The organism is Bradyrhizobium sp. URHD0069, from assembly GCF_000701345.1.
Classification (GTDB): Bacteria; Pseudomonadota; Alphaproteobacteria; order Rhizobiales; family Xanthobacteraceae; genus Bradyrhizobium.
The window spans coordinates 1-220,395 of sequence record NZ_JNIJ01000008.1 but is presented as its reverse complement, the minus strand read 5'-3'; the positions used below and the strand labels follow the sequence as shown (position 1 = coordinate 220,395).

The following is a 220,395-nucleotide window of genomic DNA, read 5'->3' as shown; positions in this document are numbered from 1 at the left end:
CGACCTTGTGGGCAAAATCGATGCCCTCGATCTTCTCGAGAAATCCGTGGACGAAGTGCTGGCGGGACTGTTCGCCCTCGGTGACGATGTCGACGCCGGCGTCTTCCTGCAGCTTCAGCGCCAGCATGGTGGCGTCACGCTTGGCGCGCACCAGTTCCGCGCCTGACGATTTCCAGGGCGCCCACAGCGTGTTGGGCTCAGCCAGCCATTCCGGTTTCGGCAGCGAGCCGGCGATCGTGGTTGGAAACAGCATGCGAGCCTCCCGAAGCGGTAATGATTGAGCGTCTGTGTGCCATGTTCGCCATGCGGCCCGCAAGAGCAAGCCGACTGGAACAGCGTGACGCCGCAGGCTAGTGTGGCGGGCAGCCTCCCTCAGGATGATCCCATGATCGACCTCTATTACGCGCCGACGCCAAACGGCTGGAAAATCTCGATCATGCTGGAAGAGCTTGGCGTTCCCTACAACGTCGTTCCCGTCAACATTCGGGCCGGTGAACAATTCAAGCCGGAGTTTCTGACAATCAGCCCGAATAATCGGATTCCGGCGATCGTCGACCATGCGCCTTCCGATGGCGGCGAGCCGTTTTCGGTGTTCGAGACCGGCGCGATCTTGATTTATCTGGCGGAGAAGACCGGCCGTTTCCTGCCCACGGACATGCGGGGCCGCTCCAAAGTTGTCCAATGGGTGATGTGGCAGATGGGCGGGCTCGGTCCCATGCTCGGCCAGCACGGACATTTCGCACTCTACGCGCCGGAAAAAATCCCCTACGCCATCGAGCGCTATCGCGACGAGGCGGCCCGGCTTTATCACGTGCTCGACACGCAATTGGGCAAGACGGGACGCTTCGTCGCAGGCGACTATTCGATCGCCGATATCGCCTGCTTTCCCTGGACCATGACGCACAAGGCTCAGGGCTTTACGCTTGACGATTACCCGAACGTCAAGCGTTGGTACGCGGAGGTGCGCGCACGGCCGCAAGTGCAGGCGGGCCTTGCGATCGGCAAGTTCGTAAAGGAGCCTTTGGACGAGGAGGCGCGCAAGAACATGTTCGGCCAGGCAGCGAAGGAACTGGCGAAGCAAAAATGATAGAGAGGCGTTGCAAGTGTTCGTCCCCATGGTGAGGAAGCGTTTGCGCCGTCTCGAACCATGAGGCCACTGACAGGCTAGACGAATGCCGCTCATCCTTCGAGACGCGCGCCAAGAGCGCGCTCCTCACAGGAGGAGGATCTCATCACAACGAAAAATGAGGGGAAGCGCCATGATCGAATTCTTCTTCGATTGCTCCAGTCCCTGGACCTATCTCGCCTTCCACAACATCCAGCCTCTCGCCAAGGAATTCGGCACCGAGATTTCGTGGCGGCCGATCCTGGTCGGCGGCATTTTCAATGCCGTCAATCCCAGCGTCTACGCGTCGCGCGAAACGCCGGTGCCGCTCAAGGCGCACTACATGAAGAAGGATCTCGCCGACTGGGCGCGGTCCGCAGGGCTCGCGATCAAGATGCCGCCGACTGTGTTTCCGGTGAACAGCACCAAGGCGATGCGCGGCTGCATCTGGCTCGGCAAGGACCTGGTGCCGTTCGCGCGCGCGGTGTTCGAAGCTTATTGGGGCGGAGACAAGGACATCTCAAGGGATGAAGTGCTCACCGAGATCTGCAAGAGCGTCGGTGTCGATGCCACGAAGTTTTTCGCGGCGATCAGCGCGCAGGCGACCAAGGATGCGCTCAAGGCCAATACCGAAGAAGTGATGGCGCGCGGCGGCTTCGGCTCTCCGACCATTTTCGTCGACAAGACCGATATGTATTTTGGCAATGACCGTCTGCCGCTGATCCGCCAGGCGCTGCAGCGCCGCAAAACGAGCGCGGCCTGATGCCGAAGGCGATCGTTTGCCGCGAACTCGGCCCGCCCGAGAGCCTGCGTCTGGAGATGTTTGCATCGGCGCCATTGGCGCCGGGACAGGTGCGCGTCGCTATTCATGCCGCCGGGATCAACTTTCCCGATATACTGATGGCGGCCGGAGAGTATCAGCTGAAGCCGCCACTGCCGTTCACGCCGGGCGTGGAAGCCGCGGGTGAGGTGATTGAATTGAATGGCGTGACGGATGACGTCGCCATCGGCGACAGGGTCATCGTGAAATTGCGTTACGGCGCGTACGCTGATGAAGCTGTCGTCACGCGTTCGCAGCTCACGCCGCTGCCTTCGACCTTCGACTATGCCGAGGGCGCGACATTTCTTGCGGCCCACGGCACCGCGTATCACGCGCTGATCGATCGCGGCCAGCTCAAGCCTGGCGAAGTGCTGCTGGTGCACGGCGCTGGCGGCGGCGTTGGCCTTGCCGCCGTCGAGATGGGAAAGATGCTCGGCGCAATCGTCATCGCGGCGGCCTCGAGCGAAGAGAAGCTCGCGGTGGCACAGGCACGCGGTGCCGATCATCTGGTGCTTTATCAGCGCGAGCCGTTCCGCGACGTCGTCAAACGCATCACCGATGGCCGGGGCGCCGATGTGGTGTTCGACCCCGTCGGCGGCGAAGTCTTCGAAAACAGCGTGCGCTGCATCGCCTGGGGCGCACGCATTCTGGTCATCGGATTCACCGGTGGTATTGGACTTGCCCGCACCAATTTGTTGCTGATCAAGGGAGCGAGCGTGCTTGGCGTGCGCGCCGGGGAAGCCGTGCGAAGGGATCCCGCGGCGGGCGAAGTGCGGATCAAGGCGCTATTGGAATGGGCGGAAGCCGGAAAAATCCGGCCGAACGTCTCGCATCGTCTGCCGCTGGAAAAGTACGCGCAGGCGATGCGGCTTCTGATCGACCGCAAGGCGATCGGGCGGGTGGCCCTGATGATGCGGCCATAGAGTGGGCAAAGGCGCGATTTGCGCCGTGCCCACCGTGCTTGTGCTGGGCACGCTTTGCCCACGCACAATTTCAACTCCTTCACCCATACTCCCGCTCTTCCCACCACGGGAAATAATCGGGCATGTCGGACGAGACCTTGTCTTTGAACACTGCCGGGCGCTTTTCCAGGAACGATACCACGCCTTCCTTGACGTCGTCCGAGCGCCCGCGCGCGTAGATGCCGCGGCTGTCGACCTTGTGCGCTTCCATCGGATCGTCGGCGCCGAGCATGCGCCACATCATTTGCCGGATCAACGCCACCGACACCGGCGCTGTCTTCGCGGCGATTTCGCGGGCGAGTGCGCGCGCGGTCGGCAGCAACTCGTCTGGCGGCACTACCTTGCTGACGAGGCGGCCGGCCAGCGCCTCCTGCGCCGGAAATACCCGGCCGGTGTAGCACCACTCCAGCGCCTGGGAGATGCCGACGATGCGCGGCAGAAACCAGCTCGAGGCTGCCTCCGGCACGATGCCGCGCTGCGAGAATACGAATCCGAACCGCGCATCCTCGGATGCAATGCGGATATCCATTGCGAGCTGCATGGTGACGCCGATGCCGACCGCGGGGCCGTTCACCGCGGCGATTACAGGCTTCAGGCACTTGAAGATGCGCAGCGTCACCTGTCCGCCGCCATCGCGCACATTGGGATCGCTGTAATCGACGGCGCCATTGGCGAGCCGCTTCACCGGTCCGCGCCGCGCGTCGCGGTCAAAAGTGTCGGCACCCGAGGAAAGATCGGCTCCGGCGCAGAAGCCGCGCCCGGCGCCGGTGACGATGATGGCGCGGATGTTGTCGTCGTTATCGGCCGTATCGAAGGCGTCGATCAATTCCTTCTGCATCGTGCCGTTGAAGGCATTGAGCTTGTCGGGTCGGTTCAGTGTGATCGTGAGAATCTGCTCGGCGACCTCATATTTGATCGTCTCATACGCCATTGGTGATTTCCTCCTGCTTATGTTTTTTTGATTTTTGATGCTGTCATTTCCGGATCGCGCGTGAAACGAGCGAGCCCGGAATCCCTGACCACAATCGCTGGTATGGATTCCGTGCCTGCGCCTAGTGGCGCATCCCCGATGTGTCATTGCACATCGGGGAATGACAAGAATTTATTTGGCCGGCGGGGTCGGCCACGGCCTTTGCGCACCCCGCATGGCCTCGAATGCCTTTGCCATGCCGAGCACGCCGAGATCGTCGAAGCGGCGGCCGATGATTTGCATGCCGATCGGGAACCCGCTTGCGCTAAAGCCGCCATTGATCGACACGGCCGGATTTTCCGACATGTTCCACGGCACGGTGTAGCAGATGTGCTCGAACGGCTTTTCGGGATCGTTCAGCGGAGCGGCGAGCTCGGCTGCGAAATTGACCACCGGCGATACCGGCGAGATCACGTAGTCGATGGCGGCGAACAGTTTTGCCGCGGCCGCCCGGATCGCCATGGTGGCATTAAAACCCCTGATGACGTCGACACCCGAGAGCTTCGCGCCGGCTTCCGCCCATTTGTAGATATAGGGCAGCGCCTTGGCGCGCTCAGCCGGCGTGAGCTTGGAAAGATCGTCCCACGAGCGCGCGCGCCAGAAGGCGTCGAGCCCGTCGAGCATCTCGCGCGTCAGTACGCCTGGCACTTCGGTGACAATGGCGCCGGCGGCTTCGAACGCCTGGGCGGCGTTGGCAGCCACGTTGCGCACCTCTTGCTGCAGCGGCTGGCCGACGCCGAGGTCGAGCATCAGCCCGATGCGCAGTTTGCGCAAGGGTTTGTCGAGCGCCTTCCAGTTGATGTTATCAGGCGGCAGGCTCATCCCGTCGCGGCGATCCGGCCGCGACAGCACGCTCATCATCAATGCGGCGTCATCGACGGTGCGGGTCATCGGCCCGGCGACGCGGCCCACGTAAGGAGGATCGATAGGTACCCGGCCAAGGCTTGGCTTGAGCGCGACAAGTCCGCACCAGCATGCCGGCAGCCGCACCGAGCCACCGATATCGGTGCCGAGATGCAGCGGGCCATAGCCGGCCGCGCCGGCCGCGCCCGCGCCGGCGCTGGATCCACCGGGGTTTTTGCTGAGGTCCCAGGGATTGCGGGTGAGGGGATGGAAGCTCGACAGGCCCGAGGACAGCATGCCGTAATCCGGCATCGTGGTTTTGGAGAAAATCACGGCTCCGGCTTCGCGCAAGCGAGCCGCCGGCGGGGCATCCGCGATGGCCGGCACCAGCTTGGTGGTGGCGGCACCAAGCGGCACCGGCACGCCTTTGGTGGCGATATTCTCCTTGATCGTGACGGGGACGCCGTCGAGCAGACCTGTCGGCTCGCCCTTCTGCCAGCGCTCGGTCGAGACCTTTGCGGTGGCGCGCGCGCCCTCCGGATCGAAGGCGTACAGCGCCTTGATATGCGGCTCCCACAGCGCGATATGCGCCAGCACGTCCTCCAGCACTTCCGACGGCGAAAATTGCGCAGCCCGAAAGCCTGCCATCAGGTCGACGGCGCTGAGATCATGCAGCGACGCCACCCCTTCCTGGGACGCCGATTCAGGCATGGGCGCCTACCGGAAGGCGGGTTTCGATGATGCGCGCGAACATGCTGGCGCCGATCGGCAAGATTTTATCGTCAAGGATGTAGCCGGGATTGTGCACCGGCACCGATCCTTCGTGGCCGAGCCAGAAATAGGCGCCGGGCACTACATGCAGCATGTCGGCGAAATCCTCGCTGCCCATCTTCGGCTGCGACCTGGTGAAGACCTTGGCGGGATCCACCACGGTGCGTGCCACGGCCTCGACCACGCTGGATTGCTCTTCCCGGTTCACCAGCACGCTGAAAGTGTCGCGGATATCGGCAATGATCTCGACCTGGAAGGCGCTGGCGATGCCAGCGCAGATCGCGCGCATCCGCTCGCGGATCAGCGCGCGCGCCTCGTCGGAAAAGGCGCGAACCGTGCCGCAGAGTTTCGCTTCGCCGGGGATCACGTTGTAGGCGGAGCCGGCGTGAATCTGCGTGATCGACAGCACCGCCGGTTGCAAAGGATCGACGTTGCGGCTGACGATACTCTGCAGCGCCTGTCCGAGCGTCATCGCGATCACCACCGGGTCCTTTGAGCGCTCGGGCATCGCGCCGTGCGCGCCATAGCCGTTGATGGTGATGTCGAAGAAGTCGGAGCCGGCCATCGCCGGTCCCGGAAGGATCGCGATCTCGCCATGGTTGAGGTCGGGCGCATTGTGCAGCCCGTAGATCTCGTCGCAGGGAAATTTCTCGAACAGCCCGTCCTTGATCATGGCCCGCGCGCCGCCGAGGCCTTCTTCGGCCGGCTGGAAGATGAAATGCACGGTACCTTCGAAATTCCGGGTCTCGGCGAGATAGCGCGCGGTGCCGAGCAGCATGGTGGTATGGCCGTCATGGCCGCAGCCGTGGAAGCGGCCGGGAATGGTCGAGCGCCATCGCAAGTTCGTATTTTCTTCCATCGGCAGCGCGTCCATGTCGGCGCGCAAGCCGATACGCTTGCCGCCAACACCTTTACCCTTGAGCACGCCGACTACGCCGGTGCCGCCGAGGCCGCGATGCACCTCGATGCCCCATTGCGTCAGCTTGTCGGCGACGATCCCGGACGTGCGGACTTCCTCGAAGCCTATCTCGGGATGCGCGTGCAGATCCCGGCGGATCGCGGTGAGTTCGTCGGCATAGCCTTCGATGCGGTCGATGTTGGGCATGGGCCTCTATCCAGTTGCAGAAGATGTCGTGCGTGATTTGGTTTCGGGAGCGAAGGCGGGGCCGTTCGGCTTGATGCGAATGCCCGGGCGCAGCCGCGTCCACGGCAATGCAGCGGTATCGGCGGGCATCGCGCCGGGCGCGGCGCAGATCAGAAGCTTTTCGGCGATCGGTTCGAAATCGGCGCGGAAATGCACCGAGCTTTTGTTGACGAGGATAGACTGCTCCGATGGTTCGATGCCGACATAACGGTACATCGATTGATCTGCGAGTTGCGCCTTGTGCGAGCTGACGACGACCCTGACATCGCCGATCCGCAAGGCGGCCGACAGGCCCATGTCCATGTCGCGGCCGCCGTAATAGGGACCCGGCGCGATGAATTTCCCGTCAGATAGTTTTTCGACGACGAAGGTCTCCTTGTAGGGCGCGTCGCCCGGGATGCCTGACTTGCCGCCGAGCGCGAGCGTGACGGTGGCGCCGACGCCTGCGGCATGCGCGGCCTTTGCCGATTGGGGATCATAGATCACGCCGACCGCGGCGCGGCTGGCATTGTTGCGGACCAGCGCGCGCAACATTCCGGTGGTGTCGGAATCGCCGCCGGCGCCGGGATTGTCCTGCGTGTCGGCGATGATGATGGGCTTGCTCGCGCGCGTTGCCAGCTCCATCGCGTGGCGGACTCCCTCATCGGGCGTAAAGATGCGGCCGTCGAAATCGTTTTCGTGGCCGACAATGAGTCTCGCCACCTCATCCGCCGCAGTGTCGGCATCGGCTTGCGTCCTGCCATAGGCGAACACGCTCGGTCCGCAGCCGGGAAAGTCCGCAGCCGGAAAACCCGGCGCGAAAGACAGCGTCGGCACCATCTCGTCCTCCAGCGCCGCCAGCTTCTGATAGATGCCCTTGGTGGGATGGTCGTTGGTGCATTGCCAGCTGATCGGAATCAAGAATGGCAACTGCCGGAACGCTTTTGCGAGTTTTTGCTCGGTGCGCAGCAGCAGCGCAAGATGACGCGCAGCGGCGCGGCCGGTGTCGGCCATGTCGACATGCGGATAGGTGCGGTAGGCGATCAACGCGTCGGCATGCTCGACCATTTCGGGCGTGACGTTGGCATGCAGGTCGAGGCTGACCACGAGCGGCAGCTCCTTGCCGATCACTTCACGCACGCGTGCGAGAAGTTCGCCTTCGCCGTCGTCGAGATGTTCCGTGACCATGGCGCCATGCAGATCGAGATAGACCGCATCGAGCTGTCGAGCGGCGGCGATGCCGCCAACCATCACCTTGACGATGCGCTCATAGGCATCCTTGGTCACGTGGGCGGAAGGGCTGGCGCCGCACGAGAGGGTTGGCACCATCTCCCACCCCTGAGCTTCCGCCGCTTCGACAAAGCCCGCCAGGCCAACATTGATGTTGCGCATGACCTTAAGCACGTCGGCGCCTTGCGCCATCGCCGGCCAGCCGCCGCCATGCACGAAATCGTCATAGGTTGCCTTCGTCGGCGCAAAGGTGTTGGTCTCGTGCAGGAAGCCGCCAACGGCAATACGGGTCATCAATTCTGCCTCAGCCAATTGTTGCTGCGCTTGACGTTAGACTCGTCATTGCGAGGAGTGCAAGCGACGAAGCAATCCAGTTTTGCATGCCGCGTGGGCATCTGGATTAGCTTGCGCCGCAACGAGTCCCGTCATGGCGAGGAGCGGAGCGCCGAAGCAATCCATTTTTGCCGGTGCCGAAGTGTGGATTGCCTCGCGGAGCCTGTCATCGGGCGCGCATTCGCGCGACCCGTTGGCTCGCAATGACGGGCAACTAAGCTGTTGGCGCGCCGGCCATCACTTTTTGCGCAACCGGCCGGAAATTTGCAAAATCCCACTCTCGTCCGGGGGCGGCGTCAAGCAGCTGTCGGGTATAGGCTTGTTGCGGATTTGTCAGGACTCGCGCTGCCGGGCCCTGTTCGACGATGCGGCCGTGCTGCATCACGGCGACATCGTCGCAGATTTGCGCAGCGACGCGCAGATCGTGGGTGATGAACAACAGCGCGATGCCGAGCCGGGTCTGGATTTCGTCGAGCAGTTCAAGCACCTGCGCCTGCACCGAGACATCCAGCGCCGAAACTGCTTCGTCCGCCACCAGCACGTCAGGGTCGAGCGCAAGCGCGCGGGCAATCGCGATGCGCTGGCGCTGGCCGCCGGAAAACTGATGCGGATAGCGCGAGATGGCATCGGCAGGCAGATCGACCAGCTCGAGCAGATCGCGCGCTTTCGCCAGCGCGTCGGCGCGGGGCATGCCGTAATTGATCGGACCTTCGGCGATGGTCTCGCCAACGGTGACGCGCGGATTGAGCGAACGATAGGGGTCCTGGAAAATGATCTGGATGCGCTTGCGATGCGGCTGCAATAGCCGGCGCGACAATTCGGAGATTTCGCGTCCCGCAAGGCGAATGCCGCCGGAGGTCGGATCGATCAGCCGCACGATGCAGCGCGCCACCGTCGACTTGCCGGATCCGCTTTCGCCGACGATGCCGAGCGTGCGGCCCTTGCGCAAGGTGAGCGTGACATTTTGCGCGGCGGCCACTTCGCGGACGGCACCGAAGAACGAGCGCTCGCGATAGATCTTGCCGAGTTCGTTGGCTTCCAGCACCACCGGTTCGGTGGTGTCGGCGCGCGCCGTACGTGGCACCAGGCTCGGCACCGCCGAGAGCAGGTTGCGGGTATACTCCATCGTCGGCGTGCGCAGGATAGTATCGAGAGCTCCGGTCTCGACCAGCCGCCCCTGCCGCATGACCGCGACGCGATCGGCGATCTCCGCGACCACACCCATGTCGTGGGTGATGAAGAGCACCGCGGTGCCGTGATCCCTCTGCAGATCGCGGATCAGCGTGAGAATTTGTTTTTGCGTGGTGACGTCGAGCGCCGTGGTCGGCTCATCCGCGATCAAGAGTTTCGGCTCCAGCACCAGCGCCATCGCAATCATGATGCGCTGGCGCTGACCGCCCGACAGCCGATGCGGATATGACGCAAAAATGCGCTCGACGTCGGGCAGCCGCACCTGCTCCATCATGCTGAGGATGCGCTTGCGCCGGGCGCGCGGATCGAGGTCGGTATGGACGCGCAACACTTCGTCGATCTGACGCCCGACCGGTACGACCGGATTGAGCGCCGTCATCGGCTCCTGAAAAATCATCGCCATGGTGGTAGCGCGCAACTGCCGCAGGCGGCGATCGCTCGCGGTAAGAAGGTCTTCGCCGACCAGCTTGACGCTGCCCCCGGAGGGTACCAGCGCGCCCTTTTGCAACAATCCCATCACCGTCAGCGATGTGACGGATTTCCCGGATCCGCTTTCGCCGACCAGGCACAGGGTTTCGCCTTCGCGTACCTGTAGCGAGACGCCGTCGATGATTCTCGGGCCGTGCGGACTCTTGCCGAGGCCGACGACGAGATTGTCGATATTGAGAACGATGCTTGTCATGTCATCGCTCTCCCGTCGTCATTGCGAGGAGCGCAGCCACGAAGCAATCCATGTTTGCTATGCAGCTATGGATTGCTTCGCTTTGCTCGCAATGACGGTGTAGCGCACTCACTTGGCGCTCTCCCGCTGCTTCATGCGAGGATCGAGCGCGTCGCGCGCGGCGTCGCCGATCAGATTGACGCTCAAGATCGCAATCGACAGTAACAATCCCGGCCAGAAGATCAGCGAGGGTTTGATCTGAAAATAGGCGCGGCCCTCGGCCATGATGTTGCCCCAGGTCGGCGTCTCCGGGCTGATGCCGGCGCCAAGGAACGACAGGATCGCCTCGGTGAGAATGGCGGAAGCGCAGACATAAGTGCCTTGCACGATCAACGGCGCAATCGTATTCGGCATCAAGTGCCGCCACATGATCTTCGGCAGGCTCGAGCCGACCGATATCGCGGCTTCCACATAAGGTTCCTCACGCGCCGACAGCACGACCGAGCGCACCAGCCGCGCCACGCGCGGAATTTCCGGAATGGTGATGGCGACCAGAACCGTCGTCAGGCTCGCGCCCGACAGCGAGACTACGGCGATGGCAAGCAGGATGCTCGGGATTGCCATCAAGCCGTCCATCACGCGCATCATGACGGCGTCGACCCACTTGAAGAAACCGGAGACGAGGCCGATCACAAGTCCGATGCCGATGCTGAAGACCGCCGCGCCAAGGCCGATCAGAAGCGAGATCCGTCCGCCATAGAGAATTCGCGACAGCACGTCGCGGCCATAGGCGTCGGTGCCGAGCAGGAATTGCGCGCTCGCGGGCTTCAACCGCTGCGCCGGCGCGAGCAGCAACGGATCGTGCGGCGACAGCCAGGGCGCAAGGATGGCGGATAAGATTACCAGTGCCAAGCAGATCGTCGCTACCGCGATGATGGGCGTCGCCGTTAGAAATCCAAGCCCCGGCCGGAATGGCGTGGTGATCGGGATTGACGGCTCGGGGAGGGTTTCGATCGCCATTGATAACGTACCTCAGTAGCGAATTCTGGGATCCAGCAGCGTGTAGGCGACGTCGATCAAAAGATTGACCGTGACATAGATGCCCGATGTCAGCAGGATCATCGCCTGGATTACCGGATAGTCGCGCGCCAGCACGGCATCGACGGTAAGGCGGCCGATGCCCGGCAGATTGAACACGCTCTCGGTGACCACGACGCCGGAGATCAGCAGCGCAAATCCTGTGCCGATCACGGTGATGACCGGCACGGCGGCGTTGCGCAGCCCGTGGCGCAACAGCACGGCGCTCTCATTGATGCCCTTGGCGCGCGCGGTGCGCACATAATCCTCGCCGAGCACATCCAGCATCGCCGCGCGGGTCATGCGCGCGATCAGAGCGACATAGATGAAAGACAGGGTGCAGGTCGGCAGGATGATGCGTTCGAAAAACGGTCCGAAGCCGGCGGTGATGCTGCGAAAGCCCTGCACCGGCAGCCAGCGCAGATCGATGGCAAAGATCTGGATCAGTACGTAGCCGATCACGAATACCGGGACCGAGAAGCCGACCACCGACAATCCCATCACGAAGCGGTCGATCCAGGTGCCGTGTTTCCATGCCGCGATCACGCCAAGCGGTACCGCGACAAGGATGGACAGGATGATGGTCGATATCGCGATAGAGATCGAGGGCTCGACACGCTGGCTGATCATTTTCAGCACCGGTACATTCGAAATCAGCGACACGCCGAGATCGCCCTGCAGCAGCTTGCCGATCCAGGTGAAGAACTGGCTGTAGAGCGGCTCGTTCAGGCCGAGCGAGGTGCGGATGCGCTCAAGCTGTTCTGGCGTTGCATTGTCGCCGGCCAGAATGGCGGCGGGATCGCCGGGCGTCAGCCGCAGCAGGAGAAACACGAACAGCGCCACCACGCCCATCACGGGCACGGCGGCAAGGACGCGGCGAAGCAGATATCCGAGCATCTCGATCCGTTAGGTTATCGGCCGAATGGCAAGGTCAGTCGTAGGTTCCCCGCCACCAGCGTATCAGTTCAGCAAGTCCCGTGCCATCGGGAGCCTAGTTTGGGAGGAAATGACTGACGAAGCAATCAGGCTCGAGATTCCGCGTTCGATGCTTTGCCGCTCCGGAATGACGATTTCATCCTTCACTCCAGCGTCGCCAGAAGTCCTGCCATCAGGCGGCCACGCTCGGCGAGACTGTCGACTTCGATGTGTTCGTTAAGGGTATGCGCATCGGCGCCGCGGACGCCCAGTCCGTCGAGCGTCGGGATTCCCATTGCGCCGGTAAAATTGCCATCGGAGCCGCCGCCGGCGCTGCCGTGGGGCAGCTCGACGCCGATCTGCTTGGCCACGCCGCGCGCTTTTTCGTACAGTGCCATGGTCCCCGCATCGGGCTCCCACACCGGCCGGGTCACGCCGCGCGTGACCGTGAACGTAACGTCATTGACGGTCCCGGAAAGCGCCAGCATCCGCTCGATGCCGCGATCGAGGTCGACTTGGCGCTTGGCCATGCTTAGCGCTTCGCCGGTGCAGGTGGTGGCGACGCAATTGACCCATTGGCCGCCATGCACGATGCCGACGCTGAAGGTGCAGTCTTCGGTCGTCATGCCGTCGATGGCTATGATCTGGCGCGCCATCTCGCGAATAGCAGATCGGCCTGAGGACAGCGTAGCGCCGGCATGGCTTGGCTTGCCGATGGCTTCGAGATTAAATCGCGCAATCGCGTAACGGCCGGTGACGACGCCATTGTTCGGCCGGCCCGGCTCCGGCACCAGCACATATTTATTGCGCGCGGCTTCTGCCTCAATGATATCGCGGGTCGAGGGCGTGCCGACTTCTTCGTCCGGCGTAAACAATACCGTAATCGGCAGCGGCGTCGTGAACGAAGCGCGTGCCAACTGCCGGATCGCTTCCAGCGTGAGGTAATTGCCGCCTTTCATGTCGAAGATGCCGGGTCCGAAACATTTGTTGCCTTCGCGCCGCCACTTGAGTTTTTCCAGCGTGCCGACGGGATGGACCGTGTCGAGATGCCCCGCGATCAGAATTCCGCGCTCGCCCTGTTTCGGATGCGGAAAGTGCGCGCGGACGCAGCCGCCAAAACCTTGCCGCCCGGCGATGCGTTCGATCGACGCACCCAGGATCGCCATGTCGCGGGCCGCGAGGTCGAGCATGCGATCCACCGCGCTCGCATCCCAGGTCGGGCTTTCGCATTCCACCCAGCCGCGCAGTCCCTGCAGCATGGCCTCGGAATCAAAGGGAAGGTTGGCGGTATTCATGAGCGTTCTCTCACTTTCGAGCTGATTTCAACGACGCATAGGTATCGCGAGGCGAGTTGCGAGAAATGATCGACGGTGAATCTATAAAGCGAAACATGCGCGCCTGGTGAGGGCTGCATTCGCAACCCGGCCATGGGCCAAAACTCGATTGACGTGCATCGCGCTTGGTGCAAGTCTCAAATCCCTTGGACTTACAGCGTGTTAGTGCGCCTAAATAACAGACTGCATGCTTAACTAGTGATCGGGTTTTGACCAATTTCATGTCAGGAGACAAACGAATGTTCCATCTCTCGCATTGGAAGCGGCCGACGATGACGTCGAACATCACGCTGTCCGCGCTCGCGCTGTCGGCCGCGCTGACGGTGTCTTCGATGGCCGATGCCAAGACAATCACCGCGGTGATGCATTCCGATTTGCGTATCATCGATCCGATCTTCACCACGGCGTACATCACGCGCGATCATGGCTATATGGTCTATGATACGTTGTTGGCGACGGATTCCAACTTCAAGATTCAGCCGCAGATGGCGGACTGGAAGGTCTCCGACGACAAGCTGACCTACACCTTTACGCTGCGTGACGGCCTGAAGTGGCATGACGGCACGCCGGTCACGGCCGAAGATTGCGTGGCGTCGCTGCAGCGCTGGGGCAAGCGCGACGGCATGGGCCAGAAGCTGATGGACTTCACCGCGAGCATCGAAGCTACCGACGCCAAGACCATCACGCTGAAACTGAAAGAGCCCTATGGCCTGGTGCTGGAGTCGCTCGGCAAGCCTTCGTCGCTGGTGCCGTTCATGATGCCCAAGCGCCTTGCGGAAACGCCCGGCGACAAGCAGATCCCCGAACAGATCGGCTCCGGCCCGTTCAAATTCGTGCAGTCGGAATTTCAACCCGGCGTGAAGGCGGTCTACGAGAAGAACAAGGATTACGTGCCGCGCAAGGAAGCACCGAGCTGGACATCCGGCGGTAAGGTGGTGAAGGTCGACCGCGTCGAATGGATCACGATGCCCGACGCGCAGACCGCGGTGAACGCGCTGCAGTCCGGCGATATCGATTTTATGGAGAATCCGTCGTTCGATCTTTTGCCGGTGCTGACCGGCAATAAGGAGATCAAGGTCGAAACCCTGAACAAACTCGGATTCCAGACGCTCGGGCGCATGAACTTCCTTTATCCGCCGTTCGATAACGTCAAGGTCCGTCGCGCGGCCTTCCTGGCGATGAACCAGAAGAACGTGCTGGATGCACTGGTCGGCAATCCCGAATACTACAAGATCTGCGGCGCAATGTTTGTTTGCGGCACGCCGCTCGCCACCGAGGTCGGCGCCGATACCTTGGTGAAGGGCAACGGCATGGCGGAAGCGAAGAAGGCGCTTGCCGAATCGGGCTATGACGGCACGCCGATCGTCGTGATGGCGCCCGGCGACGTCGTCACGCTGAAGGCGCAGCCAATCGTCGCGGCGCAGCTGTTGCGCGACGCCGGTTTCAAAGTGGATGTGCAGGCAACCGACTGGCAGACGGTGGTGAGCCGCCGCGCCAGCCAGAAGCCGCCGAAGGAGGGCGGCTGGAACATGTTCTTCACCAACTGGGTCGGCGCCGACGTCTTGAATCCGATCGCCAACGTTTCCGTCGGCGGCAGAGGCAAGAATGGCGGCTGGTTCGGCTGGCCGGAAGACGCCAAGATCGAGCAGCTGCGCGATGCCTTTGCGCGCGCCTCTTCGCCCGAGGAGCAGAAGAAAATCGCCGCCGACATCCAGAAGGAAGCCTATGAGCAGGTGATCTACATTCCGCTCGGGCAGTATTTCGCGCCGAGCGTCTGGCGAAAATCGATCTCCGGCGTGCTCGACGGCCCGGCGACGCCGGTCTTCTGGAATATCGAGAAGTCGGAGTAGGCGAACATCAAACGCGAAAGCGCGACGGGGGCAGAACTCTCCGTCGCGCTTTTTTTATTGCACCATCAACAGTTACTGCTGCGCGGCGATTCCAACCCGCCGTCCAAAGCAGGCGGGCCGCTTTGCGGTGGCATTTCCGCGGGTGAATGCGATTCCTTCGGCTGGTCGGGCTCGGAGGCAACGCCTTGATCCCTCGGATTTTCGTTGGCCATGTCGTCTTGCTCCATTTGCTGCAGGACAACATTTTCGAGGCGGTGAAGTTCCGCGAGCATGCAAAGTCAAGAATGCCATGGCGAACAATACAAGGAGCAAGCTTCATTCACCGATGAGATCGTCAAGATCCTGATCGATCAGCAGGACACGGGCGCCAGAATGATGAGCCGCCTTGAAACCCTCGGCATGTCGCAAATGCTCGCGGATTGATGGAGCCCGCGAGCAAAATTCTGATCGTCACCCTTGTCTAGCCATACGCGAGCAGACGCAAAGCTAAATATCAACATCCACCCAGACCGCAGCGTGATCCGAAGCGGCATCACGCTTGTCCGCGAGTTCCTCATACACGTCCCATTTCTTGGGACGAACTCCTGGCCACATCCCTTTGCGTATGACGCCGCCGGCGCTGACTTTGGCAAAAAATTGCGGGGAAAGCAGCAAGTAGTCGATCTTCTTGGCTTCCGAACAACTGTCGTAAGTACCGGGATAGCCGCCATTGTCGAAACGGGAATGCGTGAACGCATCCTGGAGCGTCGTATCGCCGATGAGGGGCGCGAGGGGATCACTGTCCGGCGTGTCGTTCAGGTCGCCTGCGACGGCGATGAATTGTGCACCTTGCGCGATAAGGCCTTCGTAAATCTCCTTGACCCGTTGGGCCTGCGCTTTGCGGCGCGCATTTGAGCCGGCAACTGTGCCGTAACCTTTGCTCTTGAAATGATTGACCATGACTATGAGGCGATTGCCGTTGGGAGTTGTCAAATGATACTCCGGACAATCCCGTGAGAAAACTTCGACGCCGTTTGCCATGCGATCGTCGACGTGGCTGCGCATCGTCTCGATGGCAAACCCCTCACGGCATAGCAATCCGACATCGATGCCGCGTTCATCGTTGCCGTCGATCACCATGACATGCCGAAAGGCCGCTCCGCCAACCGCGGGAATCATGATCCGATTGAATTCGTTCAACGCGGGCCGATTTTCGGCTTCGATCACCCCGACGACATCGGCTTCAAGCTCGGCAAGAACGCGGGCCGTATTCCGCATGGCGTTTTCGTCGACCGGCTCGTCGAGCAATTCAAGCGAACCCACCCAATCTGCGCGGCCGTCGGCGATGATCTCCAAGCCTCCTGCACGAGGTCGCTTGACCAAGCCGCCATGATTGCGTCGAAGGATGACGAAGGGACCTTTGTCGCTTTTCTCCAGGCCGAGCTCGATCATAAGCTCGACCATCTTGCGCTTGTTCGCAGCCGAATAGGTGCTTTCACCCAACAATGAATTGAGCTTGGCGAAGGCAGCGAGGATGGGCTTGCCTTCTTCCCATGAGTCCAAATTCATGGCCTTGGCGCGATCGAACAGATTCTCCAGGTTATAAGCTGCCAGTCTCATATTTCCCCCCACTATGAGTTCAAACAATTTCCGCCGTTCCGGCTACGTTGGACCGGTGAGCGGAATGCACGCTTTCCATCGCTTGATCGTTGGGTCTGGATCAGGACGCGTCTTTCGGATCGGGAGACGCTCGAAAAATCAAGGGTCAAAAGTTTATGGTTGGTCCCTCCAGCCGGCGCATCGATGATTCTATGATAACGGGTAAATGTGACGAGTCTTTCGTGATACGGGTATGAACGCCGCGGCCGCTGGCGTGCCAGACGTGTCCGTGCACGGCAGTCTCGAAGGCTGCATCGACAAAGCCGGTATGAAATGCCGCTGAACGGCGAAGCGCCGCTGGCGCCTTGCGGGTGGGCGCTCCGTCAAGTGCCGGTCGTTGCAGCTCGCCCCGGTTGGGCGGCCAGTGGTGCGGGCGGTGGGACTCGAACCCACACGACGTTGCCATCGAGGGATTTTAAGTCCCTTGCGTCTACCAGTTCCGCCACGTCCGCATCGTTGATTCTCATAACCTTTTCGCCTCTATGTGCCAATTGTTTTGCAAGCAATCCCTCGAGTTTTGCAAAATCAGTTCACGCTCCGTCCTTCAGCCGAGAGAACGGCCGCGTCACATTCGACCCCGAATCGACGTGCCTGGTGTAGTGGGCGCCCATGCGGTCCCGAAGACCAGCGTCATCGGGGCGCGTCGTTTCATAGCGAACCGTCATGCGGCAGCAGCCGATGGTTTTACACGCCCGTCGTCCACTCGTCCCATGCATCGCCCGGAGATGTGCGGCAGAACATCAACCTGGATTAAGCCCGAGGGGCAACGTCAGTGCCAATTGCGAAACCGTACTCGGAGATCACGACGCCTCCACTAAATCCGCTCAGCGCCATCCAACACATGGCGGGCTGTAACAAAGATTCCATTTCCGACATGAAAGGCTTCCTCACCGATTTGTAAGGTCGATCTGGAGCCACAAGAATACTTCCAACAAGAAGCATATTTTCCCGCGCGAACTTAGTCTGAAGCGTCAGGACGATAACGTTGCTTATAAGACTCGATGAAATGATCCGCCATCTGATTTCCGACCGCGAACGATTTCAGCGCCTCCTCGTGCAAAATCGAAAGCGCAGTCATTTTTAACTGGTTCGCTGCATCGCTTGTAACGACATCGGCCAACCGGCGCGGGCGCGGCAGATCGACATCGATCACCTGTCGCAGTCGCAGCGGAAAATTCGACATGATAAGCAAGCGGTCAGCGAGAAAGATCGCTTCGTCGATATCCGTTGTGACGAATAAATGCGTGCTCTGAGAGTTCTCAAATAATTGCGCATAGTATTCCTGCATCAACCCCTTCGTCATCGCGTCAAGACCGCGGAAAGGCTCATCCAGGATCATGATTGCGGGATTATTGATCAGTGCGCGCGCTAACTCGGCGCGGCGCTGCATGCCACCCGACAGTTGATTGGGATAGGATTTCTGAAACTGACTGAGCCCGACGCGATCAATGACACCACGCGCGGCCTCCGCAAGCGGTTCCCCCTGCCGTCCTTGAGCTTTGGGCCCAAACACGACGTTCTCATAAGTCGTCATCCAGGGGTACAACGCAGATTCCTGGAACACGACAAGCCTGTCACGATCCGGCTTCGTCACCTTCTTGCCATCCAGTAACACCACTCCCGTGCTGGGCTGTTCAAAGCTGGCCAGCAATCGCACAATTGTGCTCTTGCCAGAGCCGGAGGGCCCGATCATCACGGTAAGCTTGCTACGTTTTACGATGAACGAACAATTATCTACGACTGTTTTTGGATATCGGTCCGTGCCGTAAAACTTCGACACATCACGGACCTCCAGTTCGCCGCTCGCGGATTTTTCATTCATCGTTCCTGCCCGTGTTATCGTGGCTTCAACCATGGCGCTATCCTGTCCCCGAGCGCACGAATCGCCGAACTGGAGATGTAACCAGCGATTCCAATGCTGATCATGCCGACGATGATCTGTTCGTAGGATCCGCCGGTGTAAGAATTCCAAATAAAGAAACCGAGCCCGCCACCGGTGCCGCCGCCAGTGCCACTTCCCATGCTGCTGCCACCACCGGATATCATCTCGGCTGCCACCACCACTTCCCAGGTCACTCCCATTCCGACGGAGGCGCCCACGATGATTGAGGGTAGTGTTGATGGCAGAACAACCCGGCGAAACACGGTCCACCGTGAGGCACCCATCGCATTAGCGGATTGAATATACCGCGCGTCGATACTCCGCGCGCCGCCAACGACGTTGATGACGATCGTATAGAATGCGCCAAGGAAGGTAATAAACGCGATCGACAACTCCTGTGTCGGCCAGAACAAGATTGCCGCCGGCACCCACGCGAGCGGTGGTATCGGGCGCAAGACTTCAAAAGTTGGAAAGGCAGTCTGATAGAATGTTCGATTGAGGGCCAGCGCCATGCCGAACGGAATTCCCAGCACCATGGCCGCGCCAAAGCCGCCAAGAACGCGGAGAAAACTTAGATACCAGCTCTGCCAATAGCCATAATCGCCGATCAGATTGTACCACACCAGCAACACGCGGCTGGGTGGCGGCACGACTCCGATAAAAGGCAGGCGTGCCCCGGTCCAGTCGCCGAATCGCGAACCAATTTCCCAAAACACGGCGGCGAGAGTGATGGCTATGATGGCCCGCGCGGTTGCGCGCGTTCCAAGCATGGTCGGCAATTGGGCCAGTGCAAACATGACGTCTACCCCTCTCGCTCGCCGAGCTCGAAGGCCTTCATTGCCTCTTCATGTACGGCATCCATCGTCTCGTCCATCAGCTCGCGGAAGCGCCGCGACGTCACAATGCTGTAATCTCGCGGATGAGGCAGATCGATCTTGAGCAGCTTCTTCGTTCTGCAAGGGCGCGAGGTCATGATAACAACCTGATCGCCAAGAAAAATGGCCTCTTCCAGATCATGGGTAATAAAGAAGACGGTGATGCGATTACGGTAACAGGTCTCGAGAAGCGACTCGTGCATGACCGATTTCGTCAACGAGTCGAGCGCGCGGTATGGCTCGTCGAGCAGCAAAACCTTAGGATCGTTCATGAGCGCGCGAACTATCTCCACGCGTCGCCGCACTCCTGACGAAATCTGCCCTGGATAATCATTCTCGATGCCGGACAACCCGGCCTCGGCCATCATCGTTCGCGCCTTGTCTTTGGCTTCCTTGACCGCCAATTTCCCTTGCATGACGGGGCCGAAAATGACGTTCTCGATATTCGTCTTCCACGGAAACAACGCGCCGTTCTGAAACACAACGATGCGGTCCGAACCAGGATCTGCTTTGGGCTTACCCGGACCACAAAGCATCTCATCGTCAAGATAGATCGCGCCACTCGTCAGGGAATGAAACCCGGCAATCGCATTCAAAAGTGTCGTCTTGCCGCAACCGGAAGGGCCGACCACCATCGAAATCTCACCAGGTGGGCATTCGAGGGAGCAGTGATCGACGGCGACAACTCCGTTTTGCGGATTCCCGTACACTTTCACAGCACTTTCAATCCTGATCGTACCACGAAGAGCACGGGCTTTGGTTTGGTCGAGCGTTGTCTGCATCATTGTCCCCCAAGCCCGAGTTCGCGCGTGCGCCAGCCCATGAGGAACACGCCGACCGAGCGAATGATGGAGCTGGAGACGTAACCAACGACGCCAAGTGTAATCATTCCAATGACGATCGTCGGATAACTCACCATCGTGTAGGATGTATAGATAACGTAGCCGAGGCCGTATTCGCCGGCGATCATCTCGCCCGCGACTAGCGAAAACCAGGCAAGCCCGATCGATATTTCCAGCCCCGTAAAGACGAAAGGAAGTGCTCCGGGCACGACGATGTGCCGAAAGACCTGCCATCGCGAAGCGCCGAGACAATCGGCTGCGCGGAAATAGCTCTCATCGATGGAATGGACGCCCAACATCGAATTGAGGGTGGTCGCGAAAAAAGCCGGCAGGAATGTCAAAAATATAACCGGCCCTTCGCTGCTTTTGAACATCAAGATCGCAAGGGGCACCCACGCGAGAGCCGGAATCGGACGCAACATTTCCAAAACAGGAAAAATATACTCGCGCGCGGTGCGGGACCAGCCAATGACAAGCCCTAGCGGGATCCCGATGACGGTCGAGAGAACAAACGCAATGAAAACACGCTGCAGACTCGTGAGGATGTGCACGTAATAGTCCGGTGTGTAAAACGAAAGACCGAACATCGGCTCGCGGCTAAGCCATTCGCGAACGACAGCCGTTGGACCAGGCATGCCGGCAAAGCGAGGAAGCTTCCAAACCTCGACGCTAAGCCACCAGAACCCGATCAGCAGTATAAAGCCGAGAACCATCAAATAGGGGCGCGGACTTCTTAGCCAGTTCTTGAAGTGATAGAGTGCCGTTTCGATCTGCATGCGGTACCCACCGAACGAGGTTGACGCGTCCGGCGCTGCCGAGGGACCTTGGGCGCGATGGCGATCCATCGCACCCATTTCTGCATCACTTGCCATGATAGGCTGAACCTGGAAGCGCGGGCACAGCTCCGACCGGAGAGTTCAACTTCCTGTCTTTTAAAACCGCTTCGGCGAACTGCGGCATGACCGCTTCGGATCGCAGTTCGGGAGTGCCGATTCCCTTTATCGAGTAGAGAAAATCGGTTCCCTTCTTTATCAAGCTCATGACCTCGGGAGTAAATGCAAATGGCAACTCCATCCTGGGATTGGTGCCGCCTTGCTCCTTCGGATAAGTTGCATAAAGCGCCGACCATAGGGATTTTTCAGGAAACCCCGTCGTCTGCGTCATAACGAGCTTGATGACTTCCGCAGCGTTTGCCGGCTCAGCCAAAAATTGCTGCGCGTCGAGTTCGGCGTTCAACCACCCCTTAACAACATCGGGGCGCTGATTGATCAATTCAGCACTCATCACGATATAGGACGAGTCTTTCAAGCCGTAGTCGACACCTGATGAGATTCGGCGCGCCAAGCCCTCCTCTACAAGCCTTGCGGCTACCGGTTCCCAGATCGCGGCACCGTCAAGTTTACCGGCTCGGAATCCGCTGGTTATGACCTCGACGTTCTGATTGAGATAAGCGGCCGGCTTGACATTCGCTCGTTCGAACACCGTGCGCGCGAAAATATCCGAACATGTCCCCTTGGGGACCGCCATCTGTTTGCCGCTTAACCATTCTGCGGCCTCATCGGCGGACTTGAACTCCGGAGCATCCTTGCGCGCGAGAAGAATGTTGCACTGATCGTAAGCAACGCCGGAAACTCCCACGATCCGGACATCCGCGACGCTGTCTTTGGTAGTCGCGATTATCGCGGGAAGATCGCCGATGTAACCGATATGCTGCTTCTTCGCCAACATCGAGTTTACGATCGTCGAGCCTTGTAGGCCCACATCGTATGTCACAGTTGAGCCTTGCGGGAGGTACTTTCTCCAAAGCTCCTTCCCATGCAGCACCATGACCGACCAGACTTCGGTGTAGCAGCAAGGATGTCCAACGACTAAATGAACTGGCTCTCCAGGCTTCCCAAAATCCGCCGATTTGGCTGCGACGGGACTTAAGACCATAGACACAGCAGCCAACAAACCGTAAACGCTTTGCCCCTTGCACGTCCTCATCGGAGTCCCCCTCTGGCTCGCACTGCCTGTTGATTTACGACGTTCCTATGCGAATCTTCCGTTGCCTTGCGCTAAGTCCTTCCCGTCGTCTTCGAAGGCCACATCCTCACACTGGAGAATATCTCCTCGAAAATAAGCCGGCTGTGGCCGCGCACGCTGAACATGAAGCGAATAAATATCCATGCGGTTGTAGTAGCCCGCCATATCGTGGTGTTGTTTGTGCTCAACAATTTCAGCGACATCGATTTCCGTGTGAACCATTCCCTCCGCGTCGCCACGAATATCCGAGCGCAACGTTCCATCTGGCCCAACGATCATCGAGCAGGAACGGGGGCAAGCCCGAAGTATAGCCTCGGACTCGGCATTGCCGTCCGCAATCACCGTAAGCGATTCCTCGTCGAGAAACCCGGCACTCACAATGGTGAAGGCCTTGGCTTCAAACGAGTGGGCAGCTGCGCGGACGCGGATAGCATCACTGAGATCGTAAGGCTTTGCTCCCAGCGGGTTTCGAAATGGCCAGACCGGCGGATAACTTGCGGTGTGAATCTGCTCGCCTTGCGCCATCAACGTGTAACGAGAGAGCGGATTGTTGTTTTCACCGCAGATCAGCGAACCAATACGGCCTAAACTCGTCGGCACGACTTTCAATCCAGCCCCATCTCCGCCGGTCCAGCTCAATTTTTCGTAAAATGTCGGCACGAGTTTGCGATGGTGATTGAGCAACTCGCCGCGATCTGAGATCAGGACGTTGCTGTTCCACAAACATCCATCGCTGTGAGGCGAAACTTCGGACAGCCCCATGCTCACGAATATGCGATGTTTGGCCGCGGCTTCCGCTATCGCAGCCATCTCCGGGCCATCAACACGGAGGGAATTTTCCGCGAACCGGCGAAACATGGCATGGCCGTCAATCGGGCGAATGAGCCCATTCCACAAGGGAAAGCCTGGCAAGAATGCCTCGGGGAAAACCGCCAGCCGGGATCCGTCCGCGGCCGCTTTTGCAATCAACCCGCATGCTTTGGCAGTGGAGGCGGCCTTGTTGAGCATAACGGACGCCGCGTGAACTGCGGTGACGATCGATTTCTCCGGTCTGCGCTCTGGAAACATACTACTCAAGGTACCCCCAATTTACCGCGCGGAGAAACATCGTTCCGTCCTTCAATCGGCTTTTAAAGCAGGGTGGAAATACAAGCCTTGCGAAATCCTTCCGTATCTGGGACGTTTAGAAAAGCACAATTTTCCTATGGTCACGTTAGGCAAACATGAATCGGCTGTCGTTGCGCGCACTGCAATATTTTTTGGAGGCGGCCCGAAACAAGAGTGTGACCGCGGCTGCGCGACAGCTTCATATCTCGCCAGCCTCTGTTTCTGTCGCTATCTCAGACCTTGAAGCTGAACTCGATATTCAGTTATTCGTTCGCCAGCCCGCACGCGGAATGAAATTGACACCTGCGGGCGAGGTCATCGTCGCGGAGGCGCGATCCCTGCTCGCACACGCGGATGAATTTCAGCTACGCGCCGGCGCGCTTGGTCATTCCTTGGAAGGAGAGTTGAGCGTTGCCTGCTTTACAAATCTGGGACCGGTCTATTTTTCGAACCTGCTGGCTCAGTTTTGTCGGATCCATCCCAGCGTTTCAGTCAAGATTTACGTCTGCGATCAGCAGGAGATTTTATCCGGCCTGGTCGGCGGACAGTACGAATTGGCCGTCACGTTCGATCTCGATATTCCAAAACATTTCGAATGGCTAACATTAGCGGTTATTCCACCGCAGGTGGTTCTGCCAGCCAAGCACAAGCTCGCAAATGCGCGCCGGGTCTCGCTCGAGCGATTAGCATCAGAACCTCTGATCCTGATGGACCTGCCACACACCCGCGACTACTTCATGTCGCTCTTCCACGGGTTACATATTTCACCCAATCTGAGATTTAGTTCGACCAACTTTGAAATGGTAAGGACGTTAGTCGGCAATGGATTGGGATATTCAATCTTGAACTTGGTCCCGCATTCTCCGTCGACTTATGACGGCACCCGCGTTCGCTACGTGCCAATCATTGAAAACCTGCGCCCTCTTGAGGTCGGATGTCTTAGCGTGGGCAGAGTAGCGCAGCGGCGGGTCGCCAAGGCATTCATTGAGTACACGCGCAAATATTTTGCCGACGCGGCCGTCAGCCAGGCAAAACAGCGCGCTGGTTTGCAAAAGAATGGTCGCAGGAATTGAGTATAGTTGCCGAACAAAGCCATACTCGATAGGCGGATGGTCTGCTTTGACAGCTGAACGTCGCTTGAAACGCGACACCATGAACGACCCGCTCTCACTCGTTTATTGTATTCTTCTTAACTGGACCATGGCTGAAATATTCCGTGACAGAAACGGCGTGGCGACTGATCCTGATTGTTCCATCAACGGCAACGCAGGCCGAACTTGCTGAAGGCCTATCGGCTCGGCCTCACCGCTCCCCAACAACTTAAGCGCGCGAACATTCGCGCCGCCTTTGGTCACTGATTACCATTAGGCGCCCATCGACGGCGGCCCTTTGGCCCCGATCCGCGCACGTCGTGTTCTGTCGACGGACACGAGACATTGGCCGGCCGGCCAGCCAGATCCAGCCAGCGTTGATCGGGCGCACAGCCGTCGTGGACATTAAGATCGCCAAGGCCGACCGACGTCCGCAACATACCCGGATGTCGCCGCCCGGACCGGACGGATCGGACGAAACGGATGAAAATCCGGAAAATCCAGACGGACCATCCGGACGGACGGATGCGACTACTAAGGAGCGTCCGCCCGTCCGGTCTGCACTTGGTTGGGGATCTTGTGCGGTTCAGTCCGTGGCGGCGGTTTGCTAGTTTTGTCACTTCGAAAAACAGCTTTCTACTGAGCCCCGATGTGCTCGCCGGTCCCTGCCAAGGTGACGAGCGCATCGGGGTTTTTCAGTCTTCAGTGCCGGGCTTAGAGCCGGCCACCTTCTGCTACGGGCAACAAGTCATTCTTGATGGCTGGTGTGGTGAGGGGCGCGAGTAGCGCCTCTGATCCGGTTTTCCCGCGCACATTTCATCGGATGACTTGAACACAATTTGGTCGAGCACACGCCGCGGTTCGTTCGGCAGGCCGCATGGTGCGCCGCTGCGTCGCTTCCGACGTGCCAGAAAATATCGAGGGTCAAGGCCTTGAAGGTGTCGAGGGAGGAGGGGATCGAGCGCGCTGCGGCCGGCGGTGTAGAGGGCGTCGGACAGCCGTCGATCGATTTCCACGCGCTCGGATTCGGCGACGGAAATGTTTTGCAAACGAGCCGGGTTTCCATCGGTCTCGATGGGAAGATTGGCCAGTGTTTTGAGAAAAGTTGAGCGTTTTCAGCGGGGCCGCAGGATTTTAAGTCCCTTGCGTCTACTAGTTCCGCCACGTCCGCTTTGGTCGCCAGATCAGATACTTAGCGCGTTTTCTTATCCAGTGGAATTGGGCTGGCTTCAAAGAAACGCGGCTCCTCCTTAAGCGAGCGCGTCGCTTAAGGCAAAGCCTCAATCCGGACATCCGGGCCTGCTTTACGCAACCTCAAGGGTTGCCGGTTTACCAAGGTCAGATGATCGCTCGCATTTGCTTTTCCCAGCCGCTGCCGCGCGCCGCCTCGGCGATGGCGCTGCTTGCGCTCGGCATGGCGCTTAACGGCTGTGCCAATATGAGCGACAGCATGAGCCTGGCCTTCGCCGATCCCGCCAAATACGATCTTTACGACTGCAAGCAACTGGAGACGGAGCGCAAGAGCCTCGCCACACGCGCCAAGGATTTGCAGGCCTTGATGGCCAAGGCCGAGACCGGCGCCGCCGGTACGGTAGTGGCCGAACTCGCCTATCGCAACGACTACGTCGCGGTCCGTGGTCAGACCAAACTTGCCGAAGAAGCTTGGCAGCGCAACAAATGCCATGACACCGCACCGACCGCCGCAACCACCGGCGCGCCGCCTGTAGCGCCCGCGCCGCCTGCGAATGCCAGGGGTACGCGCCCACCGATGCGCTCCGGCGGCGCGGTGTATTAAGCGCAAACCGCCAATTGTTGCGAGTTGTCCGGACGCCGGCTTACGGCTGCCAGTCGTAGATCCAGTCTTGTCGCGCAAGCATGCGCTGCGGTCCCATCGACCTGATAAACAAGTCACGGGCTACCGCCGCCGCGCCGTTCAAATGATAGATCATGCCGTTTCGCCGCGCGGCGCGCTGAACGCGCCTCACGCGCGCGCGGCGCAGCCGCGCATAGCGCTTCAGCGCGGCCGGGATGCCGGCAGCGTTTTCCGCAGCGCCTTCACCGAGGCATTTGGCGAGCACCGCGGCATCCTCGATCGCCATTCCCGCGCCTTGCGCGGCGAACGGCAGCATGGCGTGGACAGCGTCCCCCAACAGGGCGATCGCGCCATCGGTCCATTCGCCATCGGGCACCGTGAACAGTGCCCATTTCCGCCACTCATCGACGGCCCCGATCATCATCCGCGCAGGTCCGGGCCACCGCGATGAAGCGAATACGCTTTTGATTTCGTTCGGTTCGCCCGGCGCGCTCCAGCCCGGCCGATTCCAGGTTCCCGGCACCACGGCGACGACATTGATCTGGCGCGCGCCCGAGATCGGATAGGCGACAAGATGCGCGTTCGGTCCCATCCAGAGCTGGACACGGCGCGAGGTATATTCGCGCGGCAATTGCGTGGCGTCGAGCGTCCCGCGCCAGGCGATCAGGCCGGAGAATTGCGGCTGCACCTCGGGAAACAAATTCTGCCGGACCGCGGACCAGATTCCGTCGGCGCCGACCAGCGCCAGCGCCAGATCCTGCTGGCGCATCATGCCGCTGCGCTGGACCACGGTCAGTCCCTTGGCATGGGGCACGACGTCCTCGAACTGGCAGCCGAGCCGCAACTCGATATCGGGATTGTCGTTGACCTGCGCTTGCAGGGCTCCCTGCAGATCGGCGCGATGCACCACCCAATAGGGCGCGCCGGCGCGAAACGCGGCGGCTTCGCCGAGCGGCAGGCGGGAGATTTCACCGCCGCTTCGGGCGCTCATCAGGCTGATGGCGTCGGGGGTGACCGCCCGGGCCGCAAGCCGCGGCTGCAAACCGAGACCGACGAGCACGCGGCTTGCGTTGGGTGACAGCTGCAGGCCGGCGCCGGCTTCCTCGAGGCGCTCGGTTTTCTCAAGAACGACGATGCGAAACCCTTGTCGCGCCAGCGCTAGCGAGGCCGTCAATCCCCCGATCCCGGCACCAGCCACGAAGATGGTGCGTGACGCAGCCACTGCCCGATCAGGCGACCTTGTCTTTCACCACGCATTCGGGTGGCCGGGCCTCGCCGGCGCCAAGGTCGGGTGCGTACCGATAGAGCGTCGAGCAATAGGGGCAGATGATCTCGTTGTCGTTGCCCAGATCGAGGAAAACATGCGGGTGATCGAAGGGCGGATTGGCGCCCACACACATGAACTCCTGCGAGCCGATCTCGATGACGGACACGCCGGCATCGTTGTGAAAGTGCGGAACGACGTGATCGGACATAATATCCACCTTGACAGCAATGGAAGCGGGCGCAATCGACAAACCGCAGCAGGCTGAATGCTGCGGACCATACTGGCGGGTATTGGTGATTCCCAGAGCCCCGACCGCTCATTTGCTCATGCAAATTCGACACAATCTTGTCGTCCAGAGAAGCCCTTCTTTCGTCGGGGCAATTGTGCCTTAAAAACGGCACACCATTTTGAAGACAGCCAAAACATTGGGTTTTCGGCATGAAGCGATTGCGGATCGGTTCGGCATTGGGTGGTATGGCAGTGTGCGCGACAGCGTGTGCGCTGATGTGGCCGCATGCGCGCGAGGCCGGCGGAATTCTGGCGGCGCAGGACGATCCGGCGGAACTCGCCGAGGTCCAGCTCAATTCTGCTCTGCGGAATAGCCAGGCGGTGATCGCGGAGAATGTCGAGGCGGCACTAGCGGCCAATGACGCCGACCTTGCCAACAGCTTTGTCGATCTCGCCAGGGAGAAGGACATTCCCCTTAGCGAAGAGCTGTCGCAGCGCGTTCGCGATGCCGTTGCCGAAGAAAATTCCACGTCGCATTTTGCAAGGCGGTTCGTCACCGGCCTCGTGACCGGAAATGCCGACGACGTCGCAAGCCTGTCGGGCACGTTCGCCGGCGACCTGTTCGTGTTCGGCGATATCCGGGACGTGGTGCGCGAAGGCAAGCACCTTGCGATGGGCGAGGATACCGATCGGCTGGTGCTGGGCCTCGCCACTGTCGGCCTCGTGGTGACCGCGGCGACCTATATCTCCGTCGGCGGCGTGGCGCCGGTCCGCGCCGGTCTCACCCTGGTCAAGGATGCCCGCAAGGTCGGACGGCTAGGCGAGGGGCTGACGCAATGGGCTGGACGCTCGGCGCGTGAGATCGTCGACGCGCCGATGCTGCAACATGCGGTCGCATCCGGTTCGGTGATGCGGCCGGGGCAGACGATTACTGCGATCAAGGCTGCGTTTCGCGCCGAGAACGCCGGTGCGCTGGTCCGGCTTGCCAAGGATGTCGGACGCGTTGGTGAGAAGGCGGGCATCCGCGCTGCGCAAGACACGTTGAGGATCGCCGAACATCCGAAAGATGTGGCACGTGCCGCACGGCTTGCGGAGTCGCAGGGCAGCCAGACCCGCGCAATCCTCAAAGTGCTCGGCCGCGGTGCCTTGCTGCTGGCGGCCGGTGCGTTCGATCTTGCGCTGTGGGTGTTCGGCGCGCTGCTGGCGCTTTTTGGCTTTTTGTCGTCGATCAAAGCCACCACGGAACGCCTGACGCTGTCCTGGCTGCAGCGCAAGAAGGCGAGGCGGTTGCGCAGGTTGGCCGCCGCGGCTTTCATGTCAGATGAGCCTCTGGCGGGTGCTGTCGCTCAAGGCTAGGTTGCCTTCGATTCTTCCCCCAAAACTACGGAATGGCCGATGCCGAATTTTCATAACGGCGCTGTCGAAATTGCCTATCTCGACGAAGGCGAGGGGGACCCGATCCTGCTCGTGCATGGCTTTGCGTCGACCAAGAACGTGAACTGGGTGTATCCGACCTGGGTTTCCGAGCTAAGGAAAAACGGCCGCCGCGTCATCGCGCTTGACAATCGCGGCCATGGCGATTCCGCCAAGCTTTACGACCCCGAGGCGTATCACATCGGCACCATGGCCGGCGATGTCAGCGCGCTGATGGATCATCTGAACATCGAACGCGCCGACATCATGGGCTACTCGCTGGGATCGCGGATGACGGCCTGGCTTGCACGGAGCCAGCCGCAGCGGCTGCGCTCGGCGATTTTCGGCGGCATCGGGATAGGCCTGATCGAGGGCGGCGGTCCCGGCGAAAACGTTGCGCAGGCGCTGGAAGCGCCGTCGCTCGACGATGTGACCGATCCGGTGGGGCGGACGTTCCGCGCCTTTGCGGACCAGACTCGCTCCGATCACCGGGCGCTGGCGGCCTGCCTGCGCGGCTCGCGACGGTTGATGACAAAAGAGGAAACTGCTGGCATCAGCGTGCCCGTGCTGATCGCGGTCGGCACGTCGGACGAAATCGCCGGCTCGGCGGCAGCGCTCGGGAAAATCATCCGGGGTTCAAAGGTGCTCGATATTCCCAACCGCGACCACATGCGGGCGGTCGGCGACAAGGTCTATAAGACAGGCGTGCTGGATTTTCTCTCGCAGCGAAAGTGACCTATCGCGCCGCTGCCCTCTGACTTGATCGGAGGGGTGGGCCCGGTTTTGCGAAAACGATACGCGCAAGCTGTTAATCCGCTTGATTTCCCGAAATTGCCGACCACCTTGATCTAACGCCTTCGGCGGGAGGCGGATCTTGGCCGCGCGAAGAAACTGTGGGGTTTCAATGTCTTAGCGCGCATTTCAAGCAAGGCTGATGTTCACTTTTGCGGTATGGGCGCCGGGACAGCCGTCAAACCGTCGTGCTATAATGCACTACGAAGTCACCGAATTGCGAGAGCAGCACATGGCAATGCATCAGATCAATCCGCACGGGGGAAAACTGGCGGCGCTCGATCCCATCTGGGATCGCGTGCGGACCGAGGCAGAAGACATCGTTCGCCGCGAGCCGGAGCTGGCGTCCTTTATTTATTCGACCGTGTTGCATCACGAACGGCTGGAGGACTCCGTGGTGCATCGCCTAGCCGAGCGTCTCGACCATTCGGCCCTGTCGGGCGACCTCATTCGCCAGACCTATGACGAGGCCCTGCGCGACGATCCCGATCTCGGCAATGCCTTCCGCGCCGATATGGTGGCGGTCTACGACCGCGATCCCGCGACCTCGCGTTTCATCGATCCGTTGCTCTACTTCAAGGGCTTCCACGCGCTCCAGACTCATCGTTTGGCGCACTGGCTCTATCAAAGAGGCCGCAAGGATTTTGCGTATTATCTGCAGAGCCGCTCGTCGGCGGTCTTCCAGACCGACATCAATCCCGCGGCCAGGATCGGCCGCGGTATCTTCCTCGATCACGCCACCGGGTTTGTCGTCGGCGAGACTGCTGTGATCGAAGACGACGTCTCGATCCTCCACGGCGTCACGCTTGGCGGCACCGGCAAGGAGAACGAGGATCGCCATCCTAAAATCCGCCATGGCGTATTGATCGGAGCGGGCGCGAAAATTCTCGGCAACATCGAGGTCGGCCATTGCGCCCGCGTTGCTGCCGGATCCGTGGTGGTGAAGTCGGTGCCTCACAATATGACGGTCGCAGGGGTTCCCGCCAAGATCGTCGGCGAGGCCGGCTGCGCCGAGCCGTCACGCACCATGGATCAAATGCTCAACGCGATCGGGCTTTGATCTCCCGGATTGATCGAAATCACGTGCAGCATTCTGCAAGTTGGACTAGCAGTCTGCCTCGTCTCGTCATAAAACTTCGCGAAACCCAAATCCGATTGGAGACTGCCGTGGACGTTCAGGAAGTCAGGAAGCTCGACGCCTATCTCAAGCGTCTGTTCGGCAATCAGAAAATTCGCGTGGTACCGCGGCCGAAGAAAGACGATTCGGCCGAGGTATATATCGGCGAGGAATTCATCGGCGTGCTGTTCGTCGACGATGAAGACGATGACCGCTCATTCCAGTTTCAGATGGCGATCCTCGAGGACGATCTGGTGGAGCAGGGCTAGGATTCGTTCGCTGCTCACCCCGTCGTCATGAGGTGCGCGCTCTTGCGCGCCTCGAACCATGGCCGCCTGCACGAATGTCATCCTTCGAGGCTCGCCAAGGGACTCGCACCTCACGAGCTAACCCCTCGGACCCTGCAACTGCGCCGTCAGCCGGTCCATCGCATTGGCCACGCCGCGCCATTGCGCGAGCCAGCTTCTTGGAAAGCGAAACGTCAGATCGGCGGCGTCGATGCGGCGCTCGCTCAGGCACATCCCAGGCGTCGCGGCATCGCGCGTGCAGCGTGCGCTGAGGTTCGGCGAGTTTGCAAAGAACAAATCCTCGTTGCTGTAGGGCGTGCCGTCGCGAAATGCCCGCATCGTCAATCCGTCCTGCACGAGCGTCGAAGCCTGTTCGAGATAGCGCGGATAGATCGTGCGCACGCGGGTGTCCGGCGCTAGCGCGTCATGGTGCGCGGCTATCGACAGGAAGATCCGGTCGATCGGCTGCATCGTCTCTTCCACGGTATCGGCGCTGACATGCTTCGGTGCGTCGGGAGGCTCGAGCGAAGGAAAGGCGAAGCTGAGATCGACGCGCTCCTGCGGCCCGGAGTGGCGCTGGATTTTCATCCGGATCGCCGCGGTCGGCACGTTGAAGACCGTAGCTCCGATGCTTACCGGTAACCGCGCCGGACTGCTCGAAGCACCCGCTCCCCAGGTCGGCCAGAGCAAATAGGCAATCAGAACAATCGCGCCCGCCGTGAGCGCGCATCCCAGCATGATCGGAACTATGTGGCTGCGGCGACGCTTGCGCGAGCCGCGCGCGATGTACTGTGCGGTCGGAAAGAATGTCATGTACCAAGCATCGTGAAGGACGTCCAGCGGTGACCGAATCACTTGCGAATATGCCATGCGACATCGAATTTCCGCACGATTTCGCGCAAGCGATGTCGCGCCAGTCCAGTGCGAAGCCGCGGTTCCAACCGGCGACATTAACCTTTCTTTAAGGATGATGTGGCGGCGGGCGGCCAATTTTGCGATCAATGGAGGTCGTTGTGTAGCGGAACACCATGCCATGTCGCCTGATGCGTTGAATTCCTTGTTCTCCCTTTGCATCGGTTTTGCATTGGCGGGCGCCTTGGCCAGCGGATTTCAGGCATTCGTGCAGCGCCCGGCGGGATTTGGACTGCTGCAGGAGGGTGTCGCGCCGAGCACTTTCGCAGCCGTGCCGTTCCTGGTATTCGCGGCACCTTTCATCATCATGCGCAACACGCTGCGCGGTGCGCGGATCGAACGGCGCCGCGTCGAATTTGTGATGATGGCGACCGTGCTCGCCGGATTCTGGAGCCTGATGTCAGGCACGTTTTTCCTGATGACGCTGCGCGCGGCCGGACTGCTGGCCTGAGCGAAGCGGCTGTGCCAAAATCTCCGCGAACAGGAGAGTTATAAGGCATGGCGATTTACGAACTTGACGGGCAGGCGCCCGACCTTCCCACCGACGGCAATTACTTTATCGCCGATACCGCCATGGTGATCGGCAAGGTCCGGTTGCGCAATTTTGCGAGCGTGTGGTTCGGCGCGGTGTTGCGCGGCGATAACGAGTGGATCGAGATCGGCGAAAATTCCAATGTGCAGGACAATTCGACCTGCCACACGGATATAGGCTTCCCGCTGATGATCGGGAAGAACTGCACCGTCGGTCACAACGTCATCCTGCACGGCTGCACGCTGGAGGACGACGCGCTTGTCGGCATGGGCTCGATCGTCATGAACGGTGCAAGGATCGGCCGCGGCAGCGTCGTTGGCGCCGGATCGGTGATCACGGAGGGCAAGGTGTTTCCCGAGTATTCGCTGATCATCGGATCGCCGGCGCGGGTGATCCGCACGCTTGATCCCGCGCAGGTCGCCGAGATGGGAAGCGCCGCGAAATTCTATGTCGCTAACGGGTCGCGATTCAAAAAAGGCCTGAAGAAGATCGGCTGACAGCCGAGCATTTCAAGTCCCTTCGGATTCATCAGCTTCGGCCGCGCCGGCAACTCTTTCGTGGCCGGCGGCCCAGAGCGAATGTTCCTCCGTGCCATCCCGGTACGGATTAGCTTCAGCGGGAATGTTCTTTCGCGCCGCGCGCTGGGCTTGATCGAAGGGGTCTGGGTCTGTCGTCATGATGATTTCGTTTTCCTTGATCGGCTCGATCTCTCGGAATTCTGCGAAAATGATGCGCTCTTGCGAAGCGCGTCCTTCAGGTCGACGGGAATGCCGTGCTTTTTGAGCAGATCGGCGAATGCTTCGTCGGCCAGTTCCTGAATGGTCGCCATCCGGTCCCGCGCCAACTGCTTCAGCTTGTCGAAAGTGTCGTCGTCAAAGGCGATCAACTTGCGCACGACCGGACCAACCTCCAGCGTCCAACGGTGCTGGTTCAATAGCAGTCAACGGAAATCGTTCCGGCGCGGAACCGGCGCTGCGTGCTGTCGTTGAATCATAAACGGAGATTCCTGATGACTAAGATATCTTTGACGGCATCGATCGTCGCGATTGGAATTCTTGCCGGACCCATCAGTGCGCTCGCTCAAAGTGGAGGTGGCGCAAGCGGAGGTGGGAGTGCCGGCGGAGGAGCTGCGAGCGGCCCGTCGGGCGGCACCGGTAGCGCCGTGGGCTCGCCGAACGCCGGCTCTGCGGGAGCAGGCACGGCTGGCGTGAGCGGTGTGCCATCGGGCCCGGCCAATGTTGGGGGTCTGAATAACTCCGGCAACGATCCGAGCGGCGCCGGCAATTCCGCGAAGGTGGCTTCGCCACCGCCACCGGGGACCAACAGCGCCGGCGCCGCCAATTCCTCAGGATCGCCTGGCACGAGAGGATCGTCCATGACGACCGGGTCGGCACGGTCGGACGTCGGCGGGACGTCTGCGACCGGGCCGCAGACGGACGGCGATGCCGCGATCGAAACCGAAAACAAAGCCGTCGATCGCAAGCTGAAGAGCATTTGTCGCGGCTGCTAGGGTGCGGGTTCAATGCTTTGCGACCGCAACGGGAATGCCGGCATCCGCCGCCGCACAGGCCCAGCACGGGCCATCATGTCCACGCTATTTCATCGGCTCCCCCGGACCTTTGTCGAGTGGGGGATGTGGACGGGCCAGCCCAATCGTTCCCGGTGGTACATCGCTGCTGGTTTGCCTCATGTCGACACGATGAATCGTCGTAGCGAACGCCGCAATTGCCGCAACCGCAACCGCGGTAGCGAAGATAACCAAAGCCATACGAGTCCGTCGCCGGTTGCTCGAGTTGAGATCGTTGCTCATTGGACAACACCTCGCGAGACCGGAATCAAACGCTGCTCTGTAGAGCCGGTTCCGCTCACGCCCGCGGTCACCTAATCTGATCTCGTCTTGTCGCCGCCGTATGCCGAGATCAGAAACGCCGGTTGCGGAACCGACGGCCTGCACCGGCATTGTCGTGGAAGAACATCCTGCAGGAGGCGGCTATGTCATATTTCTGGCGATCTGCGACAGGCAGGCCGGATCTGGGCCATGGCATGGGGGATCATGATGCCGGATACATTGGTGGCTGGGCGATCAGCGGCCTGATGGCGTTGGCGACGATCCTGCTGTTATGGCTTTTCCAGATTTGACGACGGCCGCGATACGGTCGGCGGCATCATCGCTCAAGACTCTTGCGGGCCGGACAGCGGCCTAGCGACGGGCAAAACGGTTTTCAACAAACTTGTGCTTAACGGTCAGCTCCGCGATTTTGCGGGCTTGCGGAGCGCGCTTTTGGCTGCACGGGACCTGGTTCGGATCGACTTGTTGCGAGCGGGGGGAGATGACTCGGCAGACTGGACACTTGCGAAAGACTGCCGCAGGCCATCGATCGCCTCGGCGAGACCCGAAACCTGTTCCGACAACCGCTTTGTGTCAGCCTGCTGCGCGGCGAGAAGGCGCCTTACGGCTTGCAGTTGGTCCTGAACGATTTGCAACTGGTCGATCGATTCCTGCTGGATAGCTTCCAAGTTCTTTGTTTTCTCGACCAGCTGCTCGGAGGCTTGTGCGGTCCGAGCCTGTAATTGGCGGGCCAATGCGAGGCGCTCTTGTTCAGGGGAAGTGCCGCTGTAAGCCCGCCATAGCGCGATGGAACCAACGCCCAGCACAATGAGAATGAGTATTGCGGCTGCAAGTGCAATCGGTTGCGAGCTGATGCCGCCGATGCCGTTGGTCCTTGTATCTCGAGAGGTCACTTCGATCATGGGATTTCAAAGCCCGTCGGAAAACGAAGGTTCCCGGACTTACCACACCCGCAGATGTGTGACGCAAATAAAACACGTCTGTGGCGGTGCAAAAAAAGTTGCGGCCAGCCTTGGGGAGGGCTGGCCGCGCGCGATCCAGTCTGGGACGGGGAGGGTGGGGATGTGACCGGGTCGCGTGTCTCCGTTATCTCCTAGTGGTTAGTGATCGCGGGCACTGGCGGTAGCGACCGCCGGGCGGCTGTCACCAAGCGAGACCCACACATTCGGATCGCTCTGCGACTGACGCTTGACGAAGCGGTATCCCGTCTCGGTCCAGACCACGACGTTTTCGTTTTGGTTGTCGAGAATGAACTCGCCCTTATCGGTCTTCACCGTCAGCACTGCGTGGCCTTCGCCCTTCTTGTCGCGCACCACGGTGATCAACAGCGCCCCGCGGGGCCAGCCGGCGTCGATCAGCATTTTGCGCTTCAACAGCACGTAGTCCTCGCAGTCGCCGTAACCGTCCGTAGGCAACGACCATTTCTCGACCACGCCCCAATGCTCCATGTCGGTCATCGGCTTGATGGTGTCGTTGACCCAGCGGTTGACCCGCAGCAGATCTCGCCAGGCTGTCTGTGACATCACGATGTCGCGTGGCTGTGACGCGCTGCCGCGGCAATCGCCGGGACTGTCGGCACAGAATTCGACCCAGCCGATTGGCGAGCGCGTGGTGTCGCCAAGGCTCGCATAAAGAACTGGTTTGTCACCGGCACTTGCCGGCCCACTCAATCCCATCAGGATGGCGACGACCGCCAATCCCTTCCCCTGTCCCCCGAAACCAAACATTGTGGCCCCCGTTTCTTGTTGGGACCACGTTTCGCACAAAGGTTTTGCACCGCCGCTAAGTAAGCCAAGTACATTTGAGACGAATACAAGTAAAAGGTAGCGCTAATTCGAGCTATACTTGAATAAAATCCGATTAGAATTTTAGAGAATCACAATTGATTCAAATTTTACGCATTAATGTCTCAGGGCCCGTCAATCCGGCGATTGCGACGGCAAGGGCCTGCCGCGTTTACCCATTGCGTCGGGTCAAAAGATACGAGGGCGGCATCCGACAGATGCGGATACCGCCTTCGCGCTTCAGAAAGATGGGAAAATCGCGGGGAGCGGGCTTTACCGCGCGGTAACGCTGTCTTCGAGCGTCTCGGCCATCTGCGCGTGAACGAACTCGAGCGCAAAGCCTTCTTCGAGGTTGCGCACAACCCGGGCCTGGACCTTGCCGAGCATGACCAGGGATCTCAGCGGCGGCCGGTTTTCCGCGCCGATGGCGGCGCCGGACAGCGACATGTCTATAATCCGGCAGGTCATCTTGGTGCCGTCCTCAAGCGTGAGCAGCGCGATCGGGTTGCGCGGCACGATACGGTCGTGGCGGCGGTCTTCCGGCAGATTGAGAATGTCGCGGTTTGCAAGCCAGGTCAGCTGGGCGGCGAGCTTGTCGCGCTTGCGCGCGGTGGCGCCCACAGTCATGGCGAAACCATTGTCGATAATGCGGGTGATCTTGCCCTCGACCCGACCGATATGATCGAGATAGGCGATCACCCGGTCGCCGACATTGCCGATGCCGGGCGCCAGCAGGGCCAATCCGCCCGGCGACATATTGATGATCTGGCATGGAAATTCGCGCCGGTCCGGCAGCATGTAACGGCCCAGCAAATGAACCTTCACCCTCTGAAAACGGCGTCGCTCTTCGGCGGCCGGAAGGATCGATTTTTTGTTCGCCAACGCCATCTTCGCCACCCGACAGCCGGTCTCTCGGTGTCGTCTGACCCTACGGCGGGCAGGGTTAACGGGTAGTTAGCAGCGGTTGTATGAACTGCAGATCACCGATCCTAGAGCAAGATCCGGAAAAGTGGGTACCGGTTTTCCCTCGCGACAAACGCTAGGCGTTTGCGCGGAGATCATGCTCAAACAAGAAGATAGAGCGGGATGACGGTTCGAAGAAAAGTCATCACGCTCTTGGTGTCGTCGCTGGAATGCGATTGAAGCCCCAGAGAACGAGGGGACAGGCGAGGATCATCAGGGCGCCGAAATCGAATGCGGCGACGGCACTGTCGGTCCATTTGGCGCAGGCGCCGCCGATCACCGGCCCGAGCATCATGCAGACGTAAAAGACGGTGAAGAACACGCCCATGCCGATTGCTCTCGTCTGCGGCTGCAGTACGCGTGCGGGCAGGCTCATGATCGGCCCAGCCGGCTGGCCACAGACCAAGCCGAGCGCGATGATGATGGGCAACACCGCGTCGCTGCGCGGCAGCGCTATCATCAGCATCGCGAATACAATGCAACTCGCGATCAGAATGAACTCTGGCCGCTTGGTGCGATCCGCAAGGAAGCCGCCCAGCGGAACCGAGCCCACCGCCAGCCACAGCACGATGCTAATGGTCGATCCTGCGGCTGCGATTGACCAGCCGCGTTCGACCAGCATCGAAGGCCCGAAGCTGAAGATTATCGCGAAGCCGACATTGAAGAGACCCCAGATCAGACCCGCCGCGATCACGGCGACGCCGGCGTTGCGATCAAGGCGTAGGGTTGTCGTCGTTGACGTGACCCCGGAACCCGCAGGCGATCGGTACCCGATCGCGAGAAGCACGATGCCGCAGCCAATCAACGCGGCAACGCCAAGGTGAACCGCGCCCACGCCATAGGCAGTGCCGATCAACGGCAGGGCCAGCAGCGAGATGGCGACGCCGGCGGGCCAGGAATTGACGAAGATTGCCATCGCGGTTGCAATCTCGCGGCCTGCAAACCAGTCCGTCACCATCTTGGTCAGCTGAACGCTGAGGATCACGCCGCCGGCGCCCGCCACCAGCCGTCCCGCGATCTGGATGCTCCAGGAGGCGGCGAATGCCATCACCGCGCTGCCTACCAGCATCAGCAGCAGGGCTCCAAGTACCGTCGTCTTGTCGCCAAACCGTTGTCCGATGGCGCCGCCCGGCAGGGCCAGCCCAACGCCCGGTGCGAAGTACAGTCCGATCAAAACCCCGATATCGGCGAGGCCAATTCCGAATTCACTGCCCAGCAGCGGTGCGACCGCGGCAACGCTTTGGAACTGGAATGCCATAGTGGCGCGAACCGTAAACAGAACGGCGAGGATGCCCCAGCGATTGCGCAAGCTTCACTCCCATGAGGGTTATTCGCGCAACCCTGGGACCGCGCCTTGTGCCTGTCAATTGCTGCACCAGAATTGCATACGCTAAAGCTGATATTGGCATCTTCGCTCCGTTCACATAGCTTGCCTCCGCCCACGTAACGCCAATCAACAATCGCCGAAGGGCGGGAGGAAACGTTCATGCAACAGATACGCGTATGCACCTACGACGGTCCCGGTGCGCAGCCGGTCATTCGCACCGTGCTGTGGCCTAAAATTTCGAAAAAGGCGGCGCTCATTAAGGTCGGTGCCTGCGGCGTCTGCGGCACCGATCTGCATATCCTTAAAGGTCACTGGCCGAAGCAACTGCCATGGCCGTTCACGCTCGGCCATGAGATCGGCGGCGTGCTGGTCGAGGTGGGTTCGGAATTCACCGAAGATTTCATGAGCAAAAAGCTCGCGGTGGGATCGAAGGTGATGATCCCGCCGCTGATGCCGTGCGGCCATTGCTACTACTGCATTCACTATCCGGAGAGCGCCAACAAGTGCCTGACACCGGTGTATTACGGCCGCTATCTCGGCTTCGACAAGGCGCCGCACCTGTGGGGCGGCTGGGCCGAATATGTCTATGTCGATCTCGAGATGCTGCCCGGCACCAAGATCTACAAGCTGCCCGACGATATGTCGCTGCGGCTCGGCGCATTGTCGGAGCCGCTGACCTCATGCATCCGCGCCTTCAACCGCGCCACGCGCGCCGGCGGATTTACCTGGGGCGACACCGTCGTGATCCAGGGCTCCGGCCCGATTGGAATTTTAGCGGTGGCCGCCGCGCAGGAGATGGGCGCGGGGCGCGTGATCTGCGTCGGCGCGCCGGAGGCACCGCGGCTTAAGCTCGCGCGCAAGTTCGGCGCGGAGGCCACCGTTGATATCGGGCAGGTCACAACGCCGGAAGAACGGATCAGAAAAGTGCGCGACATCGTCGGCGGCTTCGGCGCCGATCTGGTGATGGATTGCTCGGGGCATCCGAGCGCCGGCCCCGAAGGCATCGAAATGCTGCGCGACGGCGGCACCTATGTCGAGATGGGCCAGTTCACCGATGCCGGTTCGATTGAGACGTCGTGGCATCGCATCTGCACCAAAGACCTCAATGTGTTGGGGTCGTGGGGATTCACCGGCAACGATCTGCCGCTCGGCGTCGATATGCTCTATCGCACTCGGGACAAATATCCCTGGCTCGAGATGCAGACGCTATATCCCTTTTCGGAAGAAGGCATCGGCCGCGCGGTCGCCGACGCGATGGCGATGAAGACGGTCAAATCGACCATCGTGCCGTGGCCGGAACTGGCGGAATGATCCAGGATTAGCCGGAAGCTGGATCAGACTCTAGCGCAGGCCTTCATAGACCATCAAGCCGCGCGCGATCGCGAGCTTTCGCAACGCGCGCGGAACGAGCTTCTGCGGCGGATGGGCGAGATAGCGCCACGATGTCAGTTTGAATTCCCGGAGCGGGCGGCGCTTGCTTTCGAATGGTGCAAGCGATCCGGTCAGGCTCAGCGGCGTATGCGGGCGCGTGTTGAAAGGTAGCAGCAGCAATTCCAGATGCGCCGGCGAGCCATCTTCCGACGTCGCGGCAATGCCGGCGACAGCGGGAACCATTTCTTCGGCCACCACGGTGATGATGTCCTCGATTTCGCGGCGGGCGTCGGCGGCGAACAGGGCCGAAAAGCTCCGATCCTTTAGATCGCGGCCGGCTAACGCGCAGACCCGGGTTCCGGCGACGCGAAACGGATAGCCGGCGGCCGTGTCATAAGACAACACGAAGATATCGCCGAGCAGCTCGCGCACGGCGTCGGGCTCGATTTCGCTGCGGTCCGGCGCATGCGCGCCGCCGCGCTTCTTATCCCAGTATGCGAAGAACTCACGGCTTGACGGATGCTTCATACCTCGACCTTGCCCCGGCGACCCGTTTGGCGGGACACACCTGTCCCGCTTTTGCGCACGCCCATGCCCCGGTTTGTTTTGCAAGACAGGCTTTGCAGCGTCCATGCCGCAGGCGCATTTTCCGCACCGTGAGCGCCGCCTTTGTTCCGTTAAGGTTAAATTAACTATGACGTTGGCGCCCCGGGGCGAGCCTGTCAGTGTCCGCGCACTCCGAGTTACACAGGCTGCGTCAAACAGGTCTGGTCGGCGCGCGGGGAGGATGGGATATCGCCCGGGCCATGCGCGAAACGGTCAGCACAAACCGGGGAAGGCTTTCTCAGAGCCTTCCCTTTTGTCTTTGGGCCTCGTGTCCCGGATATTGGCTCTATGCGCCTATTGCGCGGCTTCTCGCAAAATCCGGGCTCGACTCCGAAGCTGCCTTCACTTGCCGCGGTCGCCCCATCAGCACCGGCTGGAACAGCACTGCGGCGGCCATTGTACATATCAGCGCCAGGGCCATCAGCTTGCCCATGCTCGACATGCCGGGATAGCTCGACGCCCACATACTTCCGAACGCAACCGCAGTGGTCATGGCGCTGAATACGACCGCCCTGGTCAGTGTCGATTGCAGCAAGCCGGTTTTTCCGGCGCGCCAGGCCATGATGTAATAGATCTTGAACGCGACGCCGACGCCGAGCAGCAGCGGAAGCGCGATAATGTTTGCGAAATTGAGCGCGAAACCGTCCAGCACGCAAATCTCAAGCGTGACGGCGCCGGCCAGCAGGAGAGGGACGAGCGTCAGGAGCACGTCTGTCACACGTCGCAACACGATAAGGAGCAAAATGGCAATCGCACTGAGAGCCAGAACGCCTGCTTCGACAAAAGCGGTCGTGACGGTTTTCGCGGATTCATAATAGCTGATCGCTGCCCCTGTGGCCGTCGGTTCAGCGCGAAGCACCGCCGTCGCGAATGTTCGCAGCACATTGGTGTCGTTGGGATCGCCCTTCGGCAACGCCTGAACGCGGGCTCTGCCGTCGGGCAATACCCAGTCGCGGACCAAATTCGGCGGCAGCGTCTTGATCGTCACCGCTTGGGGAGCGAGGCTCTTGCGAAGCTGGTCGAGGTCGAAAACCAACGGTGGCACGATCGCAGCTTCTGCTTTGGCCCGGATACCGGCATCTGCGCCTGCGAGACGCCTGAGCAAACCGGCAACATGACGCGCGGATTCTGCGGCCGGACCGGTTTCATTGCCTGCAGCCTTGGAAAGATCTTCCGCTGTACTTTGAATCGCGGCAACAACTTCCTGATCGCTTGGCGCGGGCTGTCCGTCTGTAGGATTGAGGGCGGTGCCAAGGCGTTGCGACGCGCCGTTCAATGCAGCGATTTTCTGGTCTTGATCGGCTGGAACTAGGCTGCTTAGCGTCAAGGTCCGTGAGACTTCGGGGAGTGCAGCCAGACGTTTGGCCGTTTCATCGGCCTTTGCGAGTGACGGCGCCAATATCTCCGCATCGTTACCGCTGGTTTCCGGATCGCCCTGCAATTCACGATAGGTCACGACCGAGGCAGAGTTCGGACTTTGCAGATCGACCGGATTGAAGTCGAACCGCAAATGCCACAACAGCGGTGTAGCGGCCAGAACGACGAGAATCGTGCCGGCGATCACTGCAATACGATGGCGCTGAAGGAAATCGTCCAGCGGCGCGAGGCTTCGGAAGCCGACTGGCGCGGGCTCGCCCGGAGGATTGAGCAATGCCAGCATTGCCGGTACCAGCGTGATGCTGCAGAGGAATGCGACCAGCATACCGCAACCGGCAATCAGCCCCAGTTCCGAAAGGCCGCGATAGCTGGTCGGCAGAAACGCGAAGAACGCCACGGTCGTGGCCGCGGCCGCCAATGCGAGCGGATTTCCCGCCTTCCGCGCGGCCCATCGCAGGGCCTCGCGCAAGTCAGGGTGTTCATGCCGTTCGGCGCGATAGCGCACGCTGTATTGAATCCCGAAGTCGACTCCGAGACCCACAAACAGCACGAAGAATGCGATTGAGATCAAATTGAAAGAGCCGACGATGGCGAGACCGATCGCGGCCGTCGCCGCGAGCCCAACCATCAGGCTGAAGAAGACCGCGGTGATGATTTTCCAGGAGCGAAGCGCCAGCCAGAGAATGATCAGGACGCCGAGCACTGCCGTCAAGGTGTCGCGCAAGGCGCTATTTTTGATAACCGAGAATTGGTCGTCATTCATCGGCACCTCCCCGGTCAGATCGACCCTCGCGCCGAACATATTTTGCAAGTCTAGATCGGCGGCCGCCTGGCGAATCCCTTCCTCCGCCCTCCGTCCGGGCTGAAGCTCCGCAAAATCGAGCACGGGCTGGACTTCGATGAAGTGCCGCAGCTGGTTGGCCGGCAGCGGGTGGCCTTGCAGCAGTTCCTGCCAGGAAAATGTCGCCGGCTTGCCGGCCAGAACGTCACTTAACGTTTGATCTGCCAATGAGAGAGGCCATGCAAGCTGGTCCAGCTTGATCCTGCGAGCCTGCACTCCCTCGGCTCCAAACGAGAGTGCGGTCATAACCCCACGGAGGCTCGGATCGCCGGCGAGGGTGGAGATCAGCAGCTGGGCTTTCGTTAGCCCTTCGACGGTTTTTTGGACCTCGGCTGGAGCGGAAAACAATAATCCGTTGCGTTCGAAAAAATCACCGCTCTCGGGCTGCACCACCCTGGGAAACAAATTCGGGTTCTTTGAGAGGCTCTGTGCCAGCTGATTGGTTGCCAGTTCGGCATTCTCGGCTGTCGGCGCTCTGACGACGACTGATATCCCTTTTTGGGGAAAAGCCGCAGACAATTCGATTTGACGCTGATGCCAGGGGAGATTCGGGGAAATCAATCCCTGGATATCCGTATTGATGGAGAATTTTGCGACGTCGAAGACGGCGGCTCCGAGCATCAGTAGTGTGCCGACAATAACGACCGTCCACCGGTAGCGGGCGCAGAAATCGACAAGTCGAACAATCGCTGAATTAATCATCAAGGCGGCGCCCTTCGACTTGCTAGCGCGGGGGCGGATTCAAACCATATCGGGGCTCATACTTTACCAACCACAATTCAAGGGCTGCGACGAACGCAACCATTGCGCCGAGCCCAATGCTAACGTGCATCGCCGTGCTGTGCATAAACCCCAATGCCCACGGCGATACCATCAACCAGAGCCCAAGCATGAGATTGAGCCATTCCTCCCAATCCGAAAACGCGACGATTGCCGCGATCGAAATCGCGACCACCGCGGCGCCGCTGGCCCAAAGGTCAATGCGTGCCGCTTCGTTAGCGTACGCAAGAAGCCACGGTGACACAAAAAGGAAAAGTCCGAACGACCCGGTATAGACATCGAGCGCGCATTCGCGGCGCCATTTCTTGTCAGTTCTCATTTCCCCTCCAGATAAGCGATTTGTTTGAGCCGACAACGCCGGCGGCGGACGTCATGCCGATCGTGGAGCGGGCGCTGCAGTTCCTGCATGGGCTCAGCAATGAAGTTTCCTGGCGGTTGGTCGAGCCGGCCCGTTGATCAAAATCGCAAGCGAGAGAATATTTTCTTTAAAGGCGCCGATATCGTGGATCGACCCGCGTGCCCTTATACAGATCATCAATTTCATCGCGTTTCATAAGTCCCACTCACGGACTTTTTACCTGGTGGCTGGTCGGCCCGGCAACGACTTTAGGTCTGGCCGCTTGCCGGCCGTGCTTGCAGCGGACGGAGGCCTGTCAACGAATCCGTAGTCGACGGCATACTTCGGCTCACCAAGAGTTTTCGTTAGCCGCGCGACCGCGACTCTTCGCCGTTCTTGTTCTTTCGAAAGATTAATCCGACGAACAGAGCCCCGTAAGGTGCGCTCTCTATGTTTGATCGAGAGATTTCTTTCGCTCATCATCGGAGATGCTGTCATGAACGATCAATTAAACGAGCCAGATCGCGCGCCACGAAAAATCCTGAGGCCACGCCGCCTCGCACTGCTTGCTTCGGTTGCGGGTCTTAGTATGGCCGTGCTCGTCGTCGGGCCGGGCGGTTACCGGCCGCTAAATCTTCCGGCATGGACTGCGTCGGCACAGGCGGCTGAAACGGCTCAGGCTCCTGCAGGGTTCGGTGACCTCGTCGCAAAGGTCAAGCCAGCGGTGATATCGGTCCGCGTCAAAATCGACGACGACGGCGTTAACACAGCGGTTTCCCAGCGCGACAGCGATGGGACGGATCCTGATCAATCCGGTTCACCGTTCGGCCAGTTTTTTTGGAGGCAATTCGGTTTCGGTAGCCCGAACACCGTACCGCATCGCCATCAGGTTATCACCGGCGAAGGTTCAGGCTTTTTCATCTCGCCGGATGGCTACGCAGTTACAAACAACCACGTCGTCGACCATGCCAACTCCGTACAGGTTACGGCTGACGATGGCACGATCTATACAGCCAAGGTTGTCGGCACCGACCAGAAGACCGATCTCGCGCTGATCAAGGTCGACGGCAAGAAGGACTTTCCTTACGTGAAGTTCGCGGACCAGCCGCCGCGCATCGGTGATTGGGTGGTCGCTGTCGGCAATCCTTTCGGTCTCGGCGGCACCGTCACCGCTGGAATCATTTCCGCGCGCGGACGCGATATCGGCGCTGGCCCGTATGACGACTACATCCAGATCGACGCGCCCATCAACAAGGGCAATTCCGGCGGTCCGGCTTTCGATATGAACGGCAATCTGATCGGCGTGAACACCGCGATTTTCTCACCGTCCGGCGGCTCGGTCGGAATCGGCTTCGACGTTCCTGCCAGCACGGCGAAACTCGTCGTCGCTCAACTCAAGGACAAGGGCTACATCACACGCGGCTGGCTCGGCGTTCAAGTGCAGCCGGTCACGGCTGACATCGCCGACAGCCTCGGCATGAAGCAGGCCAGAGGTGCAATGGTCGATAATCCACAGGACGGCAGTCCGGCGGCCAAGGCGGGGATCGAGGCGGGTGACGTCATTACCGCCGTCAACGGTGCGGCTGTGAAGGACTCGCGCGATCTGGCCCGTACCATCAGCATGATGGCGCCGGGAACTTCGGTGAAACTCGATGTGCTGCACAAGGGCGAAGCCAAGTCGACGACGCTGACCCTGGCCGAAATGCCGAATGAGCATCAAGCAAACGCGGGCGATGCGCAGCCGAAAGCCGCGGCAGGCGCTCCCCATCTGGGACTCGGTCTTGCGCCTGCGGGCGACGTCGAAGGTGCAGGCCAAAAGGGCGTCGTAGTGACTTCAGTCGATCCGGAAGGACCTGCTGCGGAGCACGGCTTGCAGACCGGAGACATTATCCTCAACGTCGGCGGCAAAGCGGTCGCAAACGCTGGTGACGTACGGTCGGCGCTGAGGGAGGCCAATAGCAATGGCAAGCACAGTGTCCTGATACAAGTGAAGACAGCCGATGCGACGCGGTTCGTCGCGGTGCCGCTGGCGAAAGGATGATCTGCCTCGCTGGTGAAGCAGGTCAGCTGAGACAGGAAAAGGCAGGTCGGAAGTCTGCCTTTTTCTGCAGCCTGCCGCGATCTCGTCTTGCACAGCACGGCCAAGCCGCCTATTTGGGCCGATCACCCGCGTGAGCCGCTCGCTTTAGGTCTTGAGCCCTTGGAATCCCCGCCAGAATTGCCGCAGGTTAGCCCGCAGGACGTAGCGCGCGAACCGATCCTGACGCTGCCCGGCGCCTTGACCGCCTATGTCTTGCTGCTTGCGGTCATTCACCTGCACGTGCTGCTGCCGCCGGAACTGGAAAACTGGACGATTGACGCGTTCGGATTCATTCCAAAGCGCTACGATTCAACGCTACTGGCGATCAATTTCCCCGGCGGTGCCGGCGCCAAGGTGTGGACCTTTGTGAGCTATTCGCTGCTGCACGCTAATCTCAGCCATATCGGTTTCAACGTGCTGTGGCTGTTGCCGTTCGGCAGCGCCCTGGCGCGCCGGTTCGGCGCGACCAGATTTTTCGTGTTCATGGCGGTGACGGCCGCAGCTGGCGCGCTGGCGCATCTTGTCACTCATGAGCACGCGGTGGCGCCGATGATCGGCGCTTCCGCCTCGGTGTCAGGCACGATGGCGGCTGCGATCCGGTTCGCCTTCGTAAAGGGCAGCTTTTTGTCGTTCAGCCGCGGCGATGCCGATGCCGCCGCGCGAGTGCCGGCGCTGTCGCTGATGCGTGCGTTGCGCGATCCGCGCGTGCTGGGTTTTCTTGCGGTCTGGTTCGGCGTCAACATTATCTTCGGCATCGGATCGATCGCGATCGGCGCAGACGGCGCCAGCGTCGCCTGGCAGGCGCATATCGGCGGATTTTTCGCCGGCCTGGTGTTGTTTTCGCTGTTCGATCCGGTCCCGCGCGCCGTCGGCAATGCTGCGGATGCGTCATCGCCCGACGTATCGAATCGCGGTTGATCGCCGCTTGCGGCGCAAGGCGATTTCATCCATCATCGGCCGCACGGTGAGGCAAGGTACCAGCCTATGAGCGTGCGCGATATCCACGCTTGCCGAATGCGCCTGCAACGAAATCGGCGCCGAACTGTTGATTGAAGACTCAAGGAAATAAAGATCGCGTTCGTTCAAGAAGCGCGATCGGCTTCAGGGAGACGACAATGACGGTACGTGCAATTCTTGATTCCAAAGGCCATCAGATTCAGAGCGTCGAGCCGGCTGTAAAGCTCTCGGCTGCGATCCAGATTCTGTGCGAGCGTAAGATCGGAGCCGTACTGGTGATGAGCGAGGGTGAAATCGAAGGCATCCTGTCGGAGCGCGACATTGTGCGCGTGCTCGGAGAACGCGGTGCGGCCGTGCTGGACGAACCCGTCAGCGCGGCGATGACGCGCAAGGTTGTCAGCTGCAAGCAGTCCGACACCGTCGGCGCGATCATGGAAACGATGACATCAGGAAAATTCAGGCATCTGCCGGTGGTCGAGGACGGCAGGGTTGTCGGCCTTATTTCGATCGGGGACATCGTCAAGTGGCGCGTCATGGAATACGAGATGGAACAGGAAGCGCTGCGGGAATATATCAAGACGGCCTGACCTTGCACGCGAACAAAACAAGCCAAGTACCGGCAGAGCAGGGGTTTTCCCCCCGCCGATCAGGGCATCTTGTCGACCGCTGCGTCCGGTTCGCCTGACACGGGCGCGAGGACATGGACCGCTTCCTGGATGGAGTCGATGGCGCGCTCGGCGACGCGCGCGCCATGCGCGATCAGATCGTCGGCGCGGTGGAAATCGAACCAGCCGATTTGACCGACACGGGGCGAGATCAATAGGTCAGGTGGATCACCGGCCAGTCGGGCGCGGGTGATGCGGTCTTGCATGATGTTGAAGGCATCGACCATGACGCTGGAAATGCCCGGCCGTGCCGCGCTGCCGAAAAACTCGCGCTTCATGGTGCGCTCGGCGGAAAAGAACTTACCGAGGCCCCGTTTCGGCGGCGCTTGATCGCTCACGGCCTCCGGCGGTTCGGCCGGCGCGCCGTGGGAGTAAATCGTCATACTGTGGGTAAACACGTCGCTTGAGACGTTGGCGGCGATCACGATTTCCGCCCCGAGTGCGCGTGCCGCCGACACCGGCACCGGATTGACCAGCGCGCCGTCGACCAGCCAGCGATCGCCCACCAGCACCGGCGAAAATATCCCGGGCAGCGCATAGGAGGCGCGCATCGCATCGACCACGCGGCCATGCGTCAGCCAGATCTCATGGCCGGTGCGGATTTCGGTGGCAACGGTCGCAAATTTCAGCGGCAAGTCGTCGATCAGAACGTCGCCAATTGCATTTTCTAACTGCGCAGCGAGCTTGTCGCCACCGATCAGGCCTGAGCCGTTGAGGCGGATATCGAGGTAGCCGAGAATATTTCTCCGCTGCAGGCTGCGCGCCCATTCCTCGAGCGTATCGAGATGGCCAGACGCATAGGCGCCGCCGACCACCGCACCGATCGAGGTGCCGACTACCACATTGGGAAAGATGCCGTGGGCGATCAACGTCCGGACGATGCCGATATGCGCAAATCCGCGCGCCGCGCCGCCGCCCAACGCCAGCCCGATCACCGGCCGCCGGATGCTGCCGAGCCCCACTTTATCGCGGCCGTTGGAACCGTTAGGGCCGCGTCCAATCAAACTGTCCAGCACCTGATATCTCCTGATAGCGCAAGACTATGCGCTACCGCTTGGCCCCGCCAGAATGTACCACAGGCATGGTTTATGCCGCGGCTAGGATGGGGCTAGGCAGGGATTGTGACTGGAGCGCGACCTTGAGAATAAACATCCCGGTTTGTTGCCGGTTCCGGGGTTACCTGTGGCAGGCCCGCAGGCTTGAATTTGCCGCGTTTTCAGTGAAAAGCATGCGCCATGACATCACGGGCTAACGGCATCGGTCGATCCGGGCAGGGCGGGCGCCTGCCGTCGGCGCTTACGCTCGCGGTAATGCTGGTCTCGGTGATTCCGGCTTCCGTCTCGGCTCAGATGTTCTCGGACCGTCCGCCGCCGGTGCCTCCTGCAGCGGTTCCGGAACCTTCGGCGCCGGCGATGAATCTGGCTCCGCCCTCCGGTCCTGGCTCGGTACCCAGTCTGCCCGCGCCGGTGGCGCAACCTTCCACCGCTACCGTGCCGCCGGTTGCCCCGCCTCCCGGGGCCCCAGGCCCCGGCCAGGCGGTGCTGTCGCTGACGGCGCGCTTTGGCAAAGACCTGCCGGTCATTACCGGCGGACTGGTGTGGCGGGTTTTTTCGGACCGGCCGGACGAGACCGGTACATTCAAATTGATCCGCGAGGACCGCGGCGCAACGCCGAACATCGTGCTGCCGCCGGGCAGCTATGTCGTCCATGTGGCCCTTGGACTGGTCAGCGCGGTGCGGGCGGTGACCCTGAAATCCGAGACCGACCGCGAATCCTTCCTGCTTCCGGCGGGCGGCCTGCGCATCGAGGGCCGCGTCGGCACCAGCCGGATTCCCCCAAACCAGATTTCGTTCGCGATCTACAAGGGCAGTCAGTTTGAAGGTGGCGACCGCGCCTCGTTGGTGCCGAACGTTGCCGCCGGCGACGTCGCGCTGCTGCCGGACGGCACCTACTACATCATTTCAAACTACGGCGACGCCAATTCCGTCGTGCGTTCGGATATCCGCGTTCAGGCCGGCAAGCTGACCGACGTCGTCATTACCCATCGCGCCGCCGTCATCACGCTCAAGCTGGTCAGCGACAGGGGCGGCGAAGCCCTGGCGAACACTGCGTGGTCGGTAATTACGCCGGGTGGCGACGTCATCAAGGAATCGATCGGCGCGTTCCCCCGCGTCGTACTGTCCGAAGGCGAATATCGCGCCATCGCCAAGAACGAGGGCAAGATGTACGAGCGTCCCTTCAACGTCGTCAACGGCGTCGATGGCGAGGTCGAGGTTGTCGCGCGTTAGGGCAGTTTCTCGTGGTGGGCGCTTCGTGACATGGCCAAGAGGCCGCTCCAGCTTCCACGACTGTCATAGTCCCTAACCCGCACTAACCATCGAATGACTTAAACGCTGATACTAGCCGGTTCGGCTCAATCGTCCCCGCAATTTTTACATCACCTTAAGTTTAACCGCATGGGATGAGGCGGTGTAAGCGCGTTTGCGCATAGTGGGAAAGCTATGATTGCCGCCAAAAACTCCACCGGGAAACTCAATACCGAAATGTTCGATGACGTCCCGGTTCTGCAGCGCAAGTGGCACGCCGCGCTGCAGCCGGGCGCAAGGCTTCCGCGCTATGAAGAGGTGATGCTGGGCAGCCTCGGCCGGTTGGCGGATCATATCGTTCTGCTGAAGAGCAACAATGAACAGCTTGAAGTGTCGCGCAGCGGCCGTTACGTACAGAAATGGCTGGGCGACGACCGTTGGGACATTCCCATCACCGCGCTGCCACCCGATTGCGCAACCGCACTCTGCGAAGCCGCGACCAGCGCGCTTCGGAACTGCCGTCCCTATCTCGCCGCCGCACACTGCGTGCGCGATGGTGTGGTCCAGACCTACGACATCCTCGCGCTCCCGACGCTCTCACGTTGGGGCGGTACGCTGATTGGAACCTACGTCAACGAGCGGGGACTGCAGTACAATTTACTCGAGGCGATTTTTTCCACCACCGACGAAGGCGTGTTGTCGCTTGCGACGATTCGCGATTCCCGCGGCGAGCCGTTCGATTTCCAGATCGTCCACCATAACGAAGGCGCATCACGGCTCCTTAAATTGCCGTCAACCGAATTGCTGTGGCGCCGGCTCAGCACGGGAGGAAATCTACTGTGCTCGCCGGAGGTGATCGGACGACTATTCGCTGTCATCAAGAGCGGCAGCCGCGATCAGTTCGAGATCGACAGCGATCATCGCAACTTGAAGCTGGGCGCGACGGCATTCGGAGACATTCTTTCGTTGACGGTCTCCGATGTTACAGCTCTCAGGAGACGTGAAGCCTCGTTTCGCCTGCTGTTCGACAACAATCCGATGCCGATGTGGGTGTTCGATGCGCAGACGACGGGGTTCCTGAACGTCAATGACGCGGCGGTACAGCATTATGGCTACAGCCGCGCGACGTTTTTGCGCATGAAACTTCAGGAGATCTGGCCGCAGGATGAATGGGTCACCCATACCGAGGCGCTGCAGCAGATCGGCGATACCTATCATTCCACCCGCAACTGGCGCCATCTCAAGGCCGATGGCGGCGAGATCGAGGTGCTGACGTTTGGACGCCGCGTCACGTTCGAGGGTCGCGACGGTTTTCTCGTGGCGGTTGTCGATATCACCGAACGGCGCAAGGCGGAGGCCCGGATCGCCCATATGGCCCACCATGATGGCCTGACCAATCTGCCGAACCGCGAACTTTATCAGGAACGCCTCAAGCAGGCGCTGGAGCAGAGCGAACCCGGAAACAAGCGCGTGGCGGTGCTGTGCGTCGATCTCGACCTGTTCAAGAAGGTCAATGATTCATTCGGTCACCCCATGGGCGATCGCTTGTTGAAATTGGTGGCCGAGCGGTTGAGATCGGAAGTCAGAGGCAACAATCTCGTTGCGCGGCTCGGCGGCGACGAGTTTGCGATTATCCTCGCCTCCGATGTCTCGCCGAAGGAGGCGAGCGATTATGCCGCCCGCGTGATCAAGATATTGAGCGCCTGTTATGACATCGACGGCATCGAGGTTGTGGTTGGCGCCAGTATCGGCATTGCACTTTCGCCTGGCGACGGCGCGAGCAGCGAGGAGCTGATGCGCAATGCCGACATGGCGCTGTACCGGGCCAAATCTGACGGCGGCGGCGTTCATCGGTTCTTCGAGAGGGAAATGGACCGGCAGGCGCAAAAACGCCGCGACATGGAGATTGACCTGCGTCGCGCCTTCGCGAACGGCGAATTTGAACTTCATTATCAGCCGCTGGTGAATATCGCCGCCGACCGAATCAGCGGCTTTGAATCGCTGCTGCGCTGGCGGCATCCCGAAAAGGGCATGATCTCACCTGCGGACTTCGTCCCGGTTGCCGAAGACATCGGACTGATCGTCGCGCTGGGCGAGTGGGTGTTGCGGGAAGCCTGCACCGAGGCGGCAAAATGGCCCGCCGAGATCAGGGTCGCCGTCAACCTGTCGCCGGTACAGTTTCGCAGCCGCAACCTGGTTCAGGTGGTGATCTCGGCATTGGCGCAATCCAGGTTGTCGCCAACGCGGCTCGAGCTTGAAATTACCGAATCGCTTTTCTTGGCCGAAACCGAGGCCAATCTGGCAATCCTGCATCAGTTGCGCGAACTCGGCGTCAGCATTTCGATGGACGATTTCGGCACCGGATATTCCAGCCTCAGCTATCTCAGAAGCTTTCCGTTCGACAAGATCAAGATCGATCGCTCGTTTGTGAACGATCTTACGCGGCGGAGCGATTGCGTTGCGATCGTGAGGGCGATTTCCGGCCTTGGTCGCAGTCTCAGCATCACCACGACGGCCGAAGGCGTGGAGACGATCGACCAGCTCGACTGGCTGCGCGCCGAAGGCTGCAACGAAGCGCAAGGCTACCTGTTCAGTGCGGCCCGGCCCGCCAACGAGATCGAACAGCTGCTGTCCAGATTTGGTCGGCGCGCATCGAAGGCGGCGTGAGCGATTGAGCATGCCTCGATGCCAGCTCCCGACTTGATCGGAAATGATCCGGGCGTCTATCCTTCTTCAGTATTCATCCTTCTTCAAATGAGTCTTCCTTCAGTGAAGGACGGATTGCCGGGAGCGCAGACAAGTTTACGTAGTCTGCGCAAGGCAGACTGCTATGCCCGGCAATGACGACACCGTCTAAAACCGGGTCACGATATCCGCGAGCGCCGGGCGCGGGCGGTCTTGGCTGGCCTTCGACGGCCTGCCGATATGGATGAGGCCGACGAGCTTTTCGTCCGCTTTCAATCCGAGCCCATCGAGCACGTCGCGGTCAAACGCGAACCAGCCGGTCAGCCAGCACGCGCCGTAGCCGAGCGCCGTCGCAGCAGTCACGATGTTCATGGCGCTGGCGCCCGCGGACAATTCCTGCTCCCACGGCGGCACCTTGGGATGCGGCTTGGTGAAACTGACCACCCCAATCACCAGCGGCGCATCCGTTAATCGCCGCTTCTCGATTTCGATATCGGCTGCCGGCGCGGACGGATTCTTCAGCGTGAACACCTTTGCGATGACCTCGCCGGCGCGAACGCGCGCGTCGCCTTCGAATACGATAAAGCGCCACGGCGTCAGCTTGCCGTGATCGGGGACCCGCGCGCCAATGGTCAGGATAGTTTCGAGTTCGGCAGGCGAGGGGCCGGGGCCGCTCATCTCGCGCGGTTTTACCGAGCGGCGCATTTTCAGGAGTTCGATGGCGTCTTGCATCCGGATCGCAGTCAAATGATTGTGCTGATCCCTGATATCGGAAGATCCACAGTGATAACAAGGCCAGGTCGGTTATTAAGCTTCTAAAAGCTGGCGTCACGAGACGTCGCTCGTGTCTGATGCAAAGCCGGGTCGGGTCGCCGCTATCGGCTGGTCATCCGGGTGCTCTGACGTGGTGTCGCGGGGGTGGTCTAAGCCTGCGCCGGGGCCTCAGACGTCACCACCGACATAAATCCGACGCGGCGAGGTCGCGCAGCACTGAAGCTTCAGGTGTCGCCGCGCTATGTGCAAGAACTGCTGCAGGAGACGGGTGCGAGCTTTACCGAACGCGTGCTCGAGGTGCGGTTACAAAAAGCGCGGAGCATGCTGATGAGTCCAGTCGATCACCGATCCGCCGTCGGCGAGATCGCGTATGCCTGCGGCTTCAACGAAGTCCCTTACTTCAACCGCTGCTTCCGCCGCCGCCTCGGTGTCTCGCCGACCCAGTATCGTGGAAACGGCCACACACCTTGAAGTGTCCTTTCAAGCCGATTGCTTCACCCGCTTCACGTCCGGCGGCGTTGCTTCATCGACCAGCGCGGCCAGCGCTTCGTTTGTCGGCATCACCTTCTGACCGTCGCTGCCCAGCCGTCGGATCGAAACCGAGTGCGTCTCGGCTTCCTTCTTGCCGACCACCAGCAGCGCCGGGATTTTCGCCAGCGAATGCTCGCGGACCTTGTAGTTGATCTTCTCGTTGCGCAGATCGATCTCGACGCGCAAGCCGGCACGCCGCGCGGCGGCTGCGACGACTTTGGCATATTCGTCGCCTTCCGAGGTGATGGTGGTGACCACCGCCTGCACCGGCGCCAGCCAGAGCGGGAAATTGCCCGCAAAATGCTCGATCAGAATGCCTATGAAGCGCTCCATCGAGCCGCAGATCGCGCGGTGCACCATAACCGGCGCTTTCTTCGAACCATCGGCATCGATGTAGAACGCGCCGAACCGCTCCGGCAGGTTGAAGTCGACCTGCGTGGTGCCGCACTGCCAGTCGCGGCCGATCGCGTCGCGCAGCACGTATTCGAACTTCGGTCCGTAGAACGCGCCTTCGCCGGGATTGATCGTGGTCTTGATGCGGTTGTGGCCCTGCGCCTGGATCTCCGAAAGTACGGTCGCCATCACGCGCTCGGCATGGTCCCACATCTCGTCCGTACCGACGCGTTTTTCCGGCCGGGTCGAAAGTTTGACCGTGAGCTCGCCCTCAAAACCGAAATCCGAATAGGTCGACAGGATTAAATCGTTGATCTTCAGGCACTCGTCGGCGAGTTGCTGCTCGGTGCAGAACACATGGGCGTCGTCTTGGGTGAAGCCCCGCACCCGCATCAGGCCGTGCATCGCGCCTGACGGCTCGTAGCGATGCACCACGCCGAATTCGGCCAGTCGTAAAGGCAGATCGCGATAGCTCTTCAGGCCGTGCTTGAAGATTTGCACATGCCCCGGACAGTTCATCGGCTTGAGCGCGAACCAGCGCTTGTCCTCGGCCTCGTCGCCGGCGGATTGCGCGGCGAACATGTTCTCGCGATACCACTCCCAATGGCCCGAGGTTTCCCACAGCGCCTTGTCGAGGATCTGCGGCGCGTTGACTTCGCTGTAATCTCCCAAGAGGCGCCGGCGCATATAGGCGATCAACTCCTGGAAGATGGTCCAGCCCTTGGCGTGCCAGAACACCACGCCGGGACCTTCTTCCTGGAAGTGAAACAGGTCGAGCTCGCGGCCGAGCTTGCGGTGGTCGCGCTTCTCGGCTTCCTCGATCTGCTTCAGATACGCGTCTAGGTCTTCCTGCTTGGCAAACGCGGTGCCGTAGATCCGCGTCAGCATCGGATTGTTGCTGTCGCCGCGCCAATAGGCGCCTGCAACCTTCATCAGCTTGAACGCGTTGCCGATCTTGCCGGTGGACGTCATGTGCGGCCCGCGGCAGAGATCGAACCAGTCGCCCTGCTTGTAGATCGTGATGGTCTGGTCGGCCGGGATCGCGTCGACCAGTTCGACCTTGAACATCTCGCCGTTGTCGGCGAACACCTGCTTTGCCTGTTCGCGCGTCCAGATTTCCTTGGTGAAGGGTTTGTCGCGCGCGATGATCTCCCGCATCTTCTTCTCAATCGCGGCAAAATCCTCCGGCGTGAACGGCTCGTTGCGGAAGAAATCGTAATAGAAGCCGTTCTCGATCACCGGGCCGATGGTGACCTGCGTGCCTGGCCACAGCGTCTGCACGGCTTCGGCCAGCACGTGCGCCGCGTCGTGCCGGATCAGCTCCAGCGCGCGCGCGTCGTCGCGGGCGATGAATTCGATTTTTGCATCGTGCTCGATGGGGTCGGCGAGATCGGTGAGTACGCCGTCCAGCGCCATCGCCACCGTGCGCTTTGCGAGCGAGGGCGAGATGCCCTTGGCGATATCCAGGCCGGTGATGTTTTTGGGAAATTCGCGTTTTGCGCCGTCGGGGAAGGTGAGGGCTATCTTGTTGGATTCGACCGGTTTGAGATTGGCGACGCTGTACTGGAATCCCGAGGCGGGCGCACTATTGTCTGGCATGGCTGTCTCCGTATGCTCACTCCTGCGAACGAGCGCAGGTAAGCGGAAAGCAGCGGTATAGCAGGGGATTCGCGCAACGCAATCCGGCAGTCCCAAGAAAATCGTGCGAGCCAGATGGCCGCCAGAGCGCTGCGAAATAGTTCGTCGTACTCTTTCATTTCATCCCGAAGCGGTCTAGATGCATTTGCATGAAAAATTCGCCCGAACGCGTTCCAGCCGCACGCCGCTTCGCTCCCACCGCCTTGATGCTCGGAAATGTCGTCACCGGCTGCTCCGTGCTGGCGCCGGCGGGCATGTTGAGCGAACTGGCTTCCGGCCTTGATGTCACCATCGGCGACGCGGGCCTGCTGATCACCTTCGGCGCGATCGTGCTGTGCATCGGCTCGCCGCTGACGGCGTGGCTGACCAGCCGGATCGAGCGCCGCACCCTGCTCGCCGCGACACTGGCAGTGCTCGCATTCGCCAACGTCGCCTCGGCGTTTGCGCCCGATTATGTCAGTCTGTTGATCATTCGCCTGATCATGCTGGCGGTCGGCGCGCTCTATACACCGCAGGCGGCGGGCACCGGCGCACTGATCGTGCCGGCGGAAAAACGCGGCAGCGCTATCGCGTATATCTTTCTCGGATGGTCGCTCGCCGCTGCGATCGGCCTGCCGATGATCACGTTCATCGCCAGCCGTTACGGCTGGCGCGCGGTTTACGGCAGCATCGGTTTGATCGGCTGTTTCAGTTTCCTGCTTCTGGCGTGGCGTCTGCCGGGTGGATTGGTCGGCGCACCGGTCGACCTCAAGACCTGGACGGACGTCGGGCGCAACCGCATGATCGTTCTCTTGCTGTCGATCACGACATTGCAGATGTCCGGTCAGTTCGTGGTGTTTACGTTCATGGGACCACTGCTGACGAAGCTGACGCATGCCACTCCGGACGCCGTAGGGTTGGTATTCATGATCTACGGCGTGTTCGGCTTTATCGGAGTAGCGATCGCGACGCGCATCGTGGATTCCTGGGGCGCCTACAAGACTTCATTGTTGTTTACGGCCTTGATGCTGACCGGCGTGACTGGATGGGCGCTCAGCGCCAACAGCTACCCGCTGATGGCTAGCTCGGTCGCGATCTGGGGATTGGGATTCGCCTCGACCGTTTCGATGCAGCAGGTACGGCTGGTCGGTGCTGCACCTGCGCTCGCGTCGGCGTCGGTGTCGCTCAACACATCGGTGCTCTATATTGGGCAAGCCGTTGGTTCGGCGATCGGCGCGGTGCTATTTGCGCGTGAGCTGTTGCACGGCGCCGGCTATATAGCGATGGCCTTTGTCGGGCTGGCGCTGATCACGGTGACCCTGACCAAACCACGGCGCGCGTCAGAGCCGGCCGGCTGACGCGAAAGCCCCTACCGAAACCGTCGACAAGATTTGCGCCGCGTGCTTTTCTTCAGCCCGCGAAATTTGTATTGCCCTTAGCCCGTCAGGCAAAAACGGAAGTGAAGTGACATGAGAAGCATACTCGCGCTCGTCCTCATCCTATACTCGGCCGCGGCAATGGCCCAAGACAGCCCGCCGAACGTCGGAGGAAAGCCGCTGGTCCAGGTAAAGCCGCGCGGCGAAGCTGCAAAGCCCAAGGCCCAATCGGTTGCGGTGAAGTTGCAGGCCTGTCTCGAGATCGACGATGAAACAAAAGAGCGGCTGAATTGCTACGACGAGATCTTCCCGCCCAAGCCAAATCCCAAGGCGCCTCCGGCGAAGGCTGTCGCGGATTGCCGTCTCACCAAGGAAGAAGACGAGCGGCTGAAATGCTTTAACAGCTTCGCCCAGAAAATACCCAAACCGCCGAAGTAGTCGGGCATCCCGCTGATGTATGAGGAGGAGGTTAGGGTGAAGCGGGGCTTGCGAAGCGCCCAAACTTACCGGCTCCCGGGCGAGGAGGTGGTTGCCGCCATTCTCGTCAGCGCGGGCGTTGCCGCCATCTTGACCAGCACTTCCTTGACCGGGTTTTCGGTCCAGGCGCGCGTGACGTAGTCGCGGTGCGTCACGCCTTCGGGGGTCTCGACGAACACCACGCTGCCCGGCCGCAGCGGCCCGTCCATATCATTTGAAATGGCGATGCCTTTGTCTTTCAGCATCTGCATGAGTTCGCGGTCGTGCCGCTTGGTGAAACGCGTATACGCGCTGACGAAAAAGCCGGACCGGTTGTTGACAATCCATGATGCGAACTTGTCCAGCTCGCCATAGACCGCATCGAGCAGGAACACGCCGCGTACGCGGTTGCCGAGGCTGCCCACTTCCAGACTCCAGGCCGCCGGCATGAAGCCGCCGCTGTAGCCGACGATGACGACTGGCATGTTCGCGAAGTCCTTGGCTGTTCGCGGATCGCCGTAGAGACGGGCGAGGTGATCGGCTGACTCGTCCACGAAGCGTTTGAGCCCGCCGGGCTGCCAGAACTTGCCGGCGCTGGAATCGGCGGCATCGACCGCGAGCTGAGGCGCCAGCAGGACGGCATTCGCGCCGGAATCCGAAATCTGCTGAGGCACCAGTTGCCGGTCGCGCACGTCGCGCCCGAGCGTCGCGCCGTTACCGTGGAAGAACACGATGATGACGCCTGGCTTGCGGACATCGAAATTCTGCGGGACATGCATCAGGACGCGGTTGTCGTTGTAGGTCTCGTCCTGCCAATAGACCCGGCCGCCGTAACTGCGGTGGCCGCGGCGGTCGCCCTTAGAAATGTTCAGGAACGGCTCGTCGGTGCGCGGATTGTTGCCGAGATAGGGAAACGCCGAAGATTTCAGGCCGACCAGCGTGGTCTGATCCCCTCGGGCCGGACGCTCGTAAGAGACTGTTTGTGCTAAGGATGCAACCCGGTAGGGGGTGGTGGCCTCCGGCTGGGCCGTGCGCTTGCGCGCGGCGTCAGGGAATTGCCGCTGTACGAAGCTCTCATTCTCGGTCGGGAAACGATCTTTGAACTGGGGCGCCGGGAAACGATCGTCAAAACTATCCCCGGCCGAGACCGGCGTATTGGCAGCCAGCATTCCCGTGGTCGGCGCCCTGCCGCAGTGAACGAGAATGAACGATAGGGGTACAAACGCCGACAGGATGGCGATGCAGCGCAATCGATGAGAGCCGGCGCGACGTTTCGGGGCGTCCGGCCGCGGATGCCGCGCCGCGTCCGGTGACGTCCCCGGGACTGCGCAGTCGTGCCTCTGGAATATCGCCCCGATCATCCACCTACTGCCCCAATATCCGCCGGCGATCGGCGTATGTCAGCTCGTTAGCGATGAGGTGACTAAGCTTCCGAGAAAACTCCCCATTCCCGGCAGCCTCAGAAAACACGAAATCGTGTCGCGATTGTGAGAACGCCCCCAGCCTTTCGCAATCCCGCAGCTGTTCGAGGCTTGGTGTCCGTTTGAAGGTGTGTAAATACCAAGCTCCCGCCTAAACTTAAGGCATTGTTAACATTGCTTGAATTGCAGGCGGGCAGCCTGCACGATGAAACAATCACTGGCGTGACCCCCAACCCTTGGACCCAGACATGGCGGCAACAGGAACGGGAAGCGCGGCGTGGCCCGGCCAGCTCCCCGCAGGTGGGTCCACAGTCTCGGTCATCGTGGCCACCGCGATCGTCGTAGCCGATATGGTTGGCGTCGGCGTCTTCACCAGCCTCGGCTTTCAGGTCAGGGATATCCCCTCGGGCTTTTCGATCCTGTTGTTGTGGGGTGTTGGCGGCATCGTCGCGCTGTGCGGCGCCTTCTCCTACAGCGAGCTGGGCGCGATGTTCCCGCGCTCTAGCGGCGAATACAATTTCCTGAGCCGCGCCTATCACCCGGCTTTCGGATTTCTGGCCGGCTGGGTATCGGCGACGGTTGGGTTTGCAGCACCGGTGGCTCTGGCCGCGATGGCTTTCGGGGAATACGGCAGATCGGTGCTTCCGGGTTTTCCACCGCTGACACTCGCGATTGGCGTCGTCTGGCTGGTGTCGATCGTGCAGCTTACCGGCGTCAGGCACTCCGGCACGTTTCAATTGATCTCGACCATCTTGAAAGTTGTGCTGATCGTCGCGTTCCTGATTGCGGGATTTGTGGTCGGCACGCCGCAGCCGGTGTCGTTTACGCCGTCAATTTCCGACTTCGCCACGATCACCAGCGCGCCGTTCGCAATCGGCCTTGTGTTCGTGATGTATTCGTTCTCGGGGTGGAACGCCGCGACCTACATCATCGGCGAGATGCGGATGCCGCAGCAAAACCTGCCGCGCGCCCTATTGGCGGGAACGTTGATCGTTCTCGTGCTGTACGTGGCGTTGAATGCGGTGTTCCTCCACACCACACCGATCGATAAGCTGTCCGGCCAGCTCGATGTCGCGCATGTCGCCGGCAGCTATATTTTCGGCGACGTCGGCGGCCGCATCGTCGGCGCCATGATCTGCATCGGACTGGTGTCTTCCATTAGCGCGATGATGTGGATCGGCCCGCGCGTTATGATGACCATGGGCGAGGACATCCCGGCGTTGCGGGTATTCGCCCGCAAATCGAACAGCGGCGCGCCGGTCTATGCCATCCTCTTCCAGCTCGCGGTCGCCAGCCTGATGCTGTTCACCCGCAGTTTCGAGGCGGTGCTGGATTTCATCCAGTTTGCGCTGTTGTTCTGTTCGTTCTTCACCGTGCTCGGCGTCATCAAGCTGCGCATCACCCAGCCCGACCTGCCGCGGCCCTATCGCGCCTGGGGATACCCGATAACTCCGGCGGTTTTCCTGCTCGTGACCGCTTTCATGATGTACTATCTTTTGACGGAGCGGGCGCTGCAGTCGTTTCTCGGTACCTTGATCATGATTGCCGGCCTTTTGATTTACGCACTTTTCCGCAATCGGGCCGATCTGCGCTCTACGACCGCATCATCCAGCCGCGACTAGAGATGCTCCAGCCCGTGAAAATTGCGGCCCTCGCTGCAATCGTGTTCCTCGCGACCGCGATGGCTGCGCGCGCCGCCGACGTCGTGACTGCGAACGACACTGCGCTCTTCCTCGCGGGGATGCTGCCGTCTGCCAATTCACCGCTAATGCCGCTGACGAAAGACCCTTCGTGGCAGCGGCACGCCAGATTTTTCGATTCCGCCTTCGGGCAGCTCGAGCAGCGCCAGCTTTCGAAAATCCGGGCTTGGGCGGACAGCAACCTGGCTGCGCCGCGGCCGACAATGTTTTACATGTTCAGCGGTCCGGACTTCCTCTACGCCGACGCGTTCTATCCGAAGGCGACGACCTACGTGCTGAGCGCGCTTGAGCCGGTCGGTTCGGTACCCGATCTCATGCGATTGCCCTACGGTGGCATCGGATTCACGCTTTATAACGTCGAGCGCTCGCTGGCATCGATCTTAAGTTTCAGCTTCTTCATCACCAAAGACATGAAGACAGATCTGAGCGCCGGACAGATCGGCGGCACCTTGCCGATCCTTTACGTTTTGCTGGCGCGCTCGGGAAAAACGATCCGCGACGTCAGTTTGATTGCGCTCGACGATAGAGGCGCGGCGTATTTCGCAAACGAAAATCCCGGCAGGAGAGCGACGCGCGGCGTGCGGATTGTGTTCGCAGGCAGCGATCACCAGGAAAAGACGCTCTATTATTTCTCCACCGACCTTTCAAATAGCGGCGTCAGGAGCTCGGGCTTCCTGAAATTTTGCGGGATGCTGGCGCCCGCCAATAGCCTGCTCAAGAGCGCGTCCTATCTGCTGCACTCCGGTAACTTTACGACCGTGCGGGATTTTCTACTGGCGAACAGCGCCACCATCGTCCAGGACGATTCCGGTATTCCGCTCGCCTATTACGATCCGAAGAAATGGCGATTTTTTCCGTTCGGCCGCTATGCCGGACCGATTGCCGAATTTCCGGGAAGATACCAGCCGAAATACGCCGAGCTGTTCAGGGGGAGCCAGCCGATCGATTTCGGAATCGGCTATCGGTGGCGATCTTACGAATCCAACCTGCTGCTGTCGATCCAGATACCCTGAGCGCGGTCCGATCGGTCATCACCAGCAGACGCATTGGCTAGGGAACGGTGCTGTTGAGGACTGCGGCAGACGCGCTCTAGGCCGCGTTGACTCCGCGCCATCGGCCGAACCGCCACGGCAGATACCATCGTGCGCCCGGCGGCTTTGTGAGCGGCACGTTGTCGATCCCCGATGTGCCCCAAGGCTGGCAGCGCAGCAGGCGCGCGAGCGTCATCCACCCGCCAGCCCACAATCCAAAACGTTCGATTGCCTCATCGCTATAGACGGAGCAGGTCGGCAGATGCCGGCAGTTGTAGCCGACCAGCGGCGACAGCGTGTGCCGGTAGATCCAGATCAGGGCGCGGCCGGCATTGCGCGGCAGGCGCAGCATCAGGCTGGCGCAGGCGGGACAATGCGATGAATGCGAGGATGAATGCTTCATAGGCGCCATGCTTAAATCAGGTGCGTAGATTTGCGCGGTTCCTGGGCATGGAACCCGTGATCGCGGATATGTGAGCCACACATGACAAATATCCGGTGTTTTCGCCGACAGTGCAGCAAAGGTTCTATGGACGATAGCCCCTTGCACGGTTACCCTTTTCATGGCGCTTGCCTGACAGAATCATGTGGCGTTGAACTGGGGCCATTGCCACTGCTCCTATCCGGGCCTGGGGGAAGGAACCAACTTGAGGCTTATGAGGTCGATCGACTTTCGCGGCTGGATGCTGCTCGGCGCCGCCGCCCTTTGCATCACGTTGCCTGGCGCTATCGCCGTGCTTGGCGGCTCGGCGCACGCTGGCGTTACCCTCCAAGAACGCAAATTGCCGATGAGATTCAGCTGGGTCGCGTGCCAGCCGAATTGCCGGGGCTGGGTCAGCGCAGTTGGCCTTGTGACGGCGGACAGCCCGAGGGAATTCGATGAGTTCGCGCGCGGACGCCAGCTCGGCGGTGCCACCATCGTGCTGGATTCCAGCGGCGGATCGGTCAACGATTCCATTGCGCTCGGGCGGCGCTGGCGCAGTCTCGGGGCCATGACCACCGTTGGCGTCACTGTCCAGACCCGCACCGCGCAAGGCGATCGTGCGAGCATCAAGCCGGAAGCCTATTGCGAGTCGATGTGCGTGTTCCTGCTGCTGTCGGGCAAGGCGCGTTACGTGCCCGAAGCTGCGCGCGTCAGAGTGCATCAGATCTGGATGGGCGACCGTGCCGATGATGCCAAGGCCGCAAGCTACACCGCGCAGGATCTGATGATCGTGGAACGAGACATCGGGCGCCTTGCCAAATACACCTTCGACATGGGCGGAACGGGCGATTTGTTGTCGTTGGCGCTGAATGTGCCGCCCTGGGAAGATCTGCACCAGCTGTCGCCGGCGGAATTGCGGCTGACCAATCTCGTGACCACGGACGCTATTGCCGAAGTACTTCCGCAGATGGATAACGCGAACGTGCCGGTCGCTAACGTCGCGGCAAAGCCGGTTCAGGATCGCTTCGTCGGTAAAGCGATGGAGACTGAGGCAAGCTCGCAGCCGTCTAAATCGACCAAGACCGCCGAAGCTGCCGTTCCGACCGGCAGCGTCGCCGCAGCGCCTCCGGCTCAGCAACAGCAGTAGCGGTAACTCTCTCCAGCAAACGACCTCATCATCCGCGAAAGCGGATGATCCAGTATGCCCGCGCTGATTTTGATCAGTCGCGAATTCACCGAATACTGCATGCCGGCTTCCACGGGCATGGCGCCAGCGTGTCCAACACTGTCCGTCACCCCTGCGCCGATACCGGCTCTTTCGCCTTTGCCTCGATCTGACCGATTGCGTCGACCACGGCATCGAAGGTCAACATCGTCGAGGCATGCCGCGCCTTGTAGTCGCGTACAGGTTCGAGCAGAGCGATATCGGCCCACTTGCCTTGCGGCGGGCTGCCGTTTTCCTTGAGCATCTTGCGAACGGCCTCGCGCAATTCGCGCAGTTCGCTCGCCGTTGAGCCGACGACATGACGGGCCATGATCGAGGACGAGGCCTGGCCGAGTGCACAGGCCTTCACATCATGGGCAAAGTCCGTGACCACGGGACCTTCCATCTTGAGGTCTACCTTGACGGTCGAACCGCACAGCTTGGAATGCGCCGTGGCGCTGGCGTCCGGGGCGGGAAGTCGTCCGAGCCGGGGTATATTGCCGGCCAGTTCGATGATCCGCTTGTTGTAAATGTCGTTCAGCATAGCATTGAGGTCTCGGCTTCCCGGCGCGATCGCCCTTGGCGGCCGCGACACCCAAGCCTATATATGGTTTGAAATGGCGGAAATACAGTCCGGCCCGTTTCCCTTAGGCGGCCTAAATAGAAGCCAATTCGCGCGCTATGGTGTTAGGATTGTTGAACTCAGGCGTCCGGCGGCAAACCGCCCCGTCTGCCGGTGACACTCCGGTCCATGTGAGACCGGTCGAACGGAGTTAAGATGGACGCATTGATCAAACCCCTACGCCCCGCCAAGCCTTCCGACGCGAAGCCTTCCGACGCGAAGCCTTCCGATATGAGACCCTCCGAGGCAAAGATTCCGGAAGGTCGTCCCGCCGAACTCGACCCTTCCGAATTTCTGGCCGCTGCCGTTCGCGCCGATCAGCCGCGTCCGTCGCGCGCCGAAGCCGAGCACGCGGTGGAGACGCTACTCAGCTACATCGGCGAAAACCCCGGTCGCGAGGGGCTGTTGGATACGCCGCGCCGGGTAGTCGAAGCCTACGACGAACTTTATCAAGGCTATCATCAGTGTCCGGCCGAGGTACTCAATCGCACCTTTGGCGAGACGGCAGGCTATGACGATTTCGTGCTGATCCGCGGCATCGAATTCACCTCTCAATGCGAGCATCACATGATGCCGTTCTACGGCAAGGCGCATATCGCCTATACGCCGGTCGAGCGGGTCGTGGGATTGTCGAAGCTGGCGCGGCTGACCGATATCTTCGCGCGCCGGCTGCAGACCCAGGAGCATCTGACCGCCCAGATCGCGGCCGCGATCGACGAAATTCTTAAGCCCCGTGGCGTTGCAGTGATGATCGAGGCGGAGCATACCTGCATGTCGGTGCGCGGCGTCGCCAAGCATGGCGCGATGACATTCACCAGCCGCTTTACCGGCATGTTCCGCGATAATCCTGCGGAGCAGGCGCGCTTCCTGTCCATGGTGCGAGGGCCGCAGCGCTAAGCGCTCGCCTCGCTTGAATTAGCGAGGATTGCCCGTGTCCGCATCGGCCGATAGCAACGACATCGAGGAAGGGCTGGCGTTCCGCCCCAAATTCGACGGCTCGGGGCTCGTCACCTGTGTAGCAACCGACGCCGTGAGCGGCGACGTGCTGATGGTTGCGCACATGAACGACGAGGCCTTGCGCAAGACCATTGCAAGTGGGGAAGCCTGGTACTTCAGCCGCTCGCGCAATGCTTTGTGGCGAAAAGGTGAGACTTCAGGTCAGACCCAGCGCGTGCTCGAGATGCGGATGGATTGCGATCAGGACGCCGTCTGGATCCGGGTCGAGCAAACGGGTGCGGCCTGCCACACCGGCCGTCGCTCGTGCTTCTACCGCAAGGTGACGGGAGGCGAGGGCGGGGCGCGATTATCGTTTGTGGACGCGGATAGGGTATTTGATCCCGCGAAAGTCTATCGCGAATAATTTCCTGATTCCGGGGCGCGTCAACGGGTCCGCGCAAAGCGCGGCCCGATGACAGGCTCCGCGCGAACCCGGCATCTCGCGCTGTCATCTCCAGATTCCGGGACCCGCGCCAAGGGGCGCATCCTGGAGTGCCGGTGGTCGCACATCCCTTAACTCCCCATTAACCATAATCGCCGCAGTGTAACAGCGGCAGGGGCGCAATTGTGCGCGCTGTAAGGCCAGGCGGGCGTTTCGCGAGGAGCGGGGCACCAATATATGTCGGTCGACACTTCAAACGCCACGGCAACGGCAGGTGTCCATGCATCGCGCGCGCGGATTGCCGGTGCGATCAAGCAGGCCGCCAACACGACCGGCACCAGCTTCGAATATCTGCTCGCCACCGCGAAGATGGAATCCAATTTCAACCCGAAGGCAGCCGCCTCGACCTCGTCGGCGCGCGGGCTTTTTCAGTTCATCGATCAGACCTGGCTTGGCACGGTGAAGGAAGCCGGCACGCAGCTCGGCTACGGCAAATACGCTGACGCCATCGGCAAATCCCCGTCCGGACAGTATTCGGTGAACGATCCCGCCGCACGGACGGCCATCATGAAGCTGCGCGACGATCCCGACGCCGCCTCGTCGATGGCGGCCGTTCTAACCCAGTCCAACAGTTTCAAGCTCACCGGCAAGATCGGTCGCCGTCCGACCGACGGCGAACTCTATATGGCGCACTTCATGGGCGTCGGCGGCGCGGCCAAGCTGATCTCGAATGCCGAGGACAACCCACAGGCTTCCGGCGCGCAGCTGTTTCCGAACGCCGCCGCGGCGAACCGTTCGATCTTTTTCGAGGATAGTGGGCGGGCGCGCAGCGTCTCCGAGGTCTATTCGGTGCTGACCTCGCGCTACGCCAGCGCCGCCAATTCATCGGCGACGCGGACCGCGATAGCGTCGGTCGGCGACACGCCGGCAAGCGTGACGCTCGCCGGCGCGGGACCGGCGATCGACAATGCAGCCTATCTGTCGGCTTTCCCGAATGTCAGGCCGGTCACGCCGGTCACCATGGCATTCGCATCGACAACGACCAACACCTCGCCGGCGAGCGATCCGGTCTTTCGCTCGCTGTTTCAGGCTGGCGAGCGAACGCAGCCGATCTCATCGACCGTTCGTGAATTGTGGGGCAACTCGTCGTCGCTGACTTCGGTTGCGAGCGCCAACTCGTCATTGACGCAAACGCCCGAGGTCCGCGCACCGCGACCGCTCGATCTCTTCAGCGACCGCGCCGGCATCTTCAGCAGCTAGTTCCTCATGGTGACTCATGCGCCGTCTCGAACCATGAGGCCGTGGACATCCTTCGAGACGCCGCGCGGTGCGCGGCTCTCCAGCGATAACGGCGAAGCCGTTACGCGGGGATGAGGCGCTGCATGAAGAAGCCCACCCTGCAGCCCTTAACCAAACGTCAATAAAACCAGGCAGTTATGGTGAACGCTTTGTTAAGCGTCGTGGTTTATTTTCTATGCATTGGGCATCGGCTCATGATGTCGCTCAGGTTGCGTAAGCCGGCAGGGCAATGATCGTTCGGCAGTTCATCAGTTGGATCAGGACCGCTCCGGCAGGCGAGCGGGCAGAAGCAACGCGGGCGCTGGCGCGAGCCTGGCTGATTTCGGACCTCACGGAAGATGATCGCGCTGCGGCCGAAGGCGCGCTGCTGATGCTGCTTGATGACCCGTCTCCGCTGGTGCGCCAGGCCATGGCCGAAGTATTCGCGCGCAGCGCGGACGCGCCCGCGGCCATCGTACAGGCGCTGTCGCTCGACCAGGCCTCGGTGGCGCTTCCGCTGCTCGAACATTCCCCGCTTTTGATTGACGCCGACCTCGTCGACCTCGTCGCGACCGGTAGTTGCGAGATGCAATGCGCCATCGCCCGCCGCATGCATCTGCCGGCCTCCGTCTGCGCCGCAATCGCCGAAGTCGGCACGCCCTCGGCGGCGCTTGAGCTGATCGAAAATGCCGATGCTGAGCTCGCGCCGTTCTCATGGGAGCGCATCGTCGAACGCCATGGCCATCTCGCCGCGATCCGCGAATCGATGCTGGTGCTGGAAGACTTGCCCGCCGCGACGCGGGTCGCGCTGGTTGCAAAACTGTCGGATACGCTGGCGCAGTTCGTTGTCGCCCGGAACTGGCTGAGCGCCGATCGGGCAGGGCGGATCGCCAGCGAAGCGCGCGACCGCTCGACCGTAAACATAGCGGCGCGCTCGCGCGGCGAGGACATGCGCGGCCTGGTGCGGCATCTGCGCGCCACCAAAAAGCTGACTGCTGGACTGATCCTGCGCGCGCTGTTGTCGGGCAACCTCGAACTTTTCGATTCCGCGTTATCGGAATTGTCGGGTCTGCCGCAGGCCCGCGTCGCCGCCCTGCTGCACGATCGCGGCGGAGCCAGCCTGCAGGCGCTGTTGATACGCGCAGGCTTGCCGGAATCGACCTTCGCCGCATTCCGGGTGGCGCTCGAAGTCAGCCATGAAACCGGATATGTCGACACCGCCGGAGGCGCGGCAAGATTGCGCCGCCGTATGGTTGAACGCGTGCTAACGCATTGCGAGACCGATCGGCAGGCCGCCGAGCCGCTGTTGATCCTGCTGCGGCGCTTTGCGACCGAGTCGGCGCGCGAGGAAGCCCGCATGTTCTGCGCCGAGCTGGTGGCTGAAGAGGCCGCAGCACCGATGCAGCACGAGCTGATCGCGGCTTAGTCAATGCACCACTCGCACGTCGTCCCCGCGAATTTTGGGGGACCCCAGGCGAGCGTTGTTGCGACGAGACGCTCCAAGGGCACTACCACTTTCCGTATCGTCACCCGCACGGCGTATGGGTCCCCGCGTTCGCGGGGACGACATGCTGAAAGATTTTCTCTGCCTATTCGCCCGGCGCGATGCTCGGGGCGAGGATCGCTTCGAGGTGCTCGGGGCGGTCGCGATTGGCGAGCATGAGATATTCATCGGCGACGCCGCGCAGCTGCCGGCTCAATTCGTGGGCCATGCTGATCGTATCGGGCTTGGTGCGCTCGCGGACGATGGCCTGGATAGCGTTGATGTGATGCGCGATCAGGTCGGACGGCACCTCCCCAAGATTGGGTGCGTGCTCGATGATCCTGCAGAGGCTCTCGGCGGCGGCGCCGGCGGATGGGAATCCGAAGGTGGCGGCGTCACCCTTGATGTCGTGGGCGGCACGAAACAGCTCTTCGCAGGCGAGGCGCGTAAAGCCCTGCTTGAGAATGGCGGCGTGGGCGGCGGAGAGCCGGCCGGCCTCGATCGTCATCCAGCTTTTGAACTCGCCTGACAGGCCCGCCAGCGCCTTTTCCGCGCGCGCAACGGGATCGTCGATATCCTTTTGGTCGACGCGCCGCAGCACCTTGCGCAGGGGGTTGGGCTGCGTAATCACGTGATGGTCGGCGAAGCTCTCGATCTGGATCGGCCCGGGCTTGTCTTTCGCCATGATGGTTTCCTTGCGGCTTGCGCTAGACGGGGGTCCGGGCCTTATCAAGCAGCGAGGGTTGCTGAAGAATTTCCACCTCGCCACCGACGCGGCGCTCGGGGCCGCTATAGGTATTGCCAGTATTGCGCCGGCGGTCCGGGCCGAAATAGGTCTTGGTCCTGATGAAAGGGCGCGGATTGGCGACGACGTTGAGAATGCGCTGATAGAGTCCCTTGGCCGAGATCGGCTTGGCGAGGAATTCGGTCACGCCGGCATCCCGCGCCACGGTGACGCGCCGCTTCTCGGAATGGCCGGTCAACATGATGATCGGCGCGAAAGGGTTACCCTTGGATTCCGGCTGGCGGATCATCTGCGCGAGTTCGAGGCCGTCGAAAATCGGCATCGACCAGTCGGTGATGACGATATCCGGAACATAGTGGCTGTACATTTCGAGCGCGGTCGCGCCGTCTTCGGATTCATAGACCTCGCGGGCGCCGAACGAATGCAGCAGCGTCCGCAAGATGCGCCGCATATGCGGATTGTCGTCGCACACAAGAAATCGCAGCTTGTTGAAATCGATGCGAAACATGGCCCGGCCCCGAAGGTGTACCGCTGGAAACGGTATACCGGCGTTAACCATATCGTGGCGTCGGTTAACGAATGGTTGCGAGCGGCACGCGGGGAGAGCCGTGCAACGCAAGTGGGTCGTCCCGGCGTTCACCGGGGACGACGAAGAGCATTAGTACCCGAATTGCTCGCTCAATATGCGCTCTTCCAGGCTGTGGCCGGGGTCGAACAGCATCCGCATCGAAATGGTCTTGTCGGAAAGCACCTCGACGCGGCGGACATCGCGGGCCTCGTCGTGATCGGCCACCGCCGCGACCGGGCGTTTTTCGCCCTCGAGCACTTCGATGACCACATAGGCGGTATTGGGGAGCAGGGCGCCGCGCCAGCGCCGCGGCCGGAACGCGCTGATCGGCGTCAACGCCAGCAGCGCGGCGTTGATCGGCAGGATCGGACCCTGTGCCGAAAGGTTATAGGCGGTGGATCCCGCAGGCGTCGCCACCATGATGCCGTCGGCGATCAGCTCCGCCATGCGTTCGCGCTCGTCGATCAGGATCCTCAAGCGCGCCGCCTGATGGGTCTGGCGAAACAGCGAGACTTCGTTGATGGCATGATGAAGGTGCACGACGCCGTGCACGTCGGTAGCGCGCATCAGCAGCGGATGAATCATGGTGTCGCGCGCGGCCGCAAGACGGGCGTGCAGATCGTGTGAACTAAACTCGTTCATCAGAAAACCGACGGTGCCGCGATGCATGCCGTAGATCGGCTTGTCCGACCGCATATGCTGGTGCAGCGTTTGCAGCATCAATCCGTCGCCGCCGAGCGCCACCACGACATCGGCATCAGCGGGATCATGGTTGCCGTAGAGCTCGACCAGCTGGGCGAGCGCCTGCTGGGCCTCCGCGCCTGGGCTCGCGACAAAGGCGATACGGTTATATCGCTGGGGACTGGACATGGGATCGCGGGCTCGTATGGGCGCTGGTGGGAGCGGGTGCGCAGAGGTCGTCTATACGACCTTGGCGGTCATTGTCGAGATGAACCAAACCACACTTTCAGGCGACTAATCCAACCGGCCCGCCTGTCATGTCCCGCCTTGGTAAACAGAAGGGGGCCCGGGGCCTTGACCTGCACCTTATCGGCATCACACCATCAGCGGCGTTGGATTCTGATCGAGCAATTTCAGGGTTCGGCGGCGGCGCAAAAGCACGCATAAAATACCCGAAGCTTTGAGGTTTTTGAATGAAACGTATGTTCGCCGCGGTTGTTGGTTTCGTCAGTTTTACAGGGCTAGCTGCAGCGCAGACACCGGTCGCAGTCGTGGAAGAGGTTCAAGGCGCAGTTACCGGCGCCGAGTTCATGGACTATGTCATTCCCGGAAAAGTCATCAAGTTGGGTCAGGCCGGCACGGTCGTGCTCGGTTACATGAAATCCTGCCGCCGCGAGACGATTACCGGAATCGGAACGGTTATCGTAGGCGCAGAAGAGAGCATGGTTCATCTCGGCGAGGTCAAGGCCGACAAGGTAGATTGCGACTCCGGCAATTCGCGCCCGATCAATCGTGCAGTCGGCGAAAGCGCAGCGATGGCGGTCCGCAGCTTGGGTGCAAAGGGCTCGATGCCGCCGCAGCTTACGCTCTATGGCCTTTCGCCTGTTATCGAAACCACCGGCCGCGGAAAGCTGCTCGTTGAACGGCTCGATGTGAAGGGCGAGCGGTACGATGTGAGCCTCACCCCGGCATCGGTGGTACGAGGCAAGTTCTACGACTTTGCCAAAAACGGCACGGCCTTGAAACCGGGCGGTACTTACGCGGCAAGCCTGGGCTCACGAAGGGCTGTCTTCCTGGTCGACCCGGGGGCCGGACCGGGTCCGACCCCGATCATTGGCCGCCTCGTGCGTATGGAGTAGGCAAGCCGGGACGACAACCCAGATACCGCTATGAGCCGCGCCGTTAGACGAGATGCAGTCGCGATCGTTCTCGTCGCTCTGGCGTGTGGCCTTGCTTTTGTCCTGCCGCCTTTCGGCTTCATCCATGGCTGGTCGATCGACGCTCTCACCGCACTACGGTGGGAGCTATTTGGCTCGCGCCATGATGCGGCCGCGACACCGGTTGCCGTTATCGCAATTGACGAGGAGACTTACGAAACCCCACCCTTCAAGGGCTCGCCAACCCTGACCTGGACCCCGGAGGTCGGTCGGGTCCTTGATGCGGTCATCGACGGCGGGGCGAAGGTCGTAGGATTCGACGTCGTATTTCCGACGTCGATCGAACAATCCGAGATCCCTTTCGGTGACGATCTGCTGGGCGCGCGAATGCGCGGTTTCGACCGGAACTTCCTTCGATCTCTTGCGAAGGGATCTTCTGCCGGCAAGGTGGTGCTGGGCGAAATCTTGCGCGGCAACGGGTCGATCCGGCCTTCGGCCGGACAACGAATCGCGGTGGGTCAGCAGAAGAACATCCGTCCGCTCAATATATATTCAGACGCCGACGAAGTGATGCGCAGAGTACCGCTGACGTTCCCGGGCGACGGGAAGCCGATACCCTCGATGGCGCTCGAGCTGGCATCGCGCGCACTCAACACCGAACCAGTGCTGTCCGGCGACGGAAGCGTGACACTCGCCGGTTATCTCATTCCGAGCGCGGTGCCGAATACGCTGACCCTCAATTTCGAGGGTGGCGCCAATGATATTCAAACCTTTTCGTTCGCCGACCTTCGCGCCTGCGTCGAGAGTAAAAACGCGGAATTTTTCCATCGCGAATTCTCCGGCAAGATCGTTATCTTCGGCGCATTGCTTGATTCCGAAGACCGAAAACTCACCTCCAAGCGCTTTGCGACGGGGCTCGATGGATCTCGGTCGCCGCGTTGCGCGCTGCCGCCGGCGCAGCCGGCCGCCGGGCAATTCAAACGCAGTTCGATCGCCGGCGTATATATTCATGCGACGGCCGTCCATAACCTGATGAATCGAGACGCCGTTGTCGAACCCGGCCGTTTGCCGACGGCGATCATCGGCATCGCTTTCGCCGCGCTGGCCGCACTCGCGGCACGAATGTTGACGCCGGGTGCCGCCGCGATTGTCTATCTCGGCATGGTCGCGATCTGGACGTGCTTTGCAACGCTTGCATTTACGCGGTCGCTGGCGCTGCCGCTAAGCGAGCCACTTCTCGCCGGGCTTTCTTCGATGATCGCGATCGTTGCATATCGTCTGGTCGTTGCGGACAAGGGCGAACGGCTGCTCCGCAAGAGTTTCGCGCTCTATCTCGCGCCGCAGGTGATCGACAAGATGCTGGCGTCCAAAAAACTGCCTGTACTGGGCGGCGAGACCCGCGACGTCACCGTGTTCTTTTCGGATCTGGTCGGTTTTTCATCGATCTCTGAAAAAATGGCGCCGGCGGACCTGGTTACGTTCATGAACGAGTACCTCTCCGCCATGACCGACATCATCGAAAGCAACGGCGGCTATATTGATAAATATATCGGCGACTCGATTGTCGCGGTGTTCGGTGCGCCGGCCGACGATCGCGACCACGCCAGCAATGCGGCGCACGCAGCGCTCGGTTGCCGCGCACGTCTCGACGAACTTAATCAAGGCTCGGCTGCCTTTAAGGGCTACGAGGTGGCGCACCGAATGGGACTCAATTCCGGAGAGGCGCTGGTCGGCAACATCGGCTCGCGGCGGCGCTTCAACTATTCCGTGATGAGCGACGCGGTGAACCTCGCGTCGCGGCTTGAGGGTGCAAACAAGTATTACGGCACCACGATCGTCGGCTCGGAAATGACAGTGGCGCTCACGGGATCGACATTCACGTGGCGCGAACTTGACGCGATCCGTGTGCAGGGACGTTCCGCCCCGGTAAAGGTCTACGAATTGCTTGCGGTGGCGGGGCAGGAGACGCCGCAGCAGGTTGCGTCTGCCGCCGCCTACGCCGAGGGGCTCGCGCATTGGCGGATACGTGAATTCAATGCTGCTACAAAATGCTTCGAGCGCGTCGCCGCTATCGATAAGGCATCTGCGCTGTTTCTTAGCCGGGCTCGTGCGTTCGTAAGCCATCCACCGGGTTTGGATTGGGAACCGGTCCATACGCTGGAAGGCAAGTAGGCGACGAGGCGTTAGCGGAATCGTGATTGCCGACAATCTCTAGCTGTTGCGAACGATGCGGAGCTGTCGCAGGTTTGCGCAAGAAGCTGCGACGGCCCGGAATGCCGGTCTCGTGCGGTAAACGAGCCGGTATCCGGTTGGTCGCGGGAAGCAGGAGAAGAATGGACATGGCTAATCCTTTCGCCACGCAGCGCCATGCGCGCTTCGCGTTTGCGCTTCTCGCGTTTGCCATGCTGGCGAGTGCGCGCGCCGAGGATGCGCCGCAGCCGCCTCAGCCCACAGCAACGCCTCCGGGTCAGAAATCCGCTGCAACGGGCGAACGTGCCGCCGCCACCCCGGCTTCGCCGTCCACAGCCGAGCAACATCGTCTGCCACCGGATTCCACGACAAAACAAGCGCTCGTGCTTCCCGAGCGCACGCTCGCCTTCGCCGCCACCGCAGGTTCGATCCGCCTGTTCAACGATAAGGGCGAGCCGCAAGTCGACATCGCCTACACGGCCTATCAACTGGATGGCGCCGATCCGCTCACCCGACCTGTAACATTTGTCTTTAATGGCGGGCCGGGCGCGTCCTCCGCCTGGCTCCAACTCGGCGGTCTCGGACCTTGGCGGCTGGCCATCAACGCAGACGCGGTGAGTTCTTCGACTTCGCCCGACCTCCAGCCGAATGCCGAAACCTGGCTGGATTTTACCGATCTGGTCTTCCTCGATCCGGTCGGCACCGGCTATAGCCGCTTCATCGCGACCGGCGAGGACGTTCGCAAGCGATTTTTCTCGGTCGACGGCGACGTCAGTTCGATCGCGTTGACGATCCGCCGCTGGCTGGAAAAATCCAACCGGCTGCTGTCACCCAAATTTGTCGTCGGCGAAAGCTATGGCGGCATCCGCGGGCCGAAGATCGTTCGCAATTTGCAGACCCAGCAGGGCGTCGGGGTGAAGGGCCTTATCCTGGTCTCGCCGGCGCTGGATTTCCGTGAATTTTCAGGCTCCGGCCTCCTGCAATATGTGCGGAGCCTTCCCACCATGGCAGCGGTGGCGCGCGAAGCAAAAGGCGCCGTTACCCCTGCCGACATGGGCGACGTCGAACGCTACGCGCGCGGCGAATTCTTGAGCGATCTCATCAAAGGCGAGGCCGATGCCGAGGCGACAACGCGCCTTGCCGACAAGGTGGCGGCATTGACGGGGATCGATCAGGCTGTGAGCCGCAGGCTGTCCGGGCGTTTCGAAGTTCCCGAGTTTCGCCGTGAATTCGACCGGAAGAACGGCAAGGTGACCGGACGCTACGACGCCTCAGTCTCAGGCTTCGATCCCTATCCGGATTCGAGCTTCTTTCATTTCGGCGATCCCTCAGGCGAACCCTTGGCAGCGCCGCTGACCAGTGCTGCGGTCGATCTCACCACGCGCAAGCTGAATTGGCGGCCCGACGGTTCTTACGAGCTACTCAACGGCGCGGTCGGACGAGCCTGGGATTTCGGCCGCGGCCTCTCGCCTCCCGAGTCGATCTCCCAACTGCGGCAGATTCTCGCGCTCGATCCAAAGCTGAAGGTGCTGGTGGCGCACGGCCTGTTCGATCTCGCCACGCCGTATTTCGGCTCCAAGATCCTGCTCGACCAGCTGCCGCCCTACGCTTCGCCTGAGCGCGTGAAGCTCGTGGTCTATCGGGGCGGCCACATGTTCTATTCGCGCGACGCTTCGCGTCAGGCATTCCGGGACGAGGCGCAGACGATGATGAAGTGAGAGCAGGGCTAAAACAAAACCGGCGCAAACCCGGAAGGTCTGCGCCGGCTAATTCGGATTGCCGAACTCAGTAGACGAGGCCGGTGCCGGGCGGCTTTTCGAGCGCCGCGGCGAGCGAGCGGTATTCTTCGCTGTTAGTGCCGGCGAGCGCGGCGATTCGGTTCAGGTGATATTGTGCCTGATCGCGGTTGCCCTGTTCGACCTGCCACAGCCCATAATACTGCCAGGTCTTAACGTGGTTCGGGTCGGCCTTCAGCGCGCGCTCGTACCAGATCTGTGAGACCTTGTAGTCGCCGAGCTTGCGATAGGAGTAGCCAATCAGATTGGCGACGGCGGCGCTGTCGTCGTGACCGAGCGCCTTCAACTGCTCGATCGCGCCAGCATAGTCCTCGCGATCATAGATCGAGGCGTAGGCCGCGCGATAACCCTTGGCGAATGCCGCATACTCGACGCTGGGGCTGACTTCGCTGCTCTTTTTCTTCTTCGACTTGGTCGAGGAGGGCGGAGGCGCTTCGTTGTCGGGCGCGGCGTACACCTTGGTGACCACGGGCGCCGCGACCAGGGCGATCGAAAACATTGCCAGGGTCAAAAGCCTGATAGCAAATTTGCTCATCCATCTCTCCTGATTTCCATGGGCGATCCTACACCGAAGCCCGTTGACTTGAACACCCGTCGCTCGAGAACATTCCAGTGAATGGTCTCTATTTCGGAGGGATTTTGGCAAGCGTGCCCAACCTGCGGGCGGGAACATGACAACCATGTCATCCAGATGAACGAAGCCTATCGTTGCGCTTCAGGGTGGGTTCAGCAGCGGCACGTAAGGTCGCAAGCATGATCGACGAGCAGCCGCGCGACCCGGCCACCTCACGATCCCCTTTGAAACAGGAGATGACCATGCTGAAGACAATTTCCGCTGCGTTGCTGGCGGTTTCCGTCCTCGCTGCGCCCGCGCTTGCCGCCGGTTCCGGCAAGACCACGCAAGCGCCGGCGGCCAAAACCGCGCAGGTCAAACCGAACGTGATGAACCCGAATGCCAAGATGGGCCCTCATCAAGTCAAGCACGCCAAGACGCACCAGCTCTCCAAGGCCACGACCAAGCACATTGCTCCCGCTAGCAAGCGCGGCTGATGCTGATCCGCGGGCGTGGCCGATACATTGCCCGCCGCTCCCAGCGGATGTCAGGCCCGGCCCGTGCGCCATTGCTTCCCCAATGGCCACGGGTCGGCGTCGTGTTTCTTGCAAGGTCGTCTTTCTTGCAAGTATGACTTCTGCTCGATAGCCGAGATGCCAATTCCATTTCTCCGGCCGGCGGTCTAGGATTCGCGACACTGGGGTCGAGCCCGCGGTATGCTTTGGCGGATCGTGCGCGCCGGGGGGAAACGAGCTGCACCTAAAAAAACGAGTCGTACTTGGGAATATCAGCAAAGCGTGCGGCGACCCTGATGCTGCCGATCGCGCTCGCGGCCTGCGCCGGCAATAACGACGGCGGAAGCATCAGCTACACCGACGATCGTGGTGTCGCCAACCAGCCCTATCCCGACAATTACCGCGCCGAAATACTGGCGTTCATGAAAACCTACCTCAACGATCCGCGCGGCATACGCGATGCCGCGATGGCCGAGCCGGTGCAGCGCACCGTCGGCGGCCGGCTGCGTTATGTCAGCTGTCTACGTTTTACCCCGCGCGAGTCCGACGGAAGTTATCGCGAGTTACGAGAACGCGCCGTTCTCTATGTCGATCGCCGGCTCGACCGCCTGGTCGAGGACACCGGCGACATCTGCGCCGGCGCGGTCTATGCGCCGTTCCCGGAGTTGGGGAAGCTGGCGCGCTAGCGTTTGACATGGCTCTCGACCCGCGGCTCTCGACCCGTCATCCGCCATGATGATCGCCGATGCACGACCAAAAACCACTGCGCTTTATTGCTTGATCTCCGATGCGGCAACGCCAGCGCGTAATCGAACACGCGCCGAGATCAGGTATGCCCAGCCCGCGCCGCAATTGCGAGCTATATTTGGAACACCGTGATTATCACGACGCTGCGATTCGCAAAGAGCGGCATGAACATTGCTTGAAGCAAAAACGGGACTGGGCTTGGGACTCAGGAGCGTGGCAATGAAACGCATCGTGTTTGGTCTGACCCTTGGTGTGATAGTTGCGTGCCTGGTTGGCAGCGCGACAGCCCGCGACCTTGACGGGCGCTACGCCAACTCACCGCTTAAATCCTGGTTCGATCGGCTCGCGAGCGGCAGAGGACTGTGCTGTTCCGTGGCCGATGGTGAAAGCGTCGCGGATCCCGATTGGGAATCCAAAGACGGCCATTATCGCGTCCGCCTTGACAATAAGTGGATCGACGTTCCCGACGACGCTTTGGTCACCGAACCAAACCGGGCGGGACGGACGATGGTTTGGCCGATGCGGGTTGAGGGGCAGATCTCGATCCGGTGCTTCATGCCGGGCAGCATGATCTAAAACGCTCGTAAAATTTGTACGCGTCCGTCCGGAACGCCTGGAAAACGGTTTCTCTGGTCGAGGGGCGGACCGCCGACTTGCTTGCCCCAAGCGCTGAACGGTACCTTGCGCCGATTGGAAAGCTCACCAGCCGGTCCGGCATCTGCGGAAAGTCGCCCATCGGGACAACGGCTGCGTGTTTTCCCGGGTTTTGCTTGCCCGGCGCCCCGCGATGCGGGGAAATCCATCACTTTTCAGCGAGCCCTGAACCAGATCGCCAAAAGGCGCGACAAACCATCACCGCAAACCGGCTTTTGGGGCAAAACGCACCGCCGATTGGAACAAAAAGACGTTGTTGCCGTCGGGTCACAGTTGCGAATGATCACTGGTCCGGCATTGGCGCTAAGCAACCAAAATGAGGCCACGTTGTTTGACTTGATGTGGTAGCGACAATAACGGGGTACAACTCATGAAAAGGCTTTTGCTCGGCGCAGCCGCCATTGTTGCGTTCGCGGCTCCCGCGTTCGCGGCGGATATGCCGCCGCGTCCTTATACAAAGGCTCCGGCCTATACGGCGCCGCAAGCCGTCTACAACTGGACCGGCTTCTATATCGGTGGCCATGTCGGCGGTGCCTTCGCGGGCGACAACAGCCTGCAGGGAAGTGAGGGCCGGTTTCTGGGCGGCGTGCAGGGCGGCTTCGATTACCAGTTCGCGACGAACTGGGTGGTCGGTGCTGAAGCCCAGTACAGCTGGCTGAGCAGCAACAACAATGGCGTGCTTTTCCCGGGTGGTACTCTGGTCACCACCAACAATGACCAGCTGGGCTCGGTCACCGGCCGGCTCGGCTACACTTGGGGTCCGGCGCTGCTCTACGCCAAGGGCGGCTACGCCTGGCGCGACAACAGCAATATCGACGTCAGCGTCGGTGGCGCGCCGGTCGCCTTTACCGCCGATGGAAGCCGCAAGGACGGTTTTACCGTCGGTGCCGGTCTCGAATATATGTTCGCGCCGAACTGGTCCGCCAAGGCCGAATATCAATACTACAACTTCGGCAATACCACCATCACCGGCGGACCGGCTGAGATCGTCGGCTCCCGTTTCCGGAACGACGACCATACTGTCAAGGCTGGTATCAACTACCGCTTCGGCTGGGGTGGCCCGGTCGCCACGCCGTACTGACCAAGTCTGCATGGATGCGGGAAAAGGCCTTGGGCGGCCTTTTCCTGCCTGCGTCGGGCCTTGTTCAGCATGAGCTTAAGCGTTTCACGGGTTGGCGGCGCCTTGGCGGGGCTGAATCCCCGCTTTCTTGAGCGGCTCGACCCCAATCGGACCCGAAAGCCGTCCGTGTGCCGGCTGCCCTCCGACAAATAAATATTCTTCGGCCGAGGCGGAACTTCCGCTCGCAATCGGCTATTATGCCGCCGCTGGTGAGTGGACAACGAACATGCGTACCTTGTTGTTAGGGGTGATTTTATCTGTAGTTGCGGCGCCGTGCGTTGCCCAGACCGTCCTGAGATCCGAACCCCTCATGCTTGCGCCTTATGAAATCGCCTTTGTGCAGGCGGCTTCATGTCCAGCCGGAAAGGTGCTCAAGGTCACCGGCGCGATAAGAGGGCTGCACCGCAAGAGGGCCTGTGTGGCACTGGCCGCCGAGCAGGCTTCGCTGGGGGCGGCGACGCCCTAGCTCAGAAGCCATCGTCATTGTGGGGTGCAATCTCCAGGTCAAAGCCTACTGATTGGGAAGAATCAGGCTTGGAAACCCGGGATTCCGCGTTTGCGCCAATGCGCGCGCCGAGATGACGGTCACTCCAATCGTCCCGTTTCCGAACCAAGCTGAAGTTCCAGTTCGGCGTCGCGCTCGGCGTCGGCCTGGTTTTTGGCGGGATCCTCCTGCGGGTCCGGCCGGCAGGGTTTGATCTCGTAGTCATTATCCAGCACCGGCCGTGGCGATGGCTTGTCATCTTCCGATGCCACGTCGACCACAAGGCCGCTCAGCCGAGCATGCCTCCAGACATCCGCCTCGGTCGGATAGGCCTTGCTCAACTTGGCATCATTACTGAACAGCGCATAGGGCATTGGAATGTCTCCGATAGGACGAGCTTAACGCGCCTGAGAGGTGGGGGTTTCGGCCCGGGGGAGGCGCCAGCTTCACGCACAGGTGAAAGTCTCGGACGCGGCTGGGGCATTTCGACGGAGCCTCTGAGTCGTAAACGAGTCCTGAATCCGGCAAAAAATATCATGCGAGACTCTCCGACTAGAATCGCCTGATGTTTCGTCGCCATGAGAACGGTCTTCAAAACATCCGGCGAGCGAGTGCACATCGCGCTTGCGGCGGCGCTATTGGCGGCCTCAGCGGCGAATCTCTTACTGGTGTGGGGATGGTCGTAAGCCGGCACGCCGGAGCGCACCGCCAGCCGGAAATTTCGCGGCGATACGCGGACTATGCCCAGGTCCTTAGGTTTCTCTATTGTCTCACAGGTTGAAACGGCACGGACTCATTCCGGACTGGTTGAATTCGACGGTCTCGGAGTGTCGAAGGCCGTGATCGTCGGTGGTCCGCTGGTTGGTTGGAAGCCGCAGGCGAGGGCGCGGCGGCGGGTGTGACCGCAGGGGGCCGGCGGCCCGCCGCGAGGATGAGAAGATCGGCGGGTCGTGCGCATGCCAAGGCTTGCTGGAGCACCTACTTGCTGGAGCACCTAAATGAATCGTGAGGCTTGCCGTACCTTGTGATCGAGCTTGCCGTCACCATGATCGCGAAGGGGCCCCAAATTGGGGAGATCCATGATGCGAAAGTTGATCATGACAATAGCGTTCCTGGCCCTGGTCGGCACTTCGGCGGCGGTTGCGCAGACGGCTCGTTCGCCAAATGAAGCACCTGTCGGCCACCGCCAGCCGCGCGCCGATCAAGTGCCATCGGAGAAAAACCTGATGAACCCGAACGATCCAGTCAATCGCGAGAACGCTGAACTCGACCGCAAGATCAAGGGCATTTGCCGCGGTTGCTAAGGTTACTGGCCTCTCATCGTACCTGGCTGGAGCATTGTGCCGGCATGAATTTCGTCGAGTATCCAATTGGTGTCCATGCGAACGTCTCGGCGCATGAGGGTGTTGGTATTCTGAGATGTTTTCGTTCAGCCTCGCTTTCCGATATCCTCGAGGCAATCTGGGACTGCGACATTCCGGATGGGGATGTCGCAAAGGCGCTTACGATCAAGTGTGCCCCGGGCACCTCTCTTCGGTTAATCGGTCAATATCGAACTCCGGCGGAAATACATCAACGCACGGAACTCCTACCGACGAAGTGCGCGACCCAGATTCAGTCTCATGCCGTTACTCTGCGCCCCACAGGAGCACTTGGCGTCGTCATTGTTTGTCTCAGGTCTGATGCGGCGAGCCGCATAGTCGAAGCTCCGCTTAGGGAATTCGCAAACGCCAATATCCATCTTGGGGACATATTCAGCGCTTGCGAAGTGGCAATGTGTGACGACTTGCTCGCAGCGGCGCAAACAAGCGAAGAGCGGATTGCTGGTGTGCAATCCTTCTTGCTTCGACATCTTCGGCCTCATGCCGATAGCCTCGCCAACCGCGCGGCGCTGCATCTCAGGAAAGACCCAACCATGCAGATGCACTCCCTCGCTGCAAAACTGGACTCCAGTCCGCGTCATCTTTCGCGTGCCTTCAATGCTGCTTTTGGCGTCAGTCCGAAGCGGTTCGCGCGCTTGGCGCGCTTTCAAAAAATTCTCGCGGAACGACGGAACGGCCGGTCGTGGGCACAGGTTGCCCAGGCCTGTGGCTTGACCGATCAGGCGCACCTCGTCAGCGAGTTCCGGGACATCGCTGGCGAGTCGCCGACAAATTTCTTCACGCGCGAGCTTCGCATCGGCGCAGAAGGGATGGATGAAGCCAACCTCATCATCCAGCACGCCCGTCCAGCGGATCGTTCGGTCACGGAAAGCTGAAACGGGTGTCCGAAAACGCCAAGACGAGTTTCGCAGAAATCGCCAGATTGATGCCCTGGATTTGGTCGATTTCAGCGAAAAAGCGTGATGAGCACCGTAGAGAAAGTTGCCATAGTAACGGGTGCGTCTCAGGGAATCGGCGCCGGAATAGTCCGGCAATTCCTCGCCAAGGGCTACCGTGTTGTCGCCTGTTCACGAAACGTCGCGACCTCCAGCCAGCTGAATCTGGTCGAAGTTACCGGCGACATCTCACAACCGGAAATAGCCTCCTTGGTCATCGAAAGGGCAAAAGAGCACTTCGGACGCGTTGACACCCTGATTAACAATGCCGGTGCTTTCCTGCCCAAGCCATTTACGGAGTACACCGGGAGCGAGTTTACGGCGCTCCTACAAGTAAACCTCGGAGGTTTCTTTCACATCTCGCAGAAGGCGATAACCGAAATGCTTCGTCGAGGGAGCGGGCACATCGTCAACATTACCTCCAGTCTCTTGGCTGAGCAGCCATTGAAGGCTTTGCCAGCGGCCCTAACGGCGATCACCAAGGGCGGGATCAACACAGTGACGCGGTCCCTCGCGATCGAATATGCCGACAAGGGTATTCGGGTGAATGCGGTGGCTCCTGGGGCGATCCGCACTCCCATGCATGCGATCAATACGCATGGCTTTCTTGCGACCATGCATCCAATGGGTCGCATCGGCGAAATTCAGGAAATCGTCGACGCTGTTCTCTATCTCGAAGATGCAGCTTTTGTCACCGGAGAGATTTTGCACGTCGACGGCGGTGCCAACGCAGGGCACTGGTGACCAATTCAAAATCGCCGGTCAGTCAAACTGGCGCGAGCAACAAAATGATCGCCTATCCTCGATCCATTATTGAGCTGTTCGGAATTGAAGTGCCGATCATTCAAGCGCCCATGCTCGGCATTGTTACGCCCTCGATGATTGTCCGAGTTGCAGAGGCGGGTGCGCTCGGCTCGCTGCCCCTTTCCAATCTGAGCCCAGAAGAGGCTCGGAGCACATTTTCCGAGATACGACGGCAGACATCGAAGCCTATCAATGTAAACTTTCTTTGCCATGAGGCACCCGAAAGAGACCCGGCTTGCGAGGATGCCTGGGTTCAGTGTTTAGCACCGTACTATGCCGAGTTCGGCCTTGCCTCCGACCCAAGTCCCCCCGGCGTTCTTGTTCCGGCATTCGGGAGTGCTCATTGCGCTCTCCTGGAAGAGATCAAACCGGAGGTCGTCAGCTTTCACTTTGGCCTTCCGTCCAAGCACCTTCTCGATCGCGTGCGTAAGGCCGGCGCGAAGATGGTGTCGTCGGCGACGACCGTAGAAGAGGCGGAATGGCTGGAGGAAGCCGGATGCGATGCCATCATTGCTCAAGGGCTTGAAGCTGGTGGACATCGGGGAACGTTCCTGCACCGCGACAAAGTCGAAGCGCAGGTCGGCACGATGGCCCTGGTGCCGCAGATCCTCGATGCAGTGAAAGTGCCGGTCATAGCAGCCGGAGGCATTAGCGATCCCAGGGGCGTTGCCGCTGCATTCGCATTGGGAGCATCGGCGGTACAGCTCGGCACGGCGTTTCTCCTCTGTGCAGAGGCGAATGTTTCTTCTCTGTACCGACAGGCGGTGAGGGCTGCGCGACCAGAGCAAACGCTGATCACAAACGTCTTCACCGGGCGACCGGCCCGCGTATGCTCAACGCGGATCGTGCGAGAGCTTGGTCCGATCGCGACGCATGTGCCGGCCTTTCCTCTCGCCGGGGCTGCGCTTGCTCCGCTGCGCGCCGCATCTGAACCGCACGGGCGCACAGACTTTATGCCGCTGTGGTGTGGTCAGGGCTGTGCGCCTGAGCCCGGAACTTCCAGCCGCAGAGTTGATCAGATGGCTGTTGGGACCACTCAAGCGGCGCTTGTAGCCGCAACCCAAGACACACCTGCGAATTTCGATCAGGCACTCGTGGAGATAAGACAGGCCCGCCACTGGACGAGCCGTCGAAATGGGATTCCCAGAGTCTAAAACGCCCGGGCATGGACTATGTGTTCCAGCTCGCTAACAAGACTGGTCTTGCTGACCTCGGCAGCAATAGTGTCTCCTAACCGGCGGGCCGCGGCGCGGAATTGCGGCCTCTCGATCAGGCGGCTTATCGCTGCGGCAATTTCCGTTTCGGCGGCGGTTGGCGCCAAAATCAACCCGACGCCGCAGGCTTCCACACGCGCGGCGATGTCGCCCTGATCGCGTCCCATCGGCATGACCAAAAGCGGCAGGCCGTGCAAGAGTGCACGGCTCACCGTGCCGTGGCCGCCATGAGTTACGACCAGCGAGACCTCCTTCATGACCGCATCATGCGGGGCGCTGGGCAGCAAGGTTACGTTCGCCGGCGCATGTACGCTGACGCCTTCCAAAGCCGGTCCGAGCGTCGCAATCGCATCCATCTTGATGCGTCCGATCGCATTGACAGTTCGTTGCAATACATCGGCCTGGTCTTGGTTCGTTGTGCTGAAAGAAACCAGCCCGCGGGGTCGATGCGATCCGCGGGACCAGGGGGGAATCCACGGCTGCGACCAATCTGAAGCATCCAACAGTGGCCCAATATACCGAACATTGCCGGGGAGGAAGTCGGCGGGAAAATCAAATGCTGCGCTCATGGCTATCAGGAGCCGGGCGGGTCGATCGAACAGCTCCAGCGCATGGCTGCAAGGGGCAAGGTGCAGGCTCGCACGCGCCTCGTTAAGCATCGGCAGCCATTTATTCATGACGGCAACGAACCTGTTATTTGCTGCTTCGACCCGGGTGCGCTCTTCGGGCGTACGAGGCGCTGGCAAACCACTGCCGATCGGCGGTACGCCTGACAGTGGCCGTAAGCTGATCGTGGGCGAAAGCAGTGCACAAGGAATGCGCGCGGCTTCCGCAGCCAGCACGGAGCCGAAGAGAGCGGTATCGGTCAACAGGCCATCAGTTGGGGCGCGCTTGATTTCATCTAGCGTGTCTGCGCCCCGCGCGGCGGCCGGACCAAACAGTAGGTTATCGAACGCCTTCTCAAGTGGGGCGCTGCTCTGCGCAATGGGCGAGAAACGCGGCTTTCGCTGCCAAGTGGCAAAGCCGAAGCCTGCCGCCTCCACCGGCTCACGCGCGTCCGCACGCGCGATAAAGCGAACGCCATGACCATTCGCGCGTAGTTGCCGCGCTGCGGTCAGAGTCGGGCCGAGATGGCCAGGACCGCCCCAAGATGCCACGAGGAAGTTGTAGGACATGGTTTCACGCTACGTGGCGGATTGGCGGTACAAGCGATCGACGCGATCAGACGAGCGTCTCGAAGCCCAGGGTCAATTGGCGATCTCTGCGACACTCGTCTTGGCGATTTCGGACACCCGCTTCAACATTCCGCGACGGGCGGCTTCCTGCCGATGGCTGCGACACCTCCCGGTAACGTGAGAGAATGGTGAACGTCATATAATTGACGAGCAAGCCGTCGCACCTATCTTCGATAGAGCTTCCTGTAGCCTAAAACCTCAACAACGATCGACAAGGAGCAGAAGGAGAGCGCTCTCCTCGCTGACAAGCATACTTGGCTTGTACAGAACGTACGATCTAACGATGGATGGGTGCGAAATGAATGATGACTTCCGCTATGCAACGCTCACCATTCTCGCAGTAATGCTGTCGATTTTTGCAAGCGGTCTCGCTCGCGCTCACGATCACCAGCGTCCTGAGTTGAACAGTTGGTATGAGAGCCTGCACAGTGGCAAGGGGCCATGCTGCGATGGCAGTGATGCGAAGCGCGTTGACGATGCCGATTGGGACAGCAAGAATGGTCACTACCGCGTGCGCATCGATGGCGAGTGGGTTGATGTTCCGCAGGAAGCTGTGGTGGGAGGACCAAACCGCGCTGGCCGCACAATGGTTTGGCCCTATTATCAAGATGGTCATCCGAAAGCGCGCTGCTTTATGCCAGGGAGCATGAGCTGATGTTGTTCGTGGTGGCTGCTGCTGAGATATTTTGTTTGACGGCAGACCGGGGCCAACTCGCGCCAGTTTGGATTTCCGGATGGGACCCGCAGCGACCCTCACGATCTGCGCGCCCTGGCGCGGCTCCGGCTGTCACAGCCATCAGATGGTCTGACGCAAGCCAGACTGCCCATTACGGAACGGTGACGCGCCATTGTTCCACATGCTGGACCGGGTCCTATCCTAGCAACAAGGGGATTTGCCGCAACACTGATTTCGCCTTGGACAAATTCTAACAACATCAATCTCGGTAGTGATGCACCTTATTGTGCAATTGCGCGCTCAAAGATCTTATTCAGCAATAATTCGGGCTCTCCACGTTTCGTTCTTGATCATCGCGCCCATGAGGTCGATGAGAATTCGCGCAACGGCTTTACTTGAAGACATGTTGATTGTCCCTTGCGATACGACCACCGAAGCCGCCAGGATGGCGTCGGGTCCATGATTGGAATTGCACCGAACAGTCCGTGCGGTCTGCATCCATTCATCCAGCGTGCCCGTCATGGCCTCGATGATGTGAAGCGAGATGTTCGGATATTGCTCCTCGACTTTCCTGATCAGCGCGGCGGCCAACCCCCGGCATGCCGATGTTGGAAATCCGACAGATACTTTGTCACTCGGATTCTTGGTTTGATTGAGAACGGTCTCCTTGGCGAAGGCGACGTCCTTCAGGATCGAGCGCGCATGCGCGTAAAGAGTGTGGCCGGCCTCGGTGAGCAGCCGGCGACGCCGATTGTCGGCGAATGGTGATCAGCCCGCCACTTCCAGCAGCAGGGCCGCCAGCTCACTTGGATGCGTAATGTACGGCAGGTGCGAGCTCGCGTGCCGGCCACGAAGGCACGGCATGGCTTCGATAGCTGACCAATAATCGGTTCGCGCATCGCCAAGAGAACCGCGGGCTCGTTGTCCTCGATCGCGGCGCCATTCAAACAGACCGGCGCGTAGTCCAAGCCCGACGGAAACCCCGCGTCATGATTTGGGCAGATCCGGAGTGTAGCGTTCTCCCCGTTAACGACCGGCAACTGGTCGATCACCATTTAAACAGGGAGGAGGAAGATGGGTAGTTGGCTCAGTGAACGAGAACAGCGCCTTGTCGCAGGCGCCGAGGCGGCATCGGCCGCAACGCCGGTTCCGACCCAGATTGTATCGAACGGCGAGTATTTGCCGCCTTCGCAGAGCGCGACCCAGAAGAAGGTCGAGGCGCGCATTAATGAGTTGGCCGACCTTAACGGCGAACGGCTCGGCTTGAACCGCCGGCAGTTCATGCGAACGAGCTGCGGTATGGCGGCTGCCTTTCTCGCCATGAACGAGATCTACGGCAACGTCTTCCAGGTCACGGCGGCCGAGGCCCGCGAGCCTGAAATGATGCTGGCGCGGGCGCAAAGTCTCGCAGGGCAGTTCGTGTTCGACGTCCAGACCCACTTCGTGCGCGACGATTTCAAGCATGAGGAGCTGCTGGACCTCGCAAGCTTTGCCAGCCAGCACTGGAACCCGCAGATGAAGCAGGAGGGCGTGTCGTCGCTCGCCCGCTACAAGTTCCAGAACTATATGAAGGAGATCTATTACGACAGCGACACCACCATGGCGCTTCTGAGCGGCGCCCCGTTCGACGATCCGAGCTGGTGGCTGTTGTCGAACGAGCAAATCGCCAAAGCGCGCGAGATGGTCAATGACTTCGCGGGCTCACGCCGCTTGCTGGCGCACACCGTGATCACGCCCAAGCAGCCAGGCTGGATGGATGAGGTCGACAAGGCGATCGCAGTCTACAAACCCGATTCATGGAAGTCCTACACGATCGGCGACCCGCTTGCGCCGTCGAAATTTCCCTGGCGGCTTGACGACGAGCAGGTGATGTATCCGTTCTACGACAAGGCGGTGAAAGCTGGGATCACAACGCTATGCATTCACAAGGGTCTGCTGCCGCCCGATTACGAGAAATCCTTCGCCGGAGTATGGGAGTACGCAACCGCCTGGGACATCGGCAAGGCTGCCAAAGACTGGCCGCAGATGAACTTCGTCATCTATCACTCGGCGCTGCGTCCGTTCCTCGAGCTGCCCGACCAGGCCTGGGCCGAGTTCGAGTCCACAGGCCGCATCCGGTGGGCCACCGATCTCGCGGAAATTCCGCAAAAGTTTGGGGTCACTAACGTCTACGCGGAGCTTGGCACGTCGTTTGCGAACTCGGCCGTGGCGCATCCCAAATTCTGCGCTGCTCTGGTCGGCACGCTGATCAAGGGCATGGGGGTCGATCATGTCCTATGGGGCACCGACTCGGTTTGGTACGGGTCGCCCCAGTGGCAGATCGAAGCGCTGCGTCGGCTCGAAATCCCTGAGGATATGCAGAAGAAATATGGTTTTGCTCCGCTCGGTGGCGCCGACAGCGCGATCAAGCAGTTGATCTTCGGCGGCAACGCGGCCCGGATGTACCGGATCAAGCTCAAGGCCGCCGACAATATCAGGATGCCAACCTTTTCCGAGGACCGGCTGGCCGCCCTGAAGAGCGAGTATGAGCTCGCCGCCAAGGAGCCCTCGAATCTGCGTTACGGCTACGTCCGGGCCGCCTGATCGCGGTTTGAGCTTTTGCCCAATGGCTTCGGTGGGGATTCCTCGCCGAAGCCTGTCCCTATCGTAAACTTAATCTGGCGAGGGTGGGGCCGGGGAAGCTGGCAGACTCGCGAGGAATTTAATCAAGGCAGCGGATTGGCTGGTTCGCAACGAACGCGAATGCAACCGCCTCCCTGATACGGGAAATGGCCCATGGTGAACCCTCTCGATATCATGCTGGCGTTGGCGTTCGCGATCATGTGCATCCCGATTTTGGGAAATCGGCCGTAGCGGAGCGGCTGCCCATTGTGAGCCAAAAGTCTTATAAGATGGCAGTCCTGTTAGAGATTACACTCCTCCCGCTTAGAGATTACACTCCTCCCGCGCTTTCGGTCCCGGACAGACGGGGCGTTAGCGAAGGCTGTTGGAGTTCTCCTCGGGTGGTTCAAAGCTCTCCTGAGGTCGGGCGTTGCGGACACACACCGATGTCCAGATGTCGCGATTGTAAACACGCGCAGGGTCCTTGGGCCGCGAGAAATTCAAGCGCTGAAAAAATGCGAGGTAAAGATGCGAGGTGATGTCCTGAAATAATAGGAGGCGCACATGGCACTTCAAATTCCGAGAGATTTCCGCCGCGTGATTATCGCTGCGTCGGTGGGAAACATCATCGAATGGTATGACTTTTACATCTTCGGCAGCCTGGCCGCAGTTCTGTCAGTCAAATTCTTTGAACAATCCCACCCGGTCGCAGCTCTGCTGAGCACGATTGCGCTGTTCACCGCAGGATTTCTGATCCGTCCACTGGGGGCGTTCCTTTTCGGATGGATGGGCGACCGGGTAGGCCGCAAGTATACGTTCCTTGTTACGCTCAGCGGAATGGGACTGGGCACGGGAGCGATCGGGTTGATCCCGACCTACGAGTCGATCGGTCTGGCCGCCGCGTTCCTTCTCTTCGGCTTGCGGATGATCCAGGGCCTGTGCCTGGGCGGCGAGTATGGCGGGGCCATCACTTATGTTGCCGAGCATGTGCCGGACGAAAGCCGCGGCTACTACACCGGCTGGCTGCAGACCTCTCCGACTCTCGGCATCGTGGTGTCGCTGGCGGTAATCATTGCGACGCGGACGTATTTCGGCAATCAGGTATTCGACGAATGGGCGTGGCGCATTCCGTTCCTGGTTTCGTTCCTGCTGGTGGCCATCGCAATCTACATCCGGCTCCAGCTCCAGGAGACGCCGATCTTCCAGGAGATCAAGGCCAAGGGGCAGATGACCAGGAACCCCTGGAAGGAGGCCTTCCTTAGCGCGAACATCAAATTCATACTGATCGCCACCATCGTACTGATCGGGCAGGGAGTGGTCTGGTACAGCGGCCAGTTCTGGGCGCTGTACTTCCTGCAGCAGGTTTCCAAGGTGGACCCGCTGACCTCGGCCTACATCGTGGGAGCGGCGCTGCTCATCGCGACGCCGAGCTTGATCTTTTTCGGCTGGCTGTCCGACATCATCGGTCGCAAGCCGGTGATCTTGGGAGGCATGTTGCTTGCCGCGATCACGTACTATCCGCTGTATTTGTGGCTGGGAACGGTCACGCAGCCTGGCAACATCAACTATCCGATCGCGATCTTCATCATCTTCATCCTCGTTTGCTACGTCGGGATGGTGTATGGGCCGGTCGGGGCGTTCCTGGCAGAATACTTCCCCGGCAGGATTCGGTACACGTCGGTCTCGGTGCCGTATCACATCGGCAACGGCTGGGGTGGCGGATTGGTGCCGTTCATCACCTCGGCGGGTTTCGCGGCCACCGGCAGCATCGGCTACGCGCTGATCTATCCGATCGCGGTTCCTGCGGTGTGCTTCGTGCTTGCCCTCTTCCTGATGCCGGAGACCCGCAAAATAAGCATCTGGCACCCGATAGAGCCTAGAACCGCATCGTAACAAGAGTCCGATTAACGGGGCCTCTTGTTTGGCAACAGAAAGACTTCCGCTCACTGCGGAGCAGTGGACATGCGGTGAGTATCATCGCTATGACCGAGCCTGACCCATTCCAGGCGTCCAAAGGCGTCGCCAGCGAATTGGGGCAGACGCCAGTGCTAGCGCGAGCAAGCCCAAGCTCACGCTCCATCGAACACGCTCGCGCGCCCGCGCGCGAACTTCGCCCATGACGAATTGTTCGCCCTTTCGCATTTCCCCATAGGATTTCAGGAACGAGGAGATTCGGGCAACGCTGACGTCATCGAACGCCACGCCTTCGGTGCGGTTGCGTTTTTCCAAACTGTTGAGGCGCTCGGCCTCCATGTGGTAACGCTCGGCGTAATCGCTGGCCTCCACGAAGGTAGTCTGCTCGGCACGGGTGAAATACAGCGCTCGCAACGAAGGAGCCGCGACTTCCATCATGTCGAGGAGCGGTTGGTCGGCGCGCGGCGCTGCCGCCAGTTGGATTGCCGAGCCCGCCAAGATTACGGCAAAACCCCAGCGGACAGTTGCGATCGCAACGCGCAATGCATGTTGGCGATTGCCCCGCAGAAAAGGGTACAGCAGCCCGGCGATGGCCAATGCGCCACCAAAACCGCAGACCATGGCGGCGCCGGTCGGCAAATCAAAAGCAAAAGAGGCGGCAAGGCCGGCTGCGCTGGTGATCGTGCCGACAATCCAGCCGATCACGATCTGTCTTGCCAGCGACGACGCAAACATGACGCCGATGGCGGCGGGAACGATGAGAAACGAAAAGACCAGCAGCACCCCGGCAATCGCAACCGAACTGGTCACCACCACGCCAAAACTCGCATAGAACACGAATTCCCAGAAAAGCGCCCCCGTTCCACTCATCTGTCTGCGCAACAGCCAGTGCAGCAGCCCGATCGCGGCGTAGAGCGGGACAATGCCGGCAACCTCATTAAGGCCGCTGGTGAGAATATTTCCGGTCAAAATTTGCTTGAGATGTTCGGCGCCTTGCGGCGCGCGCTCGATGAGCAGGATGGCCGCCGCCGCCGCGACGACGTAGATCACCCCGATCAATGCCTCCTGCGGCACCCGCGTCCCCCAGGCCCGCGTAAAGGCCAGCAGTACAGCCGCAAGCAATGTGAATGCGAGCGAATAGCCATAGGTCGCGAAGCTCTGCGCCGGATGACCCAGCATGAAGGCGACTGTCGCGCCAAGCGCCGCGATCTGCGCAAGCGCCAGATCGACAAAGATGACTTTGCGCGCGAGAACCAGAATGCCGAAATAGGCGTGGATACCGACCAGACACAGCGCGACCAGGAATGCCGGCCAGAGAAACATAAGCGGGTCAATCATCGGGCCGCCGCCGATTTCAGGGCCTCGACGTTTACGTCAAAAAGGGAAATGTAATCGCTGGCTTCCGGCAGCGCGCCGACCGACGCGGCCAGTATGACAACCGAAGCCCCGGCCTTGCTCGCCACGAACGCCACATCGCGGTCCGGCTCGTGCGGTTCGCGCACGACGATTCGCACCCCGCGTTCACGCATGGTCTTGACGATGCCGGCAAGATGCGCGGGGCTCGGCGGCACACCAGGCTTGGTCTCGATAAATCCTGCAAAATCCAGTCGGAAGCGGCGCGCAAAATACGGCCAGCTATTGTGATAGGCAACGATCGGCGTGGATTTCAACGGCGCCAGCTTTTCTTCCCACTCCACCAGCTTGACTCGCAGGCGGGCGAGGAAGGCCAATCGATTGGCCTCGTATCGTGCCGCATTGGCCGGGTCGATACGCGCCAATGCCTCGAGAATCGTGCCGGTGATAATTTCCGCATTCTTGGGATCGAGCCAATAATGCGGATTGCCGCTGCCATGGGCGTGCCCATCGCCGGGGCCGACGCTCATCCCGCGAAGCTCCAGCGCGGCGATGGCAAAAGAGGCATCGACATAGCCGGGACCGCCGCGGGCAATTTCGCGCTTGCCAGCCTGTACCAGCAGTCGATCGATCCACAGATCGTAGTCGAGCCCCACGCGCACGAGCATGTGCGCGTTCTTGAGGCGCAGGACGTCCTGCGGTTTGGGCTGATAGTCCTCGGCATCCATGCTCGCCGGAACGAGATTGACCGCCGCGATCCGGTCGCCGCCTACGGCCTCTGTAAGGCTGCGCAAGTCGGTCGTAGTGGTTACAACTTGGATACGCTCCTGCGCAAATCCCGGCGACAGCAAGGCGAGCCAAGTGGCGATGACAGCGAAGCGCAACACCATGGATTTGACATGAGGAAGGGCCGCGCGGGGCGGCGCTTCCATGCCTTTCGTTACCGCTTGCCGTCCGCGACCCAGATGCTCTTCGGCATCAGGCAATGGACATTCTTCTCGGTGTCCGAGATTGCCCCGACCCGGCAATCCATCGCCGCGCTGGCGAGCCCATAGGCGTCGAGCCGGGCAACCTTCCTATCCGACTCGAGCAGCTTGATCATACCCATCGAGGCTTCGTTCATTGCCTTGTTCAGGTCGGCGTCCTTGGCGTGCGAGACCAGATATTTCGACGTCTCTTTGGTCGGGCGTTCCATGTCTTCCTTGTCGCGCACATTCTTTGGATTGAGGCAGTGGATGCCTTTCTTGACGTTGACGACCTGCGAGACACGGCAATCGGAAACGCTGGCCATTAATTTCTCGGCTTGTTCGGGAGGGACGCTGCGCTGCTCAGCAAGGAACTTGACGGTTTGCGCCTTAGCCTGCGCCCAGGCTTTGTTCATGTCTTGGTCGAAGCCCATGGTGATCCATGACTTCGCCGTCTCGATGCGCGGGAAGTCGAGCGGCTTGCCCTTGATGACTTCCACCGTGATGTTGAATTCCTTGTAGGCGGTCTCAATCGCGGTGAGGTTGACTTCGCCGTTGCCTTGGCCCGCATGAGAATCGCCGGTCCACAACAGTGCGCCGGCCACATGCACCGGCACATAAAGCGAGCTGCCGGCGACGAAGTCGCGGATATCCATGTTGCCGGCGAATTCTCCCGGCGGCACGCTTGAGTAGCGTCCCGGCTCCTTGCGCGCGACACCGATTGTGCCGGGGAACGGCCGCAGCGGCAGGACGACGCCGGGCAGGAATTCGGTCGTCATGCTGTCGAGGTCGAGATACAGATATTTGACTTGGCCGTCTTGATAGACGTTCGGGAACTGGCCGAACATTCCCGGCACGTTGAAGTTCGTCGCGTAAGAGCGCGGAACGATCTTGTTGAGCCTCACCTTGAGCACGTCGCCCGGCTGCGCTTCCTCGATATAAATCGGTCCGGTCAGCGTGTGCGGCCCGCGGCCGGGAAAATCCGTACGCGTCTTTTTGATCTCTTCGATCGTGGTGCCCGGAACCACCTGATTGTGGCTGTGCATCATCGTTTCCAACACGATGGTGTCGCCGGACTTGACGCGCAGCACCGGCGCTTGGGCATTGTCGAACCAGCCCCACTGCGTGGTTTCGAGCGTGGCGGGGAGCAGATGCACCTTTTTGCCGCTGGGCAAACCGACGACGCGAAGCTTGGAATCGGCCGGACCGACGCCGGGATAACCGGGCGTGGTGATCGTCGCGGTGGGCGGGTAAGCCGACGCTGCCGGAGCGGCGGGAGCCGGCGCGGGTGGCGGCGTTTGTGCGAGCGCCGCGGTGCCGATGATTGCCGCAGCGCTTGCGCCGAGTACGATGCGAGACCGTAATGTTGCTGGAGCCATGTTTTTATCCCCCCTGCGGCCAACTTTAGCCAATTCGCTAGATGGCCTTATGTCAGCGTAGGCCATTTTGGCACGCTTCGGCAATCCGGAGCGCCGTTGTATCGGCTCGCAACGCCTTGCAACACGGAAACAGGCAACAGAACGAAGTCTGAACCGTAAAAACTCTTTATTTTAAGGGACAAGTGATGGTGCCGGTTGAGAGGATTGAACTCCCGACCTTCGGTTTACAAAACCCATTGCCTAAGTTTAGATTGTAGCAGAAACGCCTTATTTTACTAGCTTTCTTTGATTTAGACCGCTGTCCCTGTGCCGGTTTTTGTGCGGCCTGAAAGACTCTCCGCAACCACTTCGCTCTTGAGAAACGCATATCGCTGGCTGGTGATTTTCACGTCACCATGGCCTAGCAGAGTGGAGACCTCTTCCATGCTTTTGCCGTCGCGCTGGAGCCATCGGCAGGCCGCGGTACGGCGTAGATCATGCCAACAAAGGTCGCCTATCCCGGCCCGCCGCATGGCTGCCTTGAGGCCCTTGTTCATGGCCAGATATCGCGTGCCCGTGTCCGGATTCCGGAGCACAAAAGCGCAATCCAAATGCCGCGCCGACTGTGCCAGGTTTTGTGCCGACCGCAGGGGCAGGGGGACGTGGCGGATTTTGCCGGTCTTGGTTGCCGCCGTGGTCGCAATGCGCGCCCTGATTTGGTCCACCTGAAGCCACGTAAGGCTGAAAAGCTCTTCCCGCCGTAGGCCGGTATCGATCGCTAAGGCCATAGCCAGCCGAGGCCCATCCGTTGCCGCCGCCAATAGCGCGCCCTCCTCCTCGGGGGACAGGTAGCGAGTCCGTGGCGGGGCTTCCTTCAGCCCGCGCTTGGCCCGCCGGCGCATATAGGACGTGACGGGATTCCCGCCGTCTTCGATCCATTCCCAATCGATCGCCGAAGTGAAGATCCCGGACAGGCAGCTTAGGTCGCGGCGGATCGTTGCGGCGGTGACGCCTTCCGACCGGCGCGCCGTTTCGAAGTCAGAGAGTGCGCCACTCTTGATTTCGTCAAGCGTCTTGTCTCCGAATTGCAGGGCGAGGTGTTTCAGACTGTCGCCATATCGGCGCGCGGTTGATGGCTTGATGGTTATCATGTGCTCTCGGACGAACCGCTCCGCAGCTTCGTTAAACGTCCGCCTCGGCTTATCGCCCCATTTGATGGCATCGAGTTCCCCGAGCCATTCCCTAAGACGCTTTTCAGCAATTGCTCTATTCGCTGTTTCGAGGCTAACCCGCTGCTCTTTATTTTGACGCTGGGCGCGGCCCCACCAGATGTTGCCCCGCTTGTAAAGCCCTGCCATTGCGACACCTCTTTAAGGTTGTTCTTGCGCCATGTATCGAGGGCTTCTGCGTTGAAAAGCCAATGGCCTCTTGCGCCAACCGGCTGCCAAGCCCCCGGAACCTTGCCGGCGGCGGCAAGCCTAGTCCAATGCCGCGCCGAAAGGCCATAGCGGGCGGCTACCTCAGATGCTTTTAGCGGTTGATGGGCCCTGCTCACGGCTTACTCTCCCCTGTAGATGGGAGTTGTGGGGGAGGGGGCGTTGATGCCAGCAAGCGCGGGCCGTTATCGCATCCACAATGACCGGCCGCGACACACGCGCGGGCACTGTGATCTGCGATGATCGGATACGGGCAGCGGTAGTGATACCAGATACGCGCCCATAGACCGGCCAGCCAGCCGCTTCGCCAGCACAAGCTATAACCGAGTTCGTCTAGCCAACGGCTCATCGTTCCGACGCTCCCGCTGATGGGTTGGGCGATTCGATCATGGCGCGGAATTTCGAACGCCACCAATATCTGCGCGGATATTTGCCAGCCAGAGGTGCGGCCGCGAGTTCACCTTCGCCGAACCATTTCCCGTCAGCGTCCGGGCCTTCGCCATGCAGCCAAGCGAGCGCGGCTTTCGGCACCACAACATGATCGCCAAGGGCGGCGGTGAGGCAGGCGCGCAGGCGCTCGATCTCGGCAGCGGCTTCATGTTGGATTGGCGGCGTCTGAAATTCTCGCCAGCCAAATTCAGGTTCGCCGTTCGGCATCGTCGGCCCGCTGGCGTATCGTCCGCGAAGCCGGTCAACCAAGCGGCTGCTGACCTCGACCTTCTTCGCCAGGAATGGATCAAAAACAGTGTGGGTCTCGCTCATGATTTGCTTTCTGGAGAGATTGCGAGGCGGCCCCGTCGCTTCGCGGAAATTAGTTTGTCGATCCACCGGTAGAATGCATCATCGCCCTTCTGCCTTTTGGCGTAGAGAAGCTCGGTTATTTCACGGCAATGGCAGCCGTGCGCGTTTCGACATTGTGCTCGATCGCGTTCATCGCAAGACCAGCCATCCGCCTCACTCAGCCCCACTGCTTTCCGCTTCATGGCGTTGCCCCTGATTGCTGGAGGGCGATCAACTTATTTAGGATTTGATCACGCAACGCTGGGGCAATGTAGTGCTGGCGTTGGCTAGAGACGAAAGCGATGATCTCGCGAATCTCCTCCCGCCCCGCTGCTGCATCTGCTGGCTTGATGGTGGAGAGGGCGGCAAGAGCGTTGCGGTTTTTGTCGAGTGCGTGATCTACATTGACCGTGAAATCTTTTCCCCAAGACCGCGCTTCACGACGTAGATATTCGAGCATCTGCGAGGATGCTTCCAACGCGGTCCGCACCCCATCAGCGCCAGAGGGCGCGAGGCGGGCCTGAGCTACGGCGGCGCGCGCTGACTTTGCCCAGCCCGGCTTGTCGCGCTCAATGAACCGCGCGGCGTCGAGCAACATTTCGAGCGGGTCTAACTCTGGGCCGTCTTGTGGTTGGGTCATGGCCGTTCAACTCCCGTGATGACGTACACGGTGCCGTCCGGGTAATGCAGTTCAGTTTCTTTGCCCGCCGCCGTCCGTGTGAAGATCGAATCCAGATCGCGCTCAAGCTGGTCGTGCCACATGCGAAGTTGCTTAAGCTCTAGCCGCAGCTTTTCGATTTCCAGACGATCGCGGTAGTACTGGCTCTCGACGCCCCGCTTTTCTGGATGCTGAATATTGATGTGATCGGCCATCTCACCCCTCCTGCTTATGGTCGGAGGCGGCGGGACCAGATTGAGCGGCAAGACGGGCGCGGAGAGCTGCGGCGCATATGTTCAATGGCAGCGGGCGATTGCCTTCCGCCTTCCATTCGTTTCCGGGGTCGCTCATTGTCGGGGAGCGCCGCCAATCCCAAAGGCGGCATCTCGTGAACTGAGGCTTCGCCGCGGATTCCGTCATTTCGATACTGAGAAAATCGAGCAGGAGAGTTTTCGCGGCGTCGATAGATTCGGTAACAGGCTGGACGTGCGAGCCGTTCCACAACGACGGCTTCCCGCTGCGTGGGCTTACCCCGTAATAGATGCACCAAGCCCCATTGATCGGAGATTGTTCGACGTAGCTGCCTTCGGGTGCAAAAACTGCGCGCCAAATCAGCGCATCCAACTCCCGATCCGGCCCCGTCGCCTTCTCACATCGTTCCGCGAGTTCGTACAACATCGGTTAGGCTCCTAGGGGTGTGGATTGGGCGGGGGCGGTCATCTTTCGCGTCCTGCTTCTCGGATTGATCCGTCGAACCGGCGCCAGCGGGTGATCGTCCGAGGCTTTTTGATGCCCAGGTGCTTGGCGCGCTTGCGGGCCGTCACGGATTTTTCGGCAACGTCTGCCCGCGTCTTGACCGCGTGGCATGGCACGCAAAGCAGTTGCAGATTGGATTCTCGATGTTCACCAGCATTAACGAGCGCAATGGTGTGATCATAAGCCGGTCGCAACTTCCCGACGATTGACAGTCCACAATCGGCGCAACGTCCGCCGCACTTGTCGAATACCCGTACCTTAACGCGCGGGGGGATTGCCTGATCATCGTTCGCTCCGATCCATTCATCTGTTGCACGGCTCATGCTGCAGCCTCGATCTCGAGCGCGCCGCGGGACTTGAGCGAAAGGAACAGCCGCTTGGCCGCGTAGGCATCTCGCAAGGCGTCGTGGTGGCCTTGGCGCGGGCGCTCGTTGCGTATGATGGTCAGGGCGTCGTCAAGCCGCGGCCAGCGATATTCGCCCGTGTCGCGCTCGCTGGGCAATTTGGTGAACGCCGCGGCGGGTTTCATTAGGTCGACAACGGCGAGTCCAGGGCGGACAAGTTTGCGGGTGTCCTTGCCAAGCCGGATCAGTGCGGCCTCTAGGATCGCCCGGTCAAATTCCACATTGAAGCCAACCAGGAATTTCGCCTCGCTCGCATAAGCGCAGATGACGCCAAGGGCGATTAACTCGGGTATCCCGCCGCGCCCGGCTTCGCGCGTCGTGATTCCGTGTATCGCCGTAGCGCCCGGGCTTACAGTTCGGCCCTCCGCCCGAATGCGAGAACCAAAGCAGGCCCTATCGTGGCCGTCGAAGTCGAACAGCACCGCGCCGGCAGACACCGCCCAAGGAAATTGGGGCGAGTCCATCGGGACACCCTTTGCAGGGAGAGCGCTGGTTTCGAGGTCGACGGCGAGGATCACAGCGGCCACCCCATGAAGCGAGCAACCGCTACACACCCAAGGCCGAACGCCAAGATGATCGGATAGACCTTGAACAGCGATATATTGATGAAGCCATTCGCGTTCGTGAAACACACCATGACAACCAGATGAAAGGCTGCAACCGCAATTAGGATTGTTTCGGCCATCACGAAATCTCCCTGATCGCGGCTTCACAATCCGCCTTGGTGATCTCGCCCCGCAGGCGGCGCTCAGTGAGCTTGTAGACAGCGCGCATCCATTCCTGCTCTTCGGCGTTGGCTTTACCGCCGATCAGTTGCAGCGCCTCCGTATGGCGGCTGGGTAGGCTCTTGGGCCTATCGGTTACGCGCGCCATTCCTCTCAGGTAGGTCTCTCGCCAGTCGAAGGATAACTCCGAGTCCTCTGAGGGCAGTGACGGGGATGGCGACGCATCACTAACACCATCCCCGCCGTCAACATCATCGGCGGAGGCGCCCGATGATTCCAATGGGTTGCCCGCGGCTTGGGGTTCGGTGGCCTGTTCAGCCGCGGGCGTATCCGTCTGAGATGGGGGCTCAGACGAATTGGAATTGGGGGCGTCGGAGGTTCTAACTGGCTCCGACGCCGCAGTGGTCACTTCATGGCGACCTCCTGTGCTAGTGTCATCCAAGGTCTTTGCCCGATCAGGATGACGGTGCGCATCGGTCGCGCCATTCTCGGTATTCAGTCCTGTTTGCTCATGTCGTGTTGCGTCTTGCGGGGTTTCGCTGTGGCTGGCGTCTCCTTTGGTTGTGGTGGATTCATCGACCACGCCGCGCGTCTGTTGCTCGACGTGTGAAGCGTTGAAGCCGCGGGCTCCCTTCGCCTTCAGACGATCGCCGACGCTGGGGCGCTCGTTGATGTCCTTGGCGTTGTCGGGTCCGACGTGATCCCGCAGCTCTTCCTGGCTATAGACGCCCAGCAGCACGTCGGGGAAATAGGCCCGGCAGAAGTCGCGGCTTGTGTTGTAGTAAAGCTGGAGGTCTGGCTTTGTTTTCCAGAGCGGCGAGTTCTTCGGCTGGATCTTGGAGAACGGCGGCGAGATGTATTCCAGCGTCTCGTTGGTCTCCCGCAAAACAGCCGTGACGATGCAGCGCCGATCCTCGCCTTCACCGTCGAAGCGGTGCTTCATGCGGCCGACGATCGGCGCCCGCTGCTCGATGACGGCGTGAACAAGCTGGCTCTCGTACCCGATCCGGTCGTTGACGACATAGGACTTGTTCGCCACCGCGAAGGGCGAGAAGCGCCACTCCAGCGCCTGGATGCAGATGGCAAGGCACATGCCGGGGTTGCCGCGCAAATGCTTGGGCACGGCTGTATCAGCCACCGCCATGCATTTCGCAAACTCCATAACCTCGACCATGTTCTGGAAGCGAAGGCCACCCAAGGCGTCCGAAACCTGCAGCGTGCTTGCCGCAACGCGGTCGATGCGATCTTCAATCCGTGCGATATCGGCCATGGTTACGACGCCTCTGCGAGTTCAAGTTGATGATCGATGCGGGTCTGCGCCCATGTCGGGAGGGCGAGATATTCAGCGTCGGCCCCGCCGGGGCCGGGCCACTCGCCGGTTTCCATGCACTTGGCGAAAGTCTTGATCGCGACGAAGTTCTGGCGCTCGCCACGGGCGAGGTCGTCATCCTTCAGCGTGACGATGCGGGTGCAGAACGGCGGCTTGGACTCGACGAACACGAACGAGAAGGATTCAATGTCCTTGCCTGCGATCGCATGCCAACCGGAGGCTATGAGACTGGCCTGTTGATGGTAACCAAATTCCGCAATCGTCTTGGCGAGGTCCGACGTCTGCACGCTGGTGGTGGTTTTGAGGTCCGCAAAGTCGCCAGCGTCGTTCGGGATGGCGTCCGGGCGGGCCTTCAGCCAGACCCCGGTATCCTTGCAGCGCCAGACGATGGTCTGCTCGATCGCGCCATTGAGGATCCCCGCATCGATCAGCGGGTGAGCGGCGAGGGACCGCGCCATGCCGCGGATGACTTCAATCTGGGTGGATAGCAGCACGGTGCGGCCTTCGGCTTCCTGGGCCGCCTTCCATGCCTTGGCGTCATTGCTGCGCCATGAGTCCCATTTATCAGGGCGGACGATGTAGTGCGTGTTGAAATCGTCTTCGCCCAGCAAAAGGTGATGCGCGGCGCGCCCCAGCGTGAGCGAGCCTGTTTCCTCCCGCTCGATCCTGTCTGGATTGTACGGGCTCTCGCACCAATAGTGGGCGGGCGATTGGCTGGCGATCTTCCGAAGTCCCGACGATGAAACGCTCGGGCCGTCGCATAGGTCAGCGCCGTGATACGCGGACATGGGTACGTCCGAGTAAATCCCTGGCTGGCTGATCGGTTTGTGATCCCACTTGATAATCTTCATGCCCGTGGCCTCCGTGCCAAATGCGCGACAGTGACGCGCGTAATCAGGTCGGCCATCATCTTGATCTGGCCTGATACCTTTGAGATTTCCTCCGCAGCCAGCTTTTGCTGAACCGAGCTGCCGGCATCGTTGCCCTGCGTGAGGTTACGGACCTTGGCCTGCAGCACTTTGAGGCCGAGGACGATTTCGCTTACGGCGAAGCTGGTGCCCGTAAAAAAATCCGGCTCTTGCTCAGCGACGGGCGATGGTTCGTGCTTGTTCATGGCTCGATCCCTAAAACCTTGAGGTAAGCCCGCGTGAGCTTGTCGTAGGCTGCAGCGCGCCCGCGCATCTTCAATCCGCAGTCTGCGTCCTTGGCGAGCATCCGTTCTGGAGCGCCTTCACCGGAATCCCGGATCAAATTCAGCTTGTAGACTTCAAGCGAGATGTCCCTGATCCGCGCGGGCTCGAACACGGGGCGTTTTAGTTTTGCGTCGTTCATTCAAACAACTCCGCAACTGTCGCGCCGAGATTGACGAGCACGGCGGCGCTTATGATGATGAAAATCACAACGACCAATTCGGCCCCGACCGCTATTGCGATGGTTCTCATGAATAAGCTCCGCTCTCGACGACGGGGAAAGGTTCAAGCGTGGATTCCACTTCAAACTCGGCCAGCACTTCATCCATCTTGGCGATGCGCTCCCGACAGAACGCCTCATCGTCGAAATGCCCGATATGGCGGTCGTATTCGGCGTAACCCTTCAAGAGGCTGATGGCGACGCGGAGTTGTCTGGCGAGTTCTTCGGACATCACACAGTCCCCACTCGCTCTCGCGTTGCCGGTTGCTTCTTGCGATTGTCCCAGCGCTCGGAATCTGGATCGGCCCCGGTCGTGAAGCTGACTTTCTTCTTGTCATCGACGATGGGGCGGAATCCCTCTTGACCGAATGAGCATTCGGATGTGCCTCCTCGGTAACGATGCGGCGGATTGACTATCTCTTCGAGCCGCAGGCCTAGAGAGCCATCGGAATCATCAGCGATAACATCCCTAACAGTGTAGATCGCGCCCTTTAAAGGAACGCACTCGCCGTACCTGACGTCGGATGGGTTGACCTTCCTGATGCATTCGACCTTCTGCCCAACGTGAAACATCACGCATCCTCCAAGAGCTGCTGCAAATCTTCGATCGCCTGGGCCTCGGTGTAGCCGTAGCCAATGGGATGGCCCGGTTCGTAATCGTCCGTGACGGCAGACCAATCGAACGCCCTCACGGGGATCGACGGCGGGTCGTATTTGGTGATGATCTTGGGCGCGGTCATGCTGGCACCTGTTCGGGCTGCGCTTCCGGGACAGAGACGGGCGCCTGCGCGCTCAGTTCCTCAGCCGCCACGATTGCGGCCAAGAGCTTTTCAGTGGCTACACGCGCCTGCTGGAGGCGATCAGAGATGGCCCATGTCCCGGCGCTGGTGGCGTCGAAATAGACCGACTTGCAGAGATACAGAATATCCGGGCACTGCATTGTGGCGGCAACGCTGGCGTCCAAGAGTTTGCTGATGTTGTGCTTCATCACACGGTCTCCTCGCAAAGGTCGGCCACCCTGACGACGCTGCCGCCGTGCTTCTCAGCATCGCGGATCAGTTCGCCGTAGGAATTGATGAGTTTGATTTTCTCGCGGTACTCGGCCTCGCGAACCCGGATCATCAACGACGTGCCGTCCGTGTAGACAATCTTGTGCAACTGCCGCAGGCGTTCCGCGCGCTTGTTGTTGATGATCTCGCGATGCACGACACGCTGTTGCGACGACGTGTAGCCGGACCATTCGCCCTCAAGAATGAAACGGGTCATTTACGCAGCCCTCGCGTTGCGAAGCACGACTTCACGCGCCTCCAGATCATCCCACAGCGCCGCGATTTCCTCGGGGACTTCGGCATGCACCATGATCTCGTCGCATGTGATCTGGAAAAGATCGGCAGCCTCCGCTGTAGACCGTGCCCATTCGGCGTTAGCGGCGGCTCTGGCGCGCGTGTACCTCGGAGCATCCAATCCCCGCAGATCGGCCATGGCGAGGTCGTAGGCCGCTTTCTGGCGCACCGTGGCCATTTCGAAATAGCGGCCTGCGGTTTCCTCAGCTCGCTCTACGCGCTCGGCGTGATCCGCCGGGGATTCGTACTGGCGCCAGTGGTCTTTGCGCCAGTCTGGTTTGGTGGCGGGCTGCTTCATGTTAAATCCCCTTCGAAAACGCTCCCCGCATCATTGCCTCGATCAGAGATCGGCAGCGGGACCCTCAGTCCCTCGTTGGTTTGCTTCAGAGACTTCTGGATGATCTTCAGCGAAATCGACCCGTAGCCCTCGCAGTAGGCGCAGATCGTCTGGCCGGTTTTGCCGATGCCGCTGCACTTGAAGCAGGGTTTGTATGGTCCTCGTCGCATCATCTGCGGTCCCCCATCGGCTGGTCTGCTGGGGAGCGGCTTCATGGTGGCTCCCCCGATCTGATGGGGAACTAGTAGCACCACTGAAATTAGGATGCAACAGGAAACTAGTAGCCATACTGAAAATAATTCTTGCGGGTATTTTGCCGGGGGTTTAGAGGGGGGTCGCCGGATTCGTCATGGCCGGGCGCGCAAGCGTCGGGGCTTACCTAGCGAAGGGTCCGGTAGCGCAGGGTGTGAGGGCTTGCCCTTGTCGGATGTGCTGCTGGGGAAAACGCCGAGAAAGGCCTCCGTCCCGATCCAGGCTCCAGTGATCTAGGCGAAGGGCTGACTCCTCCTACCCAGACCATGGGCTTTTGCCTGTGGGGGGTCGGGGGGTGTTGGCCCCACAAACCCATCCCCACCAATGATCTAGTACTTAGAAAGATAAGATAAAACAAAGAGTTATATTATGGATGTAGGTAGTAAGGCGAAGCTACTAGGATACCTTGGTGCGGCGAATGTTTACTTGGAATATCGCATCAAAAAGAACCCTGAAGTTCTCAATTTTGAACTCCTGCGGCTTTGCTTTGAGGTTTACGCCGTCAAGGCCGAAAATGTTGCTGAACTGGCTTCATCGATCGATGCGCTTGGAAAGGCTGAGAGGCGGCGGCTTTGCAAGCAATTTCGCGTCTCGCATGGAATCCCCCACCCACAACGGCACAAACACAGAGACTTGGAGCCTCGCATAAACGAGTTTCCGGCCGTCCCGCAAAAGCTAAACCTTTCCCAAAACCAGCCTGATTACATTCCGCTGCCGGCGCCATCTCCGAAGCCCGCCGCTCCATTGTCAGCAAAGAAGCTACGGAAGTTTAAACTAGCCGCCAAAAAGGAAAAGAAGGCAGCCAGACAGGAGTTCCGCCGGGCCAATTTAAACGCCGCGGCCAGCGCGCCGGTCATGAGCCGACCATCGGAAGACGCGATTCGCGAGTTTTACGCCTCTTGGGAGTGGAAACGGCTCAGTTACGATGCAAAACTTGAGCGCAGCCGGAAGTGCGAATGCTGCGGGGCGAAGGCACCGGAGGTGAGGATACATACCGATCACGTCAAGCCGATTCGCCACTATTGGCACCTCCGGCTTGTACGATCGAACCTCCAGATCCTTTGTGAGGACTGCAATATGGGCAAAGGAAGCCGCGACGAAACCGATTTCCGCCAGACTGTCCAGGAAGACGATCTCGGCGTGCTGCTAGAAGAGCCCAAAATTCCGGTTATTTGGAACTAGCGGTCGTTCGTCCCCGTCTTACCCGTGATGATTTTGGCGGTCTCGACGATCTTTTGCCGATCGCCCTGATTCGCGGTTTCCCAGATCGACCAGATCGCCTCGTCCCTGGTCGGGTCGACCATCAGGATTTGCCCGGGCGTGCAGCGGAGGGCATCAGCAAGCGCCTCCAGCCCCTTGTCGCTGTAGCCTTGCCGGCCTTGCTCGAGCTGGGCAACGTTGCTCACGACCATCCCAGCCGCTTCCGCAAGCTGTTCCTGGGTCATGCCGCGGTACTTGCGCCATTCCTTCAGGAATATCCGCCGCCTCTGTGGTTTGAAGCGGGGGACAACCCGGTTTTTCGTGGTCCTAGCCATACTGATATTTTCCCCCGCACCGCGAGAGAGAACCACGTAGTCACGCTGAAAAACTGCTTGACGGCTCATTTTCAGTAATGCTACTAGTTGGCCATGCATTTGGCAGACTGGCTAATCCGGCAAAAAGTTAAGCGCATTGATTTCGCGGCGCGCATCGGCGTGACCCCGCAATCGATCACAGGTTATTGCGACGGCGACTTCTGGCCGCGCAAAGAGATCGCCCAGAAAATCTTTGAGGAAACCGGCGGGGAAGTTACCCCGACCGATTTCATGCACATCAAAAAGCCGGAGACGGCCGCGTGACCTCAATGAGCCATCTCGCATCCGCTCCAAATCTGAATGCCCTTCGTGGTGGCATCCTCCCGAAGTGCGCGCTGGGTATCGATCTGGGCCTGATCGGCGCCAGCGAGCGAAATAACAAGATTCAATTGCGCTCCACTGCCGAACACAAAGCCGACACAGCGCAGCACACCGTTGATTTTTCTGAAGTAGCCGAAGCCATCGAAGTACATCGTAGGCGCACAGCCGCTTTGCGCGACCAGTTCTTCTTCGTTCATTGTTGTCCCCAGCCAAGAGCGAAGGAACATTCAAACACAACTTCGCGATTTCCGTTACGAAATTTTCATGCTGCGACAAAAAATCGTAGCTGCGTTGCGTCGTGTGCCAGCGCGGCACATTTCCCCGCAGTTTTACGGAGCGCGTCATGACGATCATGACATGCGCCGGAGCATCGCCGCTTGCGCCGACAATTCGCGCGCCCGATCAAAAATCTCCGGCGGATAAATCTGAAATTCGGATTGCAGTTCGCCGATGGCCTTCGCCTTCAGATCGTTTGCCAGCCGATCGAGCGTGTGCGCCATGACGCATCTCGGCACCACGTCACAATCAACCAGCAGCGCCACCAGTGCGGTGAACTGGTCATCGGCGATCATCTGCCGGGTGCCTGAAAGGGCGGCGCGGCGGGCTTCTGTAGTGAAATATGCGTTGCTCATGGGCGGGAATAAACCGCGCATTGGCTGATGGAACAATTGCAATAACTACATGGAACTTTTCAGCAACATGAGGCACCGGCAATGAAGCCGTTAACTGAAATCGAGATCGCGATCCGCATGGCATTTGCCGAGGCCGTCACCGCGGCAGGCGGCGGGGCGCATATGGCAGCCGCACTGGAAACAAACCCCGGCAAGATCAGTCGCCTGCAGAACACCGATAACACGCCAGTTGCAATGTCAGAGCGGCTGTACCTGAAAGCCGGCGAGGTCATTAAGGCAGACCGCCTTGCCGGGGCACCCATCATGCTATCGGCCTTGGCCGCGCTTGAGGGTTATGAAATTCAAGCTGCCGATCGCCACGTCGCGCCAAAAGGAATGCACCAACATCTTTCGACGCTGGCTAAGGAATTCGGCCAGGCAGTCACCGAGATGGCCGATGGTGATGCCCTCTCAATCGCCAAGGCCCGGCGCATCCGAACCGAGCTGCAAGACCTCGTTAATCGCGCGCGCGACTGCATTGCAGAATGCGATCAGATCATGTCTGGCGAAAAGCAAACGCTCTGGTTGGCGCAGGGCACCGATCGCGACGTCAAGTTCGGCAAGAAGGACAGAGCATGACGCGGGATGAGGCGGTCAAAAAGGCCGAGGAGTGTTTCACTTTCAACCATCCTAGTCAGGAATGGTTTTTCACGCCCCTGAGACTCGTCGCGGCTCTGGAAAATCTTGGCGTGCTCAAGCCTGATGAGCCGAAGAGCGCACAGCAAATGGCCTATGCGGCATTAATTGAGGGCCGATGGACTACTGCCGGCGCCGCCGAAGCCATCGCGCTTATTGATAAAGCCGGCCTCAAGATCGTCGAGAAGTAAGCGTTCCGCATCCCACTCATACAAGGACCATGTGATGAAACCAGTAGCAGTTGGTCTAGTAACGCTTGCCGCAGTTTGGATTGTGTTTTCGCTTGGACAATCGACGGCACTCAACAAGCCGCTTTCCGAATGTTTGATGAGCCATAAGAACCAGTGTGACTAACCGCGTCCAGTAACTAAGCCTTCCCCGCGTCCCGTTGCATCACACCCGAGAACGAAAATGACAAATAACATCCATCGCGAAGAATGGACGGAAGAGCGCATCGCGCTTTTGAAGGAGTTGCGCGAGGCTGGCGTACAGCGCGGCGAGATCGCGGACAGGATCAACAAACAAACCGGATCTAATTTCACAAGGTCCGCGATATGTGGAAAGATCGATCGGTTGTTCCCCGCAGCACATCCCAAAAAGACAGAGGAAGAAAAGGCCGCGACGAAGCGCGCACAGCGCGACCGCGATAAGAAGCTCGCAAGAGAGCGGCGACTAGAAAGGCGGTTAGCGGCTGGACTCCCGGTCGACATGCCGCGCCGCGCAGCGAAATTTAGCGTCAATCCAGGCCTTAAGATAGTAGCGTTCCGCCCGGAAGATTTCAGATCCGCAAATGTTCATGGCGTCGACGCGCTGGAATCCCACCATTGCCGGTTCATCTGCAACGATGACATGAGCGCGCCGGTCTTTTGCGGCCTACCGATGCTCACCAATTCCAAATTCTCATTCTGCGCTGGACATCACATCATCTGCACTGGCCCCGGCACAGCATCCGAAAGGGCCGCAGCATGAGCACGCATAATCCCTACGCAAACGCCTATCCGGTCGGCGGCCGATCTTGGACCATTGAGGAAGATCAAGCCCTGCTCGCCATGATGCGAGAGGGAAAACGGAATCAACAGATCGCGGACAAGATCAATCGAACAATCCACGCCGTAAAATCCAGGTATCGCTATCTCGGCCTTTCGGTAGAAGAACGCGCCAGCTTGCGCCGCATGAAGAGGCTGGCCCAGCCGCCCGTCATCCGAATGAAGATCGATCATGTGACGGACAGGGCGCCGGTCATTCCGCTTGAAGTGCTTGAAGATAGGGCGCGGCGATACACAGCCCAGCGCGATCTGACAGCAATCATCTGCGGCGATCCCGAGCCGGGGAGGGTCAGACTATGATCACCACGAAAGCGACGTGCGCTTATCTCCTTGTTGGCATCTTGGTCGTTTCGATTGGGTCGAACATCGAACGCGGTTGCAAAGAGCGCCAATCAACCTTCGTGGGGTGCATCGGCTTCGTTCTTATTTGGCCGCTCCTAGCTGTTTCGTTGTCCACAGCTACAAAGAATTTTCCTTGCGATGGCATGAGCCGATGAATTTTGCCCTCGTCAAAGACGAAACCCGCGAGCCTGAAACAACACTCGTGGAAATCAGCCCTTCGCTTTGGGCGGCGCTCATTCGCTACGCCATTGCAGAGAGGGTCAATCTGGAAACCGCCGTCAATCAATTCGTGCGGGATGGGTTGGAGTCGGCATGAGCATCGAGGGGCAGGGCCGTTTGACTGGCATGGGCGGGCATCAAAGCGCGCAAATGCTCAAAGACGAGTGGCTGACACCTCCAGAGATAATCGAAGCGTTAGGCGGCCCGCAATCCTTTGACCTAGACCCATGCGCGCCGATCACGCGCCCTTGGGAAATGGCGAAAGAGCATTACACCGTCGCCGATAACGGCTTGCTCAAGCCGTGGCACGGTCGCGTGTGGTTCAATCCTCCCTACGGCGGTCCTAAGATTGTTGGCCCCTGGATGCGGCGGATGGTTGAGCATGGCGTCGGGACCGCGCTGATATTCGCCCGCACCGAAACCGATCTGTTTTTCGAAACGATATGGACGAAAGCAACATCGATCCTGTTTTTGCGGGGCCGCCTCCATTTCCATCACGTTGATGGCAAGCGCGCCGAGGCGAACGCTGGAGCTCCGTCGATCCTGGTCGCCTATGGCGAAGAAGACGACTGGTTCTTGCAGCGGTGTCCAATCGCAGGCCAATACATCCCTCTACTGATGGAAGATGGCGGACGGAGGATGCCGCGATGAGCAGTTTATCAGAGCGCATCGCTGAGTTTCTGTTTGGCCCCAAGGTTCGGGATTGCCCGCGTTGCGAGGGCATCGGTCGTATAAATCATCAATGCGGCATGGGCGCTTGCGTTGATGATCCGTGCCCAGACTGTGACGAGCGTGGCTATTTCTTCAAGAACCCACGTAACGGTCCTGTGGGGATATCAAGGTCAACTACGTCCTGCGCGTCGCTGGAGTCGGCATGAGCGCTGAGACCAAAGAATTGTTGAAGTTTATTTGGTGGAACGACGAAACCGGCGGGATAGGCGGGATGCTCTTCTTTTTCGCCATTGGGTTACTCCCGTTTTTGATTTGGGCGATGGCGCAATGACCGCAACCACGTTTCTTGATGGCAGGGTGACGATGCTGCTCGGTGACGTGCGGGCAATGCTCAAGACGTTGCCGGACGATCATTTCGATTGTGTGGTGACGTCTCCGCCTTATTGGGGTTTGCGGGATTACGGCACCGGGCGATGGGAGGGTGGGGATCCGGACTGCGATCACCGTTCGCCGACCATGCGGGAAGGGCGCAATGAGGATCGGGCGCAATTGCCGGGATCAGCCGCGACCAATTCAGCACAGCTATTGCTGGCGCATCGGTCGGGATGCGGGAAGTGCGGAGCCGTTAAGGTTGACCATCAAATCGGGCTGGAGCCGACGCTTGCCGAACATCTCACCGTCATGGTGGAAGTTTTCGAGGAAGTCCGTCGCGTCCTGAAGCCAACGGGAACGCTGTGGCTCAACTATGGCGACTGCTACGCCACATCACCGAACGGACGCAGCGCGGCCGACACCAAGGCCGCGGGCAACGATGACCGGACGTTCCGCGACAAGCCGTTTTCGACCATCGGAGGCGTACTGAAGGCTAAAGACCTTTGCATGATCCCGAACCGCCTTGCCATCGCCCTCCAGGAAGCGGGCTGGTATGTCCGCTCGGAAATCATCTGGCACAAGCCAAACCCGATGCCGGAGAGCATCAAGGATCGTCCTGGCACGTCTCATGAGAAGGTTTGGTTGCTCTCTAAATCGCCGCGATACTTCTACGATCATGCTGCAGTGGCAGAAAGGGCAACCCATGCCGGTAAGACAATCGTATTGGGCGAGAAGTCCTTTTCCAAGGGGCAGGCAAACGGTTTGGGAATCGCTCCGTCTGGGAATGGAGCGGCTGCTAATTTTCTGGTTGGCGAAACGAAGAACCTTCGCAATGTCTGGACAATACCAACCTCGGCATTCGCAGAGGCACATTTCGCGACCTTCCCGCCTGAATTAGCCGAGAGATGCATCAAGGCCGGATGCCCCGAAGGCGGTCGCGTCTTGGACCCATTCGGCGGATCCGGCACCACCGCGCTTGTAGCTGCGCGGCTCGGTCTAGATAGCGCGATCATCGAACTAAACCCGGAATACGCCATCCTCGCCCGGGCGCGCATTGAAGCGGCCTTCATGGGCAAGGAAGAGGGCTCCCGTCACATGGTCAAACAACTCGGCAAAGACAAAGCGCCGTTCGAACCCGGCTCTCTCTTTGCAGGAATAGAGGGGCAGGCGGCGGAATGAAGATCATGTTCTTCCGGTTCGTCCGTCACGAATACGTACCGGACTGGCTGCAGTGCGGCTGGATTGCGCGCCCAATTCTAAACGGCACCCATCACGGCAATTGGTCGGTAGCGATGGAGTGGATTTGCGATTGCCGACCTCCGTTTCCGAAACAACCATAGGAGCCACCATGGCAGAGCCAGCATTGAAGATAGTCCATTCCATTTCCAACGATCTTGAACTGACGGAATCCGAAAAGCGGGCACTGCTCGTCAACGGCCTGACCGCTTTGGAACTACTGATCGACCGGAAGAACGAGGCCGTCAAAGATATCCGGACGGCTCGAAAGAAGATCATCGCGCACGGTTTCACATCCAAGGTGATCGACTTCGCGCTGAAGGTGCGCAACGACCACGACGGGGAATTGGTTGAACAGCGGCGCGCTGAGATCGAGGTGGCGCGGTTCCTGGGGCATCCGGTCGGCACGCAACCGGAATTGCCGCTCAACATGGAAGACCGGACTCCCGGCGTCGACAAGGCCAAGGCCGAAGGTGAGATCGCCGGCGCTGAAGGCAAAACGTGCTCTGCACCATACGCAGCCGGCAGCCCGAACGAACAGGCATGGCTCACCGGCTGGCATGACGGGCAGGCCATTCTCGCCAGCGCGTTCAAGAAGCTGGAGGCCAAGGCGGCGGCTGAGCCGGAAGCGGACGAAGAAGGCGATGAGGACTGATGCAATCCCCTGACAATCGCACTTTAACCTTCGAAGAAGTGGACCATGTACTTCGATATGAGCCGGAGACTGGGCATCTATTCTGGAGGATAGATCGAGGTAGGAATGGCAAGGGCGCGAGCGGGGCCAAGGCTGGCGCTCGCGCAGGCGGCGTCGCAAACCATGGCTACATTCAAATAAATACCAGGGTTGGTCGAGTCCTAGCACATCGTCTGGCTTGGCTGCTGACGCACCGCGTCATGCCGGAGGTCGAGATTGATCATATAAACGGAAACAGGACGGACAACCGAATCTGCAATTTGAGGGCTGCCACGCGGACTGAGAATAGCCGTAACCAGCAGATGCACTCAGATAACAAAAGCGGTTTCAAGGGCGTGCACAAACGTAACCGAAAATTTCGCGCGGAGATCATGCACCGAGGCAAGAAGGTCCATCTCGGCTATTTTGTAACGGCACAAGAAGCGCACGAGGCCTATTGCAAAGCAGCCCGTGAATATCACGGCGAATTCGCGAGGGCCGCATGATCGTCATAGCCGGGTTCGATTTGGCTACTTGTACGGGTGCCGCAATATTGCAAGGACCGAAAGTCCTACATGCCGAGGCCTTCCGCGCAAAAGGTAAATCGGACCCGGAGATATTCTCAAACTGGAGAATCTGGTTCCGGGCGATGCTTGTTTCTCACTGCGTCCAGCATGTGGCGATTGAACAACCGCTCCGAACTCCGCAGATCGATCGTAAGGGCGAGCTTTCTCCGAAGTCGAGCATGGCGACATATCTCCGGGCTTATGGCTTTCGCGCTCATGCAATCCAGATTTGCGACTCCCTCAATATCCCTTGCGAAGAAGTAAATATGTCAACGTGGCGGGCGGCATTCACCGGGAATGGTCACGCAGATAAGGCCGCCTCCATGGTGATCGCGAAACAACTCTATCCCGGCTTGAAGTCGCTAGATGCTGCGGAATCGATTGGCGTTGGCTGGTGGCTTAACGGGCATCTGAGCCAACTCAAGATGTTTGCGGGGGTCGCATGACCCGCGCCTCCGACGACCGCTTCGAAGCATGGAAAGAAAAGGCTGAAGCTGTCGGTCTTCTAGCCGCCGCGCAGATGTTCGGCGCCAAACTGAAGAAGCACGGCAATGAATTTGTCGGCGCCTGTCCCTTCTGCAATGGCAAAGACAGATTCGCCGTCAATCCCGTAAAGGGAAATTGGCATTGCCGCGGCCATGGCGGGGGCAAATCGCCAATAACGATGACGATGCACATCGGGAATTTATCGTGGAAGGAAGCCTCGGAAGTGCTTGCTGGAGAGCCCCCGCCAAACGGCCCCAGCAAGCCCCTGAGCGATGCTGAAAAAGCAGAGCGCAACAGACGCCGGCTTGCGAATGAGGACGCCCAGCGCAAGCGCAAAGAGCAGGAAGAGCAGTACCAGGATGATACGCGCGAAGCGGCGCATCGGATCTGGGGCGCATCCATTTCGATCTTTGGCACCATTGCCGAGAAATACCTAACCAGCCGCGGCGTCATGCCGGATATTAGCGGGCCTCTGCGGTTTCACCCCACCCTGCCTTATCCGAAAAAGTCCGGCCTGCATCCGGCTCTGATCTGCCGCGTTGACGACATGGGCGGCGAGGCCTGCGCGGTCTGGCGAATCTATCTGAGAGCCGATGGGCGCAAAATGGATGTTGAAGCGCCTAAACTCGGGCTAGGCCCCGCGGGTGGCGGCGCTGTCAGGATCGGAGGCAACGGTCCCAAGATCGGATTGGCCGAAGGCGTCGAGTCCGCCCTTGGCGCGTGGAATCTGATTGGGCGGAAATATCCCGTGTGGGCCGCGCTCTCGACGTCAGGCCTGATCGGAATCGAACTGCCGCTTGGCGTCGAGCATGTGGTTCTGTTCCCCGATGGAGACGCGCCTATCCGCAAACAAGGCAACGAGTTTGTGCCGACGGTGCCCGCTGGCCGCAAAGCAGCGGAGACATTGCGCGCCCGCCTGCTGAGCGAAGGCCTTGGAGTCACCATCGCGGCAGAGCCGGGGCCCGGGCAGGATTACAACGATCTTTGGCTGCAACATTCAAGGGAGGTGGCATGAGCGTAACCGGATATGCGATCCTATCGTTCGGCCTGATCGAAGTTGCGACCGTCAGTCCGACACGGCGCGGCGCCTTGGTAAACTGGCTTGTGACGACCGCTCGGCGCCCGATCTATGCATGGACCACCGACGAAGAGATCGAGCGTCATTGGCGCGAGTCCTGCGGGAGTCGTCGGGACCATGACTGCATCGAGGTCGCCATTACCCCGGCCGCGATGTCCCCGGCAGACCACGGCCTAGCATGATCCACGATTCCACCGCTAACGAGAGAAATTTCCTAGGCTGTTTGCTGCGCTCGCCGCACGAATTTTTCGTAGTCAACGATATCGTCACCGCGGATCAATTCTCGATTGCCCATCACCGGGATATCTTCACGGCGATACGCGACCTGTCCGAACGCGGGAAGCAAGTCACCATCACCGCGCTGCAGGCCAATCTCCCGGAAGAGTTCGACGAGATAGGCCCAGCCATCGGCGTTCTAATGGCGTTAAAGGAAAGCTCGGTAGAGGCGGGGAGCGCGACGGATTACGCGCCGTTCCTTGCAGAGCGTTCGGCGCTCAAGCGGCTGGATGCGCTTTCGATCTGGCTTCACAAGGAAACAGGGAAGAACGATAGGCCGGCAGAGGATATCTCCGCAGAGGCCTCGCTGAGACTGCATGCCATCATGGCCGTAGCATCACCGATGCGGCCAAAGCCGATCGGCGAGATAGCCGCCAACGTCGCCCGCCATGCAAACAGCGCCCAGATGGGCGACGTGGTGTCAGGCCTCAACACCGGCATTTCGTCGCTGGATGAAATCCTTGGCTTGATGCTCGGCTCTGATCTGGGCGCTGTGATCGCTAGCCAGGGCGATGGAAAGTCAGCGCTTGCCGCACAAATCGGCATTCATGCCGCGAAGGCTGGCCGCCCCGTGATGTTCGTCCAGATGGAAATGAGCGACGAACAGATGGCGGCTCGCGAGCTGGCGGCGGTCTCGGGAATATCGGTCAATCAAATTCACGAAGGGGCCTTTGACGCCTTCCAATGGGAAGAGATCGTCCGCGCCGAGAAAGAACTGCGGACGATGCCGTTCCACATCATCGACGCCGAGGAAATGACGGTTCGGCAGATCAAGGCGCAGGCGTTGGGGATGCAACGGACCATCGGCCTGTCTCTCGTTATTATCGACCAACTCGACAAGGTGAAGGCGGAAGGCAAGCCCCGCGATCGGTTTGAGCGCATGGCGGAGATCACGCGGGATCTGAAAAAGCTGGCAAAATTCCTGAAGGTGCCCGTGATCGTACTCGCCCAGCGTACCCGCGGTGCCCAACGGCGGGATGATCCAACCCCTGACGTGCTCGACGCCGACGCGCCCTCGCTCGAGCGTGACTGCGACTGGATTGTCGGCCTATGGCAGCGCAAGAACTGGCTGCGCCGGAACAAGCCCGATGGCCGGTCAGAAGCGGAAACCACCAAATGGGAATCCGACATGTGGAAATGCAAGGACCAGGCGGAGGTGATCTGCCTGAAACGTCGACGCGGCAAAGCATTTGAGCAAAGGACGCTGACGTTCCACGGGGCAACGATGCGGTTTCACGAGGCGCAATGAGCCCCGAACTCGCCAGCATCTGCGCCGAACTCGAGATTGAGGTGATCCCCCCGCACGTCACCCGCACGCCTGGGACGACGAAATGCGGGAATACCTTTGAGCGCATCCGCCGGCGCTATGGCGAGGGCCATTTGATCTTGCTGCTCCGAACCATCATGGAGAGCGAGAACAACCGGATGGCTCTTGTCGAGCCGGTGATCTGGGCGATCAGCGACGTGATGCTGGCCAACCCGCGATGGCCTTCCCGAGGGCTTGAATGGCTCGCCGCGTTCGATGAAATCGACCTGTGCGAGGTATGGGCGGCATCGAAGGAAGCGAACGGGGCGCCGCCTGAAAGGCATGGTGTGGCCTCCAAAATTACCGAGTTGATGCAAAAGCGATTTGGCGAAGGCAAAGAGGAGAAGCTTCTATGAATTTCGAACCGGAGATTATCAGGGCGCGGTTTGTTGAGGCAGCTCATACCGAAAGGTTCCTCGCCCCAGCCAAAGGCCCCACAGCCAAGGCATATTGGCCAGAATATTTTTATGACGAGGAAGACAAGGCCGGCTGGGACGACGCAGCCCGACTGGACAACGCTGAGAAGTGGAAGGGCCGCGCATCATCCGGCGCCATCTCAAGACACCAGGAATGTCTTGAGTGGACGGCAACGCGGATAGATGATGAAAAGCGCCGGCACATTCTCTGGGCGTGGGCGTTTTGCAGGGCGAACGGCTGGGACTTCGGCGCCCGCTGCGTCAAGCGCGGATGGGCTCGTCCTACGGCCTATAGGCGTTTAAATGCCACCGTGGAGGCGATTTCAGATCATTTTCGTATGGAGGGCTTCGTGGTGCGCCTTCCCGACGATAAATGGGTGAGACACGAAACCCCAAATCTGGCATGTGTCAGTGGCACGATGGGGCGAAGCGACGATAAGCCCGCGCCCATCAAGTTCACCCCCGGATATCGAACCGAAAAGTCCCGCGACCTTCTGACAACGCCAGAGGCGGTCGTCGATTTCGCCAAGGCCCTTGACCGTCGAAACGCCAGAATGCGAAAGCTGCAGGCGTGGCGTAACGAGGGTGTGGCGTGATGAGGGGAAACGGTGGCGTAGCAGTTGCGGCTGTCTTTGGGCTCATCATCCTTTCGGTGATTGTTTGGAGTCAGGTGTCACTTTGGCAAGAATGCCGTGCTCAGCATAGCTGGTACTACTGCTTCCGCGTTGTCGGGGGCCGATAATGCGGACCAACTACCCCACCCGCGAGATCGGCCGGCGCATAGACACCGAGTCCATCAAGCGCCATGCCTTCGAGAACCAGGGCATTGTAGTGGCAAAGGTGGATGACCCACGGCTGTCATGGGTGGACAGGGAAGAGTTGAAGCGGATCGGGGCGAAGCTGTACGGGAGCCGGTCATGACGCGGATCATCTGTGAGGAGTGCTCACATTTCTTCGACCCGTCCGACAAGCGAGGGCGCATCAGCGACGACAAGCGGTTTCCAACGCTCTGCCCGCTGTGTTGCTACATGCGGTATCGGGGCGACGAGCAGTGGGCAGTCTGGAATGATTGCCAAGGAATCTTCGAATGCCGCGTGCGCCTAGCCGAGGTCGATAAGCTCATCGAGACCGAGTACCATGACGTGGGCGCTCGTGCGGTGCCGGTGCGGGTCTATCCCGAGCCCAATGACCGCCACGATTTTCGCCGGTGGGTTGAGAACGAGCGTACCGCGCGACGCGCCTGATTTGCCGGGGAAGCGCTGACACCCGCAGCCCGTAACAGGGTTAGGGGTCGCCGACGCAAGAACATCGTCCCCCGGCACCAAAATCTGACTGCCTAGCGCGGAACGCAGGGTGACGGTTGTGCGTGGCGCAGCCTGACTGCACGGGGATGCCCCGGTCACGGGATCACCGCACGATAATGCGTAACTTCGACGCCAAAGGTCTTCCGTATGGGGGCTCGCTGGCGGTCAGACACCAATCGGACGGCTCCGCCAAGGCGCGGCCTCTCAAACGCCATGACCTGCAAGATGGCGCCAGTGACCACGGGGGAGTCGTCCGAGCTAAATTAGAGTGTGCGGGTCGACAACCTTGAACGGATGCATCACGTTCGCATGGCGGGAGCGGCCCGCAGGTTGTCTATCTGATAGAGGCCGACCCCCGCACTGGCCGGTGGAGTAGTCGCCGCTCCGACTCGGAGCTTAGCAACGCGCTGTCCTGAAATCAAATTTACCCGGATAAATATCAAGAAATCAAATGGCTCATGGTGGCAAGAGGCCGGGATCAGGCCGAAAGGTCGGCGCGGTCAATAAGATAACCGCACAGGCCAAACGTGAAGCGCTCAAGAGCGGGATCACCCCTCTTCAATACATGCTGGGCGTGATGCGCAACAGCCGGGCCGACACCAAGCGCCGCGATGACATGGCGAAAGCCGCCGCCCCGTTCTGCCACACCCGGGCCATTGAGCACACCGGCGCCAATCGTGGCCCGATCACCACACTGGACCTGACCAAAGCATCTGATGAGCAGATCAGCGCCCTTGAGGCCATCTTCGGCCCGCTTGCCGAGTCCGGCAGTGATGATGAGGGCGATCAGGGCTGAGAAGGCCCGAAGAGTTGTTGAATCTGAACGCGAGCACACCCGCAAGAACGCCGATGCCATCCGTGCCCATTGCGAAACCCTAGCCGGCTTCGTCCGTGAAGCCTGGCACGTCCTCGAGCCCAACGCCCGCTATATCCACAACTGGCATATTGACGCGATCTGCGAACATCTCGAGGCGGTAACGGACGGGAGGATAAACCGGCTACTGGCGAATGTGCCGCCCGGATCGATGAAATCCTTGCTGGTCTCTGTATTCTGGAATGCATGGGAGTGGGGGCCGAAGGGGCTTAGGTCACTTCGATATCTCACCACCGCGTTTAACGATGGCCCAGTGAAGCGGGACACCCGCAAGACGCGCGATCTGATCCTGTCGGAGTGGTATCAATCGCTCTGGCCGGAGGTGAACCTGACCCGCACCGCGGAAATGTCCTTCGCGAACAGCGACACGGGAACGCGGGAGGGCGTGGCGTTCGGCTCGCTTACCTCGCAACGTGGCGATCGGCTCATCATCGACGACCCGCATTCGGTCGACACCGCGGAATCCGAGACAGAGCGCAACAACACCACCAGGCGCTTCCGGGAAGGCGCGCTGAACCGGCTGAACGATCAGGAAAAGTCCGCGATAGTGGTCATCATGCAGCGATTGCATGAGGATGACGTGTCAGGGACCATCCTAAAACTTGGCATGGGATACACGCATCTCATGCTCCCCTTGGAGTTCGAGCCGGAGCGGGCTTGCCAGACCTCGATAGGGTTCAAGGATCCGCGCGTGGTCGACGGCGACTTACTCGATCCGCAGCGCATGCCGCGCGAAACCGTCGACAAGATGAAGCGCGATACCACGGCTTACACCATGGCCGGGCAGTATCAGCAGCGCCCCGCGCCTCGAGAAGGCGGCATATTCAAGCGGCATTGGTTTGAGATCGTGCCAGCGGCTCCGGCAGGCGCCCGCAAGTGCCGCGGCTGGGACTTGGCGGCATCGAAGGCCAAGGTCGGCTCAAGCGCATCAGGACCTGCTTATACCGCAGGCGTGAAGGTCTCAGAGCTGAACGGCGTTTACTACATCGAGCATGCCATCCGGGAGCGCGGCTCGCCGGCCGAGGTCGACCGCATGATCCTGAACACGGCGGTCGCCGATGGCCGCGCAGTCACAATTTCTATTCCACAAGATCCGGGCCAGGCCGCGAAGGGCCAGGTTCTAGCCTTCGCAAAATTGCTGGCTGGTTACAACGTCAGGTTTTCGCCTGAGACCGGCGACAAGGAAACCCGGGCTCTCCCGGTCTCTGCACAGGCCGAAGTCGGCAATGTGAAGATCGTCAAGGGTGCATGGAACGATGCTTTCCTCGAGGAAATCTGCACCTTCCCGGCCGGCACGTTCAAAGACCAGACCGACGCCCTGTCTCGCGCATTCGCTGAGTTGTTGAAGGGCGGAAGCCCTACGCTCATCGTCCAGAACCACGGAATCTAATCAATGGCCGATGAGATCGACCCCAGCGCAACGTCGTCAGACTATGACGCCCAGATTGCGTTCTGGGAGAAGGTTGACGCCATTCTGCAGGGCGAGGATGCGATCAAGGCGGGCACCACGACGTACCTGCCCAAGTTCGCAAATGAAAAGCAGGCGGTCTATGACTACCGGCTCGCCAATGCGCCGTTCACGAACATCTATTCGGACATTTCCAAGAACCTTGCTTCCAAGCCATTCAGCAAGGAACTGGTGCTCAAGGAAGGCACCCCGCCTCCATTCGTAAAGCTGGCCGAGAACATCGACGGGCAGGGCAATAACCTGCACGTTTTCGCGGCGAGTGCGTTCAAGTCGGCGCTAGATAAAGGCATCGACTGGATTCTCATCGACTACACCAAGGCCAAGCCCCGAGCCGATGGCAGGCCACTCAGCCGGGCCGAGGAAGCCCAGCAGAAGCTTCGCCCGTACTGGGTGCATGTGCCAGCCGAAAACATGCGGGCGGTCTACAGCGACTTTGTGGGAGGCGTGGAGGTCATCCACCGGGCCTGCATTAGCGAAACCTCAAAGCAGATCGACGGCTTCGAGGAAACCTGCATCGAGCGCGTCCGGGTATTGGATCGCGTCAGGCTGGTTGATGAGTTGGGCCAGACGACGGGCTACGCCCCGGCGACATGGACGCTGTGGGAGCATCAGACCAATTCCGAGGGCAAGGCGGGCTGGGTCATCATCGGGTCAGGCCCGATCACGATCGGCATCATCCCGCTTGTCGCGGTCACACTGACCAAGCGCAGCGGCGGCTCATGGATTGTCGAGCCAGCCATCCGCGACATCGCGAATATGCAGATCACTGAATACCGGCAGGAGTCGAACCTTAACTGGGTCAGCATCATGACCTGCTTCCCGATGTTCTGCATCTCGGGGATGGAGACGAAGGATGCGACCGGCGCGCTAATCGAGGTCTCAGTCGGCCCTAATATGGTGTTCCAGATCCCGCAGAACCAGCAGGGTACGGGACCGGCCGGCACGGCAACCGTTGTGGAGACGAGCGGCGCGGCAACATCAGAATTGCGCGAGCAGCTTGAGCTGTTCCGCAAGGAAATGCGCGACCTCGGCATGCAGCCCTTGGCTGAGGCCAATCTGACCGTTGTCACCACGGCCAATGTATCCAAAAAGGCAAGCTCCGCGGTCCAGGCTTGGGCGTTCCTGTTCAAGGACGCGCTGGAATCCGCGCTCAAGATCACCGCCATGTGGCTGGGCGATAAGGTTGAGCCGGAAGTCGTACTGCACACGGATTTCGCGGTCGAACTCGAGAGCGGCAAGGAACTGGATGCGCTGCTCAAATCGCAGGGTCAGGGCATCTATTCCGCCGAGACGGTGCGCGCCGAGTTCAAGCGCCGCAACGTGGTGTCAAACGACCTCACCGAGGAAGAAGAACAACAGCGCCTCGCCGAAGAGCAGGAGGGCCAACAGCTTCAGCCTGAGAAGGTGATTGATCCGGTTACGGGTGCGCCCGTGGTGGTGACGCCGGAGCATGGCACGGTCAATCCGCCGCCGGCGCCGGTCAAACCACGGCCCACGGCTAACTGACGTCATCCGGTCTTAGCTTTAGCCGGATCATCAAGCGAAGGAGCTTGGCAACGGACTCAGGGATGGCATTCTCGCCTGCAATCCAGCGGCGGGACTGTCTCTCACCAACGCCAAGGAACGCAGCAGCGGAGCGCTGTGACAGTCCTAGGCGGTCTATGGCGTCAGCGTATTGCTTCGGCGTCATATAGTCTCCGGATTGCTTCGATAGCGCGCTTCTTGGTCTCCGTCGCAGCTTCGGCCTCCGCCTTATTCAGGTATAGGCTAATACTTGTGGGGATAATTAGAATGGCGCTGATGGCATCTAGCAGGGCCGCGGAGCGATCTTTCTCGGCGGATATGGTGTGCTGCTGAAGGGCCGCTTCTAATACCAATCGCGCATTGTGAGCTGGCGAACGCGCCGGGCTCCCATATTTACGCTCGGCCAGTAAATCGCACGCCTCGATTATGGCTTGTCTCATTGCGGTCATTTGCCTGCTCCGTTGTTCGATGAAACAAACATAGGGCAATTGGTCCTATAGGTCAATACGTCCTGAAATCACAACTGACGGCAGGAACGACAATGGGCAACCCGTATCATGACCCTAAGAATGGGGAGTTTACGAACGCGCCGGGTGGCACCCATGCGAAAAACGCCAAGGCCCACCTGAACAAGCTTATATCTGAGGACTTCGGCGTTCAGGTGCCCTTAAGTCAATTGCGTACGGAGCGCGGAGCCAACTTGGCTGGATGGAGGGGTGAGAAGGTCCCCGAATTCCAACCCGGTGGCCGCAAGGAGGCATTAGCGAGTCGGGACGCCAAGATCATCTCTGGTCTCAGGCAAATATTGCGGTCTGGAAAAGAACTTGACCCGATTGCGGTGGCGCAAGAGGGCCAGAGCTTCAGGATACTGGACGGCCACCACAGATTTGTCGCTTACGAACTGGAAGGCCGGGCTCGTATACCAGCCAAGTTGGTTAAATAATTGGAGAACGTGATGTCGACCGTGCTGTTACTGACATGCTGGGCCACCTGTATAGGCTTTGGCTTCAGACTCGGTTGGGAGGCGCTACCAGTTGTCCAGCAATCGTTGGGCTACATCCTAGTTCGCGCGATCGTATATCCGTTGGCGGTTTTTCAGGTCACGACTTCCAACATGAAACGCAGGGCGCGCTACTCATGGCGCTCATGGCGCAATATGGGCCTGTGAACCACAGTGTTTGGTTGGGCTGGGATCCTCGTGAGGCATCAGCCTTTGCGGTCGCGCGCAAGTCCTGCCGGCATCATCTGACCCGCCCTATCCCGATATACGGGCTTCTGCTGGATGATCTGATTGGGATGGGCCTGTATCAGCGGCCGATCGAATACCGCGCCAGCGCGGCTGACAAGCCCGTTATGTGGGACGTGGTGAGCGACGCGCCCCAAAGTACAGAGCACGCCAACAGCAGATTTTTTGTGCCCATGCTGGCCAAGACCGGATGGGCGCTGTTCTGCGACGGCGATGTGATGTTCCGCGGGAATGTCGCGCGGCTGTTCGACCAATTGTCGCCTGACAAGGCGGTCTATTGCGTCTGGCATAACCATGATCCCAAGCCGGGTATCAAAATGGATAACCAGGTCCAGACTTCCTACGGACGCAAGAACTGGTCCTCTGTAATCGCCTTCAACTGCGATCATCCGGCCAACAAGGCGCTAACGCTGGACGTTCTGAACAAGACGCCGGGGCGCGATCTGCACCGCCTGTTTTGGCTTGCTGACAGCGACATCGGCGAGCTTGATCAGGCTTGGAATTACCTTGTCGGGCATACTGACCCGGAGATATCCGCGACGATCGCGCACTTCACCTCGGGCATCCCGGACATGCCGGGGTATGAGGACTGCCAGTACGCCGATGAATGGCGAATGCAGTTGGCGGATTGGGCGCGCGGGCCACTGAGTTTTGGATCATGAAATTTAAGATCGTTATTGAACAATCCAGAATTTGGCCAGACACAAGCGCCTATTCGCTCTACAGGCTTAGATGGTTCGGCTGGCAGTTTGTTTCTCAGCACGAATGTCGAAGTTTTGCCGAGGGGCACGCTGAGAAGCTTGCTAGTCGTAAGTGTCGCGCGAGTTTTGTCTGAAGTGGGGTTCGGTGACGAGTTACTTGGAACTGGCTTCGCCCGTGGTGCCAAGGCCAGAGGCAAGCGAATAGCCTTCGGTGACGGCAAGCGGATCATCTGGAATCACCTGAGCGAGCAGATATTCAAGGGCAATCCGAACATTGCGCCTCCGGGCAGCGAGAATGACCGCGACATCGAGTGGCATCCGTTCTGCCGCGGCAACAGGATTTATAACCGCCAAGTCGGTGATCGTTGGGAATGGAATTACTCGTTCCGGCCGATACTGGGCGAGGTGTTCTTCACACCCGATGAAATCGAATTCGGCAAGCGGCATGGCTCGGGCTTTGTCGTCATCGAGCCGAATATGCAGGTCAAGGGATTTGGACCTAACAAGCAATGGACGGTCGATCGTTACGATGCAGTCGCGAATAAGCTGGCCTCGGAAGGGCACCGGATCAGGCAGTTCTACTATGGCGCCGGTCACCGTCTCGCCGCTGCCGAGCAGATCAAGACGCCTTCGTTCCGTCATGCAGCAAGGATTCTGAAAAATGCAGCGCTTTATATCGGACCTGAGGGCGGACTACACCACGCATCCGCTGCGGTCGGTATTCCTGCCGTTGTTCTGTTTGGTGGGTTCATTCCTCCTGGTGTTACTGGCTACGGCACCCACACCAATCTAGCAGCACCAGGAACGCCTTGCGGCTCTCTGAGTGCGTGTGAGCATTGCAAGGCGGCTATGGCAAGCATATCAGTCGGCGACGTGATGGACGCGGCGCGAGCGTTCCTTAGTGGCGCCAAATCTGATATCGTAGCGGCTTGATTGAAGGATCGCCAATGACTTTGGGTCCATACTCAAATGATGCTGTAGACCGAGCCAAAGAAGGCGCGCAGGAATGGCTCAATGGGAATGTAGACGGCTATCCTAGATCCTGGAAGCAAGAGGAGATGGATGCTGAACGCCGCGACTACGATATCTATGACGGCCTAGAGGCCCCTCCGATCGCAGGCTATGAGGCATTGGAGCGCGATGGAGTCGCTGTCCGCATAGAGACGACGATTGCGGGAGACGGGCAGGAGCGTGTCCATTTCCGTCTAAGGACGTGATGGACGCGGCGCATGGGCATTTGAATGTGGAGGCATTAGCATGAAAGAAATCGTAAACGGTATAGAGCGCGAGATGCCACCGCAGCGACCGTCGAAACCGGAAAGTCCGAGCGAACTAATGAACCACGCGCTTGGATGGTTGGTTGCCGCGTTCGTGGTCTGGGTTGCGTTCCAGTGGCTGGCAATTTACATGCGGCATAAGGGTCTATGACCCACGACCCCGGCTACAAGCTCCAGCGCCGCGTCGCCGGATACCACGACATCCGCATGGACGGGATCACCGATCTGGTCTGCCGGGCCAAGGGCGCATCGGTTTTTGATATCGGATGCAACCGTGGCCTCGTCTCATTCGAGATGGCCAACAACGGGGCCACAGTCTGCCACGGGTGCGATAAATTTGAGGAAGGCATCAGGACAGCGCGGGAGTTATTCGCGGACCTGCGAACCGTTGAAAGCAAGTTTGAGGTGGTGGACCTGACCGGCGGGGGTGATGCCGTAACGGCCGCTTTCGGTGATCGCAAATACGACATCGTGTTGATGCTGGCCACTTATCACAAGCTCAAGAGGGTGATGCCGCACACGCAGCTTTGCGCTCTCATCCGACACTTCGGGGACCGCACGAAACGATACTTCGCATGGCGCGGGACATCCGAAAAGATTGCCGAGAACGAAGAAGAAAAGATCAATCTTGACGCTAACCTTATCCCCATGGGGTTCCGTCGCATACACACCAGCTATATCAGCGAAGAACTTGGCATGGCTGCAATATGGAAACGTGCGTGAAGAAACTCCAGCGTGAAGAAGAGATAGCCTGGTTCGTCAACCTGCTGAGCCGCGAAAATGTCCGGTCCTATCTCGAGATCGGGTCCAAGTTCGGCGGGTCACTGGAACGTGTGGCAATGGCCCTGCGCGCCGGATCCCGCATCGTGTCGGTCGACATGCCGGGCGGGACAGGTGCAAGCCGTCCTCATCTGGAGGCGTGTGTAGAGAGATTAAAGGGCCATGGGTACGACGCGCATCTGATCCTGGGCGACAGCACGGCGCCTGAGATTATCGCACAGGCGGCGGCTCTGGGGCCGTTCGATGCGGTATTCATCGACGCCAATCATCTGTTGCCCTACGTCACCAAGGACTGGGAGAATTACGGGCCGCTGGGGCGCATCGTGGCATTTCATGATATCGCCTATGTGCCAAAGCCGGGCAATCCGAAAGAGATCGAGGTTCCGCAGTTCTGGAATTCGATCAAGGGCGGCTATCGTTTCGAGGAATGCAAGCTGGACGGGCCGCATAATGGTATAGGTGTTTTATGGCGATGAGCGAGTGGCAACTAATCGAGACGGCACCTAGAGACGGTACCCACATCCTCGGATGGGATGGGTCATGCCGCGCCGTGATCTATTGGCGCATAGGAGTTCATTGTTTCTGGGAATTGGCAGTCGCGGGATCCTACGCTGAAGATGCCGAATTTGAGCCGACCCACTGGATTGCCATTCCAGAGCCGCCCAAAGCATAAATGCTCAATATCTGTACGTGGCTATGGGGCTCGTCCTATGGTGAGCACTACGTTCGAAGGCTTGCCGCTGGCGTCCATCGCAATCTGAATGAGGCTCACAGGTTTATCGCCTTCACGGACAGCCCGCAGCATTTGCCGGGGATTGAGCAGTATCAAATCCCGGATATTCGGCTAACAGCTGTTAAGGGCTGTTTTGTCAGATTGCAGCTGTTCGATCCGGAATGGCAGAACAAGCTGGGCATCGCGCCCGGCGACCGCGTGGTGAACCTCGACCTTGATCTGGTCGTAACCGGCCCGCTTGATCCGTTGTTTGATCGCAAGGACGATTTCACGATCTTGCAGGGCGTAAATTCTAGCAACCCTTGCCCGTTCAACGGCTCGGTATGGTCCCTGAAAGCGGGATACCGGCCCGATATCTGGAGCGACTTCAGTCTGGACGCGGCCCGCGCCGTGCCCTTCGACAAATTCCCCGACGATCAGGCATGGTTCGCAGCCAAGATGCCTGACGCCGCAGCGTTTACCAGTGCCGACGGAGTGTATGCCTTCAAGAAGCGAGGTTGGCCTGACGGCGATGCCCTGCCGTCAGGTGCTCGCATCGTGGCGTTTCCGGGATGGCGTGATCCGAGCAAGTTTGAGGCCCTTCCGTGGGTCAAAGAGAATTGGAGAGCATGATGCCGCAGTTTCGTAAAAAGCCCGTCGTTATCGAGGCCGTCAAGTGGAACGGCTACAGCAACAATATCGGCCTTACGAACGGCCTAGAGCCGATGAATGGCGAGCGTTACGAGTCCCCGGCCTGGATGCCGCCGGTCTCGTTCGTCGTAACCGATCAGAAATATCCATCCCATCCGGGGCCGGGCGAAATCTGGCGCGACGGCGAAAGTCTTTGGATAGGCACGTTGGAAGGCAACATGGTCGCCTCGCCCGGCGACTGGATCATCCAAGGCGTCAAGGGTGAACTCTACCCCTGCAAGCCGGACATTTTCGCGGCGACATATGAGCCGGTTTCTGGACTAGCGGTTGTGGAATATCTGGGCGCCGACGCCCTCCGGTGATCGACCCCGCCAAGGTCTGCCTGTTCATCCCGGCAGGCCTGAAAGACTTCAAGCTTGATTTATTCGAGCGCATCGGGAGCAAGATAGAAGCTGCAGGCGGCCGGGTTGTCCGCCACGACATCGGACTTATCGACCAGTTGCCCAACGACATTATCCCGATTGTTGGATGCCAGCCGGAGTCAACGCCGCTCATAGCTGAGTGGCGCAAGACGGGCCGCCAGTTCGTTTATTGGGATCGTGGGTACGCCCGGCGCGTCTTTGCCACATGGCTCCCACGGGGCTCTGATGGCGGGTATTACCGCTGGCATCTGAACGCCTACCAGATGCAGTTAATTCGCAACGTCCCCTCCGATCGGTGGGACGCACTGAAGATTGACGTCAAGCCTTGGCAACGCAACGGCCGTCATATCGTGATCGCGGCGCCGACAAGGACATATTCGAAGTTTCACCAGTGCGAAAACTGGATAGCGGAGACGATCGATGCACTGGCGCGCGTCACGGATAGGCAGCTTGTCATCAGGGACAAGGAGTCGAAGCGCTCGTTGCAGTCGGATCTTGAAGGCGCTCATTGCCTTGTTACTCACGCCTCCATTGCTGCTGTTGAGGCTGTCATTCTTGGTTGTCCTGTCTACGTACACCCTGATTCAGCGGCTGCCTTGGTGGGGCAGACGGACCTGAGCAAGATCGAAAAGCCGGTTTATCCAGATCGTGATCGATGGTTATGGTCGCTCGCTGCCTCCCAGTGGAACGAGCAGGAATTGGTGGACGGCACTTTATGGCAGCAACTGGCCTGAAGCGGGCGCTGGTCGTCGGCTGCTCGGCCAACGTCTGGGAAGAAGTACAGGCGGCATCCAATCTGGTGAATTTTGACGCTTACTATTGCGTCAAGCTGGCCGGGGTTCATTGGGAAGGCCCGCGCTTTACCTGGTGCGGCCTGCATCCGGAATGGCAGGAGAAATACAAAGCCGAACGCGCGGCGCTCGGTTTGCACAGCAAATATGAAACCGTTGGCCCGCTCGCCTCGGAATGCGGCATGCACGGCAATCATCCCGTGGACCGGCGGGTATCATACCGATGGCCCGGCATGAATTCGTCGGGGAGCTCCGGACTGTTCGCGGTGAAGGTCGCGTTGGAAGATGGATTTGATCGCGTCGTTCTCGCCGGCGTGCCGATGACAACGGAACCGCACTTCACGCGCGGGAAGCCGTGGGCGCAGCGAGACAGCTTTACCAAGGGGATGACGGAATCCATCCCGCACTTCGCTGGTCGCGTTCGTTCGATGAGCGGATACACCAAGGAAATTCTGGGCTCACCTACGCCCGGATGGTTGGCGGAAAGCCGAACCTGAACGCTGGCACCGCCAGCACATCGCGCGGAATGCGCATCTAACATCCGGAATGGATAGACCATGGCCCTCAAGGCAATTGTTGAGACGATCGAATCCGTGCCTGAAGCCGCCCGCGGCTTCTACAAGGAGAACGAAGGCAAATTCATTCTCGAGGTCGAGCCTGTCGATGGCTTTGGGCTCGAAGATGTTTCCGGCCTGAAGAACACCCTCGGCAAGGAAATGACGCTGCGGAAGCGGCTGGAGAAAGACGTCCTGAAGTTCAAGGACATCGACCCCGACAAAGCCCGCGACGCGCTGGCCCGGCTGGAAGAGCTTGGCAACATCGATCCCACGAAGGAGGCGGACAAGATCGTGTCCGAACGCCTTGAGGCGGCAAAGCGCCAACTGCTCGAAAAGCACGGCGAGGAAATCAAGACGCGGGATGGCAGGATCGGCCAGCTCACAAAGACCGTCGAAGGTCTGCTCATCGATCAGTCGGCGACCGCCGCTCTGGCCGAGTCAAAGGGCTCAGTGGAATTGCTGTTGCCCCACGTCCAGAAGCACACCCGCGTGCGCGAAGACAACGGCCGGTTCGTCGTTGAAGTGGTGGACAAGGATGGAAACGCCCGCATCGGTAACGCGAAGGGCGACCCCATGACGATTGCCGATCTGGTGCAGGAAATGCGTCAGTCGGATGCATTCGGCCGGGCCTTCGAAGGCTCTGGCCAATCGGGCAGCGGAACGCAGCCAACCAAGCAGCCGGGGAATCCGGATCAGAAACCCGGCGTCCCGAAAACTTGGGCGGAAGCAAAGACCCCCGAAGATAAGGCCGCCTTCCTCAAATCTCAGAAGAAGGAATAGTTTTCCATGGCTATGTCAAACATGGTGGTCTTCAACGATTTCGTTCAGCAGACCATCACCGAAGTTATCTCGCAACAGGTTGACCTGTTCAACTCGGCCTCGGCCGGCACCATCACTCTCACCACGAAGCGCAACATGGGCGATTTCCGCCAGCGCTCGCAGTTCTCCGAGATCGCCAACCTGATCCGCCGTCGCGATGTTTACGCATCCGGCGCCGTGTCTCCGGTTGCGCTCGCGATGCTGCAGGAAGCGTCGGTCAAGGTTGCGACCGGCACTCCCCCGATCGCGTTCAACCCTTCGCAGTTCACCTGGATTCAGGAGAGCCCCGAAGTGGCTGGCGTGGTGATCGGTGAGCAGGTCGCCAAGGGTCAGTTTCAGGACATGCTGAACACTGGTCTGAAAGCCGCCCGCGCTGCGTTCGTCAATGTCGGCGCCACTGCCGAATACGACGTGCCGTCGCAGGGCACGCTCACCCTGAACGCCCTCAATCGCGGCGCGCAGAAGTTCGGTGACAGCGCTCAGTCCATCCGGGCTTGGGCGATGCACTCCACCCCGTTGCACGATCTCTATGACGCGGCGCTGACCAACACGGCTCAGTTGTTTGTGTTCGGTGACGTGCAGGTGCGCGAAGACGGTTTCGGCCGGCGCTTCGTCGTGACCGACTCGCCGTCGCTGTATGGTGCGGTATCGTCTCCGGACGTGACCGACTACTACACGCTGGGTCTGGTCGAGAATGCGATCATCGTTGAAGACAACGGCGATTTCTTCTCCAACCTCGAAACCTCCAACGGTGACGAGAACATCACCCGGACGTGGCAGGGTGAGTGGACCTACAACCTGGCTCTCAAGGGTTACACCTGGGATACGGGCAACGGCGGCAAGTCCCCGACCGATACCGAGATCGGCACGGGTAGTAATTGGGATAAGACCGCGACCAGCATCAAGAACACCGCTGGCGTGGCTGTTCGCAGCCGCTAATCGCGGGACACGACATAGAGGGCGGGGCCTGTGCCCCGTCCTTTGCTTTGAGATCGGAGCCTTCGGATGCTGACCTTCGTTTTCTACGGGCTGGATGGAATATCCGCCAAGGCGAGGGCGAAAGAACTCCGCACCCGTGAGGCTAGGGCCACCGCTGTTCAGGCGGATATGTGGTCAAGCAATGTTCCGCAGTCCGACCATATCGAGTTCATGCCTGACGTGGCTCCATGGCACCGTGAGCGCATCGAGGCGGTGTATGGCGTGGTTTCGGTTCAAGCAGGCCCAGAGCCAACCAAGTTTTACGGCGAGGATATCCCGATAGATGTCGGCGGCACCGCATTGATGGGCTGTAAGATTGTTGAGGGGCCACTCCTATACGATGCGGCCGTAAATGATCCGGCTCCAGCGCCAACTAAACGCCCGCGCGGGCGACCACGAAAGGTTGCCGCATGATCATCGTTGAAGACGGTACGGGCTTGGCGGATGCCAATTCCAGCGTCAGCGTTGCTGATGCCGACGCCTATCATTCGGCTCGTGGCAATTCGGCATGGACGGAAGCCAGCACATCGCCAGATCAGGGCAAGGCCGCCGCGCTGATCCGCGGGACTGCCGCGATCGAAGCCATGATCAGGAACAGGCTTTCGGGAGAGAAGATCAACGGCAGGGAGCAGGCGCTCCTATTCCCGCGCTCTGGCATGACCGACGCAGACGGCGAGGAAATTGCCGAAGACGAGATCCCAGTCGAGATAGTTCATGCCGTTTGCGAGGCATCCTTGCGGGAGCTTGTTGCGCCCGGCTCCATGTCTCCCGATCTTGAACGGGGAGGGCAGATAAGGCGGCTGAAAGCTGGCAGCGTCGAAATCGAATATGGTGGAAACGCATCGGCTCAAACCACGTTCAGCATCATTGATGGAATCCTGGCTGGATTGCTCGGCGCGGCTCCAAGTCCATATACAGCGTCGGCGGTGAGGGGATGATGGATAGCGTCAGAATTAAATCAGAAGGCGGTATCGCCAACGGAACGAAGGTCATCGACACGGTGACCGGGGCCGAGATCCAAGGCATTGAGCGGATTGCTATCGATTTGCGCGCTGGCGACCTCGTTAGGGCAAAAATCGACCTTTGCGCGGTTCAGTTAGACGTTGCGGCCCACGCAGAGTATCGCGTCGCAAGCCCCAAGACCGGCGATATGAAAGCCGTACGGCGAATTGAGTTTGCGGACGGTGAAGTGGTCGAATTCTAATGACCTCTCCGCTCGAGGGCGCACTACGGGCGCAAGTCTACAAGGGCATGCGGGGGCTGTTCCTTGACGCTGTGCTGACGCGCGATGTTATTCCGGATAGCCCGGCCTATGACCCCGCCGATCCGCCCGCGCCAGTTCCGGTGCCATACGCCTGTAAGGCAATCGTGGAAGACTACAGCGCCGGCGTGCGCGCTGGCGGTTTAGTCAATGCGACCGATGTCAATATCATAATCCTTGCAGCATCGCTTTCGGTGGAGCCGCAAGCCGGTGACAGATTGTCGGTGCCGTCTCAGGGTGTCTCGGGAACGATAGCGGGTCCGGCTACGAGCGGAACTTCTAGCATGAAGGCTGTCTCGACCGATCCGGCCCGCGCTACATGGTCGTGCAGGACGGTGACGTAATGGCGGCGGATAACGTTGTCAGCATCACAGGCAGCCGACCATCCCAACTAGGTGAGCCGCGCCAAGGGCTGATTGAGGCAATAGAAGATATACTGGCGATGGCGAAGTCGGGCAGGCTTCAGAGCTTCATCGGGACAGGCTTCACCGCGGACGGCAACCGTCTCGCGTGCTGGGGCGGTCACCACGAAAATGTCTACGAAATGCTCGGCGCAATCAATTGGCTGGAGCATGAGTATGTCAGCCGGCAGACGAACGAAGCCTGATGGCCGCCAACCGCTTTGACCAGTTAATCGACGCATGGGAACCCCACCTTCGGCAATCGTTCCTTGAAGCGTTCAACGAGGTCAGGAACGCCGCGCAGATCGACCAGATCGCGAGAATGCTCGAGCGCGGGGATATAGGCGGCGCGCTGCGCGCAGTGGGCTTAGACCCGATCCAGTTCCGGGTGTTCGACAAGGCGTTTGAATCAGCATACGAGGCGGGAGGCTCGGCAACATCAACCGCGCTTCCGGTAGTGAAGGACGCGCAAGGCTTCCGGGTCCGGTTTCAGTTCTCGATCAGAAACCCGATCGCTGAAAACTGGTTGCGGCAGTATTCGTCCAACATGATCCGCGAGATCGTGGACGATCAGCGCAACATGATCCGAGGATTTTTGCAGGACGGATTGTCCAAGGGCCTGAACCCGCGCACCACGGCGCTTGATCTTGTCGGCAGGATCGGCGCCAACGGCCAGCGACAGGGCGGCGTGATCGGGCTCACCGAGAGCCAAGAGCAATGGGCCAGAAACTACGCCGAGGAGTTGGCGAATAATCCAGCCTCCAGCCTCACAAGGACGCTTCGGGATGCGCGGTTTGATCGCGCGGTAGCCAAGGCGGTACGGGACAAAGAACCCATCCCCGCCGATCTGCGGGCCAAGATGGTGGCAGCGTATCGCAACCGCGCGCTGAGATACCGGGCAGAGACGATCGCTCGATCAGAAACCATTCGCGCGCTGCACCAGGCGCAACACGATGCAATAGATCAAGCCATCAAATCCGGCGCCCTGAAGGCCGATACGGTGACGATGGTCTGGCGCTCTGCCCACGACAAACGAGTCCGCGACGCGCACCGAGAGCTTAACGGGTCGCGGATCAGGTATGGCGGGGTGTTTCAATCTTCGCTGGGGCCGATCAGGTTTCCCGGTGACCCTAATGCGAGCGTCGCGAACACAATTTCGTGCCGCTGTTTCCTCGAGCCGTCCGTGGACTTCCTCTCCGGGATCAAGTGATGGCGGTCAACAATCTAGCGTTTGTCTCGGCAGTCGATGACTGGGTTAAATCGACTGAGCAACGCATGACCGCGGTTTGGAAGGAAAGCACCCAGCGGCTTAATTCCGTGGTCGTGGCCAATCTTAGCGGCGGGGTGGTCAATGTTCAGACTGGCTTTCTGCGGGCCAGTGAGCGCGCCTCGACAGAGGCAATGCCGACCATCGATCCCACGGCCCAGCCGAAAGACGAGCAATCGTACAGTTTTGATGAGGGCCAGATCACGACAGTGATCGCTAGTGCCACACTAGGGCAGACTATCTATCTGGGCTGGACCGCGGCCTATGCCGGCCACGTCAACTGGGGCACCGCGAACATGGCGCCGCGCCGCTATGTCGATCTCGCGGCAGAGCAGTGGCAGGTTATTGTGAACGGTGTGGTTGCAGATGCTAAGTCGAGGGTTTAGAATCCCGGTATGGCGAGGGGCGCACAGATAAAGTTTGCGGTCGAAGATAGTTGGCTGCGCAACGAGTATATTACCAAGAGGCGGCGTAATTCAGATTTGTGCGCCGAATTGGGCTGCTCAATGCCAACGCTGCTTCGTATTTTGAAGCGGACTGGGATAGAGCCCCGTGATGACCGAAATGCTGCCGTTCATCATGGCAGGCGAGTCCGGTTCGACCTAGAAAAGGCTGCCAAACTCTACGTTGACAATGAATGGAACGCCGAACGCATCGGTGAACTTCTTGGGGTTAACGCGTCCACCATTCTCCGTAGATTGCGTGAATCCGGCGTCATGATACGGCACCATAACGACACCAAGAGGGGGAAGCCAAACCATCGGCGCATCGATTTAGACCCGCAGTTGGTGGCGTTGGAATACGCCAAACAAGATGCGGATATTAAATCGTTAATGGCGATGTTCGGCGTCACCAAGTCAATCATTCGCCGCGCGTTTGATGCCGCTGGAGTTGAAACTAAGAAGCGGGACCGGGACGGCGCGAAAAACCCAAACTGGCGACCAGACCTGACGGCGGAAGAGCGCGCATTGCGGCGGGATTCTGCGAAGCAAACTAAATGGCGAATTCAGGTTTACGAGCGCGACGGCTACAAATGCCAGCGGTGCGGTGATGCACAGGGCGGGAATCTGAACGCGCATCACGTTGAGGCACACTGTCAAAACACGAAAGACCGAAACGACCCTGACAACGGCATCACGCTATGCGTCGAATGCCACAGGGGGTTTCATCGAGCCTACGGGCTGCGCGGCTTCGGTCGCAAGCAGTTAGCTGAATGGCTCGAAAACTACCGCACGAAAAACGCGGCTTAGTCACTCAGGAAGCTAAGTCTCGGGCTGCTTCAGCCCCGCTTTAATCAAGCCCAGAGAGATCAGGGTGAGCGCGTTTCGCGCCGCGGACAAGGCTGTGTCTGCCTGAACCGTCTTGCCACTGGCCTCGCCAAGGACGGCACGGGCCGCCTTCAACCGATCATCAGCCTCATTGTCGCTCAAGGGTTTGGAATCTGACAAATGCCTGATCCGGTAGAGGTTGCGATTGAATCCGCGCTGCTCAATAGAGCCATAGCTTTCGCGGCGGCGCAATCACCGGCCCTTACAATTTCGCTGCCGAATATTGCGTTTACCCCGCCGCCAGACAAAACGGCATCCGGCAGCACCGTAATTTACGGGAAATGGCTCAAGGCCACGTTCCTGCCGGCGCCGACGCTGGGGCTGGGCGTCAGCAGCAATTCAACCAATCAACTCTACGGGCTGCTTCAGATTGACGTGTTCCACGGCATTGGCGCTGGCGAATATGCGCCGGGCCGCATCGCGTCGGCAATCCTCTCATATTTCAAGTTCGAAACGGTCGTTACCAAAGATGGGTTTTCCGCAAAGGTCTGGAAGCAGCCTTACCGCTCAGCCCTGATGACGAAAGACGCTTGGACGCAAATCCCGGTGACGATCCCCTACGTTTGTTTCGCCCCCAATCCTGCTTGACGCAGCGATTACCCGCCGCTCAGCGGCTCTTTCTCAACTAATGGAGAACTACCATGCCCGCAGGCGTTGGACCCGTTTCCGGCACTAAATTCTTTACCGGCCCCGCTGGGTCGCCTCCCACGTCCCCCGATCAGTGGATCGAGGTCGGCGACATCTCGAACCTTGGTGATCTGGCCCTGCAGTTCGCTCAGATCGCGGTGGAATCACTCGGCAGCGGGGACACCTATCAGCTCAAGGGCCAGCGCAGCCTTCCGAACTTCGAACTGACCATGAACCGCAATGACAGCGACCTTGGTCAACTCGCACTCAAGGCCGCCGCGGAAGCAGCGCGTGGAACGCTCTATCCCTTCAAGATCCTTGAGACGGATGGCGGCACCGCGATATGGCAGGGCGAGAGCTTCGGCTATGGCCCGTCCTATGGCGGTGTCTCGAGCCTGCGGTCGGTCAAGACCTCCGTTTCCATCCGGCCCTCGACGCTTACGATCACGCCGAGCGTCTGATCATGGCTGGCGTTGGAGAGGTCGAGATCACGCTCGACGGCAAGACAGAAACGCTGCGTCCTTCACTGGGCGCAGCGAAAAAGGTCAATGCGGCCGGGGGATTTCAGCAGGTGTTAAACCGGCTGCTGGCGTATGACATGGACTTTTATGTCACTGTCGTTGCGGCCGGGATGAACAAGAAGCCGCAGGAAGTCGAAGAGGCGGTCTACACCTCCGGACTTTACTCGCTCGTCAACCCCTTGGCGCTCTATGTCGGCTATCTCGCCAATGGCGGCAAGCCGGTAGAGGCGGCCGGAGATTCCAAATCGGGGGAATCGTAAGCCACGCGGATTATTTCGCGTGGCTTGAAGAGATCGGCGGCGGCTGGCTTGGCCTCACCGAGGAAGAAACCAACAATTCTTCGATGCAATACCTCGTCAATGCCTTCTATGGACGCATGCGAATGCTGAATTGGAAGAGCGGCGACGTGTTTGCGCGCGTCACTCAGACTGAAAAATCACCTTTGTTCAAATCCCTGGTCGCACTAGCCAAGAGAGAGGGCGTCAAGCATGGCAGATGACGTCGCGAAATTAGGCCTCGAGGTCGATTCCAAAGGCCTTGAACAGGGAACGGACAAGCTCAAGGAATTTTCCGATACGGCGAAGGAGGCGGGCGACAACGCCGACAAGGCCAGTAGCAAGTTCGTTGGACTAGGGTCGTCTGCGTCCGACATGGGCGGCAAGTTCAAGCAAGCCTCTGACGGTGCTGAGAAGATCGTCAGCGGTATTGGGAAGGCGTCTGAAACCGCCAAAAAGGTGGTAGACGCCACAAGCAACGCCGCCGCTGCTGCAGCGAAGGTGGTTGGGTCTTTCAATAAGACCTTTGCCGAAACCGATACTGTAACGCGCGCCACGCAGTCTGCCGCTGATCGCGCGGGCATTTCCTTCAAGGAAATGGAGGCCAGAGTAGCGGGCGCATCCGGCGCGGTCAGTGAATCCGACGCCGCCGCCAGCGCCGCCAATATATCCTATCTGCGGGCTGTTGGCGCGGTCACGTTGCTTGGTGTCGCGGCTGCGGCTGCGGCGGTTGGCGCGGGCGTGCTGGCCTATCAGTGGTTGACGGCGCAGACGGCAATTGACCAAGCCCTGATCGGTATCGGCCGCCGTACCGGCACCACCATTTCCGACATCAACAAGTTCGCATCTGCCAATGCGACGGCAACCGGGCTTTCGGTCAGTCAGGCGCGTGATGCCGCCATTGAGTTCACCAAGACCGGCAACATTGCTGTAGACCAGCTTAAGGGCCTTGGGGACGCCGTATATGGCTTCTCCGTTCTCACTGGCAAGGATGCCGCCGAGGCTACCAAGACGCTTGCGGCGGCCCTCTCTGGCGATCTGGTGAAGGGGGCGCAAGACCTCGACAAAATATACGGCACGCTTGACGGTCGGACGCTTCAATATATCTCGACGCTTCAGGCTACAGGCGAAAGGCAGGAAGCGCAGAAGATCATCCTGAAGGCGATAGAGGAGCAGAACAAGAAGGCCGCCGACAGCGTTGATATTCTAACCAAGGCTTACAATTTCCTTGCAAACCAGTTGGACGCCACCGCGAACCAGTTGGGCAAGTCGCTCACATTTTCGCTGCCGGGCGATCGGCGAAGCCCACTTGAAGTTGAGTCAGAAAAAAACCAATCGCAGTTCGCATCGGATTCGCGGGGCGGCGACGATGCTGTCAGGCAGTTGTTGCCCCAGATTGGGGCCTATGAAAAGCTGATAAAGCTACAGGACGACCTGAACAAGGCGCGCGAATCGGCTGGCGCTCAAGGTCTCGGTGGGTTCAACGATGCCGCCGCAACTGCCATACAGAACCAACTCGCGCTCACCAAAGAGGCGATGGCTGAGACCGTTAATTACAATAACGAGATCGCCAGAGTCAGAGAGGAGTGGGCCGGCACAGGAGTCAGCATCAAGGCTGCGCTTCAACTTGAAGCGCTCCAGGACCAACTCGCAATCGTTCGCGCCACAAGCGAATCCGAGCGTCAAGCCGCGCAATACGCCGCTGCTTACAGTGCGGCAAAGCGTGCCAGCATGAGTGACGTTGATGCGGAGCAGATTGCTGCGGACAAGATGGCCTTGTCGGAGGCGAATGCAACAAAGGCGGTAATGGACCGCGTCCAGTCACTAAGAGACTCAACTGCGATGATCCGGGCGCATCAGAACGGAACGGAGGCGACGACAGCGGCAGCGATTGCTTACAAGAACGCGATTGCTGGAGGCGCTACGGAGACCGCCGCGGCAGCACTGCGTAGCGAAACACTTAGAAACAATTTGGCGAAGTCCGCCGATTATGCCCATCAATTCGAACAAAGCATGGTGCGCGCAGCGAATGCGGCGGATAGCGCGCAGGACTCAATCAATCAAGCATCACAAGATATGCAAGATGCCGCCGCTGCCGCGCCCGGCGGCTCTGGCAGCTTCGATGTCCCGAAGGGAACGCAATATACATCATCATGGGATCCGTTGGGGTATCGTGGAAGGCAAGAGGTAAACCAGACCAGCGATCAGGCCGCAGCCATGGGACTGCCGAATGGTCTCGATGCCGCAATCAAAAACGTGCAGCAGCAGCCGACTGGAGACCTTCGTGGTGGTGGTTCCTATGCCGCGACAGACCAAAGCATGATTAGCACGCTTCAATCTCTCTACGAATTGAAGAACGCGCAGACGAACGACAACGGCGTCAAACGGGCGAACATTACGGAAGAAATAGCATGGTTGAACACGCTCCCTGAAACCATCGCACGCAATCAGCAAATCGTAACCCTGACGCAATCGCTCGACTCACTCAAAGACAGCGTGGATGCATCGACACAGGCCACGCTAAATCCGCTCTACCAGCAAGGTCACGGCGCGATGCCGCAGATCGGGTATTACCACGCGGCAACTGGCCTTGACGGGATTGTCCAAGGTCCAAGCGGTGTCGATAAAGTGCCCGTGCACATGATGCTGACGGCTGGCGAGCACATCCAGGTCACGCCGGCAGGGCAGAGCAACGACAATCGATCGTCAAGAACAACGAATCTAACTCAGAACATCGTTGTCTCGGGAAGCGACACGCCCCAGCGCCGTCGCAATGCGATGCAGCGCGCCCAAGGTTTCGTTTCGGCGGCAGGATAATCCATGGCAACCGCTGATCTGACCTACTTCCCCGATGATGTTCTCGTCGGGGCCATCCGGCGTTTGGTCACAAGCACGGCCACGCAGCCGGGAGATTCCGGCATTGATGGGCGCTTGGGCAAGTACGATTTCCCATTGCTTGAGCTAACCGTTTCGCCATTGCCAGAACAATCCCAGGAAGTGGAGGATTTGTTCTTCACTCAGAACGGGCCTGAGCGATCGTTCTTGGTCAGGCCGCCGCTTGTGCGTGATCGTGTTGCGACAGCGCAGCCGCTGCTTTTGAATCGCGCCCCTGCCTTTGGCACTGGGACGGCTGCCGTGTACCAACTCGGCATAGCCAAGACAGCGCGCGATGCTGACGGCGGGGCGCTGCATACGGTTTACAAGCCCATCTATCACCCCTTGGCATTGGCGATGGTGATCTACGCCAATGGCGTTGCACTCGCCACAAGCCCCGCGCTGTGGACGCTAGGGGCATTGGGGAGCATCACAGTTACTGCCCCGCTTGGACACGCCCTTACCGCTGATTTCGATTACGACACGGCGATGTTTTTCGTTGCCGATCAGATCGAGACGACTCTGCAAGCCTCTGAAGTCGAGTTCGTCAAGGGCATCACGATCCGGGAAGCCCCCGGCGAATGAGGACGATTACCTTAAGTGCAAACCCGCGGTTGCGGGCGATCATTACTATTACGCGGCGTGACGAGACGATCATTCGCGTCAGCAATTCAATGCTGGCGATTACAAACGGCGGGGACACATGGCTCCCGTCTCCCGGTCTTTCGCTTTCGGACTTCACCGAGCGCAATGACGGGACGGTCCCCAGTACAAGTCTTTCCGTCTCCATGGAGCGGAGCGGGCTGTTCGATCCTCGAGACGTTGATACCGGACAATTTGAAAATGCTCTTGTTGAGATCGACATCATCAACGCCGCGGCGACCTCGCCCGACCAACGATATTTCCTGTTCATCGGGAAGATCATCGGCGACATCAGGTACGGCATAGACCGGAAGGCCACGTTCGATATTGTCGGGAAGTTCTCGACTCCGCGCGACGTCTTTGTTCGGAAATACGGCATACCCTGCGATGCTAATTTTGGAGATCCGCGCCGCTGCAAAATACCGACCTTCCCGGATGTTGAGGAAGGCAGCAGAGACCTCCACGACGTTGAGACATCGGAGACTATCGCTGTAGGTGACCGGCGGCGGTTTCTGTCGGGCTCTCCGGCCAGTTACAACAACGTCTATCTCGAATGCACAGCGATCACGACGGGGATAACCGCAGACACGGCGCCGGCATATTCCACCACGGTTGACGCAACGACCGTAGACGGCGGCGTGACGTGGACGACCAAGAACGCATGGGCGCGGTCGTTCGTGGTCGCCTCTGTTGTCAATTCTCGCAATCTGTTTCTAACGGCGCTTCCGGACCCGAGAGCATCTGTGAACTCATGGTACGGGCCGGGGCGCATCAAAATGCTTACCGGCTACATGAAAAACCGGGCTGCCAAGATCAGGGCGTGGGACGGCACGACGTTTCAAGTGGAGTTGATCCAGCCGATCGCGGAATTGCTAATGGTCGGGGACGCCGGCGAGATCGCGCCCGACTGCGACAAGACACCGGGCATGTGTCTCGATAAGTACAACAACAAGAACAATTATCGCGGTTTCGATCATCTCACCGGATCGAAGATAGTCACGTCGACCATCGTTCCTGGTGTGACGCCGTTCCCTGGCCCGACCGACGATCCGGGCGCGCCTGTCGTCGGCGGTTACGCGCCATTCGCGGTTGAGTTTGCGGCGGGGTCGGACTGATGGCCCGCGCGCTATCCGCCCCGTTTTCCAGCCGGTTGACAGAACCGTTCATAGGGCTGGCAAGTCCATTCTACGTCGCGCCAGCGTTAACCGACTCAGCCAAATCAACCCTAACCGGCGTTGAGCAGACCGCGCTTGAGGGCGCGCTATTCGGCAAGGAAATCCCGGTCTTCGTCGGTGGCGAGAGTCTGATGGGCTGCCGGATAATCGAGGGGCCATTTCTTGAGACGGTTAGCAGCGTCAGCGTCGTGTCGTTCATCGCGACGTGCGCGGTCGCGGCGACGCCGGGCGCGACGCGGACCATCACTAGCCTTAGATTGAACGGAACAGAGTCGTGGACTTCTGCCGGCGGCTCCATCGGGACGCCATTCGCGGGCATGACGGTGAACGTCAAGACGGGAACGGAAACGCAGACCCCGTTCGCCAGCAGCATCACCCGATATGGCTCCAATGCGACCGCCTACCGTTCCCATATCTGCGTCGAGGTCATCAACTGCCCGCTGTCATTATTCAACAATGAAATCCCGTTCGCGTCGATCTTTGTGCATGAGGCCGACAGCATCACGCGCAACGATGCATTAGCGGCACTCGCTCGCTATGCCAGATATGACGACAGCGAATTTGAGTTCGATGTCAGCGGCTCGGATAAATTCTGGATCGTCGGGCAGAACACGCAGTTCATCCCGTTTCTTGCTGGGTTGCGGAGCATTTTTCGCCACTGGAACATCACGGCAACTGACAAGCTGCGCGTAATTGAAAATAGCGCGGACGACGCGATAAGCGCCACGATTGTACGAAGCAACATGCTCGCTAATGATATTGAGCTGGTGTGGGATAGCCCTCTCAGCATCACTAGTGATCGTGCTTTGGGCTTCATCGATACCGGACGAGACAACGACTTCAACACTGCCACGGCCCAGCTTGAGAGATTCCCTGTTCCTCTTACAGCATCGCAGGACTCCGAAACCATTGAGCTGCCGATCGGCATGACATTTGCGGAGGCGTCAACCCTCGTTAACGACTCGCTTCAAATCGATGATATCGCGCGCAAGAAAATGCGATTTACCGCAAAGATGGCTCTCTATGGCATGGAGCCGGGGGACATCTTTGACTTCAGCGACGATCCCGACATTTCGTTGACGGCACGGATTATATCGATCGCAAGGCGGGCGTCCGACCACGCCATCGAAATTGAAGCCGAACGGGTTGATTTCTCGACGTTCGCCAACGTCGCCCCGGTCATCACCTCGAATGGCGGCGGCAGTACAGCCTCGATTACGATCAACGAAAACACCACGGCCGTCACGACGGTAACCGCGACCGACGCCAATGGCGATCCGCTGACATATTCGATCAGCGGCGGGGCCGATGCCGCACTGTTCGGTATAGGCGCGAGTACAGGCGTCTTGGCGTTCCTGGTTGCGCCTGACTACGAGACGCCAACCGACGCAGACAGCGACAACGCTTACGTCGTCATCGTTCAAGTCTCGGACGGGTCTATGACCGATACGCAAACCATCACGGTAACGGTTGCGGATGTGTCAGAAGGTGGCGGCACCGCCGACGATGACTTCTTACTTTTGATCGAATAGGACACCACAATGGCCGATAACGTCACTTCACCGATTCCGGCGACTACAAAATTCAAGTCCAAGGACACTGGCACCAACGGCCATCTGATGGGCCATACGCTCTATGATGAGGCGGAGGCGGAGGTGCTTGGCAAGGTCACGGCGAACCCGACCGCGAACACTGTCCTCGGTCGGTTAAAGGATCTGCTCACCGGAATCGTGTTGTCAGCAGGCTCTGCCGTCATTGGTGCGGTTACTCAGTCCGGCACATGGACAGTGCAGCCGGGAAATACCGCGAACACCACGGCATGGAAGGTGGACGGTTCGGCTGTTACGCAGCCGGTTTCCGGAACCGTCTCAATCACCGACATCTCCAGCGCCGAATATGAAACCGTCGCAGCATCTCAGACTGCACAGGTGCTCGGCGCAACCGGAGGGACCGGGGATTATATCTCACACATTACCGTCATCCCAACCTCGGTATCACCGGGCGTTGTGACGCTCTTGGATAACGCTACTTCGATTCCGGTATTTGCGGGTGGCACCGACAGCCTATCGAACCTCGCGCCGTTCACCATTGTCTTGGGTGCAAAGAGCACTTCTGGCGCATGGAAACTAACGACCGGCGCCGGTCTTTCCTGCATCGCGTTCGGAAACTTCACCGCATGATGTGGCAGATCAGACGAGGATTGATTGTAGGGCGCGGGGCGCTTGATGGTGCGCCTTTCGTTAGCCCATACGCAACCTTCAATGGCGTCAACAGCGGCGCTACCATCAGCAATGCCGGACTTACTGCGACACACGCCACGGGCTCGGTGGGTGGCGCGCGCAGCGCCACGGCAAAGAATTCGGGTCTCTATTATTTTGAGATGACGTTGACGTTGGCGGAAGCTAACAGCGGGGTGGGGCTCATAACGGCGGCCGGAACATATACGAACATTGTCATCGACGGGGTGAGTTGCGCCGTCGTATATCAATCCGGCGCGATCTGGTCGAACAACGCCAACTCGGGGCGCAGTCTCGGCGCTCTGGCCAACGGCAACATTATCGGCATCGCGGTCGATCTGGACAACAACAAGGTCTGGTTCCGCAAGTCACCGTCAGGAAACTGGAACGGTTCTGGAACAGACAATCCCGCCACGAATACAGGGGGCGTTAGTATATCAACTTTCTCTGCGACTACGCTCAGCCCGGCGGTTGCGTGGGCGAATTCTTCCGGTGGAATAGTAACGGCAAACTTCGGCGGAAGTAGTTTTAGCGGGACGTTACCAAGCGGCTTTACATCGGGGTGGCCGCTTTAACCGAAGATCGCTTTGAAGAGCGTGACCGGCCAGATCGCGCCTTCCGGTATGGCGAGCGCAATATTGACGGGAAGTATTGTCGGGCCGGACTGCCAAGACCGGAAAAGCGCGATCGTCAGAACCGTGACGACGCCGATCAGGATGTAGCCGAGCAGGGCGATCTCAATCCAATATTTTGAAATAGCGTTCTCATCTTGCTGCTTCATAACAGGCAGTTTCGCGCACTGGTTGCCAGAATTCAAGGGGCCGTAAGGCCGAAAGGTTAATGACGTGGCCTATCTCTCACAAGCAAGTAGCCCGGTGGACATCTGATGGGCTACATAAATCAGGCATCGGCTACAGCCACCAACTCGCCCATGATCACCATCAGCATGTGGGTGAAATACCTCGGCGCTGCCGATACGGGGGCAGCCATTTTCGGCTTTGGCCCCAATGTGGCGAATGGTGGCGGTCTATTCCTTAGTTATACGGGCGACGGAACGTCGGGATCGATCGGCTGCGGCCTGGGTGGGGTAACAAACGCTCTAACGTCCGAGGACTGCTTTACGGGAGATCCCGACAATAACTTCAAGGGACACGGATTGGGCGCTGAAATAGGGACCAACCAATTCTCTGCCGGGACGAACTTCGATTTTTCCAGTCCCGGCATGAGGATCGACACTTGGTTTCATCTGTTTCTAACTATCGATGTCAGTGCCGATTCGAGGGTTGGATCGATTGCTGATATTGCGGACATTGACGACCAGGCGGATGCTACTTCATGGGGAGTTGCTAAGGCCTTTGTTAATGGCAGCGAGGTCGCGGTCCTAACAACTGGGGACTTTACGCCAAGGGGCCGATCAGATTCTGACGGTACGCTTTGGTATAGCGCGACCGGCGCTGACGGCAGCTCTGGCGGACCCATTCAGCCCTACTATGCGCCTGCATATCTGGACGGGGTTAACGTGCGCGGTTCGGCGGAGTTCTTCGTTCCAGGCTTTACTTTGCAGTTGAACGGCATTCCGATTGGAATTCCGACCTATGACGGCATCGCTGGGCCTCGGATCGCTTTTGCCGATATTCAAATCTGGGTCGGTCAGTACATCGATCCGACCACGAACATCGACAAATTCATCAGCGGCGGACGGCCTGTAAATACTGCGATTGCTGAAGAGGCTTTTGGAGTGCCGACGTATCGCCTTAACCGACCGGCTAGTGACGTTGCGAATAACACTGGCAGCGGGGGCGATTTCACCAAGACCGGGACCGTGACCGACGCTACGCCGGGGCCTTAGCCGTAAGCGATCCGCAAAGCCGGCATCGTATTGAACATCGCGTGAGCGAGGATGCATGGCCAGACGCTGCCCGATCGAGCCCGCGCCCAAGCGAGGACCAATCCCATCAGGAAGAATATAACGAGCATATGCCATGGGAGAGGCGTGTGACCAACGAGAGTCGAGTGAATTGATGTCCAAAGTGCGCTGCTTATGATGGCAGCGCAGATTGCCCCAAGAGACCGCGCGAGCGCAGGAAACAGGAAGCCGCGAAACAATAGTTCTTCCGAAAGCGGAGCCCCGACCACGATCGCCGCTAGAGTCAGCCAAAATCCTCCGTGGGTTGTAATTTGTGGCACCGTCAGACTAACCCCACTCCACACGACCAGCGCGAACGCCGCAAATACTACCAAAATGATGGCGCCGATGGTGATGCCCGTAACCACGAAAATATCTGCAAAGCCGCGCCCGCGGGTGAGTGCGAGTTTGCTGGTCCCGCCGGAAGCCAACAAGACCAGAGCCACCATCAGCGCATGTGACGCCAGCAACACTCCGTAGTGCGTCCGCGGATTCCACTGCCCGCCCAATCCAGGGGCGAAGCCATAAAGAACGAACGGGAAAACACCGAAACCGGCTACCAAGATAGCGAGCGTTGCCAAGATCGCCGGGATTGCGCCCCATGTCCTGGCGAGCGGCGCGCTTGCTGCGTCAACCATTAGTCAATAATCCAACCGTTTAAGCGGCCTTCCGAAACCGTCCGTGATGCGAACGCCCGGCTCGGTATGGACGTCACTGATCCACGGAACGCTCGGGTCGCGTGCCAATATGCGCGGCGATGGATCTGGGGGCGGTGGCGGCTCACCTACGCCAACGTACTCGAAATCTCGCGGCGCGCAGCCGAGGTCGACTGCACCGGGCGGCGCGAGCGGCGGCTCAAAGTCGACATTCGCCTTCCTGCCCGTTCCGAAAATCTCGAAAAACTTCTGCGTTGTCGTGGCAAGGGGTGTGCCGCTGCGGCCAAGGTAGCCGCATTCTATCGTCAGATCCTTGATGTCATAAATGCTCGCGTTGAATACGCGCAATGTCTGGATGGGCGGCGGCGGCGTGGTGTCGAAGGTTTGGCTTTTAGAAAAGGATTGGTCGGAGGAGCTCGATTGGCCGCGGTAGCTAGAACGATTCCCAAACGACGATGTCGTGGTGAGGGTAGTGGAGGTTGGTGCAGGGTCACGGCTCCTGACGATCATCTGGCCGAACGGCGCGATTCCGATCAGATCTAACACCTTAGGTTTCGGCGGGAATTGTCCCGACGCCTCAGGCGGCTCGGCCGACCGGATTTGGTCAAGTATCCCAGGCTTGGATTGTTGTGCCGTCGCAGGCACGGCCGCAGCTACCAACAGCGCGGCGAACGCAGTGATTGTTTTGATCATGACCCCATCCCCCACCCTTTGCCGCTGACAAATCTACCACCACAACCCCAAAGTGAAAAGAGAACGAACCATGCCTCAATCGTCTTTTGGCGAGGGATGGCTGTGACTTCAAACCTGAAAGGAGACTGAAAATGTTCGGATTTATCGTTGGTGCGGCTGTTGGCGGCGCGGTCGTCTGGTTCGGCAAAGAAAAGTTGCTGGCCTGGTATGACGCCGTAGTGGCGAAGATCTGATGCGCCTGATCGATAACGCCAGCCGGGAAGTCCACCGGCTCTGGACGGTGCGAATCGCCCTGTTTGCCGGCGTGCTGAACGGCGTTGCATTCGGCCTGGCGGCCTTTGTGGACGTGTTTAACCCGTGGCTGTTCATGGGCCTGAACGTCCTCGTCTATGGCCTGATCGCGGTCGCTAGGCTCATCAAGCAGGCACCTCCTGCAGACGAAGCGGGGGCCGCATGAACGCCCGCAGAACTACCATCACGGTCGCCAGCGCCGCCGCCCTGGCCGCCGCACTTCCCGCCGTCAAGGCGTATGAGGGCCTTTGGCTTGTCGCCAAGGTTGACATGATCGGAACAGGCCGACCCGTGACCGCCTGTTATGGCGAAACCGAGAACGTCAAGCTCGGGCAGAAATTCACCAAGCAGGAATGCGACGACCTGCTAGGCGTCAAACTCAAACGCTACGACGCTGAGATCGGGCGCTGCATCAGCGTCACGCTGCCCGACTACACGCGGGCCGCGCTGGTTTCGTTTGCCTACAACGTCGGTTCGGCTGGCGCCTGCCGATCTACCACCATTCGCAAGATGAACGAAGGCGACATCCGGGGCGGCTGTGAAGCTCTGATGCAGTGGACGCGAGCGCAAGGCCGCGTGGTCAAGGGCCTCATCAACCGTCGCGACAAAGAGCGCAAGCTGTGCCTCGCCGGCCTCGAGCAGAAGCCCGCACCTGTTCGGGTAGCAAAATCATGGTGGCAGAAATGATCGGTTTGCTCAGCGTCGCGTTCGCCGGAATTTGGCCTCTAGTCGCAAGCTACGGCACCGGCGGGCTATTGATCGCCGGGTGTCTGGCGGGCGCGTGGTTCTCTCCCGTCTTTAAAACGCATTTCCTTTGGGCCGCCGCGGTCATCACGGCCGTCATGATCACTTTCACAATAGGAGTTTCCGCAGGTGAAAAACGTGTTCAAGCACAGTGGGACGTTGCGCGCGATAATGCCATTAACAATGCTAAGAGCGCTCGGGCTAATGCTGTTCGTGACGTTGCTCGCAAGCCTTCTCGTTGGTTGCCAAACAAGCGGGATGGGTACGACCGTGACGGACAATGAAGGCCAATGCATCGCGTGGCGGGCAATCACATATTCCACGAAGAAAGACACGGCGATGACCGTGCAACAGGTTCGCGAACATAACGCCACTGGCAAGCGATTACGCTGCTGGAAATAGACGGGACGCCGCTGCGCTGTAACGCAACGACGCCCCTAACTCTCATGAGCCGTCTCTCCATGAAAGCTGAGAATGACAATGCCGACAAGTCGTAAACAAATTGTGGTGTCGCGATGAGCGACGATACCCGAGACCGAGTGATCCGCCTGGAGACCGAGATTGATCACATAACAGCCAAACTCGATGACATGCAGAAAAAGGTCAACGCGATGCACGACCTATTGATGCAGGCCAGAGGAATGCGATGGCTGATCGTCTGCATGGCAGCCATGGCTGGCTTCCTCGCTTCGTTCGCATCCAAGTATTTGCCATTCTCAAAATGATACGCGCCGTCATCCTCTCCGCAACACTCGCAGCATTGTTCTGCATGTGGATGGACCGACCAGCGCCAGTGAAGTCCGTCAAGGTCGATTATTGCAAGCTCGACACGGGCAGTTTTGCCCCGTGCTCCGGCCTTAAATATTCACTCAACATATAGGGCATCATGAAGCACATTAACTGGCCTCTCACGGGGGCGCTCGTTGTCATGGGCGCTCTCATCGTTTTCTTTTACTCAATTAGCTTCAAGCCATCCTACGCCCGCGATCTTGGCCAGTGGGAAAACTCAGACCCGACAATCCGCGAATGGTATCGCGGCCTGATGCAGCCAGACAATCCCGCCGCGTCATGTTGCGGAGAGGCAGACGCTTACTGGGCTGATGAAATCCACGTCAGGAACGGCAAGACCTACGCCACCATTACCGATGACAGGCCCGATGAACCTTTAGGACGGCCGCACGTCCCCAACGGGACAGAGATCGAAATACCGAACCACAAGCTGAAGTGGGACAGAGCAAATCCAACCGGGCACGGCGTCGTGTTCATGAGTCCCGGTGGCTACGTGTTCTGTTTCGTCCAGCCGGGCGGTGTTTAATGGTGTGGTCCCCGCCGCCGACCGACGAGCAATGCCGAGAGGCATATCATGCGAGTCAAACGTATCCTACGCTTTCGGAGGCCGCCCGCTCAATTGACAGGACGGTAACTTGCCTGAAATGGCGAATAAAGCTTTACCACGAACGTGGCTTGAATGGTACGGAGGCAACTGCCGCGCCAGCTGCGGGCCTTGACGTTGTAGAACGGCACCGTCTCTCGAGCGAAATCACCAGACTCAAGAGCGTATGCGCCAACCTCACAGAGCGGCTTGCGGCTGCGGAGGATCACCGGGCATCAATCCTCGGACTGCAGATCGCGCCGGCCGAGCCGATCGCAAAACCTCGCCCCGCCAAAATCTCCAAACATTCCGGCAAGCAAGCCGTCGTCCTGCACCTCTCAGACCTTCACGTTGGCGAAGTCGTCAACCGCGAAGAGGTCATGGGCGTCAATGAATATAACCTGGAGATCGCAGAGAAGCGCATAGGGAGGCTTTTCAACGCGACGTCAATACTGACCACCTCGGCATGGCCCGCCTCTGACGCGGCTCCGCACAAGGTCTGCGTGCTATTGGGCGGCGATCTGATCTCTGGCCATGGTCTGCATCCAGAACACGCCGAGACGGACGCCGGCACGGCCTACCAGCAAACCAAATGGGCGGCGGAATACATCTCCGCCGGCGTGCTTCGGCTGCATCTCGAGCTATTGGAGCGGTTCGGCAAGCCCGTCCCGATTGAGATGATATCCGTTGTCGGCAACCATGGGCGCGACACGTTCGGCAAGCCACGAACCAAGCTCGTCTCAATCCAGAGTTACGACACGCTGGTTTCCGATTTTGTCGAAGCGGCGCTGAAGCAATATCCGACCATCGCGCATTATCGGCCCCGCGGGTTTGATGCGTACTTTGATGCCGCCGGGTGGCCGCTCTTACTGACGCACGGAGACCGCATGGGGTCGGGAGGCGGAACGGGCTTTATTGGTCCGGCCGCCACGATCATCAAGGGGCATCGGAAGATCCTCGACACAGAGCACCGCCAGCGCCGCCCGGTCTACAAGGTGTTCTCCGGTCACTTCCACACTACTTGCGTGACGCCGTTCGGTTTCGGCAACGGCTCGGGAATCGGGTACGGCGAGTTTGCCAAGAGCCTTCGCGCGGATCCAGAGCCCGCCCAACAGAACCTTGTCGTGTTCCATGAGCGTATCGGGATGCTCCGATGGCACCCGATCGCGATGGGAGACCCCTCCGAAGGCTCGATCTATCAGCCGACCGCGGGCCTGATCCTGCCGAGCATGTATGAGGCCCGCGGATGACGCTTCCGCTTAATGCCGAAATGCTGGCTGCCGCCTACGAATATCTGCGGACCACGCCGCCGTTCAACAAATGGAATCTACCTGACCACGAGGACATCAAATTTCGGACTTCGCGTCGACCGCGAGAGGCCGGGCGATACGAATGGGACGGCGACCATCACATTGTCGCGTCCATCCACGGCATCGCCTACACTGAGTCCCTGATGCGGTTCATGTCGCACGAGATGGTCCATTTGCATCTGCAGATCATGGGTTGGGAGAGCAAGGCCCGCAGCGAAGAGGTCCACAACGCCGCCTTCCGGAAGTTTTCCGCGCTCGTCTGCAAGCACCACGGCTTCGATCCGAAAGCATTCTATTGACGCAAGCCCTCATCGTTTTCGCCGCGCTGTTCGCTCTTGATCTCGTTTGGGCAAAGTACACCCTCGCTATCAACGCCAAGCGGTCTCTACTTGCTGGAGGTTACGCCAGCGCCGTTATCGCTCTCAGCGGGTACGCAGCAATCAATTACGTCAACGACCCGTGGATGCTCTTGCCTGCAATGGCTGGCGCGTTCTGTGGGACGATCGTTGGGACACGACAACACCAAAAACCATAAAGTCGAGTTTCGGAATGAAAATCACCTATATGAAATACGTGCCACTAGGTTTCGTTCATGTTTGGGAGAAGGCGGGGTGGGAAGTAACCCCAATCCTGAATGACACGCATCACGGCGTCTACGCAGCTTGCATGGAATGGCGAGGTGAAGGCGAGCCCGTGTGCCCTCGGATAGAGGACGCCGCGTGACCGAGAAGCGCGCCGAATATCTCCGCCTGACATTCCCGGATCCCAACCGCTACGTCATCTCGATAGGCCCCGGCGATCATACGGCTGAGCGATGGGAGATATCCCTTGATCAGCTAAGGTCGCTTGTCTTGGACGCGATGCCGAAGGTTCTAACGCCGTTAGAGTAGACCCGCGGCCTTATCGTCGTCGCCCTGGTGACCGTGGCGCTGCTGTCGCTGGCGGGAAGTATGACTTAATTCGAATTGCCGAGAGGTAATAGCAGGGGCGACCCTGTTTTTCTTGACGACGCTCCTCCCAAGACTCAGCCGCGTCATTCCTTCGGGGGTGGCGCGGCTTTTTTGTTTGTGCGCCAGGGATCAGGTGCAGGTGAGCCAATATTTACAGTTCGGCGCGTGTAGAGCGCCGCCATAGCAGCATCGCGGCGGCGGCTCGATCACGTTCCCGTCGTCGTCTAGTTGAACCGTTTCGAAGGCGTTGCCGCGCATCCGGAGAGCCGTTTGGGGCTGCTTTCGGACCGGGCCTACGATAGCCGCGATCATTTCAGCTTCAATGGCCTTCGCAAGCTTCTGTGACATGCCATGCATTTTCATCTCTCTCCCAAATCATCCGAAATAATTATAGCACGCCGCACGGCCTCATTAACTATCGCACGGTCTTTTCGTTCCTCCGGTGTTAGAGCCATGACAGCTTCGTGGATATCGGAATCAATGGTCCGGTAATCGGTTTCCGGGTCCTTGTTGGCCCATTCGTGCCAGAGGTCGAATGAATCTTTTTCGGTCATTTGGATAGTTCAACTTTGATGATGTTCGGAAGCCATGGGGGCAGCGGCTAAGTTCATCGGTCGGAAGCTGTTACCCGTGGTCAGCATCCGGCCAGCGGGTACTGCACGGAAAGAATTTGTTGCAGGTCTGACCTTGGTTGGTTTGGAAGCGACCGGATTCGCTGTTGTGGCAGTCACCCTCAAGATGCATCCATGTGCCATTCGGCTGCATTCCGCCGCCGTCAAAATATTCGCAGTTCCCGCATAGAGGCGTCGGCTCGATCTCTTGGTCAAAGAATTTTTCAAGTGTCGCCGTCATCTTTAATCCTCCAGAACTTATCCGCTGCGTTGATGTGATTACGCGACGCTAAAGTTGTACTATCCATTCCTTGTTGGCCCATTCCCAGAATTGGTCGAAGGGGTCTTTGGTCATGGGGCTTGGTGCTCAAGACGGCGGCGCTGTGGTGTTTAGAATTTCCTCTATGGCGTCTAGGTAACCTTGATCATACCCCGCGCCGTAACTATTCGGGGCAGCCTTGGTGCTTTCTGCAACGTCCGCGCTGGCGTCTCGCCTTCGGTCCTTCAAATCTTCGACTATCTCTTCGATTGTCATAGCGTGTTCCTTTCCTCTCTCAATCCTTCGATATGATTCTAAACACCTTCGCCCGCTTCCGTTCCCTCTCAGGAGGTGGCTTGCCATAATTCAACGCCCTCATCATTCCAATACGCGGTAACATTGGATCACCGCCTTCGTTCCCTACCAGAATCAATGCTTCTGTTGCAGCTTGCCAGTGTGGTAATTTCTGTTCGTCTGGCGGTAGCTTTGCAACGTAGTTCCCGGCATCTCTTAGGGTTCGTAACTTCCGTTTATTGACGGGGATCGGCTCGGGGAATGGTGTGGACCAGGGCACGGATGGTTAGGCAGCGCCCAGTCTCGCGCGAGCTTGTTTGGCAAGCCCCTCCAACCTAGCAGCCTCGTTCTCAAAATATTGGCGGGTTTTGTCCTCTCGCGCCCGCATCTCTTCGTCTGTCTCGGGGCGCTCGTAATACACTTCAATTTCTGAGTGGTGTTCGCCCTCATACCCGCCGACACTATCAAGATCGACACGCGCCGACGCTCGGTACTCTGGCGGAACGACCTCCAGCAAACCGCGCAACCACTCGATAACCTCAACAACAGTGTCGTCATCATATTTATTATCGGCGATCAAGGAACCAAATATATCCTTTTGGACAACCGACACTTTAACGTTCTGTCTTTCGGTTCGTTCGCTCACGTCACGCTCCCGGTGTCTGTTGGGGTGGCTCTGATCTTCCGCCACGCGGCGGTCCACTGGCGGCGAAATTTCTTTCGCGTTTCCAGCCTCGCTGCAATTTGACCCGCGTCGTTCACCTCAATTGCAGCCATGATCTGATTATAGATGCAGTTGCGGACAGATAGTTTGAAAGTGGACGAGGTTGCCTCGATGGCTTTGGGGTATTGAACCTCGATGTAGGCAACCACCTCCTTGCCGATATCCATGGCGATAGCTTTGATGAGTTCTTTGCTCCAAGGAGCGGAAGCGGACTCGTCGCTCAATTCGCGAGCGGGCAACGAGGTATTGTACTGAGCAAGGCCGGTTGCGCTCTCAGAGCCGGTTACAAGCTTTAGGTTGTTGCTCATTTGCTGTTCCTGATTTGAAAAACCCTACCACAACTCGACGCTTCATGCTATCAACAAAGTGAAAGTTAGCCAATAAACACAGGCATTACATGCCCCTCGACAAAACGCCACTCCGTCTCGTCGGAGAGAAAGATTACTACGTCGAAATTTCCAACGACGATGACTCGCATTACATTCGGATTGCTTCATTCGACGGCTTCGAAGCGGCAGCACGCAAATTCCGCGAACTCACAAAAGACAAACCCGACATGCGGGTAACGATGCGTCGCCGGGCTCATGTGCACGATCACTACATCCCAGAGCGGTTGAAGCAGGAGACGGATCGGAGGGGGTGAGCCATCCCTATGCAGGGGTAGCCGGGGGTTGGGCGAACGGGATTTCGACGCGCCCGATGATGTCCTTCATATCCGCCAAGGCGAACTCTCGCGGAGCGTTCTTTTCATCATCATGGGCAAGCATCAACCATTGCTGCGCGGGGTGCCATTCGGACGATCCGAAGCGCAGGCTAATTGGCGTCGCCCGCCGATAGCCTTCCTCGCCGCGATAATTTTTGTACCAAAAAGTAATCGCCATCTCTCTCATCCTTATCTGTTGGAGCGTCTATTCAGTTGGGTGGGGGCGAGATAGTCTAAGACCTCGCACAGCGCTTGACGGCTGACCTTGATCATCACGCCGTCCATATCGCACCGCTCTTGATGGTTGGTCAGATTGTCGATCGCTGCTTGTGGCCGCTTAGGGCGGTTCGCTTGCTCCCAGCGCTTCCAGTCGGACTCGCCCATCCAACCGCACTGACGGGCCTCCTTCGTGGACATGCACACCTTCTCGCCCGCGTTGGGTGTCGTCGCGCAAAATCGGCAAGATTCGTTCATTCTCTCATTCTCCAATCAGCGGGGAGGGGGATCATTCGGCCGCCATCGAATGATGTGGCCGGTGAAGCTGTTGGTCTTGTAGCGCTCTGAAAACCACTTCCACATGGCCGCGTAATCCGCGAAGCCGTCCGCCCTGGCGAAGTCGTCCATGTCACCGGGAAATCGGGACGTGTCCCCAAGGGTCACGCCGCGCGCTGTAAGCCCGACATACGTACAATCGACGCAGATGGCATCCGCGAGCTTCCGGCAATCCTTCGTCCGCTGCCCGGTGTAGAGCTGCAAAGCCTGCCCAGCCCTAGCGCGAGCGCTCTGGCGAATGGTCTGCGTCTTGCGGCCGGCGGCGACGGCTTCGGCGAACTGCGGTGAGAAGTTGATGGCTACCATCTACCCCACCCCCAGCGCAGAACGGGAGGTCCGATACGTTCCGGCTTTCAGTTCCTCAAGGATCTTCAGGTTACGCTCGCGCTCGCATGGGTAGCAGGACTGGTGCACGGGCTTGCCATGGGCACAGAGCGGCCGCGGCTTCCGTTTTGGGGGTTTGTAGGCGCCGACAATGGTTGAGCAGAACGCCACAAAGTCGGCCTCGGCTTTGTCCAGCGTGGCGCGGCCGGTGTCGCACAGCCGCAGCGTCAGGAAGGTCCGTAGTTTTTTGGAAAGGGCGAACCATTCCCCATGCAGCCGGTCGGCGGCGAACTGCTTGTGAAGCATCCTTTCGTCCTTAACCGCCCCTCGCACGATCAGGACGACGACGGGCGGGAAGGGACCGGCAGAGGCTAGAGTTAGTTGCCGCTGGTCCACGCCATTGCTGAAGCCGATTTTGATCCGGCCCGCGCTGTACATGAAGTAGACGACATCCCCGATCGGGAACGTGTCATTGGGGTATTGGTGAAATGTATAGGTTATTGGATGCCGATATGGGACCACCACCGTTGGAACGTGGGCATAGGGCATGGCAGGCTTTTCAGGCTGAAGTTTTCCTGGCGCAATTGTGCCGACTTTTGGTGGTCCGACGTGCGCTGTCTGTTCCGGAATGTCCGGCTTGTCGAGTAGCGACATTTTGAAAGAAACCCCCGATTTACGGGGTTTTGTATGGTGCCGGTTGAGAGGATTGAACTCCCGACCTTCGGTTTACAAAACCGCTGCTCTACCGCTGAGCTAAACCGGCGAATTGAAAACGCATCGTGGTCAGCGAAATCCTTTGATTCCGCTGCTGTTGCGGCAGGTCCAATATCAGACTTGCCCGCAAAGGGCTAGAACCCCAAACCCGCGTCGGTTGTCGAAAAGCATGAAAAAAGGGCGGCTTGCGGCCGCCCTTTTCGCCTTAGCTACGAGGCTGCTTTATTGGCAGAGGTACCGGCGGCCGTCTGCGCCCCTATACCAGGCGCCCGGCTGGCAGACGAAGCCATTGCGGGCGGCATAGCCGTCAGTATAGCCGCCATACCCGCCGCGGTAGCCGTTGTTGTAGTAGGCGTAGGAATCGCCGTTGTAGTAGGCGTAGGAATCTCCGCGGAACGGCGCCGTCGCGATTGCGCCCGCGGTGCCGATCGCGCCGCCTACGACGCCTGCCGCGACATCGCCGGGCCAGAAGCCGGAATTATAGCGGCGGTCCCACCGGTTGTCGTTCCACCGGTTGTCGTTCCAGCTGTCACGCCAGCCATTGTTCCAGCCGGCGTTGCTGTCCCAACTGTTGTTCCAGGCGGCATTGCCGCGATAGGCGGCCCCGCGCTGATAACTGCCGGTGTAGGGATTTCCTGGTCCCTTGTTCTGGCAATTGGCGTTTGGATAGAACTGGGCGCAATAGCCGGGGTTATAGACCACCTCCTGCGCGATTACGGGGCTTGCCAACGCAGATGAAAGGATCACGCCAGCAGCGCCAAGAAGTCCGAGTTTCGTCATACGTTTCTCCGTTACTGTGACAGCAAGGCTAAGTATGCGCCCGAACGGACGTTCCCATTTTTCTGGCCAGGCGATTCAAACAGATGTGATGCGATGGCACCAAAAAGGCGGCGCTGCGGCCGCCTTTTCGGTTCATTCATTGGTGCTGCTAACACGGATACCAGCGTCCATCGGGGCCGAGATACGTCGCACCCGGCTGCAGGCCGCATCTTGCCATGCGCCTTACAGGTCGGTCGCCGTAATAGGCATAAGAATCGTCATAGACTCTGCTGCGGCCGTACGGCGCGTAGGGATCGCCGGCACGGAATGGCGCCGTGGCGATCACACCCGCCGTTCCGATCGCGCCGCCGATCACGCCGGCTGCAACGTCGGCCGGCCAGAAGCCGGGACCTCCGTAGCCATAATCATAGTAGTAGTCATTTGCCCAGGGATGGGCCTGTGCATAGGCGCCGGGCTCCTGCATCGCTTCCTGCGCCATCGCAGGTGTTCCGATCAAAATGCCCAGAACCGCCACCGCACCGAGAACTCCTCGTTTCGTCATTGCTGATACTCCCGGATCGTTGTGAGAGAAAAACAGGCCGCAGCGACGGATGTTCCGAATCCGGGTTGTACTGTCTTCAAACCGATGTGAAGTTCCCCTCGGCGTTTTGAGAAAGTGAAGGTGGGCCGCCGATGCAAATGGACGATATCGATTACCGCGACGGCGCAGTGAATTTGCGTGGATATCTGGCGTATGACGAGAAAGCATCCGAGCGGCGGCCAGGCGTGCTGGTGTTTCACGAGGGGGTGGGATTGGGCGAGTTCGCGATGGCGCGCGCCCGCATGCTGGCCGAGCTCGGCTACGTAGCGCTCGCCGCCGACATGTTCGGCGAGCGCCGGCAGGCGCGCAATCTGCAGGAAGTGGCGAGACTGGTCGGCGATCTCCGCAACGAACCGCAAACGATCCGTGCCCGCGGCCGCGCCGCGCTGGCGACGCTCACCGCCTTGCCGCAGGTCGATGCGAACCGAATGGCCGCGATCGGCTTCTGCTTCGGCGGCTCGGTGGCGCTTGAGCTCGCGCGCGACGGCGCCGACCTCAAGGCCGTCGTCAGCTTCCATGGCGTCCTTGCAACCAAGACGCCTGCGGTATCCGGAAGCGTGAAAGCCAGCGTGCTGGTCTGTACCGGCGCCGACGATCCGCTGGCGCCACCCGAACAGGTCAACGCGTTCGAGGACGAGATGCGCGCGGCCGAGGTCCGGGACTGGCAGGTCATCAGCTACGGCAACACGCTTCACGGCTTCACCAATCCCGCCGCCAACGGCTCGATGATGCGCACCGCGCTCTACAGCGAGCAGGCCGACCGCCGCGCCTGGGCGTCGATGCGAAGCCTTTTCGATGAAGTGTTTCGCGATAATGCGGGCGGCGCCTGAATACGCCCGCGCCGGGCGGCGTTAACGTTTTCATATCGCGATCGCTTGCAATTGAACGAGCGCGAATGCTTGCGTGTTAGCCTTACCAGCAGTTTGGTCGGAGGATTTAACCCTTGCCGGCGCGCCGTCGGTTAGGCTGCGCTGGAGCATCTTGCGGCGAGCGGAATCCGATTTGTTGCAAGAAAAAGCTCTGTTTTATGAGTTGCGCGTATTTTGATCGCAAAACCGGTGCGCACCCTTTGCGGAAATACACGCGAGAAATCGGAACCGAAACCATGCGCGGCGGACTCGCACTGGCAATTTTGATCGGCACGACCCTGCCGGCTTTGGCTGGCGGCGGCTTCGATATCGTGATTCCAGGTCGCCCTGGCGTGCCCATCATCATTAACGGCGTTGATGCATCTTACGCAGTCGTTGAAGGCGCGTGGGGTCTTGGCAAGGGCGAGCAAGTGCAGCCCACGATCTATGGCGGCCGCTACGTCGATCCCGTGCCGAACGTCGGTCATTACTATCCGAGCGCCGGGCACGTGCCGGGCTACGGGCGTCTCGAAATCGAACCGCCGGCCAACCGCAGGCTGCCGCAGCCCGCGGAGAGCTATCACCAATCATGGTCTGCGCAATCCACTCCGCCGGCGCAGGCCGAGGTGCCGTTTTATCCGCCGCCGATCATCGTCGCGCCGCAAGACCGCGATTTCGGCAAGCCGCAGGATTTTCCGCATCGACAGCCTTAGAAGTTTCCACGCTAAAGCCCCGCCAACAAAAACAAATTTACAGGAGAGAATAATGCGTCAGACGATTTCAGGATTGGTAGCGGCACTTGCCGTGGTGACCGCGAGCGCTGTGCCCGCGATGGCGTGCGGTGGCGGATGGTTCGAGAGCTCGTGCTCGCCCTGCGGCTATGGCAGCCCGTGCGCGCAGCCTCAGGTCTACGTTGCCCCGGCCCCGGTCTACACAGGCTGCAACATCGGCTGTGGCGGCTGGGCCCGTGAGCGGCTGCCCGATCCGGTGCGTCAATATTACTACGTCAACCAGGGCCCGACCTATACCGGCCCGGGCAATTGGGCGCCGGTCCCGACCTATCAGGAAAGCGCGCTGCCCGGTTGGGATGGCTATCGCCGCGCGCCGCGCTACTACGGTCAGCGCGAACGCGTGCTGCGACGCTACAACTGACCGCCGGAACCTAACCCTGGATATCAGCGCCCGTTCGCATCATGCGAGCGGGTTGCTGTTTCAGCCCATCAGGCCGAGCCGGACCGCGCCGATATAGAGCGCCAGCACCGCGGCGTTCGACACGTTGAGGCTCTTGATTTCGCCGGGCATATCGAGCCGCGCCACCACGCTGCAGGTCTCGCGCGTCAACTGCCGCAAGCCCTTGCCTTCGGCGCCGAGCACCAATGCCAAGGGTTGCCGCAAGGCGACCGCGCCAAGATTTTCGCTGCCCTGGCTGTCGAGCCCAACCGTCATGAAGCCCTGATCGTTTAAGCCCGTGAGCGCGCGCGCGAGATTTTGCACCGTAACCAGCGGCACCATCTCCAGCGCGCCGGAGGCGGATTTCGCCAAAACGCCCGTGGCTTCGGGGCTGTGGCGCGCGGTGGTGACGATCGCCTTGACTGCGAAAGCCGCCGCCGAGCGCATGATCGCGCCGACATTATGCGGATCGGTGATCTGGTCGAGCACCAGCACGATGCCTTGTTGCTCAAGCATATCGAGATCCGGCGAGGGCAGGGGATCGGCTTCCGCCAGCAGGCCCTGATGCACGGCGTCCGGCCCGAGGCGCTGGTCGATCAGGCTGGGTCGCACGATTTCCGGCGTCACCCGGGTGTCGATTTTGTCGTCGGCAAGCCGTCGGGCAGCGTTTTCCGTAACCCACAGCTTGCGAATCTGCCGCTGCGGATTGGCCAGCGCCGCCGCTACCGTATGCCAGCCATACAGAATGGCCGGACCGTCAGGGTTTGCGTCGCGGTCGCGCCGGACCGGCCGGCGGCCTGACCCGCGGCCCTTGTCGGGTGCCTTGCCGGCGCGCCGGAACTGCTGCTTTTGGTCGCGATCGCTCATAGCAGGCTTGTGTCATGGGTTCAGAACAATGGCAATTTGGGCCCCCCATAAGCACTTATTTAGCGGCCGGCGTTGGTTGACTTTGCCGTGGTGCTTCCCTCATAAACGCGCCAACTGGGAGCCCGTGATCGGGTCCTTGGTTTCAGCGTCATTCATGGCCTTACCTCCGCCAGTTCGGCGGGTGGGTTGCGATGCTGTTGAGAGGGGAAGTGTCCCGAGTGGCAAAGGGAGCTGACTGTAAATCAGCCGCCTCATGGCTTCGAAGGTTCGAGTCCTTCCTTCCCCACCAAATTGATATCATTAAAGAATATGCCCTTCGGGGACGATGCGCTTTCCGGTCTGTGCGACATCCGTGCGACTTCACGCTTTGTTCACGGTCGCGGCTAGACAGGAGCCCTCCGAAATCTCGGAGGAGGGCTGTCGAAACACGTGATGCCTATCTGCTTCGCCTTCGCAGGATTGCCAGCGTCAGGAATCCGTTTCGCCGGCTGCCTCCGTCGTCGGAAAAGAGACGCCGGGAAGATAGAGCGAGATGGGGCGGATCTCGTAGACTGCGGTGGGGTTGACGCGGCGCAGGTCACGGGCGGCTTCGATCGCGGCTTCTTCGGTGGCGCAGTCCAGGACATAGAGGCCCAACAGCTGTTCCTTGGTCTCGGCAAACGGACCATCGATAACCAGTCCAGCGCCGGGACCTCGCAAGGTGCGGGCTTTGTTCGTCGCACCCAAACGCGCCGCCGGCCCTAAGCGCCCCTCTTGCTTGAGCCGGTCATGAACCTGATGCAGATCCGCCATGAGCGCCGCATCCTCCTGCGGTGTCCAGGACATGACGTCTGCTTCCACATGATAGGCAAGGATGGCGTAAAACATCGGTGTACCCCTTTTCGTCGTCGGGATTGGCTGATCTCCGTGGGATGAACGCAATTGCGTTTATCCGTAGGACGTTTCGCCGGAGCAAATTCTCACGATCCCACGTTTCGGAAAAATTTTGCACTTGCCAGTGTCGGGTGCACTCCCACGGAAACACTCCGGAAATACGATACTTGGGAGCTGAGTTGAACTCGCCGCGCGAGCAACACGGCTGATGTGCAGAAGGCAGCAATGCGCGAAGGCACTCAGCGGAGACGGTCATGTTGCGTAAGCCATAGACGGGCGTGTGCACGTTGGCCATTGGCATCGCGTATTGTAAAAACAAAAAGACGCGACGGGATTGCTTCCGTCGCGTCCTGACTTTTGTAACTCGCTGGTCCAGGCGCTGAGAGCGCCCTGTTGCCAAGCCAAGAGAGCTTAGCGGGCGATCCCAGCGAGGTGACAGCGCTTGGTATAAGACACTGGATCACCTCCTTTCGTTGTTGATGGAAACATCAATATAGGCGGCGAATCAGCGCCTGTTAAGCCCGGCCGGTGTGAAGGGCGTCCGCGGAACAAAAGGCGGTTTGCAGGCTGCATGACGGGTCCGAATCGATGCATGAACTGTTGAGGCCGCCTGCCTGCCATGATAGTTCATCCCCTGCGCGGGTGTAGCTCAATGGTAGAGCAGCAGCCTTCCAAGCTGAATACGAGGGTTCGATTCCCTTCACCCGCTCCAATATTCTCAGGCGCTTTTCGAATTCTCGGTTTTCCATTCGGACAAGAATGCTGGTGTTCATTCGGACAAATGTCCTTCTTTTGTTCGAGACGCGCGGCGCTTCCTCGCCCCGTTCATGATCTGGCGCGTCGTGCGCTTGGTGTATTTCGGCAGCACCTTGACGGTCGTGTGCCGCCCTTGCGCCAGCATCTCGCGGTCGGTGAGTTCGGCATCTCCGCCTTCGGTGAAACCGCCATGGCGAAATGAGGTGAAAGATAGCGCATCGCGCAAGCCAGCGGCGCGGATGACCTCTTTGACCTTGCGGCTCAGGTGCGTGAAGTCCGGTTGGTCCGGCTTCGGCCATGTCGGCCATGGTCCACGATTACCCCAGTCCCGGCACAGCATCAGACCGCCAATGCGCTCGCGCTTGATGGTATCAAGTTCGGCCATAAGCTCAGGATAGATGGGTGCGCCAGCATCATCGATTAGTGGTATCCAACTTTCCTGTTTCGTTTTCTCGTCCACGACGCGCACCATGTTCGGGCGCTCTTTCGGACGATAGTACGAAACGTCGAACGTCGCGAAGATGTCGGTCTCGCGCTGCAACCACTCCCAGCCGATGAGCGCGGCGGTCGCCAGCGATGGCAGGCCAAGTTCGACGGCTTTGGTGCGGAACACCAGCAACTCGTCATAGGTCGCGGTCGGCGTCTCACGATCAGATGATCGAAGGCCCATTTGCGCGAAGGGGTTGACGAGTGGCAGCTTGCCGGGATGTCGACGCGCAACCACATTCCAAGCGCGGCGGCAGGATTTCATGGCGTGGTTGACCGTCGTGCGACGTTCGCGCTCGACCACGTTGCCGTCAGCGTCGGTGGTTCTGAGGATCATCAGTTTTTCGTAAAGGTCGTCCGTCAGGGCGGTGTCGATGGCGCTCAAGCGTTTCTCGCCGAGCCGTTTGCCGTCCTTCAACACGTAGCCGCCGACCAGCTTGAAGCCGACTTCATGGTTGCGTTTGCTCTTGGGGTCGAGCTTGGTGAATCGCCGGTCAGTGCGATATTCGCCGAACATCCAATCGAGTGTTCCGGATGCGCTGATAGCTGGTGATGATGCCGGGCTGGCGTCGCCGGTCCGCCAAGCATCGAAGGCGGGCAAGAGAATGGTTTCGGCCCGCGATACCGCAGCACTGTAGTCGGTGCCGAGCGGCCCGCTCTGCAAGGTGCAGCCTGCCTTCCGTGCCCATGATGGTACGTGAAAGAAATGGCCCCAACCGCCGCCCTTGAGGGGCTTACGTTCGACGTAGCGCGGCAGGGGCAGCGCAGAGCGTGGCGGCTTCATAGCAGCTTCCTCAATTCCTCTGAGGTCTCTTCGGCCGGGGCAGGGGCGTCTGGATCGCCGACGTTAACCCGAATCAGGCCGTCGGGACCTACCTCGATATTACGAACATGCAAACCCGTTTGCTGCACGGATTTGATGGTGCGGGTGATTTCACTCGGCTTGACGCGCCAAGGACGGTTACTCATTGGACAAACCTCGGGTGCAAGATTGCCCATGCCGTGGCCAGCCGTGTCCGTCGTGCTGGGTTGGGATTTTCGCGTCGGCACCCAAGGGCTTCGCTTCAAAATATCCTATCCCTGCATAAACCTCAATTATCCGCTTCAAATTAGCGTGTTGATGGGGGATAGGTCCAGGCAGGTTCTGTTCGATCGTGATTGCGCCGCGCATGTTCGGCCCGTTGTCGGCGCGGGCTGCGGATGATCCGGCAATGCTGCCGATGGCGGCACGGGTCACGGCTTGGGTCCCGCCACAATCCGAAACCGCTTGCGGCACGGGTAGTCGTAGGCTTCCAGGTGCAGCTTGTTGGCGGCGAACAGGCGGCCCATGGCATCGGCCAGCGCCGACTTCGAGACCTTCGCCGCCTTGGCTTCCTGTTCCTCGGCGAACAGCGCGGGCGCGTAGGAGGTGCCCTTCTTGTTGGTGACAGCGCCGAACCGGTCCAGCAACTTCAGGAACAGGTCTTCGGCCTTCCGCTCGGCGATGGCCTTCTCAATTGTGCCCTGTCCTGGCTCGGGCACGAAGACGCCATTCCTCCAGCGCAGCAGCACCCGCGCGCCGACCGGGCCGTAATTGTTCTTCATGAACAACAATTCCCGCAATTCGGGGTCCGGCTCGTCGCCCTTGTCGGTCGTCGCGGTCTTGAAGAACATCCTCGCCCGTACCGAATTATGCCATCCCGTGCTGCCGCTCAGCCCGGTCTCGGTTTTGATGCCGATCAGGGAGGGATGGCTGCAAAGTACGACGGCGCAGTTGCCGTCGATGGCAAGGCGGCGCAACAGCCCGATGAACTGCCGAACCTGCGCCCTATCGTTCTCGTTCCCGGCGAACACGTCGGCGCTGGTATCGATCACCACGCACTTCGGCTGGATGCCGGAGACCGCCTTGTGGATGCGGTGAAACAGCGAGCTGGCTTCGATCATGCCGCCACGATTGACCGCGCCCAAGATCGCGTCCTTGCCGGCGTAGGACAGCAGATGCAGGCCTCCGGCGATGAGGTCGGCGAACCTCACGCGGTGTTGGGCGGCGATGTCGGCGACACGGCGGTGAATCTAGTCGGCGTCGTCCTCGCAGCCGAAATAGATCGCAGGGCCCGGCTCGGGCAGCATCCCGATCCAGTCGCGGCCCAGCGCGTGCGCGACCAGCAGCTGCAGCGAGAGCAAGGTCTTGCCTATCGCGCCCTCGCCTGAGAACAGCGTGGGCTGCCGGAGCGGAACCCGCTCGCGCACGGACCACAGCCGCGGCGGTGGCGGCTGGCCGTCCCAGTTGCTCATATCGATGAAGGCAAGCGGCTCATCCGCGTTGCCGCCGTCATCTGGTTTCGTGTCGTTCAGATCGGCGTGCGGCTTCGCCTCGCCGCTGCCCAGCCCCGACGCGATGGTGGCGGTTGTGGCGGCTTCGCCGTCGTCATGGACCAGAAGGCAGGCGGCTGCCGCCTCATATAGCCGATGGGTCACCTGATCGCTGCCGATCCACTGCCGCGCCACCATGGTACCCATGCGATACGCGAGCGCGTTCAGCTTGTTGTTGCGGCCGGAATTCTGCGGCATCGCCGCCATCTCGTCGAAGCCGCCTTGCAAGGCGGCGGCGGCATACTTCTGTTGCCGGTTGCCGTACATCGCGATGAAATCGGCGCCACCGCGATGGTTGGCGCCGTGAAGGCCGGCGCCGTTCGTTTTGCGGACCTCATCGGTCCAGCCGTGCTCCCGCATCAGCGCGGCGGCCTTGGCGATGAATTGCTCGGCCGTTGCCTTCGTCAGTTCGGGCAAACCGGCCAACGGCACGTCGCCGGGTTCGCCACCGTGCCAGCGATAGGGCTTGTTGGTGCCGGGATGGACGCCGTTAACGACGATCTGCTGGCCGTCGCCGAGCACCTCAACGCGATGGCGCTGCTGCGTCGGCGATGTGAACACCGGCGTTGCCATCTTGCCGAACGGCGCGTCGGTGCGGAATAACGCGGCGCGCTTCGGTGGTTGGCCAAAGCGAATCATGCCTCGGGTGCCCGTAACGTCCCAAAGCAGTTGCTCCAGCTCGTCGGCTACGTCGGGATCATAGACGTCAATGTCGACGGCCGGGGCGGTGCGCGTGATGATGCCGGTGTTCAAGGCTTCCGGATATTTATGAAACCAACTGTCGATCTCGGCATCGCTGGCGGCGACGTTCTGCCAGCCGAGAATTGGCGGCGCCTTGCCGATGGCCGGGATCGGAAGGAAGCCAGCTTCGCGTAGCCGCTTCCGTGCGGTCGTGGCCGCGTCAAGGATTTGCCAGGTCGCGAGCATCGGCTCTCTCGCAAAAAAAAGGCGGGCGCAATGGCCCGCCGGTGTTTTTGGTTAGAAGGTGATCTCGTCGTTCATGTCCTTTGCGGCGGCGCCGGCGGCGGCCGATTTTACCGGCCGCAGGCGCACGCCTTTGCCCAAGCTGGTCTCCTCGTCGTACAGGTCGACAACGACGCCGACCCATTTCGTGTAGTCTTCGGTGTACGTCTCTGCCAGCTTCCGCGCGTTGGTCCGGTTCAAGACCAACGGCTTCTCGACGCCCTCGAAGTAGATCACGAGCCGTCGCTTTGTGGTCCCGTCCTTGTCCTTCAACTCGGAGGGCTCTACCTTGCCGATCCGACGCCGCGGCATTTCACCGTTCAGGTCGGCGACGCTGAAGTATTTGCTGCCGTACATGTCACTGAACATACTCATAGCTGTTTTCCTTTCAGGTCGTGGGTGCTGTTGATGCTTCCGCCGCGTGTGCACCCAAGGTCGCGGCCAATTCGGAATTGCGGACGGTGATCGGATCGGTCGGCCGCCCAAAACGGCCCACCAGGTCTGTCAGGAAGTCGGCGACCGTCTTCGGCAGCCAGCCACGGTGGCGGTCGCAGCAAGCACAGCGCAGCGATGCGATATGTGGATCCGCGCTGGAGCCGATGATGACGGTGGTCTCGCCGCACACGCCGCAGGGCCCGTCGATGGTGCGCGCCAGCTTGATGGGCAGCCCAATGAGATCGGTCACGCCGCGATCTCCTTTTCGATAAACCTGCAGGACATCAGCAGCCCCAACTTGTCGCCCTGGCGAACGATGACGCCACGGTCGGTCATCTCGATCAGCAGCACGTCGTCTTTGAACTCGGCGAGCAGCGCAGTGAGCTGCGCCAGCGACAGTGCTATCCTGGCGCTACGGCAAGTCTGGGCGACCACAACATCGCAGCCGGCGTCGGGTTCGTGCGCCAGGAATAGCCGGATCGGCTCGCCGTCGACCCACGTCACCATGATCAAAGGCAGATCGCCGACGGCGACGGCCTTGAGCCGAGACGATGCCGCGACCAGATCAGCGCGCTGGCATGACGCCGAACTGCCGCTGGGCAGCGGCAACGCCTGCTTGTAGTTCGGGTATGCCGCATCGATCATGGCGGAGAAGATCTCGAAGCCCGGCGCGCTCGCCGCGAATACGGCATGCGATCTGCGCAAGGTCACGGTCTCCGGCTTTGTCACGCGCAGCAGCTTGCCGAGCATCTTGACCGCAGTCGCCGGGATGATGAGGCGGGTATCGTCGCTGAAGTGATCGGCCACGACGCCGACGCGAAGCATCTTTGTCCCGTCCATACCGACGCCGATCAATTTGTCGCCGTCGCTGTGCAGGTGCACGCCATTCAGGAAGAACCGCGTCTTCTCGGTGCCGGCGGCGGCCACGACGTCGAGCAACCGGAGGCAGTCCGCCGTCGCCAGTTCGACGCGGGCGATCTCGGGATTGATCACAAGCCCCGCGCGCGGATCGGCAAGCAGCGGGAGCCGATACCGGCTGTTGCCGGAGCTGATCGTCATCGCCGCGTCGCTCGTGGTGATATTGATGGTGGATCGAGTACCGAAGCCGGACAGCAATGCCGCGAACCGGCGCGCCGAGATGGTGGCGCTGCCGCTCTCCTGTATCGAGGCGGCGGCGGTGGTCGAGATCGAGATCACCGCGCGCGGGTTGGTGACGCAGAACCTGATCGCGCCATGATCGGCAAGGATGCGGATCGGGGTGTCGGTCAGCTTGTCTGCCGCCATCGCGGCCAGCGACATGGCGGCATTGAGCGCGCTCGCGGGGGCCATGATCTTCATGACCGCACCTCGTAGCTGAGGAGGAGATGATGGCAGGCGGCGCAGATGATGCGGTGACCGGCCTCAAGCTGCTCTACATCGCTGCCGCGAACCAAGCGGCTGCAATTGTCGCAGCGCAGGCCATTGGCGATGCGCAAGATCATTCCGCCGGATAGCGGTGCTGACGCAATTGTGGTATTGGGCATGTCTCGATCTCCATTGCTGCCCGGTGCAAGCGGGCGGTGCAGATTGCGAAGGGCACGCCTAGACCGGCGCGCTCTTCGTTTTTCAGACGGCGGCGGCGAGCAGCTTTTCAATTTCGGTGACCGGAATGATGCGGCGCGCGCGGATCTTCACCGTGCGGACCGTTCCGCTCCGAATCATGCGCTCTACGGTGCTGTTGGACAGGCCGAGAATGTCCGCCGCTTCCTGCGGCGAGTACGCGAGCCGCACTTTCTGACCGCGTTCTTTCTTCTTCGACACGCTGCTGACGCCCTCCTTGAGCGTCGCCAGCATCCGCCGGAAACCACCGATCCCGAATTTCTGGAATTGTCCGATCTGGCCACTAAAAAGCGGCGCTACTTCAATATCTTACGTTTCGTTCGCCGGCGCTGAACCTTCCAAACGATGCTTGCGCAAGAATTCGCGTCAAACGTCTTTTGCGTCACGCCGGCGGCCTTGATCCGTTTAGGCATTGGTCTCGGTTCGACACCGGCAGCTTTCACCACGGCGACGGCGGAGGCGATCATTGCCGAATTCGGCGCCGATGAATTTGCCGGACCCGCAAGATCTTCGATCGTGGACAGCACGGCCTCGATCACCTCGGTCCTCGTCAGTCGCAGCTGATATTGGAAGCTGGTTTCATCGAAGACGATGTTGTGCCGCCGCGCGGCTGGTCGTCCGCCCTTCCTCTTTCGGGAAAAGTCAGCCTCGATGGCTGCCGCGATGGCGACGGCCTGAACCTCGATCGGGTTCTTTCTCGCATTCACCTTCCCGCCTCGGACAAGTTGGACGGCGCGGGTCTCGACGGGCGTGAGATCACCCGGACCGAGCTTTGTGTCCGGATCGTTCTCGTCCAGCTTCAGCTCCTTCAGGCTTCGCTCGAGGGCCTTCTGTTCGCTGCTTCGGCGCCGGCGGCCAATGCCAAGTTGGTAGCGTTTCGCGCGGACCAGGCGCGCGATGATATGCCAGGGCCGATGCTGGAGCAGCTTCTCCTTCTCCTCCGCGGCGCGAGCCGGCTGCTCGTCGGAGCTGCGCTCCACCCGGCCGCGTAGTTTGCTCTCGCGGAGGATCCGGTTCCTGAGACCACCGAGCTCGATCTGAATTTGATAATACACCGCGTCGGCATCGGTGCTGGTCTTGCCGGCCGCAGCGGCGAGACGGCGCAGGGCCTTGAGGAGCGGCAGATCCTTCGCGAGCAGCGGATCCTTCGCGAGAAACGAAGTCAGATCATCGCGAGGGAACTTGTACTTCGGCATGCGCCAGCCACTGAAGCTTGGTTTTTCGAGACTGTCGGCTGACTGTTTAGCATCTGTCGACCACCCTTAAAAAGCTGTCCACCACCGCCTTAAAACTTGTGTCTGTCTACCCCCCACCCCCCCCCGGTGCTGCACAACAGTGCGCAGCAGCTCGCCGGTGGCTCGCCGCGCACTGGGCAGCACGCAAGCGAACAACAGTGGCGCGTAACAGCACACAGGGTATCGATGGGGATGGCAGCGCGCGCCGTCTCGACGTGTGCTATGCTCGGGCAAATGACTGAGATAACGACATCATCCGATCGCTATAATGCGAACATGAGCGAGATCGCGTCGATGTTGATCTCGATGATCTCGGTGATCTCGGTGATCACCGCGATCGCTACGGCCAGTTCATTGCGGGGCAATACCGTGACCGACAGCACCTTGTAGCCATGCCAGCACTGCCAAACCCACGCCATGAATGCTTCGCCCGGCTCTACATCCAGACCGGCAACGCCGCAGCGTCATACCTTAGAGCAGGCTACACGCCGACCACGCGAAGCGGGTTGGACGCAGCCGCCTGTAGGCTAGCAAGAAAAGGCAAGACCCAGCGCCGCATCATGGAGCTAAGAGGCCAGTTGGCCAAGAGAAACGCGGTAACGCTCGACACGTTGCTGGACGACCTCGCCGCGGACAGGGCATTGGCCCGTGAACTCGGCCAGCCGGCGGCTGCGATCACCGCGACGATGAACCAGGCGCGGCTGGTCGGACTGCTCGTCGAGCGCAAAGAGAGCGGCCAGCCCGGTGACTTCGCGGGCATACAAAGCGAAGAGGACATTCTTGCCATGGTGCGCGCGGAGCTGGGCAAAGAGGCTAGCGACATGCTCCAGGCGGCACTCGAGCGCGAGAAACCATAGAATACCGGCCGGCTGTGCCGCTCTCGCTGTCGCCCGAAACGCAAAATATGGTCGATAACGCTGGGTTCTTCTTGCTACACACTGTGGCATTGAGTAGTCTGTGGCATTGCTAAAGCAACGCCACGGAGACGCCATGAAAGTCTACGGATATTGCCGGGTTTCGACCTCAGAACAGGCCGTCAACGGATTGTCGCTCGACAGCCAGCAACAGCAGATCACCGGCTACTGCATGATGAAGGGCTGGACCGTCGCGGCGTTCTTCGTCGAGGCTGGCGTCTCCGGCTCAGTGCCCCTCGCCGACCGTCCCGAAGGCCAGCGCCTGCTGGCGGCGTTGCAGCCCGGCGACGTTTTCGTCACCGCTCGGCTGGATCGCACCTTTCGCAGCGCATCCGATGCGCTCGGTACGCTGGAGCAACTGAAGGAGGACAAGGTCGCCCTGCACATGATCGATCTCGGCGGAGACGTCACCGGCAACGGAATCTCCAAATTGGTGTTCACGATCTTGAGTGCAGTGGCTGAGAACGCCCGCGACGCCATCCGAGAGCGCGTCCGTGAGGCCAAGCGATATCGGGTGACGCAGAAGCTGTTCAACGGCGGCAAGCGGCCCTTCGGGTTCGATGTCGAGATCGGTGAGGATGAGACTAAGCGCCTCGTCCCGAACTCGAACGAGCAGGCCGCGCTAGCCCGTGGTAGGGCGTTGCGCGAGGGTGGTGCGAGTTATCGTGACATCGCCCAGGCTTGGGCCGACGAGTACGGCATCCAGAAGGTCGACGCGAAGAGCATCCAGCGGATGCTGGCGCGGGAGTGACCTGCAATCAGGACCAGATCGCTCCTGAAACGCCCAAGGGGAGCCGTACTACCCCACCGGGGGCCATGTCGGGGTACGGTGCTCTGTTATTTGAGGGATATGCTCGCGACCATGAGCGAGACCACGATGACAACTGATCGCGATGCGAAGACCGGCCAATTTGTAACGGGCTCAAATGGCGGGCCGGGACGCAGGGTCGGGAGCAGAAATCGATTGAGCGAGGCCTTCATCGCAGATTTGAAAACGGTTTGGGAAGAAGATGGCATTTCCGCATTGCGCCGTTGCGCGGAAAGTGAACCGGGCACGTTCTGCCGGATCGTCAGCGGCCTGTTGCCGAAAAATGTCGATGTCAACGTGAGCGGCTCCGTTGATGTCGGCAGCTTCGCGGAGAAATTCAGGCACGCGCTGAGTTTGCTTGGCAACGAGCCGCAGTCCAAGATGCGCACCATCGAGCATAAGGCGACCAGCAGTGCCCGTTAGCCAGCATGACGTCGATGAGCTGCGACGGGAGGGTCAGGCGCTGAACTTGGACGACATCGACGTTGTCTTGGAGACGACTGCCGAGCACCTCGGGTTTATGGTCGCCGAGGCGCGCGCCATGGGGATGGACGAGACCGAGATGCTCGAATGCGTTGAGCTGGTTGTTCGCGCCGTCGAGATCGACCGGGTCGGGCTGCGCGCGGCTAGGGACGTGCTCAGATCGTTGAACTACGAATCGTCGCTGATCTCGTTGTTGACCAAGCTGGCGCGCCGGGCACCGCCGCCGCCGCCGCCATGGTCGGGCCGGACGGCGAGCGCAGAGCGCTACATCGCGCGTAGGCGGGCCGAGCGGGCGAAAGCGGAGGCCGCTGCCGCCGCCGCTGAAAAGGCGATGCCATAACTTTCACAAACTGCACTATTTGAAAGTTTTCAGTTGTCCTTGTTTTATCGGCGTGATCTAACTTTCATAACGTTAGCTTTCAAAATGGGGCATGAGATGAGGAAGATCGGTTACGCGCGGGTGAGCAGCCGCACCCAAGACTACCAGGCGCAGGTCGAGGCGCTGAAGGCGGCGGGCTGCGAGAAGATTTACAGCGAGAAGGTCTCGGGCAAGTCGACCAAGGACCGCCGCGAGTTCAACAAGCTGATGAAGGCGCTGCTACCCGGTGATGTCGTGCACGTCGCCAAGCTCGACCGGCTGGCGCGGTCGGCGCGCGACTTGCACAACATCCTGCACGAGATCGAGACCAAGGGCTGCGGCTTCATCTCGCTCGGCGAAGCATGGTGCGACACCACGACGCCGGTCGGCCGCCTGCTGGTGGCGGTCATGAGCGGCGTCAACGAGTTCGAACGCGGCCTGATCCGCCAGCGCTGCGATGAGGGCATCGCGTTGGCCAAGGCAAAGGGGACGAAGTTCGGCCGCACGCCGAAGCTGAAGCCCGAGCAGATCAAGGTCGCCGCCGAGCGATACGCCGACGGCGAGACGATGGCCGAACTAGCCAAAGTGTACCGCGTTAGCGAGCCAACTATCTGGCGGGCGCTGACGGCCGCTGCCGCGTAATCCGGCCCCGCTTCCGTGACGGACCCTTGACCCCCGGTTGGGGGGCGGGCGGAGGGCAGCCGTTGTTTATAAATTGAAAGCCTCTGTCTCCTTCCCTCCATATTTTCCAAAAAATATTTCCAAAAACTTCCGACCATATCCGGAAAGTTTCCGGATATGGGCACAATCCTCTGAGCTTGCCTTCAGACCTAACTCTGATCGCGTGCCCCGGCCATGATCTCCAAAAATTTTTCCGGGAATTTTTTCGAACGGGAAGCGTTGAGGACCGTCGTACGGGGCGACGATAAGGAAGATCGGGCGGCGGCGTTGTCTGATGCGACAGAACCGCGAGCGCTCACTGTGGTTCGAGATCGGAAATCTGTTCCTTCTCAGGGGGTATGCGCGACTTTGGCTTACTTCTTGAAGCGTTTGAGCAAGCCGTTCCAAGCCTTATTGAGGCCCCTGATATGGTCCCGCAGCTTCGCCGTCTCAAGCGTAACGAGATCACCGCAGCCCTCGCAGGCAAATTGCGTTTCGTCGTGAAGCCATGGCATCGCTTTCTTATTTTCATGGCCGGAAGCAGGACGGGGAGGATTGACGTCAGCATCGTCGTAAATTGCCATGATCAAACTCCAGAGGTTACTGGGCCGCATGTCTGAGGGAAGCGGGCGGCCTACCGCCAGTAACGATTTCGGTAAGCATGTGAGCCATCTCCTGTGCGGCGGATGGCCTATTGGTAAATGAAACAAACAAACTCGGAAATCTCGCTCCATGCCTTAGGGGCAAGCCCCTACGTAGAGTCCCGGAGGGCCGCTTCAGGGAGCGGATGGTCGCTCGTCGTTGATCGCGTTCCAGATATGGGAGGAAGGCTGTCCTCGACATGGGGCCATCCGTTTGGCGGCTGCTATCATCTGTCGGTTTCGACCTGCTCTATGCCTTCGTCATCGTCCGGCTCGACCGCAGGGACCTCATCTGGATCAACGTCACAGCAAATCCGACGGCCAAATGGGTTGCACGTCAAATCACGGAGGCATTTCCTTGGGATGGTGCTCCGCGTTACATGATCCGAGACCGAGATCGGATCTACGGCATCGTCGTCACACGCGGATTGCGCGCCATGGGCATTCGCGACAAGCCCACTGCACCAGCCTCACCCTGGCAGAACGGCTTTGCCGAACGGCTGATCGGATCGATCCGGCGCGAGTGCTTGGACCACATCATTGTCTTCGGCGAGGCGCATCTGCGCCGGATTCTAAAATCATACGCCGCTTACTACAACTCCGTCAGAACGCATCGGTCGTTGCACAAGGATGCGCCGAGTTATTCGTCCGACTCAACAGATCGGAATCATTCGTTCACACCCGATCCTCGGCGGGCTTCACCATCATTACGTCCGGGTTTGAGTTTTCGATACACACAGGCGGTTATGAAATGTGCGTTTCATTGAAAACTCATTTGCCCACGTACAGCTGCCGCATTGCATCAGATCGCTGATTGTTGTTCAGATTGTAGCTCACACGTCACTTTCTCGGTAAAGGCATGCGTTGGATGGATCAAAGAATCGGCATTGTCGGCATAGGAATTATGGGTACGGCGATGGCGCGAAACCTGCGCCAGGCCGGCTTTGCTGTGGCCGGATTTGATCCGGTGCCCGCGGCACGCGCGCGTCTGGAAGAACTGGGCGGTCAGGCGCTGGCTTCTCCGCGCGCCGTGGCCGAGGCGGCATCGATTATCATCGTGTCGCTGCCAAAGGCTGAGGCGTTGACCGAGGTAATAGGAGGAGCCGATGGCATCGCTCAGGCGACGGGCACGGGCCAGATCGTCATCGAGTGCTCCACGTTGCCGTTGGACATCAAACGCGCGGCGTTGGATGTCATGGAAAAGAGCGGCAAAATTCTCCTTGATTGTCCGATCAGCGGCACCGGCGCGCAGGCGGTGACCAAGGATCTCGTTATTCTCGGCAGCGGCGATGAAGCAGCCTTTGTCCGTTGCGCGGCGGTTTTCGCCGGAATGTCGCGCGTACAACGCTACCTCGGACCGTTCGGTCGCGGCAGCATCATGAAATACATCGCCAACCATCTCGTCACGATTCATAACGTGGCGGCGGCGGAAGCCATGGTTCTTGGCATCAAGGCTGGGATGGATCCGGCGCTGGTCTACGATACGCTCGCCGACAGCGCCGGCACATCGCGCATGTTCCAGATGCGGGGTCCCTTGATGCGCGACGAAAATTACGACGTGCCGACCGCCACGATCCGCATGCAGCTCAAGGACATTTCGATCATCGACGCTTTCGCGGCCGATCTGAATTGTGCGCTGTCCGTCTACGCGGCGGCTTCGCAGGTCTATCATGCCGGTGCTGCGCTCGGCCGCAAAGAGCAGGATACGGCGGCGGTCTGCGCCGTGCTCGAGACGTTGCATGGAATTGACCGGAAGAAATCCGCATCGTAGTGCAGACGGCGTTCTCGCTCTCACATCTTCTGAAGTGGTCAGCATTGCGACGAACGAACTGATCCCGGATGCGAGCAGGGAAGCAGACGCTGCGAAACTGTATCGATGGGCCTATGAGCAGCGGATTGCCGTGCAGGGCCGATTCGCATCCCAAATTCATACAGGCCGGAGTGCGTCGCGCGCGTGCAGCACATTTTGTGCAGCGCATTCCAATGTCAATCTGCTTGCATTCCTGTCCAGACGGCGTTATTTATCGGTTGATAAAATAAAAAACGTTCATTGAATTCGCAGGGGAGAGCAGACATGAAAGTTCTCGGTTTCAATCATCTCTCTATCGGCGCCAAGGATCTGGAAGAGTCCGCACGGTTTTATCAAACCGTACTGGGCATGGAATTGATCCCGACCTATAATTTCGGTTTCAAGACCAAGTATCTGCGCTGCGGCGATCTTCAGCTTCATTTGTTCGAGCTTGAGGATCACATCCCGGTCTATCAGCACTTCGCGCTCGACGTGGATGATTTTCACGCTGCCTATGACCGGGCCAAGGCGATCGGTGCGCTGGATTTCAAGGCCTTCCGCAATCCTGTCAACGAGTTGCCGGACGGCTGCGTGCAGATGTATCTGCGCGACCCTGCCGGCAATCTGATCGAGATCGACTGGCCGGATGTGACCACGCTGGACCGTTCGCGCATTCCGGAGATGAAGTTGTTGTCGGAGTTCGCGACGCAGGACGACGAGGGGCTTAAAGCATCGCTTTATCTCGACCGTCCGCACATCAAGCCGAATGCCCCCCGGAAGACCGCGGCGCGGTAACGCCCAGGAGAGACCCATGTCAGGCACAGTCCATAAGCTTGAGTTGGACCGGCGTTCAAACGGTCAAGACGGCGCGTATTCCGAGATGCTGGAGCGTGCGCACGCGCTGGTTCCAAAGCTCCGTGAGCGTGCCGCGACCACCGAAGAGATGCGAAGGCTGCCACCAGAAACCGAGCGGGAGCTTCACGACGCCGGCCTGTTCAGAATTCTTCAGCCGAAGCGCGTCGGCGGTTCGGAACTCGACTATGTCGCGCTGGTGGATTTTGCCGACGTCATCGCGCTTGCCGATGCTTCGGTCGCGTGGAATCTGGCGAATCTGGCCAGCCATCACTGGATGCTGGGCATGTTCGACGAGCGCGCGCAGGATCTGATCTGGAAAGACAACGTCAACGCTCTCATTGCGTCGTCGTTTGTGTTTCCGGCGGGCCGCGCCACGAAAGTGGCCGGGGGTTATATGTTATCGGGCCGCTGGCCGTTCTCGTCGGGTGTCGATTCGAGCGCCTGGAATATGCTCGCGGGCATCGTATCCTCCGACGACGATGCGGACGGCGTCGAGTATCGGGTTTTTCTGCTTAAGCAGGACGACTACAAGATCATCGATACGTGGAATGCGACCGGTCTGAAGGGGACCGGATCGAGCGACGTTGAAACCAAGAATGTGTTCGTATCGGATTACATGACGCTCGCGGTGAAGGATGTCGCCGGAGGCGCGACGCCGGGAAGCACCGTGAATCCTGGCCCGCTTTATGCGCTGCCCGTGTTTGCTTTGTTTCCTTTCGTTCTGTCGGGCGCGGCTCTCGGCAACGCGCAGGCCTGTCTTGACGATTATGTCGAGATCGCGCGGCATCGCGCCTCGACTTACAACCGCGCCAAGCTCGGCGATCTTCAGACGACGCAGATCAAGGTTGCCGAAGCCTCGGCCAAGATCGACGCGGCGCGTCTGATCATGCGCCGGACCTGCATTGAAGCGATGGAGGATGCACGTCGGGGTGATGTTCCCAACCTCGCGGAAAAGACCAGATACCGGCGCGACGGCGCTTACGCGGTCAACCTGTGCACGGAAGCTGTCTCGTTGCTGTTTTCGGCCAGCGGCGCGCGGGGTCTTTACACCACGGGCGCGCTGCAACGGCAATTCCGGGATGCGCATGCGATCAACGCGCACATCGCGTTCAGCTTCGATGCCGCTGGAACCAATTACGGCCGCGTCGCGCTGGATCTGCCGTCCGAAAATCTGACTCTTTGAGAGAGGCCAGGCCGATGGCTGCTGCTTCGCAACATCCAACCGAACTAGGGAATGAGCTTTCAAGCGACAACTCCGCGATCGACCCGCGCGATTTCCGCAACGCGCTCGGAGCTTACGCCACCGGCGTCACGGTCATCACGGCTGCGACGCCCGATGGCAAGCAGACGGGGTTGACCTGCAATTCGTTCGCATCGGTTTCGCTCAATCCGCCGCTCGTGCTCTGGAGTCTGGCGAGTTATTCTCCGAGCATGAGCATTTTCCAGAACGCGAGCCATTTCGCGGTGAATGTGCTGGGCGCATCCCAGCAGGCGCTGGCAACGCAGTTCGCCACGCGCGCCGACGACAAGTTCGCGGGTGTCTCCTGGAAGCCGGGTTTAGGCGATGCGCCAGTCCTCGCCAGCGCCGTGGCCACATTTCAATGCCGCAGCGCCGACCGCTATTACGGCGGCGACCATGTGATTTTCCTTGGTGTTGTGGAAGCTTATGCTTACAACCGCGCCGAGCCGCTGCTTTTCGCGCGCGGCAGCTTCGGTCGCTTCGTTCCTGGGGCATGACCCCCGTTAGGTCATCATGAAAAAGAAATCATCTTCGTCGGTCGCGCGTGTGAAACAGAAGCGCCTGTCTCCCGAAGACCGCCGTCAGGAATTCGTCCGGAAGGCCACGGAGTTCTTCTCCGAAGAGGGTTTCAATGGCGGCACGCGCGAACTGGCGCGCCGGTTGGGTGTGACCCAGCCGTTGCTGTATCGCTATTTCCCGAGCAAGGAAGAACTGGTCAAGGAAGTTTATCGCAAGGTCTATCTCGAGCCGCTTGATACAGGCTGGGAGAAACTTCTCACCAACCGGTCGCGGCCCATACGCGAGCGACTGCTGCAATTCTACGACGCCTATACCAATGTGATTTTCACGCGAAAATGGCTGAGAATCTATCTGTTCTCAGGTCTCAAGGGCCTCGACATCAACCGCTGGTATGTGGGCGTTGTGCGCGACAAGATTCTGACGCGCATTATCAAGGAATGCAGGTTTGAATTTGGCCTGCCGACGCAGGCCAAGCCGACGGCATCCGAAATTGAAATGGCGTGGGTTTTCCACGGCGGCGTTTTCTATTACGGCGTTCGACGATACATTTACGAAATGCCGGACATCCAGGACAAAGAAGAAATGATCGCCAATGCGATCGACGGCTACCTCGCCGGTTTCGCGCGCGCGTCAGCCAAAGACGCCAAGCGGCCGGCGGCGAAATCAAACCGGCTCAATGCGGCCGCTGCTCGCTGACCGTTGGATGGCCTCGAACGTCCGCACGTTCGACAGCATCTCGTCATGCGGGACGGGATATGAACCCTTGCCGAGTGCAGCCCGGCCGAATGATTCCAGGTTGTCGCGCACGGCCGGATGAGGCTGATAGTAGGCGGTTTCCGGCGAACGATCGCGGAGAGCGCGCGTCACGTCCCAGCCCGTCGGACTTTCGGGATGGGTCCGGTCGCGAATTTCCATCCAGCCTTTCGATCCCAGCAGCGCGAGACGGCCCATAAAGGGCGTGGCAAGGACGGCGTTCAGCGTGGCGGTCGCACCACTCCCAAAGCCGATGGTGATCGAAAGCGTGTCGCCATTGGCGAAATTGCTTCCGAGTGTGGCCAGCCGTGCCCAGACCTGTGTGGGCTTGCCGAGAATCGAGATCGAAAGATCGACAAGATGGATTCCGGTAGCTGACAAAGGGCCAACCGGGTTGATCGTGTTGGACAGGCGCCAGTTGTCGGGCGGCAGGTTGAGAAACTTGTCCTGGCTGAAGTTGCCCTCCAGCACGAGCGCATTGCCGAACTCGCCGTCCCCGAACCGCTTGCGCATTTCGATCACCGCGGGCTCGAAGCGGCGTTCGTGGCCGATGCCGAGTTGCACGCTTGCCTTTTTGATCGCGGCAATCGCACGTTCCGCATCTTCGGCCGTGGTGCAAAGCGGCTTTTCACAGAATACGTGACGGCCGGATTTAGCGGCAGCCTCGATCTGCGTCGCATGGTGGTCCTGCGGGGTGCAGAGGATGACGGCGTCAATGTCGGATCGCGCCAATGCGTCTTCAAAGCGCGCGGATGTTTCAAGCCCTAAGGCGGCACCCTTTGCACGCATAGGCTCCAGCGGATCGATGCCCAAAATGGGCTTGATGACGTCGCTGGTCGCAAGATTGTTGGCGATGGTTTGTCCCCACCATCCCAGCCCGACGATGGCGGCCCGGATCATGTCTGTACTCCTGAAAAATCTTAAGCTTTGACCATCTGGCCGCGATACCAGTCGCCGATTTCGCTCGCCGTCATCAACGCAACGTCATCGTGGCCGATCACATAATCGAGCAACTGTTCGAGGTATTTGATCCGGTGCGGCACGCCGGTGATGTAGGGATGGATCGAGATCGCCATCACGCGGGCGTTCTCGTCTCCCTCCAGAAAGAGCCGGTCGAACTGATCGATGCTCCGGCGCAGGAATTGCTCCGAAGGCATATGATGCAGCGCATGAACGACGATGTCGTTGGTCTCGACCGTGTAAGGGATCGTCGTAATGGTGCCGTGAGGCGTCGCGATATCCTGCGGAAGATCGTCGATCACCCAGTCTGCGACGTATTCGATGCCGTTCAGGCGCAGCAGATCGAGCGTGTCCTCGGTTTCGGTGAGGCCGGGGCTTTCCCATGATCGCGGCGCCTTGCCGGCGAATTTTGCAATGGTATCGACAGCACGCTTGATCGCATCGCCCTGATTGTCGAGCTTGTGCATCGGGCCTTGCAGGAAGCCGTGCCCCATGAACTCGAATCCGGCCTCGCGCGCGGCCTCGGCCACACGCGGATACGACGTGCAGACGTTCCCATTAATCGCCAGCGTTGTCGGAACGTTTCTGTCGGTCAGGGCTTTCAACTGACGCCAGAAACCCGCGCGCATTCCGTATTCATGCCACGCCCAGTTCGGCACGTCGGGAAGCAGCGGCTGTCCCATAGGCGGACTGAGCACGGTTCGCGGCATGGGATTCTCGATCCGCCATTCCTCGACGTTCAGGATGATCCAGACAGCAAGCTTTTTGCCGCCCGGAAGGACCAGCTTGGGGCGGTCGATGAGGGCTTGATAGGGAACGCGATCGGTGAGGGCCAATGGGACTTCCTGCTTTACGTGTTATTCTGCGGCTTTGACCTGTTTCGGCGAACTGGCGTTCACCAGCGGCAAGACCTTCTCCGCCGTCAGGATCATGGACTTTCGCCCAAGCTCGCGGTCTTTCCAATCCTTGCCGGCGTAGAGCAGCGTCCCGAATGTGCCGACTTCGCTCTGAAAGGCAAGTAGCTGATCGGCGACGCTATCCGGTGTGCCGTAGATGATCAACTCGTCGCAGATCATCTCAAGCGTCACGTCGTCGTCGGGCTGGTCGCGGTGCGTCTTGAACAGTTCGATGCGCCCGTTCTTCTTCAGCTTCGTAAACAACGATCGATAGTAATTCACATACGGCCCATTGGGATCGGTGGCATAGGCTTTCGCAATCGCAGCGTCATCTGCAACGAAAACGCTTTTGGCGACGCGCCAGTTGGCCGGGTCTGCCGGGCGGCCGCCGCGTTCGCAGCCTTCGACATATTTCGGCCAGTGGCTCTTGACCCACGCGGGCATCAGGAAGTTCGCCGAAATCGGGTCCCATCCGCGCACGGCCGCTTCGGTCACGCCCTTTGAGAACGGTGCAACCGCGGTCACGACGATCGGTGGATGCGGGCGTTGCAGCGGGCAGGGGATATAGCCTTGACCGATTTCCTTGATCTGCGTTCGCTGCGTGGAGACCGTCCAGTATTTGCCTTGAAGATTGTAGGGCGGCTCGCCCGACCAGATGCCGAGCACCTGGTTGATTGCCTCGAGGAACATCTCGTTGCGGTTGAAATCGAGATTGCCGAACAGTTCTGCATCCGACAGAAGTCCGCCGGGACTGATGCCGAAGATGAAGCGGCCATCGAGCATGTGGTCCAGCATCGCGATGGTGGCCGCCACTGTTGCGGGATGGGTGTTGGGCATGTTCACGGTGCCCGTTCCCAACTTGATTTGGCTGGTCGCAGCAGCGATCCACGCCAGGAACGCTACGCACGACGTGATGTTCTCAGCCTTGTCGGTGACGTGCTCCCCGACATAAGCCTCCGTGAATCCAAGTTCGTCGGCGAGCAGGAACGCCTCACGGTCTTCCGCCAGCGACTGCCGCCAGTCCTTGTCCAAGGGATGGATCGGCATGGTGAAAAAGCCCAGCTTCATCGCGCACTTCCTCGATTGCTTGTGATTGCCGGAAGACTAGCGATTGTGCGCTATTAGAAAAATGATTATTCTTACTTTCTTGCATTAGGAAAATTGATGGATGATTTCGCTGCGCCAGATCAGATCTTTTGTCGCGGTCTATGAAGAAGGCTCGTTCACGTCGGCGGCCCGACGGGAAGGCGCGACCCAGTCGGGCATTTCGCAACATATCAAGCAGCTTGAGTCAGAGCTCGGCGTAGCGCTGTTTGAGCGCAACGGTCGTGATGTCGAACCGACGTTGGCCGGAAAGCTCTATTATCGTGAATGCGTCGACGTTCTGAAGAAGCTGGAGGCGGCGCAGCAAAGCGTTGCCATCAACCACGTCCGCGGCGTGATCCGTGTGGGTTTGATGCCGACATTCACCAGATCGGTGCTCGCTCCCGCGCTCGACAAGTTTCTGGGCTCCGCGCCCGGCTCGGAGATCAGTGTCATCGAGGCCTATTCGGGCGTCCTGACGGACATGATCCTGAAAGGCGAACTGGATTTCGCCGTGGTGCCGGCCTTCGAGGGGGCAACCGGAATCTCGCACCGTCTTCTCGCCCGCGATCGCGAAATGCTTGTCAGCGCGAAGCGGGACAACAACCTGAAGCCGGTCAAGTTGTCCGAACTTGGCCCGTTGAAAGTGGTGCTGCCCGGTCCTCAGAACACCCGCCGCCGCAACATCGAAACTTATTTCAGCGCCAATGGCGTCGCCGTCGCGCAGCGGCTCGAACTCGACGCGATGATGGGCACGCTGCAATTTGTCGCAGCGAGCGACTGGGTCGCCATTTTGCCGTTCGTCATGATGGTGTCGGACCTCGATGACGATCGCTTCGATGTCAGGCCGCTTGAAGACCCGCCGTTTTATTCCGAGTTCGTCTTGATCGAGCCGGCGCGCAAGGTCATGTCGCCAGCGGCGGCATTGTTTGCCGATATTCTTAGATTGGAGGCCGAGCAATCGCGGCTTGTGTTCCAGGAACGGACTGGCGCGCCGCGAGCGACGCGACGGCGCATCGTTCGGTCAGCGGACTGATTGCAAATTGTGCAACGCGATATCGCTGCGTTTCAGACCTTGATAATTGGTAATCCCGCAACTCTTTCCTTGCTTTGTCGCACTCGTTTCCCCGCGCAAGCCGGCAGTGCGGCTTCATTTCTGTGGTTATCGAAAACACGGACGTCATCTCCAGAAATAATCGTTCGATAAATACGCTTGACCTTTAATGCCCGGCACCATCTAATCTGCCGAAGCCCATCCTAAAATGAGGCGAACGGAGGTTGCCGGAATGAAAGCTTCGGCTTTCAGTTATACGCGTGCATCGAGCGTCACCGACGCGCTGGATTTGCTTGCCCTGCATGGCGATCAGGCAAAGGTCCTTTCCGGCGGGCAGAGCCTCATGCCTGCGTTGAACCTGAGGCTGTCGGCTCCGGCATTGCTGGTCGATATTGGTGCTATCTCCGAGCTGCGGGGTATTTCCGAATCGAATGGAGTCCTGAAAATCGGAGCGCTCACCCGTCACGTCGATATCCTTAGGTCTCCGGACATCGCAAAGCACGCGCCGCTTCTAACGGAAGCCATTGCGTACGTTGCCCATCCGGCGATTCGCAACAAAGGCACGATCGGCGGCAGTCTCGCGCATGCCGACCCCGCATCGGAGCTTCCGGCCTGTACCATCGGGCTCGACGCAATCATCGTCGTGCGGGGCAGGAATGGCGAACGGCGCATTCAGGCTGCCGATTTTTTTACCGGCATCTACGAAACGGTGCTGTCGCCGGAAGAATTGCTGGTCGCGGTCGAGATGCCTGTCGCAAAATCAAATTCGGCTCATTTCTTTCATGAGTACGCGCGCCGGAAGGGCGACTACGCCATCGTCGGGCTTGCTGCGTCCGGAATTCTGGAAGGCGACGTATTCGCGGACCTTCGTCTCGGTTTCTTTGCTGTCGGCGATAGGCCCTTGTTGGCTGCGGCCTCGAAGCACCTCACGGGAAAGCCCGTCACGGCATCCATGCTGGCTGATGCGCAGGCCGCGCTCGACGCAGAACTTGATCCGCAGGAAGATCAGCAGGCATCCGCTGGAATGCGCCGCTATCTCGCGCGCCAGTTGATGGCGCGGTGTGTGGCGACTTTGCTCGGGCGGCCTGAGCTTGACGCGAGGCCGCGGGCATGACGAACCCCACCCCGATCTCGCTGACAGTGAATGGCGAGAGCGTTTCCGCGCAGGTGCTCCCGCGGCTCAACCTGGCCGATTTTCTGCGTGAGCATCTGGGTCTCACAGGAACGCATGTCGGCTGCGAACACGGCGTGTGCGGCGCGTGCACGGTTCGCGTGAACGGCGACATTGTCCGCGCGTGCCTGTTGCTGGCGGTACAGGCGGAAGACGCGTCCGTTGAGACGATCGAAGGACTGTCGGACAGCGGAGAGATTTCCGACTTGCAGGCGGCCTTCCAGAATCGCAACGCCTTGCAGTGCGGATACTGCACGCCGGGGATGTTGATGGCCGCGCAGGATATCCTGACGCATGAGCCGCAAGCCGATCGCGAGCAAATCCGTGAGCATTTGTCCGGCAACTACTGCCGTTGCACCGGTTATCACGCCATCGTCGATGCCGTGGAAGCAACGGCCCGTGCACGTTCGGGGCAGGCGCGATGAACGATAGCTCCGAAAAGCAGTCCGGTCTTTCGGTTCTGGACCGTCCGAATTCGTACATCGGCAAGACGGTGCCGCGCCCGAATCTCGGGCGGCTCATGCAGGGCCGCGGGCAATACGTCAGCGACATGGTGCTGCCGCGCATGGCGCATGTCGTGTTTCTGCGCTCGCCCTACGCTCACGCCAGAATTCTGAAGATCGACGCAACCGAGGCGAAAGCCATGCCCGGTGTGATCGCGGTTGTGACCGGCGCTGAACTGGCGAAAGTCATCACGCCGTGGGTCGGCGTCCTGTCGCATCTCAAGGGGCTCAAGTCTGCTCCTCAGCACGCGATCGCGACCGACCGCGCCTGCTGGCAGGGCGAGGCGGTGGCGGCCATCGTGGCGACCGGCCGCGCGCTCGCGGAAGATGCCGCCGAGCTAGTGTCGGTGGATTATGAAGAGTTGGTTCCTGTCACCGATATGCGAACCGCGCTGGATCCCGAGACGCCGGTGATTCATCCGGAGCTCGGAGACAATCTTGCCTTCGAGCGCAATCTCGATGCCGGAGCGGTCGATCAAGCTTTCAAGGATTCGGACGAGGTTGTGGAAGCCAAGTTTGTATTCGGCCGCCATACCGGTGTCACGCTGGAGCCGCGCGCGGTCCTCGCCGACTGGAATTCCGGCGAGGAGCGCCTGACCGTTTATCTCGGCACCCAGGCGCCGCACATGGTGCAGAATATTGCTGCCATGCATCTGGGTCTCGATGAGGCGCAGGTTCGCGTGGTCTGCAAGGACGTCGGCGGTTCGTTCGGCATCAAGGTTCATATCTACGCCGACGAGATGGCGACCCTCGCACTGTCGAAGCTGTTGCGCCGCCCGGTCAAGTTCGTCGCCGATCGGGTCGAGAGCTTCAACACCGATATCCACGCGCGGGATCATGTCTGCAAGGCGCGCATCGGCGTCAGCAAGAACGGAACGATCAACGCATTCGAGATCGACGACGTCACCGGCATCGGTCCGTATTCGATGTATCCGCGCACCAGCGCCATCGAGGCCAACCAGGTCATCAATCTGGTCGGCGGTCCCTACACGACGCAGAATTATCGGGCGCGAACCCGTGTCGTTTTTCAGAACAAGAATGTCACTTGCCAGTATCGCGGCGTGGGGCACCCCATTGCGTGCTCGATCACTGAGGGGCTGGTTGATCTTGCTGCGCAGCGGATCGGGATGGACCCAATCGAAATTCGTCGCCGCAATCTCATTCGCGACGATGCTTATCCGTGCGGTTCGCCGTCGGGTCTTAAATTCGAAGCGCTGTCGCATCACGCCTCCCTCGATAAATTGATTGCGATGATGAACTACGACGCGCTGCGTGCCGAGCAGGCGGAGCTGCGCAAGCGGGGGATTTACCGCGGCATCGGCATTGCGAGCTTCATCGAAGTCACCAATCCGAGCGCGGCATTCTACGGCGTCGGCGGCGCGCGGATTTCGTCGCAGGACGGCGTCGCGGTGCGTCTGGATGCCACCGGCCGCGTGATCTGCCAGACCAGCATCACCGAGCAGGGCCAAGGATCGGAATCGCTTACCGCGCAGATCGTCGGCAGCGTACTCGGCGTATCAATGGGGCGTGTGCGCGTCATTCTCGGCGATACCGACAACACGCCTTATGGCGGCGGCACCTGGGCTTCGCGCGGTGCAGGCATCGGCGGCGAGGCCGCGCTGCAGGCCGCCAAAGTGCTGCGCAAGAACATTCTGGATGTTGCGGCCGCCATCCTTCAGGCGAAGCCCCACGATCTGGACATCATCGATAACGCTGTGGTGGACGTTCAAGGCGGCCAGCAGCGCATCGAGCTGCACGAACTGGCGCGTGTCGTTTACTTCCGGCCCGATACGTTGCCGCCGGGATTTCAGCCCGAGTTGATGGCGACCCGCCATTTCGTGCCGCGCGAATATCCCTTCGCGTTCACCAACGGCATTCAGGCGTCGTGGCTTGAGGTCGATACCCAGGCAGGCTTCATCAAGCTTCTCAAGCACTGGGTGGTCGAGGATTGCGGCACCATCATCAATCCGCAGCTTGTGGACGAACAAATCAGAGGCGGCGTGGTTCAAGGTCTCGGTGCCGCGTTATACGAGCACTGCATCTACGATGAGCGGGGGCAGCTCACCAACGCCAACATGGCGGATTACCTCGTGCCCATGTCGGGCGAAATGCCGGATATCGACGTCGGGCATATCGTCTCTCCAACGCTGGACGGTGAGCTCGGCGCCAAGGGAGCCGGGGAGGCGGGAACCGCGGCGGCCGCAGCCGCCGTCACCAACGCTGTCAACGACGCTCTTTCGCCGTTCAATGTCACTGTCACTGAGATCCCTTTGACGCCAAGGGTCATTCTCACGGCGCTCGGACGCATCTGATCGAAGGTTCTGCAAAAATAGGCATCACCCACGGAGGATTACATGGCCAAGAAAACGACGGGTTCCAACTCCATCTCGCGTCGCCGCCTGCTGACGACCGCCAGCGCCGGCGCCGTTCTCGCGGCATCGCCGTTTCGCATCAATCTTCTTCAGGCGCAGGAAGCCACCATCAAGGTCGGATTTCCTGTACCATTGACCGGACCGTATGGCACCGAGGCGCAGGACCAGGTGCGGGCGGCTGAAGTCGCCATTGCCGAGTTCAACGAAGGCGGCGGTCTTAACGGGCGCAAGGCCGAGTTGCTGGTGCGCGACGACAAGCTCAATCCGGGCGAGGCGGCGACCCGCACGCTGGAACTGATCGAGAAGGAAAAGGTCAATTTCATCGTAGGGAGCTTGTCGGCTTCCGTGCAGCTCGCCGTGAACAATGTCACCAAGGAACGCGGGATCATCTACAATTCGATCAGCCAGTCCGACGAAATCAACGAGATCAAGGATTTCAGCAAGTACACATTCCATGAGGCTCTCACGCCGCATCTGACCGCGGGCGCGGTGGGCCGTTACGCCTTCCCGAAGTTCGGCAAGAAGGTGGCCTTCCTCACGGCGGACTACGCCTATGGTCACGAGATGGTTCGCGGCTTCCAGGCAGCCGGCAAGACCCTTGGCGTTGAGACGCTGGCCGACATCCGTCATCCGCTCGGCACCACGGACTTCTCGGCGTTGCTGCCGCGCATCCAGGCGCTGAAGCCGGACATTCTCATCATCAACAATTTCGGCCGCGACCAGCAGATTGCGCTGAAGCAGGCGACCGACTTCGGCATGAAGAAGTCAATGAAGCTCGTCGCGCCGATTCTGCTGTACACCGGCCGTCTCGCAGCCGGCGCTCAGGCGTTTGAAGGCGTCATCGGCGGCACCTCGTACTACTGGGGCATCGAAGACAAGGTTGCATCGGCCAAGGCTTTCAACGATCGGTTCCGCAAGATGCATGGCGGCAAGGTGCCGTCGGATTACGGTGCATTGGGCTATGCCGGCGTAAAGACGCTGCTGATGGGCGCCAAGGCTGCCGGCACCCTCGACACCGACAAGGTGATCGCCGCGGTCGAGGCGCTGAAGTACGACTACTACAAAGGCCCCGAGTATTATCGCAAATGCGATCATCAGGCCGTGCAGTCGGTCCTCATCATCGAGTCCAAATCCAAGCCGGAGAAAGGCGAATCCGACGTGTTCAACGTCGTGGCGACGGAAGAGCCGAGTGAGCAGAACCTGCGGACCTGCGAAGCGCTCGGTCACAAGTCCTGAACCGCTGACTAACAGTCGCGCGTCCTTCGCGGGCGCGCGACATATCTGGAGATATCTATGTCCGGCCTGAGTTTCGATCTGATCGCGTTGCAGTTGTTCACGGGGCTCGCGCTCGGTGCGATCTATGTGCTGTTCGCCATCGGTCTGTCGCTGATCTTCGGCATGCTGACCGTGGTGAACTTCGCGCATGGCGCGTTCTACATGGTTGGCGCTTATGTCGGGTTGTTTCTTCTTTCGCTGGGAGGCAACTTCTGGCTTTGCCTGGTTGCCGTCCCGTTGATCGTCGGCACCTCCGGGCTGATCGTGGAACGGTTCCTGATCCGGCCGCTCTATGGGCGCGGCATCGACTATCCGCTGCTGCTGACGTTCGGCCTCAGCTACGTGATGGTCGAACTCATCCGCATCGCCTTCGGCAAGAGCGGTTATCCTTTCGACACCCCGGAAATTCTCCAGGGCGCGGTCAACATTGGCGTCGGCTACTTCCCGCTGTATAGGTTGTTCGTGATCGGCATCGCAGCAGTGGTCCTACTCGGGCTCTGGCTCTTCCTCGAGCGCACGAGCTTCGGCCTGATCATCCGCGCGGGTGCGCGCGATCCTCAGATCGTCCGTGTTCTCGGCGTCAACGTATCGCGGGTCTGGCTGTTCGTTTTCGGGATCGGCTCCGGGATTGCGGGACTGGCGGGGCTGCTCGCAGCACCATTACAAGGCGTCATCCCGGAAATGGGCGCAACGATTTTGGCCGAGGCGTTTGTCGTCACGGTTGTCGGCGGGATGGGGTCGATCGGGGGCGCCGTCATCGCCGGTCTTCTGGTCGGCGTGGTCGTCAGCATGACGTCGCTGTTCGCGCCGGAAATGGCCAAGGTTTCAATTTTTGCCCTGATGGCAATTGTTCTCCTCATCCGTCCGCAGGGCTTCTTCGGCCGTGCCGGACTCATGAGCTGAGGCGGGTACAAAACGATGAATGAGCTTTCTCAAACCCTGACGCAGCCGAGCGTCGCATCGGCCGGTTGGTTCGATTTCGCCAAGCGCCACCGCGCGATTCTTGCAAGCATCTTTGTGCTGGTGTTTCCGCTGGTGATGCCTTTCACCGCGCTGGCGGTGAACATCTTGATCTATGGCCTCTTTGCGGTTGGCTTCAATCTGCTGTTCGGGTACCTCGGGCTTCTGTCGTTCGGACACGCTGCGCTGTTCGGCACCGGCGCTTATCTCTGCGGCATCGCGATCGTCCATTTTGGATGGTCCTGGTACGCCGCTATCGTGATGGGCATTCTCGGCGGCGCCGTCATGGCGGCCGGGATCGGCGCACTGGCGATCCGCACCCGCGGCATCTACTTCGCCATGGTGACGATGGCGTTGTCGCAATGCGTTTTCTATCTTTTCTATCAGGCGGTCGATTGGACCGGCGGCGAGAACGGCTTGCGCGGAATCAACGTCCGCACCATCGACATTCTCGGTTTGAAACTCGACTTCATCAATCCGCTGACGCGCTATTACGTCATCGCGGCGTTCGTCATCCTGGCGCTGTTCGTGCTGTCGCGGATTCTGGCATCGCCGTTTGGCGCCGTGATCGAAGCTGTCCGGGAGAACGAGGCGCGGGCGCGGGCGTCCGGCTATGACGTGACACGGACGCGGCTGATCACCTTCATCCTGTCCGGTGCATTCTGCGGCTTGGCCGGCGCGCTGATGGCGCTACATCTATCCATCGTGCCGATCGAGATCCTGCATATCGAGACGTCGGGCATGGTGGTGATGATGTCGCTGCTGGGAGGAATGGGCACGTTCTTCGGCCCGTTCGTCGGCGCGGCTGTTTTTCTGTTGCTTGAAAACCTGGTCTCAATCTGGACCGTCCACTGGCAACTGATCGTCGGCGCGGTGTTCGTGGTCTGCGTCCTGTTCTTCCCGGCTGGAATCTGGGGAACGATCTTGAAGCGGATCAACAAATGACGACTTCGACAGACACTTCATCAAAGGTCATCCTGCGCACAACCGGCGTGAGTAAGAAGTTCGGCAAGTTCGTTGCGCTGAACAACATCTCTGCCGAGTTCTCCCGTGACGCGATCACGTCGATCATCGGGCCGAACGGCGCGGGGAAAAGCACCTATTTCAACCTGCTGTCCGGCGCGTTTCCGCCGTCCAGCGGCAAGGTCGAATTCGAAGGCCGTGATGTCACCAATGTCGCGCAGCACGAGTTCGCCCATATGGGCATCGCGAAGTCCTTCCAGATCACCAACGTGTTTCCGCTGTTGACGACGCGGGAGAACGTCCGCGTCGGCCTGCAAGCCTTTGTCTCGCGCTATGACATCTGGCGGCCGCGCGCCAAGCTTCCGGGACTTGTCGAGAAGGCTGATGCGCTGCTGGCGCTGGTGGGACTTTGGGACCGCCGCGAGCGGCTCGCGAAGGAACTCGCGCACGGCGAACAGCGCGCGCTCGAGATCGGAATGGCGCTGGCCGCCAATCCGCGGTTGGTGCTGCTGGATGAGCCGACGGCAGGCATGAGCCCGGAAGAGACCCGGGTGATGATGGATCTCATCGTCAAATTGTCAAAGGAGCGCACGGTCATTCTCGTCGAACACAAGATGAAGCTGGTGATGGGTATCAGTGATCGCGTCCTCGTGCTTCATCACGGGGAACTGCTTGCGCAGGGAACGCCGACGGAAGTCCGCCAGAACGAGCAGGTCAAGCGGGTCTATCTTGGCCAGCGGGAGCACTGAAGCGATGTTGCGTGTCGAGAATCTCAACTCCTGGTACGGGGCGAGCCACGTGCTTCAGGACATTGGTCTTGAAGTGAACAAGGGCGAGATCGTCTGCCTGATCGGCCGCAACGGTGCCGGCAAGACCACGACCTTGAAGTCGATCATTGGCTTGCTAGACAAGACCAGCGGGTCGGTAACGTTCAAGGGTAAGGAAGTGCTCGGCCAGCCCGCCCACGTCCGCTTTGCGCTGGGCCTGGCTTACGTGCCGGAAGAGCGCCGCATCGTGCAGGGATTGACGGTACGCGAAAATCTTCGGCTCGGCCTCGTCGCATCGCCTGACAAGAAGGACGAGGTTCGGCGCATCGCGCAAATTGCCGAGATCTTTCCGCGCCTGGCGGAGAGGCTGGATCAGGAAGCCGTCACGATGTCCGGCGGCGAGCAGCAGATGCTTGCGATCGCGCGCGCCATGATCGCGAAGCCGGATCTCATTATGCTTGATGAGCCCTCGGAAGGTATCATGCCGGTGCTTGTCGATGAGATGTTCGAACTGTTCCGCAGGATGAAGTCGGAAGGCACGACGGTTCTGCTTGTCGAGCAGAACGTGGAACTGGCGCTCGATATCGCCGATCGCGCCTATGTGCTGGATCAAGGCTCCGTTGTGCATCACGCCACGGCGGCTGCATTGCTGGCCAACGACGAGATCAAGGAGCGTTACTGTTCGGTCTAGCCGGAGAGGGCTGCCGTTGCCGTCGCGTGTCTTTCAAGTTATCGTTCGATAAATAGCACAGGGAAACATCATCATGAAAGTCGACAGAGCCGCCATCTATGAAGCCGCCAAGAAGCTTTCCAACTGGGGACGATGGGGCGCAGACGACCAGATCGGCACGCTCAACAATGTGAGCCCCGAGGACGTCATCAATGCGGGCAAGCTGATCAAGAAGGGCAAGGTCTTCTCGCTCGGCCTGTCCTTGAAAGAACCTATTCAATCGGGCTTGTTCGGCGGCCGATGGAATCCGATCCACACCATGCTGGCGACCGGCACGGATGCTGCGGCGGGCAACCAGGATGTCCCGTCGCCGTACCTGCGTTACGCGGACGACGCGATCAACATGCCCTGTCAGGCCTCGACGCAGTGGGACGCCCTTTGCCACATCTTCCTCGATGACAAGATGTACAACGGCTATGATGCCAAGCTCGTCGATGCGCGCGGTGCGAAGAAGCTCGGCATCGAGCACGTGCGCGACAAGATGGCCGGTCGTGGTGTGCTGCTCGACGTCGCGCGATTCAAGGGTGTCGAGTCGCTTGACGACGGTTACGCGATCACCAATGCCGACCTCGATGCCTGCGCCAAGCAGCAGGGCGTTGAAATTCGCAAGGGTGACTTTGTCATCGTCCGCACCGGCCATCAGGAGCGCTGCCTGAAGAAGAAAGACTGGGCGGGCTACGGCGGCGGCAATGCGCCGGGTGTGGCGTTCGAGACCTGCTACTGGATTCGCGAGAAGGATATCGCCGCGATCTGTACTGACACCTGGGGTTGCGAGGTGCGGCCGAATGAGACCAACGAAGCCAATCAGCCCTGGCACTGGGTCGTGATTCCGGCCATTGGAATTTCCATGGGCGAGATTTTCTACCTGAAGGAGCTTGCGCAAGACTGCGCGCAGGACAAGGTTTATGAATTCTTCTTCACGGCGCCGCCGCTGCATTTGCCGGGCGCGGCCGGATCGCCGATCAATCCTCAGGCAATCAAGTAACCGCGGAGAACTCTGATGGCCAAACACCTCAAGCGTAGCCGCGACGCCGCCCAACGCGCCGAAGATGATTCCAAGGTCCGCGCGACCGTGGAAGGAATTCTCGCCGACATCGAGAAGCGCGGCGATGACGCCGTTCGTGAATTGTCTGCGAAATTCGACCAGTGGGACCGCAAGGACTACCGGCTGACCGACGCTGAAATCAAGGACTGTGTCGCGCAGCTTTCCAAGCGAAACATAGACGACATCAAGTTTGCGCAGGAGCAGGTGCGCAACTTCGCCCAGCACCAGCGCAGTTCGATGAAAGATGTCGAAGTGGAGACTCTGCCGGGCGTCGTGCTCGGGCACAAGAACATTCCGGTCAATTCCGTCGGCTGTTATGTGCCGGGCGGGAAATATCCGCTGTTGGCCTCGGCGCATATGTCGGTGATCACTGCGAAAGTCGCCGGCGTCGCGCGCATCATCACATGCGCGCCGCCGTTTCAGGGCAAGCCCGCGCCGGCCATTGTCGCCGCGCAGCATCTCGCGGGTGCAGATGTTATCTATTGCCTCGGCGGAATTCAGGCCGTCGGTGCAATGGCGATCGGCACGGCATCGATTGCGCCGGTCGATATGCTGGTCGGCCCCGGCAACGCCTTCGTGGCGGAAGCCAAGCGCCAGCTTTACGGCCGCGTCGGCATCGACCTTTTCGCTGGCCCCACCGAAACGCTGGTGATCGCCGACGAAACGGTGGACGGCGAGATGTGCGCCACCGACCTGCTCGGGCAGGCGGAGCACGGGCCGAACTCGCCCGCGATCCTGCTGACCAATTCCGAAAAGCTCGCGCGTGACACCATGTCCGAGATCGAGCGCCTTCTGAAAATCCTGCCGACCGGCGCTGTCGCCGCCAAGGCGTGGGAGGACTACGGCGAAGTCATCGTCTGCGACTCCGAGGAGGAGATGGTGCGCGAAGCGGATCGCATTGCGTCCGAGCATGTGCAGGTCATGACGCGCGATCCGGATTACTTCCTGAACAACATGACCAACTACGGTGCGCTGTTCCTGGGGCCGCGAACGAACGTGGCCTACGGCGACAAGGTAATCGGCACCAACCACACGCTGCCGACCAACAAGGCGGCGCGCTACACCGGCGGTTTGTGGGTTGGAAAATTCCTCAAGACCGTGACCTACCAGCGCGTATTGACGGATGAGGCGTCGGCCATGATCGGTGAATATTGCTCGCGGCTCTGCATGCTTGAGGGCTTCGTCGGCCACGCCGAGCAGGCCAATGTCCGCGTCCGGCGTTATGGCGGGCGCAACGTGCCGTATGCAAGCGCCGCAGAATGAGCGCTCAACCGCTGCCGAAGACGCCGACGTTCCGGCTGGACGAGCGTCGCGCGCTGGTCACCGGGGCGGGGCGGGGTATCGGGCTCGCCGCGGCGGCTGCGCTGGCGGAGGCGGGCGCGCATGTCACACTCTGCGCGCGCACGGTGAACGAAATCAATGAGGCGGCATCAGCGCTGCGCGAGAAGGGGTTTTCGGCAGATACACTTGCTCTTGATGTGACGGACGTGGCGGCGTTTCGTGCAGCGGTGGACGCACGACAGCCTTATCATGCCTTCCTCAACAATGCCGGTACCAACCGGCCGAATCCCTTCGCTGTTGTGCCGGTGGAGGATTTCGACGTCGTCATGAATCTGAACGTGCGTGGCGCTTATTTCGCGGCTCAGTCCGTCGCACGCCGGATGATCGCAACTGGAACACGCGGTTCGATCATCAACATGTCGTCGCAGATGGGGCACGTTGGGGGTGCCAATCGCTCGCTCTATTGTGCTTCGAAATGGGCAATGGAGGGATTTTCGAAAGCGATGGCGATCGACCTGGCGCCGCATGGCGTTCGGGTCAATACGCTGTGCCCGACCTTCATCGAAACGCCGATGACGAAACCTTTCTTTGAGAATGCTGCGTTCAAGGAAAGCGTGCTGGCTAAGATCAAGCTCGGGCGGCTCGGTACGGTCGAGGATTTGATGGGCGCGATCGTATTTCTTGCCGGCGACGCGTCGTCGCTGATGACAGGGTCGTCCCTCATCATCGACGGGGGATGGACCGCGGACTGATGGCTGTTTCCGTGGCGGGCCTTTGCGGCTTCTCAATTTTGTATGCTAAATCCCTCTTTAAAAATGGGGTCAGTCGGCGGACTGATAAGGTTTCCAGCGAAACCTTATCAGCCATGGCTGGTATTGATCGGCTCCTTGAGCGTCCGCTTCTGACCTCCACAGCCGACTTTATCGGATGGCAAGGCGCTCGCCATCTGAATCGATTGACGGACGCATCGCAGTCGCGAAGGCGACTTCGCCGTGCTCGACCTGTGTCGTTTGTCGTAAGCAACACACCAAACGGGGCGCTTGTTTCCTTGGGGCTCCGACAACAGGCGGACATAATAGAACATCGCGAAGCAGCATCATGTGTTGGAGTAGTGAATGTTATAAGCGCAAGGGATCAAAACGATGAGTCTCATCCATGCCCGGACTCGTATGCCGGGCCGGCTCGGGAAGGCGACAAGCCGCACGCCGAGCATGTACGTGGATGAGAAGTCGGATGAGGCCATAGTACTTGCGAAGCGACTGAACAAGGGGAGGCAACTCTCGGCGGAAGTCGTGGAGGGAAGGGCCTCACCCAAGGGGAACAGCTGTTAGGCGGCCGCGGTTCGGACACTGAGCCGAAATGCCGCGTCGATCCGAATGATGGCTGCGCGTCGGGCGAGAGCGTGACTAAATCGTTCATCGCACGACGTCTGACCCGAGGGAGGAGCCCGGTGCGTTAGCAGCGCACGTCGGAATCTGTGCGGGGGGCGAGGAGAAATCCTCGTCCCTACCGCGACCATGTGGGTCCAGATCGATCGCGTCAATGTGACCGGAGATCGGGCTTCTAGACGCCTATCCCAATCGAGGTATTGCTTCTAAAATGAGGAAAAAAATGAAGTGCTATTGGGTTCACGACCTGATTTGTAAGGACTGAAACCCAAAGCGAACTTGTCCAGATTTTTTGTGGACCTCCTGAAACGTCATCGGAGGGCCCACCATGTTGTGCTTGAGCAACGGCACGTTATCGCTGGCCTCGGCGCGGCTCATCAGTTTACTCAGCATTCCCATTGTCGCGTGTTTCGCGCTGAGCGTTGCGGCGGCGACTGAACCCCCGCCAATCAAGCAGTTCCATGCCAACGGCACCGATCTTGCCTATGTCGAGGAAGGCAAGGGAACAACGGTCGTTTTCGTGCATGGTGCAAATGGCGACTGGCGTTCGTGGGAGCTGTTTCGGCCGGCAGTGGCCGAACGCTATCGCTATGTCTCCTATAGTCGCCGCTATCACCTACCCAATCCGTGGCCGGGCGACGGTTCGGATTACTCCTTCCAACTCCACGCGGCCGACCTCGTGGCTTTCATTCAAGGGCTAAATGCCGGGCCGGTGCATCTTGTCGGCACTTCCTACGGTGGCTTCCTCGTCACCCTTGTGGCGCTCGAGCATCCGGAGTTGTTGCGAAGCGCCGTCGTCAATGATCCGGGCGTCCCGGCGTTGATTGCGGACATGCCTGATGGCAAACCGCTCGTTGCGGAACGTGCGAAATCATTCGGTGAAATGAAAGAGGTCGCGCTCGCCGGGGACAACGCGAAGGCCGCCGTGCTCTTGTACGACTGGGTGGAAGGAGAGAAGGGCGCGTTCGATAAGATATCCGAGGTGCGCCGCGAACGGTGGCTGGCCAACGCGTCGACCATGCGACCGATGATGTCTCAGCCGGCGCCGCCGTCGATTTCCTGTGCGACACTCGGAAAGATGAAGGTTCCGATGCTGGTCACGCGTGGCAAGCACGACAACCCGTTTTACGTGCTAAACACTGATACATTCGCAAGCTGCCTCCCCCCTGGAAACCGCGCTGCAATCATCCCGAATGCCGCGCACGTTATGAGCGGGAATACCGCCTTTGGTGAGGCAGTGCTCACGTTCCTAGCAGAACACTGAGCAGGAGCGGTCGCTTCGGCGCCGCACTTTCTGATTGGCATTGACCTTTCAAAGAGGTCGTTTGCCCCACGACTAACCTGGAGAGCCCTCCACTTTACCGGGGGGATCATCCGCTAATGGCCGATTTTGTTGCAAAAGTCTTTTTGCGTCACTGAATACAAATTTTCCGGGCCGTACACGCGGCGATCGAACAGTAATTTGAGGGACTACATTATCTAGCGACGAACTCACCAGCGACTTCGGTAATGGCCTGAGGCTACATCGATCGGCGATTGCGGCTCGTTTGATCCATTTGCGGGAAATTGATCGAACGGCGTTATGGGAGTTTTGCAACAAAATCGGCACCTTTGAGACATGCCGAACCTTACGATGAATGTCGGCTATCAGGGGGATACTGTTGCAAAAGTCGTTTTGCGTCACTGAACACAAATTTTCCGGGCCGTACACGCGGCGATCGAACAATAATTTGGGGGACTACATTATCTAGCGACGAACTCACCGGCGACTTCGGTAATAGCCTAGAGGCTACATCGATTGGCGATTGCGGCTCGTCTGGTCTATTTGCGGGAAATTGATCGAACGGCATTTTAGGAGTTTTGCAACAGTATCAGGGGTAAAGCGGAAGTGACCCTGACATCGCCAAACTGTCGCGATTGACCCATCTGCGACATGAGGGTCGCACGACAGTGATCTCGCGCGCTCCAGCCGGTTGAATGTCGCGCTGGACTCTTCCTCGAGGTAATCTATCGTTTCACGCGCCCGTCGAACGACGGGACCTAGGCGGAAGTTCAGAAAGGGAGGAAAATCATGTCGCGTGCGTCGCACCACATTTCCACTCTTGTCGTCTTCGGAGACAGCCTTTCGGACAACGGCAATCTGCTTGCCTTGATCGGCCTGCCACAGCCGCCGGACTGGCAGGGTCGCTTTTCGAACGGTCCCACCTATGCCGAACAGCTCGCCCAATTCCTTAACATGCGGCTCGACGATCGCGCCTTCGGCGATGCGGAGGCCAGTAACGCGTCGCTGCCGCTGCTCGGTGTTCCCCTTCCCATTAACCTCTCGGACCAGGTCGTCGGATATCTTGCCGATCTTCACGGCCATCAAGCGCCGCACGGCACAACCGCGTTGCTAAACATCGGCAGCAACGACTACATCTCCTATCTAGAGAGTAATCAGCCCAAGGACCCGCAGACCGCCGAAGCGATTGTCATGAGCGTTGTCGGTGCGATCGATCAGGCCATCACCACGCTCACCAATGCGGGCATAGACAATATTATCCTGTTCACGCTGCCCGATTTTGCGATTACGCCCGGGGCGCAAGCGCTGGGGCCTCAGGCGGTGGCTTTTGCCCATGCCTTGGACGTCGCCAACAATGCGGCGCTCCAGCAGATGGCCGCGACTCATCCGAACGTCGAGGTGGTCGACGTCTTTCAGCTCACCGAAGCGCTGGCTGCCGATCCGCACAGCTTCGGTTTTTCGGCAGATTTGAACGAGACCTGGGTCGACCAGCTCGCCGCTGGCTCTCATCAGTTCGCGCCGAATGAAGTGGCGTTCTTCAATGCCCTTCACCCGACCACCGCCGCCCATGGCGTCATCGCCGCCTTCGCGGATGCGGTGCTGACATCGGACCACACGCAATTCCTCGACGGTACGCAAAGCGTGGTTCATGCCGGGCACGGCGACAACTTTATTTTTGCCACCCCGATCGACCCGGCCAATCCCAATCTGAACGACAACTACACGATCTACGGCGGTTCCGGCGACGACATCATTTTTGCCGGGTCGGGCAACGTGACCGTCCACGGCGGCTCGGGCGACGACCTTATTGCGGCCGCCTCGGGCAATGCCACGCTCGATGGTGGCGCGGGTACCGACGTGCTCGAAACCAACTCGACCGGCATCAACGTGCTTCTCGGTGGAGGCGGCGGTGATGCGCTGATCGCCAATCGCGCCGGGACGACTACGCTGGACGGCGGCTCTGGCAATGACCTGTTTGTGCTCAAGGAGAGTGCGAGCCTCGTCAATTCCAACAGCAGCTTCAACTTTGGCCAGCACGTGATCAGTGGCGGCGGCGGCCACGACACGCTGCGGTTCATCATCAACGATCAAAATCCCGCCGCCGAGGAGGTGCTGCTCGCCGAGTTCCAGAAGGTCGAATTGGCGTTTGACACGGCTGCCAAGAACCACCAAGCCAGCTTTCAGGTCGACGGCCTGCACGTCACCGGCATCGAACATATCGAACTGCAGATCGACACGGTCTCGACCAACCCGAATACGCCGTACCTCATCACGCACGATATCGCTCTGACCGATGGCCACGCGTCGAGGGTGAGCGACAACCTGAGCCATTTATTGCAAACGGCGGATCATTGGAATCTGCTGACCGTTTGATGGAGCCCGTTAGGTCCGAGATCAAACATGAAACGAAGCTAAGTGCGGATTTCTTCGGCAAGTGCATCTAGTCGCGCTTGCGGTGTGGTATGGGCGCTGGGCCTCACGGTGCCGCCTTCTGTTGTGTGTACCGAAAACCTCATCCGAGTTGATGACGTGATGGAATCGCCTAAGCTGGTGGAATGATCGGGCTGCTCTGTTTCGTTCTGACCGTGCTGGCCTCGCCATTCAAGTCGAAGTTGCGGCTTGAAGCTGAGAACGCGGTGCTTCGACATCAGCTGATCGTCTTGCGGCGCAAGGTGAGGGGTCGAGCCCAGCCTACCAACAACGACCGCTGGTTCCTCGTCCAGATGTATCGATGGTCCATCAATCCTGAAGGCCGTTACGATTGTCCAACCTGAAACGCTGGTGCGGTGGCATCGGGCCGGCTTTCGCCGCTATTGGCGTTGAAAAACGCGTCGACGGGGAGGGCGGCCGCCGATCGAGGCGGAATTGCGCGCGCCGGAAGTGATAATGATGAGGCCCATGGCCATGAGGTGGACACGGGCCGCCATAGCCCACCTTCCGAAAATCGTTGACCGCCTGCTTCAATTTGGCGTTTTGCGCGGCGTCGACCGCAAGCTCCGTTACGGCCGGCGGAATATCGTAAGCCGCCCAATGATGCCATGTGCCGGCGGGCGCATCGGGATCGTCGCAGAGCAGAACAAAACTCAGCGTTCCGGCTGGCGCGCCGGACCATTGCAGAGGTGGGGAGAGGTTTTCTCCATCGCAGGTAAACCGTCGCGGAATTGCTGCACCATCGTCGAAGGCGCTTGAAACAAGTTTCATGGCTCTCTCCATCAGGCTGCAGGAGGCATCGGCGCGGGCTTGACGTGCCCTTCCAGATCCGGCTCGGCCAGCGAGCGCGCATCGATTGCCGTACCTCGTCGCGTAGCCGAACGAGCGTGATCAGATTGCAGCGCCGTCGTTCGATCTTGCCGGTGCGGAGTCCAAAAGTCTGCTTAAATCTGGAAGTTCATGGAGCATTGACCAAAATCAACCCGGTGTACAAGGAGGGTTCCTTGGGCAGTGAAAGTAGAGTGATGCGCAAGACGCGTAAAAAACCTGCTGTAGAATAGTTTGTCATGCGACCGATCTTCCATCCGAGCCTGGTCAACGGTCGCTACGGCGACCCGACGGTCTATGTGGAGACACTGTTCAAAACGCACAGTGTGCTGTTCGACCTCGGAGAAATCGCTTCACTGTCACCGCGGAAGATACGACGCGTCGACCAGATCTTCGTCTCACATGCGCATATCGATCATTTCATTGGCTTTGATCATCTGCTCCGTTTGCTTGTGGGACACGAAAAAACAGTACGCCTTTACGGCCCGGCCGGCTTTGCCGAGCGCGTCTATCCCAAGCTTCAGGCCTATCGATGGAATCTGGTCGAGAGCTACGGCTCCGATCTAGTCTTCGTTGTGAGCGAGCTTGAGACGCCGAACTCCATCTCTACCAGGCAGTTCCGGTTGAAGAGGGCTTTTGCCGCGGAAGCGTCGGCGTCGAAAACAACTCTTGACGGCGTACTCTGTGACGAACGGACCTGCCGCGTCTCAGCCGCCATCCTCGAGCATCGTACACCCTGCCTCGGCTTTGCCCTGCAGGAAGCGGCCCATGTCAATATTTGGAAGAATCGTTTGTCCGAGCGCGGGCTTCCTGTCGGGGCCGTGGCTGCGGTGGCTCAAGCAAGCCGTTGTGGAAGGCCGTCCGGACGATTATTTGATACGGATCGATGGAGCGGCGACTTCGGAAGGTCGCCTCGAGCGGCTCAGCAGCCTGCGTGACCTCCTGACGGTCACTGCCGGCCAGAAAATTGCCTTTGTTACCGATGTCACCGACACGCCGGCCAATCGTGCCGCCATCGTGGCGCTCGTTCAGAATGCGGATATCCTCTTCATTGAGGCGGCATTTGCGGGGGCGGACGCCGCATTGGCGAGGGACCGGGCCCATCTTACAACCACGGCTGCGGGAGAAATCGCGCGGGAAGCCAATGTGCGCCGCGTCGAGCCGTTTCACTTCTCTCCGCGCTATGCGGGAGAGCAGGAGCGCATGCTGGCCGAGGTGATGACGGCGTTCAGGGATCCCACACCTGACGCAAAAACCTGAGTGGCATTTCATGCCCGAGGAAAGACATTTGCCGACTGGGCATCGGAAATCGGTGCGACTCTTTCTGTGCGGAGATGTCATGTGCGGCCGCGGCATCGACCAGGTATTGGCGCACCCCTGCAGGCCCGAAATTTACGAAGATTGCGAGCGATCGGCGGAGGGTTACGTGCTGCTCGCCGAGCAGGCGAACGGGCCCATTCCGCGGCGCAACGGGTCGTCCTACGTTTGGGGCGCTGCACTGGGCCAGTTGGAGCGCATGCAGCCGGACGCGCGGATCATCAATCTCGAAACGGCTGTGACCCGCAGCCACGACCGCGTGAACAAGGGCATCAACTACCGCGTGAGCCCCGAGAATGCAGAATGTCTCGCGGCGGCCAAGATCAACTGCTGCGTATTGGCCAACAACCATGTGCTCGATTGGGGCCGCGCCGGCTTGCTGGAGACGCTGACGACTCTGCAGAAACTCAACGTCAAGGCGACGGGCGCAGGACGCAACGATCACGAAGCGCGCGCACCCGCGGTGCTGAACTTTGGCAAAGGCGGCTCTTGATCTTTTCGTTTGGATCGACATCGAGCGGCATCCCGCTCGGGTGGGCTGCGACACCCGACGCTCCAGGCGTCAACTTGCTGCCTGACCTGTGCGAGGCGAGCGCGTTGGAGGTCGCTGACCGGGTCATGTCGCTCAGGAGGCCGGGCGATCTCATCGTCGTTTCGATCCATTGGGGATCCAATTGGGGATATCACATCCCGGATGAGCAGAGGACTTTGGCCCGGGCCCTCATCGACCAGGCAGGCGTATCGATCGTTCACGGGCATTCTTCGCATCATCCGAGAGCGATCGAAATCTATCGAGACCGCCTCATTCTCTATGGCTGCGGTGATTTTCTGAACGACTATGAAGGGATCCATGGTTACGAGCGCTACCGTGACGACCTGGCCTTGATGTATTTCGCCGACCTGGATCCGACCAGCGGAAGCCTCCATGCGCTCAAACTGGTTCCCCTGCAGATTAAGAACTTTCGTCTCTCCATTCCATCGTGGCGGGACATCGAATGGATCCAGCAGACACTGGATGGGAGATGTCAGCAGTTCGGAACAAGGGTCATTCTTGATTCCGAACGGCAGCTTGTAGTTATCGGGCCTAGGGCACGGACCTAACTCTGGTCACAATTCCTCCCGTGGACCGCTTTTGGCGGATAGTGTTGAAAAAGTCTTTTTGGCTGCCGAACGAAAATTTTTAGGACCACTGATGCGGTTCGTGCGCGGCGACGTGAGGGACCACGTCGTTACCCAAAGATCGACCACGGTTCTTCGTAGCGGCGCTGCAGAGCATTTCAGCGGTAAAGAAGCCTAAGAATCAAATTCCGCGAGATTTTCGGAGTCATTCGATTTTCGATTTTTGCAACAGTATCGGCGCAAAGCGGACGTCCTGGCGTGATGGCCCTTATTCCGGCAGACGGTATGTGCGGACGCTGGTGCATGTAATGCGGTGACGACTTACGATCCCGGACAGTCTTGTACGCACGTCGTCAATTCCCGTCCAGCCATGTCACGACGTGCTGGGGCGAGATCGGATGAAGCGCAATGAACGGTCCGTCCGGTCCCAGAGCATCTTCCACGGCTGATATCACGCAGGCGGCGGCCGGAATGGTGCCACCTTCACCGGCGCCCTTGACGCCGATCGGATTGCGCGGCGAAGGCGTTTCCATGTGATGGATTTCGATCCTCGGCATTTCGAACGCCATCGGCAGGAGATAGTCGCCGTAGGTGGTCGTGAGCGGCTGCCCTTCTTCGTCATAGATCATGCGCTCAAATAGCGCATTGCCAATGCCGTGCACGACGCCCCCACGGATCTGGCCGTCGACGATCAATGGATTGATAAGTCTGCCGCAATCGTGGACTACCACGTAGCGAACTACGCTGACATCTCCGGTTTCGGGGTCAACTTCGACCTCGCAGGCGTTCGCGCCGTAGGCAAATGTCAGGGCATTGGAATTGAAATATGCCGTCGCAGCGAGATCGGGCTCCATGTCGCCCGGCAACGGCACTCCTGTATTTCCAGCGAGCGTGCGAGCGATCTCGGACAGTTTGATTTTCATGTCCGGAATGCCCTTCACGTGCACGGCGCCGCCGTCGAGTTCAAGATCGTGTTCGCCCACTTCCAACTGATGGGACGCGAAGGCGATGGCCTTGGCCCGCACCTTGTGCGCAGCCAATTGCACCGAAGAACCTGCCGTGACCGCAATGCGGCTGGCGATGGTGGAGATGCCGAGTGGGAATTTAGCAGTATCGGCGGTTTCAACCGTCACGTCTTCGAGCTCAACGCCGAGCGCGTCAGCGGCAATCTGCGCAAATGCAGTGCGATGGCCCTGGCCCTGGCTGGATGCGCCGGTGGCGATAATAACCTTGCCGGCTGGCGTCACGCGAACGGACGCCCCTTCGAATGGCCCGAGTCCGGTGTCTTCGACGCAGGATGCGATACCCAGCCCGCGCAGCTTGCCGCGCCGTTTGGTTTCGTTGCGCCGCGCTTCGAAATTCGTCGCGTCGATCTTGTCGAGAACGAGATTCAGCGCGCCGACATAATCGCCGCTATCATAGGAGATCGGCGAACCGTCGCGTGCTTTTATGCCAGTGGTGTAGGGCATCTGGTCGGCCCGGACGAAGCTGCGGCGCCGAACCTCCTGCCGGTCCATGCCAAGGTGGCGCGCGACGCGGTCGGCAAGGCGCTCAAGCAGGAATGCGACATTGGGCCGGCAAGCCCCACGTACCGGCGACGTTGGCACTAGGTTGGTGAGGACGACATCGATTGACAGATCGAGTGCCTCGAGGGCATAGGGGCCGGGAAAGCTGGCGAGGGCGGTGGCGGGTAGGATCAGGCCATACGGCGCGTAGGCGCCATTGTCGTGAATACAGCGCCCGCGGATCGCGCGCATACGTCCGTCATTGTCGAAGGCGACGTCCAGCGTCCAGGTCTGGCCGCGTTGTTGAGTCGTGGCGACAAAATGCTCCTGGCGATCCTCGATCCATTTCACGGGACGTCGGCTCTTGATGACGGCGAGAGTGACAGCGAATTCCTCGGCATAAACGTTGGCCTTCGGCCCGAACCCGCCGCCAACATCGGGCGTCATGACGCGAATGTCGTTCTCGTCGCGCTTCAGATAGGCGGCGAGATGTCGCCGGACCATGTAGGGCGATTGCGAGGAGGTCGAGATGGTCAGCGCATCGGTCAGTAGATCGATGTTTGCGACCACGCCGCGGCATTCCATCGAATGGCAACCGCCGCGATGAATGTCGAAATGCTCGGTCAGCACATGATCCGCTTTGGCGAATACCCCTGCGCAGTCACCGAAGCCAGCCTTCATCGTGGCTGCGATATTGCTGGCGTGTTGAGAGTGCGTCTTGGGCGAATTGGCCTCGCAGGCGAGGGCGGCATCCGACACCGCGGGCAAGTACTCGATATCGAGCGTCACTGCGGCAGCGGCGTCCTCGGCGTTGGCGCGGTTATCGGCCAGAACGATGGCGATGGCTTCGCCGACATGCCGAATCTCCGTGTCGGCCAGCGGATGATAGGTGATCGGCGTCTTCAGAAGCGGATGTGGTGCCATTGGCGGCATCGGGCCGTGTGCGATGTCCGCGAAATCCGCCATCGTGTAGATCGCGACCACGCCCGGCATCGCGAGGGCGTCGCCCGTGTCGATGCTGCGGATCCTGCCATGGGCAAAGCTCGCTCGCACAAAGGCGGCATGCAGCATGCCGGGCAGATCGATATCGTCGACATATTGGCCTTTGCCCGCCAGCAGGCGTGCATCTTCCAGGCGGGTGACAGCGGCTCCAAAAAAACGTCCACTCATGTCCGGCTCGCCTTTGCGGATGCCGTGTCCAGCGCTGCCTGCACGATGCCCTCATAGCCGGTACAGCGACAGATGTTGCCCGAGATCGCGATCCTGACGTCCTGCTCGGTCGGCGCGGGCGTGGTGCGCAAGTAGGCTTCGAGCGTCATCAGCATTCCCGAAGTGCAGAATCCGCACTGCAGGCCATGATTGGTTGCGAATGCCTGCTGGAGCGGCGACAGCGCACCGGGTTTGCCAAGGCTCTCGACAGTTTCCACAACGGTGCCGTCGATCTGAACCGCCAGCATGAGGCACGATCGCACCGGCGCGCCGTTCACGATAACGGTGCACGCGCCGCAGACACCGTGCTCGCAGCCAAGATGCGTGCCGGTCAGCCCGAGCGAGTGCCGCAGAAAATCGCCCAGATGAATCCGCGGATCGACCCTGGCCTCGCGTCGTTCGCCGTTGAGCGTGAATGTCACGGAATGTTCGGTCATGACGGCCGCCGCATTGTGGTGCAGGCCTCGTTCAACGCCCGGCGGATCAGCACGCCGGCCAGATGACGTCGATAGTCGGCGGTCACATGGACGTCTTCCATCGCATCGAGCGCGCTGGCTGCGGCAATGACGGGTTTGATGTTGAGACTGTCAACATGCTGGCCGATCAGCGTGCGTTCCGCCTCGGATAGGCGCTTCGGCGCCGCTTCGACGCCGAACGACAACAGTGCTGCAAGCGTGATGCGGCCGTCCCTGCCGGCTTCGAGAAGGGCCGCGGCGCCGGCAATGGCGAAGTCGCCGTGCCTTCGGGCATATTCCGCGAAACCGTAGCCGTGGCCGTCGGCCCATGGCTTGAAGCGAATCACTTCCAGAAATTCCTGTTCGCCAAGCGCGGATTGCAGCAGCCCTTCGAACCACTCGCCGGCAGGAATAACGCGGCGGCCGCCCGGCCCGACGACGACGAACTCGGCGTCGAGGGCCGCGCACATTGCGGGCTGTTCGGCAGAAGGATCGAGGTGGCAACAACTCCCGCCGATCGTGCCGCGGGCGCGAGTCTGGATATGGCCGACATGTTCCAGTGCGCGGGTCAGCAGGGGCAGTCTGGATTTGACGAGGTCCGACGCCAGCACGTCAGCCTGTCGGGTCATCGCGCCGATCTCAATACCGTCAACGGCCTCGCGAATCCCGGCGAGGTTGGCAACGCGGTTGATGTCGATCAGATGATCGGGTGCGATCACCCGCAAATTCATCATCGGCATCAATGACTGTCCGCCCGCAAGAATCTTGGCGTTGTCCAGACGGGCCAACAGCGCGCCGAGTTCTTCGCGCGTTTGCGGACGGTGATATTGAAAGGGCGGTGCTTTCATCGGATTTACTTCAGGTCGAGGAACTTGGCGATAGTCTTGATGAACGCTTCGGGTGCCTGTGCCATCGGAGCATGGCCGCATCCAGGCATTTCGATAAGGTCGGCCTTCGGCAGGGCTCTTGCCAGCGTGCGCGCCATTTCAGGCGGTGTCGCGGCGTCACGTTCGCCCACCACCACCAGCGTCGGATTACGGATCATCCCGATATCGGCGGTCAGATCGAGGGCTGCCAGCGCGTGACACGCTTCGGCGAAAAATTCCGGATTGGTCTTGACCAGAGCGTTGCGCCGCTCGGCCATGATATCAGGATTGACTGCGATGAAGTCTTCCGGGAACAGCCGTTTGAGAGCCACATCGACGATCGCCTCCATGCCGCTTTGGCGCACGCGTTCAGCCATCGCATAGAACGACTGCTTGCCTTCCGGTGAGAAGCCGACGCCGGTGTCGGCCAAGACCAGCCGGTCGAATTGCGCGCCATGACGAATGGCCAGCGTGCTGGCGACAAAGCCGCCGAAGCCATTGCCGAGGACGTCGGCCGTCGTTCCGAGGCCGAGCGCATCGAACAGGCCGGCCATGCGATCGGCAATCCCCTCGATGGTGGCGCCGGCCGATGACGACGCGCCAAATCCCGGCAGGTCGGGAACGATGACACGTCGCTGCCGCCCAAGCACAGGGACGATCTTGTCGAAGATGGCTCGATCTGCAAGCAACGAGTGCAGCAGCACGATCGGTTTGCCGGCGCCCGTTTCGACGATATCAAGGACTCCCTCACGCAAACGAACGGATGTCATTCTTCAGCCTTTCAATAAACGCCGAGCAACTGCTCGACCAGACGATCGTTGGAGCGCAGCGAGTCAACGCCTCCGACGTGTGCGACGTAGCCGGTGTTGAGAACAACGACTTCGTCCGCGATGTCCAGCGCCAGCTTGATGTTCTGTTCGACGAGAATGATCGAAAGGCCGCTGCTGCGAAGTTGCTTCAGAACCATTGCGACCTCTGCGACGATCTGGGGCGCCAATCCTTCCGAAGGCTCGTCAAACAGAATGACGCGCGGATTTGTCATCAAGGCCCGGCAGATCGCGAGCATCTGCTGTTCGCCGCCGGACAGTGAGCCGGCCAGTTGCCGCTGGCGTTCCGACAGCCGGGGGAAGGTCGCATAGACCTGCTCGAGACCCCAGCCGGAGCTGTGCCCGGTCTTGCCGCGGCGAGCCGCCACCGTCAGGTTCTCGAATACGGTCAGCGACGGAAAGATACGCCTTCCTTGCGGCACGAGGCCGACGCCCTTCAGCGAAATGGCCTCCGGTGACAGGCCCGCGATGGACTGGCCAAACAGATCGATGCGCGTGGCCTTGGCCTTGATCAGCCCCATGATCGCACTGATGCAGGTGGTCTTGCCGGCGCCGTTGCGACCGAGCAGTCCAAGGACGTGCCCCTTCTTCACATTGAAGGATAGGTCGTGCAGGACGTGGCTTTCGCCGTAGAAAGCGTTGAGGCCGCTGATCGTGAGCGCGTCAGTGTCCAAGATACACCTCCCGGGTCCTCGGATCGGCGACCACGTCGGCGCGGCTTCCTTCCACGACGACCTGTCCGTGCTGCATCACCGTGATCACGTCGGCGAAGGCGAGGGCGACGTCCATGTCGTGTTCGATCATGACAATGGTAACGTCGCGCGGAATGGATTGAAGCAGACGCTGAACGTCCTGACGTTCGTCGGCGGAAAGGCCAGCCAACGGCTCGTCGAGCAGCAGGAGTTTTGGCTTTTGCGCGAGCGCCATCGCGATCTCGAGCCGCCGCCGCTCGCCATAGCTCGTCTCCGCCACGGTTCGGTCCGCAAGATGTTCGAGGCCGACAAGGGCAAGGGTTGCGCGCGCTTCATCCCAGAGCGGCGTCTGGCGGCGCAGATCGGACCATGGATTGAAGCGAATTTCCCGCAGGCCGACGAGTGAGATGACGACGTTGTGAAGCAGCGTGTTCTTCGAAAACAGCGTGATGATCTGGTAGGTTCGCGCCATGCCGAGATGGGTGCGCTGGTTGGCGGACTTCCTGGTCACGTTCTGCCCGAAGATCCGGATCTCGCCCTGCGACGGCGGGAAGTCGCCCGCGATGAGATTGAAGAACGTCGTCTTGCCGGCACCGTTGGGGCCGAGCAGCAGCCGCCGTTCTCCAGCCGGAATACGCATCGAGACATCGCGGACTGCTGGCAGCCCGCCGAAGAAGCGATAAAGTCCGGTGACCTCCAGAACAGGTGTCGTCATCGGGCGGAGTCCTTGGCGATGGAGGGCGTATCCGCAGCCTTGTCTGCGCGTGGCCGGCTTCTCAAGGAGCGCACCCAGCGCGTAATGCCCGGCACCAGACCTTCGGGCATGAACAAGACGATCACGACAAAAATGACGCCAAGCAGGATTAGCCAGCGCGTGATGTAGGCGCTGACGACATTCTTGAGGATGACCACCAGCGCGGCGCCGACCACCGGCCCAAGCAGCGTGCCGGTGCCGCCGGCGATGACCATCAGCAGCGTTTCGGCCGACGTCGTGAGATGCAGCGTCTGGGGACTGACGAACTGGTGGTAATAAGCATAGAGCAGGCCGGCGACCGAGCCCCAGAAACCGGCGAACACAAAGCTCAACCACTGAATCAGCCACACATTGTAACCCAGCGCCCGCATGCGTCGCGGCTGATCGCGAGTGCCTTGCAGGCTTTGCCCGAGTGCCGATTGGACGAAGCGTGCGATACACCACAGCGCTATGCCGAAGAAGGCCAGAGCGAAATAATAGAAAATGGCAGGGTCCATCAGGTTGAGGCCAAAGGGGTGCGGCCGCTTGAGCCCGCCCAGCCCGTTGTCGCCGCCGGTCAGGCTGGCCCATCGATAGGCAACGCCCCACAGGATCTGGCCAAGCGCCAGCGTAATCATCAGAAATCCGAGACCTGATGCGCGTAGCGCCAGATAACCGAACAGCATCGCCAGCACGGTCGTCGCGCCGATGGCGATCAATGCGCCTGCGAGATGCCCGAAGCCCGCATGGGCGGTGAGGTAAATAGACAGATAGGCCGCCACGCCGAGATAGGCCGCGTGACCCAGCGATATCATGCCGCCGAAGCCGATCAGCAGATTGAGGCTGAGTGCGAGAATTGCCGCGATTACGACCTGGCTTGCGATGTTGACGTAGTAATCCGATGTCACCAGCCACGGCAGTGCCAGCAGCGCGGCGATCGCAATGAGCCACGACAGCAAGTTGAAGGACGGGGCGCGCATCAAATGGCCTGCCTTCCGAACAGGCCGGTCGGCCGCAGCGTGAGCACTAGGACCATCGGCAGGAAAAGGATCACGTAGGCGAGATCCGGAAAGAGCGCCTGCCCATAGCTGTAGATGAAACCGATGATCAGGCTGCCGACAAACGCGCCGAGCAGACTGCCGACGCCGCCCAGAATGACGACGACCAGCGCAAGCGGCAGCATGTCGGAATCGAGGCCGGGATACACCGACAGGATCGGTCCGGCCAGCACGCCTCCAGCGCCCGCCAGCGCCGAGCCGAGACAGAATACCGCGGAGAACAGCAGCGAAGTCCGGATGCCCATGGCGCGGGCCATGGGCAGATCGTCGACGCCGGCGCGGATCATTGCGCCGAGGCGGCTGCGTTCAAGGAGGAACCAGAGTGCGGCAGCAAGCGCGAACGCTACGCCAATCACGAACAGGCGATAGATCGGAAACGCCAGATTCGAGACGCGGAACGCGCCCGTCAATTCCCTGGGCATCGGCACCGGACGCGGATCACCGGTCCAGATCCAGACGCAGGTGTCGGCGATGATGAACGCGATGCCGAGCGTCACCAGCACCTGCGCCAGCGGCTGGCCGTTCAGCCGGCGCAGGATGAAGCGCTCGATCACTGTCCCGAGGATGCAGATCGCGCCGCCGCCAATCAGGATCGCGATCCAGAAATTCACGCCGGCCTCGATCGCCGACAGTCCGACATAGGCGCCGAGCATGAAGTATGCGCCATGCGAGAGATTGACGATGCGCATCAGGCCGAAGATTAGCGAAAAGCCTGACGCCAGAATGAACAGGAGGGATCCGAACGCCAGACCGTTCAAACCCTGAATGATCCAGAAATTCATGCGGATCCCTCCCGGCGATGCGCATTACTTCGCCGGCGTCCAGTCGCGCGAATAGACGGGGCTCTTGAGGAATTCGTCCGGCCCGTAGGTCCAGAACTGGCTCACCGCTGGATAGGTCTTGATGACGGTGTTCTGCAATCTTCCGTCCTTTTTCTCGACCTTGCGGATCGCGACATCGAGGATCGGCTGACCGTACGTGTCGAGCTTCACCGGACCATAGGGACTTTGTGAAATGTTGACGTTGCGCAAGGCCTTCATGAAGGCGGCCTTGTCCGAGATGTCTCCCTTGACCTGCTCCAGCGCATTGTTAAGGAACTGACAGGCCATGTAAGCGCCGACGGTGTAGTAGCCCGGATCGGCGCTGTAAGCCTTGCGCACGGCTTCCACGAACTTCTTGTTGGCGGGAGTATCGGTGGCGGCGCTGTACCAACCGGATGAAATCACGCCGACCGCTTCGTCGCCCATGCGCTTGAGAATGCCCTCGTCCACCGTCGTCATGGCGCCGAGAACCGGCTTCTGCATGCCGTAGTTCTTGTACTCGCCGAGAAACTTGATGCCATTGCCGCCGGCAAACGCCGCAAAGACCGCATCGACACTCGGATCGATCTGGGTGATGTAGGTGCCGTATTCCGCAGCGTTGAGCGGCGACCACAGCTTCTGGACCACCTTGCCGCCGTTCTGTTCGAACGTGCGCTGGAAGCCGGCCGCGATTTCATGGCCGAACGCGAAGTCGTCGGCGATGATCGCGATCTTCTTGTAGTGCAGATCCTTCGCGGCATATTCGCCGAGTGGATGATGGGCCTGCGCCGATGTGCCGACAGCGCGCACGAACCAGGGATTGGGCTTGCGCTGAGTCAAATCCTCTGCGGCTGCAGAAGGCGAGATGACGGGCGTCTTGGTTTGCCGGATATAGTCGTCGATAGCGAGTGCCTCGAAGGCCGCCAGCGGGCCGATCAGCACCTGCGCGCCGTCGCGTTCGACCAGCTCCTGCGCCTTGGTCTTGGTCACGGCAGGTTGGCCGGCCGTATCGGCGGTGATAATCTCGATCTTGCGACCTGCCATTACGCCGCGGTGCTCGTCCATACACAGCTTCAGGCCTTCTTCCATCTGCCGGCCACCGGCGGCCAACGCGCCTGACCGGACCGTCATAAAGCCGACTTTGAGCGATTCGGCAGCCTGCAGCGGCGTCAAAGCCGTGCACGCGGCGAGGATTGTCGTCGATAAGAAGATGCGGGTACGCACCATGCTAAGTCTCCCTAGAGCCGAGGCTTGATACATCTGATTTGATATGTGTACCTTCTATTAGGATGTCACCAACCGATCGCAAGAGTCAATTGCTCGAGAAAAATCCTCAATTTTGCTGGTTTTTTGGTATAGTCAGGAAGAAAAAATGACGATTTAAGCGGAATCGGTGTGAACTTGTGATATCTTACGTTTTTGGATGAAGGGCGACCGCAAGCGAAATGCAGGGACAGCGGATCTACGATTTTCTGAGGCGGGGTATTCTGACATGCGATCTGCCGCCCGGCCGTGAACTGCGCGAGCAGGAGCTCGCCCAGCAGTTCGACGTCAGCAAGTCGCCGGTGCGCGAGGCGCTTCAGCATCTCGTCAGCGAAGGACTGCTGATCGTCATTCCTCGTCAGGGGTATCGCGTGTCGCCGGTGTCCTTGCGGGATGCCAACGAGATCTTTGCGTTTCGCCAGGCGCTCGAACTCGCGTGCATCGCGGAGGCGGTAAAGAACGCATCCGACGAGGAATTGAAAGCGCTCGATCGGTTTCGTGAGTTCGATGGCGACTACGAAAACGAGTTCATCAACTACAACCGAGATTTTCACTGCGCTCTCGCGCGATGCTCCAACAACGGCCGGATGGCACGGACGACCTGCGATCTGATCGAGGAGACCGAGCGTCTTGTCAGGATGAGTGTAGCCGCGGTTCGCGGACCCAAGGCACATAAGTTCGTCGAGGAACACAACGCCATCATTTCAGCGCTTCAGGCGCGAGACTCGCGCCGGGCGGTCAGCTTGCTGAAAGCTCACGTCTCGGCGGCCGTTAAACGGTTCAGCACCGCGTTGGAATGGACGGCGATGCAGGCCTGAGCGCAACCTTTCAACGATCTTCAAGAACGGGACGTTTCAATGATCGACCGCAAAAATCGCTATGGCTTTACCGCAGCCCGCATTCATGACGCTGACGGTCGCGCCCGCCGTCCGTCGTCTACGACGATCGATATTCATTCGCACATCTTTGTCCGCGAAGCCGCCAAGGTCGCACAGCCTCACATCGACATCAGTCGTATTTCGCTGGCCCACTTCGCCGACGACGCGACCAAGGCGATCAATGCCGGCCAAGAAAAAGATATCATGGAGGTGATGACCACAATTGACCGGCGACTGCATGATCTCGACAAGATGGGCATCGATATCCAGGTCGTCGCTCCCGCTCCAGGACAATGCTACTATCATCTCGATACGAAAATCGCCCAACAAGCACATCGCATCGCCAATGATGGCGTGGCGGAATTCTGCTCACGCCGGCCTGATCGGTTTCTAGGTCTCGGTGGGATTACGCTGCAAGAGCCTGAGTTGGCCGTGCGCGAACTCGATTATGTCATAACGCACCTGAAACTGAAGGGTGTTCAGATTCTGACCAACGTCGATGGGAGGGAATTGTCTGATCCGGCTTACCGCCCATTCTTCGCCAAGGCCGAAGAGCTCGGCGCATTCATCATGCTGCATCCCAACGGTTTCACGCACGGAGAGCGTCTCACGCATTTCTACTTCAACAACATGTTGGGCAACCCGCTCGAGACCACGTTGGCGTTGCATAACCTGATCTTCAGCGGAACGCTGGCGCGTTTTCCCGACCTGAAACTCATGGCTGTGCATGGCGGCGGCTATCTGCCATCGTATTCAGGTCGCATCGACCATGCATGGGGCGCACGGCAGGATTCTCATGGTGACCTACCGCTGCAGCCGACGACGTATTTGCGTCAGGTCTATCTCGACACCGTTGTCTTCAGCTATCACCAACTGGCTTATTTGCTCAACGTGTTCGGTTCTGATAGGATCCTGATGGGTACCGACTACCCCTATGATATGGCCGAATACAACCCGATCGGTCACATCGCTGGTGTCGACGGCATGGACGAGACGACATTGGCGCAATTAGCCGGCGGCAATGCGATGCGGCTACTCGATTCTTAGATCGGCCTGCATTGTCTCGCGGTCGTCGGTACATGAACGGCCGCTTTTGGCACAAATGCGAAGTGCCGACTGCATCGAGCAATGTCCGAGTTTGATGGCAAAGCGGAAAACATGTGCTCGTACTGAGTTCTTCTCAATTTGACCCGAACCGGACATTTGTCGATGCAGGGCTTACGACCGAAGTATCCAGACCCCGTTCGTCCAGTATAGCGAAGGCTTCGTCGCGCGCCGACCGTTCCAGTTTTTCGTCATGCAGTTGTTGGGACCGACCTTCGTGGTTCCCTTGCCTGACAAAACCGCGTCAAGCCAGCTCTCGAAATCAGCGCGGGCGTTGGCCGCGAGGCGCGACTTGTTGTCCCGCACAAAGGCGTCTTCACCAAGCTTCAGAAGCGCCACGATGAGCGCGGTCTTGTTGTCATCATCGAATGAGGGGCTGTCGATCTCGTGCAGCATCCGCGCCTTCATCTCGGCAATAATTGCGGGGCTGGCGCGGCCGATCCGGCAAATGGCCAGCACGGGAAACAGCTGTCGATAGCCCTGCGCGGTCATGAAGTCCGCCTCATAAAAATCGAGCGCTTGCCGGCCGGAAATGCGCTGTATGCGAGCATACAGCGCAGGAAACTCGTTGGAGGCCATTCCATCAACAAAGTAGGCGTTCAGCGGTGCCGCGACTTTCGCAAATGCCTCGTCGGGCAGTGCAGTCAACGCTGCCGCAAGTCCTTCATAACGATACATGTACTCCTGCCCGTCACCCGCTGCAGGTCTGATGTTGCTTAACTCGATGAACCGGTTAGCCGTCGCTTCGGCGAGCGGCGCAAGGCGCGTGGGATTCTGCGCTACCGAAAACTTTATGCCCATCGGCACTTTCGGATTGCCGCCGCCGGCGAGTTCCTGCAGCAAGGCGAACATGCGGTCTTCAACCCGTTGAGGTTCATCGGCGAGCCAGGCGAGCGCCGCCTCGTTCTGCGGATAGCCACGATAGTTGGCGAGGTCGGCGGCGGTATATTTCGGAAGCCCGAGCATGACACTCTCGGGCCCATCGAAGCGTTCGCGGTCGATGCCATCCGGGACGGTGTCGAGAACCGTGTGCGATCTCATAAAACCGGCGTCACATTTCCAGGCCGGAGGACTGCTAATCAAGCCGCATCCGATCGCCAAGCCGGGGAAGATCGGCAGTCGCCAGACAGAAGCGGTTTTGTAGTTTCCAACGATCTTCCCGTCGAGCATCAATTGATGGGTCTGCACGCTGATGCCGCGCTTGCGTTTCCAGACTTCTTCATCGCCGATCTTGACCACGGAAATGACCTTTTGAGGGGGTGACTCCGGAACGCTCAACCTGCAGACCTTGTCGAGCGCTATGTTGCCGAAATAAACACCGGATGTCTGGATCCGGTGCAGGCTGTCCCTGGCGAGATTGCACTGGTTGCGATGGACCAGCCGAAAGGACCGGTGCTGTTCCGGCTGAAAGTTTGCGTTGGCTTCGTAAGCCACTACAATCACGTGGCTGCTGACGAGCGCTGGCGCTGTCGGTGTTACGAGCGAATGGATGTCCGCGTTGAATTCAAGGACTTTTCCCGAATTGGACTTCCGCAGCTCAGCGGATGTGCGAGCGATATTGATCGTCTCATAGGCGTAGAGTGCGTAATAACCGCTATAGGTGATGAGCGGGATCGCGATGAAAGCTCGCGGAATGCGTCGGACCCATCCTTCGATGGCCAGTGCTAGAAGAAAAACATGCACCAGGAGCCCGGTCCAGATCGGACCGCCGAACATCATGAGTACGATGCCGGTGACGGGGGATGCCTGCAGTGCCAGCAGAATAGCGATGACGATTAGTGCAATTCCGGAGACAGTTTTGAGCATCAGAGGCATCGCGCGAGATCCGGTTGACTGATATCATCGAGGTTGTAGGCGTGTTGAATTAAGCCGTTGCTAAAACCGGCGCTTTATCAAGCCGATGCGGAATGATTCAATCTTTACTCAAGTGCTCACGTGGCCGTGGTGCATCAGAATGCCTCCGACGCTCCGGTGGCCGCCGGCACGTGCCTACATGTCGCCGCTTGTTCCCGAAACAGCAGAGCCGAGTAGCACGGCAAGCGCACTTCCGAAATTGGCACCACAGCGGACATGAGGATCGACGGACGCACTACTCTTGTCGCCATTCGTTCCTGGTGCGTCATTTCAACCAAACTGCCCGAGCCAGAAAATTGTTAGGATTACATTTGCAGATATTGAGGGCACGCAATGAAGCGCCGAGAGTTCATCGCCGGACTCGGCGGAGCGGCTGCGTGGCCACTGGCCGCGCGGGCGCAGGCAGGAGCGGCCGGAGGGACCGCCCGATCAAGATTGCGCGCGTTTTTTCACGGGGCTTCTGTCGGAAGCGCGGCGATTTCCGCTCGTAACGCTGTAAGCGGCTTGTTGAGGTCCAGTTCGGAGCCATAAAGACTTGTCGAGATCAGACCCGCTCTGAACGCCAGCGCGGTTCTCCGTGGTGCACATATGACGCCCATGAGCGCCAGGGGCAGGCAAAACAGTGTCGCCGCCCAGTGGCGGTATCGTCCGGCGGCGAACTCCCACGCCGCCATCTGCATCTCTCCCGTCATCGTGCAGGGATAGCCAGTAAGAATGTGGTGGAGGTCGTGCCGCGTGACGGCGTCTCGCCGCCACTCCCAGTTCGGAAATTCAACCGACGCCGGGCCTATTTTGCAAATCCATGTCGCACTGCGCGCGGGGTCAGCCTCTATGCCATTCGCCGCATAATAAGCGGCGAGGGCCTCAGCGGCGGTGGTCACGATCGGACACCCGAAATTTCCGCCTGGCCGGGCGCACAGACTGAAAGCGAGCGGGCGTGGACCGGGCTTATTCCAGGGCGGGGCGGCAGCTCCGCGGGCACCTGAACGTTCCAAGCCAAGCCAAGGGCGCGAAGCAGCCTCACGAACTCCCAGCCGAGATCGATCTGCCCGGGATAGAGACCGTGCCGCGCAGAGCCCGGAAAGGCGTGGTGGTTATTGTGCCAGCTCTCTCCCATCGTCGGAATAGCCATCACCGCCACGTTATGCGCTTGGACCACCGCGCCGTCGACGGTCCAGTCCTGCGCTCCTTGCGTGTGCGCGAAGTAGGATATTCCCCAATGCATTGTCGTGCAGGCCGCGACGCGTACAAAGACGCCCCACACGACAAAAGGCCACCCACCCAGCCAATAGAGAACGAGAGCGATCGGAATCTGGTGCAACATCCAGGTGCGATCGAGAAACTGATAGAAGGGATCGTCGCCAATGCCCGCGCCAGGATCGAAACCTGGAGGATGCTTCAAGACGAGTCGGCCATGGAGATAAAGCAAGCCATCCAGCCAGAGGCTTTTTCGGTGCGCGAGGAACGGATGGCAATCGGCCTGGCGCTGGGCCCAATCCCGGCTGTCGTGCACGCGAATGGTCCACAGTGGCCCACCCATGCCCACCGCCGTTCCGAGCCAGACCAGCGTCCTCTCGACCCATTTGGGACACTCGAAGCTGCGGTGAATGAGGCGCCGGTGGAAGCCGACGGAGTGGCCAGCGCAAAGCGTGATTCCGGCCGTGACCAGAAAGACGGCCAACGCGCTCCACGAAAATGTGAGCGGACCGAGGACGATGGCCCCAAGCAGCATTGCGCCATTCCACAAAGAGCGCGGTGCATCCCAAACAATCGTGCCCTCGACAGGCGATGCCTTGTCCAGATTGGTCAGCGAATTGACTTTGTAAAAATCGTGCTGCTCCTGGCCCATCATCCGGACTTCGGCTCTTTGCTGATGCCAAAAACAATTGGCGAGACGGTGCTGCTCCGCTTTCCTACCAGGAAAGCATGAAAAAAACATAAAAATGCAAGGCCACTTGATCCGCCGGATCGATCCGTTGCCTCCCAAGAAATAATCCAAAAACGACCATAGCGGCGATCATCAGATTTGAATTGTGAAAGCCGCCTTCGGGCGGCTTTGTTCTTTTGCGACTAACACCCGTCATGTCTGTTCATGGCCGATTTTGTTGCAAAAGTCCCAAAATGCCGAGCGACTAATTTTCCGCGAAAGGACGAAACAAGCTGCGATCGCCGATCGATGTAGCCTCAAACGTGCCGCCGAAGTCGCCTGTGAGTTCGTCGCAGGATGCAGTAGTCCCCCACATCAATATTCGATCGCCGCGCCTACAGCCCGGAAAATTTTTGATCGGTGGTGCAAAAAGACTTTTGCAACAAAATCGGCACCTTTGAGACATGCTGTCCGACTGTGAGAATGTCGGTTGACCGGGGTAGACCGGAAATCATCGGCGGCTGGTGCAAACCACACGAATGAGACCCGTAGCGGACAATCGCTCAGCCCCAACTGGTAATGGCCACAGGACAGCGCCCAGATCACGGTACTGTCCTAGTTAAGGTGCCCCCTCCTAGCGGAACCAGTCCCGCTCTATGTCGCTTGGCTGTTGAAAATCCTGGGCACGAATTTCCTCGCGAGGTTGAACCCGACCAGCGTTGCAATCACCACTGGCGGAAAATCTATTGCTTGGGACGCTAGGATGCCGGTGGGCCGATAGGCTGTCGTCGAAAGATAGTACGCGATAGGCAGGCTGACGGCTGCGCACCAGGCCCAGTGCCTGCCGAAAAATCCAATCGCGGCGCCCAGTACGACGCAGGGGATTCCCCAGTGCACGAAAAAGGCGCCCCACAATACGATGATCGGCAAGCCGGCGATGCTAAATCCGGTCAGCATCATGGCCGCTATAACGGATCCAGCCACCAGGCTTGGCCAGGGCCACTCGTTTGACGACCGAAGCACCGTCGAGAATGAGGCAAAATCCGACCGCACCCGTTCATCCATAGGCGACGAAAGGTGCTTTGATGCGACATGGGCGCCGAGCGCAATCAGAGACCCGACGAAAACGCTGATCGGGATGAAGCCCATGATATGGAAAATCATCATCACCGCCGTTCCTTGAAGCGCCGATAAAAAGACGCTCGCCAGCATCGGCAGGATTTCCGCTGTCATCAGTTGCGGAAGAGCCAGATAGAACGCGCCGAAGCCCGTGCATAGGAATGAAATGAAGAGCGTGAACAGTATGATCCGAACGATTGCGAAGGACCCAGCAACCATCCTCCGGGCGAGGCTCGGGTACGCCTTCGTCGGCCAGATCCAATACGCGAAGGCAGCGGACAACAGCATCGGATAGTAGATCGGTGTCCAGAACATGAGTTGCGGAATCGGCCGGTCGAGATCGACGCCGCCGATTACTTTCGGTTCGGTCGCGTAGCCTAAGAGCGTGCTCTTGAGATAGTAAGCGAAATAGACTGCGAACAGGGCCGCCGCAATTTTCCCGGCTCTGGTGATCATGGTTTCACGCGCGAAAATCGAGGCAGGTCGGAGCTCGGTTGCATTGGACGCTTGCGCGCGTCAAGCTGAATTTGCAGCAGCTCCGCGTTCGACAATTCCTTGGACAATTCGGCCATTCGGGCGCGCGCCTTGTCGTTGCGGCCGTCACGGTTCGCCAACTGGTACATCGCGTAGATTTGCTTGACGTCACGCCTGCCAAAGCCGTTGTCGAGGGTGGCAGCATAGGACATCGCGCAGGCGGGATTCTCGGTCCGCTCGACGCACTGCTTCAGGAATCCCACGCCCTTCGCGATATCGGTCTGGCCCGATCGCGCGGCGAATTCCATGTAATACATCGATAGCGTCAGCAGCGCCGTGGGCTCGTTCTGTTCGGCGGCGTGTTCAAGCCATTTCAAGGCGCTGGATGGATCGTCGGAAATTCCCTGGAAATAGGCCTGCATTCTGCGAACGCCGACGAACGTCAGCGCGTAGCGGTTGCCCTGGGAAGCGCTCTTCTCCGCCAGCCGGTCGGCTTCGAGATTGTCCTTGGCTACGCCGCGGCCGGTAAAATAGAGCTCGGCAAGGTAGAACGCGGCCTTAGCGTCATCCCGATCGGCGGCGAACCTGAAATACTTTGCCGCGCGGCCGGGATCGATGCTTCCCATCCATCCCGAAAGATAGCCCTGGCCTGCGACGCGCGAGGACTCGACATCGCCCTTGGCGGCGGCATTCAGGATGAGCTTCTGGCCTTTCTCGAGATCATGCTGAATTCCCGGCACACCGATGATGTGCAGCACGCCGAGCACGGCCATCGACTTCAGGTCGGCCTTGCCCGCGGCCTGCTCGAGATAGAGTACGCCGCTGCGGAGCGCGCCGTTTTGCGGCTGCGCCATCGTCGCCAGTCCGCGGACCAGCAGCACATGGGGATCGTCCGATCCGGCCGCCTCGAGTAATTCCAGCGCCTTGCGCGAATTCTTGCTTCGATAGGCGCGCCACGCCTCCGTCAGCATGGTTCTTTGCGGCTCCGGATCGCCGGCAAAATATCGTTCGTCTAGTCCGAGGTCGCCGAGTTGCGGTGTCAAGGCGCTGTCGCGGCGGCCGAGTTTGGCAATATCGCCTTGCGTCTTGATGTCCTGATCCGACAGTTTCGGCGGCGAGACGGCGGTTAGCGCCGAATTGCCGATCGTCGCGAACGACTGCAATCCGTGAATGAACAGCAGCACGATGGCGCCGATGACGGCAAACTCACAGAAGCCGCGAAAGGTGGCGTTGGTCGCATAGAGGTCGAGGAAGAGGCGGAAAGCGCCCTTCCGTTCACCCTGGAGGATGTGCGATTGACCGGCCATCGTCAGCCAACGGTCGCGCGTTGCAGGTTCGACGCGGCGGCCTCGCGATGGCCCCGGACGGCCTCGACTCTGACACGCTCGCCATCCTGCACCAGCCGAATTTCGGTCGCGCCGGCGGCGCGCGCATCGATTAAGCCATCCGTGATCTGTCGTTCGATGGCGCGCGCCATGTCGCGAACGCCGCCCTGCATGCGGCCAGACAACGCATCGATTGCCCGCATTAGGATTTGCGGATCGATGCCGCCGCCGGCGATCCTGACGTTGAACTGCAGGGCGATCGCTTCGATCTCCAGCGCAACGACCCGCGCGATGTCCAATCCCTTCAGCGGCCGGAACGCGAAGACGTCGTCGATCCGCGACAGCACTTCAGGCGCGAACTGGGCGTCCGCCAGGGCGCCCTTCGCCAGCCGCCCCTGTTCTTCGGCGGTCTCGTTGGTCTGCTCGGCGATCTCGCCGATGCGACGCGAGGCGGCGTTGGTGGTGAGAATGAAGATGGCCTCATTGGTCGCGACGCGGGCGCCGTCGCTGACCTCGGTGATGAATCCGTCGTTCCACGCCGTCAGGAAGCGCTTGTGGACTTCCGAATGGGCTTTCTCGAATTCATCCAGCAGCACGATCGCGTTGGGCACGTCGCGGAGCGCCGCCGTCATCGAGCCGTAGCTGTTGGAGCCGACATAGCCGCGGGCCTGGCCGAACAGGCTTGCGGCCGCGTGCGGCTGGCCAAACTGGCTCATGTCGAAGAAGTGCAGATGGCTCCGCCCGCCATAGAGTTCCTCGGCGAGCACTTTTGCGAAATGTGTCTTGCCGACGCCGGGTGCGCCGGCGAGACAGAACACAGCCACGGGCTTGTCGAGCCGCCGCGCTGCAATGCGTCGCCGCAATTGCTGCGCGATCGCCTTGATGGCGTCCTCCTGGCCGACCACGCGGGCTGTGATGCGCGCCGCCAGGTCGTCGGCATCGATCGTGATCAGGCTCTGGCTTCGCTTCTCATAGGCCTGTTGAAGACTGGTCTTGTTGGAAAGCCGATCCAGAATATCCATGACGAACCTCGGGAGATAAGAACCTCGATAGAGAAAGATGGCGACGGCTGCGCCTGCCGCGCCTATCACCAGCGTAACAGCGAGCGCAGGCGAAGCGTGGTCGATGGTGATGAGGGCGAGCAGCAGGATCAGCCGGCCGAGCCACGGAGACATTCCCATCATGGCACCACCTCGATACGTTCGCCGGGCCGCAGGATGCGCATCGACATCGGGCCGGTACTGGTGGCGAACGCCACGGTGATGCCGCCGCCTTGTCCGTCGCGAAGTGCGGTGACCCCGATCGGCGCGCTGTCTGCCAGCGTCACCGCAACGGGCGTCCAGCTTTTGGTCAGCACGATCTGCTGCGTCAGCCCCGACGCCTCGACCGCGACGGTATCGCCATCCGGATCAATGCTGTCTAAGAAGACGATCCAGGCGAGACGCTGGCGCCGCTCGATCACCGCCTGCTCGATCTCGGCACGTTGCGGCGATGAAACCTTCAAGGCGGCAACCGCCGCAGCTACAGCCGGGCGATCGTCCGGCGAAACAAAGGTGACGACGTTGGCCGACAGGTCCCCCGGCCGGGAAGGCACCTTCGCGGTGGCCTTGCTGTCGCTGTCCGTAGCGGCGTAGACACCGCCGCCGATCAGGCCGAGCAGCAACAACACCGGCATGAGCCGCGATGCCTGCCGGGCAGGGAGCGCCGATGGAAGTTCGAGTTGCGGCTCGTCGTTTTCGGATGGCATGCGGGGTCCCCGGGGATTGTCCGGTGAGGTTGCATAGGGATTGCAAGCACCATGTTAATTTAGCTGGCCCGCTACGGGCCGGCGCGAAGCAGGGTTAATGTTCGTTGAGGGGATTTGATCGCATTGGAGGCACCGCAGGTTCTGTGCCGGATGGCATTCGCCACCAACAGGGAGACGTGGCGCGTAGACGATGACAAGTCCGCACTTGGCAGATTTTGTTGCAAAACTCCCAAAATGCCGTTCGATCAATTTCCCGCAAATGGACCAAACGAGCCGCAATCGCCGATCGATGTAGCCTCCAGGCCATTAGCGAAGTCGCCCGTGAGTTCGTCGCTAGATAATGTAGTCCCTCAAATTATTGTTCGATCGCCGCGTGTACGGCCCGGAAATTTGTATTCAGTGACGCAAAAAGACTTTTGCAACAAAATCGGCACTTTTCGGACTTGGCGCGATGTCCGAGTTGAGTCCGTAATGCGCTCCAAAGATGGGGTAATCGGCCGGCCCAGCTTGTGGATAGCTGAAGATTTTGGGTGCTGCGCTTCAGGCTGATGGTGAAACGAGGTCCGTGGTTACGGCCTCAAGCATCAGAAGGAGAAGCGCAGCATGGACCATTTTGCTGGATTAGACGTATCGGTCAAGCAGACCAGCGTCTGCATTGTGGATGACACGGGCAGGATCGTGCGGGAAGTGAAGGTGGCGAGCGAGCCTGAAGCTCTGCTGCAGGTTCTGCGGAACCCCATCTACCGCTTCAGGCGGATCGGACTGGAAGCCGGGCCGCTATCGCAATGGCTTTTCAGCGCGTTGGCCGAAGCAGGTTTGCCAGCGA

The 220,395-nt window shown here is 59.9% G+C and carries 250 protein-coding genes, 4 tRNA genes and 4 pseudogenes (1 of these 258 only partly in view); 143 read left to right on the top strand and 115 right to left on the bottom strand.

All coding sequences use genetic code 11. The features are described from left to right. Positions 1 to 253 carry the 5' end (the start) of a methionine synthase gene (locus N554_RS0102825; RefSeq protein WP_029582088.1) on the bottom strand. Its footprint begins 770 nt before the window's first position, so only the first 253 of its 1,023 coding nucleotides appear in the window; the start codon lies at positions 251 to 253; the stop codon falls past the left edge of the window. Positions 254 to 385: 132 nt separating this feature from the next. On the opposite strand from N554_RS0102825, the gene N554_RS0102820 reads away from it, so the two are divergent. The 3 genes from N554_RS0102820 to N554_RS0102810 all read left to right on the top strand — a co-directional run bounded on the left by N554_RS0102820 (position 386) and on the right by N554_RS0102810 (position 2,848). After that, positions 386 to 1,087 (top strand): glutathione S-transferase N-terminal domain-containing protein, encoded by a 702-nt coding sequence (locus N554_RS0102820; protein ID WP_029582087.1) that lies wholly within the window; start codon positions 386 to 388, stop codon positions 1,085 to 1,087. Between the two features lie 172 nt (positions 1,088 to 1,259). Next, positions 1,260 to 1,868, top strand: coding sequence for a 2-hydroxychromene-2-carboxylate isomerase (locus tag N554_RS0102815; protein WP_029582086.1), 609 nt, complete (start codon positions 1,260 to 1,262; stop codon positions 1,866 to 1,868). Continuing rightward, entirely contained in the window at positions 1,868 to 2,848 is a 981-nt protein-coding gene (locus N554_RS0102810; protein ID WP_029582085.1) for an NADPH:quinone oxidoreductase family protein, read from the top strand. The genes N554_RS0102815 and N554_RS0102810 overlap by 1 nt, the downstream gene beginning before the upstream one ends. Positions 2,849 to 2,927: 79 nt before the next feature. On the opposite strand, the gene N554_RS0102805 is transcribed toward N554_RS0102810, so the two are convergent. From N554_RS0102805 to N554_RS0102770, 8 genes are all read right to left on the bottom strand, one after another. After that, on the bottom strand, positions 2,928 to 3,818 hold the full coding sequence (locus N554_RS0102805) for a crotonase/enoyl-CoA hydratase family protein (RefSeq protein ID WP_029582084.1): 891 nt from the start codon (positions 3,816 to 3,818) through the stop codon (positions 2,928 to 2,930). Positions 3,819 to 3,989: 171 nt separating this feature from the next. Then, entirely contained in the window at positions 3,990 to 5,411 is a 1,422-nt protein-coding gene (locus N554_RS0102800; protein WP_029582083.1) for an amidase, read from the bottom strand. Further along, positions 5,404 to 6,576 carry a M20 aminoacylase family protein gene (locus N554_RS0102795; RefSeq protein WP_029582082.1) on the bottom strand — a complete coding sequence of 391 codons (1,173 nt, stop codon included), beginning with the start codon at positions 6,574 to 6,576 and terminating at the stop codon, positions 5,404 to 5,406. Before N554_RS0102795 ends, N554_RS0102800 begins: the two co-directional genes overlap by 8 nt. 6 nt (positions 6,577 to 6,582) lie before the next feature. Further along, complete coding sequence (locus N554_RS0102790) at positions 6,583 to 8,118, bottom strand: M81 family metallopeptidase (protein WP_029582081.1); 1,536 nt, start codon at positions 8,116 to 8,118, stop codon at positions 6,583 to 6,585. 253 nt (positions 8,119 to 8,371) lie between these two features. Beyond that, on the bottom strand, positions 8,372 to 10,030 hold the full coding sequence (locus N554_RS0102785; RefSeq protein WP_029582080.1) for an ABC transporter ATP-binding protein: 1,659 nt from the start codon (positions 10,028 to 10,030) through the stop codon (positions 8,372 to 8,374). 108 nt (positions 10,031 to 10,138) lie between these two features. After that, positions 10,139 to 11,029, bottom strand: a complete 891-nt coding sequence (locus N554_RS0102780; protein WP_029582079.1) for an ABC transporter permease — start codon at positions 11,027 to 11,029, stop codon at positions 10,139 to 10,141. Positions 11,030 to 11,041: 12 nt separating this feature from the next. Continuing rightward, on the bottom strand, positions 11,042 to 11,983 hold the full coding sequence (locus tag N554_RS0102775; protein WP_029582078.1) for an ABC transporter permease: 942 nt from the start codon (positions 11,981 to 11,983) through the stop codon (positions 11,042 to 11,044). Between the two features lie 182 nt (positions 11,984 to 12,165). Then, entirely contained in the window at positions 12,166 to 13,296 is a 1,131-nt protein-coding gene (locus N554_RS0102770) for a M20/M25/M40 family metallo-hydrolase (RefSeq protein ID WP_029582077.1), read from the bottom strand. Positions 13,297 to 13,574: 278 nt separating this feature from the next. On the opposite strand from N554_RS0102770, the gene N554_RS0102765 reads away from it, so the two are divergent. Then, positions 13,575 to 15,185 carry an ABC transporter substrate-binding protein gene (locus N554_RS0102765; RefSeq protein WP_029582076.1) on the top strand — a complete coding sequence of 537 codons (1,611 nt, stop codon included), beginning with the start codon at positions 13,575 to 13,577 and terminating at the stop codon, positions 15,183 to 15,185. A gap of 270 nt (positions 15,186 to 15,455) precedes the next feature. Further along, positions 15,456 to 15,608: a hypothetical protein gene (locus tag N554_RS39525; protein WP_156041744.1), complete on the top strand. Its 153-nt coding sequence runs from the start codon at positions 15,456 to 15,458 to the stop codon at positions 15,606 to 15,608. A gap of 63 nt (positions 15,609 to 15,671) precedes the next feature. Here N554_RS39525 and N554_RS0102750 read toward each other — a convergent pair whose 3' ends face one another. The 8 genes from N554_RS0102750 to N554_RS0102710 all read right to left on the bottom strand — a co-directional run bounded on the left by N554_RS0102750 (position 15,672) and on the right by N554_RS0102710 (position 23,515). Beyond that, complete coding sequence (locus tag N554_RS0102750; protein ID WP_029582074.1) at positions 15,672 to 16,784, bottom strand: endonuclease/exonuclease/phosphatase family protein; 1,113 nt, start codon at positions 16,782 to 16,784, stop codon at positions 15,672 to 15,674. A 404-nt stretch (positions 16,785 to 17,188) separates the two neighbouring features. Beyond that, positions 17,189 to 17,275 (bottom strand) — tRNA-Leu (locus tag N554_RS0102740). A 506-nt stretch (positions 17,276 to 17,781) separates the two neighbouring features. Next, on the bottom strand, positions 17,782 to 18,678 hold the full coding sequence (locus tag N554_RS0102735) for an ABC transporter ATP-binding protein (RefSeq protein ID WP_029582073.1): 897 nt from the start codon (positions 18,676 to 18,678) through the stop codon (positions 17,782 to 17,784). After that, positions 18,660 to 19,502 (bottom strand): ABC transporter permease, encoded by an 843-nt coding sequence (locus N554_RS0102730; RefSeq protein ID WP_029582072.1) that lies wholly within the window; start codon positions 19,500 to 19,502, stop codon positions 18,660 to 18,662. Before N554_RS0102730 ends, N554_RS0102735 begins: the two co-directional genes overlap by 19 nt. A 5-nt stretch (positions 19,503 to 19,507) precedes the next feature. After that, positions 19,508 to 20,362: an ABC transporter ATP-binding protein gene (locus N554_RS0102725; protein WP_029582071.1), complete on the bottom strand. Its 855-nt coding sequence runs from the start codon at positions 20,360 to 20,362 to the stop codon at positions 19,508 to 19,510. Continuing rightward, positions 20,362 to 21,294, bottom strand: a complete 933-nt coding sequence (locus tag N554_RS0102720) for an ABC transporter permease (RefSeq protein ID WP_245283499.1) — start codon at positions 21,292 to 21,294, stop codon at positions 20,362 to 20,364. The genes N554_RS0102725 and N554_RS0102720 overlap by 1 nt, the downstream gene beginning before the upstream one ends. After that, the gene (locus N554_RS0102715; RefSeq protein ID WP_245283503.1) at positions 21,284 to 22,249 is read right to left on the bottom strand and encodes an ABC transporter substrate-binding protein; all 966 of its coding nucleotides are present in this window, start codon (positions 22,247 to 22,249) and stop codon (positions 21,284 to 21,286) included. Before N554_RS0102715 ends, N554_RS0102720 begins: the two co-directional genes overlap by 11 nt. A gap of 204 nt (positions 22,250 to 22,453) precedes the next feature. Next, complete coding sequence (locus N554_RS0102710) at positions 22,454 to 23,515, bottom strand: carbon-nitrogen hydrolase family protein (RefSeq protein WP_081851079.1); 1,062 nt, start codon at positions 23,513 to 23,515, stop codon at positions 22,454 to 22,456. Positions 23,516 to 23,670: 155 nt separating this feature from the next. Between N554_RS0102710 and N554_RS0102705 the strand changes: the two genes are divergently transcribed. Further along, positions 23,671 to 24,627 carry a LysR family transcriptional regulator gene (locus tag N554_RS0102705; RefSeq protein ID WP_051677271.1) on the top strand — a complete coding sequence of 319 codons (957 nt, stop codon included), beginning with the start codon at positions 23,671 to 23,673 and terminating at the stop codon, positions 24,625 to 24,627. Positions 24,628 to 25,987: 1,360 nt separating this feature from the next. After that, positions 25,988 to 26,440, top strand: coding sequence for a hypothetical protein (locus N554_RS35305; RefSeq protein WP_029582065.1), 453 nt, complete (start codon positions 25,988 to 25,990; stop codon positions 26,438 to 26,440). 40 nt (positions 26,441 to 26,480) lie between these two features. Here N554_RS35305 and N554_RS0102690 read toward each other — a convergent pair whose 3' ends face one another. Continuing rightward, complete coding sequence (locus N554_RS0102690; protein WP_029582064.1) at positions 26,481 to 27,680, bottom strand: FAD-dependent monooxygenase; 1,200 nt, start codon at positions 27,678 to 27,680, stop codon at positions 26,481 to 26,483. A gap of 7 nt (positions 27,681 to 27,687) precedes the next feature. After that, positions 27,688 to 27,933, bottom strand: coding sequence for a zinc-finger domain-containing protein (locus N554_RS0102685; RefSeq protein ID WP_029582063.1), 246 nt, complete (start codon positions 27,931 to 27,933; stop codon positions 27,688 to 27,690). A gap of 230 nt (positions 27,934 to 28,163) precedes the next feature. Between N554_RS0102685 and N554_RS0102680 the strand changes: the two genes are divergently transcribed. The 4 genes from N554_RS0102680 (at position 28,164) to N554_RS0102665 (ending at position 31,544) form a co-directional block, all read left to right on the top strand. Further along, positions 28,164 to 29,309 (top strand): hypothetical protein, encoded by a 1,146-nt coding sequence (locus tag N554_RS0102680; protein ID WP_029582062.1) that lies wholly within the window; start codon positions 28,164 to 28,166, stop codon positions 29,307 to 29,309. A 39-nt stretch (positions 29,310 to 29,348) separates the two neighbouring features. After that, positions 29,349 to 30,101: an alpha/beta fold hydrolase gene (locus tag N554_RS0102675; RefSeq protein ID WP_029582061.1), complete on the top strand. Its 753-nt coding sequence runs from the start codon at positions 29,349 to 29,351 to the stop codon at positions 30,099 to 30,101. A 289-nt stretch (positions 30,102 to 30,390) separates the two neighbouring features. Further along, positions 30,391 to 31,218, top strand: coding sequence for a serine O-acetyltransferase (gene cysE, locus N554_RS0102670; protein ID WP_029582060.1), 828 nt, complete (start codon positions 30,391 to 30,393; stop codon positions 31,216 to 31,218). Between the two features lie 107 nt (positions 31,219 to 31,325). Next, a complete protein-coding gene (locus N554_RS0102665) occupies positions 31,326 to 31,544 on the top strand; it encodes a DUF3126 family protein (protein ID WP_029582059.1) in 219 nt (72 codons plus the stop codon). A gap of 117 nt (positions 31,545 to 31,661) precedes the next feature. Here N554_RS0102665 and N554_RS0102660 read toward each other — a convergent pair whose 3' ends face one another. Continuing rightward, on the bottom strand, positions 31,662 to 32,375 hold the full coding sequence (locus N554_RS0102660; protein ID WP_029582058.1) for a hypothetical protein: 714 nt from the start codon (positions 32,373 to 32,375) through the stop codon (positions 31,662 to 31,664). A gap of 220 nt (positions 32,376 to 32,595) precedes the next feature. On the opposite strand from N554_RS0102660, the gene N554_RS0102655 reads away from it, so the two are divergent. Together N554_RS0102655 and N554_RS0102650 are read left to right on the top strand one after the other, a co-directional pair. After that, positions 32,596 to 32,925, top strand: a complete 330-nt coding sequence (locus N554_RS0102655; protein ID WP_029582057.1) for a DUF6949 family protein — start codon at positions 32,596 to 32,598, stop codon at positions 32,923 to 32,925. A 47-nt stretch (positions 32,926 to 32,972) separates the two neighbouring features. Beyond that, on the top strand, positions 32,973 to 33,503 hold the full coding sequence (locus N554_RS0102650) for a gamma carbonic anhydrase family protein (RefSeq protein ID WP_029582056.1): 531 nt from the start codon (positions 32,973 to 32,975) through the stop codon (positions 33,501 to 33,503). A gap of 12 nt (positions 33,504 to 33,515) precedes the next feature. On the opposite strand, the gene N554_RS40760 is transcribed toward N554_RS0102650, so the two are convergent. Together N554_RS40760 and N554_RS0102640 are read right to left on the bottom strand one after the other, a co-directional pair. Continuing rightward, positions 33,516 to 33,683 (bottom strand): hypothetical protein, encoded by a 168-nt coding sequence (locus tag N554_RS40760; RefSeq protein ID WP_197033393.1) that lies wholly within the window; start codon positions 33,681 to 33,683, stop codon positions 33,516 to 33,518. Further along, complete coding sequence (locus N554_RS0102640) at positions 33,680 to 33,901, bottom strand: hypothetical protein (protein WP_029582055.1); 222 nt, start codon at positions 33,899 to 33,901, stop codon at positions 33,680 to 33,682. The genes N554_RS40760 and N554_RS0102640 overlap by 4 nt, the downstream gene beginning before the upstream one ends. Positions 33,902 to 34,015: 114 nt before the next feature. Between N554_RS0102640 and N554_RS0102635 the strand changes: the two genes are divergently transcribed. Further along, positions 34,016 to 34,516, top strand: coding sequence for a hypothetical protein (locus N554_RS0102635; RefSeq protein WP_029582054.1), 501 nt, complete (start codon positions 34,016 to 34,018; stop codon positions 34,514 to 34,516). A 482-nt stretch (positions 34,517 to 34,998) separates the two neighbouring features. Next, complete coding sequence (locus N554_RS39515) at positions 34,999 to 35,145, top strand: hypothetical protein (protein WP_156041743.1); 147 nt, start codon at positions 34,999 to 35,001, stop codon at positions 35,143 to 35,145. A 105-nt stretch (positions 35,146 to 35,250) separates the two neighbouring features. On the opposite strand, the gene N554_RS0102625 is transcribed toward N554_RS39515, so the two are convergent. The 4 genes from N554_RS0102625 to N554_RS0102610 all read right to left on the bottom strand — a co-directional run bounded on the left by N554_RS0102625 (position 35,251) and on the right by N554_RS0102610 (position 38,911). After that, positions 35,251 to 35,757, bottom strand: coding sequence for a hypothetical protein (locus N554_RS0102625; RefSeq protein ID WP_029582053.1), 507 nt, complete (start codon positions 35,755 to 35,757; stop codon positions 35,251 to 35,253). Between the two features lie 198 nt (positions 35,758 to 35,955). After that, positions 35,956 to 36,582, bottom strand: coding sequence for a transglutaminase-like cysteine peptidase (locus N554_RS0102620; protein ID WP_029582052.1), 627 nt, complete (start codon positions 36,580 to 36,582; stop codon positions 35,956 to 35,958). Positions 36,583 to 36,912: 330 nt separating this feature from the next. Next, a complete protein-coding gene (locus tag N554_RS0102615; RefSeq protein WP_029582051.1) occupies positions 36,913 to 37,527 on the bottom strand; it encodes a PilZ domain-containing protein in 615 nt (204 codons plus the stop codon). Between the two features lie 220 nt (positions 37,528 to 37,747). Beyond that, the gene (locus N554_RS0102610) at positions 37,748 to 38,911 is read right to left on the bottom strand and encodes an MFS transporter (RefSeq protein ID WP_029582050.1); all 1,164 of its coding nucleotides are present in this window, start codon (positions 38,909 to 38,911) and stop codon (positions 37,748 to 37,750) included. A 177-nt stretch (positions 38,912 to 39,088) separates the two neighbouring features. Between N554_RS0102610 and N554_RS0102605 the strand changes: the two genes are divergently transcribed. Beyond that, a complete protein-coding gene (locus N554_RS0102605) occupies positions 39,089 to 40,240 on the top strand; it encodes a zinc-binding dehydrogenase (RefSeq protein ID WP_029582049.1) in 1,152 nt (383 codons plus the stop codon). A 30-nt stretch (positions 40,241 to 40,270) separates the two neighbouring features. On the opposite strand, the gene N554_RS0102600 is transcribed toward N554_RS0102605, so the two are convergent. From N554_RS0102600 to N554_RS0102590, 3 genes are all read right to left on the bottom strand, one after another. Further along, the gene (locus N554_RS0102600; RefSeq protein WP_029582048.1) at positions 40,271 to 40,828 is read right to left on the bottom strand and encodes a PAS domain-containing protein; all 558 of its coding nucleotides are present in this window, start codon (positions 40,826 to 40,828) and stop codon (positions 40,271 to 40,273) included. Positions 40,829 to 41,192: 364 nt separating this feature from the next. After that, positions 41,193 to 43,826 (bottom strand): hopanoid transporter HpnN, encoded by a 2,634-nt coding sequence (locus N554_RS0102595; RefSeq protein ID WP_036052213.1) that lies wholly within the window; start codon positions 43,824 to 43,826, stop codon positions 41,193 to 41,195. Between the two features lie 22 nt (positions 43,827 to 43,848). Next, complete coding sequence (locus tag N554_RS0102590) at positions 43,849 to 44,223, bottom strand: SPW repeat protein (RefSeq protein ID WP_029582046.1); 375 nt, start codon at positions 44,221 to 44,223, stop codon at positions 43,849 to 43,851. A gap of 514 nt (positions 44,224 to 44,737) precedes the next feature. Here N554_RS0102590 and N554_RS0102580 point away from each other — a divergent pair. The 3 genes from N554_RS0102580 to N554_RS0102570 all read left to right on the top strand — a co-directional run bounded on the left by N554_RS0102580 (position 44,738) and on the right by N554_RS0102570 (position 47,865). Further along, positions 44,738 to 46,282 carry a Do family serine endopeptidase gene (locus N554_RS0102580; RefSeq protein WP_029582045.1) on the top strand — a complete coding sequence of 515 codons (1,545 nt, stop codon included), beginning with the start codon at positions 44,738 to 44,740 and terminating at the stop codon, positions 46,280 to 46,282. Positions 46,283 to 46,441: 159 nt separating this feature from the next. Then, complete coding sequence (locus N554_RS0102575; RefSeq protein ID WP_029582044.1) at positions 46,442 to 47,239, top strand: rhomboid family intramembrane serine protease; 798 nt, start codon at positions 46,442 to 46,444, stop codon at positions 47,237 to 47,239. Between the two features lie 197 nt (positions 47,240 to 47,436). Further along, a complete protein-coding gene (locus N554_RS0102570) occupies positions 47,437 to 47,865 on the top strand; it encodes a CBS domain-containing protein (RefSeq protein WP_029582043.1) in 429 nt (142 codons plus the stop codon). 59 nt (positions 47,866 to 47,924) lie between these two features. On the opposite strand, the gene N554_RS0102565 is transcribed toward N554_RS0102570, so the two are convergent. Then, on the bottom strand, positions 47,925 to 48,959 hold the full coding sequence (locus N554_RS0102565; protein WP_029582042.1) for a patatin-like phospholipase family protein: 1,035 nt from the start codon (positions 48,957 to 48,959) through the stop codon (positions 47,925 to 47,927). A gap of 219 nt (positions 48,960 to 49,178) precedes the next feature. Between N554_RS0102565 and N554_RS0102560 the strand changes: the two genes are divergently transcribed. Beyond that, entirely contained in the window at positions 49,179 to 50,231 is a 1,053-nt protein-coding gene (locus N554_RS0102560; RefSeq protein ID WP_029582041.1) for a hypothetical protein, read from the top strand. 213 nt (positions 50,232 to 50,444) lie between these two features. Continuing rightward, positions 50,445 to 52,916 carry a putative bifunctional diguanylate cyclase/phosphodiesterase gene (locus N554_RS0102555; RefSeq protein ID WP_029582040.1) on the top strand — a complete coding sequence of 824 codons (2,472 nt, stop codon included), beginning with the start codon at positions 50,445 to 50,447 and terminating at the stop codon, positions 52,914 to 52,916. 186 nt (positions 52,917 to 53,102) lie between these two features. Here N554_RS0102555 and N554_RS0102550 read toward each other — a convergent pair whose 3' ends face one another. Then, complete coding sequence (locus tag N554_RS0102550) at positions 53,103 to 53,666, bottom strand: nitroreductase family protein (RefSeq protein WP_029582039.1); 564 nt, start codon at positions 53,664 to 53,666, stop codon at positions 53,103 to 53,105. 270 nt (positions 53,667 to 53,936) lie between these two features. On the opposite strand from N554_RS0102550, the gene N554_RS0102545 reads away from it, so the two are divergent. Then, complete coding sequence (locus N554_RS0102545) at positions 53,937 to 54,179, top strand: helix-turn-helix transcriptional regulator (protein ID WP_029582038.1); 243 nt, start codon at positions 53,937 to 53,939, stop codon at positions 54,177 to 54,179. Between the two features lie 9 nt (positions 54,180 to 54,188). Here N554_RS0102545 and thrS read toward each other — a convergent pair whose 3' ends face one another. After that, positions 54,189 to 56,231: a threonine--tRNA ligase gene (thrS, locus tag N554_RS0102540; RefSeq protein WP_029582037.1), complete on the bottom strand. Its 2,043-nt coding sequence runs from the start codon at positions 56,229 to 56,231 to the stop codon at positions 54,189 to 54,191. Positions 56,232 to 56,419: 188 nt separating this feature from the next. Here thrS and N554_RS0102535 point away from each other — a divergent pair, with 188 nt between their 5' ends. Next, the gene (locus tag N554_RS0102535) at positions 56,420 to 57,607 is read left to right on the top strand and encodes an MFS transporter (RefSeq protein ID WP_029582036.1); all 1,188 of its coding nucleotides are present in this window, start codon (positions 56,420 to 56,422) and stop codon (positions 57,605 to 57,607) included. Between the two features lie 111 nt (positions 57,608 to 57,718). Next, positions 57,719 to 58,063 (top strand): hypothetical protein, encoded by a 345-nt coding sequence (locus N554_RS0102530; RefSeq protein WP_029582035.1) that lies wholly within the window; start codon positions 57,719 to 57,721, stop codon positions 58,061 to 58,063. 65 nt (positions 58,064 to 58,128) lie between these two features. Here N554_RS0102530 and N554_RS0102525 read toward each other — a convergent pair whose 3' ends face one another. After that, entirely contained in the window at positions 58,129 to 59,442 is a 1,314-nt protein-coding gene (locus tag N554_RS0102525) for an alpha/beta hydrolase (protein WP_371259448.1), read from the bottom strand. A gap of 308 nt (positions 59,443 to 59,750) precedes the next feature. Here N554_RS0102525 and N554_RS0102520 point away from each other — a divergent pair, with 308 nt between their 5' ends. Both N554_RS0102520 and N554_RS0102515 read left to right on the top strand, forming a co-directional pair. Then, a complete protein-coding gene (locus tag N554_RS0102520; protein ID WP_029582033.1) occupies positions 59,751 to 61,124 on the top strand; it encodes an APC family permease in 1,374 nt (457 codons plus the stop codon). 2 nt (positions 61,125 to 61,126) lie between these two features. After that, the gene (locus tag N554_RS0102515; protein WP_029582032.1) at positions 61,127 to 62,215 is read left to right on the top strand and encodes a hypothetical protein; all 1,089 of its coding nucleotides are present in this window, start codon (positions 61,127 to 61,129) and stop codon (positions 62,213 to 62,215) included. Between the two features lie 76 nt (positions 62,216 to 62,291). Here the strand turns inward: N554_RS0102515 and yidD are convergent, their stop codons facing one another. Further along, positions 62,292 to 62,636: a membrane protein insertion efficiency factor YidD gene (yidD, locus tag N554_RS0102510; protein WP_029582031.1), complete on the bottom strand. Its 345-nt coding sequence runs from the start codon at positions 62,634 to 62,636 to the stop codon at positions 62,292 to 62,294. 244 nt (positions 62,637 to 62,880) lie between these two features. On the opposite strand from yidD, the gene N554_RS0102505 reads away from it, so the two are divergent. Then, the gene (locus N554_RS0102505) at positions 62,881 to 63,804 is read left to right on the top strand and encodes a COG3904 family protein (RefSeq protein WP_029582030.1); all 924 of its coding nucleotides are present in this window, start codon (positions 62,881 to 62,883) and stop codon (positions 63,802 to 63,804) included. Positions 63,805 to 63,949: 145 nt separating this feature from the next. Here the strand turns inward: N554_RS0102505 and N554_RS0102500 are convergent, their stop codons facing one another. Then, entirely contained in the window at positions 63,950 to 64,405 is a 456-nt protein-coding gene (locus N554_RS0102500; RefSeq protein ID WP_029582029.1) for an iron-sulfur cluster assembly scaffold protein, read from the bottom strand. Between the two features lie 234 nt (positions 64,406 to 64,639). Here N554_RS0102500 and folE point away from each other — a divergent pair, with 234 nt between their 5' ends. From folE to N554_RS0102480, 4 genes are all read left to right on the top strand, one after another. Continuing rightward, positions 64,640 to 65,380, top strand: coding sequence for a GTP cyclohydrolase I FolE (gene folE, locus N554_RS0102495; RefSeq protein WP_029582028.1), 741 nt, complete (start codon positions 64,640 to 64,642; stop codon positions 65,378 to 65,380). Between the two features lie 34 nt (positions 65,381 to 65,414). After that, on the top strand, positions 65,415 to 65,843 hold the full coding sequence (gene hisI / locus N554_RS0102490; RefSeq protein WP_029582027.1) for a phosphoribosyl-AMP cyclohydrolase: 429 nt from the start codon (positions 65,415 to 65,417) through the stop codon (positions 65,841 to 65,843). 255 nt (positions 65,844 to 66,098) lie between these two features. Then, positions 66,099 to 67,121: a transglycosylase SLT domain-containing protein gene (locus N554_RS0102485; RefSeq protein ID WP_029582026.1), complete on the top strand. Its 1,023-nt coding sequence runs from the start codon at positions 66,099 to 66,101 to the stop codon at positions 67,119 to 67,121. A gap of 268 nt (positions 67,122 to 67,389) precedes the next feature. Then, positions 67,390 to 68,565 (top strand): DUF2336 domain-containing protein, encoded by a 1,176-nt coding sequence (locus N554_RS0102480; protein ID WP_029582025.1) that lies wholly within the window; start codon positions 67,390 to 67,392, stop codon positions 68,563 to 68,565. Positions 68,566 to 68,728: 163 nt separating this feature from the next. On the opposite strand, the gene N554_RS0102475 is transcribed toward N554_RS0102480, so the two are convergent. From N554_RS0102475 to N554_RS0102465, 3 genes are all read right to left on the bottom strand, one after another. Then, entirely contained in the window at positions 68,729 to 69,307 is a 579-nt protein-coding gene (locus tag N554_RS0102475) for an Hpt domain-containing protein (RefSeq protein WP_029582024.1), read from the bottom strand. 22 nt (positions 69,308 to 69,329) lie between these two features. Then, positions 69,330 to 69,875, bottom strand: coding sequence for a response regulator (locus N554_RS0102470; RefSeq protein WP_029582023.1), 546 nt, complete (start codon positions 69,873 to 69,875; stop codon positions 69,330 to 69,332). A 150-nt stretch (positions 69,876 to 70,025) separates the two neighbouring features. Further along, on the bottom strand, positions 70,026 to 70,805 hold the full coding sequence (locus N554_RS0102465; protein WP_029582022.1) for an NAD kinase: 780 nt from the start codon (positions 70,803 to 70,805) through the stop codon (positions 70,026 to 70,028). A gap of 284 nt (positions 70,806 to 71,089) precedes the next feature. On the opposite strand from N554_RS0102465, the gene N554_RS0102460 reads away from it, so the two are divergent. From N554_RS0102460 to N554_RS0102450, 3 genes are all read left to right on the top strand, one after another. Then, positions 71,090 to 71,755, top strand: coding sequence for a hypothetical protein (locus N554_RS0102460; protein ID WP_029582021.1), 666 nt, complete (start codon positions 71,090 to 71,092; stop codon positions 71,753 to 71,755). Positions 71,756 to 71,785: 30 nt separating this feature from the next. Continuing rightward, positions 71,786 to 73,945 (top strand): adenylate/guanylate cyclase domain-containing protein, encoded by a 2,160-nt coding sequence (locus N554_RS0102455; RefSeq protein ID WP_029582020.1) that lies wholly within the window; start codon positions 71,786 to 71,788, stop codon positions 73,943 to 73,945. A gap of 167 nt (positions 73,946 to 74,112) precedes the next feature. Then, a complete protein-coding gene (locus N554_RS0102450; RefSeq protein ID WP_029582019.1) occupies positions 74,113 to 75,681 on the top strand; it encodes a S10 family peptidase in 1,569 nt (522 codons plus the stop codon). 67 nt (positions 75,682 to 75,748) lie between these two features. Here the strand turns inward: N554_RS0102450 and N554_RS0102445 are convergent, their stop codons facing one another. Next, a complete protein-coding gene (locus N554_RS0102445; protein ID WP_029582018.1) occupies positions 75,749 to 76,294 on the bottom strand; it encodes a tetratricopeptide repeat protein in 546 nt (181 codons plus the stop codon). A gap of 218 nt (positions 76,295 to 76,512) precedes the next feature. Here N554_RS0102445 and N554_RS0102440 point away from each other — a divergent pair, with 218 nt between their 5' ends. From N554_RS0102440 to N554_RS0102420, 5 genes are all read left to right on the top strand, one after another. After that, positions 76,513 to 76,809 (top strand): His-rich protein BRANT, encoded by a 297-nt coding sequence (locus N554_RS0102440; protein WP_245283498.1) that lies wholly within the window; start codon positions 76,513 to 76,515, stop codon positions 76,807 to 76,809. 281 nt (positions 76,810 to 77,090) lie between these two features. Then, on the top strand, positions 77,091 to 77,513 hold the full coding sequence (locus tag N554_RS0102435; protein WP_029582016.1) for a hypothetical protein: 423 nt from the start codon (positions 77,091 to 77,093) through the stop codon (positions 77,511 to 77,513). 280 nt (positions 77,514 to 77,793) lie between these two features. After that, positions 77,794 to 78,150, top strand: coding sequence for a hypothetical protein (locus N554_RS0102430; RefSeq protein WP_029582015.1), 357 nt, complete (start codon positions 77,794 to 77,796; stop codon positions 78,148 to 78,150). Positions 78,151 to 78,598: 448 nt separating this feature from the next. Beyond that, on the top strand, positions 78,599 to 79,309 hold the full coding sequence (locus tag N554_RS0102425) for an outer membrane protein (RefSeq protein WP_029582014.1): 711 nt from the start codon (positions 78,599 to 78,601) through the stop codon (positions 79,307 to 79,309). A gap of 265 nt (positions 79,310 to 79,574) precedes the next feature. Continuing rightward, complete coding sequence (locus tag N554_RS0102420; RefSeq protein WP_029582013.1) at positions 79,575 to 79,814, top strand: hypothetical protein; 240 nt, start codon at positions 79,575 to 79,577, stop codon at positions 79,812 to 79,814. Positions 79,815 to 79,933: 119 nt separating this feature from the next. Here N554_RS0102420 and N554_RS0102415 read toward each other — a convergent pair whose 3' ends face one another. Then, positions 79,934 to 80,206, bottom strand: coding sequence for a hypothetical protein (locus tag N554_RS0102415; protein WP_029582012.1), 273 nt, complete (start codon positions 80,204 to 80,206; stop codon positions 79,934 to 79,936). A gap of 708 nt (positions 80,207 to 80,914) precedes the next feature. Here N554_RS0102415 and N554_RS0102410 point away from each other — a divergent pair. The 4 genes from N554_RS0102410 (at position 80,915) to N554_RS35295 (ending at position 84,107) form a co-directional block, all read left to right on the top strand. Further along, complete coding sequence (locus N554_RS0102410; protein ID WP_029582011.1) at positions 80,915 to 81,136, top strand: hypothetical protein; 222 nt, start codon at positions 80,915 to 80,917, stop codon at positions 81,134 to 81,136. Between the two features lie 44 nt (positions 81,137 to 81,180). Beyond that, complete coding sequence (locus tag N554_RS37805) at positions 81,181 to 82,089, top strand: helix-turn-helix domain-containing protein (protein WP_081851076.1); 909 nt, start codon at positions 81,181 to 81,183, stop codon at positions 82,087 to 82,089. Positions 82,090 to 82,176: 87 nt separating this feature from the next. Beyond that, positions 82,177 to 82,893: an SDR family NAD(P)-dependent oxidoreductase gene (locus N554_RS0102400; RefSeq protein WP_029582009.1), complete on the top strand. Its 717-nt coding sequence runs from the start codon at positions 82,177 to 82,179 to the stop codon at positions 82,891 to 82,893. Further along, a complete protein-coding gene (locus N554_RS35295) occupies positions 82,890 to 84,107 on the top strand; it encodes an NAD(P)H-dependent flavin oxidoreductase (protein WP_245283497.1) in 1,218 nt (405 codons plus the stop codon). The genes N554_RS0102400 and N554_RS35295 overlap by 4 nt, the downstream gene beginning before the upstream one ends. Here the strand turns inward: N554_RS35295 and N554_RS0102390 are convergent. Next, a complete protein-coding gene (locus tag N554_RS0102390) occupies positions 84,104 to 85,342 on the bottom strand; it encodes a glycosyltransferase (protein WP_029582008.1) in 1,239 nt (412 codons plus the stop codon). The genes N554_RS35295 and N554_RS0102390 overlap by 4 nt on opposite strands. Positions 85,343 to 85,700: 358 nt before the next feature. Between N554_RS0102390 and N554_RS37800 the strand changes: the two genes are divergently transcribed. Continuing rightward, on the top strand, positions 85,701 to 86,057 hold the full coding sequence (locus N554_RS37800; RefSeq protein ID WP_245283496.1) for a hypothetical protein: 357 nt from the start codon (positions 85,701 to 85,703) through the stop codon (positions 86,055 to 86,057). 330 nt (positions 86,058 to 86,387) lie between these two features. On the opposite strand, the gene N554_RS0102380 is transcribed toward N554_RS37800, so the two are convergent. Further along, a complete protein-coding gene (locus tag N554_RS0102380; protein WP_029582006.1) occupies positions 86,388 to 86,669 on the bottom strand; it encodes a hypothetical protein in 282 nt (93 codons plus the stop codon). A gap of 483 nt (positions 86,670 to 87,152) precedes the next feature. On the opposite strand from N554_RS0102380, the gene N554_RS0102370 reads away from it, so the two are divergent. After that, positions 87,153 to 88,661 (top strand): amidohydrolase family protein, encoded by a 1,509-nt coding sequence (locus tag N554_RS0102370; protein WP_029582005.1) that lies wholly within the window; start codon positions 87,153 to 87,155, stop codon positions 88,659 to 88,661. A gap of 582 nt (positions 88,662 to 89,243) precedes the next feature. Continuing rightward, the gene (locus N554_RS0102365; protein WP_029582004.1) at positions 89,244 to 90,572 is read left to right on the top strand and encodes an MFS transporter; all 1,329 of its coding nucleotides are present in this window, start codon (positions 89,244 to 89,246) and stop codon (positions 90,570 to 90,572) included. 87 nt (positions 90,573 to 90,659) lie between these two features. Here N554_RS0102365 and N554_RS0102360 read toward each other — a convergent pair whose 3' ends face one another. The 20 genes from N554_RS0102360 to N554_RS0102255 form a co-directional block, all read right to left on the bottom strand. Beyond that, a complete protein-coding gene (locus tag N554_RS0102360; protein ID WP_051677269.1) occupies positions 90,660 to 91,931 on the bottom strand; it encodes a metal ABC transporter permease in 1,272 nt (423 codons plus the stop codon). Next, on the bottom strand, positions 91,928 to 92,836 hold the full coding sequence (locus N554_RS0102355) for a metal ABC transporter substrate-binding protein (RefSeq protein ID WP_245283500.1): 909 nt from the start codon (positions 92,834 to 92,836) through the stop codon (positions 91,928 to 91,930). The genes N554_RS0102360 and N554_RS0102355 overlap by 4 nt, the downstream gene beginning before the upstream one ends. A gap of 50 nt (positions 92,837 to 92,886) precedes the next feature. Continuing rightward, entirely contained in the window at positions 92,887 to 94,290 is a 1,404-nt protein-coding gene (locus tag N554_RS35290) for an acetamidase/formamidase family protein (protein WP_051677268.1), read from the bottom strand. Positions 94,291 to 94,580: 290 nt separating this feature from the next. Then, positions 94,581 to 95,486, bottom strand: a complete 906-nt coding sequence (locus tag N554_RS0102345; RefSeq protein WP_371259450.1) for a tyrosine-type recombinase/integrase — start codon at positions 95,484 to 95,486, stop codon at positions 94,581 to 94,583. After that, complete coding sequence (locus N554_RS42855) at positions 95,417 to 95,824, bottom strand: helix-turn-helix domain-containing protein (protein WP_371259447.1); 408 nt, start codon at positions 95,822 to 95,824, stop codon at positions 95,417 to 95,419. The genes N554_RS0102345 and N554_RS42855 overlap by 70 nt, the downstream gene beginning before the upstream one ends. A 226-nt stretch (positions 95,825 to 96,050) precedes the next feature. Beyond that, a complete protein-coding gene (locus N554_RS0102340) occupies positions 96,051 to 96,467 on the bottom strand; it encodes a hypothetical protein (protein WP_029581999.1) in 417 nt (138 codons plus the stop codon). Between the two features lie 217 nt (positions 96,468 to 96,684). Continuing rightward, entirely contained in the window at positions 96,685 to 97,125 is a 441-nt protein-coding gene (locus tag N554_RS0102335) for a hypothetical protein (protein WP_029581998.1), read from the bottom strand. Then, positions 97,122 to 97,358, bottom strand: a complete 237-nt coding sequence (locus tag N554_RS0102330; protein WP_029581997.1) for a hypothetical protein — start codon at positions 97,356 to 97,358, stop codon at positions 97,122 to 97,124. The genes N554_RS0102335 and N554_RS0102330 overlap by 4 nt, the downstream gene beginning before the upstream one ends. A gap of 501 nt (positions 97,359 to 97,859) precedes the next feature. After that, positions 97,860 to 98,222, bottom strand: coding sequence for an HNH endonuclease (locus N554_RS0102320; RefSeq protein ID WP_051677266.1), 363 nt, complete (start codon positions 98,220 to 98,222; stop codon positions 97,860 to 97,862). Then, positions 98,219 to 98,767 (bottom strand): 3'-5' exonuclease, encoded by a 549-nt coding sequence (locus tag N554_RS0102315; protein ID WP_156041742.1) that lies wholly within the window; start codon positions 98,765 to 98,767, stop codon positions 98,219 to 98,221. The genes N554_RS0102320 and N554_RS0102315 overlap by 4 nt, the downstream gene beginning before the upstream one ends. Positions 98,768 to 98,817: 50 nt before the next feature. Continuing rightward, on the bottom strand, positions 98,818 to 98,988 hold the full coding sequence (locus tag N554_RS39510; RefSeq protein ID WP_156041741.1) for a hypothetical protein: 171 nt from the start codon (positions 98,986 to 98,988) through the stop codon (positions 98,818 to 98,820). Then, the gene (locus tag N554_RS35285; RefSeq protein WP_036052204.1) at positions 98,988 to 100,298 is read right to left on the bottom strand and encodes a recombinase RecT; all 1,311 of its coding nucleotides are present in this window, start codon (positions 100,296 to 100,298) and stop codon (positions 98,988 to 98,990) included. The genes N554_RS39510 and N554_RS35285 overlap by 1 nt, the downstream gene beginning before the upstream one ends. A 2-nt stretch (positions 100,299 to 100,300) precedes the next feature. Then, positions 100,301 to 101,209 carry a PD-(D/E)XK nuclease-like domain-containing protein gene (locus N554_RS0102300; RefSeq protein WP_051677265.1) on the bottom strand — a complete coding sequence of 303 codons (909 nt, stop codon included), beginning with the start codon at positions 101,207 to 101,209 and terminating at the stop codon, positions 100,301 to 100,303. Beyond that, positions 101,206 to 101,472 (bottom strand): hypothetical protein, encoded by a 267-nt coding sequence (locus tag N554_RS0102295; protein ID WP_029581991.1) that lies wholly within the window; start codon positions 101,470 to 101,472, stop codon positions 101,206 to 101,208. The genes N554_RS0102300 and N554_RS0102295 overlap by 4 nt, the downstream gene beginning before the upstream one ends. Continuing rightward, positions 101,469 to 101,690 carry a hypothetical protein gene (locus N554_RS0102290; protein WP_029581990.1) on the bottom strand — a complete coding sequence of 74 codons (222 nt, stop codon included), beginning with the start codon at positions 101,688 to 101,690 and terminating at the stop codon, positions 101,469 to 101,471. Before N554_RS0102290 ends, N554_RS0102295 begins: the two co-directional genes overlap by 4 nt. Before the next feature lie 106 nt (positions 101,691 to 101,796). Then, positions 101,797 to 102,000, bottom strand: a complete 204-nt coding sequence (locus N554_RS0102280) for a hypothetical protein (protein ID WP_029581989.1) — start codon at positions 101,998 to 102,000, stop codon at positions 101,797 to 101,799. Between the two features lie 340 nt (positions 102,001 to 102,340). After that, the gene (locus tag N554_RS39505; RefSeq protein WP_156041740.1) at positions 102,341 to 102,508 is read right to left on the bottom strand and encodes a hypothetical protein; all 168 of its coding nucleotides are present in this window, start codon (positions 102,506 to 102,508) and stop codon (positions 102,341 to 102,343) included. Next, positions 102,505 to 102,756 (bottom strand): hypothetical protein, encoded by a 252-nt coding sequence (locus N554_RS0102265; protein WP_029581987.1) that lies wholly within the window; start codon positions 102,754 to 102,756, stop codon positions 102,505 to 102,507. The genes N554_RS39505 and N554_RS0102265 overlap by 4 nt, the downstream gene beginning before the upstream one ends. Continuing rightward, on the bottom strand, positions 102,756 to 103,034 hold the full coding sequence (locus tag N554_RS0102260; RefSeq protein ID WP_029581986.1) for a hypothetical protein: 279 nt from the start codon (positions 103,032 to 103,034) through the stop codon (positions 102,756 to 102,758). The genes N554_RS0102265 and N554_RS0102260 overlap by 1 nt, the downstream gene beginning before the upstream one ends. Continuing rightward, positions 103,035 to 103,409 carry a hypothetical protein gene (locus tag N554_RS0102255; protein WP_029581985.1) on the bottom strand — a complete coding sequence of 125 codons (375 nt, stop codon included), beginning with the start codon at positions 103,407 to 103,409 and terminating at the stop codon, positions 103,035 to 103,037. A gap of 717 nt (positions 103,410 to 104,126) precedes the next feature. Between N554_RS0102255 and N554_RS37120 the strand changes: the two genes are divergently transcribed. Then, positions 104,127 to 104,882, top strand: a complete 756-nt coding sequence (locus tag N554_RS37120; RefSeq protein ID WP_197033391.1) for an HNH endonuclease — start codon at positions 104,127 to 104,129, stop codon at positions 104,880 to 104,882. Here the strand turns inward: N554_RS37120 and N554_RS35275 are convergent. Beyond that, entirely contained in the window at positions 104,879 to 105,304 is a 426-nt protein-coding gene (locus N554_RS35275; protein ID WP_197033390.1) for a helix-turn-helix domain-containing protein, read from the bottom strand. The two genes, N554_RS37120 and N554_RS35275, sit on opposite strands and share 4 nt — an antisense overlap. A gap of 24 nt (positions 105,305 to 105,328) precedes the next feature. Between N554_RS35275 and N554_RS0102235 the strand changes: the two genes are divergently transcribed. After that, the gene (locus N554_RS0102235; protein ID WP_029581982.1) at positions 105,329 to 105,538 is read left to right on the top strand and encodes a helix-turn-helix domain-containing protein; all 210 of its coding nucleotides are present in this window, start codon (positions 105,329 to 105,331) and stop codon (positions 105,536 to 105,538) included. A gap of 2 nt (positions 105,539 to 105,540) precedes the next feature. Here N554_RS0102235 and N554_RS0102230 read toward each other — a convergent pair whose 3' ends face one another. Both N554_RS0102230 and N554_RS0102225 read right to left on the bottom strand, forming a co-directional pair. Continuing rightward, positions 105,541 to 105,792, bottom strand: a complete 252-nt coding sequence (locus N554_RS0102230; RefSeq protein WP_029581981.1) for a hypothetical protein — start codon at positions 105,790 to 105,792, stop codon at positions 105,541 to 105,543. Positions 105,793 to 105,945: 153 nt separating this feature from the next. Further along, positions 105,946 to 106,227 carry a hypothetical protein gene (locus tag N554_RS0102225; protein ID WP_029581980.1) on the bottom strand — a complete coding sequence of 94 codons (282 nt, stop codon included), beginning with the start codon at positions 106,225 to 106,227 and terminating at the stop codon, positions 105,946 to 105,948. A 117-nt stretch (positions 106,228 to 106,344) separates the two neighbouring features. Here N554_RS0102225 and N554_RS0102220 point away from each other — a divergent pair, with 117 nt between their 5' ends. The 20 genes from N554_RS0102220 (at position 106,345) to N554_RS0102120 (ending at position 120,742) form a co-directional block, all read left to right on the top strand. Beyond that, positions 106,345 to 106,845, top strand: coding sequence for a hypothetical protein (locus N554_RS0102220; protein ID WP_156041738.1), 501 nt, complete (start codon positions 106,345 to 106,347; stop codon positions 106,843 to 106,845). Beyond that, positions 106,842 to 107,093 carry a hypothetical protein gene (locus N554_RS0102215; protein ID WP_029581978.1) on the top strand — a complete coding sequence of 84 codons (252 nt, stop codon included), beginning with the start codon at positions 106,842 to 106,844 and terminating at the stop codon, positions 107,091 to 107,093. Before N554_RS0102220 ends, N554_RS0102215 begins: the two co-directional genes overlap by 4 nt. A 220-nt stretch (positions 107,094 to 107,313) precedes the next feature. After that, positions 107,314 to 107,871, top strand: a complete 558-nt coding sequence (locus N554_RS0102210) for a GcrA family cell cycle regulator (RefSeq protein WP_029581977.1) — start codon at positions 107,314 to 107,316, stop codon at positions 107,869 to 107,871. Next, a complete protein-coding gene (locus N554_RS0102205) occupies positions 107,868 to 108,248 on the top strand; it encodes a hypothetical protein (RefSeq protein WP_029581976.1) in 381 nt (126 codons plus the stop codon). The genes N554_RS0102210 and N554_RS0102205 overlap by 4 nt, the downstream gene beginning before the upstream one ends. A gap of 193 nt (positions 108,249 to 108,441) precedes the next feature. Continuing rightward, complete coding sequence (locus N554_RS39500) at positions 108,442 to 108,606, top strand: hypothetical protein (protein ID WP_156041737.1); 165 nt, start codon at positions 108,442 to 108,444, stop codon at positions 108,604 to 108,606. Continuing rightward, positions 108,603 to 109,160, top strand: coding sequence for a DNA N-6-adenine-methyltransferase (locus N554_RS0102195; RefSeq protein WP_197033389.1), 558 nt, complete (start codon positions 108,603 to 108,605; stop codon positions 109,158 to 109,160). The genes N554_RS39500 and N554_RS0102195 overlap by 4 nt, the downstream gene beginning before the upstream one ends. Positions 109,161 to 109,383: 223 nt before the next feature. After that, positions 109,384 to 109,512 carry a hypothetical protein gene (locus N554_RS42610; RefSeq protein ID WP_256378716.1) on the top strand — a complete coding sequence of 43 codons (129 nt, stop codon included), beginning with the start codon at positions 109,384 to 109,386 and terminating at the stop codon, positions 109,510 to 109,512. Next, the gene (locus tag N554_RS35270) at positions 109,509 to 110,732 is read left to right on the top strand and encodes a DNA-methyltransferase (protein WP_051677263.1); all 1,224 of its coding nucleotides are present in this window, start codon (positions 109,509 to 109,511) and stop codon (positions 110,730 to 110,732) included. The genes N554_RS42610 and N554_RS35270 overlap by 4 nt, the downstream gene beginning before the upstream one ends. Positions 110,733 to 110,862: 130 nt before the next feature. Next, on the top strand, positions 110,863 to 111,444 hold the full coding sequence (locus N554_RS35265) for a hypothetical protein (RefSeq protein WP_156041736.1): 582 nt from the start codon (positions 110,863 to 110,865) through the stop codon (positions 111,442 to 111,444). Continuing rightward, positions 111,444 to 111,968, top strand: coding sequence for an HNH endonuclease (locus tag N554_RS37795; RefSeq protein WP_029581973.1), 525 nt, complete (start codon positions 111,444 to 111,446; stop codon positions 111,966 to 111,968). The genes N554_RS35265 and N554_RS37795 overlap by 1 nt, the downstream gene beginning before the upstream one ends. Beyond that, on the top strand, positions 111,965 to 112,474 hold the full coding sequence (locus tag N554_RS0102170; RefSeq protein WP_029581972.1) for a RuvC family protein: 510 nt from the start codon (positions 111,965 to 111,967) through the stop codon (positions 112,472 to 112,474). The genes N554_RS37795 and N554_RS0102170 overlap by 4 nt, the downstream gene beginning before the upstream one ends. Continuing rightward, positions 112,471 to 113,529 (top strand): DUF7146 domain-containing protein, encoded by a 1,059-nt coding sequence (locus tag N554_RS37110; protein ID WP_051677262.1) that lies wholly within the window; start codon positions 112,471 to 112,473, stop codon positions 113,527 to 113,529. The genes N554_RS0102170 and N554_RS37110 overlap by 4 nt, the downstream gene beginning before the upstream one ends. Next, the gene (locus tag N554_RS0102160) at positions 113,526 to 113,774 is read left to right on the top strand and encodes a hypothetical protein (RefSeq protein ID WP_029581970.1); all 249 of its coding nucleotides are present in this window, start codon (positions 113,526 to 113,528) and stop codon (positions 113,772 to 113,774) included. Before N554_RS37110 ends, N554_RS0102160 begins: the two co-directional genes overlap by 4 nt. After that, positions 113,771 to 115,117 carry a replicative DNA helicase gene (locus N554_RS0102155; protein WP_081851075.1) on the top strand — a complete coding sequence of 449 codons (1,347 nt, stop codon included), beginning with the start codon at positions 113,771 to 113,773 and terminating at the stop codon, positions 115,115 to 115,117. The genes N554_RS0102160 and N554_RS0102155 overlap by 4 nt, the downstream gene beginning before the upstream one ends. Beyond that, positions 115,114 to 115,530, top strand: a complete 417-nt coding sequence (locus N554_RS0102150; RefSeq protein ID WP_051677261.1) for a hypothetical protein — start codon at positions 115,114 to 115,116, stop codon at positions 115,528 to 115,530. Before N554_RS0102155 ends, N554_RS0102150 begins: the two co-directional genes overlap by 4 nt. Continuing rightward, complete coding sequence (locus N554_RS0102145) at positions 115,527 to 116,186, top strand: hypothetical protein (RefSeq protein WP_029581967.1); 660 nt, start codon at positions 115,527 to 115,529, stop codon at positions 116,184 to 116,186. The genes N554_RS0102150 and N554_RS0102145 overlap by 4 nt, the downstream gene beginning before the upstream one ends. 321 nt (positions 116,187 to 116,507) lie before the next feature. Beyond that, the gene (locus N554_RS0102135; RefSeq protein ID WP_029581965.1) at positions 116,508 to 116,834 is read left to right on the top strand and encodes a hypothetical protein; all 327 of its coding nucleotides are present in this window, start codon (positions 116,508 to 116,510) and stop codon (positions 116,832 to 116,834) included. 511 nt (positions 116,835 to 117,345) lie between these two features. Continuing rightward, positions 117,346 to 117,690, top strand: a complete 345-nt coding sequence (locus N554_RS0102130; RefSeq protein WP_029581964.1) for a hypothetical protein — start codon at positions 117,346 to 117,348, stop codon at positions 117,688 to 117,690. Then, the gene (terL, locus tag N554_RS0102125) at positions 117,671 to 119,158 is read left to right on the top strand and encodes a phage terminase large subunit (protein WP_029581963.1); all 1,488 of its coding nucleotides are present in this window, start codon (positions 117,671 to 117,673) and stop codon (positions 119,156 to 119,158) included. Before N554_RS0102130 ends, terL begins: the two co-directional genes overlap by 20 nt. Before the next feature lie 3 nt (positions 119,159 to 119,161). Continuing rightward, positions 119,162 to 120,742: a DUF4055 domain-containing protein gene (locus N554_RS0102120; protein WP_051677259.1), complete on the top strand. Its 1,581-nt coding sequence runs from the start codon at positions 119,162 to 119,164 to the stop codon at positions 120,740 to 120,742. 161 nt (positions 120,743 to 120,903) lie between these two features. Here N554_RS0102120 and N554_RS0102110 read toward each other — a convergent pair whose 3' ends face one another. Then, positions 120,904 to 121,209, bottom strand: coding sequence for a hypothetical protein (locus N554_RS0102110; protein ID WP_156041735.1), 306 nt, complete (start codon positions 121,207 to 121,209; stop codon positions 120,904 to 120,906). A 92-nt stretch (positions 121,210 to 121,301) separates the two neighbouring features. Between N554_RS0102110 and N554_RS0102105 the strand changes: the two genes are divergently transcribed. From N554_RS0102105 to N554_RS37105, 20 genes are all read left to right on the top strand, one after another. Beyond that, positions 121,302 to 121,703: a ParB N-terminal domain-containing protein gene (locus N554_RS0102105; protein ID WP_029581959.1), complete on the top strand. Its 402-nt coding sequence runs from the start codon at positions 121,302 to 121,304 to the stop codon at positions 121,701 to 121,703. Between the two features lie 194 nt (positions 121,704 to 121,897). Continuing rightward, positions 121,898 to 122,668, top strand: a complete 771-nt coding sequence (locus N554_RS0102100) for a hypothetical protein (RefSeq protein ID WP_051677258.1) — start codon at positions 121,898 to 121,900, stop codon at positions 122,666 to 122,668. A gap of 15 nt (positions 122,669 to 122,683) precedes the next feature. After that, positions 122,684 to 123,640 carry a glycosyltransferase family 9 protein gene (locus N554_RS0102095; RefSeq protein WP_156041734.1) on the top strand — a complete coding sequence of 319 codons (957 nt, stop codon included), beginning with the start codon at positions 122,684 to 122,686 and terminating at the stop codon, positions 123,638 to 123,640. A gap of 324 nt (positions 123,641 to 123,964) precedes the next feature. Then, entirely contained in the window at positions 123,965 to 124,135 is a 171-nt protein-coding gene (locus N554_RS39495; protein WP_156041733.1) for a hypothetical protein, read from the top strand. Continuing rightward, positions 124,132 to 124,707, top strand: a complete 576-nt coding sequence (locus N554_RS0102080; RefSeq protein ID WP_029581955.1) for a class I SAM-dependent methyltransferase — start codon at positions 124,132 to 124,134, stop codon at positions 124,705 to 124,707. Before N554_RS39495 ends, N554_RS0102080 begins: the two co-directional genes overlap by 4 nt. Continuing rightward, positions 124,704 to 125,240, top strand: a complete 537-nt coding sequence (locus N554_RS0102075) for a class I SAM-dependent methyltransferase (RefSeq protein ID WP_029581954.1) — start codon at positions 124,704 to 124,706, stop codon at positions 125,238 to 125,240. The genes N554_RS0102080 and N554_RS0102075 overlap by 4 nt, the downstream gene beginning before the upstream one ends. Positions 125,241 to 125,437: 197 nt before the next feature. Beyond that, complete coding sequence (locus tag N554_RS35260) at positions 125,438 to 126,109, top strand: glycosyltransferase family protein (protein ID WP_036052188.1); 672 nt, start codon at positions 125,438 to 125,440, stop codon at positions 126,107 to 126,109. Next, positions 126,109 to 126,489, top strand: a complete 381-nt coding sequence (locus N554_RS0102065; RefSeq protein WP_081851082.1) for a hypothetical protein — start codon at positions 126,109 to 126,111, stop codon at positions 126,487 to 126,489. Before N554_RS35260 ends, N554_RS0102065 begins: the two co-directional genes overlap by 1 nt. Then, positions 126,486 to 127,283, top strand: coding sequence for a hypothetical protein (locus tag N554_RS0102060; protein ID WP_029581951.1), 798 nt, complete (start codon positions 126,486 to 126,488; stop codon positions 127,281 to 127,283). Before N554_RS0102065 ends, N554_RS0102060 begins: the two co-directional genes overlap by 4 nt. Further along, positions 127,265 to 127,837 (top strand): hypothetical protein, encoded by a 573-nt coding sequence (locus N554_RS0102055; protein WP_029581950.1) that lies wholly within the window; start codon positions 127,265 to 127,267, stop codon positions 127,835 to 127,837. The genes N554_RS0102060 and N554_RS0102055 overlap by 19 nt, the downstream gene beginning before the upstream one ends. A gap of 60 nt (positions 127,838 to 127,897) precedes the next feature. Further along, positions 127,898 to 128,677, top strand: a complete 780-nt coding sequence (locus N554_RS0102050; protein ID WP_029581949.1) for a hypothetical protein — start codon at positions 127,898 to 127,900, stop codon at positions 128,675 to 128,677. A gap of 21 nt (positions 128,678 to 128,698) precedes the next feature. Further along, the gene (locus N554_RS0102045; RefSeq protein ID WP_156041732.1) at positions 128,699 to 129,655 is read left to right on the top strand and encodes a major capsid protein; all 957 of its coding nucleotides are present in this window, start codon (positions 128,699 to 128,701) and stop codon (positions 129,653 to 129,655) included. Positions 129,656 to 129,721: 66 nt separating this feature from the next. After that, on the top strand, positions 129,722 to 130,108 hold the full coding sequence (locus tag N554_RS0102040) for a hypothetical protein (protein ID WP_029581947.1): 387 nt from the start codon (positions 129,722 to 129,724) through the stop codon (positions 130,106 to 130,108). Beyond that, the gene (locus tag N554_RS0102035; protein WP_051677254.1) at positions 130,105 to 130,632 is read left to right on the top strand and encodes a DnaT-like ssDNA-binding protein; all 528 of its coding nucleotides are present in this window, start codon (positions 130,105 to 130,107) and stop codon (positions 130,630 to 130,632) included. The genes N554_RS0102040 and N554_RS0102035 overlap by 4 nt, the downstream gene beginning before the upstream one ends. Next, a complete protein-coding gene (locus tag N554_RS0102030; RefSeq protein WP_029581945.1) occupies positions 130,632 to 130,898 on the top strand; it encodes a hypothetical protein in 267 nt (88 codons plus the stop codon). The genes N554_RS0102035 and N554_RS0102030 overlap by 1 nt, the downstream gene beginning before the upstream one ends. Beyond that, on the top strand, positions 130,898 to 131,299 hold the full coding sequence (locus tag N554_RS0102025) for a hypothetical protein (protein WP_029581944.1): 402 nt from the start codon (positions 130,898 to 130,900) through the stop codon (positions 131,297 to 131,299). The genes N554_RS0102030 and N554_RS0102025 overlap by 1 nt, the downstream gene beginning before the upstream one ends. After that, positions 131,299 to 131,562 (top strand): hypothetical protein, encoded by a 264-nt coding sequence (locus N554_RS0102020; protein ID WP_156041731.1) that lies wholly within the window; start codon positions 131,299 to 131,301, stop codon positions 131,560 to 131,562. The genes N554_RS0102025 and N554_RS0102020 overlap by 1 nt, the downstream gene beginning before the upstream one ends. Further along, a complete protein-coding gene (locus tag N554_RS0102015; protein WP_029581942.1) occupies positions 131,562 to 132,566 on the top strand; it encodes a phage minor head protein in 1,005 nt (334 codons plus the stop codon). Before N554_RS0102020 ends, N554_RS0102015 begins: the two co-directional genes overlap by 1 nt. Next, the gene (locus N554_RS0102010; protein WP_029581941.1) at positions 132,566 to 133,009 is read left to right on the top strand and encodes a hypothetical protein; all 444 of its coding nucleotides are present in this window, start codon (positions 132,566 to 132,568) and stop codon (positions 133,007 to 133,009) included. Before N554_RS0102015 ends, N554_RS0102010 begins: the two co-directional genes overlap by 1 nt. A gap of 120 nt (positions 133,010 to 133,129) precedes the next feature. Further along, complete coding sequence (locus N554_RS37105) at positions 133,130 to 133,873, top strand: HNH endonuclease (protein WP_197033387.1); 744 nt, start codon at positions 133,130 to 133,132, stop codon at positions 133,871 to 133,873. Positions 133,874 to 133,885: 12 nt separating this feature from the next. Here the strand turns inward: N554_RS37105 and N554_RS39490 are convergent, their stop codons facing one another. Further along, a complete protein-coding gene (locus N554_RS39490) occupies positions 133,886 to 134,053 on the bottom strand; it encodes a hypothetical protein (protein ID WP_156041730.1) in 168 nt (55 codons plus the stop codon). An 18-nt stretch (positions 134,054 to 134,071) separates the two neighbouring features. On the opposite strand from N554_RS39490, the gene N554_RS0101995 reads away from it, so the two are divergent. The 9 genes from N554_RS0101995 (at position 134,072) to N554_RS0101950 (ending at position 142,877) form a co-directional block, all read left to right on the top strand. Then, entirely contained in the window at positions 134,072 to 134,539 is a 468-nt protein-coding gene (locus tag N554_RS0101995; protein ID WP_029581939.1) for a phage tail terminator-like protein, read from the top strand. A 53-nt stretch (positions 134,540 to 134,592) separates the two neighbouring features. After that, positions 134,593 to 135,039 (top strand): hypothetical protein, encoded by a 447-nt coding sequence (locus N554_RS0101990; protein WP_029581938.1) that lies wholly within the window; start codon positions 134,593 to 134,595, stop codon positions 135,037 to 135,039. Between the two features lie 2 nt (positions 135,040 to 135,041). Next, a complete protein-coding gene (locus N554_RS0101985; protein WP_029581937.1) occupies positions 135,042 to 135,359 on the top strand; it encodes a hypothetical protein in 318 nt (105 codons plus the stop codon). Positions 135,360 to 135,587: 228 nt separating this feature from the next. Continuing rightward, positions 135,588 to 138,191, top strand: coding sequence for a phage tail length tape measure family protein (locus N554_RS0101975; RefSeq protein WP_029581936.1), 2,604 nt, complete (start codon positions 135,588 to 135,590; stop codon positions 138,189 to 138,191). Between the two features lie 3 nt (positions 138,192 to 138,194). After that, positions 138,195 to 138,833, top strand: a complete 639-nt coding sequence (locus tag N554_RS0101970) for a DUF2460 domain-containing protein (RefSeq protein WP_029581935.1) — start codon at positions 138,195 to 138,197, stop codon at positions 138,831 to 138,833. Then, on the top strand, positions 138,830 to 140,005 hold the full coding sequence (locus tag N554_RS0101965) for a baseplate hub domain-containing protein (protein ID WP_081851074.1): 1,176 nt from the start codon (positions 138,830 to 138,832) through the stop codon (positions 140,003 to 140,005). Before N554_RS0101970 ends, N554_RS0101965 begins: the two co-directional genes overlap by 4 nt. A 377-nt stretch (positions 140,006 to 140,382) precedes the next feature. Further along, entirely contained in the window at positions 140,383 to 141,597 is a 1,215-nt protein-coding gene (locus N554_RS40750; protein ID WP_197033386.1) for a phage tail protein, read from the top strand. Between the two features lie 9 nt (positions 141,598 to 141,606). After that, positions 141,607 to 142,245: a hypothetical protein gene (locus N554_RS0101955; protein WP_029581932.1), complete on the top strand. Its 639-nt coding sequence runs from the start codon at positions 141,607 to 141,609 to the stop codon at positions 142,243 to 142,245. Then, entirely contained in the window at positions 142,242 to 142,877 is a 636-nt protein-coding gene (locus N554_RS0101950; RefSeq protein WP_029581931.1) for an SPRY domain-containing protein, read from the top strand. The genes N554_RS0101955 and N554_RS0101950 overlap by 4 nt, the downstream gene beginning before the upstream one ends. On the opposite strand, the gene N554_RS0101945 is transcribed toward N554_RS0101950, so the two are convergent. After that, a complete protein-coding gene (locus N554_RS0101945) occupies positions 142,874 to 143,083 on the bottom strand; it encodes a hypothetical protein (RefSeq protein WP_029581930.1) in 210 nt (69 codons plus the stop codon). The two genes, N554_RS0101950 and N554_RS0101945, sit on opposite strands and share 4 nt — an antisense overlap. Before the next feature lie 105 nt (positions 143,084 to 143,188). On the opposite strand from N554_RS0101945, the gene N554_RS0101940 reads away from it, so the two are divergent. Beyond that, positions 143,189 to 144,151, top strand: coding sequence for a hypothetical protein (locus tag N554_RS0101940; RefSeq protein WP_029581929.1), 963 nt, complete (start codon positions 143,189 to 143,191; stop codon positions 144,149 to 144,151). Here N554_RS0101940 and N554_RS37100 read toward each other — a convergent pair. Continuing rightward, positions 144,148 to 144,846: a CPBP family intramembrane glutamic endopeptidase gene (locus N554_RS37100; protein WP_029581928.1), complete on the bottom strand. Its 699-nt coding sequence runs from the start codon at positions 144,844 to 144,846 to the stop codon at positions 144,148 to 144,150. The genes N554_RS0101940 and N554_RS37100 overlap by 4 nt on opposite strands. A 3-nt stretch (positions 144,847 to 144,849) precedes the next feature. Continuing rightward, positions 144,850 to 145,410 carry a hypothetical protein gene (locus N554_RS0101930; protein WP_156041729.1) on the bottom strand — a complete coding sequence of 187 codons (561 nt, stop codon included), beginning with the start codon at positions 145,408 to 145,410 and terminating at the stop codon, positions 144,850 to 144,852. 379 nt (positions 145,411 to 145,789) lie between these two features. Here N554_RS0101930 and N554_RS0101920 point away from each other — a divergent pair, with 379 nt between their 5' ends. The 7 genes from N554_RS0101920 to N554_RS0101890 all read left to right on the top strand — a co-directional run bounded on the left by N554_RS0101920 (position 145,790) and on the right by N554_RS0101890 (position 149,573). Further along, complete coding sequence (locus N554_RS0101920; RefSeq protein WP_029581926.1) at positions 145,790 to 146,014, top strand: DUF7940 domain-containing protein; 225 nt, start codon at positions 145,790 to 145,792, stop codon at positions 146,012 to 146,014. After that, positions 146,011 to 146,535 (top strand): lysozyme, encoded by a 525-nt coding sequence (locus N554_RS0101915; RefSeq protein WP_051677253.1) that lies wholly within the window; start codon positions 146,011 to 146,013, stop codon positions 146,533 to 146,535. Before N554_RS0101920 ends, N554_RS0101915 begins: the two co-directional genes overlap by 4 nt. Next, on the top strand, positions 146,523 to 146,876 hold the full coding sequence (locus N554_RS0101910; protein WP_156041728.1) for a hypothetical protein: 354 nt from the start codon (positions 146,523 to 146,525) through the stop codon (positions 146,874 to 146,876). Before N554_RS0101915 ends, N554_RS0101910 begins: the two co-directional genes overlap by 13 nt. 231 nt (positions 146,877 to 147,107) lie before the next feature. After that, the gene (locus N554_RS0101905) at positions 147,108 to 147,317 is read left to right on the top strand and encodes a hypothetical protein (protein ID WP_029581923.1); all 210 of its coding nucleotides are present in this window, start codon (positions 147,108 to 147,110) and stop codon (positions 147,315 to 147,317) included. A gap of 203 nt (positions 147,318 to 147,520) precedes the next feature. Further along, a complete protein-coding gene (locus N554_RS0101900) occupies positions 147,521 to 147,907 on the top strand; it encodes a hypothetical protein (protein WP_051677273.1) in 387 nt (128 codons plus the stop codon). A gap of 149 nt (positions 147,908 to 148,056) precedes the next feature. Continuing rightward, positions 148,057 to 149,214, top strand: a complete 1,158-nt coding sequence (locus N554_RS0101895) for a hypothetical protein (RefSeq protein WP_029581921.1) — start codon at positions 148,057 to 148,059, stop codon at positions 149,212 to 149,214. After that, a complete protein-coding gene (locus N554_RS0101890; RefSeq protein ID WP_029581920.1) occupies positions 149,211 to 149,573 on the top strand; it encodes a hypothetical protein in 363 nt (120 codons plus the stop codon). Before N554_RS0101895 ends, N554_RS0101890 begins: the two co-directional genes overlap by 4 nt. A gap of 1,010 nt (positions 149,574 to 150,583) precedes the next feature. Here the strand turns inward: N554_RS0101890 and N554_RS0101870 are convergent. The 11 genes from N554_RS0101870 to N554_RS0101810 all read right to left on the bottom strand — a co-directional run bounded on the left by N554_RS0101870 (position 150,584) and on the right by N554_RS0101810 (position 155,726). Continuing rightward, complete coding sequence (locus tag N554_RS0101870; protein WP_029581917.1) at positions 150,584 to 150,778, bottom strand: hypothetical protein; 195 nt, start codon at positions 150,776 to 150,778, stop codon at positions 150,584 to 150,586. A gap of 70 nt (positions 150,779 to 150,848) precedes the next feature. Next, positions 150,849 to 151,076: a hypothetical protein gene (locus N554_RS0101865; protein WP_029581916.1), complete on the bottom strand. Its 228-nt coding sequence runs from the start codon at positions 151,074 to 151,076 to the stop codon at positions 150,849 to 150,851. 598 nt (positions 151,077 to 151,674) lie between these two features. Continuing rightward, positions 151,675 to 152,034: a hypothetical protein gene (locus tag N554_RS0101855; protein ID WP_029581915.1), complete on the bottom strand. Its 360-nt coding sequence runs from the start codon at positions 152,032 to 152,034 to the stop codon at positions 151,675 to 151,677. Beyond that, entirely contained in the window at positions 152,031 to 152,420 is a 390-nt protein-coding gene (locus N554_RS0101850; protein WP_029581914.1) for a hypothetical protein, read from the bottom strand. The genes N554_RS0101855 and N554_RS0101850 overlap by 4 nt, the downstream gene beginning before the upstream one ends. 342 nt (positions 152,421 to 152,762) lie before the next feature. Then, on the bottom strand, positions 152,763 to 153,002 hold the full coding sequence (locus N554_RS0101840; protein ID WP_051677252.1) for a hypothetical protein: 240 nt from the start codon (positions 153,000 to 153,002) through the stop codon (positions 152,763 to 152,765). A gap of 2 nt (positions 153,003 to 153,004) precedes the next feature. After that, entirely contained in the window at positions 153,005 to 153,289 is a 285-nt protein-coding gene (locus N554_RS0101835) for a hypothetical protein (protein WP_036052174.1), read from the bottom strand. Positions 153,290 to 153,304: 15 nt separating this feature from the next. Next, the gene (locus tag N554_RS0101830; protein WP_029581910.1) at positions 153,305 to 153,673 is read right to left on the bottom strand and encodes an ASCH domain-containing protein; all 369 of its coding nucleotides are present in this window, start codon (positions 153,671 to 153,673) and stop codon (positions 153,305 to 153,307) included. Then, complete coding sequence (locus N554_RS37095) at positions 153,674 to 154,345, bottom strand: GIY-YIG nuclease family protein (RefSeq protein WP_081851072.1); 672 nt, start codon at positions 154,343 to 154,345, stop codon at positions 153,674 to 153,676. Positions 154,346 to 154,379: 34 nt separating this feature from the next. Further along, positions 154,380 to 154,454, bottom strand: a tRNA-Thr gene (locus N554_RS0101820). A gap of 173 nt (positions 154,455 to 154,627) precedes the next feature. Beyond that, positions 154,628 to 155,185, bottom strand: coding sequence for a hypothetical protein (locus N554_RS0101815; protein WP_029581908.1), 558 nt, complete (start codon positions 155,183 to 155,185; stop codon positions 154,628 to 154,630). Positions 155,186 to 155,333: 148 nt separating this feature from the next. After that, a complete protein-coding gene (locus tag N554_RS0101810) occupies positions 155,334 to 155,726 on the bottom strand; it encodes a hypothetical protein (RefSeq protein ID WP_051677250.1) in 393 nt (130 codons plus the stop codon). Between the two features lie 131 nt (positions 155,727 to 155,857). On the opposite strand from N554_RS0101810, the gene N554_RS0101805 reads away from it, so the two are divergent. The 3 genes from N554_RS0101805 (at position 155,858) to N554_RS0101795 (ending at position 157,765) form a co-directional block, all read left to right on the top strand. Further along, a complete protein-coding gene (locus N554_RS0101805) occupies positions 155,858 to 156,595 on the top strand; it encodes a dienelactone hydrolase family protein (RefSeq protein ID WP_029581906.1) in 738 nt (245 codons plus the stop codon). Between the two features lie 275 nt (positions 156,596 to 156,870). Beyond that, positions 156,871 to 157,326, top strand: coding sequence for a hypothetical protein (locus tag N554_RS0101800; RefSeq protein WP_029581905.1), 456 nt, complete (start codon positions 156,871 to 156,873; stop codon positions 157,324 to 157,326). A gap of 52 nt (positions 157,327 to 157,378) precedes the next feature. Beyond that, positions 157,379 to 157,765, top strand: a complete 387-nt coding sequence (locus N554_RS0101795; protein WP_051677249.1) for a hypothetical protein — start codon at positions 157,379 to 157,381, stop codon at positions 157,763 to 157,765. Between the two features lie 60 nt (positions 157,766 to 157,825). Here N554_RS0101795 and rlmB read toward each other — a convergent pair whose 3' ends face one another. After that, complete coding sequence (rlmB, locus tag N554_RS0101790; RefSeq protein WP_029581903.1) at positions 157,826 to 158,650, bottom strand: 23S rRNA (guanosine(2251)-2'-O)-methyltransferase RlmB; 825 nt, start codon at positions 158,648 to 158,650, stop codon at positions 157,826 to 157,828. A 203-nt stretch (positions 158,651 to 158,853) separates the two neighbouring features. Between rlmB and N554_RS0101785 the strand changes: the two genes are divergently transcribed. Continuing rightward, positions 158,854 to 158,939, top strand: a tRNA-Tyr gene (locus N554_RS0101785). 179 nt (positions 158,940 to 159,118) lie between these two features. On the opposite strand, the gene N554_RS0101780 is transcribed toward N554_RS0101785, so the two are convergent. Beyond that, the gene (locus tag N554_RS0101780; protein WP_029581902.1) at positions 159,119 to 159,517 is read right to left on the bottom strand and encodes a YciI family protein; all 399 of its coding nucleotides are present in this window, start codon (positions 159,515 to 159,517) and stop codon (positions 159,119 to 159,121) included. 644 nt (positions 159,518 to 160,161) lie between these two features. Here N554_RS0101780 and N554_RS0101775 point away from each other — a divergent pair. After that, positions 160,162 to 160,235: transfer RNA gene (locus N554_RS0101775), tRNA-Gly, on the top strand. Between the two features lie 57 nt (positions 160,236 to 160,292). Here N554_RS0101775 and N554_RS0101770 read toward each other — a convergent pair. The 10 genes and pseudogenes from N554_RS0101770 to N554_RS39475 all read right to left on the bottom strand — a co-directional run bounded on the left by N554_RS0101770 (position 160,293) and on the right by N554_RS39475 (position 167,768). Beyond that, positions 160,293 to 161,549, bottom strand: a complete 1,257-nt coding sequence (locus N554_RS0101770; RefSeq protein ID WP_051677248.1) for a site-specific integrase — start codon at positions 161,547 to 161,549, stop codon at positions 160,293 to 160,295. Beyond that, entirely contained in the window at positions 161,546 to 161,734 is a 189-nt protein-coding gene (locus N554_RS0101765) for a hypothetical protein (protein WP_029581900.1), read from the bottom strand. The genes N554_RS0101770 and N554_RS0101765 overlap by 4 nt, the downstream gene beginning before the upstream one ends. A 264-nt stretch (positions 161,735 to 161,998) precedes the next feature. Next, a pseudogene (locus N554_RS41685) lies at positions 161,999 to 164,044 on the bottom strand (AAA family ATPase). A 51-nt stretch (positions 164,045 to 164,095) separates the two neighbouring features. Continuing rightward, the gene (locus N554_RS0101750; RefSeq protein WP_156041727.1) at positions 164,096 to 164,455 is read right to left on the bottom strand and encodes a hypothetical protein; all 360 of its coding nucleotides are present in this window, start codon (positions 164,453 to 164,455) and stop codon (positions 164,096 to 164,098) included. Between the two features lie 13 nt (positions 164,456 to 164,468). After that, positions 164,469 to 164,765: a hypothetical protein gene (locus N554_RS0101745; RefSeq protein WP_029581897.1), complete on the bottom strand. Its 297-nt coding sequence runs from the start codon at positions 164,763 to 164,765 to the stop codon at positions 164,469 to 164,471. Next, complete coding sequence (locus tag N554_RS0101740; protein ID WP_029581896.1) at positions 164,762 to 165,853, bottom strand: DNA polymerase III subunit beta family protein; 1,092 nt, start codon at positions 165,851 to 165,853, stop codon at positions 164,762 to 164,764. The genes N554_RS0101745 and N554_RS0101740 overlap by 4 nt, the downstream gene beginning before the upstream one ends. Further along, positions 165,850 to 166,038: a hypothetical protein gene (locus tag N554_RS39480; protein ID WP_156041726.1), complete on the bottom strand. Its 189-nt coding sequence runs from the start codon at positions 166,036 to 166,038 to the stop codon at positions 165,850 to 165,852. Before N554_RS39480 ends, N554_RS0101740 begins: the two co-directional genes overlap by 4 nt. A gap of 82 nt (positions 166,039 to 166,120) precedes the next feature. Further along, a complete protein-coding gene (locus N554_RS0101730; RefSeq protein WP_029581895.1) occupies positions 166,121 to 166,348 on the bottom strand; it encodes a helix-turn-helix domain-containing protein in 228 nt (75 codons plus the stop codon). A 62-nt stretch (positions 166,349 to 166,410) separates the two neighbouring features. After that, the gene (locus N554_RS0101725) at positions 166,411 to 167,310 is read right to left on the bottom strand and encodes a hypothetical protein (protein ID WP_029581894.1); all 900 of its coding nucleotides are present in this window, start codon (positions 167,308 to 167,310) and stop codon (positions 166,411 to 166,413) included. Between the two features lie 302 nt (positions 167,311 to 167,612). Continuing rightward, on the bottom strand, positions 167,613 to 167,768 hold the full coding sequence (locus tag N554_RS39475; protein ID WP_156041725.1) for a hypothetical protein: 156 nt from the start codon (positions 167,766 to 167,768) through the stop codon (positions 167,613 to 167,615). On the opposite strand from N554_RS39475, the pseudogene N554_RS42850 reads away from it, so the two are divergent. The 6 genes and pseudogenes from N554_RS42850 to N554_RS0101695 all read left to right on the top strand — a co-directional run. Beyond that, positions 167,742 to 167,918: pseudogene (locus N554_RS42850) on the top strand (terminase small subunit); the annotation flags it as partial. The gene N554_RS39475 and the pseudogene N554_RS42850 overlap by 27 nt on opposite strands. A gap of 9 nt (positions 167,919 to 167,927) precedes the next feature. Continuing rightward, complete coding sequence (locus N554_RS41680; RefSeq protein WP_245283495.1) at positions 167,928 to 168,206, top strand: hypothetical protein; 279 nt, start codon at positions 167,928 to 167,930, stop codon at positions 168,204 to 168,206. 133 nt (positions 168,207 to 168,339) lie between these two features. Beyond that, positions 168,340 to 169,014, top strand: a complete 675-nt coding sequence (locus N554_RS0101710; protein WP_029581892.1) for a recombinase family protein — start codon at positions 168,340 to 168,342, stop codon at positions 169,012 to 169,014. A 213-nt stretch (positions 169,015 to 169,227) separates the two neighbouring features. Next, positions 169,228 to 169,494, top strand: a complete 267-nt coding sequence (locus tag N554_RS37085) for a hypothetical protein (RefSeq protein ID WP_156041724.1) — start codon at positions 169,228 to 169,230, stop codon at positions 169,492 to 169,494. 46 nt (positions 169,495 to 169,540) lie between these two features. After that, the gene (locus N554_RS0101700; protein WP_156041723.1) at positions 169,541 to 169,894 is read left to right on the top strand and encodes a hypothetical protein; all 354 of its coding nucleotides are present in this window, start codon (positions 169,541 to 169,543) and stop codon (positions 169,892 to 169,894) included. A gap of 96 nt (positions 169,895 to 169,990) precedes the next feature. Beyond that, complete coding sequence (locus tag N554_RS0101695; RefSeq protein ID WP_029581889.1) at positions 169,991 to 170,554, top strand: recombinase family protein; 564 nt, start codon at positions 169,991 to 169,993, stop codon at positions 170,552 to 170,554. A 392-nt stretch (positions 170,555 to 170,946) separates the two neighbouring features. On the opposite strand, the gene N554_RS0101690 is transcribed toward N554_RS0101695, so the two are convergent. Beyond that, a complete protein-coding gene (locus tag N554_RS0101690) occupies positions 170,947 to 171,156 on the bottom strand; it encodes a hypothetical protein (protein WP_029581888.1) in 210 nt (69 codons plus the stop codon). Positions 171,157 to 171,413: 257 nt separating this feature from the next. Here N554_RS0101690 and N554_RS35240 point away from each other — a divergent pair, with 257 nt between their 5' ends. The 7 genes from N554_RS35240 (at position 171,414) to N554_RS0101660 (ending at position 176,312) form a co-directional block, all read left to right on the top strand. Then, on the top strand, positions 171,414 to 171,980 hold the full coding sequence (locus N554_RS35240) for an integrase core domain-containing protein (protein ID WP_051677243.1): 567 nt from the start codon (positions 171,414 to 171,416) through the stop codon (positions 171,978 to 171,980). Positions 171,981 to 172,081: 101 nt separating this feature from the next. Continuing rightward, positions 172,082 to 172,984, top strand: a complete 903-nt coding sequence (locus N554_RS0101680) for an NAD(P)-dependent oxidoreductase (protein WP_029581887.1) — start codon at positions 172,082 to 172,084, stop codon at positions 172,982 to 172,984. Next, on the top strand, positions 172,953 to 173,267 hold the full coding sequence (locus N554_RS41675) for a hypothetical protein (RefSeq protein WP_081851070.1): 315 nt from the start codon (positions 172,953 to 172,955) through the stop codon (positions 173,265 to 173,267). The genes N554_RS0101680 and N554_RS41675 overlap by 32 nt, the downstream gene beginning before the upstream one ends. Before the next feature lie 20 nt (positions 173,268 to 173,287). Beyond that, positions 173,288 to 173,797 (top strand): VOC family protein, encoded by a 510-nt coding sequence (locus N554_RS0101675; RefSeq protein WP_029581886.1) that lies wholly within the window; start codon positions 173,288 to 173,290, stop codon positions 173,795 to 173,797. A gap of 16 nt (positions 173,798 to 173,813) precedes the next feature. Continuing rightward, positions 173,814 to 175,040, top strand: a complete 1,227-nt coding sequence (locus N554_RS0101670; RefSeq protein WP_051677242.1) for an acyl-CoA dehydrogenase family protein — start codon at positions 173,814 to 173,816, stop codon at positions 175,038 to 175,040. A 14-nt stretch (positions 175,041 to 175,054) separates the two neighbouring features. Then, entirely contained in the window at positions 175,055 to 175,594 is a 540-nt protein-coding gene (locus tag N554_RS0101665; RefSeq protein ID WP_029581884.1) for a flavin reductase family protein, read from the top strand. 16 nt (positions 175,595 to 175,610) lie between these two features. Beyond that, the gene (locus N554_RS0101660; RefSeq protein ID WP_029581883.1) at positions 175,611 to 176,312 is read left to right on the top strand and encodes a TetR/AcrR family transcriptional regulator; all 702 of its coding nucleotides are present in this window, start codon (positions 175,611 to 175,613) and stop codon (positions 176,310 to 176,312) included. Here N554_RS0101660 and N554_RS0101655 read toward each other — a convergent pair. Genes N554_RS0101655 through N554_RS0101645 form a run of 3 tightly spaced genes read right to left on the bottom strand, consistent with a single transcriptional unit; the run spans position 176,280 to position 179,293 of the window. Continuing rightward, entirely contained in the window at positions 176,280 to 177,269 is a 990-nt protein-coding gene (locus tag N554_RS0101655) for a Gfo/Idh/MocA family protein (RefSeq protein WP_029581882.1), read from the bottom strand. The genes N554_RS0101660 and N554_RS0101655 overlap by 33 nt on opposite strands. Positions 177,270 to 177,289: 20 nt before the next feature. Then, entirely contained in the window at positions 177,290 to 178,165 is an 876-nt protein-coding gene (locus tag N554_RS0101650; protein ID WP_029581881.1) for a polysaccharide deacetylase family protein, read from the bottom strand. A gap of 21 nt (positions 178,166 to 178,186) precedes the next feature. Next, a complete protein-coding gene (locus tag N554_RS0101645) occupies positions 178,187 to 179,293 on the bottom strand; it encodes an LLM class flavin-dependent oxidoreductase (RefSeq protein WP_029581880.1) in 1,107 nt (368 codons plus the stop codon). A 100-nt stretch (positions 179,294 to 179,393) separates the two neighbouring features. Here N554_RS0101645 and N554_RS0101640 point away from each other — a divergent pair, with 100 nt between their 5' ends. The 14 genes from N554_RS0101640 to N554_RS0101570 all read left to right on the top strand — a co-directional run bounded on the left by N554_RS0101640 (position 179,394) and on the right by N554_RS0101570 (position 196,472). Next, complete coding sequence (locus N554_RS0101640) at positions 179,394 to 180,344, top strand: LysR family transcriptional regulator (protein ID WP_029581879.1); 951 nt, start codon at positions 179,394 to 179,396, stop codon at positions 180,342 to 180,344. A 250-nt stretch (positions 180,345 to 180,594) separates the two neighbouring features. Continuing rightward, complete coding sequence (locus N554_RS0101635; protein ID WP_029581878.1) at positions 180,595 to 181,476, top strand: FAD binding domain-containing protein; 882 nt, start codon at positions 180,595 to 180,597, stop codon at positions 181,474 to 181,476. Next, on the top strand, positions 181,473 to 181,958 hold the full coding sequence (locus N554_RS0101630; RefSeq protein ID WP_029581877.1) for a (2Fe-2S)-binding protein: 486 nt from the start codon (positions 181,473 to 181,475) through the stop codon (positions 181,956 to 181,958). Before N554_RS0101635 ends, N554_RS0101630 begins: the two co-directional genes overlap by 4 nt. Then, on the top strand, positions 181,955 to 184,348 hold the full coding sequence (locus N554_RS0101625; protein WP_029581876.1) for a xanthine dehydrogenase family protein molybdopterin-binding subunit: 2,394 nt from the start codon (positions 181,955 to 181,957) through the stop codon (positions 184,346 to 184,348). The genes N554_RS0101630 and N554_RS0101625 overlap by 4 nt, the downstream gene beginning before the upstream one ends. 42 nt (positions 184,349 to 184,390) lie before the next feature. Next, entirely contained in the window at positions 184,391 to 185,644 is a 1,254-nt protein-coding gene (locus tag N554_RS0101620; RefSeq protein WP_029581875.1) for an ABC transporter substrate-binding protein, read from the top strand. Positions 185,645 to 185,701: 57 nt separating this feature from the next. Continuing rightward, positions 185,702 to 186,586, top strand: coding sequence for a branched-chain amino acid ABC transporter permease (locus N554_RS0101615; RefSeq protein ID WP_029581874.1), 885 nt, complete (start codon positions 185,702 to 185,704; stop codon positions 186,584 to 186,586). 15 nt (positions 186,587 to 186,601) lie between these two features. Next, positions 186,602 to 187,588: a branched-chain amino acid ABC transporter permease gene (locus N554_RS0101610; RefSeq protein ID WP_029581873.1), complete on the top strand. Its 987-nt coding sequence runs from the start codon at positions 186,602 to 186,604 to the stop codon at positions 187,586 to 187,588. Further along, positions 187,585 to 188,355: an ABC transporter ATP-binding protein gene (locus N554_RS0101605; RefSeq protein WP_029581872.1), complete on the top strand. Its 771-nt coding sequence runs from the start codon at positions 187,585 to 187,587 to the stop codon at positions 188,353 to 188,355. Before N554_RS0101610 ends, N554_RS0101605 begins: the two co-directional genes overlap by 4 nt. Positions 188,356 to 188,359: 4 nt before the next feature. After that, positions 188,360 to 189,064 (top strand): ABC transporter ATP-binding protein, encoded by a 705-nt coding sequence (locus N554_RS0101600; protein ID WP_029581871.1) that lies wholly within the window; start codon positions 188,360 to 188,362, stop codon positions 189,062 to 189,064. A gap of 73 nt (positions 189,065 to 189,137) precedes the next feature. Further along, positions 189,138 to 190,088: a cyclase family protein gene (locus N554_RS0101595; protein ID WP_029581870.1), complete on the top strand. Its 951-nt coding sequence runs from the start codon at positions 189,138 to 189,140 to the stop codon at positions 190,086 to 190,088. 15 nt (positions 190,089 to 190,103) lie between these two features. Further along, positions 190,104 to 191,411, top strand: coding sequence for a histidinol dehydrogenase (hisD, locus tag N554_RS0101590; RefSeq protein WP_029581869.1), 1,308 nt, complete (start codon positions 190,104 to 190,106; stop codon positions 191,409 to 191,411). Continuing rightward, the gene (locus N554_RS0101585; RefSeq protein ID WP_029581868.1) at positions 191,408 to 192,181 is read left to right on the top strand and encodes an SDR family NAD(P)-dependent oxidoreductase; all 774 of its coding nucleotides are present in this window, start codon (positions 191,408 to 191,410) and stop codon (positions 192,179 to 192,181) included. Before hisD ends, N554_RS0101585 begins: the two co-directional genes overlap by 4 nt. Before the next feature lie 964 nt (positions 192,182 to 193,145). Further along, on the top strand, positions 193,146 to 194,081 hold the full coding sequence (locus tag N554_RS0101575) for an alpha/beta fold hydrolase (protein ID WP_029581866.1): 936 nt from the start codon (positions 193,146 to 193,148) through the stop codon (positions 194,079 to 194,081). 807 nt (positions 194,082 to 194,888) lie between these two features. Beyond that, on the top strand, positions 194,889 to 196,472 hold the full coding sequence (locus N554_RS0101570; RefSeq protein ID WP_029581865.1) for an SGNH/GDSL hydrolase family protein: 1,584 nt from the start codon (positions 194,889 to 194,891) through the stop codon (positions 196,470 to 196,472). A gap of 366 nt (positions 196,473 to 196,838) precedes the next feature. Here the strand turns inward: N554_RS0101570 and N554_RS37780 are convergent, their stop codons facing one another. Further along, positions 196,839 to 197,300 (bottom strand): YbhB/YbcL family Raf kinase inhibitor-like protein, encoded by a 462-nt coding sequence (locus N554_RS37780; RefSeq protein ID WP_081851069.1) that lies wholly within the window; start codon positions 197,298 to 197,300, stop codon positions 196,839 to 196,841. 296 nt (positions 197,301 to 197,596) lie between these two features. Between N554_RS37780 and N554_RS35235 the strand changes: the two genes are divergently transcribed. From N554_RS35235 to N554_RS42845, 3 genes and pseudogenes are all read left to right on the top strand, one after another. Further along, positions 197,597 to 198,295, top strand: a complete 699-nt coding sequence (locus tag N554_RS35235; protein WP_051677241.1) for an MBL fold metallo-hydrolase — start codon at positions 197,597 to 197,599, stop codon at positions 198,293 to 198,295. After that, entirely contained in the window at positions 198,231 to 198,617 is a 387-nt protein-coding gene (locus N554_RS37080; RefSeq protein WP_051677240.1) for an MBL fold metallo-hydrolase, read from the top strand. Before N554_RS35235 ends, N554_RS37080 begins: the two co-directional genes overlap by 65 nt. Before the next feature lie 10 nt (positions 198,618 to 198,627). After that, positions 198,628 to 199,775: pseudogene (locus N554_RS42845) on the top strand (CapA family protein). A 371-nt stretch (positions 199,776 to 200,146) separates the two neighbouring features. On the opposite strand, the gene N554_RS0101545 reads toward N554_RS42845, so the two are convergent. Genes N554_RS0101545 through N554_RS0101505 form a run of 9 tightly spaced genes read right to left on the bottom strand, consistent with a single transcriptional unit; the run spans position 200,147 to position 209,165 of the window. Next, on the bottom strand, positions 200,147 to 202,468 hold the full coding sequence (locus N554_RS0101545; protein WP_029581862.1) for a xanthine dehydrogenase family protein molybdopterin-binding subunit: 2,322 nt from the start codon (positions 202,466 to 202,468) through the stop codon (positions 200,147 to 200,149). Then, a complete protein-coding gene (locus tag N554_RS0101540; RefSeq protein WP_029581861.1) occupies positions 202,465 to 202,944 on the bottom strand; it encodes a (2Fe-2S)-binding protein in 480 nt (159 codons plus the stop codon). The genes N554_RS0101545 and N554_RS0101540 overlap by 4 nt, the downstream gene beginning before the upstream one ends. Next, the gene (locus tag N554_RS39465; protein WP_029581860.1) at positions 202,941 to 203,810 is read right to left on the bottom strand and encodes an FAD binding domain-containing protein; all 870 of its coding nucleotides are present in this window, start codon (positions 203,808 to 203,810) and stop codon (positions 202,941 to 202,943) included. The genes N554_RS0101540 and N554_RS39465 overlap by 4 nt, the downstream gene beginning before the upstream one ends. Before the next feature lie 5 nt (positions 203,811 to 203,815). Continuing rightward, the gene (locus N554_RS0101530) at positions 203,816 to 204,598 is read right to left on the bottom strand and encodes an alpha/beta fold hydrolase (RefSeq protein ID WP_029581859.1); all 783 of its coding nucleotides are present in this window, start codon (positions 204,596 to 204,598) and stop codon (positions 203,816 to 203,818) included. A gap of 11 nt (positions 204,599 to 204,609) precedes the next feature. Further along, on the bottom strand, positions 204,610 to 205,329 hold the full coding sequence (locus N554_RS0101525; protein ID WP_051677239.1) for an ABC transporter ATP-binding protein: 720 nt from the start codon (positions 205,327 to 205,329) through the stop codon (positions 204,610 to 204,612). Further along, positions 205,319 to 206,062, bottom strand: coding sequence for an ABC transporter ATP-binding protein (locus tag N554_RS0101520; RefSeq protein WP_029581857.1), 744 nt, complete (start codon positions 206,060 to 206,062; stop codon positions 205,319 to 205,321). The genes N554_RS0101525 and N554_RS0101520 overlap by 11 nt, the downstream gene beginning before the upstream one ends. Continuing rightward, entirely contained in the window at positions 206,059 to 207,060 is a 1,002-nt protein-coding gene (locus N554_RS0101515; protein WP_029581856.1) for a branched-chain amino acid ABC transporter permease, read from the bottom strand. The genes N554_RS0101520 and N554_RS0101515 overlap by 4 nt, the downstream gene beginning before the upstream one ends. Then, entirely contained in the window at positions 207,060 to 207,920 is an 861-nt protein-coding gene (locus N554_RS0101510) for a branched-chain amino acid ABC transporter permease (RefSeq protein WP_029581855.1), read from the bottom strand. The genes N554_RS0101515 and N554_RS0101510 overlap by 1 nt, the downstream gene beginning before the upstream one ends. Before the next feature lie 24 nt (positions 207,921 to 207,944). Continuing rightward, positions 207,945 to 209,165 (bottom strand): ABC transporter substrate-binding protein, encoded by a 1,221-nt coding sequence (locus N554_RS0101505; protein ID WP_029581854.1) that lies wholly within the window; start codon positions 209,163 to 209,165, stop codon positions 207,945 to 207,947. Positions 209,166 to 209,383: 218 nt separating this feature from the next. Here N554_RS0101505 and N554_RS0101500 point away from each other — a divergent pair, with 218 nt between their 5' ends. After that, positions 209,384 to 210,019, top strand: a complete 636-nt coding sequence (locus N554_RS0101500) for a GntR family transcriptional regulator (protein ID WP_029581853.1) — start codon at positions 209,384 to 209,386, stop codon at positions 210,017 to 210,019. A 39-nt stretch (positions 210,020 to 210,058) separates the two neighbouring features. After that, a complete protein-coding gene (locus N554_RS0101495; RefSeq protein ID WP_036052165.1) occupies positions 210,059 to 211,126 on the top strand; it encodes an amidohydrolase family protein in 1,068 nt (355 codons plus the stop codon). A 171-nt stretch (positions 211,127 to 211,297) separates the two neighbouring features. On the opposite strand, the gene N554_RS0101490 is transcribed toward N554_RS0101495, so the two are convergent. The 8 genes from N554_RS0101490 to N554_RS0101450 form a co-directional block, all read right to left on the bottom strand. Then, positions 211,298 to 212,989 (bottom strand): hypothetical protein, encoded by a 1,692-nt coding sequence (locus tag N554_RS0101490; protein ID WP_029581851.1) that lies wholly within the window; start codon positions 212,987 to 212,989, stop codon positions 211,298 to 211,300. Between the two features lie 497 nt (positions 212,990 to 213,486). Next, positions 213,487 to 213,918, bottom strand: coding sequence for a hypothetical protein (locus N554_RS0101485; protein ID WP_051677238.1), 432 nt, complete (start codon positions 213,916 to 213,918; stop codon positions 213,487 to 213,489). After that, the gene (locus N554_RS0101480; protein WP_036052163.1) at positions 213,915 to 214,889 is read right to left on the bottom strand and encodes an acyl-CoA desaturase; all 975 of its coding nucleotides are present in this window, start codon (positions 214,887 to 214,889) and stop codon (positions 213,915 to 213,917) included. Before N554_RS0101480 ends, N554_RS0101485 begins: the two co-directional genes overlap by 4 nt. A 61-nt stretch (positions 214,890 to 214,950) precedes the next feature. Continuing rightward, positions 214,951 to 215,121 (bottom strand): hypothetical protein, encoded by a 171-nt coding sequence (locus N554_RS39460; protein ID WP_156041719.1) that lies wholly within the window; start codon positions 215,119 to 215,121, stop codon positions 214,951 to 214,953. A gap of 437 nt (positions 215,122 to 215,558) precedes the next feature. Continuing rightward, positions 215,559 to 216,479 (bottom strand): hypothetical protein, encoded by a 921-nt coding sequence (locus N554_RS0101465; RefSeq protein ID WP_029581848.1) that lies wholly within the window; start codon positions 216,477 to 216,479, stop codon positions 215,559 to 215,561. Next, a complete protein-coding gene (locus N554_RS0101460; protein ID WP_029581847.1) occupies positions 216,476 to 217,804 on the bottom strand; it encodes a tetratricopeptide repeat protein in 1,329 nt (442 codons plus the stop codon). The genes N554_RS0101465 and N554_RS0101460 overlap by 4 nt, the downstream gene beginning before the upstream one ends. Before the next feature lie 2 nt (positions 217,805 to 217,806). Next, positions 217,807 to 219,006: an AAA family ATPase gene (locus tag N554_RS0101455; protein ID WP_081851067.1), complete on the bottom strand. Its 1,200-nt coding sequence runs from the start codon at positions 219,004 to 219,006 to the stop codon at positions 217,807 to 217,809. After that, positions 219,003 to 219,569, bottom strand: a complete 567-nt coding sequence (locus tag N554_RS0101450; RefSeq protein ID WP_029581845.1) for a hypothetical protein — start codon at positions 219,567 to 219,569, stop codon at positions 219,003 to 219,005. The genes N554_RS0101455 and N554_RS0101450 overlap by 4 nt, the downstream gene beginning before the upstream one ends. Positions 219,570 to 220,172: 603 nt before the next feature. Between N554_RS0101450 and N554_RS0101445 the strand changes: the two are divergent. Beyond that, positions 220,173 to 220,395 (top strand): annotated as a pseudogene (locus N554_RS0101445) (IS110 family transposase); the annotation flags it as partial.

Coding starts and splice junctions, on each gene's coding strand:
- N554_RS0102455 (WP_029582020.1), top strand. CDS start 71,786: ATGAGCCGCGCCGTTAGACGAGATGCAGTCGCGATCGTTCTCGTCGCT.
- N554_RS0101610 (WP_029581873.1), top strand. CDS start 186,602: ATGAATGAGCTTTCTCAAACCCTGACGCAGCCGAGCGTCGCATCGGCC.
- N554_RS0102605 (WP_029582049.1), top strand. CDS start 39,089: ATGCAACAGATACGCGTATGCACCTACGACGGTCCCGGTGCGCAGCCG.
- N554_RS0102080 (WP_029581955.1), top strand. CDS start 124,132: ATGACCCACGACCCCGGCTACAAGCTCCAGCGCCGCGTCGCCGGATAC.
- N554_RS0102030 (WP_029581945.1), top strand. CDS start 130,632: ATGGATAGCGTCAGAATTAAATCAGAAGGCGGTATCGCCAACGGAACG.
- N554_RS0101965 (WP_081851074.1), top strand. CDS start 138,830: ATGAGGACGATTACCTTAAGTGCAAACCCGCGGTTGCGGGCGATCATT.
- N554_RS0102365 (WP_029582004.1), top strand. CDS start 89,244: ATGGCACTTCAAATTCCGAGAGATTTCCGCCGCGTGATTATCGCTGCG.
- N554_RS0102685 (WP_029582063.1), bottom strand. CDS start 27,933: ATGTCCGATCACGTCGTTCCGCACTTTCACAACGATGCCGGCGTGTCC.
- N554_RS37805 (WP_081851076.1), top strand. CDS start 81,181: ATGAATTTCGTCGAGTATCCAATTGGTGTCCATGCGAACGTCTCGGCG.
- N554_RS0101850 (WP_029581914.1), bottom strand. CDS start 152,420: ATGAGCAACAACCTAAAGCTTGTAACCGGCTCTGAGAGCGCAACCGGC.
- N554_RS0102805 (WP_029582084.1), bottom strand. CDS start 3,818: ATGGCGTATGAGACGATCAAATATGAGGTCGCCGAGCAGATTCTCACG.
- N554_RS0102660 (WP_029582058.1), bottom strand. CDS start 32,375: ATGACATTCTTTCCGACCGCACAGTACATCGCGCGCGGCTCGCGCAAG.
- N554_RS0101725 (WP_029581894.1), bottom strand. CDS start 167,310: ATGCCGAAGTACAAGTTCCCTCGCGATGATCTGACTTCGTTTCTCGCG.
- N554_RS0101780 (WP_029581902.1), bottom strand. CDS start 159,517: ATGTTTTACGCCATCCTTGCCTATCATGTGGAAGCAGACGTCATGTCC.
- N554_RS0101490 (WP_029581851.1), bottom strand. CDS start 212,989: ATGCTCAAAACTGTCTCCGGAATTGCACTAATCGTCATCGCTATTCTG.
- N554_RS0101675 (WP_029581886.1), top strand. CDS start 173,288: ATGAAAGTTCTCGGTTTCAATCATCTCTCTATCGGCGCCAAGGATCTG.
- N554_RS0102265 (WP_029581987.1), bottom strand. CDS start 102,756: ATGAAGCACAACATCAGCAAACTCTTGGACGCCAGCGTTGCCGCCACA.
- N554_RS0101740 (WP_029581896.1), bottom strand. CDS start 165,853: ATGAAGATCATGGCCCCCGCGAGCGCGCTCAATGCCGCCATGTCGCTG.
- N554_RS0102705 (WP_051677271.1), top strand. CDS start 23,671: ATGAATCGGCTGTCGTTGCGCGCACTGCAATATTTTTTGGAGGCGGCC.
- N554_RS0102720 (WP_245283499.1), bottom strand. CDS start 21,294: ATGGCAAGTGATGCAGAAATGGGTGCGATGGATCGCCATCGCGCCCAA.
- N554_RS0102155 (WP_081851075.1), top strand. CDS start 113,771: ATGATCCACGATTCCACCGCTAACGAGAGAAATTTCCTAGGCTGTTTG.
- N554_RS0101540 (WP_029581861.1), bottom strand. CDS start 202,944: ATGACCGAACATTCCGTGACATTCACGCTCAACGGCGAACGACGCGAG.
- N554_RS0102480 (WP_029582025.1), top strand. CDS start 67,390: ATGATCGTTCGGCAGTTCATCAGTTGGATCAGGACCGCTCCGGCAGGC.
- N554_RS0101680 (WP_029581887.1), top strand. CDS start 172,082: ATGGATCAAAGAATCGGCATTGTCGGCATAGGAATTATGGGTACGGCG.
- N554_RS0102100 (WP_051677258.1), top strand. CDS start 121,898: ATGGCGCTCATGGCGCAATATGGGCCTGTGAACCACAGTGTTTGGTTG.
- N554_RS0101915 (WP_051677253.1), top strand. CDS start 146,011: ATGAACGCCCGCAGAACTACCATCACGGTCGCCAGCGCCGCCGCCCTG.
- N554_RS0101495 (WP_036052165.1), top strand. CDS start 210,059: ATGATCGACCGCAAAAATCGCTATGGCTTTACCGCAGCCCGCATTCAT.
- N554_RS0102475 (WP_029582024.1), bottom strand. CDS start 69,307: ATGGCGAAAGACAAGCCCGGGCCGATCCAGATCGAGAGCTTCGCCGAC.
- N554_RS0102040 (WP_029581947.1), top strand. CDS start 129,722: ATGCTGACCTTCGTTTTCTACGGGCTGGATGGAATATCCGCCAAGGCG.
- N554_RS0102205 (WP_029581976.1), top strand. CDS start 107,868: ATGAGCACGCATAATCCCTACGCAAACGCCTATCCGGTCGGCGGCCGA.
- N554_RS0101520 (WP_029581857.1), bottom strand. CDS start 206,062: ATGACGACACCTGTTCTGGAGGTCACCGGACTTTATCGCTTCTTCGGC.
- N554_RS0101465 (WP_029581848.1), bottom strand. CDS start 216,479: ATGATCACCAGAGCCGGGAAAATTGCGGCGGCCCTGTTCGCAGTCTAT.
- N554_RS39515 (WP_156041743.1), top strand. CDS start 34,999: ATGTCATATTTCTGGCGATCTGCGACAGGCAGGCCGGATCTGGGCCAT.
- N554_RS0102425 (WP_029582014.1), top strand. CDS start 78,599: ATGAAAAGGCTTTTGCTCGGCGCAGCCGCCATTGTTGCGTTCGCGGCT.
- N554_RS0101865 (WP_029581916.1), bottom strand. CDS start 151,076: ATGACGGCGACACTTGAAAAATTCTTTGACCAAGAGATCGAGCCGACG.
- N554_RS39510 (WP_156041741.1), bottom strand. CDS start 98,988: ATGGCCGAAACAATCCTAATTGCGGTTGCAGCCTTTCATCTGGTTGTC.
- N554_RS0102160 (WP_029581970.1), top strand. CDS start 113,526: ATGAGCGTAACCGGATATGCGATCCTATCGTTCGGCCTGATCGAAGTT.
- N554_RS0101690 (WP_029581888.1), bottom strand. CDS start 171,156: ATGGCAATTTACGACGATGCTGACGTCAATCCTCCCCGTCCTGCTTCC.
- N554_RS0102800 (WP_029582083.1), bottom strand. CDS start 5,411: ATGCCTGAATCGGCGTCCCAGGAAGGGGTGGCGTCGCTGCATGATCTC.
- N554_RS0102520 (WP_029582033.1), top strand. CDS start 59,751: ATGGCGGCAACAGGAACGGGAAGCGCGGCGTGGCCCGGCCAGCTCCCC.
- N554_RS39495 (WP_156041733.1), top strand. CDS start 123,965: ATGAAAGAAATCGTAAACGGTATAGAGCGCGAGATGCCACCGCAGCGA.
- N554_RS0102675 (WP_029582061.1), top strand. CDS start 29,349: ATGCCGAATTTTCATAACGGCGCTGTCGAAATTGCCTATCTCGACGAA.
- N554_RS0101660 (WP_029581883.1), top strand. CDS start 175,611: ATGAAAAAGAAATCATCTTCGTCGGTCGCGCGTGTGAAACAGAAGCGC.
- N554_RS35240 (WP_051677243.1), top strand. CDS start 171,414: ATGGGGCCATCCGTTTGGCGGCTGCTATCATCTGTCGGTTTCGACCTG.
- N554_RS0102615 (WP_029582051.1), bottom strand. CDS start 37,527: ATGGCGTTGGCGAACAAAAAATCGATCCTTCCGGCCGCCGAAGAGCGA.
- N554_RS0102580 (WP_029582045.1), top strand. CDS start 44,738: ATGAACGATCAATTAAACGAGCCAGATCGCGCGCCACGAAAAATCCTG.
- N554_RS0102420 (WP_029582013.1), top strand. CDS start 79,575: ATGCGTACCTTGTTGTTAGGGGTGATTTTATCTGTAGTTGCGGCGCCG.
- N554_RS0101570 (WP_029581865.1), top strand. CDS start 194,889: ATGTCGCGTGCGTCGCACCACATTTCCACTCTTGTCGTCTTCGGAGAC.
- N554_RS0101505 (WP_029581854.1), bottom strand. CDS start 209,165: ATGGTGCGTACCCGCATCTTCTTATCGACGACAATCCTCGCCGCGTGC.
- N554_RS0102625 (WP_029582053.1), bottom strand. CDS start 35,757: ATGATCGAAGTGACCTCTCGAGATACAAGGACCAACGGCATCGGCGGC.
- N554_RS0102390 (WP_029582008.1), bottom strand. CDS start 85,342: ATGTCCTACAACTTCCTCGTGGCATCTTGGGGCGGTCCTGGCCATCTC.
- N554_RS0102230 (WP_029581981.1), bottom strand. CDS start 105,792: ATGAACGAAGAAGAACTGGTCGCGCAAAGCGGCTGTGCGCCTACGATG.
- N554_RS0102235 (WP_029581982.1), top strand. CDS start 105,329: ATGCATTTGGCAGACTGGCTAATCCGGCAAAAAGTTAAGCGCATTGAT.
- N554_RS0101655 (WP_029581882.1), bottom strand. CDS start 177,269: ATGATCCGGGCCGCCATCGTCGGGCTGGGATGGTGGGGACAAACCATC.
- N554_RS0102780 (WP_029582079.1), bottom strand. CDS start 11,029: ATGGCGATCGAAACCCTCCCCGAGCCGTCAATCCCGATCACCACGCCA.
- N554_RS0102215 (WP_029581978.1), top strand. CDS start 106,842: ATGACGCGGGATGAGGCGGTCAAAAAGGCCGAGGAGTGTTTCACTTTC.
- N554_RS40760 (WP_197033393.1), bottom strand. CDS start 33,683: ATGACGACAGACCCAGACCCCTTCGATCAAGCCCAGCGCGCGGCGCGA.
- N554_RS0102725 (WP_029582071.1), bottom strand. CDS start 20,362: ATGCAGACAACGCTCGACCAAACCAAAGCCCGTGCTCTTCGTGGTACG.
- N554_RS0101900 (WP_051677273.1), top strand. CDS start 147,521: ATGGGCGCTCTCATCGTTTTCTTTTACTCAATTAGCTTCAAGCCATCC.
- N554_RS0102525 (WP_371259448.1), bottom strand. CDS start 59,442: ATGATCGGGGCGATATTCCAGAGGCACGACTGCGCAGTCCCGGGGACG.
- N554_RS0102335 (WP_029581998.1), bottom strand. CDS start 97,125: ATGACCCAACCACAAGACGGCCCAGAGTTAGACCCGCTCGAAATGTTG.
- N554_RS0101990 (WP_029581938.1), top strand. CDS start 134,593: ATGCCCGCAGGCGTTGGACCCGTTTCCGGCACTAAATTCTTTACCGGC.
- N554_RS0101515 (WP_029581856.1), bottom strand. CDS start 207,060: ATGCGCGCCCCGTCCTTCAACTTGCTGTCGTGGCTCATTGCGATCGCC.
- N554_RS0102680 (WP_029582062.1), top strand. CDS start 28,164: ATGAAGCGATTGCGGATCGGTTCGGCATTGGGTGGTATGGCAGTGTGC.
- N554_RS0102210 (WP_029581977.1), top strand. CDS start 107,314: ATGACAAATAACATCCATCGCGAAGAATGGACGGAAGAGCGCATCGCG.
- N554_RS0102020 (WP_156041731.1), top strand. CDS start 131,299: ATGGCGGCGGATAACGTTGTCAGCATCACAGGCAGCCGACCATCCCAA.
- N554_RS41675 (WP_081851070.1), top strand. CDS start 172,953: ATGGAATTGACCGGAAGAAATCCGCATCGTAGTGCAGACGGCGTTCTC.
- N554_RS39460 (WP_156041719.1), bottom strand. CDS start 215,121: ATGACGGGTGTTAGTCGCAAAAGAACAAAGCCGCCCGAAGGCGGCTTT.
- N554_RS0101805 (WP_029581906.1), top strand. CDS start 155,858: ATGCAAATGGACGATATCGATTACCGCGACGGCGCAGTGAATTTGCGT.
- N554_RS39500 (WP_156041737.1), top strand. CDS start 108,442: ATGAATTTTGCCCTCGTCAAAGACGAAACCCGCGAGCCTGAAACAACA.
- N554_RS0101600 (WP_029581871.1), top strand. CDS start 188,360: ATGTTGCGTGTCGAGAATCTCAACTCCTGGTACGGGGCGAGCCACGTG.
- N554_RS0102535 (WP_029582036.1), top strand. CDS start 56,420: ATGAAAAATTCGCCCGAACGCGTTCCAGCCGCACGCCGCTTCGCTCCC.
- terL (WP_029581963.1), top strand. CDS start 117,671: ATGAGGGCGATCAGGGCTGAGAAGGCCCGAAGAGTTGTTGAATCTGAA.
- N554_RS0102300 (WP_051677265.1), bottom strand. CDS start 101,209: ATGAAGATTATCAAGTGGGATCACAAACCGATCAGCCAGCCAGGGATT.
- N554_RS0102260 (WP_029581986.1), bottom strand. CDS start 103,034: ATGACCCGTTTCATTCTTGAGGGCGAATGGTCCGGCTACACGTCGTCG.
- N554_RS0102320 (WP_051677266.1), bottom strand. CDS start 98,222: ATGAGCCGTGCAACAGATGAATGGATCGGAGCGAACGATGATCAGGCA.
- N554_RS0102195 (WP_197033389.1), top strand. CDS start 108,603: ATGAGCATCGAGGGGCAGGGCCGTTTGACTGGCATGGGCGGGCATCAA.
- N554_RS0102120 (WP_051677259.1), top strand. CDS start 119,162: ATGGCCGATGAGATCGACCCCAGCGCAACGTCGTCAGACTATGACGCC.
- N554_RS0102735 (WP_029582073.1), bottom strand. CDS start 18,678: ATGGTTGAAGCCACGATAACACGGGCAGGAACGATGAATGAAAAATCC.
- N554_RS0102360 (WP_051677269.1), bottom strand. CDS start 91,931: ATGATTGACCCGCTTATGTTTCTCTGGCCGGCATTCCTGGTCGCGCTG.
- N554_RS0102290 (WP_029581990.1), bottom strand. CDS start 101,690: ATGAACGACGCAAAACTAAAACGCCCCGTGTTCGAGCCCGCGCGGATC.
- N554_RS0101920 (WP_029581926.1), top strand. CDS start 145,790: ATGCGCCTGATCGATAACGCCAGCCGGGAAGTCCACCGGCTCTGGACG.
- N554_RS0101460 (WP_029581847.1), bottom strand. CDS start 217,804: ATGGCCGGTCAATCGCACATCCTCCAGGGTGAACGGAAGGGCGCTTTC.
- N554_RS37100 (WP_029581928.1), bottom strand. CDS start 144,846: ATGGTTGACGCAGCAAGCGCGCCGCTCGCCAGGACATGGGGCGCAATC.
- N554_RS39475 (WP_156041725.1), bottom strand. CDS start 167,768: ATGGCGTGGGTTTGGCAGTGCTGGCATGGCTACAAGGTGCTGTCGGTC.
- N554_RS0102225 (WP_029581980.1), bottom strand. CDS start 106,227: ATGAGCAACGCATATTTCACTACAGAAGCCCGCCGCGCCGCCCTTTCA.
- N554_RS0102785 (WP_029582080.1), bottom strand. CDS start 10,030: ATGACAAGCATCGTTCTCAATATCGACAATCTCGTCGTCGGCCTCGGC.
- N554_RS35290 (WP_051677268.1), bottom strand. CDS start 94,290: ATGGCTCCAGCAACATTACGGTCTCGCATCGTACTCGGCGCAAGCGCT.
- N554_RS0102130 (WP_029581964.1), top strand. CDS start 117,346: ATGGCTCATGGTGGCAAGAGGCCGGGATCAGGCCGAAAGGTCGGCGCG.
- N554_RS39525 (WP_156041744.1), top strand. CDS start 15,456: ATGCAAAGTCAAGAATGCCATGGCGAACAATACAAGGAGCAAGCTTCA.
- N554_RS0101905 (WP_029581923.1), top strand. CDS start 147,108: ATGAGCGACGATACCCGAGACCGAGTGATCCGCCTGGAGACCGAGATT.
- N554_RS0102440 (WP_245283498.1), top strand. CDS start 76,513: ATGATCGACGAGCAGCCGCGCGACCCGGCCACCTCACGATCCCCTTTG.
- N554_RS39505 (WP_156041740.1), bottom strand. CDS start 102,508: ATGACCGCGCCCAAGATCATCACCAAATACGACCCGCCGTCGATCCCC.
- N554_RS0101630 (WP_029581877.1), top strand. CDS start 181,473: ATGACGAACCCCACCCCGATCTCGCTGACAGTGAATGGCGAGAGCGTT.
- rlmB (WP_029581903.1), bottom strand. CDS start 158,650: ATGAGCGATCGCGACCAAAAGCAGCAGTTCCGGCGCGCCGGCAAGGCA.
- N554_RS0102150 (WP_051677261.1), top strand. CDS start 115,114: ATGAGCCCCGAACTCGCCAGCATCTGCGCCGAACTCGAGATTGAGGTG.
- N554_RS0102400 (WP_029582009.1), top strand. CDS start 82,177: ATGAGCACCGTAGAGAAAGTTGCCATAGTAACGGGTGCGTCTCAGGGA.
- N554_RS0102415 (WP_029582012.1), bottom strand. CDS start 80,206: ATGCCCTATGCGCTGTTCAGTAATGATGCCAAGTTGAGCAAGGCCTAT.
- N554_RS0102515 (WP_029582032.1), top strand. CDS start 61,127: ATGCTCCAGCCCGTGAAAATTGCGGCCCTCGCTGCAATCGTGTTCCTC.
- N554_RS0101800 (WP_029581905.1), top strand. CDS start 156,871: ATGCGCGGCGGACTCGCACTGGCAATTTTGATCGGCACGACCCTGCCG.
- N554_RS0102770 (WP_029582077.1), bottom strand. CDS start 13,296: ATGAATACCGCCAACCTTCCCTTTGATTCCGAGGCCATGCTGCAGGGA.
- N554_RS0101695 (WP_029581889.1), top strand. CDS start 169,991: ATGAGGAAGATCGGTTACGCGCGGGTGAGCAGCCGCACCCAAGACTAC.
- N554_RS0102255 (WP_029581985.1), bottom strand. CDS start 103,409: ATGAAGCAGCCCGCCACCAAACCAGACTGGCGCAAAGACCACTGGCGC.
- N554_RS0102460 (WP_029582021.1), top strand. CDS start 71,090: ATGAAACGTATGTTCGCCGCGGTTGTTGGTTTCGTCAGTTTTACAGGG.
- N554_RS0102340 (WP_029581999.1), bottom strand. CDS start 96,467: ATGAGCGAGACCCACACTGTTTTTGATCCATTCCTGGCGAAGAAGGTC.
- N554_RS0102280 (WP_029581989.1), bottom strand. CDS start 102,000: ATGTCCGAAGAACTCGCCAGACAACTCCGCGTCGCCATCAGCCTCTTG.
- N554_RS0101830 (WP_029581910.1), bottom strand. CDS start 153,673: ATGGTAGCCATCAACTTCTCACCGCAGTTCGCCGAAGCCGTCGCCGCC.
- N554_RS0101635 (WP_029581878.1), top strand. CDS start 180,595: ATGAAAGCTTCGGCTTTCAGTTATACGCGTGCATCGAGCGTCACCGAC.
- N554_RS0102730 (WP_029582072.1), bottom strand. CDS start 19,502: ATGTTTGCACTGGCCCAATTGCCGACCATGCTTGGAACGCGCGCAACC.
- N554_RS0101605 (WP_029581872.1), top strand. CDS start 187,585: ATGACGACTTCGACAGACACTTCATCAAAGGTCATCCTGCGCACAACC.
- N554_RS0102015 (WP_029581942.1), top strand. CDS start 131,562: ATGGCCGCCAACCGCTTTGACCAGTTAATCGACGCATGGGAACCCCAC.
- N554_RS0102370 (WP_029582005.1), top strand. CDS start 87,153: ATGGGTAGTTGGCTCAGTGAACGAGAACAGCGCCTTGTCGCAGGCGCC.
- N554_RS42610 (WP_256378716.1), top strand. CDS start 109,384: ATGAGCGCTGAGACCAAAGAATTGTTGAAGTTTATTTGGTGGAACGAC.
- N554_RS0101985 (WP_029581937.1), top strand. CDS start 135,042: ATGGCTGGCGTTGGAGAGGTCGAGATCACGCTCGACGGCAAGACAGAA.
- N554_RS0102715 (WP_245283503.1), bottom strand. CDS start 22,249: ATGGTGCTGCATGGGAAGGAGCTTTGGAGAAAGTACCTCCCGCAAGGC.
- N554_RS0102750 (WP_029582074.1), bottom strand. CDS start 16,784: ATGAGACTGGCAGCTTATAACCTGGAGAATCTGTTCGATCGCGCCAAG.
- N554_RS0101770 (WP_051677248.1), bottom strand. CDS start 161,549: ATGAAGCCGCCACGCTCTGCGCTGCCCCTGCCGCGCTACGTCGAACGT.
- folE (WP_029582028.1), top strand. CDS start 64,640: ATGGACGCATTGATCAAACCCCTACGCCCCGCCAAGCCTTCCGACGCG.
- N554_RS0102295 (WP_029581991.1), bottom strand. CDS start 101,472: ATGAACAAGCACGAACCATCGCCCGTCGCTGAGCAAGAGCCGGATTTT.
- N554_RS0101750 (WP_156041727.1), bottom strand. CDS start 164,455: ATGAGTATGTTCAGTGACATGTACGGCAGCAAATACTTCAGCGTCGCC.
- N554_RS35260 (WP_036052188.1), top strand. CDS start 125,438: ATGCTCAATATCTGTACGTGGCTATGGGGCTCGTCCTATGGTGAGCAC.
- N554_RS0102560 (WP_029582041.1), top strand. CDS start 49,179: ATGACATCACGGGCTAACGGCATCGGTCGATCCGGGCAGGGCGGGCGC.
- N554_RS0102590 (WP_029582046.1), bottom strand. CDS start 44,223: ATGAGAACTGACAAGAAATGGCGCCGCGAATGCGCGCTCGATGTCTAT.
- N554_RS0101730 (WP_029581895.1), bottom strand. CDS start 166,348: ATGCTGGCGACGCTCAAGGAGGGCGTCAGCAGCGTGTCGAAGAAGAAA.
- N554_RS35235 (WP_051677241.1), top strand. CDS start 197,597: ATGCGACCGATCTTCCATCCGAGCCTGGTCAACGGTCGCTACGGCGAC.
- N554_RS37105 (WP_197033387.1), top strand. CDS start 133,130: ATGCCAACGCTGCTTCGTATTTTGAAGCGGACTGGGATAGAGCCCCGT.
- N554_RS0101950 (WP_029581931.1), top strand. CDS start 142,242: ATGATGTGGCAGATCAGACGAGGATTGATTGTAGGGCGCGGGGCGCTT.
- N554_RS0102110 (WP_156041735.1), bottom strand. CDS start 121,209: ATGACCGCAATGAGACAAGCCATAATCGAGGCGTGCGATTTACTGGCC.
- N554_RS0102145 (WP_029581967.1), top strand. CDS start 115,527: ATGAATTTCGAACCGGAGATTATCAGGGCGCGGTTTGTTGAGGCAGCT.
- N554_RS0102620 (WP_029582052.1), bottom strand. CDS start 36,582: ATGTTTGGTTTCGGGGGACAGGGGAAGGGATTGGCGGTCGTCGCCATC.
- N554_RS0101945 (WP_029581930.1), bottom strand. CDS start 143,083: ATGAAGCAGCAAGATGAGAACGCTATTTCAAAATATTGGATTGAGATC.
- N554_RS0101455 (WP_081851067.1), bottom strand. CDS start 219,006: ATGATGGGAATGTCTCCGTGGCTCGGCCGGCTGATCCTGCTGCTCGCC.
- N554_RS0102050 (WP_029581949.1), top strand. CDS start 127,898: ATGGCCCTCAAGGCAATTGTTGAGACGATCGAATCCGTGCCTGAAGCC.
- N554_RS0102600 (WP_029582048.1), bottom strand. CDS start 40,828: ATGAAGCATCCGTCAAGCCGTGAGTTCTTCGCATACTGGGATAAGAAG.
- N554_RS0102465 (WP_029582022.1), bottom strand. CDS start 70,805: ATGTCCAGTCCCCAGCGATATAACCGTATCGCCTTTGTCGCGAGCCCA.
- N554_RS0102710 (WP_081851079.1), bottom strand. CDS start 23,515: ATGTTTCCAGAGCGCAGACCGGAGAAATCGATCGTCACCGCAGTTCAC.
- hisD (WP_029581869.1), top strand. CDS start 190,104: ATGGCCAAACACCTCAAGCGTAGCCGCGACGCCGCCCAACGCGCCGAA.
- N554_RS0101975 (WP_029581936.1), top strand. CDS start 135,588: ATGGCAGATGACGTCGCGAAATTAGGCCTCGAGGTCGATTCCAAAGGC.
- N554_RS0102065 (WP_081851082.1), top strand. CDS start 126,109: ATGCCGCAGTTTCGTAAAAAGCCCGTCGTTATCGAGGCCGTCAAGTGG.
- N554_RS0101510 (WP_029581855.1), bottom strand. CDS start 207,920: ATGAATTTCTGGATCATTCAGGGTTTGAACGGTCTGGCGTTCGGATCC.
- N554_RS0101815 (WP_029581908.1), bottom strand. CDS start 155,185: ATGACGAAACTCGGACTTCTTGGCGCTGCTGGCGTGATCCTTTCATCT.
- N554_RS37110 (WP_051677262.1), top strand. CDS start 112,471: ATGACCCGCGCCTCCGACGACCGCTTCGAAGCATGGAAAGAAAAGGCT.
- N554_RS0102430 (WP_029582015.1), top strand. CDS start 77,794: ATGAAACGCATCGTGTTTGGTCTGACCCTTGGTGTGATAGTTGCGTGC.
- N554_RS0101870 (WP_029581917.1), bottom strand. CDS start 150,778: ATGACCGAAAAAGATTCATTCGACCTCTGGCACGAATGGGCCAACAAG.
- N554_RS0102330 (WP_029581997.1), bottom strand. CDS start 97,358: ATGGCCGATCACATCAATATTCAGCATCCAGAAAAGCGGGGCGTCGAG.
- N554_RS0101665 (WP_029581884.1), top strand. CDS start 175,055: ATGGCTGCTGCTTCGCAACATCCAACCGAACTAGGGAATGAGCTTTCA.
- N554_RS0101795 (WP_051677249.1), top strand. CDS start 157,379: ATGCGTCAGACGATTTCAGGATTGGTAGCGGCACTTGCCGTGGTGACC.
- N554_RS0101955 (WP_029581932.1), top strand. CDS start 141,607: ATGGCCGATAACGTCACTTCACCGATTCCGGCGACTACAAAATTCAAG.
- N554_RS0102530 (WP_029582035.1), top strand. CDS start 57,719: ATGAGAAGCATACTCGCGCTCGTCCTCATCCTATACTCGGCCGCGGCA.
- N554_RS0101670 (WP_051677242.1), top strand. CDS start 173,814: ATGTCAGGCACAGTCCATAAGCTTGAGTTGGACCGGCGTTCAAACGGT.
- N554_RS0101480 (WP_036052163.1), bottom strand. CDS start 214,889: ATGATGGGCCAGGAGCAGCACGATTTTTACAAAGTCAATTCGCTGACC.
- N554_RS0102025 (WP_029581944.1), top strand. CDS start 130,898: ATGACCTCTCCGCTCGAGGGCGCACTACGGGCGCAAGTCTACAAGGGC.
- N554_RS0102055 (WP_029581950.1), top strand. CDS start 127,265: ATGGCAGCAACTGGCCTGAAGCGGGCGCTGGTCGTCGGCTGCTCGGCC.
- N554_RS37800 (WP_245283496.1), top strand. CDS start 85,701: ATGAATGATGACTTCCGCTATGCAACGCTCACCATTCTCGCAGTAATG.
- N554_RS0102470 (WP_029582023.1), bottom strand. CDS start 69,875: ATGTTTCGCATCGATTTCAACAAGCTGCGATTTCTTGTGTGCGACGAC.
- N554_RS37095 (WP_081851072.1), bottom strand. CDS start 154,345: ATGTCGCTACTCGACAAGCCGGACATTCCGGAACAGACAGCGCACGTC.
- thrS (WP_029582037.1), bottom strand. CDS start 56,231: ATGCCAGACAATAGTGCGCCCGCCTCGGGATTCCAGTACAGCGTCGCC.
- N554_RS35275 (WP_197033390.1), bottom strand. CDS start 105,304: ATGAGCCGTCAAGCAGTTTTTCAGCGTGACTACGTGGTTCTCTCTCGC.
- N554_RS0101625 (WP_029581876.1), top strand. CDS start 181,955: ATGAACGATAGCTCCGAAAAGCAGTCCGGTCTTTCGGTTCTGGACCGT.
- N554_RS0102220 (WP_156041738.1), top strand. CDS start 106,345: ATGGCATTTGCCGAGGCCGTCACCGCGGCAGGCGGCGGGGCGCATATG.
- N554_RS0101890 (WP_029581920.1), top strand. CDS start 149,211: ATGACGCTTCCGCTTAATGCCGAAATGCTGGCTGCCGCCTACGAATAT.
- N554_RS0102450 (WP_029582019.1), top strand. CDS start 74,113: ATGGCTAATCCTTTCGCCACGCAGCGCCATGCGCGCTTCGCGTTTGCG.
- N554_RS0102790 (WP_029582081.1), bottom strand. CDS start 8,118: ATGACCCGTATTGCCGTTGGCGGCTTCCTGCACGAGACCAACACCTTT.
- N554_RS0101640 (WP_029581879.1), top strand. CDS start 179,394: ATGATTTCGCTGCGCCAGATCAGATCTTTTGTCGCGGTCTATGAAGAA.
- N554_RS0101835 (WP_036052174.1), bottom strand. CDS start 153,289: ATGAACGAATCTTGCCGATTTTGCGCGACGACACCCAACGCGGGCGAG.
- N554_RS0102555 (WP_029582040.1), top strand. CDS start 50,445: ATGATTGCCGCCAAAAACTCCACCGGGAAACTCAATACCGAAATGTTC.
- N554_RS0102635 (WP_029582054.1), top strand. CDS start 34,016: ATGACTAAGATATCTTTGACGGCATCGATCGTCGCGATTGGAATTCTT.
- N554_RS0101545 (WP_029581862.1), bottom strand. CDS start 202,468: ATGAGTGGACGTTTTTTTGGAGCCGCTGTCACCCGCCTGGAAGATGCA.
- N554_RS0101585 (WP_029581868.1), top strand. CDS start 191,408: ATGAGCGCTCAACCGCTGCCGAAGACGCCGACGTTCCGGCTGGACGAG.
- N554_RS0102170 (WP_029581972.1), top strand. CDS start 111,965: ATGATCGTCATAGCCGGGTTCGATTTGGCTACTTGTACGGGTGCCGCA.
- N554_RS0102775 (WP_029582078.1), bottom strand. CDS start 11,983: ATGCTCGGATATCTGCTTCGCCGCGTCCTTGCCGCCGTGCCCGTGATG.
- N554_RS0102795 (WP_029582082.1), bottom strand. CDS start 6,576: ATGCCCAACATCGACCGCATCGAAGGCTATGCCGACGAACTCACCGCG.
- N554_RS0101530 (WP_029581859.1), bottom strand. CDS start 204,598: ATGACATCCGTTCGTTTGCGTGAGGGAGTCCTTGATATCGTCGAAACG.
- N554_RS0102135 (WP_029581965.1), top strand. CDS start 116,508: ATGACGCGGATCATCTGTGAGGAGTGCTCACATTTCTTCGACCCGTCC.
- N554_RS37795 (WP_029581973.1), top strand. CDS start 111,444: ATGCAATCCCCTGACAATCGCACTTTAACCTTCGAAGAAGTGGACCAT.
- N554_RS0102105 (WP_029581959.1), top strand. CDS start 121,302: ATGGGCAACCCGTATCATGACCCTAAGAATGGGGAGTTTACGAACGCG.
- N554_RS0102485 (WP_029582026.1), top strand. CDS start 66,099: ATGTCGGTCGACACTTCAAACGCCACGGCAACGGCAGGTGTCCATGCA.
- N554_RS0101810 (WP_051677250.1), bottom strand. CDS start 155,726: ATGACGAAACGAGGAGTTCTCGGTGCGGTGGCGGTTCTGGGCATTTTG.
- N554_RS0102445 (WP_029582018.1), bottom strand. CDS start 76,294: ATGAGCAAATTTGCTATCAGGCTTTTGACCCTGGCAATGTTTTCGATC.
- N554_RS40750 (WP_197033386.1), top strand. CDS start 140,383: ATGACGGTGAACGTCAAGACGGGAACGGAAACGCAGACCCCGTTCGCC.
- N554_RS0101970 (WP_029581935.1), top strand. CDS start 138,195: ATGGCAACCGCTGATCTGACCTACTTCCCCGATGATGTTCTCGTCGGG.
- N554_RS39465 (WP_029581860.1), bottom strand. CDS start 203,810: ATGAAAGCACCGCCCTTTCAATATCACCGTCCGCAAACGCGCGAAGAA.
- yidD (WP_029582031.1), bottom strand. CDS start 62,636: ATGAAGCATTCATCCTCGCATTCATCGCATTGTCCCGCCTGCGCCAGC.
- N554_RS0102655 (WP_029582057.1), top strand. CDS start 32,596: ATGTCGCCTGATGCGTTGAATTCCTTGTTCTCCCTTTGCATCGGTTTT.
- N554_RS0101500 (WP_029581853.1), top strand. CDS start 209,384: ATGCAGGGACAGCGGATCTACGATTTTCTGAGGCGGGGTATTCTGACA.
- N554_RS0102810 (WP_029582085.1), top strand. CDS start 1,868: ATGCCGAAGGCGATCGTTTGCCGCGAACTCGGCCCGCCCGAGAGCCTG.
- N554_RS0102820 (WP_029582087.1), top strand. CDS start 386: ATGATCGACCTCTATTACGCGCCGACGCCAAACGGCTGGAAAATCTCG.
- N554_RS0101595 (WP_029581870.1), top strand. CDS start 189,138: ATGAAAGTCGACAGAGCCGCCATCTATGAAGCCGCCAAGAAGCTTTCC.
- N554_RS39480 (WP_156041726.1), bottom strand. CDS start 166,038: ATGCCCAATACCACAATTGCGTCAGCACCGCTATCCGGCGGAATGATC.
- N554_RS0101450 (WP_029581845.1), bottom strand. CDS start 219,569: ATGCCATCCGAAAACGACGAGCCGCAACTCGAACTTCCATCGGCGCTC.
- N554_RS0102010 (WP_029581941.1), top strand. CDS start 132,566: ATGGCGGTCAACAATCTAGCGTTTGTCTCGGCAGTCGATGACTGGGTT.
- N554_RS0102595 (WP_036052213.1), bottom strand. CDS start 43,826: ATGATTAATTCAGCGATTGTTCGACTTGTCGATTTCTGCGCCCGCTAC.
- N554_RS0101575 (WP_029581866.1), top strand. CDS start 193,146: ATGTTGTGCTTGAGCAACGGCACGTTATCGCTGGCCTCGGCGCGGCTC.
- N554_RS0101765 (WP_029581900.1), bottom strand. CDS start 161,734: ATGAGTAACCGTCCTTGGCGCGTCAAGCCGAGTGAAATCACCCGCACC.
- N554_RS0101615 (WP_029581874.1), top strand. CDS start 185,702: ATGTCCGGCCTGAGTTTCGATCTGATCGCGTTGCAGTTGTTCACGGGG.
- N554_RS35270 (WP_051677263.1), top strand. CDS start 109,509: ATGACCGCAACCACGTTTCTTGATGGCAGGGTGACGATGCTGCTCGGT.
- N554_RS35285 (WP_036052204.1), bottom strand. CDS start 100,298: ATGGCCGATATCGCACGGATTGAAGATCGCATCGACCGCGTTGCGGCA.
- N554_RS0101940 (WP_029581929.1), top strand. CDS start 143,189: ATGGGCTACATAAATCAGGCATCGGCTACAGCCACCAACTCGCCCATG.
- N554_RS0102650 (WP_029582056.1), top strand. CDS start 32,973: ATGGCGATTTACGAACTTGACGGGCAGGCGCCCGACCTTCCCACCGAC.
- N554_RS0102815 (WP_029582086.1), top strand. CDS start 1,260: ATGATCGAATTCTTCTTCGATTGCTCCAGTCCCTGGACCTATCTCGCC.
- N554_RS0101840 (WP_051677252.1), bottom strand. CDS start 153,002: ATGAGAGAGATGGCGATTACTTTTTGGTACAAAAATTATCGCGGCGAG.
- N554_RS0102355 (WP_245283500.1), bottom strand. CDS start 92,836: ATGGTGTTGCGCTTCGCTGTCATCGCCACTTGGCTCGCCTTGCTGTCG.
- N554_RS35305 (WP_029582065.1), top strand. CDS start 25,988: ATGATCGCTCGCATTTGCTTTTCCCAGCCGCTGCCGCGCGCCGCCTCG.
- N554_RS0102550 (WP_029582039.1), bottom strand. CDS start 53,666: ATGCAAGACGCCATCGAACTCCTGAAAATGCGCCGCTCGGTAAAACCG.
- N554_RS0102500 (WP_029582029.1), bottom strand. CDS start 64,405: ATGCTGAACGACATTTACAACAAGCGGATCATCGAACTGGCCGGCAAT.
- N554_RS0102045 (WP_156041732.1), top strand. CDS start 128,699: ATGGTGGTCTTCAACGATTTCGTTCAGCAGACCATCACCGAAGTTATC.
- N554_RS0102570 (WP_029582043.1), top strand. CDS start 47,437: ATGACGGTACGTGCAATTCTTGATTCCAAAGGCCATCAGATTCAGAGC.
- N554_RS0101710 (WP_029581892.1), top strand. CDS start 168,340: ATGAAAGTCTACGGATATTGCCGGGTTTCGACCTCAGAACAGGCCGTC.
- N554_RS0102765 (WP_029582076.1), top strand. CDS start 13,575: ATGTTCCATCTCTCGCATTGGAAGCGGCCGACGATGACGTCGAACATC.
- N554_RS0101995 (WP_029581939.1), top strand. CDS start 134,072: ATGCCTGATCCGGTAGAGGTTGCGATTGAATCCGCGCTGCTCAATAGA.
- N554_RS0101620 (WP_029581875.1), top strand. CDS start 184,391: ATGGCCAAGAAAACGACGGGTTCCAACTCCATCTCGCGTCGCCGCCTG.
- cysE (WP_029582060.1), top strand. CDS start 30,391: ATGGCAATGCATCAGATCAATCCGCACGGGGGAAAACTGGCGGCGCTC.
- N554_RS0102315 (WP_156041742.1), bottom strand. CDS start 98,767: ATGGACTCGCCCCAATTTCCTTGGGCGGTGTCTGCCGGCGCGGTGCTG.
- N554_RS0102410 (WP_029582011.1), top strand. CDS start 80,915: ATGCGAAAGTTGATCATGACAATAGCGTTCCTGGCCCTGGTCGGCACT.
- N554_RS0101645 (WP_029581880.1), bottom strand. CDS start 179,293: ATGAAGCTGGGCTTTTTCACCATGCCGATCCATCCCTTGGACAAGGAC.
- N554_RS0102035 (WP_051677254.1), top strand. CDS start 130,105: ATGATCATCGTTGAAGACGGTACGGGCTTGGCGGATGCCAATTCCAGC.
- N554_RS37780 (WP_081851069.1), bottom strand. CDS start 197,300: ATGAAACTTGTTTCAAGCGCCTTCGACGATGGTGCAGCAATTCCGCGA.